The organism is Hymenobacter aquaticus, assembly GCF_004765605.1.
Classification (GTDB): Bacteria; Bacteroidota; Bacteroidia; order Cytophagales; family Hymenobacteraceae; genus Hymenobacter; species Hymenobacter aquaticus.
On the sequence record NZ_SRLC01000001.1, the window covers coordinates 1,317,220 to 1,547,905 of the forward strand.

Genomic DNA, 230,686 nt, shown 5'->3' on the forward strand with positions numbered 1-230,686 from the left:
GACGTGGGCACGGGCACGGGCCTGCTGGCGCTGTTTGCCGCCCAGCGCAACGCCACGGCTACCGTCGAGGCGGTGGAAATTGCCCCCGATGCCGCCCGCCAGGCCAGCCACAACGTGGCCCGGAGCCCCTGGGCCGACCGGGTGCGGGTGCACCCGCTGAGCCTGGCGCAGTTTGCCGCCACCTCCCCCGCCCCGTTCGACCATATCTTGAGCAATCCGCCGTTTTTCCGCCGCGCGCTCCGCTCGCCCGACGCGGCCCGCACCACCGCCCGGCACACCGCTCCCGATACCCTCTCGTTTGGGGAGCTGGCCCGCTTTGCCGCCGACTTCCTGACGCCCGCCGGCGCCTTGACTATTCTGTTGCCCCCGCCGGAAATGCAGCAGTTTGAGCGCGAGGCCGCCCACGCCGGCCTCTACCCGGCCGCGCGCCTGGTGCTGCACCACCGGCCCGGCAGCAAGGCCCTGCGGCACATCACCCGCTTCAGCCGCCGCGCCGAAGCCGCCGACACCCGCGCGCTGCCCATTCACCCCGCCGGCACTGATGACTACTCGCCCGAGTTCCGGCAGCTGCTGCGCGGCTTTTACCTGGCTTTCTGAGCTGGCTCAGATGGCCCTGAACACCCGTTTTACGGGAGCAGGCGGGCCACCTGGGCCAGCTTGTCCTGGTAATGAACGTCGAGCAAATCGGCGGTGAGGTCGGGAAACTGGGCGGCGGAGTAGTGGCGCTGCACGGTGCCGCCGGCCAGCAGCGTGATTTCGTCGCAGGTTTCGGTGAGGGTGCCCAGCAGGTGCGAGGTGAGCAGGATGCCCCGCCCCTGGGCCCGCAGCCGCAGCAGGATTTCCTTGAGCAGCAGGTTGGTGCCCATATCCAGGCCGTTGAAGGGCTCGTCCAGAATCAGGTAGCGGAAATCCTGCACCAGCAGCCCCAGCAAAGCCAGCTTTTTCTTCATGCCCGCCGAGTACTCTTCCGCGTAGTGGTCGAGGGGCAGCTCCAGCAGCGTGTTCCAGGCCGAAAAGTCGATCAGGGGCCGGCGGCGGGCCTGCAGGCTGAACTCCAGGTACTCGCGGCCCGTGAGCCGGGGGTAGAAATACGGCTCGTAGGGCAGCACGCCGGTATGCTCCCGGATAGCCAGGCCCGTGGTTTCCCGAATCTGCCCGGTGTAGTCGGTCAGCAGGCCGTAGAGGCAGTGCAGCAGGGTGGTTTTGCCCGCCCCGTTGGCCCCCACCAGGCCGTGAATCGTGCCCGGCCGCAGATCCAGATCAACGTGGCGCAGCACGGGCTGGCTACCGTAGCTCTTGCCCAGATTTCGAATGCTAAGCATGCCAGTAGAGGTGTAAGCGTTGGCGACTTTTCCAGATCAGCCCCCCGAAGACGGCCACCAGTATCGGGGCGTACTGGGCGTTCAGCAGGGGCAGCAGGGCCACGGCCACGATGCCGCCCTGGGTGAGGCGCACCAGCGTGGGCTGGGGGTAAAACGAGTACTTGGCCATCACGCTCATGCTCACCGTCAGCAGCCCCCACGCCAGCAACGCGGTGGCGCCCGGCCAGGCGGCGGGGCTCAGGCCCAGCAGCACGAAAAACGGGGCGGCCGTCAGCAGGTAGAATACGGCGGCCAAAGCCAGCTTGCGCCACCAGAAAGCCGTAGCGCCCCGCCCATAGATAGTGACCATGTCTGTAGGTTCGGGGGTGGTGTAGCAAAACGTGACCAGCAGGCTCCAGCCGCCCAGCACCACGGCGGGCACCACGGTGGAAGCATGCTGCCACCCCGCCACCGCCAGCCCCGCCAGCCAGCATGCCCAGCCGCCCAGCTGCCGGAAGCCGCTTACCCACTCGAAGACCTCACTGCGCAACAGGCTGCGGCGCGGCCAGCGGCGGCCGGTGCTTCGCGCCACGGGCAAAAACGGAACGGGCAGCACCGCCACCACCGTGGCCAGGGCGGCGGCCCAATAGCCCAATCCCAGCAGCAGGCCCCACACCGGCCACAGCCACAGCACGTACTCGGCCAGCAGCCACTGCCGGTAAGCGGGCGAGGCAATCTGCAGAAAGCCGGTGTCGGTGCGCCGCCGGTGCCCCGGCCACGTAGCCAGCAGCGCCAGCGGCGGCGCGGCCCACTGCAGCGCCGGCCGGGCCAGCAGCAGCTCGAGCACCTTGCCCAGGGTGAGCACCAGCACGCCGCCCAGCAAGAGCAGCCGCAGCCACCCCAGTTCGGCCAGCTGCCGCCCCAGAATGCGCAGCCGCAGCCGCAGGTAAGCTTTCATGCGCGTCAAGTCGATAGTTTACCGCGACTCAACGGCAGCCAGGCTGATTTCGTGTTCTTCGAACCGGATTCCGTAGTCGGCGGCCAGCTCCTCCAGGATGGGCTCGTAGAGGCTGGCCTCGGTCGGGATGACGACGCCGCGCTGCCCGAGCTGCCCGGCCGCCAGCCGCCGCACGGCCATAGCCACCGGTAGCCCCACAGTTTTGGCCATGGCCGTGTGCGTAGCATCGTCGCCGAGCACCACCAACGACGACTCCCAGCGGTGTGGCGCCCCGTCCAGCTCGTAGTCCAGGGTGTGGTGCATCACTATCATGTCGTGGTCGGTGGGCTGCAGCTGCCATTTGTCGGTGAGCAGCCGTTCCAGCAGTTGGGCCGGGGTGGCGTCGGCCAAACCCACGGGCCGCTTCGTGAAGACTTCCAGCCACGTCAGGCGCTGCATTTCGGGTCCTTGCGGGTCGAGGCCCAGGTAGGCGGCCGTGCGTTCAGCCAAGCTCCCTGCGCCGTGGGCGGCGGGCAAGAACGACTCCATCAGGGCTGCCCAGGTCATGTCGGCGGGGTTGCTCAGGTGCACCGAGTCGTCGGTGAGGCCCAGGCGCACGAAGGCCTGCCAGGCCGCGCAGTAGCCCGCCCGGCGCAGGGTGCCGCGCAGCATGGTCGGAATGTCGTCGAGGCCGTAGGGCGTGCGGTAGCTGAGCGAGTCGCGGTTGGCATAGCCGTCAAACTCGCCGTAGCCGGCCACGGCCACGGGCGTGGTGCGGGCAAACAGCTGCTGGTAGGGAATAAAGCGTAAATGGCCGTTTTCGAGGTATTTGGCGGTGCTTTGGCCGGCCAGCACCACGTTGCGGGGGTTCCAGGTAAACTTATACTTCCACGGATTATCCCCTTCCGAATCGGGGGCCAGTAGCCCGCCGCAGTACGAGCGGAAGGCCGTCAGCTTCCCGCCCCGGGCCCGAATGTCGTGCAGGGCCCGCATGGCCGACATATGGTCGAGGCCGGGGTCGAGGCCGCACTCCATCAGGATCAGAATGCCGGCCGCCCGGGCCGCCGCGTCCAGCCCCCGGATTTCCTCCGACACGTAGCTGGCCGTTACCAGGTGCCGGCCATATGCCACGCAGGCTTTGGCCACGGGCAGATGAAACAGGGCCGGCAGCATCGAAATGACGATATCGGCCTGTTGCACCAGTTCCGGCAGCTGGGTTTCCTGCTGAATGTCGAAGGGCACGGCCCGGGCGTAGGCCGCGTGGGCGGCCAGCACGGGCACCAGGTGGGCCGGGTTGACGTCGGCCACGGTGAGCTGCCAGCCTTCGGTGGGCGCGTGGAGCAGCAGGTACTGAAGCAGGGAGGAAGCCGAGCGGCCGGCTCCCAGGAGCAGAATGCGGGACATTGGAAAGGAGGTCAAGTGGCATGCCGGGGCCGGTAGTGGGGTGGCGGCCCCGGCACGGGGTGGGAATCGGGGCCAATAATCGGTAAAAAAAGCTTGTCCCGGCGCGAAACCTGATTTGCCACCTTCGTCCCAAGCTCAACGATCAAATGATAAATGTTAAATGATCAATGATAATTGTAGTACATTCACCGCCCCTTACCGGAACGGGGCCGCCATTCGGTACCCGCACTTTGTTTTTTATTCCCCGATGGCCCACCCGCTCCATCTGACCATCACCGTCGAGGTGCTGGCCTCCGAAGCCGAACTCACCCCCGCCGAAGCCACCACCTGGCAGCAGGCCCGCGCCGCCACCGACCAGGCGTACGCCCCCTACTCCCACTTCCACGTGGGCACGGCCCTGCTGCTCGACGACGGCACCATTCATAAAGGCACCAACCAGGAAAACGCGGCCTACCCGTCGGGCCTGTGCGCCGAGCGGACGGCCTTGTTTGGCCTGGCTTCCTCCCGGCCCGAGCGCCGCATCCTGTGCATGGCCGTGGCCGCCCGCCCCGCCACCGGCGACTTCGTGGCCGTGACGTCGTGTGGGGCCTGCCGCCAGGTGATGACCGAGTACGAAAACCGCCAGGGCACCCCGATTCCGCTGCTGCTGCCCGGCCCCAACGACACCATTTACCGCTTCCGCTCCCTGGCCGACCTGTTGCCCTTCCAGTTCTCGGCCAGCGACCTGCCGACGGTGAAATAGTGAGATGGTGAAATAGTGAGATGGTGAAATGGTGAGATGGTGAGTTTGATGTTCTCGTGGCGCATTTTGCGCAGTTTGCACGACAAACCCACCATTTCACCATTTCACCATCTCACCACCTCGCCTCCTATGGCTACTTCGCACGAACGGCAGCTGACGGTTACTCGCTCGGCCCGCTACTTTCAGGCCGGTGAGCTGAGCGCGGCCACGCGCCAGGTGTGGTTTGTGTGCCACGGCTACGGCCAGTTGGCGGCGTACTTTATTCGCCATTTTCACCTGCTCCCCGAGGCCGACCCGACAACCGTAGTCATTGCCCCGGAGGGCCTGTCGCGCTTCTACCTGCACGGCACCGGGGGCCGCGTCGGGGCTACCTGGATGACGCGGGAAGACCGGCTGGCCGAAATTGAGGACTACATTGCCTACCTCAACCAGCTCAGCCACGCCGTGCTGGCCCAGTGCCCACCCGAGGTGCGCGTGACGGTGCTGGGCTTTTCGCAGGGCGCGGCCACCGTCAGCCGCTGGCTGGCCCGCGCCACGTTTCGCCCCGCCCGGCTTATCCTGTGGGCCGGGGCCTTCCCTGCTGACGTGGATTTCAGCGTGGCCACCCGCCTGCTGCGGCAGTTGCCCATCACGCTGGTGTGCGGCGACCAGGACGAGTATATCAACGCAGAGGACCTACGCAAGCAACAGGAGTTTCTCCGGCAGCTGGGCGTCGAGCCCGAGGTAATCCGGTTCAGCGGCAAGCACGAGCTAAACGCAGGCGTCCTGCAACGCTTACACCAAGCCTGAACCGCATAAAAAAGCCTCTCCAATGCTGGAAAGGCTTTTCTTATGTCAACACAACGCCAATGACTACGTGCGGTTGATGAGCGTGGCCGCGCCTTGGGCACCGGCAAAAATGGTTACTTCGGCAATGTGCACGTTGGCCGGACGCGTCACCATAAACTGAATGACGTCGGCAATATCTTCCGGCTTTAGTGGGTCGTAGCCCTGGTACACTTTAGCGGCCCGCTCGGTGTCGCCCTTGAAGCGCACCTGCGAAAACTCCGTTTCCACCGCGCCCGGGTTTACCTCCGCCACCCGGATATTCAGCGGCAGCAGGTCGATGCGCATGGCTTTGGACAGGGCCGCCACGGCCGCTTTCGAAGCGCAGTACACGTTGCCGTTGGCGTACACCTCGTGCCCGGCAATGGAGCCGATGTTAATAATATGCCCCTGCCGGCGCTGCGTCATGCCCGGCAGCAGCGCCTGGCTCACGTTCAGCAGGCCCTTCACGTTGCTGTCCAGCATTGTGTCCCAATCGTCGGGGTTGCCCTCCTGAATCGGGGCCAGCCCGTGGGCTCCGCCGGCGTTATTCACCAGCACGTCGATTTGCTGAAAGGCGGCCGGCAACGAAGCCACGGCGGCATCCACGGCGGCCCGGTCGCGCACGTCGAAGGTGAGCAGGTGGGTGGGCGTCGGGGCCAGCTGCTGGGCCAGCTCTTCCAGCCGCTCCCGGCGGCGGCCGGTCAGCACGAGCTGAAAGCCGACCTGGGCCAGCGCAACGGCCGTGGCCCGGCCAATACCGGAGGAAGCCCCGGTAACAAAGGCGGTACGAGTCATAAAGCAGGAAAGTACGTCGGCCTGCGCCGACTATTCAAAGTTCAGGTACAGCGTCACCGTGTTGCTTTTCAGGCTTTGCAGGCTGGAGCTGTACACGCTTTTGTTGGGCTGCAACAGGTTGCTCAACCCGTTGGAAAAGCGCAGCTCGGGGGCAAACTTGAACAGCGGATAAAACAAATCCAGCCCGATGCCATACTCGATGGCAAAGTCGTTGGCCGTGGCTTCGAGCTGGTTGCGCAGCGGATCTTTCTTGCGGCTGCCCACGCTGATGCTGGATTTCACCCCACCCACCACGTACACCCGCATGTTGCGCCGCCGCTCCGAATGAAACTTGAGCAGCAAGGGCAAATCAATCTGGGTGCCGCCCACTTCCTGGGTCACGATGGAGTCGGCGGGCTGGTAGCCAAACGACTTGAACTCCACCTGACGCGTCAGAAAGCTCACCCCGGGCGTAAAGCGCAGGGTGAAATAATCCGCCAGCCGCACGTCGCCGATAAAGCCGACCGACAAACCCGGACTAATAATGGAGTTAGCCGATATAGCCGTGCCGCTCTGAATAGCCTGCACGTAGGCCGCCGACTGCTCAATCTTGTAGCGCGAGAAGTTGGGCGCGATGTAAAAGCCGGGGTGAAACCACTTGTCGTCGTAGCCCGGCAGGTTGTTCACGGTAATGGACTTCACCTGTCCCCGCCCGCCCCGACTGGCGCTGCTCTGGCTTTTCTTCTGGGCCTGGGCCGTGTGCGGTGCCACTCCGGCCAGCAGGACGGCCGCGGCCAGGGCGGCTACTTTTGCGCCGTGTAAATGGAGCTTATACCGAAGGTGAGGGGTTGCCATGTGGGGTTTTTAAAGCCAACCTGCGTCAGAATTGCCAGAAAGTTCTGGCCGTCCGGAAACGCCTGCACCGACTCGGGGAGGTAGGTGTAGGCCGCGCGGTCCTTGGAAATCAGTTTGCCAAATACCGGCAGAATGTGCCGGAAATAGAAGTTATACGCCTGCTTCATCGGGAAAGCCGTGGGTTTGGAAAACTCCAGAATCACGACTTTGCCGCCCGGGCGCAGCACCCGCTGCATCTCGGCCAGGCCTTTTTGCAGGTTCTCGAAGTTGCGCACCCCAAAAGAGGCCGTCACCGCGTCAAAGTGATTGTCGGGAAACGGCAGGTTTTCCGAGTCGCCCAGCTCCAGCTGAATCCGGTTGGCCAGGCCCTTCTCGGTCAGCTTCCGCCGCCCTACGTCCAGCATGCCTTCCGAAATATCCACGCCCGTCACCTTGGTTTCCGGCGACAGGCGCAGGCTCTCAATGGCGAAGTCGGCGGTGCCGGTGGCAATATCCAGAATCCGGGCCGGGCGCAGCTCCTTCAGCTCATTCACGGCCTTGCGCCGCCAGTAGATGTCGGTGCCGGCGCTCAGAAAATGGTTCAGGAAGTCGTATTTACCAGCAATGCTGTTAAACATCTGGGCTACCTGCGACTTTTTGCCGGCAGCATCATCTTTGTAGGGAACAACGGACATACTTCTGTAACGCAGAACGAAGACTTGGGGGCTGAATTGCCCAAACATAACGCTAGTTGCCGCATTATGTTGAAAAAAAACGGGCCGGGCGAAATGCCCGGCCCGTTTTTCTGGGTGCGAAAAGCGGCTTAGTCGTTGTCCGTCTTCACTTTGGTCTTCTCGCCGTTGGCGTCTTTGGTCTTGGCGTCAATCGTACCATTTTTGGTTTTGGTCTTCGATTCTTCGCCGGCGGGGCCTTTGGCCTTCACCTTCACTTTATCGTCGTCCTCGTCCACTTTGGTTTTCACCTTGGTGCCGTCGGCCATTTTCACCTTGCTCTTGCCCGGTACCAAGGGCGTCGTGGTGCGGGTGCTGCCCGAGGTAGAAGTGCCGGTGCTCGTACCCGAGCCAGTGCCGGTCGTGCCGGTACCGGTGTTCATTTTCGGCATCGACTCGCCTTCCTTCAGAATCACGCGGAACTCGACGCGGCGGTTGAGCTGCATGTTCTCCGGCGAATCGTTAGTCGCAAATGGCTTACGCTCACCGTAGCTTACGGTCGTCAGGCGGGTTTCAGCAATGCCGTTCTTCTTCAGGTAGTTGTAGGCCGCATCGGCGCGGTTCTGGCCCAGCACGATGTTGTACTCATCCGTGTTGCGCGAGTCGCAGTGACCCTCAATCGAGATGTTGACGCCGGGGTTAGCCTTCAGAATGCCGCTGATGTTGTTCAGTTCCTTGATGGATTCAGGACGCAGCTTATACTTGTCGGTGTCGAAGTAGATCTTCTTGAAAGCAAACATACTCGTGCCAGTCGTGTCCACATACGGCACGTAGAAGTTCTTCTCGATTACCGTGGAGTCGTTGGTCGAAATCGGCACGGCAAACTCTTGGGTTTCGATGTTTTTGCCATCCTTCGACACGGCTACTTGGTAGGTACGGCCCGAAAGCACGCTTACCTGGTAGTCGCCGGTTTCGGGCTTGGTCACGTCGCGGTAGCTCAGGGCCGTTTTATCAGCCTGGGTACCCGAGAACACCAGCTCTACGCCCGGAATAACGGTGCTGTCGCGCTGCGAGTAGACTTTGCCCCGGATGATGGCATTCTTGATGTAGTTGATGGTGTAGATGTCCTTCTCACCGTAGCCCCCGATGCGGTAGCTGGAGAGGTAGGCGTAGCTGCCATCGGGGCTCAGGCGGTAGTACGTGTCATCATCGGGCGTGTTCACGGGGTAGCCCATGTTCTCGGGGCGGCCCCAGGTGCGGCCCACCGAGTCGTACTCCGACTTGAAAATGTCGTAGCCACCCATCGTGTTGTGGCCGCGCGAGCTGAAGTACAGCGTCTTGCCATCCTTGCTCAGGTAAGGGCTGTCGTCGTCGAAGGGCGTGTTAATCACGTTGCCCAGCGACTTAGGGGTGCCCCAGTCGCCGCCCGCCGTGCGGGTAGCGTAGTAGATGTCCAGCGTGTTCTGATCCGAGAACTTGCTGGTCGAGAAGTAGATAGTCAGTCCATCGGGCGTGATGTACGCATCCGACTCGAAAGCCTTCGAGTTGATGTTGTTATTCAGCTTCTTGGGTTCGGTCCAGTCGCCGCCGGTTTTCTCCGAGTAGAAGATGTCGCCGTTTTCGTCCTGGCGGTACATCAACATTTTGGTATCGTTGTCGAATACCTGGATGGAGGCGTCGTGGCCTTTGCCGTTCAGGGCGCCGCTCAGCGAGCGGGGCTTCTCCCAGTTCTCGTCGTCGATGCGCTTGGCTTCGAAGATGTCTTCGTAGTACTCGCCGTCGGCGGCCACGCTCTTGTTCTTGGGGTTAGCCGTCGAGCCGGAAGCCCCGGTTACGTTTTCCCCGCGCGAAGTGAAGAGCAGCAGCTTGTCATCGTTGGAAATCACGGGGCTGTGCTCCGAGAAAGCCGTGTTGATGGTCGGGCCCAGGTTCTTGACGAAGATGTCCTTGGGGCTGTTGAACTGAATTTTGGCGTTTTTGCTGTGCTGAATCAGCTGAGCCAACGCCGCCTTCCGGGTGTCCTTCTTGCCCAGCGTCGTATTGTAGGCCTGGAAGTGCTGAATAGCCTCGTCGAAGTTGTAGTTCAGGTGGTCGACGCGGCCCAGCCAGTACTCGACATCCTTCGACACCTTCGGCTTGAGCCGCTGGGCCTTATAGATGTAGTCGCTGGCCTTTTCCTTGTCAAAGGACATGTACGCAATACCGGCCCGGAACAGGGCCAGGGCATTGTTCGGCTCCTTGGCCAACACCTGCTCGTAGAAAGGGATGGATGCCCGGTAGTTCTCTTGATCAAAGAACTTGTTTGCAGTCTTTAGCGTCTTGCGGGTGCTCTGGGCCAGCGCAGGCTGGGCCACGGCCGCGGCAAGAGCGAAGGTGCAAGAGGCTTTCAATAACCTTCTGACTAAGTTGTCCATTGTGGAGGGGTTTGAGAATAAGGAGTTGCAGGGAGGTTTGCAGAAAAAAGGAACCGCCAGTTGCGGCTGCAAATTTTTCAAGAGTTGCCTCTTATACTGAAAACCTGTTCCAGGGTTAAGCCTGCCAGCCGATTTTTCTGGCCAGAAGCGCTAAAAAAGATATTCTTACGCTTCGGTATGACCAGCTTGGCACTACGGAACAAGGCAAGATGCGGGCAAAGATAGAAATTTTATAATACGACCTTAGCCGTATCCAATTATAAAGAAGTTTTACATAATCCAAGGGGTAAAAAGGAACCGTAACGAGCTACGTTGGAACAGGATGCAAACCGCGCAAATATAGGCGTGCTTTGTAAACTCCAAGGAATTCCCGTAAAAATTTATGACTGCCCCTTGCCGGCCGTATCTGTTATCTTTGCGGCCACACCCTCGTTTTTGGCTTATGATTATCCGGGAAGCAAAATTTGTGATGAGTAATTCACGCGTCGACCAATGCCCGGCCCCCACGCTGCCGGAATACGCGTTTATTGGTCGCTCCAACGTGGGAAAGTCGTCGTTAATTAATATGCTGACCGGGCAGAAGGGAATGGCCAAAACTTCCTCCCAACCCGGTAAAACGCAATTAATCAACCATTTTCTAATTAACGAGAACTGGTATCTGGTCGATTTGCCCGGCTACGGCTACGCCAAAGTGAGCAAGGACGCGCGGGCGACCTGGGGCAAGATGATCAACTATTATTTGCGCAACCGGGAAAATCTGGCCTGCGTTTTCGTGCTCATCGACTCGCGCCACGAGCCCCTGGCACCTGATCTGGAATTCATGGAGATGCTGGGCTCGGAAGGCATTCCGTTCGTGATGGTTTTCACCAAAGCCGACAAGCAATCCACGGCCCGCACGCAGCAAAATATCAGCGCGTATCTGCAAAAGATGCAGCAAACCTGGGACGAGCTGCCGCGTCATTTTATTACATCGGCGGAGGAGAAAACGGGCCGGGAGGAAGTGCTGAGCTTTATCGAGGAAATCAACCGGCAATTAGCCCAGCAAGCGGAGAATGCGTAGATTGGCCCTGTAATTGCCACGCTCACCGGCCAACAATTCGCCTCGTATTTCATCTTTCCTCCCTGGTTTTTTCCATGAAAAAAATCCCATTTATTTTGGCCCTTGGCCTTTTCGCCGGTACCACTACGGCCTTTGCTCAAAAAACCAAGGTAAAAGTCAAGACCGACGGCCCCGCCCCGGAGCTGACGGCCCCGGCCGCTGACGCGGCCCCCGCCCCGGCGGCCGCGCCCGGCCACGGCGGCAAGTCCATTCCGGTAGCCGAATACTACGAAGGCGGTCAGGAAGCCATGTACGCCTTCATCGAGAAGGAGCTGAAATATCCGATTATGGCCCGCCGCAACCGGATTCAGGGCGTTTGCATCGTGAGCTTCACGCTGAACACCGACGGCACGATGTCGGGCATTAAGCTGGTGAAAAACATTGGCGGCGGCTGCGGCGAGGAAGCGCTGCGCGTGGTGCGCCTGATGAAATTCAACAAACCCGACTACGCCGTGCTGACCAGCCTGCCCGTCACGTTTAAGCTCCCGGCACCGGGCCAGGCCGCCGCCGCTCCGGCCCCGACCGAGTAACTTCGCATTTTTCTTACCCAACCCTTTTTTCTATGCCCTACGACCTCAAGGAAATTGCCGCCATCAGCGGAATGCCCGGTCTGTATCGGCTGGTGCGTCCTACCCGTGCCGGCGTCATTGTCGAGTCGCTTGATGAGCGCGGCACGCGCTCAGTAGCCTCAGCCCGCAACAAGGTTTCGCTGCTGCAGGAAATCTCCATCTACACCCAGGACTACGACCAGACCGTTCCGCTGACGGAAGTGTTTGACCGCATCTACCAGAAGTACGGCACCGACCTGACGGTAACCAACAAGTCGGACGACCGGGCCCTGGCCACGTTCATGGGCGAAATCATTCCGGACTACGACCGTCAGCGCGTGTACATGTCGGACATCAAGAAGCTGGTGTCGTGGTACAAGGCCGTAAGCAGCCGCCTGGAGTACCAGGAGACTGCCGCCGAGCAGCCTGCCGCCGAAGCTGCGGAAGAAACCGCCAGCCCTGCCGAGGAAGCCAAGCCGAAGGCCAAGAAAAAAGCAGCCACCAAGGAATCGACGGAAGCCGGCACCCAGCAGGAAACTGCCGCCGCCGACGAGGCCCTGAGCACGGCTGGTATTATTCCGGCCGAGCAGGAATCGACGGAGCCCACCAACCCCGAGGCGGCTACGGCGGCCTCGACGAAGAAGCCCAAAAAGAAGGCGGAGTAGCCTAGTACAAGGCATTTCCGCATAAAAAAGCCCGGCCGATGTTCTATCGGCCGGGCTTTTTCGTGCGGACTGCTTGGGTTTAGAGCGAAACGACGGCATCGGAATGCTCGGCGGCCAGGAACTCCTCGGCCTTTTCGACCAGCTCCGAGGAGCCGATAAACAGCGGGCTACGCTCGTGCAGGCTCTTGGGCTCGATTTCCAGGGTGCGGGTGCGGCCGTTGCTGGATTTGCCGCCGGCCTGCTCCACGATGAAGGCCAGCGCGTTGCACTCGTACATCAGGCGCAGCTTGCCGTTGGGCGCTTTGCGGGTGGCCGGATACATATAGATGCCGCCCTTGAGCAGGTTGCGGTGAAAGTCGGCGACCAGGGAGCCAATGTAGCGGGCCGAGAAGCTCTGCTGCTTGCAGTAGGCTACGTAAGCGGCCATTCCCTCGGAGAAGTACTCCGAGCTGCCCTCGTTGATGGAGTAGATGGCACCGGTTTTGGGCGTGCTGATGTTGGGGTGCGACAGGAAGAACTCGCCCAGGGAGTGCTCGTAGGTGAAGCCGTTTACGCCGTTGCCGGTGGTGTAGACCAGCATGGTGCTGGAGCCGTAAATCACGTAGCCGGCGGCCACCTGGTGGGTACCGGTTTGCAGGCAGTCCTGCTCGGTGCCTTCGGCGCCGGTGGGCGACACGCGGCGGTAGATGCTGAAGATGGTACCGATGCTCACGTTCACATCGATGTTGGACGAGCCGTCGAGCGGGTCGATGGCCACCACGTACTTGCCCTGGTTGTTGCCGGTCTGGATCATTTCCTCGTCTTCCTCGGAGATAATCGTGCACACCTCGCCCCCGTTGCGCAGGGCCCGGATAAAGCGGATGTTGGCAATCACATCGAGCTTCTGCTGGTCTTCGCCCTGCACGTTCTGGCTGCCGTAGGCCCCGGCAATGTCAATCAGGCCGGAGCGGTTGATTTCCCGGTTTACAATCTTGGCTGCCAAGGCAATATCACGCAGCAGCTGCGACAATTCCCCGGTGGCGTAGGGAAAGTCCTCCTGCTTGCGCATGATAAATCGGTCGAGGGTGGTACCGACGGGAAGAGCCAGTTTGGTATGATCCATAGGGTGGGTGGGTGAGCTGTTGTTCTGGCTTACAAAACTAAGGTTTTTCGCCAGATATGCGGCTGGCTGCCTACTTTTGGCGTATGCAGAACCCCTATTCCTTACAGGTTTATAAGTTTGGCGGCGCCTCGGTGAAAGACGCGGCCGCCATTGCCAACGTGGTCGGAATCGTGCGGGAGCACGCCGCCGGCGGTCAGGTACTGATTGTGGTATCGGCCATGGGCAAGACCACCAACGCGCTGGAAGCAATTTATCACCAGGCCTTCAGCGGCCAGGACTACGCCCCGCAGCTGGCCACGCTGCACGACTATCATTACGACGTGGTGAAGGCCCTTTTCGCGGCCGCCCCGGCCACGGAGGCCGAGCTGCGGGAAGAGCTGGACGGGCACTTCAACGAACTGAGCTACCACTTGAGCACCGTGGCGCACGAGCGGCCCGGCCCCGACCACTACGACCACTACTACGACCAGACCGTGAGCTGCGGGGAGCTGCTCTCAACCCGCATCGTGGCCCGGGCCCTAGACGCGCAGTGGCTCGACTGCCGCCCTCTGCTGCGCACCGACCACACCTGGCGCGAAGGCCGCGTGGACTGGGCCACCACCGAGCAGAACGTGCGCGACCAGGTGCCCACGCTGCTACACCACGGCCCGGTCGTGACGCAGGGCTTTCTGGGCGCTACCCCCAACGGGCAAACGACCACGCTGGGCCGGGAAGGCTCGGACTACAGCGCGGCCATTTTCGCCTACTGCCTGCAGGCCCAGGCCGTGACCATCTGGAAAGACGTGGCCGGCCTGCTCAACGCCGACCCCAAGTTTTTCGCCGACACGGTGCGCTACCCGGAAATCAGCTACCAGGAAACCATCGAAATGGCGTACTACGGCGCGTCCGTGATTCACCCCAAAACCATCAAGCCCCTGGCCCTGCGCGGCATTCCGCTGTTCGTCAAGTCGTTTCTGAACCCCACGGCCGAGGGCACCCGCATTGGCGACTGCCAGCACGGGCTGCTGGCCCCGGCCTTTATCCGCAAGGACGGCCAGTGCCTGATTTCCTTTGAGTCGAAGGACCTGACCTTTATTTCGGAGGAAAACCTGGAGGTAATTTTCGGGGCTCTGTCGCAGGCCCGACTGAAAATCAATATGATGCAGAACTCGGCCATTTCCTTTTCGGTCTGCACCGACTTCTCGCCCTACCGCCTGGAAAAGCTGCTGGAGTTGCTGCGCAGCCAGTTTACCATCCGCTACAACGCCAACCTGGAGCTCTACAACATCAAGAACTACGACGGCAACAGTATCCGGCAGCTGACGGAGGGCCGCGAGTTGCTGCTCGAGCAGCGCACCCGCCAGACGTTCCAGTTTGTGTGCCGGGCCACGCCCGCCCCGCTGCCGGCCTAAAACGGATTTTAGGCCGTTTTTTAAACCTTTTTGCCGGGCAATGGCTTCTCTAACTACCTTTGTGGAGAATCATTCTTACCTGTGACGCTTTCATCCGACCCTTCTCATTCCCTGCCCTGTCCCCCGGATCAGGCGACGCTCCGGCAGCGGCTGGCGACGGCCGGCCTGCGGGCTACCACCCAGCGCATCCTGATTCTGGAGAGCCTGCTGCAACTGCCCGGCCACCCCACGGCCGAGCAGGTACACCGGCAGGTGGTGCTCACCGAGCCCACCGTGTCGTTGGGCACGGTGTATAAAACCCTGGACAGCTTCGTGGCCGTGGGCCTGACCAAGCGCGTGGCCTCCACCGAAGGTGCCTGCCGCCGCTACGACTCCGACTGCCAGGCCCATCACCACCTGTACTGCACCAACACCAAGGAAATCATCGACTACAGCAACCCCGAGCTGGACGCGCTGATCCGCGACTTTTTCGCGACGCACGGGCTGGACAACTTTCAGCCCCACTCCTTTTCCCTGCACATTGCTGGGTCCCGCATTTCGTAAATACTAGTTGCTCGTTGGTAGTTGTCTGTTGTTAGCCCGCGCTGACAACTAGCAGCTGACAACTGAAATTTCTTTCTTTTTTCACTTTTCATTACCCTCCATACAATGGCAGTTCTCGTTGGCAAGCGTGCTCCTTCTTTCAAGGCTACGGCCGTAATCGACAGCGAATTCGAAGAGGATTTCTCTTTGGACCGCTACCTGGGCAAGAAGCACGTCATCTTCTATTTCTACCCCGCCGACTTCACGTTCGTGTGCCCCACCGAAATCATTGCGTTCCAGGAGCGCCTGGCCGATTTCGAAGCTAAAGGTGTAGCTATTGTTGGCTGCTCGACCGATACCCACTTCTCGCACTTCGCCTGGCTGCAGACGCCCCGCGACAACGGCGGCATCGAAGGCGTGACCTACCCGCTGGTGGCTGACGCTACCAAAACCATTGCCTCGAACTACGACGTGCTGGGCGGCCACTACGACTACAACGAAGCCGGCGAAATGACCTTCGTGGGTTCGCCCCTGGCCTACCGCGGCCTGTTCCTGATCGACAAGGACGGCATCGTGCGCCACCAGGTAGTAAACGACGGCCCCCTGGGCCGCAGCATCGACGAAGCCATGCGCATGGTGGATGCCCTGCAGTACTTCGAAGCCAAAGGCGAGGTGTGCCCCGCCAACTGGGAAGAAGGCAAGGAAGGCATGGAAGCTACCCGTGAGGGCGTAGCCAGCTACCTGGGCAAGCAGGCCTCCCACTAATCTCCTTTTGGGAACAAGACGTCCCGAATCTGGAAAGCCCCAACCGGCCGGTTGGGGCTTTTTTCGTTTAACGGCTGGTAAAAACCTATTTTTGCCGGATTATCCGCTTTTGCCGGGCTTCCTCTTCCCGCCTCACACCTTCCGACTTGCTTTTCCTCTATACCATTGGCCTTCACCTCTACGCGCTGCTGCTGCGGCTGGTAGCGCCCTTCGTGCCCAAAGCCGAGCAGTGGGTGGCCGGGCGCCGGGGGCTGCTGGCCCACATCCGGGCGACGCTGCAGGCCGATACCGCGCCCCGGGTGTGGTTTCACTGCGCTTCCCTGGGCGAGTTTGAGCAGGGCCGCCCCCTGATGGAGGCCTACGCCCAGCAGCACCCCAGCCACAAAATCGTGCTGACGTTCTTTTCGCCCTCGGGCTACGCGGTGCGCCACAACTGGCCGGGAGCCGCCTACGTGTTTTACCTGCCCCTCGACACCCGCCGCAACGCCCAGGAGTTTCTGGAGGCCGTGCAGCCCCGGCTGGCGGTGTTCGTGAAGTACGAGTTCTGGTACTACCTGCTGGCCGGGTTGCGGCAGCGCCGGGTGCCCACCATCTGCGTGTCGGCCATTTTCCGGCCGGGCCAGGTGTTCTTTAAGCCCTGGGGCGGCTTCTACCGCCGCATGCTGCAGTGCTTCACCCACATCTTCACCCAAAACGAGGCCTCAGTGCAGCTGCTCCGGCAGGCGGGCATCACGCGGGCCAGCGTGGCCGGCGACACCCGCTTCGACACGGTGGTGCGCACGGCCCTGGCCCCGCCCCGGGAGCTGCCCCTGGTAGATGCCTTCACCGACGACTGGCTGCCCGTGTGCATCGTGGGCAGCAGCTGGCCCGAAGACATGCCCGTGCTGACGCCCCTGATGCAGCAGTACCAGCAGGAGCTGCGCTTTATCGTGGCGCCCCACGAAATCAGCGAGGCCAACCTGCGCATTGTGGAGGAAGCCCTGCCGGGTAAGGTGGTGCGCTACTCCCAGGCCCAGCCCGCCACCGTGGGTCAGGCCGCGGTGCTGCTCATCGACAACGTGGGCCTGCTCAGCCAGCTCTACCGGTTTGGGCACTTTGCCTACGTCGGCGGGGCCTTTGGCAAGGGCCTGCACAACACGCTGGAAGCCGCCGCCTTCGGCCTGCCCCTGTTCTTTGGCCCCACCTACGGCAAATTCCAGGAAGCCATTGACCTGGTGGAGCTGGGCTGCGCCTTCCCGGTGCGCACGGCCCAGGAGCTGAAGGATGCCTTTGCCCCGCTCTTCCACTACGAAACCAACCGCCTCGTGGTGCAGGACCTCAGCCTGGAATACGTGCATCAGAAAGCCGGCGCCACCGCCCGCATCATGCAGTGGCTTGCTGTGAATGAGTGAGTTAGTGAATGAGTGAGTTTTTCGTTCTGCTGGCGCAGTCTTGCGCAAATTGAGCATCAAACTCACTATTTCACTAACTCACCATTTCACCAACTCACTAACTCACTCATTCACTCATTCACAGATGACCGGTATTGTAGTTAAATCGACGGGCTCCTGGTACCTGGTGCGCGAAACCAGCACGGGCAAGCTGCATCGGTGCCGGCTGCGGGGCAAGTTCAAGAACAAGAACCTGAAGGTGAGCAACCCGCTGGCCGTGGGCGACCAGGTCGACTTTACGGTGGAGGAGCAAACCGAGGGCGCGGGCGTGATTCACCACATCGAGCCGCGCCGCAACTACATCATCCGCCGCTCGGTGCACAAGGCCGAACACGCCCACATCGTGGCCGCCAACCTCGACCAAGCGCTGCTGGTCGTCACGTTGGTGTCGCCGGCCACCTCGTTCGGGTTCATCGACCGGTTTCTGGTCACGGCAGAGGCCTACAGCATCCCGGTCACGCTGATTTTCAACAAAACCGACCTTTACGACCAGGACCTTTCCGAGTACCAGGATCAGGTGCTGAAGATGTACAAGCGCACCGGCTACCCCGGCCTGCGCTGCTCGGCCCACTCGGGCGAGGGCGTCGAGGAAGTGGATGCCCTGCTCGATGGGAAGGTGTCGTTGCTGTCGGGCCACTCGGGCGTGGGCAAAAGCACGCTGATCAATGCCCTGGTGCCCGATCTGGATTTGAAGACGGCCGAAATCAGTGAGTTTTCCGACAAGGGCGTGCACACCACCACCTTCGCCGAAATGCTGGAAGTGCGCCCCGGCACCTACCTGATTGACACGCCCGGCATCAAGGAGCTGGGGTTGGTTGATATCCCGCCCGGGCAGCTGGCGCACTTTTTCCCCGAGATGCGCGCCCTGCTCAACCAGTGCCGCTACCACAACTGCCAGCACGTGCACGAGCCCGGCTGCGCCGTGCGCGAGGCCGTGGACAAGGGCAAAATAGCCCTGCCCCGCTACGACAGCTACGTGAGCATGCTCAACGACGACGACAACCGGCACTAGCCTTCTTGGCCTCACCCCAACCCTCTCCCGAGGAGAGGGAGCCTGACGACATCGTTCCACGCAGCCACGTCGGCTCACGCCTCCGCAGCTGCTACCACTACTATTGAATTCCGTAGAAAAACGAAAGCCGCAGCTGAGAAGCTGCGGCTTTCGTTCGTTTGCGCCATTCGGCTCCCTCTCCTCGGGACTCTGCGCATAAAGCAGATGCGGGTGGGGTGAGGCCAAGAAGGCTACAGGTTCGGGGCGGGGGGCAGCAGCACCTGGTCGATGACGTGGGTGACGCCGTTGCTGGAAATAACGTCGGGAATCTGGATGGTGGCGTTGTTGACCATGATTTTGCCGCCCTTCACCGAGATTTTCACTTTCTCGCCGTTCACGGTGGTCAGCTCCTGCCCGTCTTTCAGGTCGGAGGCCACGAGGCGGCCGGCAATAACGTGGTAGGTGAGCACGCCCTTGAGCTTCTCTTTGCTTTCGGGCTTCATCAGGCCGGCCATAGCGCCCTTGGGCAGCTGAATAAAGGCTGAGTTGGTGGGCGCAAACACCGTGAACGGCCCCGGACCGCTGAGCGTGCCGCCCAGGTCGGCGGCCGACACGGCCCGCACCAGGGTGCTGACGCTGGTGGCCTGCACGGCGTTCTGGATGATGTTCTTATCGGGCGTCATGGCCACGCCGTCGACCATCACCCCTTCGGGCTTGCCCATACGGGCCGAGTCGGTCATCATGGCAGCCGAGTCGACGGTGGCAATGGCGTCGGTTTCGGCGGTGGCGTTTTCGGTGGTTTTGTTGTCGGAGCAGCTGCTCAGGCTGGCCGTGGCCAGAACGGCGGCGCTCAGCGCAACCGAGGCGGTTCTCAGGATCTTTTTCATCGACGGGGGAACGGAGGGGTTAGGTGATGGGCGAAAGGTCGGGCGCAATATCGAAATATTCATCTTCCGGCATTGTTGCCGTGTGTACGAAACCCGGCGCCGGAAGGGTTGTTTTGCCGCGCCCCGAATTGGCTACCTTTGCCCGGCGCGAAACCTTTTACCGGGCCTTGCGCTTTTACGCATCCACCTATTTCCTTTTCTCCGCATGAAAACTGCCGAAATCCACACCACGCACGGCGTGATGAAAGTCGAGTTCTTTGAGCAGGACGCTCCCAACACGGTCAAGAACTTCACCGATCTGGCCCAGAAAGGCTTCTACGACGGCCTGAAATTCCACCGCGTCATCCCGAACTTCGTGGTGCAGGGCGGCTGCCCCAACTCCCGCGACGGCGCCAAAGGCACGCCCGGCACCGGCGGCCCCGGCTACAAAATCGACTGCGAGCTGAAAGGCGGCAACCAGTACCACGACCGCGGCGTGCTGAGCATGGCCCACGCCGGCCGCAACACCGGCGGCTCGCAGTTCTTCATTGTGCACAGCCGCGACAACACCGCCCACCTCGACCGCAACCACACCGTGTTCGGCAAAGTGGTTGAAGGCCTGGACATCATCGACCAGATCAAAGCCAACGACGAAATCAAGAAAATCGTCGTCAACGAGGCGTAGGTTTTAGATAGTTGCTGGTTGTCAGTTGCCAAACAGAACGTCATTCCGAGCGAAGCCGAGGAATCTCGCATGGCGTCGTTGAGTTACTAATCCTACGTCAGCACGCGAGATTCCTCGACAAGCTCGGAATGACGTTTTGTTTGACAACAAACCACCAAACACAAGAAAGCCGGCTGATTCCTCAGCCGGCTTTCTTGTGTTTGCAAGGGGCGGTGTGTAAAAAAACCGGTAGGGACTGTTGAAAGCAGCGGCCTACCAGCGCTGGAAGAACCAACGCGTGTTGTTGGCATTGTATTGCTTGTAGTTGGGGCGGTGCACCGTGGGGCGACCTTTGCTCACGCTCCGCGCACTGGGCACGCGGCCGGCCTGTGCCGGGGTGCCCGGCACCAGCAGGGCGAGTACGAAAAGCAGCGAAGCGAGGCGGGCGATGAGGGAAGCGTTCATGGCAGAAAAAGGTTGGAAGCGTGGAGTTGTCGTGGTTTGGGTTCCGAATGCCCGGTGGGCCGTTGGAATGATACAAAGCAACGCAACCGGTTCCCGCCGTCCGGAAAGTTTTGCCGAAGGGTGGGTTTTGCTATCCGAAGGCAAAGGTTTTCTCTTCGAGCGTGTTGCGCGGCGGCCCAAGTCGGCCGTAGAGCCGCTTACGCGCCGCGTGCCGCTGCCCGGCCGGCCCCGCTCCGGCCGTCTGATCCGCATCGGCCCCACGGAAGCCGCCGGGATACGTTCCGGCTCTCCCCCCAAACGCAGCAAGGCCCCTCTGCCGGGGGCAGAAGGGCCTTGGGTTGTTGCGGATAGGTATAGCGTAACGGGGGTGGCAGGGCTAGGCGCTCAGCTGGGCGCGGCGCTCCGTCACTTTGGTTATGGCGTTGGTCAGCACGGCGACCTGGGCATCTATCTGCTCGGCATCGACGGCGGCCAGGAAGCGGGCGGCATTGCTGCGGGCGCTGCCCTGCTCCAGCAGGTTGGCCCGGCGGAAGTTGGCTTTGCGCAGCTTGCTTTCATTATACTTGCGCACATCGTCGGGCAGCCCTACCGTGGCCAGGATGGTAGTAAAGGCCGTTATTTCGGCTTCTACCCCGGTCAGCAGAGCTTTAATTTTCGCCTTAACCTGCTCGGAACGGGTATCGGCGTAGTCCTGGTTAGTGTCGCGGTTCTGGTAGCTGGCCAGTTCGGCGGTCAGGTCGTCGAGTACTTCGTCGCACTCGGCTGGGTTGGTGAGAATGCTCGGATCAAGAGCCATAAGGATAAGGAGTTAAAAGGTGAACTATGCCGGAATATAGAGCAGTTGTTGATTGAATATTATCCGGAGGCTATAAATATTTTCGGGCCGCCGCACGACTGGCTCACGCCCCACCGGCCAGCAGCGCAGCCAAGCCTGCGGCCTCGGTTTCGAGGGCCTCGGCCCGCAGCCGCAGCAGGTGGTAGCGGGCGGCACCCTCGGCATCGTGCAGGGTGGCGTGGGCCTGCTGCTGCCGCGCCAGCAGCCACTGCCGGGCGCGGGCCGCCTCGGCGAGCGTAGCCAGGGCGGCGGGCAACCCTGGAGCAGCCAACAAGCCGGGCAGCACCGCTAGCCAGCGCTGGGCCCCGGCGTGGGCGGCGGCCAGCTTCTGCAGCTCCTGGCGCAGCTTGCGGGCCTGGTGGCGGCAGGCGGCCAGGCGGTCCTGTAATGGTCCGGGGGCCGGCACGCCGGGTGGAACCACCTCGGGCGCAGGGGACGCGGGCCGGGCCGGTGCTTCGGCGGGCAGCAGGGCGGCCAGGGGGTTGAGGCGCAAGAGCACCCGGCTGGTGAGCACGCGGCGGCCGGCTTCGATGTCGGCTACGTAGGGGCGGCTAATGCCGAAGTAGTCGGCCAGCTCCTGCTGATCGAGGCCGAAGTGCTTGCGGACCTGGGCCAGCAGTGTGGTAGAGGGTATCGACCTACGCGGCATACGGAGTTGGTTTTTGCAGCATATTTTTCAAAATGTAAAAAATATGCTGCAAAATCTCAATGGCAGCAAGAAGCCCCGACTGCGGGGGCGGCCGGGGCTGTTTGCTTACTTATGCTTAATCCAGCAAATCAGTCGGAACAAACTCTATTACTGCCTCCATTGACCGCATCAATTGCGTGAAGGGGGCCCGCCGTGATAATAAATCACCCAACTGGCGGCGGGCATTAGCTAAAACTTGTGGATTACTGCCATTTTGAGCCGCGAGAAACTTTTGAATGGCCCGCATTACCCTATCATATTGCTCCATGATAGTTACGCGTAAATGCTTCGTATTCTGCCGTGACACTTCGTCACCAACTTTACCATTGTGAAGCAGATTAAGCAACTCAGCCGTGTTGCTCGCAGCTTGGTCGGTGGGGTCAGCAGCTTCAAAGCGGGGGTCACGGCCAAGCGGACCAATCGTAGCCAGCAGTCGGGTTTCTACTTGGTCGTTACAGGGGTCCAGTAAGCCACCTGCGGGCCACCCACGTGGCCGCATCATATTCGCTTTATGAGCCGCTGGAAACAAATTAGCCCACTCGTATTTGAGCGCCAAGTTCTGATTGACAGGTACGAAATGATCTACATCCATCTCGTAGGAACTACCGTGCAAGTGCTCGGTCAGGTAGCATTTTGCAAAAAATCCGGTATCAAACGCCTGGAGTACATCAGAGGTCCGATAGTCGCCGGGCTTATTAGGCAGAGGTACTTTGGAAGGATCGATAGCCACAGCGCAGGTAGCGGCATAGGCAGCACAATCATTAATATACTGGTGCATGGCCGGCGTATTAAGCGTGGCCGGTACGGGCGGGCGCTTCAACTCAATCATGCGGCCTGCTCGCGCTTTAGGTGAAGAATCTGGGCCTGAATATCCAGTTGGAGCACCGGCGACATATACTGGCCCTTTTCCTCCATTAGTCGTTGCAGCCGGGCCAGCGCCTGAGTTCGATCAGGCATTGCCCGAATTTCATCTACTTCGGCCAGAATAGCATCCGCCACGTTAGAATACTCATTCTCGACCCCAAAGTGGGTTTGCATGAGCTCTGAGTAACTGCTGCCTGCCGCTTGGTCGCCCAGCACCTCACCGGTACTTAAGTCAAACACCGTGGCACCGGTAATGCTGGAGGCCACGGCCGGCGAGTGAGTCGCTACGATGAATTGCAGGTTGGGAAATAAACTCGTGAGCAGCGGCAGAATCTGGTACTGCATTTCCAGATGCAGGTGGGTTTCGGGCTCATCGATGAGCACGAAGCCGCAGGGGTCGTAGCTATAGTCGTTAGCTTGTTTGCGCAGCAGGTCGGTGCGCATGAGCAAGTCCGTGAGGATGCTCAGAAAGGCGGAAAATCCTGCGGAAAGCTGATTAAAGGTAAAACGGCGACCATCAGAGAGATTGATATAGAACTCGAAGTTCTCCCGGACGAATTCGAGTTTGGTACCGGGGTCTTCGAAGATTTTGGCCAGGGTCTGCTCTAATTTGAGGAAGAAAGCTGCTTGGTGTTTGGACTCCTCGCCTCTGCCCTCCATTATATCAAAAACCTGAAAAACTTTTTTATTGACAAGATACTGTTTGAAAAGCTCAGCAGGTGATTTGCCCATCTTGCTCTGGGCTATTTGTGACTCTAATGAATCTTCTCTAGTGACAGTTGTAACTTCCCTAACACTAACTTTCCTACTAGCCTCGAAATAGGCGAGGATAATTTGATTAGCAAAATTTCGCAAGCCATTGTATGGAACATTATTCGCACTGAAAAACGATGGTTCAACCATTCGTACAATACTAGGAATTGTCTCGGAACGCTGTATAGATCCAGAAGAGCTTAATGGATTATAATGGTCAGTATCAAAATGTATAATTGAGGCTAGGTGTTGAAGCACAGTTGTTTTTCCAGACCCATTTTTGCCTGTCAAAAGCAAGTGCTTAGACCTTTGTCCTAATTGGAACACCGGAACAATTATGTTTTTTGCAGCATAAGCGTCTTTAATAAGCAGTTGCTGGAGGTAAGGAAATTCGTCGCGGGTTATCATGATCAGAGTGAGGCGCGGTTGATTCGTCCGTCGCCACTAAGTTAAGTAGCACTGCGGTAGATTAAGCGTTGAACTAGCTTTAGTGTAACCAAAAACGCCCCGCGCACCTTTCGGCACGCGGGGCGTTTTGGTATCAGCACGGCGTAGAGACGCATAGTTGCGTCTCGTCGTCCGCGCCTTCGCACTACTTATCGTTCAACGCAACGATTGAGACGCAAGGTTGCGTCTCTACACCGCTTCTACCGGCGGCGGCGGGGCTTCTCGTCCTCGTCCTCGTCGTCATCCTCGCCGCCGAAGCTGGGCATGGTGAACATCGACGACAAGAGGTCTTTGAACTGGGTGCCGCGCGTGACGCGGTTGCGCGAAATCAGGCTGTGCTCGGCCAGGCCGTGCAGGCAGAACTCCATCAGGAACCAGGTCGTTTCGGCGTCCTCGTTGGGGTGCAGGAAGGTGACGATGCCGCGCAGGCCGGGCACCTGCTCCAGGGCGGCGTGGTAGTCCTCGTCGGAAGCGTCGCTGAGCACGTCCACGGTGTTGCCGGCCCCGAACCAGTCCTGCACCTCCTTGTAAGGGTTGGGGCGCGACTTCACCTTTTTCTGCTTGTCGGGGTCGGGGAAGTAGTTCAGGAACAGCGTGCGGATGGCTTTGCCCATCAGCTTCTCGGCCACGATGCCGGCTCCCTCCTGCTCGCCTTCGTAGACCAGCTCCACCTTGCCGGTGAGGGCGGGCACGGCGGCCAGGAAATCGGCGATGCGCACGTAGGTTTTCTTTTCGCCGTTGATCAGGGCGCGCCGCTCGGCGGCACTCACCAGGCTTTCGTAGGCGGCAATGGTCAGGCGGGCCGACACGCCGCTCTTGGCGTCGACGAACTCTGAGGCGCGGGCCTCCACGGCCACCTGCTCCACCAGGTCGTGGATGATTTCGTTGGAGGTCACCATGCCCTTCTGCTCCTCTTTGATGCGGGCTTCCTGCTTGGTGATGCGCTTACCGACCTCGATGCTCTTGGGGTAGTGCGTGATGATCTGGGAGTCGATGCGGTCCTTGAGGGGCGTCACGATGGAGCCCCGGTTGGTGTAGTCCTCGGGGTTGGCCGTAAACACGAACTGGATATCAAGCGGCAAACGCACCTTGAAACCCCGGATCTGGATGTCGCCTTCCTGCAGGATGTTGAACAGCGACACCTGGATGCGGGCCTGCAAGTCGGGCAGCTCGTTAATCACGAAAATGCCGCGGTGCGAGCGGGGAATCAGGCCGAAGTGAATCACCCGCTCGTCGGAGTAGGGCAGTTTCAGCGTGGCGGCCTTGATGGGGTCGGCGTCGCCGATGAGGTCGGCCACCGATACGTCGGGGGTGGCCAGCTTCTCGGTGTAGCGGTCTGAGCGGTGCAGCCAGCTTACGGGCGTGGCGTCGCCCTTCTCGGCAATCAGGTTTTTGGCGTAGATGCTTAGGGGCTCCAGCGGGTCGTCGTTGAGCTCCGAGCCTTCCACGACGGGAATGTACTCGTCGAGCAAATCGACCATGAGGCGGGCAATGCGCGTCTTGGCCTGCCCGCGCAAGCCCAGCAGGTTGATGTGGTGCATGCTCAGAATGGCGCGCTGCAGGTCGGGAATAACGGTTTCCTCGTAGCCGTAGATGCCGGGAAACACCTCTTCTTTGGCTTGCAGCTTGGCAATCAGGTTGTCGCGCAGCTCCTGCTTCACGGAACGGGGCTGGTAGCCAGACTTTTTCAAGTCACCGAGGGTACGGATGTCAGTTGATTTCATATCGAGGGGAAGGTACGGCGTCCGGCAGCGTGGCAGGCCGGGCGCGGGAAGGTAGTGCTATAACTGCCTAAGGGGGTCATTGGTTCGAGGCCCGGTTGCGCCCGGCCCCGACGCCCCAAGGCCGGTATCACCCGATTATGTGAGGAGCCGCAGTAGCGTATAAATATATTATTAGCTATTCTTGCAAAAATTACAAAACACCTCTCGTTATGCGGAAAGTTCTTCGAATTATGGGCCTGCTGCTGGCCGTGGTGGTGGTAGCGGCCGTCGGCTTCGTGGTGTTCGTCTCGGCCCGGGGCATTCCCAGCTACGACGTGCCCAAACCAACCGGTATGCCGCTTATCGAGGCCACCCCGGCCCGGCTGGCCCAGGGCGAAAAGCTGGTGCTCTCCAGCTGCGCCGACTGCCACCTGAACCGGCAAACCAACCGCCTGGCCGGCCACCGCCTGCTCGACACGCCCCCGGAGTTCGGGGGCCTCTACTCGGCCAACATCACCCAGGACAAAGAGCACGGCATCGGGGCCTGGACGGATGCCGAGCTGGTAACGCTGCTGCGCACCGGCGTCGGCCGCGACGGGCGCTTCCGCATCGTGATGCCCAGCTTCGTACACATGTCGGATGAGGACGTGAGCAGCCTGGTGGCCTTCCTGCGCTCCGGCCACGAGTGGGTGCGGCCCGACCCCACGCCCTCGCACGAGCAGGAGCCTTCGTTGCTGGCCAAGGCCCTGGTAAACACCGTTATGAAGCCCACGCCCCTGCCGGCCGGCCCCGTGGTGGCCCCCGCCCCGACCGAGGCCGTGGCCTTTGGCCGCTACCTGGTGGTGGGCCGCTACAAGTGCTACGACTGCCACAGCAAGGATTTCAAAACCAACAACTCCCTGGAACCCGAGCAGTCGGAAGGCTACATGGGCGGGGGCAACAAGCTGCTCAACCTGCAGGGCCAGGAGGTGTACAGCCGCAACCTCACCTTCGACGCGGAAACCGGTATCGGCGACTGGACCGAAGCCCAGTTTGCCCAGGCCGTGAAGTACGGGATGACGCCCCGCGGCCCGCTGGCCTACCCCATGCCGAAGTATTCCCAGATGGACGACGAGGAAGTGCACGCCCTGTTTGTCTACCTGCAAACCCTGCCCAAGATCAGCAACGCGACGGCCGAGGACGGCGGCGCGGTGGCGGCGCGGTAAGCAGCCCGCTCTGGTCCGGGGGCCGTTCTGCCCGGCCGCCCGTCGTCTGCAAAGCCCTTTTCCGTAACCCGGGAAAGGGCTTTATGCGTTGTATGGGCACTAAGCAGCCAGGCCTTGCTAGCGCGCCGGGGCCAGTAAATAGCTGAGCCTACCGGCCCGGACACTGGCTACCGGCGGCTAGAGTAACGGTTGGAATGACTGCTCCGTACTAGGTGCCCCGGGCGGCCCAAAGCTGGCATGATTAAACGCGGATTAAAAATTTCCTTCCCAATATGGATTTAATCATGTTTTAAGACCGAGCTTTCATTGGCACTCTACCTTTGCGGGCGAAATCGGCTACTGGCTAGTGTGCCGCGCTGTACTCTTTTCTTCTTTTTGCTCTCATGGCCACCAAACAACTGGCGGTACCCCCCCCCACTCCCTGGCAGCGGCTCACCCGCATGCTCGAACCCGAGCGCCGCGCCATTCGCTACATTCTGTATTACGCCGTAGCCACCGGCCTGATCAGCCTCACGCTGCCGCTGGGCACGCAGGCCGTCTTCAACCTCGTGTCGACTGGGGCCGTGTTCAGCTCCACCTACATCCTGATCGGGGTGGTCGTGGTGGGCGTGCTGCTGGCCGGCCTGCTGCTCATCGGGCAGCTCACGATGGTCGAGGCCATGGAGCAGCGCCTGTTTGCCAAGGCGGCCATCGAATATGCCTACCGCCTGCCCCGCATCGAGCCCAAGGCGCTGGAAGGCGAGAATCCGGCCGAGCTGGTGAACCGCTTCTTCGACATTCTGACGGTGCAGAAGGGCCTCACCAAGCTGCTGATTGACTTGATGTTTGCCGGCATCCAGATTCTGTTCGGCGTCATTGTGCTTTCGTTTTACCACCCCGTGTTCGTGGGTCTGGGCTTCACCATTCTGCTCATGCTGGGCCTCATCTACTGGCTGAACTACCGCCGGGCCCTGCGCACAAGCATCGAGGAATCGGCCTACAAGTACAAGGCCGTGGACTGGCTTGAGCAGGTGGCCGGCGACCTGCCCGCGTTTCGCGACAACCCCGCCGCCCGCGAGCAGGCCCTGCTGCGCACCGACGAGTTGACGTCTCATTACCTGCGGGCCCGCAACGACCATTTCCGGGTGCTCAAGAACTACTACGGCTGGGCCATTGCCCTGCGCACGGTGCTCACCGGCGGCCTGCTCATTGCCGGCACCCTGTTCGTGGTGTCGCGGCAAATGACGCTGGGCCAGTTTGTGGCCGCCGAGGTGCTCATCGTGCAGATCAGCAGCTCCATCGAGAAGCTCATGACCGGCGTGGGCACCGTGTTCGACATGCTCACCGGCGTGGAAAAGCTGGCCACCGTCACCGACCTTCCTCTTCTGCAACCTGAATCGGCCGACGCCCATGCTTAATATTTCGAACCAGAACGTCGACGACTCCATCTGGCACGAGAAGCTGACCCACTCGCGCCGGGAAATACTGCAGTCCAAGGGCGCGCGGCTGCTGGGCCGGGTGCTGCTGGCCGTGGCCCTCATCTTCGTGGTTATCCTGTTTCTGCCCTGGCGCCAGACCATCGAGGGCTCGGGCATGCTCACCACCCTGCGTCCCGAAGACCGGCCGCAGACCGTGCAGAACGCCATTGCCGGCCGCATTGAGCACTGGAACGTGCGCGAGGGCCAGCTCGTGAAGCGCGGCGACACGCTGCTGACCATCTCCGAAATCAAGGACGAGTACTTTGACCCCAACCTGCCCGAGCGGCTCAGCGAGCAGCTGGCCGCCAAGCGCGGCAACGTAGCGGCCAACGCGGCCAAGATCGAGGCCACCGACCAGCAGATCCAGGCCCTGCGCCTGACCCTGAACGTGCAGCTCGACGCGGCCCGCAACCGCGTGACCCAGGCCCGCAACACGGTGCGCATCGACTCGGCCGATTTGGTGGCCGTGCGCAACGCGTTTCAGGTGGCCCAGGCCCGGCTGGCCCGCTACGAGGAAGGCTACAAAAACGGGCTGTTTTCCCTGACCGACATCGAAACCCGCCGCCTGAAGCTGCAGGAAGACCAGGCCAAGGTGACGGCCCAGCGCAACAAGCTGCTCAACTCCCAGCAGTCGTTTGCCAATGCCCGCATCGAGCTGAATAACCTGCGGGCCAAGTACGAGCAGGACCTGGCCAAAACCCTGTCGGACCGCAGCTCGGCCGTGTCGAGCCGGGCTTCGTCGGAGGGCGAGGTAGCGGCCCTGCGCAACAAGATCAGCAACGTGGAGGTGCGCCGCGGCCTGTACGTGGTGCGGGCCCCGCAGGACGGCTACGTGGTGCGCACGCTCAAGGCCGGCATCGGCGAAACCATCAAGGAAGGCGAATCCATTGCCACCCTGCAGCCCGACGCGCCCGTGCTGGCCGTGGAAATGTACGTGCGGGCCATGGACGTGCCCCTGATCCAGCGGGGCCGCCCCGTACGCCTGCAGTTCGACGGCTGGCCGGCGGTGCAGTTCTCGGGCTGGCCCTCGGTGGCCGTGGGCACGTTCGGCGGCACCGTGACGGTGATTGACGTGGTGAGCACTACCAACGGCAAGTACCGCCTGCTGGTGCGCCCCGACCGCCACAGCCAGCAGGATCCGGCCTGGCCCGCGCAGCTGCGCCTGGGCTCGGGCGTGTATGGCTGGGTGATTCTGGATTCGGTGCCGGTGTGGTACGAAATCTGGCGGCAGCTCAACGGCTTCCCGCCCAGCCTGCAGGCCGCCCCGAGCGAAGCTCCCATCAAGGCGCAAGCCGACAAGAAGTAGGCGCATGAAAAAACGACCGACTGGTTTTTGGTTTTTCGTGTTTGGTGTTTGGCTCGACCTCAACCAAACACGAAAAACCAACTACCAAAAACCAACTCTAGCCGCGCTACTGATTTTGCTGAGCCTGGCTCCCGACCTGCGGGCCCAGACGCCCGCCCTGCCCCGGCGCGAAGCCGGCCGCGACCCGGCCCCGCTCCAGACCCGGCAGCTGGCGCCCGGCCCGGCGGCCCCGGACACGGCCCGGGTGTTTTCGCTGCAGGACCTGGCCGATTTGGTATTTGCCCACCACCCGCTGGTGAAGCAGGCCGCCCTGCTCAGCGCCGATGCCCAGGCCCAGGTGCTGGCCGCCCGCGGCGGCTTCGACCCCAAGCTTGGCTCGGGCTTCGACCGGAAGCTGTTCGGCGGCACCGACTACTACAACCGCTGGACCAACGAGCTGAAAGTGCCGCTCTGGCCCGGCGGCATCGATCTGAAAGCCGGCTACGACCGGATGGTGGGCACCTACGTCAACCCCGAGTACCGCACTCCGCTCGACGGGCTGGCGGGCGTGGGCTTGTCGGTGCCGCTGGGGGCGGGCTTGCTCATTGACGCGCGCCGCAGTACCCTGCGCCAAGCCCGCATCATGGTGGCCGCCGCCGAGGCCGACCGGGTCAAGCAAATCAACGAGGTGTGGCTGCAGGCCGTGAAAGACTACTGGACCTGGTACTACACCTACCAGCAGGCCGCCCTGGTGCGCGAAGGCGTGGCCCTGGCCAACACCCGCTTCCGGGCTACCAGCCGCCGCGCCCTGCTCGGCGACCAGGCTCCCATCGACTCGGTGGAGGCCAGCATCACGGTGCAGGACCGCCAGCTACAGGCCGAACAGCTGGCCGTGGAATTGCAGAATGCCCGCCTGCTGCTCTCCAACCACCTCTGGAACAAGGACGCCCAGCCCGTGGAGCTGCCCACCTACGCCATGCCCCAGCGCCCCACGCTGGTGCGGGTCGATAGTGCCCAGTTCAGCCAGCTGCAAAGCCAGGCCGCGGTGGCCCACCCCACGCTGCTCAAGCTCGACGCCAAAATCCGGCAGCTGGGCGTGGAAGAGCGCTACCGCCGGGAGCTGCTCAAGCCCAAGCTCAGCGTGAGCGGCACCTTGCTCAGCCGCGGCGACTTTTACCGCCCCGAGGTGCCGGTCTACTACGACTTCGGCTGGGACAACTACAAGCTGGGCGTGGATTTCTCGTTTCCGCTGTTTCTGCGGCAGGAGCGCGGCAAGCTCCAGCAAACCCGCCTGAAAGTGCAGGATGCCACCCTGGAGCAGCAGCAGAGCCGCCGTACCATCGTCAACCAGGTGCAGGCCGTGTTCAACACGCTGCGCGCCTACGAGCGGCAGCTGGCCTTGCAGGAGCAAACCATTGCCAACCAACGCACCCTGTTGCAGGCCGAGCTGCAGAAATTCGAGCTGGGCGAAAGCACGATTTTCCTCATCAACGCCCGCGAATCCAAGCTTATTGAGCTGCGCCTCAAGCAGGAAAGCCTGCGGGCCAGCTACGAAAAAGCCCGCGCCGAGCTGTATTACTACGCCGGCACCCGCACGCTGGGCGCGCAATAGTCAGCTGCTGAGCACAGCCCGCAAAAAGAACGTCATGCTGAGCGAAGCCGAAGCATCTCTACCGCAAGAGTAATCAAATTACCATTGCACGCGAGATGCTTCGACTTCGCTCAGCATGACGTTCTACTTTATTCTAAATCAGCCTGCTTACAGCGTTTTGCGGCGGTTCTTTTTGTAGTCTTCAAACACCAGGTGGCCCAGGCCCTTGAGGCCGCTGTAGTAGGCTTTGCCCTGATTCACCTGGGTGAACTCCTCCACAAACTGCTGCAGATACGGGTCACTGGCAATCATGAAGGTGGTAATCGGGATTTTGAGGCGACGGGCGGCGGCGGCCAGGTTCAGGGTCTTGTTCACGACTTTGCGGTCGAGGCCGAAGCTGTTTTTGTAGTAGCCGTTGCCTTCCTTCAGGCAGGTCGGCTTGCCGTCGGTAATCATGAAAATCTGCTTGTTGGCCGTTTTGCGCTTGCGCAGCAAATCCATGGCCAGCTCCAGGCCGGCCACCGTGTTGGTGTGGTACGGGCCCACTTCCAGGTAGGGCAAGTCCTTGACGCTGATGGGCCAGGCGTCGTTGCCGAACACGATAACGTCGAGGAAGTCTTTGGGATACTTCTGCTTGACGAGCTCGGCCAGGGCCATAGCCACCTTTTTGGCGGGCGTGATGCGGTCCTCGCCGTAGAGAATCATCGAGTGCGAGATGTCAATCATCAGGACCGTGCTGGTCTGGGTTTTGTGCTCGGTTTCGCGCACTTCCAGGTCGCCCTCGGCCAGCATGAACTCGTCCGAGAGGCCGTGGTTGAGCTGGGCGTTGCGGATGCTCTCGGTCATCGAAATCTGCTCCAGGGAGTCGCCGAAGCGGAAGTCGCGGATGTCGGTGCTCAGCTCGTCGCCCTGCCCGGTCTGGGGCGTGCGGTGGTTGCCGCTGTTGCCCTTCTTGAGCTTGCCGAAGATTTCCTCCAAGGCGCTCTTACGAATGCCCTGCTCGGTTTTGGGCGTAATCTTGAAGGCGCCCCGCTCCTGCTCGTTTTCGTCGATGTACCCCTTTTTCTTCAGGTCCTCGATGAAGTTACCCATCCCGTAGTCGTTGTCGGTCAGGCCGTACTGCTTATCCAGCTCGTTGAGCCACGACAAGGCCTCACCAACGTCGCCCGACGTGATGGTCACCAATTGCATAAATAGCTTAAACAGTGTCTCGAAGCCTTTCTCGGACGACTCTTCGGGCACGAAATCCCGGAAACGAAAACCTGCGGACATAATTCGGGGAGTTGAGCGTTGATAACAAAGCGGCGGCTGGCAATGTTCAGTACGGAGGTTTTAGCGCCGCCTCTCCTTCTTGAGCTAACGAGTAGTTTATCCAACCTTCCAACCACACCACCATGAAAGCCATCTGGAACGACACGGTAATTGCTGAGAGCAACGACACCGTGGTAGTCGAAAATAACCATTATTTCCCCGCCGACGCCATCAGGCGCGAGTTTTTCGAAGACAGCATTGCCCAAACTTCCTGCCCCTGGAAAGGCCGGGCCAGCTACTATTCCCTGCGCGTAAACGGGGAGCTGAACAAGGATGCGGCCTGGTATTACCCCGAGCCCAAGGACGCGGCCAAGGAAATCAAGAACCGGGTGGCCTTCTGGAAGGGCGTGAAAGTGGTGGAATAAGCCGGCAGCGGGCCTATCTTCACGGCTTCCGTTGCCGTATAGGCAGCCATACCCCTTTTTCGTTTTTGTATGCGTACCTCTTCCCGCCTGCTGTTGGCGGCTTCTTTGCTGACCGTGGCCGCCGGCTGCGACAGTGCCCGCGAAACCACCACCGGCCAGCCCAACCCCACCACCTCCCGCGCCCCGGAAGCCGCGCCCCCGCCCGGCTTCAGCAAAACCCTGACGGCCGCCCCCTACACGTTCGTCGTTAGCTCCCAGGGCCGGCTGGGCCAGCGCCAGCTGCTGGTGCGCGCCGAGCAGGACGGGCAGGAGCTGACCACCGCCCAGGACTCCATTCTGGGCGAAGTGAAGGATGCCCAACTGGTGAAACTGACTGCCGGGCCGGGCTCCGAACTGCTGGTGTTCGTGGAAGGCGCCGGCAGCGGCTCCTACGGCGAAGTGCGCGGCTACTGGTTCGGGGGCAAAGACTGGGAACGGATGACGATGCCCAAGCTCTCGGGCCCGGCCGCCCGGGGCTACCAGGGCCAGGATAGGTTTCGGGTGCAGGGCAAGGAAGTCGTGCGCTCCTTCCCCATTTATCAGGAAACCGACGCCAACTGCTGCCCCAGCGGCGGCACCCGCACCGTGCGCTACGTGCTACCCGACCAGAGCCTCACGTTCCGGCAGGTTAGCGTGGTCAATGAAGCACCGGTGGTGCAATAAGCAGCTACGTAGTTACTACCGAAGCCCTTGTCCGGAACCGGGCAAGGGCTTTTACTTTTTCGGCCACTTAAGTGCGCAAGAATCGGGTTTGGACCGGACCAGCCGGGCCGTAGCTTTGGCAACCATTCTGCCTTTTGTCATGACTGACTACCAACGCATTGCCGCCGCCATCGGCTACCTCCGGGAAAACTTTCGGGAGCAGCCCACCCTCGAACAGCTGGCCGAGCAGGCCCACTGGAGCCCGTTTCACTTCCAGCGAAAGTTTCAGGAGTGGGCCGGCGTCAGCCCGAAGAAGTTTCTGCAGTACGTCAGCGTGGAACACGCCAAAAGCCTGCTCCAGCAGCAGCTTTCGGTGGCCGAGGCCACCTACGAAACCGGTCTTTCGGGCACCGGCCGCCTCCACGACTTATTCATGCGGGTGGAGGCCATGACGCCCGGCGAATACCGCCAGGGCGGCGCGGCCCTGACCATCCGCTACAGCTTCGCGGAAAGCCGGTTCGGCCCCTACCTGGTGGCCTCCACGCCCAAGGGCATCTGCCGCCTGCACTTCGCCGACGATGCCGCCCTGGCCCTGGCCGAGCTGCGCCAGGAATGGCCCCAGGCCACGCTGTTCGACGAGCCGGCCCCGCTCCATGCCCAGGTCGCCCACTTTTTCGCCCGCGACTTCCAGCCCACCGACCGGCTGCACCTGCACCTGAAAGGCACTGCCTTCCAGCTTAAAGTCTGGGCCTCGCTGCTACGGATTCCGGAGGGCCGGCTCTCGACGTACGCCGGCGTGGCGGCCGGGGCGGGCCACGCGGCGGCCGTGCGGGCCGTGGGCACGGCCATTGGCGCCAACCCGGTAGGCTACCTCATTCCCTGCCACCGCGTGATTCGCCAGGGCGGCGAGCTGGGCCAGTACCGCTGGGGAGCCACCCGCAAAACGGCGCTGCTGGGCTGGGAAGCCGTCCGGCAACAAGCGCCGGACGCAAGCTATGTGCCGTACTGAGCGGAGCCGGCCTTGGTTGATGAACTTAGCGCACGCGCACGAAAAAGCCCCTGATCTGGTAGAACAGGGGCTTTTTTAGTATGCGTCAGGCAAACTACTCAATCCACTTGAACTTGTATTCGAGCTTGGGCACCGGCATGCGGTCGGCGACGCGGCGCAGGCGGTTGGGCAGGGCCATGATGTAGTCGCGGGCTTTTTCGGCCGCCCCGTTCAGGCCCGTAATCTGGTCGAGCTTCCAGGTGGTGATGAGACCTTCCAGAATGTCGGTGTAGTCCTGGCTGGTGTAGACGCCCAGGCGCTGGGCGGCGTCGGTGAAGTGGCCGAAGGTCTTGCCCATTTCCACGCCCAACTCGCGCATGTAGTGGGCCGGCATCACGATTTTCTTGCGCATCATGTCTTCGAAGGCCAGCATCATTTCCGAAGGATCGACCTCGAAAATCTTGTCGACAAACGTCTGGTACACGCGGGCGTGGCGGGTTTCGTCGCCGGCAATCATGCCGCAGATTTTGGACAGCTGCGCGTCGCCGGCCTTGCGGGCCAGAGTGCCCACGCGGCGGTGCGAGAGGTTGGTGGCCGCTTCCTGGTAGCTGGTGTAGATGAAGGCCCGGTAGGGGTCGTGGGCGGTGCCCAGGTCGAAACCGTCGGCAATCAGGTACTGGGTGCTGGTTTCAAACTCGCGCATGTTTACGCGGCCACTCAGGTACAGGTAGCGGTTGAGCAGGTCGCCGTGGCGGTTTTCCTCGGCCGTCCAGCCCCGGATCCACTGGGCCCAGCCGTTGTTGGGGTCTCGGTTCAGGTCGTCGAGCTGGTGAAACCAGGCTTCGTAGTTGGGCAGAGCTTCTTCCGTGATAGTGTCACCGATCAGCACCGCTAACAGGTCGTAGCTCAGCCCTTTGGCCCGCTCGCGCAGTTCGCGCACCTCCTCGAAGAAGGTTTCCGAGCGGGAGTCGGGAAGATAGTCGGCGGGCTGCCAGCTGTCCTCGACCTTTTTAAGAAAGCCGTCGATATTTTCTTTTAAAAAGGATTCGAGATGCTGAAGCACCTCCCCGCGGGAGGCCACAGTTGCAATCATAGGAAGGGGAAAAGAGGTATTTCGGGGTCAAATGTAGGCATTCACCTCTCAGGGATACGTAAGAAAGAGCCCGGCGGCTGCCTATAAAATTTTGGCATTTTACCTTTATTTCATCCGTTCCACCCGCACCCGGTACCGCCCAGGCAGGTGGTCCGCCCCGGCCGGCCTTGCACCGACGGGCTGGACGTAGGCCCGCCACTGGTGCGCGGCCAGGTAGGCCGGCAGCCAGGCCGCCAGCTCCGGCGTCAGCCACCACTGGGTAGCGGGGTGGGCGGCCAGTTGGGCCAGGGCCGGGGCCAGCTCGGCCGTGCCCGTCAGCTGCCGCCGAAACGCGGGCTGCGAGGGGTCGAGCGTGGGCCAGCCGGTGAGGCCGAGCACCGAATGCGGCGTCAACCGCAGACTCTCAAACGGCGACTGGGACTTGTAGGCAGCTTCGAGGCCAGCCCCTACCACCAGCTGCCCGGCCTGGGTGGCGCGCTCCAGCTGGCGCAGCACGGCCAGCCCGGCGGCCCGTTCCTGGCGCAACACCTGCACGCGGTGCGTGGTTTTGAAGGCATACGCCACCAGCAGCAGGCTCACCACGGCCAGCAGCAGCGGCGAGAGGCGCGGCAGCGGCCGGCGGGTGTCGCGCAGCACGTAGGCCAGGTTGCTGAGCAGCCACAGCCCCATCAGGGGCATACCCAGGCGGGGCGGCAGCTTGAGGACCAGGCCCAGGCCCAGCAGCAACCCCAGGAAAAACAGCTGCCCCAGCCAGAAGCCGCTCCGGTGCGCAAACCGCTGACTCCGGGCGACCAGCAGCCAGCTCAGGGCCAGCAAAACCAGCAGGGCGAAATAGTCGCGGGCGAGCAGGCCGGCCCAGGCCGCCATCTTGGCCGGCACCGTATCCCGCAGAAAGGCCGCCGGCTCGAAGCGCGCCGCCCGCTGAAACAGGCCCGCATTCACCAGGCGGGCGTCGCCAAACACCCAGTGCTCCACGGCTTGCAGCCCCAGCCGGTCGGCCGGCGTGCGGGGGCGGGGCTGATAGAGCTGGTAGTCGTTGAGGTTGGACTTGAGCACGTCCAGGGTGCGGTAGGTGGCCGTGGCCGGGCTGCTGCCGAGCCATAGCACCAGACTAGCCACGGCCAGCAGCAACCCGGCCCCGCCCACCAGGGAAGCTCCGCGGCGGCCGGCCAGCCACACCGCGCCCGGCGCCGCGGCCAGCACGCCCAGCAGGGCCGCGCTGGGCCGAATCAGCCAGGCCAGCGCCAGGGCCAGCCCGGCCAGCAGCAGGTAGCGGCGGCGCGCGGCGCGCTGAGCGGCCAGCAGCAACGCCGCTCCCGCCAGCAGAATCGGCACCCGCACGTAGTTAAACCACAAACCGTGCTCCAGCCAGGCCAGGCCGTAAAACCCGCTCAGCAGCAGCGTGAGCGGCCCGCCCGCCAGCCGGGTTTGCAGCAGCCGGTCGAGCACGGCAAAAACCAGCACGCCGGCCAGATACAGCAGGCCGTAGAGCAGCAGGCCATACCAGGGCACCGCGGGAAACTGTTGGTACAAACCGGCTAGCAGCGGGGCCAGGCCGTGGAAGTAGAGGTGCAGGTCGGTGACGGGGGCGGCGGCCGTGCGCCCCTGTAGCAGCAGCACGATGCTCAGGTCGTCGTTGGTTTCGAAGTAGCACCCCAGCCCGGCGCTGGCCGAGAGCAGCAGCAGCAGCGGCAACACGACGACGCGCAGGAAACGGGGAACGTGCATGAGGGGTCCGGCGGGAAAAGCGCAACCCGCGCCAGCGGGGTAAAGATGAGAAACGAAAAACGATTTTGCGGGGCGGCCCCGACTGCCCGGCCCCCGACCGGCCGGGCAATTAGCGCCAATTCGGTTGCTTTGCAGTTGTGAAGCCTCTCTCCCGCCGCCTGCCCGACCTCACGCTCCTGTTCGTGAGCCTGCTGACCGTCGCCTACTTTTTCCTGACCCACGAGGGGCTCTACGACCTGGACGACTATTACTACGCCCGTTACGCCCACCAGCTGGCCAGCGGCACGTTCCGGGTGGTGCCCGACCCGCGGGGCCTGCTGCACGACCCGCTCAAGGAGCGGTGGCTGATCTTCGGGCCGGTGGCGGCGCTGTACCGGGTGTTTGGCATCGGCATCATCACCGGCACGCTGTGGCCGCTGCTCTGCACGCTGGGGTGCGCGGTGGTAATCTGGGCCACGTACCGGCGACGGGAGCCGGTGGTAGCGGCGGCGGCCATGCTGCTGCTGGGTCTGCACTACTTCACGCTCAACCTCACGAATTACCTCTACCCGGATAACATCCTGATGTTCTGGTGCCTGTGCTGCGCCGTTGCCCTGCGGCAAGGTCGTGCCGGGCCGGGCCGCCCGGGGCGCTGGGGCGCGGGTTTTGCCGTTCTCAACTTCGCCGCCCTGCTCAGCAAGGAAACCATCGTGTACTACCTGCCTTTCTACCTGGGGCTGCTGGCCGTGGATGCGTTCCGGCGGCGGCACGGCCGCTTCTGGGCCTCGGCAATAGGGGTGGGCGCGGCGCTGCTGGGGGCCTCCCTGGCCTTCTACCAGCTCTATACCCACGACGCGCTGTACCGCATTCACCTGATTGAGCACACCAACGAGTTTCTGAAGGAAGGCAACTTTCTGGTGGGCAACCGGGCGGCCCTGCTGGCCCGCGTTACCTATCAGCCCCTGCAATTCCTGGTCGGTACCGGGCTGGGGCTGGCCCTAGTGCTGGCCGGAGCCGCCGCCGCCGGCCGGCACCGCTACGCCGCTTCCGACGCGGGCTTCTGGCTGGCGCTGGCTGCTTCTACCCTGGCCTTTTACTGGCTGGGCAGCACCTCCCTGAGCCAGTACAACCCCATTACCCTGCTCCCGCGCATGACCACGCCCCTGCTGCCGCCCCTGTGCCTGGCCGCCGGCTTTGGGGTGCGCGACTTCGTGCGTACCGGGCGCGGCGGCTACGTGCTGGGCCTGCTGCTACTGGCCGCGGCGGCCTGGCTGCACAACAGCCTCTCGGTGCTGTACGGACTGCCAGGGCTCTATTTTCTGGTGGCGGCCTGGTGGCTGCGTCCGGCGGCATCCGGCTTAGCACAGTTTAGTTCGGAACGGCTGGCGGCGGGCACCCTGCTGGTGCTGGCCCTGGCCCTGAGCATCCGGCCCGTATACTTCATGCGGAAGCCCGGCGTGTCGTCGTACTTCCAGCAGCAGCGGGTTATTGACCGGCAACTGCGGGGCCCGGCGCGGGGCGTGGTGTTTGTCGATGACTTCCTGGTGGGCAACTACGACTTCTCCTTCGGCTTCCGGGTGCCGCCGGGGCTGCGCTTTCGGCGCTACTCGGCCGCCGACTCGGTGCAACTGGCGCCCGGCGAGCAGGCCTGGCTGCTGATTAACGGCAGCACGCTCACCAACCCCGAGCTCACGCGCAAGCTGATTCGCTACTCCGAGGCCGAGGTGCTGGCCCGCTTCCCGCGGCGGCGGCAGCTGGCGCGGGAGGGCCAGGTCACGCTCTACCAGGTGCGCTAAGTGGGCCGCGCTACCGGCCGCGCAGCCCGGCGTACTGGCCCAAAACCCAGTCGAGGGGGCGCACGGCGTGGGCGGCGGTGAGCAGGGCGTATAACGCCCGGGCTTCGCCCAGATTGCCCCAGCGCACGGCCTGGCGCAGTTCCCAGCGCAGGCGCACGGCCAGGGCGGCCCGCTCGGTGGGGGTGCGGCACAGACGCAGGGCCTTGCGACACACGGCAATGGTGGAGGCCAGGAACGGGTCGTTGGGCTGGTAGCCCCGGCGCGACATCGAGGCCGGGTGCAGGCGCTTGCGGGTCGTGACCTGGTCGAGGAAGTAGAACTGAAAGTCGCGGGCGGCCCGCACCCAGAAGTCGAAGTCCTCGTAGGCCAGGGCCTCGTCGTAGCCGCCGAGCTGTTCCAGCACCGCGCGGCGCATCATCATGGTGGGCGTGCTGATGAAGTAGCGGCTGAGCACGTCGGCAAACACCCAGCCCGAGGCCGGGCGCGGGTGCAGCTGCCCGCCCGCGCGGCGGTAGTGGTGGCGCACGTAGCCCGAGGCCTCGTCGATCAGCTCGGCATCGGTATAGACCACGCCGTAGTCGGGCGGCAGGCGCTGGAAGCAGGCTACCTGCCGGGCCACCCGCTCGGGCAAGAGCACGTCGTCGGTGGCGAAGTCGATGAAGTACGCGCCCCGCCCCTGCCGGAACGCCCGGTTGAAAGCCCGGCAGTTGCCCAGGTTCTCGGGCAGCAGCAGCAGCTGCCACCCGGGGTTGGCCGCCGCGTAGCGCCGCAATACGTTGGGGCTTTCGTCGGTGCTGGCGTCGTCGACCAGTATCACCTCCAGGTGCGGGTAGGTCTGGGCCCGAATGGAATCCAGGGCCTCGGCTAGAAAGGGCGCGTGGTTGTAGCACAGGGCCACGATGGTCACCAGCGGCAGGGCTTCGGCGGGGCTGGCGGGCAGGTCGGCGGGCTGGTAGGTCATGGGAGCTTAGCGCCAGTAGGGCCGGAAGTAAACGAGGCAGCCCGCGAGCAGGATGCCAAAGCGCAGGGCGTGGGCCAGGGGCGCGCCCCACAGGCCGTAGCGGGGCAGCAGCACGGCCAGCAGGGCGGCATAGAGCACGGCCGAGCCGGCCTGCACCGCCACGTAGCGCCCCACCCGGGCCTGGGCCATGAGCAGAAACAGCAGGGTCCAGGTCAGGAACTTGGCCCAGTCGCCGATAAACTGCGGGGCCAGCAGCTCGCGGGCGGCCCCGAACCGGGCATCAAACAACAAGGGCAGCAGCCAGTCGCGCAGCAGCCAGAGCCCGCCCAGGCCCAGGGCCACGCCGGGGGCCAGCACCCGCAGCACCGTGCGCACGTAGGCGCGCAGGGCGGCGGGCTGCCCCACCAGCGCGGCCAGGCGCGGGTAGTACACGCTGCCCATCACGGCCGAAAATACCATCGTGTAGTTGTCGGAAAGCTTGGCCACGGCCTGCCACAGACCCGTTTGGGCCAGGCTGAAATAGCGAATCAGCACGTCGCGCATCACGAAGTCCACGGCTTTGCTGAACAGCAGCACGCTGGCGGCCATCAGCAGGAAGCGGCCCAGCTGCCGCAGCGCCACCCGGCTCACCCGGCCCCGCAGGGCAGGCAGCAGGCCGTGCCGGGCGCACAAGGCCAGGGTGGCGGCCAGCGTGCTGCCCTGGGCCAGCAGGTACACCAGCAGCACCTGCTCGACCCGCAAACCCAGCCATAGCGCTGCGGCCACCCCGGCCACGCCCACGCCGCTGAGCACGGCCGTCAGCACGGCGTAGGCCCGCAGCCGGCCCGCAGCCAGCAGCACCGATACCCAGAAGGTATTGGCCGTGAGCAGCACAATGCCGCCGGCAAACAGCACCACCCAGGCCCCCGACGGCTGAAACACGCCCACTAGTTGCTGCCGGGCCAGCAGCAGCGCCCCCGTGCCCAGCACCAGGGCCCCGGCATTGAGCACCAGCCCGGCCCCGAGCCACACCCGGTACCGACCCGAGCCCGGCCGCAGCGGGGCCAGGTATTTTACCAGGCCCACGTGCACCCCGTCGTTGGGCAGGGTGGTAAACAGGGCCATCAGGTTCTGAAAGTGCGCCAGCAACGTCAGCCCGCCGGGGCCGCCGTACACGGCCAGCAGCTTGTTGAGCAGCAGGGCCCCGGCCGTGCGGGCCCCCACCGCCAGCCCCGAGCTGAACGCGCCCCTGAGAAAGCGCCCCACCGTGCCGGCCACGGGCGCGGAGGAGGAAGGCGTATCGGGCGAGTCGAGGGGCTGCATGAAAGGCAAAAGTAGCGGATGTTCGGGCGTGGGCCACGCCCCGCTCATCCGGCCCGGAAAAGGCGTGGATTTCGGGCCGGCCGGTCGGGGCGGCAGAAAATTGAATCCGCACGTGTGCGGAAGGCCTGTCAAGGGCTTAGGCATGGCTCCGCACACGTGCGAAGTGCCTCTGAAGGGCTTAGACATGGCTCTTCACCGGTGAAGGGTGCTTCCCAAGTCCTTTGGCATGGCTCTTCACTAGTAAAGGATGCTTCCCAAGGGCTTTGACATGGCTCTTCATCGGTGAAGGGTGGCTCCCAAGCTCTTAGTGGTCGTCCTTCAGATCTGAAGGACGACTACCAGGCCGTCGGCTTACTTCTCGAACGTGAGCCGCAGGCTGGGCACCCCGCCCAGGTGGCGCTTGAATTGCAGCAACGACTGGTTCAGGCCCTCGGGCAGCGTGGAAGTGCCCAGGTCGAGCAGGGTTTGGCCGTTGGCGCGGCCAAAGGCGTGCAGGCCCTCGTTGAGCATCACCACCGGGCTGAAGGTGTTGAACGCCAGCGGACTGGCCGGGTAAAAATTGTAGAGCACCCGGCTGCTGACGCGAATGGCGATGGTCAGGGCGGCCCACTCGCCGGCCGGGGTGCGCACCGAAAACAGAAAGTGGTCCTGCGGAAACAGGCGGAACAGCTCCTGCAAACGCTCCAGGCTAAGGGACAGCGCCTGGCCCTTCTCCCGCCGGCACCGGCTCAGAAATTCGTAGGCCAGGGGCAGGTACAGCGGGGTTTCCTGCTCAAACACGAAGCCCTGCTGCTGGCACTTGCGCAACCGCCGCCGCTCCGAGGGGTGCAGGCGGGCCCGGAAGTCGGCGTGCAGCGGCAGGTGGTGGTTGATTTCGGCCAAGGCCACCCGGTAGCCCCGCTGCTGCAAGGCGTGGGCGAGCCGGGCGCTACCGGCGGGGTCGTAGCTGAAGGGGTAGCTGCGCAGGTGCAGGTGGGGCCAGCCCCGGCGGGCCAGCTGCTGCTCCACCTCGGCCAGGAACGCCAGCAGCACGGCCGCGGGCAGGTCGTCGAGCAGCTGCACGCCGCCAAACGGGGCCTGCCAGGGGCTGCGGGCCTCGTCCCGGCCCGCCTCGCCGAATGCGTGGAGCTGGGCCACGGTCTGCTGCCGGTGCTGGTCTTCCAGGTAGCAAGCCAGCACCTGCCCGTCCAGCCGCTGCAGATTCAGGTGGGCGGGCGTCAGGTAGAGAAACGGCTCGAAGGCCAGCGGCAAGGTGGGGGCCGCCACCTGCCCGGCCGGCCCCGCGTGCAGCCGCACCGCATACCGGTCGCCCTCCACGGGCAGGGGCAGCAGAAGAGACGAAGCAGCGGGCATGCGGGAAATAAAAAGGCGGTAATCGGGGCCGGAAGGGCGAAAGTACAAGTAAAATCGGGGTGCGGGCGGCAAACGAGCGGGCGGTGTCGTATTTTTGCGGCCCTTTTGGCGTTTCCCACCCCTTTCATCTTGTTGCGTACCGCATGCTTGCTCTGTTCCTGTCCGTCTTGTGCTCGGTCTGTATCGTTTTTATCTTCAAATACTTCGCCCGCTTCGGCGTCGACACCTTCCAGGCCCTGATTGTCAATTACGGCACCTGCGTGGTGGTGGGCTGGCTGGCCTCGGGGCGGCCCAGCCTGGCCCCGCTGCTGGCCGGCGGGCCCTGGCTGGCGGCGGCCGTGGCGTTGGGCGGCCTGTTTATCGGCACGTTCTACCTGGTGGCCCTCACGGCCCAGCGCGTGGGCGTAAGTGCCGCGTCGGTAGCCAATAAGATGTCCCTGATTCTGCCCGTGCTCTTCAATCTGCTGGTGCTGCGCCTCTCCCAGCGGCCCTACACCTTCATCAACTACGCCGGTATGGCCCTGGCTTTGCTGGCTATTCTGCTCACGGCCCTGCCCCGCCGCGCAAGTGCTTCCGCCGAGGGTGCTGCGGCGACGCCCGCGGCCGGCTGGTGGCTGCCCGTGCTGCTGTTCGTGTCCAGCGGCGCCGGCGACTCCCTGCTCAACTTTGCCAGCTCCTCGCTGCTGCCCGACGCGGCCACCCGCACGCTGTTTCCGCTGGTTACCTTCGGCACGGCCGGCATCATTGGCCTGGTTTTGCTGCTGAGCCGCGGCATGCAGCAGCCGTTTGCCGCCAAAAACCTGGTGGCGGGCTTTATCCTGGGGGTTCCCAACTACTTCTCCATCTACTTCCTGATTCTGGCCCTGGGCAACTTCGGCAACGACGGGGCCTTCGTCTACCCCGTGGCCAACGTGGCGACCATTCTGCTGGGCGCGGTGGGAGCCGGGTTCCTGTTCCGCGAGCAGCTCGGGGCCCGGGGCCGGGTGGGCCTGGCCACGGCCGTAGTGGCCCTCATGCTGATTTCCTACCAGGAAATAGTGGCTGCTTTCTAAGCGGCAGGCAGCCACGTGCCGTTACCAACGGGCCCGCCGCGAGAAACCCTCCGGCGGGCCCGTTGGCTATAGAACGTTGTGGACAACAATGCCGCGTCGGCCGGTTTCTTCATCCAAAGCCCACGGATAAACGGTAGTTTGGCAGCCGGGTTTGCCGCGCTCCGGCCAACGCCGAACGGCAGCCGACCCGTATACAGGCGCTGCGCCCTATTTTTCCTCATGACGACTGCCTCCTCTCCTTCGCCCGAACCCACCACCGCTCCGGCTGCCGAACAGGAGCCGTTGGTCGAAGCCCCGCTCACCGGTATTTCCGACCGCGCCGCCACCCAGCAGGCCCGCGAGCAGCAGGTGGGCCAGCGGCCCGGCACGCTCACCATCCGGGAAGGCTCCTTGCCCCCGCGCCTGTTCCTGATTTCGTACAGCGCCCATTTCTTCGCCGAGCAGGAATACCACAGCTACGAGGAGCTGTGGGCCTACTACCAGGCCCACCCCGACCTGAAGCACTGGCTCGACGTGCGCGGCTACAACAACCTGGCCCTGATGCAGCGCCTGATGCAGGATTTCGGGATTCACCCCCTGCACATGGAAGACGTGCTGGGCGACTACCAGCGGGCCAAAGTGGACGTGTTCGACGACAACCGTCTGTTTCTGGTCTCGCGCATGACCGACTTCACCGCCCAGCTGGAAATCGACGACGACCAGCTTTCCCTGGTGACGGGCTCCAACTTCGTGGTTTCCTTTCAGGACGACTACGACGACTGCCTCGACTCGGTGCGCAACCGCCTGCGCTCGGGCTTCACCATGATCCGGCACAAGTCGCCGATCTACCTGGCCTACGCCCTCACCGACGTAGTGCTCGACCACTACTACCCCACCATGGCCGCCATCGGCGACTACATCGAGATTCTGGAAGACCGGATTTTCAACGGGCGGCCCAACCGCCGGCTGCTCAGCCGCATTCTGCAGATGAAGAAGGACATCGTGCGCTTCCGGCGGCTGGTGTACCCCGAGCGGGAAAAGATTGCCGAAATCCTGCGCCTGCCCGAAAACGTGGTGCCCGAGGAAACCAAGGTCTTCTTCAAGGACTGCTACGACCACGCCATTCAGGCCATGGACCTGGCCGAGAGCTACCGCGAATCCATCAGCAGCCTGATGGACCTCTACCTCTCCGACCAAAGCAACCGCATGAACGAGGTCATGAAAGTGCTGACCATCATCAGCAGCATCTTCATTCCCCTGAGCTTCGTGGTGGGCCTCTACGGCATGAATTTCCAGCGCGAAAACCCCGACGGCACCATCAACCACCTCAACATGCCCGAGCTGTACGAACCCTGGGGCTACCCCGCCCTGCTGGGTTTGCTGGCCCTCATCGTGGCCGGCCAACTGATTTATTTCTACCGCAAAGGCTGGCTGACGAACAGATAAGGCCCTTTCCTACTGACACGTAATGGGCGGCCCAACGGGCAGCCGAAAGTTTATTTCGAGCGAGTCGCCCTGCCGAACTCTCACATGCCGGGTGATGACATCTGCGTAACCGATGTTGCGGGCACAAAAGTCGTAGCGGCCGGGAGCTGGCTGCCAATGAAAACTCCCCGTCGTGTCTGCCGAAACAATGTGCCTGCCAATTCGCAGAACACTTATTTTCAATGGCTCCGGCCTGTCAAAGCCGTATATTATCCCATATACCACTGGACCCGCAGCGGGGTCTTTACGCCTCAGCACCCGCACCTGATAGTTGTCGGCTTTTGCCGGGCGCGGGGCCACGGGACTGAACCCAGGCAGCCATTGGCTGAGGCTACCGAGTAGGCTTATTGCAAATAAAGTATAGCTCATCATAGGGTGGTAATACTAGATTCGGACCTGAATTTAGTTCATTTTCAGATCCGTGCGGCGCAGCTCGTTGCCGATGACGCGGTAGAGGTGGTAGGTATTGGTGGCGGCGTCGTATTCCAGGCCCACGGTGGCGGTGCTGCTGTCGAAGGGCTGACCGCCCACCAGGCGGCCCCGGGCGTCGTAGATGTAGGCTTTGTGCGGGCCGGGCTCGGTGAGGACGTAGGCGCTGCGGGCCGCGCCGAAGCTCAGGTACTGCACCGGCTTGGGGCCCGAGGTCAGGAAGCTCTGGCTGAGCACCTGCCGGCCCGTGGGCTCAAACACCGTGAGCCGGCCGCCGTCTTCCCGGGCCACCACGTAGCCGCGCTGGTTCTGGTCGGGCACCAACTGGAAGGTGGAGCTGCGGCTCCAGGTAGCCACCCGGGTGCGGGCCACGATGTCGCCGCTCAGGTTGAAGCTCACCCGCTCGCCGTGCTGGGTCACAACCGTCACGCGGGCCCGGCGCAGCGTAGCGCCGTTTTCCACGAAGCCGGCCGAGTGCAGCCGCGCCCCCACGCTGATGGGGAAGCCCGGGTACACGCTGCCCTGCTCGTCGTAGGCGTAGATGTAGCCGTTTTCGAGCAGCACCACGATGACGTCGCGCCCTCCCACCACTAGGTAGTGGGGCGGGGCGGCCAGGCCAAACTCCATGCGCTTGGGCTGCCAGCCGGGGAAAGCGCGGCCGTTGGTGTCGAACAAAAACAGGTTGCTACCCCCGCCACCCACCAGCAGGCGCGGCGCCGTGCGCCCACTACCCGGCGACACGGTCAGGGACGTGGCCTGCACGCTGTCGGGCAGGTGCAGCGGGAAGTTGGGCGCCGGCCGCCCGCCGTCATCGAGCAGGTGCACCTGGGTGGGCGTGGCAAACAGGTAGCCCGGGGCCGGCCCCGTCGTCAGGCGGCGAATGGGGCTGACCAGCGGCCCGGGCAACGAGTCGGACCAGGTCACCACGTTGTCGGGCGTGACGTAGTGCAGGGCCTGTTGGGCATCCTGCACCAGCACCCCCGGCAGCCGGGCCCCGGACACCGGCACCAGGAAAGGCACGCTGGTGAGCTGGGTTTTGAAGGCCAGGGCCCCGCCCGTGCCGTTGGCGGCCTGGGGCTTGGCCACGGCGGGCCCAATGGCGGGGTGGCGCAGCACCAGCTGGGTGAAATACTGGGCACCAGGCTCCCCTTCGTTGGCGGAAGGCACAAACTGCAGGGCAATCTGGGGAAAGCGCTGCAGCAGGGTTTCGTTGCGCAGCAGCCCGGCCCGCCGGTCTTCCACCAAGGCCCGCAGCAGCACGTTCCAGCTGTTGCGCGTGTCAATCAGCACCCGCATGCGGGCCAGGGGCTGGGTTTCCTGCAGAAAGGCCACCTGCGTGGGCGAGCGGCTCCAGACCTCGCCGGCCGCCACGTCGGTCAGCCAGAGCCGCAGGGCCGCCGCATCCTCGCCAAACACCACGTAGTTGCCGACCTGCGCCACGGCCGGCGCACTGAAGCCCGTAAACAGGGAGCCCAGCAGCCGGGTGGGCAGCTCGGGTACGCCGGTCTGGTACATCTGGTAGGGCCCCACCCGCTCGAAGGCCGGACTCACGCCATTCAGCCGCCGCAGCTGCCCCAGCAGGGTGGCCACCTTCACCGGGGCCGCGCAGTAGGCCAGGGCCAGCTTGGCGGGCCGGATGCGGGCCGAGGGCGTGGCCAGGTAGCACAGAGCCGCTTCCTCGGTCAGCTGGGCGGCCAGGCTGTCGATCAGCGGGGCGGCCTGCTGGCCCAGCGAGTCGGCGGGCAGAGCAGCGGGGCGGGCGGCCCGCAGCACCTGCGCCCGGTCGAGCCCCAGGTGCACCAGGATGGCCGTGCGCAGGGAAAGCACCTCGGCCATGCGCAGGCGCTGGGCCGGCTGCAGGCGCAGGCGCTGGTGCAGGCTGCCCCGGGCCGTTTCGGGGTTGGCAAAGCCGTTGAGCACAACTTTGTTGCCGGCCAGCTTCAGCTCAAACTGCCCGTTGCGGGCCAGGCTGGTGGCGGCCACCACGCCGGGCTGGGCCTCGGCCCGGAAAAACACGTTCAGAAACTGCGGAATGCGCCGGTAGTTGATCAGCAGCGTAGCATCCACGTCCTTGAGTTGCAGGAAGTCGGTGCTCTGGAAATCGGCGGCTACGGACGGCAGCGAGGGGTGCAGCAGGCGCTGCACCACGGCTTCCACCAGCCCAGCGTTGGCACTCACGATAAGGTGGTTGCGGTAGTTGAAAAAGGTGATTCCCTCGCCGGTGGCCCGCTCCCGGATGTCGGTCAGCTGCTCGCCCTGGTAGTCGCGGATGCCGACCTGATAGCGCGGGTCGCGGCCCAGGCCATCGACCAGGGTGCGCACCTGCCGGTATTCGCGCACGCTCCCGATGGGCACCTGAAACAGCACGTCGAAGGTGTGCGGGGCGGTGACGTGCACCGAGGTCAGCACCTTTTTGGTGCCTAGAAACCGCAGCAGCGTGTTGCGCGTGCCCGTGATGCTGTCGACCAGCGTCACGTGCTCTTCCACCTGCTGGAAGTAGCGCACGGCCGTCAGATTGTCCCAGATCTGGGTTTCCTTCAGGTGGCGCACCAGCGTGGCATGGTCGCGGGTGGCGGCCACAAACACGGCGTCGTCGGGCACCAGCGCCCAGGGGTCGACGGGCACGCGGGCCACGGCGCGGCGGTAGTACACATAGGAGCCGAGGGCCGAAACCAGCAGCAGGCCTATCAGAAACACCAGTAGCTTTTGCGACATTACGCGGGTAACGGTGGGAAATGCGGGCGGCAAAAATAGCTATTCGCCGCCCAACTGCGCCGCTTGGGTCCGGGCTGGCCGCACGTGTACCCGCCCGCGGCTGTTTTCCGGGCGCACGGCGGGCACTTGGCGTAGCTGGTTACGCGCCGTGGGCCCGTAGCGTTCCGGTGGCGGGCTCAGCGGAGCCGACCAACTTGCGGGGCGGCAGCAGAAACCGGCGACCAGGCCTTATTCACTTATTCATATATCCGAGCACTTTACGTGCGGCCGGTGTGGGTCTGAATCGTATCTTGGGCAAGATACACGCTTTCCCTGCCATGCTCCGTCGTTGCTGCCTGCTGCTGATTGTCCCCTTGCTGAGCACCGGCTGCTTCCAGATCCGGGAGCCCGAGCCCGCCGACGCGGCCAGCGACTGGCTGGCTCCCACCCAGATTGACATTCTGCTGGCCAATTTCACCACTGCCGTGCAGCGCCTGAACGTACCCAACTACGAGCGGTGCTTCAGCGGCCCAGGCTACCGCTTCGTGCCCGACCCCACGGCCGCCGGCACCACGGCCTCGCTGTTTGCCAACTGGAGCGTGAGCGAGGAGCGCGACTACCTCAACAGCCTGCGCCGCCGCACCCTGCCCACGACCACCAACCAGCTGGTGCTCACCAACCGGCGCGACCAGTTTTTCACCACCGACTCGGCGGAGGTGTCGGCTTTGTACCAATTGCGCGTCACGCAGTCGGACACGGCGTTTCGGGCTACCTTGCTGGAAGGCAGCATCCGGCTGCTGGTGCGCCGGCGCAACAACGAGTGGAAGATTGCCGGCTGGCGCGACCAGCGCACCTCGGCCCGCCTGAGCTGGACGGACTTGAAAAAGTATTTTATTACCCGTTAACTTCCGGAATCGTCGGCGGTTTTCGCTGTGTCCTTCTTCCCCTTCCGGCTCCTGCCATGCTGCCCTTTCTACCTGCCGCCCTTCGCTCCTTGCCGGCCCGCCATTGGGCGGGGTTAGCCGGCGCGGGGCTCCTGGTAGCAGCCGGGGCCTGCAACCCCTTTGCCCCCGGCCTCGACGACGCGCCCACCGACCCCAACCAGCTGCTGGGCAACCCCGTGACGGTGCGGGGCTTTTTTGAGCGGTTCCGGGCCAGCTACCAGCTGCGCGACTCCACGCTCTACGGGCAGCTGCTGGACCGGCGCTTTACCTTCACCTTCCGCGACTTCGCCACCAACGTGGACCGCTCTTGGAACCGCGACGTGGAAGTAAATACCACCTACCGCCTGTTTCGGGCCGCCCGCACCGCCAACCTGCAGTGGACCCAGTACCTGCCCACCTCCGACACGGCTTTTTCGGATACGCTGGCCTACGTGGAGCGCTCCTTCAGCCTCACCATCGAGCAGCGCGACAACCAGACCTTCACCGGGGCCGGCAGCGCCCGCCTGGTGCTGGTGCGCAAAAACCGCAACGACCCGTGGCGCATGCGCAGCTGGTACGACCGGAGCGAGTTCTAGGCGGCCCCGGGGGTACCCGCCCGCGTATCCCGCTACCCGGCCCGGCCGACAATAGCTATTCTGGCATTTTAACCAGTTATTTGCCAGTATGCGTAGCACTCGTGCCCTTCTGATTTGGCTTATTATTAGCGTTTCTGCAGCTGAAGCTTTTGCCCAGTCTTCGATTCGTAAAATCGAGAAAAGCGGCCTGCAAAAGTTAGAACAGAAGGACTACGCCGGGGCCCAGGCTGATTTCGAGAAAGTAGTCCAGGCACAGCCGACCAATGCCGAAGCCATTATTCACCGGGGCGAATGCAAGGTAGAGCAGCAGGATTATACCGGCGCCGAAGCAGACTACACCCGCGCCCTGGCCTTACAACCTCAGTCGGTGGCGGCTCTGGCTTATCGGGGCTCGGCCCGGCGCCTGTTAGAGCACTATGAGGCAGCTCTCACCGATTTTGATGCCGCTCTGGCCCTCGCGCCTACGCATCCGGTTATTTTCTGCAACCGTGGTTCTACCAAATTTGCGCTGGGCGATACCCTGGGTGCCCTGCGCGACTTCGACCGGGCGCTGGAACTGGACCCCGCCAATATGGAGGCCCGCTTCAACCGCGGAGTGGTGAGGCTCAATGCCGAGCAGTACGCTGGCGTAGTTGAGGATATGACCTATTACCTGAAGGTCTACCCGGCTACTGCCGATGCGTATGTGGGCCGCAGTTCGGCCGAGTTTGGCCTTAAGCAGTATGCCAAGGCTCTGGCCGATATCAACACGGCGCTGCAACTGCTGCCCAACCAAGCCGAAAATCACCTCTGGAAAGGCTTTATTGAAGAAACCCTGGGCCATCAGCAAGCCGCCGACCTCGCCTATCAGCAAGCCCTGACCCTGTATGGCGACACCGGACGTTTTTATCAGGTTCGGGGTGACTGGCACGACGAAAACCACAACCGCGCCGGCGCCTGCCGCGACTGGAGCCAAGCCGCTGCCGCCGGCAGCCGCGAAGCCCAGGCAACTCTGGCGGCCAAGTGCCACTAGGCTAGCCTTCCATACTCACTCCTCTAAGCTCCTATTTCCTACCTGTTTTCCATCTGCTTCCGCATGAGCGACCCGCAACCCCAAGGCCACTTTCAGCGCGCCATTACCCTTTTCGACGCCGTCATGATCGTGACCGGCAGCATGATTGGCTCCGGTATCTTCATCGTCTCGGCCGATATCTCCCGGCAGGTCGGCTCCAGCGGCTGGCTGCTGGTGGTCTGGCTGCTCACGGGCGTTATCACCCTGGCCGGGGCCGTGAGCTACGGCGAGCTGGCCTCCATGTTTCCCAAAGTCGGCGGCCAGTACGTGTACCTGCGCGAGGCCTACAACAAGCTGGTGGCCTTTCTGTACGGCTGGACGCTGTTCCTGGTCATCCAGACCGGGGTAATTGCGGCCGTGGGCGTGGCCTTCGCCAAGTTTACCGGCGTGCTGGTGCCCTGGTTTAGCGTCAAGAACATCCTGTTCAAAACCGGGCCGCTGGTGGGCGACTACGCCTTCGAGTTCAGTAGCGTGCAGCTGCTGGCCATCCTGCTGATCATCGGCATTACGGCCATTAACGCCCGGGGCGTGCGGGCCGGCAAGCTGATTCAGAACGTGCTCAGCAGCACCAAGCTCGTGGCCCTGGCCCTGCTCATTCTCGGCGGCCTGGCCCTGGGCCTGAACGCGGAAGCCGTGCAGGCCAACTTCCACGACATGTGGACCGCGGTGCGCTACCCGGCTCCCGGCGTGTCGGCGGCCCCGCTCCCGCTGGGCGTGAGCGGCCTGGTCGTCGCCATCGGCATGGCCATGACCGGTTCCCTGTTCTCCTCCGACTCCTGGAACAACATCGGCTTCGCGGGCGAGGAAATCGTGAACCCCGAGCGGACGCTGGTGCGCAGCATGGCCATCGGCACGGCCATCGTGACGGCGCTCTACATTCTGGTCAACGTGGTGTACCTGCTGGCTTTGCCGCTGGTCGGCTCGCCGGAGGCAACTACCCTGGCCGGGCGCGGCATTCAGTACGCCACCGACGACCGGGTGGCCACCGCCGTGGCCGAGCACGTGCTCGGGCCGGCCGGGGCCGTGGTCATGGCCGTGCTCATCATGCTCAGCACCTTTGGCGCCAACAACGGCATCATCCTCTCCGGAGCCCGGGCCTACTACGCCATGGCCAAGGACGGGGTGTTCTTTTCGGGCCTGGCCCGGCTGAACGCGGCCGGCGTACCCAACCGCGCGCTGTGGGCCCAGTGCCTGTGGGCCTGCCTGCTCTGCCTCAGCGGCTCGTACGGGCAGCTGCTCAACTACGTGATGTTCTCCGTTATCCTGTTCTACGTCGTGACCATCGTCGGCATTTTCGTGCTGCGCCGCACCCGGCCCGAGGCCCCGCGCCCCTACCGCGCCTGGGGCTACCCCGTGCTGCCCATCATCTACGTGGTGCTGGCCTCGGTTTTCTGCGTTATTCTGCTGGTGGCCGACGACACGGCCCTGTTCTCGCGCCGCGGCCTGATGCTGGTGGCCCTGGGCATTCCGGTGTACTTCCTTTTCGGCAAGCGCTTCGCCAATAACCCGACTGAATAGCCGCTGGCTGAGTGAAACAAAAAAAGGCCGCCCGATACCGGGCGGCCTTTGTGTTTCTGTAGCAAGTGAGTATTACCGGCGGCGGCGGCGGCCGCCTTCGGCCGGGGTCAGCGTCACATTCACCGGCTGCCCGCCTTTGGCGCGCAGCTCCTGGTCCTGGTAGCCGCCGTAGCCGTACACCAGCGTGTTGTCGCCGGCGGGCACTTCCAGGGTGTAGTTGCCATTGGCATCGGTGCCGGTACCCTTGCGCGAGCCTTTTACCAGTACCGTCGCCCCCGCCAGGGGCCGGCCGTTTTCGTCCAGAATGCGGCCCGAGAGCGTAACCGACGCGGGTTCGGCAGCAACCGGCGCCGGGGCGGCAGCGACTTCCGGCTCGGGAGCAGCTTCAGCGGGGGCCATCATAGCGGGCTGCACGGGCTGCGCGGCCGCTACGGCCGGGGCGGCCACGGGCTGGGCCACTGGTTTTTTAGCCGTCGTCAGGGCGGCTACGGTGGCTTCGGCGGGCATTGTTTCGGGCTTTTCTTCCACGGGTCGGGTACCCGTCACGGTAGCGTCGCCGAGCACGATGGAGGGCATTACGCTGGAAATGGCCGACTTCGCCGTTTTGACCGGAACGAAAGCGTAGCCCAGGCCGGCAAATAGGACAATAGCCCCAACAATGATTGCCAGCCGGCCATTACCCGACGAGAGTTCGTCCTCTTCGCTGGCCAGCAGCGCGGTTTCGTCGTTTTCTGGTTCCGTAACGGGAGTAGAGTTGCTCATAGATGAGGGAAATTGGTGGGTTAAAAAGAGGTTCGGGGAAGCCGCAGAAAAGCAGCCGGTCCGCTTCAGAATGAAGCTTTTTCCTGGCGGCTTTAATTAGGGTTTCTAAAGATATAGAAATAGTCATACAAGTACCCAACATTTCTGCAACCCTACCGCGCATTTTCTCGTAGCTGGGGTCCCGCGCTGAGGGTTAACCCGTTGCGGGCTCCGAGGTTCCGTCGGCCGGCGCCAACCGAGCCGGCGCGCCACAAAAAAGCCCCGCCCAAAACGGGGCGGGGCTTTTGCTTGACGGCAGGGCCGGTTAGTCGCGGGGCGTGCGGGGCGGGCCGCTGGGCTCTTTCTCGCCAAACTTCTGCTCCCGGGTCCGGATGTCCATGTCCTTCTCGTAGCTGCCCTCGTTTTCGAAGCCGGGGCCCTGGGCCTGCTCGCCGGCGCCGTGGTGGTCGTTGGCGCCGTGCGGCGTCAGGTCGTCGCCGCCGATGTGCAGGTTTTCGAGCTGGTCTTTCTGGTTGCTGCGCTGGGTGTAGCCGTTGGCGCCCATGTTGCGGTGGGCCGACGGGTCGTCGGACGCCTTGCCGTTGCTTTCACCTTCCTTGTACTCGCGCTCCTTTTCCAGGCCCTCGTTTTTGCTGAGGCCGGCGGCGGCGGTGATGTCTTCGTTTTCGTTATCGGTAGCCATGATGCGGGGGCTTAGGTTGAAATTCGGGGTGGGATTTGTATCTGCTTACGCACCAGCGCGGCGGAGGTTGGCTAGGCCGTTGAAGCTGCCAAAAGCCCCGGCCCGGCCGACCGGCAGCCGAAGTGTGGCGCCGGGCATCTACATTTGCTTTCCGGCCTCTTCTTTTCATTTTCTGCTGCTCTCCTCCGTATGCGTCTTCTCATTATCGGCAACGGCATTACCGGCGTCACGGCGGCCCTGACCGTGCGCCGCCTGCGGCCCGAGGCCCAGATTACGCTGGTTTCCGAGGAAAGTGAGCATCACTACTCCCGCACGGCCCTGATGTACGTGTACATGGGCCACCTGCGCTACCCCGACATCAAGCCCTACGAAGACTGGTTCTGGCGCGAAAACCGCCTGACGCTGGTGCACGCCACGGCTACCACCCTCGACACGGACCGCCGGCAGGTAGCCCTCAGCAACGGGCAGACGCTGGGCTACGACACGCTGCTGCTGGCTACCGGCTCGGTGAGCCGCACTGCCGAGTGGCCGGGCCGTCACCTGCTGGGCGTGCAAAGCCTCTACGGCTTGCCCGACCTGGCGCTGATGGAGCAGCACACGCGCGGCATCGGGCAGGCCGTGGTGGTGGGCGGCGGCCTGATTGGGGTGGAGTTGGCCGAAATGCTGCACTCCCGGGGCATTGCGGCCACCGTGCTGGTGCGCGACGCCCACTACTGGGGCTCGGTGCTGCCGCCCGCCGAAGCCCGCCTGGTTGATCAGCAGCTGGAGGAGCACCACATAGCCGTGCGCTACCAGACCGAGCTGGCCGAAATCCTGGGGGATGCCGCGGGCCGGGTGCGGGCCGTGCGCACCACCGCCGGCGAGGAAATTGCCTGCCAGTGGGTGGGCCTGGCCACGGGCGTCGCGCCCAACCTGCGCCTGGCGCAAACCTCGGCCGTGGAAACCGACCGGGGCATTCTGATCGATGCGCTGCTGCAAACCAGCGTGCCCCACGTGTACGCGGCCGGCGACTGCGCCCAGCACCGGGAGCCGGGCCGGGGCGAAGTTTCCATTGAGCAGTTCTGGTACACGGGCCGCATGCAGGGCGAAACCGTGGCCCACACGATCTGCGGCGTGCCCACGCCCTACCGGCGCGGCGTGTGGTTCAACTCGGCCAAGTTTTTCAACCTCGAGTACCAGACCTACGGCCGCGTGCCCGCCGCGCCCGAAGCCGGCACCGACTCGTTTTACTGGGAGCACCCCAGCGGCCGGCACGCCTTGCGCATCAACTTTGGCAGCGCCCCGGGCTTTGCCGTGACGGGCTTTAACGCCCTGGGGCTGCGCCTGCGCCAGGCCACCTGCGAAGCCTGGATTACGGCCCAAACGCCCATCCGCACCGTCATGGCCGAGCTGGGCGCGGCCAACTTCGACCCCGAGTTTTTCCGCCAGCACGAGCCCGAGATGGTGCGGCAGTTCAACCAGCAGTTTCCGCAGCACGCCACGGCTCTGCGCCGGCGCAAAGGCCTATTTTCGCGCTGAGTGGTTTATTCGGCGGGCCGGGCGCAGGATTTTTCCCGGACCCACTGAATTATTCCGGCGGCCGGCCGCTTTTCCCTTTTTCCGCACGTTGCTTTCTTCTCATGGATTTCTCTAAGCTCTACCGCCCCAGCGCCCTGAACAGCTACCAGTTTATTGCCGTCACGGGCCTGCTAATGAGCGGCGCGGCCCACCTGATTCTGCATTATTTCGTGCACCGCATGCCCGAGGGCTTTAGCTGGCTGTACCTGTGCTGGGCGGCTCTCTACGTGGTGGGCTCCCTGCTCAACCTGTTTGGCAAGCCCAACAGCGGGCATCATCACCATTAGGCCGGATTAATTATAGGGGCACTGCTAGGGGCTCCCGGGCAGAAACCCTATATTTCTGCTTTGCTTCTGCTTTCTGCCCTGCCTGCCCCACTCTCCGCTGTTCTCTCATGTCTTCCTCTTTTGCTGCCGGGCCTAGTCTGGCGCTGGCGCAGCCGCCCCTAGCCGATCCGTCGGCCGCTGAAAAAGGCTCGCTGGCCGCCGTGGGCCTGGGGCTCCTGGCCGTGCTGGTCGCCGCCTTCGACGCCGACGCCGCCCGGGCCCGCCTGAGCCTCTACGCGGCCCTGGCCCTGCTCAGCGGTGGCACGCTGGCCTGGAGCTGGCTGAAATTTGGCCGCCGCCCCGCCGGCGTGCAGCACCACAACCTCTGGCGGCGCGGCAGCACCAGCCGCGGGGCCGTGGCCTGGGTAACGGCCGTGGTGCTGACGGGCTTTTACGTGCTGCTCTACTGGTTTAGCGCCCCCAACGACCAGGGCAACTTCGGCCTGCTCAATGGCCTGGTGCATGCCCTGGACCCGTTCAGCCAGGCCCTGCGTGCCCACCCGGCCGACCAATGGTTTCTGTACGGCACCTTCTACACGCTGGCCATTCTGCTGATGGGCGGCCGGGCGCTGTGGAAATACCGCCACTCGCGCTACCAGCTGATCCGGACCGGCTCGGTGATGTTCTTTCAGCTGGGCTTTGCCTTTCTGCTGCCCGGCATCCTGCAGTTTTTTCAGCAGCCCGAGTTCTATTTCACCTACTTCTGGCCCCTGAAGTACGATTACCTGCTGCCGGGCACGGTCGACTACCTGGTGCAGAACGGGCAGGCGCTGGGCGTCTTTATGGTATTTTGGGGCGCGGTAATGGCCCTGGTGGCCACGCCGGTGCTCACCTACTTTTACGGCAAGCGCTGGTACTGCTCCTGGGTGTGCGGCTGCGGGGGCCTGGCCGAAACCGCCGGTGACCCCTACCGCCAGCTTTCCGACAAAAGTCGCGCGGCCTGGCGCTGGGAAGTGCGCCTGATCTACCCGATTCTGGGCCTGATACTCCTCGTGACGGTGGCTATGTGGCTGAATTACGTGCTGCACGGGGCTATTCTGGGCAGCGTGGCCGACGGGCTCTACCGGTTCTACGGCTTCGTGATTGGGGCCGTGTTTTCGGGCGTGGTCGGGGTGGGCTTCTACCCCCTGATGGGTAGCCGGGTGTGGTGCCGCTTCGGCTGCCCGATGGCGGCGTACCTGGGCCTGCTGCAAAAGCATTTTTCCCGCTTCCGCATCAGCACCAACGGCGGGCAGTGCATTAGCTGCGGCAACTGCTCGAACGTGTGCGAGATGGGCATCGACGTGAAGCAGTACGCCCAGCGCGGCGAGCCGATCATCCGGGCGTCGTGCGTGGGCTGTGGCCTGTGCAGCACGGCCTGCCCGCGCGGGGTGCTCAACCTGGAAAACGGCCCGCGCGAAGGGCGCTACCAGGGTTCTTCCTTTATTCACGCAGACAGCCTGCGGATCTTATCTTAGCCGTTATGCGCCTCTCGGGTTGTGGTCGGTTGATTGCTTTACTAGTCGTAAGCGGGCTTTCGGCCTGCCAGACTGCTTTTATTCGCTATGAGTTTCCCGGGCGCGGCAGCGTGCCCACCAGCGCGCGGCCGGGCACCCGCAGCGCCCAGACCGGCGTGCCGATCCGCTACTGGCACGCGGAGGCGGAGCGGGTGGCCGCGGTGCGGGAAGACGCCCAACCCCTGGCCCTGGTGACGCCGGCCATCCGGCCCAGTGCACCCTACCAGGGCTTCTCCGACGCCCGCGTGGTGGGCCTGCGCTTTGCCGCCGACACGGCTACCGTGGCCTTGGCCCGACTGCGGGCCTTGCCCCTGCCCAGCCCCAAGATTCAGCAGGCGGAAGACGAAGGCGTGGTGCCGCCCGGCGTGGTTTGGGTCGGGGACCGGTTCCAGATGGACGAGGTGGAAGTGCCCAACGTGGAGTGGCAGACGTTTCTGCGCTGCCTGGAAAAAACCAAGCCGGCCGCCGAAATCAGCCTCTACCTCCCCGATTCGACGGTGCAGCCGGTGCGGGGCTACTTCACCAACCCGTTTTACCGCCTCTACCCGGTGGTGGGCATCAGCTACGAGCAGGTGCTGGAGTACTGCCGCTGGCGCAGCCGCAGCGTGACGCGCCAGCTGAACGAAGCCCGCGGCATCGGCAGCCCCCGCGACCCGAACTACGTGCGCGTCACGTACCGGCTGCCCACCGAGGCCGAATGGGAGTTTGCGGCCCATTACGGCACCAAGCTGCCCTATGCCTACGAGGTAGCCGTGGCGGAAATAAAGGTAAATCCCAAGGCCGCCGACTACCTGCGCCAACGCTCGGGCAGCAGCAACACCACGGCCCAGATTCGGCGCGACATTCAGGCTTTCAACCGCCAACGCTCGGAGCTGGTGATGTTTAACTGCCGCCGGGAAGCGCCGTACTTCCTGGCCGCCTCCACCCCGAGCTACGTGTACGACCTGCCCGTGAATGGGCTGGGCCTCTACCACATGACCGGCAACGTGGCCGAGCTGGTGCAGGAACAGGGCATCACGAAAGGCGGCAGCTACCAGGACCGGCTGACGGAGTGCGCCATCCGGGAGTGCGGCACCTACCAGGGCCCGGCCGCCCACATCGGCTTCCGGGCCGTCTGCGACATTGAGTTTCCGAACCAAGCCCCGCTGGCTACCTCGCGCAAGCCGTAGTAAGCCGGCCGCCTTGCGCCACCAGCTTACTTAATAAACGCCAGCAGCGCCTCCCGAAACCGGGCAAAAGCCTCCAGGTGCGGAATGTGGCCGACGTTATCTAGGGCCACGAGCTTGGCGCCCTTGATCTGGGCGGCGGTGCGGCGGCCCAGCGCCGGATACTGGCCCAGCGAGGCCAGCACTTTGGGGTCTTTTACCAGGCCCTTGCCCACCACCGTGCGGTCGGCCTGCCCGATGATGAGCAGCGTGGGCACCAGCACCCGGCCGAACTCGTAGCTGACCGGCTGCTGGTAGATCATGTCGAAGGTCAGGGCGTTGGCGCGGGCCACGCGGGCAAAGTCCGGGCTTTTGGTTTGGGCCGCCAGGGGCAGCAGCCACTCGTCGTGGGCTTTGGGGTAGCCGCCAGGGTAGTAGGTAGCGTGGTACTTGCGGATGCTTGCCTCGGTGCTGTTGCGCTCCGTGGCCTCGGCCTGGTCAATGGGCTGGAAGGGCACGCCCACGCGGTAGTCTTCCAGGCCAATGGGGTTTTCGAGCACCAGCTTGTCCGTCGTTTCGGGGTAAAGCAGGGCAAAGCGGGTGGCCAGCATGCCGCCCATGCTGTGGCCCACCACCACCGCCTTTTTCACGCCCAGCGTGTCGAGCAGGCGCTTGGTGTTGCGGGCCAGCTGGTGAAACGAATAATGCAGATCGGGCTTATCGGATTTACCGAAGCCGATTTGGTCGGGTACTACCACGCGGAACCCGGCCCCGGTCAGCGCCTTGATGGTTTCGCGCCAGTACGCGCCGAAGAAGTTTTTGCCGTGGAGCAGCACCACCGTGCGCCCGTTGGCCGGGGCCGCGGCGGGCACGTCCATGTAGGCCATGCGCAGGGCCTGGCCTTCGAGCCGCAGGGGCAGGTACTTGACGGCAAACGGGTACTCGTAGCCGTCGAGCGTGGCGTTGAGCACGGGCATTTGGGCACGGCCGGAATACGCCAGCAGCACCGCCAGCAGCAAGCAAGAGAAGAAGCGAAACATGGGCAAGCAGGTAAGTACGTTTCCTGCGTTACGCAAAACCGGGTAGCCCGGCTGCGCTACAGCTCTTCCGCCTTGCTGGCCGCCCCGCGCTGCTTGAGCAGCAGCTCAATCGTGCGCGTGTCCTCGTTGCTCCACACCACGTTGGCCACGCTGTCCACGTCCAGCACGCTGTGGCCGTCGGCTTCGGCAAACTGGGTGTATACTTCCAGCAGCAGCTCGTCCTCGGTCAGGCGGGCCACGAAGCCGTAGAAGCTGGTTTCGGAGTGGGTTTCCACCTGAATCAGCTGGTGTACTTCGTGGGCGTGTTGCAGCAGGGCCACCATACTCAGGTTCTCGTCGGTCATACCGTCGGGGGTAGCGGGCAGGCCGTACACCACTTCCGGGTTGTGCTCCTTGAACTCAATCAGGCGCACGTACCGGTCGTCGAAATGCACCTGGGATACGGCGTGCATCTGGATGGTTTGCACGCCCGTGGGCAGGCCCTGGCGCGTGATGGTGCGCAACAGCAGCAGCTCGGCATTGTGGCTGAGCACGTACCCCAGAAACATTGGCCCCCCGGTCTGGACGGCCACTACGCGCCGGCCGCGCTGCGCGCGCAGCAGCATATCCGTTAACAAAGCTCCCATACGATTAATCTCTATTTATCTAACCCCTGCAGTACTTCCTTGGCCGTGCTGACGTGGTCGGTGGCGCGGTTCAGGGAGTCGAAGATATATTGAATAACCCCGTTTTTATCAATAACGAAAGTCACGCGGCCGGGCAGCACGCCCAGCAGGGCGCGGGGCACCTGGTAGAGGCGGCGCACCCGCGCGCCCACGTCGGCCAAGAGCGGAAACGGCAGCCGGTGCTTCTGCGTGAACCGCTGGTGCGAGCGTTCCGTGTCGGAGCTGATGCCCAGCACTTCGGCCCCGAGGTCCAGGAAGTCCGCGTACTGGTCGCGGAAAGAGCAGGCCTGAGCCGTGCAGCCCGGCGTGTCATCCTTGGGGTAAAAATACAGCACGATGCTGCGCTTGCCCTGCTGCTCGGAAAGGCGAAACGTGGTGCCGGTCGTGGTTTTAAGCGTGAAATCGGGGGCTGGGTCGCCAACGTGAAGCATAATTGAATGAGTGAGGTCGGATACGAAAACGAGCCGGAACCGCGCCGGGCGCGTACCGAAGCTGGACCGTTAAACGGATAACCCTGCCAATGGTGCATCTTTGCGGACTCATTTACCGCTGCTGCCCGCCTCCGGGGCAGTTTCCTTTTGCCTCCATGCCCGATTTGCCCGCCGTCCCGCGTATTCACGTCATCATCCCGGCCTACAACGAAGAACAGTCCATTGGCCTGGTGCTGGCCGAAATTCCGGCGGGCCTGGTGAGCGAGGTTATCGTGGTCGATAACAACTCGCGCGACAACACCGGGGCCGTGGCCCGGGCGGGCGGGGCCACGGTGCTGCGCGAAAACCGGCCCGGCTACGGCCACGCCTGCCTCTGCGGCATGGCCTACAGCTACGGCCGCCCCCTGGCCGAGCAGCCCGACATCATCGTCTTTCTCGACGGCGACCATTCCGACTACCCCGCCGACCTGCCGGCCGTGCTGGCTCCCCTGCTGCGCGGCCAGGCCGATATGGTCATTGGCTCCCGCGCGTTGGGCGAGCGGGAAAGCGGCTCGATGCTGCCCCAGCAGATTTTCGGCAACTGGCTGGCTACTACCCTGCTGCGCTGGCTCTACCGGGTGCGCTACACCGACCTGGGCCCTTTCCGGGCTATCCGGGCCGAGGCGCTGCGCAATCTGGGCATGCGGGATACCACGTATGGCTGGACGGTGGAAATGCAGCTCAAGGCCGCCAAGCAGCGCCTGCGCACCCAGGAAGTGCCCGTGCGCTACCGCCGCCGCATCGGCGTCTCGAAGGTGTCGGGCACGGTGAAGGGTACGCTCGGGGCCGGCTACAAGATTTTGTGGACGATTTTCAAGTATTGGTAGCCTATTCCGGCCTGGCTGTGTTCTTATTTCTGTTGCCCTGCTTGCGTTGATGAAAGAGCTGGAAATTCTGCTGCTGGCCCTCTATGGCCTCTGTCTGCTCTTCGTGCTGGGCTTTAGCCTGACCCAGTTTCAGCTTACGCGCCTAGCCCGCCGCGCCTTTGGGCAGCCCCGGCCGGGGCCGCCCCCGCCGCCGCCCGCCGTCTGGCCCCGCGTTACGGTGCAGCTGCCGCTCTACAACGAGGTATTCGTGGTGGAGCGCATCATCACGGCCGCCGCCCGGCTCGACTACCCCGCCGACCGGCTGCACATTCAGGTGCTCGACGACTCCACCGACGAAACCGTGGCGTTGGCCGCCGCCGCCGTGGCCCGCTTCCGCGCCCAGGGCCTGCGCATCGACCAAGTGCGCCGCCCCGACCGCACGGGCTACAAAGCCGGGGCCCTGGCCTACGGCCTGACGCAGACCGACGGGGAATTCATTGCCATTTTCGACGCCGACTTCGTGCCGGAGCCCGATTTTCTGCGCCGCACGGTGCCGTACTTTACCAGCCCCGAAATCGGGGTGGTGCAAACCCGCTGGACCCACCTCAACGAAAACGACTCCCTGCTTACCCGGCTCCAGGCCTTTGGGCTGAACGCGCATTTTCTCATCGAGCAGGTGGGCCGGAATCTGGGTGGGCACTTCATCAACTTCAACGGCACCGGGGGCGTGTGGCGCCGTCAGTGCATCGAGCAGGCCGGGGGCTGGCACGCCGACACCCTCACCGAAGACCTGGACCTGAGCTACCGGGCGCAGCTGGGCCCGTGGCGCTTTGTGTACCTGCCCCAGGTGCAGGCCCCCGCCGAGCTGCCCGCCACCCTCGACGCGCTGAAGTCGCAGCAGTACCGCTGGACCAAGGGCGCCGCCGAAACGGCCCGCAAGCACCTGGGTGCCGTACTTCGGTCGGGCAAGAGCTTCAGTACCAAGCTGCACGCGGTATTTCACCTGCTCAACAGCACCGTGTTCGTGGCTATTCTGGTTATGGCCCTGCTGAGCGTGCCGCTGGTGCTGATCCGGGAGTATGCGTCCGAGTTCCAGCCGGTGTTCCGGCTGGCGGCGGTGTGCGTGCTGGGCTTTTTGCCCCTCACCTACTACTTCTACACGGCCTGGCGGCTCGACCGGCCCACGGCCCCGGGGTGGCAGTTTGCGCCCCGCTTCCTGCTTTTCCTGGCCGTGTCGATGGGCCTGTGCCTGCACAACACCCGGGCCGTGCTGGCCGGGCTGGCCCGCCGCCCCACGGCCTTCATCCGGACGCCCAAGATGGGCGCGGCCCCGGCCGCCGGCCGCCGCTACCGCACCCGCAGCTTCAGCGCCCAGACGGTGCTGGAGGGCCTTCTTACGCTGTATTTCGGGTTTGGCATCGGCCTGGGCATCTACTTCGGCAGCTACGGCCTGCTCCCGTTCCATAGTTTGCTGGTGCTGGGCTTCGGCACGGTGTTCTACTACTCCGTCCGGCATAACCGCGCGGCCCTATGAAACCACGGCTCAGCCCCCGGCAGCTGGCGGCGGGGCTCGGCAGCGCCGCCGCCTATCTGGCCTTAGCCTACTGCACACCCCGGCCCGCGTTTGGGCAGCTGCTGGCCCTCTACCTGCTGGCCTTCGGGGGCTACGCCCTGCTGGTGCAACAGCCCCCGCGCCTGCGCTACGGCCTGGCCCTGGCCCTGCTTTTCCGCCTGCTGTGGCTGCCGGCCCTGCCCGCCCTGTCCGACGACTACCACCGCTTCCGCTGGGACGGCGCGCTGGTGGCCGCCGGCCAAAACCCGTACCGGGCGCGGCCGCAGGAACTGATGGTGCCCGCAGCCCGGGAACAGCGCCTGCCGGGCTTGTCGGCGGCGGCGACGGCCGAGCTGTACGCTGCGCTCAATTCGAAGCCGTACTATTCCGTGTACCCGCCGCTGTGCCAGGCGGCCTTCGGGGCGGCCAGCGCGCTGTTTCCGACCTCGGCGCGGGGCTTCGTGCTAGTGTTGCGCCTATTGATTTTGGGGGCCGAAGCCGCTACGGCCGGCCTGCTGCTGGCCATGCTCCGGCGCTTCGGGCAGCCCCCGCGCCGGGCGCTGCTCTACCTGCTCAACCCGCTGGTGATTGTGGAGCTGACTGGCAACGTGCACTTCGAGGCCCTGATGATCTGCGGATTGCTGGCGGCTATGTGGGCCCTGGCGCAGGGGCGGCGGGCATGGTCGGCGGCGGCGCTGGCCGGGGCCGTGGCCACTAAGCTGCTGCCCCTGCTGCTGCTGCCCCTGCTGCTGCGCCGCCTGGGCTGGGCGCGGTGGCTAAGTTACTCGGCCCTGACAACGCTGGTTTTGCTGGGGCTTTTCGCGCCTTTTTTCTCCCGGGAGCTGGTCAGCAACCTCGGCCAGAGCCTGGAGCTGTACTTCCACAAGTTCGAGTTCAACGCTGGCCTCTACTACCTGCTGCGGGCGGTAGGCTACTGGCAAACCGGCTACAACCAGATTGCCCGCTTGGGCACGCTGCTGGCCGGGGGCACGCTGCTGACCGTGGCCGGAGTAGCGCTGCGCGAAAAGCAGCCCACCTGGGCTTCCCTACCCCGCACCCTGCTCCTCGTCTTCACGGCCTACTTTGCCCTGGCCACCACCGTGCACCCCTGGTACCTGACGACCCTGGTGGCCCTGAGCGTGTTTAGCCGCTACCGGTACGCGCTGGTGTGGTCGGCCCTGGTGCCGCTGTCGTACGCGGCCTACCAAACCTCGGCCTACACGGAAAACCTCTGGCTGGTCGGCCTCGAATACGGACTTGTGGCCGGCGTGCTGCTCTGGGAATTGCGCGTCGCGGGCCGCACGGGTCACGACGCGCAGCCCCGGTTCTAGTGGGTCCAGTAGGCGTAGCGCCGCACGCTCGTTAGCTGCAGGGTGCGCCCGTCCCAGGTCGTCTGGCGCAGCAGCACGTTGGGGTAGCGGCGGGCAAACCAGTACACGTTTTCCTTTTCCTGATCCAGCCGCACCCGAACCTGCCAGGCCGGCTCGGCAGCCTCAGCGGCGGCGGCCTCAGCTACCGCCACTCGTGCCTGGTAGCTGACCGGCGGCGTGGCCTTGCTGGTTTGCTGCAATTCCAGAATGGTGGCCGCAAAAGCAGGCTTCTGCTCGAAGCGCAGGGCCCGCAAGGTGTAGGGCAGGGCATCCTCAAACAGCACGTCGTGGGGCAGCTGCCGCTGCCCGGCGCCTTGCTTATCCCAGTACGAGTTGTAGGTTTCCGTATACTGGTCACCCTCGTCGGTTATGGCTTTAAAGGTGGCGCCGCACCACTCCTGCGACGAGGTAGTGAGCTTGTGCAGCGCCACGGGCCGGTCGCGCCGGAAAAACAGGGAGGTCAGGAAGTGGTACGGATACTGGTCGGTGGGAATGCGGCAGAACTGGTTGACCTTGAGCACCGGGAACATGTCGGACCGCTGGTAGCTGTCGGTTTTCACGTTGAATTCCTGGTTGAACTCCTCCTTAACCGTAATCTGAGTGTAGTCGAAGCGGCGCACCTTGTTGTAGATAACCCGCTCGGCCGCGTAGGTGGCTACTTCCGCCAGCCCGTCTTCCCAGAGCTTATCCATGGCCCACTGGCTGTTGAAATACGCATCCAGGGCGTGCGGGGCAGCAGCGGGCGGCGGGCCGCCGGAGCGGGCCGTTTGCTGGCCGGGGCCATCGGGCGTGCAGGCCGACAGTGCCAGCAGGGCCCCCAGAATAAAAGCGCGACGCGGGAAAACAGGCATAAGGCGGGTAAGGCGGAACAGGGCGCTAAGGTACGGGCAAATAGCCCCCATGTTTCTGCCGCCCTACGAATTTGCCCGCCAGGCGGCCAGGTCCGCAGCCGTATCCACGTCGCGCAGCCGGGGCAAGTGGTGTACCCGCAGGCCCAGCTGCCGGGCGTCGGCGAGCAATTCGGCCAGCACCGAGTCGGTGCTCCAGACCTTATTCTGAAAAAACACCGGGTGCAGCTCCCGCATGCCCAGCAGGTAATAGCCCCCATCCAGGGCCGGCCCCACTACTACGTCGTGGGTGTGCAGGGCGGCAAAAGCCTCCGCCAGGTGCGCGGCCGATAAGGTTGGGCAGTCGGTGCCGATGATAACGGCGGCCGTGGCACCCTGGGCGAAGCTGTAGGCAAAGGCCGCCTGCATGCGGGCTCCCAGGTCGGGGCCCTGCTGCACGTGCTCCTCGTAATCGGGCCAGAACGGGCCGGGCGCGGCGGGTTGGGCCTCAGCCAGCCACACCAGCCGGCGCCCGGGCAGCGCGGCCGTTACGGCGTGGGTATGCGCCAGCAGCTCCTGGTACACGGCCAGCGCTGCCGCGTCGCCGATGGTGTGGGCCAGGCGGGTTTTCACCCGGCCCAGCTCGGGGTGGCGCGCGAAAACCAGCAGGTGCTGCTTCGATTCCGCAAGTACTGGCGCTTTATTCATATACCTTGTTGCCCCGGCTCAGCCACGGGCTCCACAGCGCCGAGTAAGGATGTACGTTTTCGGTGATACCCTGAGCATTATAAACGGGCAGCCCCTGGTTTACCCACTGAAAAATGCCGCCGTAGAGGTTATACACCTGCTTGAAGCCCAGCGCCCGCAGCCGCTCCCCGACCTGCTCACTGCGGGCCCCCACCGAGCAGTACACCACGATTTCCTGGGTGCGCGGCAGGTCGGCGAAGGTGGCCTGTTTGTAGTGGTCGAAATCAACGAAGCGGGCCTCGCGCAGGTGGCTGACGGCGTATTCGGCCGGGGTGCGGGTGTCCAGCAGCAGCACGGTGCCGGGCTGCTCGTGCAGCTGCCGGGCCAGGGCCGCCGGCCGGATGACGGGCACGGTGCCCCGGTAGAGCGTGCCAAGCAGCCGGTCGTAGGCCGGGTTTTCGCCCGACTGCGCGTTGGTACCGCAGGCCGGCAGCAGCAAGGCCCACCCGACGCCGGCAAATCGTTTTATCCAGCCTTTCATACGCAGGTAAACAGCCCTTGGGGCCCACTAAGTGCCGAACGCCAACCGGCCGAAACCAGCCCGGCCGGCCCTTGGCTTTTGGCGGGTTACATGGATAATTCCTTGGCCTTGTTCATCATCTGCACGCCGTGCACCAGGGCCGCGCCGCCCTTAATGGCCGCCGCGACGTGCACGGCCTCCATCATCTGGGCTTCGTCGGCGCCTTTCTGCAGCGAGTCCACGGTGTAGGCGTCGATGCAATAGGGGCACTGCACGGCGTGGGCCACGGCCAGGGCAATCAGGGCCTTTTCCCGCTCGGTAAGGGCGCCTTCCTTGAACACCTCGCCGTAGTAGTCGAAGAACTTGCGGCCCATTTCGGGCTGCCATTCCGAGATGTTGCCGAACTTGGCCAGGTCGGCGGGGTTGTAATACGTTGCTTTTTCCATGATGCTAAACAGAATGCGGACCGGAACCCACGGTGAAAAATGTTGGCGGGCAGCGCGGCCTAAGCCGGCCTACCGCTGCCGTACCCGGATAACTACCCGCTCCTCATCCTCACTGGTGAGCGGCGTCACCTCAATATCCTCGGTTTCGTCGAAATAAGCGGCCAGCCCCCGGATAATGCCCACGGCCAGGGCCCCCATCCGGCGCTCCGACTCGTACGTCACTTCCAGCTCCTTGGCCGACTGCCGCCTGACGTGCAGCACAGGCGGGCGGGTGCCGGGCGCGTCGCGCCGCACGGCGCCGTGCATGGCTTCCTCCGTATGCTCAATCATTTCCAGCGTGCCCCACTCCGGCTGCACGTAGCGCTTGTACACCAGCATCAGGTCGGGCACCAGAAACTCGCCGAACTTCTCCTGCAGCTGCGCGGCCGGAATGCCGGTCATTTCGGCGGCCTGGCCCACCAGCGCGAAAATGTGCGCGTCGGGGTACACGGTGTTCATGTCGAAGTCGGCATTACTCAGTCCCGATAATTCGACCAGCCGAAGCCAGGTGCTGTGGTCGTACTGCAGTTGAACAAAGCGCTTGAGCAGATTAATGATGGAGCCGTGCACGAAGAAAAAGAAAAAGTTGCCGTAATGCTCCTATTACAAGCTGAACCGGTATTTGGTTAAGCTGAGCAGCGGCTATGATGCAGGCTGGGCCCGGGAATACGGCCGGTAGTGCGGCTTTCTCCCGGGCCCAGACCTGGTTTTTGCGGCCTTAAAACTTGCCGATAACGGTCATCGTCGACAGAGTAGGATTTTCGCTGCCCCCGGCCGGCTCAATGGTCATGGCAAAGGCTTCGGCGTTGGCAATGTCCTTCATGTGCTGAATACTGTCGCCGGCGGTGGTAGCGGCGGCCAGCACGCCGGCATCCACGGGCGTGCCTTTGTCCATGGCCCAGAGCTGGTATTGCTTGCCCTCGGGCAGCGTGGGCAGGTGGCGCACATCGACGTACACGGCCTTCGTGGCTTTGTTGTAGAGCACGCGCGCCTTGGCCTCGGGGGCGGTGGGCGTGCCAGCCAGATCGACGGCCCGGAACTGCTCACTGCGCAGAATGGCCAACTCCTGGGTGCGGGTATCCAGGCGTTTCTCGACGGCCTGCATGGTCGAAGCCACGCGCGACTGGTCGGCCTGCAGGGCTACCAGCTGGGTTTCGCTGCTCTGCCACCGGTTGTAGAGCACCAGGTTGGCGGCGGCGCTGAGCACGAGCAGGGCCACGGAGGCGGCCATCAGCCAGTTAAACCCGGGGGCGGCACTTTCTTCCGCCACCGGCGGGGCCGAGGCAATGGGCCGCACCACGGCTTCCGAAACCGGAGCGGCGGCGGCTTCCCGAGCGGGCTCGGCGGCGTGAATAGCGGCCTGGAAGCCGGCCAGTACCCGCTCCCGCATCCCGGCGGGCGGAGTTTGCGTATGGGACTGAGCGTAGTTGTCCAGGCCCTGCTGAATGAGGGTCAGCTCTTGCCGGACTTCCGGATAGTCAGCCGCGTAGCGTTCCACTTCGGCGCGCTGCGCCGGGTCGAGCACGCCCAAAACGTACTCTTCGAGAATCCCGGATTCGATGTATTCCTGAATGTTCACGGTTATCGAATCAGTTTTGCCAGTACTTTGATGGCCGCCCGGGCCCGGGTTTTCACCGTTCCCAGCGGCAGGTTGAGTTCTTCAGCCACTTCGCTTTGTGTAAATCCGCCAAAATAAAGCAGGTCAATGATTTGCTTTTGCTCCGGAGCAAGCTTGTTGGTCATTTCCTGCACACCAATGTGCTCAGGCCGGAACGTGGGAGTAGCGGCCTGGCGCAGCGCGGCACTCTCTTCGATGGGCTGCGTACGAGTACCTACGCGGTATTGTCGGGAGCGGATTTTGTCGATGGCCAAATTGCGCGAAACATTCAGCACCCAGGTAAACAGCCGGCCTTTGCTGGCGTCGTAGGCCTGAAACGAGTTCCAGATCTTGACCAGGCTTTCCTGCAGCACGTCCTCGGCAATTTCCTCTTTCTTGACGATGCGCAGGATAACGCCGTACAGGGCCGCGGAGTACTTTTCGTAAAACAACGTCATGGCCGATTCATCCCGGTCGCGCAGGCGCTGCACGAGCAGGTCCTCGGAGATGGAAGTCGTTGATTCGGGAGTAGTGGGAGACACAGAGAGCAGCTATGAAGGGCGAACAGCACGTAGGCTACATGCCACTGATGAGACGAAAGTACACTAATATGAGTATTCGGTAGCAAGCCCGCCGCCCGAAAGCCCGGCCAGGAAGGCCGAAAGCCAGTAAACGGTTGGGCTTCCCAAAGCTACATCGAAGCAAGCCTATGTTTTGCCTAACCGGACGATCTTCCAGTTGTTTTTTAAAAAACCCCGCCTTTTTTTCCTTTTTCCATGGCTATTGAGTCTTTTAACCCTTATACCGGCAAAGTGCTCCGGCGCTTCCGGGCCTTTTCGTGGGCCAAAACCGAGCGTATCCTGGCCCAGGCGGCCCGGGCCGCCACTACCTGGCGCGACTCGCCTTTTGCCGAGCGTCGCCGCCTGATGCACCGCGCCGCCGACCTGCTGCGCGAGCGGCAGCACGAGCTGGCCCGCCTGATGGCCCTGGAAATGGGCAAGCCCGTAGTGGACGGCCGGGCCGAAATCGTGAAGTGCGCCCTGACCTGCGACTACTACGCCGACCACGCCGAGGAATTTCTGCGCGACGAGGAAATCAAAACCGAGGCCCGGCGCAGCTTTATTGCCTACGAGCCCCTGGGCGTGGTGCTGGCCATCATGCCCTGGAACTTCCCCTTCTGGCAGGTTATCCGGTTTGCCGCCCCGGCCCTGATGGCCGGCAACGTGGGCCTGCTCAAGCACGCCTCCAACGTGCCGCAGTGCGCCCTGGCCCTGGAAAGCATCTTCCACGACGCGGGCTTCCCCCCCGCTACCTTCCGCACCCTGCTCATCGGCTCGGAGCTGGTGGAAAAGCTGCTGCAGGACGACCGGGTGAAAGCCGCCACCCTCACGGGCAGCGAGGGGGCCGGCGCGAAGGTGGCGGCCACCGCCGGGGCCCAGATCAAGAAAACGGTGCTGGAGCTGGGCGGCTCCGACCCGTTCGTGGTGCTGGCCGACGCCGACGTGGAGCTGGCCGCCAAAACCGCCGCCCAGGCCCGCATGGTCAACGCGGGGCAGAGCTGCATTGCGGCCAAGCGCTTCATCGTCGATAAGTCGGTGGTGAAGCCCTTCGTGAATCAGCTCAAAACCCACCTGCTGGCTTTGCGCACCGGCGACCCGCTCGACGAAGCCACCCAGTACGGCCCCCTGGCCCGCCCCGACCTGGCCGACGAGCTGACCAAGCAGGTGGAAGACTCGGTAAAAGCCGGGGCCCGGGTAGAGCTCTACGGCGGGCAGGCTAAGCCCGGTACGGCCCTGTTCCGCCCCATGATCCTGGCCAACGTGAAGCCTGGGCAGCCGGCCTACTACGAGGAGCTGTTCGGCCCCGTGGCCATTATTCTGGAAGCCCGGAACGAGGCCGACGCCGTGCGCCTGGCCAACGACTCGCGCTTCGGCCTGGGCGGCTCGGTCTGGACGCGCGACGCGCGGCGCGGCGAGGCCGTGGCGCGCCGCATCGAGTCGGGCGCCGTGTTCGTGAATGCCATGGTGAAGTCGTCGCCGGAAATGCCGTTCGGCGGCGTGAAAAAGTCGGGCTACGGCCGGGAGCTGTCCTACCTGGGCATCCGGGAGTTCGTCAACCAGAAAAGCATCTGGATAGCCGGCGAAGCCCCCGCAGAGAAGAAGAAAGTGGAATAGGGGGTAATGTGCTCAGGTGCTAATGTGGGAAATGTGCTGAATGTGCTGAATGTGAGTTAATGTGTCGTTGCGAGCAATCCGTCCTCTGAAATGTGCTGAGCCTTCCTTAAGTGAAAAGCCCTTTCCCGTAGTCAACAGGAAAGGGCTTTTTAGTAAAAGGGCGGGTCGTGCCTCGCAATGACACATTCCCCACATTCAACCACATTCCGCACATTAGCACCTGAGCACATTAACAATATCCCAGCAGCTTGTAGGTCAGGTAGCCGGTGATTTCGTGCAGCAGGTGGCTCCAGCGGCCCAGGGCGCTGGCGTCGGGCAGCCAGTAGCTGGGCGTGCGTACGGGGTCGTTGGTGCGGTAATCGGCCGGGAAAGGCGTGGGTTGCAGCCCGACTTTCCGGAAGCAGGCCAGGGCCCGGCGCTGGTGAAAGGCGGAGGTAATGAGCACCAGGCTTCTGATTTCAGGGTGCCGGCTCAGCAGCAGCTTGGTGTTGAGGGCATTTTCGCGGGTGTTCCGGCTCTGCTCTTCCACCAGAATACGCTGGCGGGGCACGCCGGCCAGGCGCAGCAGCGTGGCCAGGTCGTGGGCCTCGGTGTGGGCCACCTGCCGGATGGAGCCCGAGCCCCCGCTGACGATGATGTAACGGATGCGCCCGGCCCGGTACAACCACAGCGCGTTGGTAAACCGGTCGGCCCCCTCGCCCAGGTATACCCGGTCGTGGGGCGACTTCAGCGGGTGGGTGATGCCGGTGAGCAGCACGCCCGCGTCGTGGGGCGCAATGCGGCGCAGCCGAACCGGGGGCATTTCCCAGGCCAGGTAGGCTTCGTTGACCAGGCCGCTGTTGGTGCCGATGAGCGTCAGTGCCAGGGCGGCTAGCAGAAAGCCGCGCTGCCGCCGCGGATGGCGGCGGCTCAGCAGGGCGGCGGCCAGCAGGGCCAAAAGCCACACGGCGGGCTCCAGCGCAAACGGCAGAATTTTGGAAAGGAGGAAAAACACGGCCGCGAAGCTAGGGCAAATTAGCCCAAGCCCCACCTAAACCAGCAGAAACAAGAGCAGAAACGTAGTCAGCGCCGCCGCATCAGGCATTCTGGGGCAGCCACTCACGCAGCCGCTCCAGCATGGCTCGTACTTCGGCCTCAGTGGTCAGCGTGTCGCACTCCAGGATGCGGCCCTGGCAGTAGCTCACGAAAAACGGGGCTACTTTCTGCTGCATTAGCTTTTTGGCCACCGGGCTTTCCTCCGAGGCCAGGCGCAGAAACAGGATGGTCTGGTAGGGCTCGTCGTCGGCAAACTGGGCGAAGGGCGGGGCCAGCAGCTCGCACGTGGCGCAGTTGTCGGAGGTAAACTTAGCAAACACCTTCATGTGCTCGTGGGTGTAGCGGCGCAGGCCCTCGTCGTTGGTATCGTAGACGCGCTGACGGTCGGTTTCTTTCATAAACGGGCAATAGCAGGCCGAGAGCCTGGAAAAATGAACTGGGAAGCAGACAACAAAGCCGCCCCGGATGTTCCCATCCGAGGCGGCTTTGCGGCACTTTGGGGCAGCTTTTCTTACGCTTTTTTCAGCATCATGTTCCGGATGTAGCGCACCGGGGCGCTGCCGTAGCTGAGAAACTGCTCGTTGAAGGCCTTCAGGTTGAACTGGCTACCCTGCTCCTTTTTCAGCTCCTGGCGCAGGTCGTAGATTTCGGTGTAGCCGGTGAAGTAGCTGGCCAGCTGCACCTGGCTCAGGGTGGCCCGCAGCCACTTGTTGGTAGCTTCCGACTTCTCCTGGAACCCGTCGCGCATCAGCTGGCTCACGATGCTGGCCTCGGAGGCGTTATCAACCTGGATTTCGTGGTCGATGATGGCGTTGATGGTCACGCGCATATTCCATTTATCCCAAATTAACCATATCTCGTCGGTGTTGCCGCCGTAGCCGCTTTCCAGCATCATGCGCTCGGCGTACACGGCCCAGCCCTCAATCATGGCCCCATTACCGAAGATGGACTTGATGAGCGAGGGTGAGCGGTTGGCGTACACCAGCTGGGTGTAGTGGCCCGGAATGGCCTCGTGAATGTTCAGAATCTGGAGCGTGTAGTCGTTGTACTCGCGCAGGTAGCTTTCCGATGCCGCGGCCGGCTGCCCGTCGAGCGGCTCCACGTTGTAGTAGGTGTCGGCCGCCTTGTCGTAGGGCCCGGGCGCCGACACGGAGGCCCCGGCCCCGCTGCCGCGCATGTAGAGCGGGGTTTCGCGCACCACCAGCGGCTTGGTCGGGTCCTGGGTTAGCAGCTTCTGGTCGTTCACGAACCTGACCAGGGTCGGAATCTGGGCCTTCACGGCCGCCACGAAGCCGGCCGGGGTGGCGTGCTTATCCGAGAGCCGGGCAATGACCTGCTTTACGGCCGCCAGCGAGTCGGTGGGCAGGGGCTGGCCGGCAAAGTACTTGGGCCAGAGGCGGGCGGCGCGGGTTTTCATGTCGCGCAGCAGCTCCTGCTTGTGGGCCAGGGCCTTGCGGTACACCTGGTCGGCGGAGTACGTGCTCTGAATGTCGTAGGAGAACTTCCGGTCGTAGAGGGCTTTGCCCAGGCGGAAGCTGCGGAACTTACCGGCCGGCAGCACCTCGTTCTGCAGAAAGGCAATGTAGTTCTGCAGCACCAGCCTGGTGGTGGCTACCCGGTCCTGGAAGTCCTTTTTCTCCCGCGCCGAAAGGCCCGAGCGGCCGAGCGAGTCGAGCAGTGCCGGGCCAAACACCTCCAGGGCGCCTTTGTTCTGCCGGATGGCCAGCTCGGTGTGCTCCCGGGTGGGGTTTTGGATGTTGTCCTCGGCGGCGGCGTAGTAGTCGGCCGCGCGGGATATTTTCAGGGAAATACTGCGCAGACGGCGGTCCAGGGGCTGGTAGCGGCCATTCAGAATCTCGGCCACCGACCCGCCCAGGTTGTAGTTGGCCGGGTTCCACTGCCAGTCGCGCAGGGTGTCGGCGTACCAGCGGGAGCTGTTCAGGTAGTTTTCAATCAGCCGGAAGTCGGTCTGGTTGTTCACCGACAGCTCGGCCACCGGAAACGTGGCCAGCTGCTGGCGCACCCGGGTCTGGGCGGCAGCTTCGGTCTGGCGGCGGCCGGCGTTGGGCACCACCAGCAGCGAGTCGTAGCGGTGGTAGCCCTGGCTGCTGGCCCACTCGGGGTTGTAGTACCAGAGCGAGTCGATAAACTGGGTTTTGAACCGCTCGAAGTTGCTGTCGGGCGTGGGTACGTCGGCCGTGCCGGCGTGCTGCTCGGGGCCGCAGCTGCCCAGCCACAGGGCCGTAGCGCAGCCCGCCGCTACTGCCAGCAGCCGGGGGGTAGAGGTGTTGGTCATGAAGAAAGTAGAGTAGGACAAAAAGGACAGGCAAGGTAGCCCACAACGCCCCTATTTCCGCCATGCCCGGCCCGGACGGCCGCAAAAGGCCCGGCGCGTTTCCGCCGCCGGGCCCTGTTTACTTACAACCGCTACTGAATCAGCAAATTAATACTGATATACCACAGCGTTAATATTCATCCCCGCCCCTACCGAGGCAAAAACGACGGTGTCGCCGGGGGCAATGTGCTGGCCGGGCAGCTGGCCTTTTTGCAGCAGATCGAGCAGCGTGGGGATGGTGGCTACCGAGCTGTTGCCCAGCCAGCCAATGGTCATCGGCATCAGCTCCAGATCGGGGCTGCCCGCGTCGTAGAGCTTGAAGAGGCGCTCCAGAATGGCAATGTCCATCTTCTCGTTGGCCTGGTGAATCAGCACCTTGCGCACCTGCGACAACGGCACCCGGGCCTTGTCCAGCGCCGTTTTGACCACCAGCGGCACCTGCTGCAACGCAAACTCGTAGAGGCGGCGGCCGTTCATTTTCATAAACCGGTCGGGGCCGGCGGCTTCCGCGGGCTCATACGACGGGCCCATGCTCAGCAGCTCGGCGTAGTCGACGGCGTGGGTTTGGGTGTGGTGGGCCAGAATGCCGCGCGGGCCGCCGTCGGGGCTGGCTTCCAGAATCACGGCGCCGCTGCCGTCGCTGTAGAGCATCGTGTCCCGGTCGTGGGCATCGACCACCCGCGAGAGGGTTTCGGTGCCGATGATGAGGCAGCGCCGCGCGTCGCCCGAGCGGATGTAGTAGTTGGCCTGAATCACGGCTTCCAGCCAGCCGGGGCAGCCAAAGGCCATGTCGTAGGCCACGCAGTTGGGGTTGCGAATACCCAGGCCGGCCTTGATGCGCGAGGCCAGGCTGGGCACCAGATCTACCCGGTTGCTGCCGGCCGTTACGTCCCCAAAATTATGGGCGACAATCAGGTAATCAAGCGTTTCGGGGTCGATGCCGGAGCTGGCCAGGGCATTGGCCGCCGCCGCCAGGCCCAGGTCGGAAGCCCGCTGGTCGAGCCGGGCGTAGCGCCGCTCCTGGATGCCGGTAATGGCCTGGAAGCGGTCCAGCACCGCCGCGGGCTCCTGGGTAATGAAGGTACCTTCCTTGGTGAAAAACCGGGCCGAGAAGAAGTCTTCGTTCCGAACGACGATGTCAGGGATGTAGCTGCCGGTAGCCGTGATGATGGACTGGATCATAAAAAAGCAGGGAATACAGGCTGCCAGGGGAGCGAGTCAGGCGCTGGTGAAAGGGCAAGGTAGCGCGCGACGGGCAAACTCAGCCGTATTTATTTCCCGGCGCCGGCGCCGGCGGCCGGGCCCCGCTGGCCGGCCCCGGCAGTTGGCGGCTACAAAACAGGCGGTTACCCCCGACCCGGCCCGGGCGAGGCTACCGGGGAAAATACGCCGAGAAAGTTGAGCCCACGCCCAGCTCGCTGGCCAGGGTGATTCGGCCGCCGACATTTTCCAGCATGCGCCGAACCATGTACAACCCAATACCCGAGCCCTCGACGTGGGTGTGCAGGCGCTGGAACATGGCAAACACCTGCTCCTGCTGGCGCAGGTTGATACCCAGCCCGTTGTCGTGCACTTCCAGCACCACGAAAGCCTCTTCCAGCCGCGTCCGGACCCGGATGCGGGGCGGCCGGTCGGGGTGGTGGTACTTCAGCGCGTTGCTCAGCAGGTTGTAGACCACGGAGCGCAGGTTTTTCTCGGAGAAAAGCAGGGGCGGACAGTTGCGCACGTCCACGTCGAAGTGGCCGTTGGTTTGGCGCAGCAGCGGGGCCAGATCCAGGCGCACGTCTTCGATAACGGCAGCCAGCTGCACCTGCGTCACGGGCGGGTCGTGCTCCTTCTGCAGCCGCGACACGGCCGTCAGGTGCTCGATGGTGCGCTTGAAGCGGTCCACGGAGTGGTGCATCAGGTCCAGGATATACGCTACTTCGCCTTCTTCGGCCGCCGGCCGCAGCTCGCGCTGCAACATTTCCACCAGGCCCTCGATGTTGGTAATGGGCGCTTTCAGGTCGTGGGAGGCCGTGTAAATGAAGTTGTCCAGGTCGACGTTGGTGCGCGTGAGCTGCTCGTTAGTGGTGTGCAGCTCCTGGGCCAGGGCCAGGGCCTGCTGGGCGCTGGTTTCGGCCCGCTGCCGGGCTTCCACCTGCTCGGTCACGTCCGACACGAGGGTGTAGAAGCCGACCACCGCGCCCTGCCGCACGTCGGGAATGTAGCTGGTGCGGATGTATTTGGTGAAGCCGGCGCGGTAGGGCATCCGGGCCTCAAAGTCGAGCCGCTCGCCGGCCAGGGCCCGCTCAATGTAGGGCCGGGCATTCTCGAAGGCCTGCTCGCCCACCACCGCCCGCACGTGGCGGCCCAGCAGCTCCTCGGGTTTCTGGTCGAACCACGCCTCGTAGGCCTGGTTGGCGAAGCGGTATTTGTACTCGTGGTCGAGGTAGCCGATCAGCACGGGCAGCGCGTCGGTGAGCAGGCGCAGCTGCTGGGCGCTGGCCTCGCTGGCCCGGCGGGCGCGCACCTGCTCGGTGACCTCGAAAGCAAAGACCAGCACGCCGTCGATGTGGCCCTGCTCGTCGCGCCGGGCCTGCTGAATGTAGTTGAAGTACCGGTCTTCCAGCTCCCCGTCGGGGCCGGTCAGGGGCACCAGGATGGCCGATTCTTCGTGGGTGATGCCCGTCTCGTAGATTTCCCGGAACACCGCCATAACCGAGTGCTGGGCCAGCTCGGGCATGGCTTCCAGAAAGCGGCGGCCCAACAGCGGCCGGTCGGGCAGCAGGCGCTGGTAGGCTGGGTTCACCAGCTCAAACACCAGCTCGGGGCCAGCCAGAATGCAGATGGCCGCCGGCGCCTCCATAAACAGGCGCTGCAGCCGCTCCCGCTCCGCCTCGCGCTGCAGCCGGGCCAGCACCTGCTCGGTGACGTCGTAGGCAAACACCGAAATGCCGGCAATCTGGCCGTTTTCGCGGTAGGCCTGGTAGGTAAAGTTAAAGTAGCCGGACCGGTCGGGCTGGCCGGCTTCCCCGGCCCAGGACAGGGGCATTTCGGCGCCCACGAAGGTTTCGCCGGTTTGGTACACGGTGTCGAGCACGGCGCGCAGGCCCAGGGCTTCGGCTTCGGGTATGGCTTCGGCGAGGTCGAGGCCCACTAGGCGGCGGTCCGGGAACAGGCGCTGGTAGGCGGGGTTGACGTACTCAATATGATGATCGGGCGTGCGCAGCAGCTGAATCAGGGCCGGCGTTTGCTCGAACACCTGGTAGAACGTTTCGCGCTCCTGGGCCTGGCGCCGGGTGGCGGCCAGCACTTCGCCCTTTAGCAGCTCGGCCCGCTGCCGGGCCAGCACTTTGTCCGTCACGTCCAGAATAAAGGCCAAAATGCCCTGGCTGCCCCCCTGCTCATCGAGCAGCGGCTGATAGATAAAGTCGATGTAGCGCAGCGGCGCCTGCCCCGAGGCAGGGTCGGTCAGCCGAAGGGGCATCTCGGTCCCGGTGAAGGCCTGGCCGGTCTGGTACACCTGGTCGAGCAGGCGGGTAAAGCCCTGCGCCGCCACCTCGGGCAGCACCTGGGCCACGGGCTGCCCCAGCTGGGCCCGTCCGCCCACCAGGTTCTGGTAGGCATCGTTGAAGAAGCCGTAGCGATGCTCAGCCCCGTTCAGGGTGGCAATGCTGGCGGGCACCTGCCCCAAAATTTGGCGCAGGGCCTGCTGCTGGGTTTGGAGCTGGGCCCGCTGCCGCTCGGTTTTGCCCAGGGCCGCGTGCAGCTGCTCGGTACGCTCCTGCACGCGGGCCTCCAGCTCCTGGTTGAGCTGCTCGATGCGGCGCTGGACCTGCACGTGCTCCGACACGTCGAAGGCAAAGACCAGCACGCCGTCGATGTGTCCATCGGCGGCCATTCGGGCCTGAAAGATGTAGTTGAAGTAAAAATCCTCGAGCGGCCCCCCTTCCGTGCGGGCCAGACGCACGAGTACGTGCTGGTCGATGTGGGTACCCCCGGTGGCGTACACGCGCCGCAGGGTGTCGACGATGGCGTGGCCGGCCAGTTCGGGCAGGGCTTCCAGTAGGGGCTGCCCCAGCAGCTGGCGGTGGGCAAACAGGTGCTCGTAGCCGGGGTTCACCAGCTCGTAGGTCAGCTCGGGGCCGCTGAGAATGCAGATGGCCGCCGGGGCCTGCATAAACAGGCGCTGGAGGTTGTTGCGCTGGGCTTCGGCCTCTGCCTGGGCCTGGCGCAGCGTGTCGTTGAGTTGCCGCAGCTGCTGCTGGGTGCGGGTCAGCTCGGCATTGCTCACCAGGTACTCCGCATTGGCGGCCTGAATTTCCTCGTTGGTAGCCGTCAGCTCCTGGTTCAGGTCCTGCACCTGCAGCCGGGCCAGCACCTGCTGGGTGACGTCGGTGGCCACCACTAGGATGCCGCTGATGGTGCCCTGGGCGTCGTGCTGGGGCTGGTAAACAAAGTTGAAGTAAATCGTTTCCAGCTGCCCGTGCCGCCGCAGCTGCACGCCCAGCTCGGTGCCCACGTAGGGCTGGCCCGTGCGCAGCACCCCATCCAGCAGCTCCTGGATGCCCTGGCCCTGCAGCTCGGGCAGGGCCAGCAGCAACGGGCGGTCCAGCACCTGCTCCTGGGTGCGGGCCCAGATTTCGCACATCGACGGGTTGGCCAGCGTGATGTGGTAAGTAGGGCCTTCGAGCAGGGCAATGGCGACCGGGGCCTGGTGAAACACTTCCTGCAGCTGCCGGCGCTGGTCTTCGGCCGCCGTCTGCAGCAGCAGCAGCTGCACCTGGGCCTGGCGCAGAGCCTCCTCTACCGGCGTGCGGGGCTGGTCGCCGGTGTCGGTGAAGCTTACCAGCAGCTGGTTGCCGCTACGCCGGGCCGCCAGCCGGAAGTAGTTGTCGAGGCCGTCGTGCTGGTAGTACATGTCGTAGTGCCCGGGCTGGCCGGCCAGAAACGTGTCGCGGTAGAAGGCGAAGATACCCGCTCCCTCCGCGTTGGGGTACAGAGTCAGGAAGGTGGCCGTGGGGCGCTCGGGCAGCAGCAGCATGCGCTGGGCCGCCGGATTCAGGCGCACGTAGGCCAGGTCGATAATCGTGGCCGGCTCGTGGGAAGCATAAATCGGCTCGAAAAGAATAATGCCGGTCAGGGAAAGCTCCAGCAGATCCTGCAGCAGTTGGTCGGAATCGGGGGCGGTGGAATTCATGCGGGCAGGCGGGCAGCAACGGGAAGCAAAAAGCCGGAACAACGAGCGGCTCAGCAGCACGCTTTCATTCAAGTAACGAAGATGGGAGTAAAACGATGAAAACCCGTTGGCAGCGCCACGGGCTTTCCCGCCCGTCGGTTGGGCGGGGCTGGAATCGGGGGCCGATATCTGCTACCTTCGCCTTATGCCACGTCTTCTGTTTGTGTTTTCCGCCGCCCTGCTGGCCTGCTCGCAGCAATCCGAAACCACCCGCCCCCCCCTGCCCGCCGGGCCGCCGGCCATTCCGGTCCAGAGCAGCCGCCCGGCCCAGGCTGGGGCGGGCGTAATCGAGACCTTCGAGGCGGGCGGCAAAGGCGCCTACTCCACCGCCGATGAAACCCTGGCCACCGGCAGCTGGCACTTCGAGGACGCGCTGATCGGCTCGTCGGACCAGGACCACAAAAACGGGCAGCACGCCGCCCGCCTGCGCAACCAGGGCCGCCTGCGCATGAATTTCGACGCCCCGGCCGGGGTGCGCAGCATCCGCATCAGCGCCGCGGCCTACGGCGACGACGCGGCCAGCACCTGGGAGCTGTGGGGCAGCCTCGACGGGGGCCGCACGTTTCGCCGCATCGGGCAGCCGGTGCGCACCCAGGGGCCGCGCCTGGCGGTGAACACCTTCGCCGGGGGCACCACCGACAAGCTGCGGCTGGAAATCCGCAAGACTGGCGGCAGCGGCCGGCTTAACATCGACGACATCCGGCTCGAAACCACGGCGGCCGGCGTAGCTAGTCCTGCGGGTGCCGCGCCCGTGGTGAGCGGCGGCAACCCGCCCGGCCCGGGCACGTCGTTGCCGCCGGCTACCACCCGCCAGGCCACGGCCGTCGTCACCAGCCGCGACGATAATATGGCCCTGGGCAACCCCAGCGGGGCGACCAGCAGCCTGAGCAGCCCCACGAACTACCTGCTGGTCAAGCCCCAGTTTACCATCGGCTACAACGCCAACCGCGGCACGCCGACCTGGGTGAGCTGGCACCTGAACCGCGCCTGGATGGGCTCGGCGCCCCGGCAGGACGACTTCCGGCCCGACCCGGCCCTGCCCCGCGAGTTTTACCAGGTCACGATGCGCAGCTACGCCGGCTCGGGCTTCGACAAGGGCCACAACTGCCCCTCGGCCGACCGCACCGCCGACCTGGACGACAACTCGGCCACGTTTCTGATGAGCAACATGATTCCGCAGGCGCCCAACAACAACCAGCGCACCTGGAGCAGCCTCGAGGAATGGGGCCGCACCCAGGTGAGCCGGGGCCAGGAAATCTACGTCATCATGGGCAGCTACGGCAAGGGCGGCACCGGGGCCAAAGGCTTCATGACCACCCTCGACGGCGGCCACGTGACGGTGCCGGCCCGGGTGTGGAAGGTGCTGGTAATCCTGCCCGAGGGCTCGGACGATATTAACCGCATTGCCACCCAGGCCCGCATCCTGGCCATCGACACGCCCAACGACAACGCGGTAAGCCCCGACTGGAGCCAGTACCGCGTGTCGGTCGACGCCATTGAAAACGCCACCGGCCTGGATTTGCTCAGCAAGCTCCCCCTGGACGTGCAGGCCCGCCTGGAAGCCCAGGTAGACAAGGGCCCGACGCGGTAAGCTGGATGCAGGAACGCTACTTGTTTCCCGAAACTGAAACCCTGCCCCGGCCCGAACAACTGGCGGGCTTACTGCGGGAGTATCGGGAAGTGGGCATCAGGTACACAGCCCTGCCCCAGGGCTACCTGGACGCGCTTTCTGGAACGCTGGAGAATCATACCATTCAGGACCGGAATTCCCGGCTTGGCGGAGTCATTGTCATCATTCCGGCCGTTTCCACTGCCAGCATTCTGGCCCGAAAAGATGCTGTTTACGCCTGCGCTAAGGTATTCCGGCAACAGGCGTTTCAGTTGATGAATCCGCTGCTCGAAGCCTTGGCCATTCCCCCGGATAAGCGGAACGACTGGCGGGAGTTGATGCAAACCAAAATGGCCCACATCCGGCGCGGGCAAGCCAGAGGGCAACTCGGTGCCGAATGGACCTATTTCCTGCACGGCTTCGAGTGCCGGTTTGAGAATGGGAAGACTGGTCAGGTAGTCGAAGTCATTATCAATAACTGTCCGGAATTCGGGTGCCTGGATGCCTGGTTTTTCCTGCAGTACATCAATACCACCGAGCAGTTTGCCGGGCTGCGCGAGTGGCTGGGTAACGAGTATGAAAACGCCAAAAAGGTGCTTACCATTCTGGCGAGGCAGGATGTACTGAAGCACTACGGTTCAGCCCGTGATGATAGAAACCTATTTGCCGACTAAAACCGGCGTGGGACGCTGCCAGGCGCCTGCACGGCTGGCCGCATCAGCCCTTGGTAAAGTCGGGCAGCAGGCGCAGGCACACCGGCGCGGGCACCTCGGCCGCAAAGCCCGTGGGCGTGAGCCGGCCGGTTGTGGCGTCGACGCGGAAGGAAAAGATGTTGTTGGAGTTTTGGTTGGCCACCAGCAGCAGCCGGCCGTCGGGCGAGAGGGCGAAGTTGCGCGGCGTTTTGCCCTGCGTGCCGGCGTGCTCTACCAGGCGCAGGTGCCCACTGCCCTGGTCGATGGCAAAGACGGCCAGGCTGTCGTGCCCCCGGTTGGAGGCGTACACGAAGCGCCCGTTGGGTGAGACGTGAATGTCGGCGCAGGCATTGGCCCCGGCAAAGCCCGCCGGCAGCGTGGGCACGGAGTGCAACTCGGCAAACGTGCCCTGGGCCGCGTCGTAGCCCAGGGCCGTGACGGTGGAGTTCAGTTCGTTGACCACGTAGGCCCAGCGCCCGTTGGGGTGAAACGCCAGGTGGCGCGGCCCCGCCCCCGGCTGCGCCACGAAGGCAACCTTGCCCGGCAGCTGCGGCAGGCCCGTTTCGGCACTCAGCGCGTAGCTCAGCACTTGGTCGGTGCCCAGGTCCACGGCCAGGGCGTAGCGGCCGGCGGGGTCGGGCAGGATGCAGTGGGCGTGGGCGCGGTCCTGGTTTTTGTGCGGCCCCGTACCCTGGTGCTGATCCACTACCACGGCCGGCGCTAGCGGCCCACCAGGCTGCACCGGCAACGCGCTGATGGTGCCGCCGAAGTAATTGGCTACCAGCAGGCCCCGGCCATTGGGCGTCAGGCTCACGTAGCACGGCCCCGCCCCTTCCGAGGGCTGCTCATTCAGCAAACTCAGCGCGCCGCTGCCCTGGTCGATGCCAAACGCCCGCACCGCGCCCGTGCTGCGGCCCTGAAACTCCAGGCTGGCCTGCACGGCGTAGAGGCAGCGGTGGTCGGCCGAAAGGGTCAGAAAGCCGGGCTTGGTGCCACCCCGGAAGCCGGCCACGCGGGTCAGCGCCCCGGTGCGTGGGTGCAGGCGGTAGAGGAAGATATTGTCCTGCTCGGGCGGGCCGTAGGTACCGATGTAGAGCAGCAGCTCCCGCTCGGCGCGACCGAGGCGCCCCACGGCGCAGGCGGCCAGCAGCGGCCCGGCGGCCAGCAGGGCGGCCCGTTGCAGGAAAGCGCGGCGGGTACGGAGGGGGTTCGAAAGCATAGCCAAGCCAGTAGCAGGAGCCGCCAAGATACGCAGGCGGCCGGGTGCAACGTATTGACTTGACGCATACCAACGGGGTTTGGCGGGCAGGCGGCGGCAATTACCCGGCTATTGCCGAGTGACCACTACGCCGGAGCAGCTCTGCTGCGAATCCGCCCGCGCCGCCTGACCGAGGTAGAGACGCAACATCTTGCGTCTCAATCGTTGCTGACGTTGTTTACTGCGACTTCACGGTCGTTCAACGACGAGACGCAAGATGTTGCGTCTCTACACGCAGGCGGCGCGGGCACCGGTAATACATCCTCCTTTCCTACCTTCCCGGCTTCAACCCCGAAGCTGATGAAACTGCCGTTCCTTCCCGCTCTTCTTCTCGCGTCTTTTCCTAGCCTGGCCCAGCAGAAAGCCCGGCCCGCCGAAAACCTGGTGCAGTACGCCCGGCCCATCATCGGGACCCAGAAGATGGGCCACACCTACCCCGGGGCCACGGTGCCCTTCGGCATGGTGCAGCTCTCGCCCGATACCGACACGCTGCTCTACGCCAAGGACGGTAAGTATAACCCCGACATCTACCGCTACTGCGCCGGCTACCAGTACGACGACCCCACCATCGTGGGCTTCAGCCACACCCACTTCAGCGGCACCGGCCACTCCGACCTCGGCGACTTCCTGGTGATGCCCACCACGGGGCCCTTGCAGCTCAACCCCGGCACGGCCCAGAAGCCCGAAGCCGGCTTCCGCTCCCGCTTTTCCCACCAGAACGAAACCGCCGAGCCGGCCTACTACAAAGTGAAGCTCGACGACCACAACATCGGGGTCGAGCTGACGGCTACCACGCGCGTGGGTATGCACCAGTACACTTTCCCGAAAGCCGACCAGGCCCACGTCATCCTGGATCTGATGGCCGGCATCTACAACTACGAGGACAAGAACGCCTGGACCTACGTGCGCGTGGTCAACGACTCGCTCATTACCGGCTACCGCCAAACCAACGGCTGGGCCCGCACCCGCACGCTGTACTTCGCCATGGCTTTTTCCAAGCCGTTTAAGAGCTACGGCTTCCGCAACTTCTCCAAAAAGCAGGTCTACCGCGGCTTCTGGGGCAAGTTCGACCAAAGCAAGAACTTCCCCGAAATGGCCGGCGAGCAGCTACGCGCCTACTTCGACTTCAGCACTACCGAGGGCGAGAAAATCAAGGTAAAAATGGCCCTGTCGCCCGTCAGTCAGGAAGGGGCGGTGGCCAACATGCGGGCCGAGCTGCCGGGCTGGAGCTTCGAGCAGACCCGGGCCCAGAGCCAGGCCCTGTGGCAGCAGGAGCTGAGCAAAGTCACGATTCAGAGCCCGAAGAAGGACGACAAAATCAACTTCTACACGGCCCTCTACCACACCTTTCTGGGCCCCACCGTCTACCAGGACGCCGACGGGCAGTACCGGGGCCTCGACCAGAACAACCACCGGGCCGAGGGCTTTACCAACTACACCACCTTCTCGCTCTGGGACACTTACCGGGCCCTGCACCCGCTCTTCAACCTGGTGCAGCCCCGCCGCAACGCCGACATGATTCAAAGCATGCTGGCCCACTACGGCCAGAGCCCCGAGCACATGCTGCCCGTGTGGAGCCACCACGCCAACGAAAACTGGTGCATGATCGGCTACCACTCTGTCTCGGTCATTGCCGACGCCGTGCTCAAGGGCAACGCCCCCTTCGACGCCAACCAGGCCCTCGACGCCTGCGTCGCCACCGCCCGCCACGATTCCTACGACGGGGTGGGCTTCTACCGGCAGCTGGGCTTCGTGCCCGAAGACAAGAACTCGTCGTCGGTGAGCAAGACCCTGGAGTACGCCTACGACGACTGGTGCATTGCCCAACTGGCCCAGAAGCTCGGCCGCCAGGATATTTACGAGGAGTTCAGCAAGCGGGCCCAGAACTACAAAAACGTCTACGACCAGCGCATCGGCTTTATGCGCCCCCGCCTGGCCGACGGCTCGTTCCGCCAGGAGTTCGACGTGCTCAGCACCAACAACCAGGGCTACATCGAGGGCAACTCCTGGAACTACAGCCTCTACGTGCCCCAGGACCCTAAGGCGCTGATCCAGCTCATGGGCGGCCCCCGGCGCTTCACCGAGCACCTCGACTCGCTCTTTACCATGCACCTGCCCGACCGGTTCTTCGCCGAAACCGAGGACATCACCCGCGACGGAATCATCGGCAACTACGTGCACGGCAACGAGCCCGCCCACCACGCGGCCTACCTCTACAACTGGACCGACCAACCCTGGAAAACCCAGCAGCGGGTGCGGATGATCCTGCCCAAGATGTACCGCCCCACCCCCGACGGCCTGGGCGGCAACGACGACTGCGGGCAGATGTCGGCCTGGTACGTCTTCTCGGCCCTGGGCTTCTACCCCGTCGCCCCCGGCTCACCCGAGTACGCCCTGGGCAGCCCCGCCATCCACGCCGCCACCATGACGCTGGAGAACGGCAAAACCTTCCGCATCACGGTCAAAAACCAGAGCGACAAAAACGTGTATGTAAAAGAAGCCCGGCTCAACGGCCAAAAGCTGACCCGGCTGTTTCTCCAGCACCAGGATATCGTGAACGGCGGGGAGCTGGTGTTTTTGATGGCGGGCAAGCCGTAATTTGACCAGATATTTATCTTATTCTAGCTAGCCATAAACTCAGCAAGTGCTATGAAATACACCTCCAAACAAGGTAACTACATACTCGCTGCTTTGTCATGCCTTACCGTAGTCAGTACTGCAGCGCTTATAAGATTAGGGAAAGACAATTATTACTTTTTAGCACTAACAGTATGCTTTGGATCTTTATTTCTCTTCTTTGCTCTAGTTCAAATCATTGCAGATATTTTATCTACAACAGATCATCCAGCAACTAAGAACTCCGACAACTTTAATTATTTATTAACTACTAATGGTGTGTTCATGTATACCGAACACGGCTTTTCCCTGACCGTCGCCCAAAAGCATACCCTCATCGAGTGGGCGCAGGTCAATACGTTGCTGGGGTTTAAGGCGGATCTGCTCACCGTGGACTGCATCTGCCTCGACGTATTTGCGGCAAACAACGTACGGTTCAGGATATCCGAGCAAACGTTGGGCTGGTACACCTTTCTACGCAAGCTGGAAGAGCTATTTCCGGAAATCGACAAGGGCTGGGAATTCCGCATTGCACAACTGCCCTTTGCAACGAACCTTCGTGTTATTTATGACCGGGAGAAAAGATCCTTGGAAGAACTCCAAGACCAGCTCTATACTTCCTAAACTTTTCTGCGGCCGCTAATTTCGTGACCTCTGTGGCACTCACGGCCCTTATAAGGTGAGGGCCGGGCCGTCGGAAATTGGTGGACCCAGGTACTACCAAGAAACCTGGCATACCCCGCCACAAGTGTCCCGGGGCCGCCGAGAAAGCCAGGAGCGCCCGGCAGAGCTCTGGAAGGCCCGCCGAGAAACTTCGGGGTGATTTCCAGACTTCTGGCAATGCCTCCCGAAAACTTCGGGGCACCATCCAGAACTCTGGACGACCTTCCAAAAAACTTCGGGATGCCTGCCAGAACTCTGGCAGAGCTTCCTGAAAAGCCGGGAGTGCCTTCCAGAGCTCTGGTTACTGACCCGCGAAAAACAGGTGGGCCTTCCAGAGTTCTGCCGGACTTTCGAAGAAACCTGGCGGTACCGCCCACTGGCCGCCACTGGCGCGAGTTTAGGCGCAGCCGTACCTCGTGCCAGCTATACGGTGGAGGTTGTACCTCCACTGCCGCGCCAGCGGCAAGCCGGAACCGCGCCGCTTGGGGAACCCAGGCGTTGTCGTTCTGGCGGGGGAGGCACAGCCTCCCATAACTGAGGGGCACGAGGTACGGCTGCGCCTAAACTCGCGCCAGGAACCAGCCAGCAACCAGCCAGGAACCACGAAAAAGCCCCACCCCGGCCAGTAAAGGCCAGCAATGGGGCTTTTGCCGCTATAAGCTGGTTAGGCTTACAGGTTGGGATTGAAGCTCGGGGCGGAAGTGCCCTTGTTCTTGTTGCGGTTGTAGAGGTAAGCCGCGCCGGCGGCCAGCAGGGCGCCGGTAGCCAGCTTGCGGCCCATGCCGCCGGAGCGGGCCGTCGTCGGATAGGTGCCGGGGGCCGCGTTGCCGCCGCCGAGGGTGCGAAACAGGCCCGAAAGCAGGCCTCCCATAGTACCGCTGGGGCGGTCAGAACCAAAGATGCTCATGAGTGACAAGGAAAGATGGTGGAGCTGTTGGTACGCAACGAAAGCCGGCCCGGTTGCCGCCTGGTTATCATCCCGGGCGGAACCCGACTCCGCCCCGGCGGGCGGGGCCGGCGCGCGGATAGAAAAGACCTTTTAGCTTTAGGGCAGTATTCGCCCCTGCTGATCTGCCCCTCTATGAAACCCTACCTCCTCTTGCTCCCCCTGCTGGCCCTTGCCACCACCGCCCCGGCCCAGACCGGCCCCATAAAGGTGGAAGTTCGCCAGGCCGCCGGCCGCTACGAGCTGCTGCGCGGCGGCCAGCCCTACTTTATCAAGGGTGCCGGCGGCGGGCAGTTTCCTGACCGGGTGAAGGCCTACGGCGGCAACTCCCTGCGCACCTGGGACACCGAAAGCGCCGCCCAGGTGCTGGCCGAGGCCAACCGGAACGGCCTCACGGTGATGGTGGGCCTCGACGTGGCCCGGGAGCGGCACGGCTTCGACTACAACGACCCCGCGGCCGTGGCCCGGCAGGTGGAGAAAATCAAGGCTGAGGTGCTCAAGTACAAGGACAATCCGGCGGTGCTGTTCTGGGGCATCGGCAACGAGCTGAACCTGGAGTACACCAACCCCAAAGTCTGGGACGCGGTGCAGCAGATTGCCCAGATGATTCACGAAGTCGACCCCAACCACCCCACCAGCACCGTGCTGGCCGGCCTGAATCAGAAGGAAGCCGACTTCATCAAGGCCCGGTGTCCGGCCGTGGATATTCTGAGCATCAACACCTACGCCGGCCTGGCCGAAATTCCGCAGCAGGTGCGCGCCGTGGGCTGGACGGGCCCCTACGTGGTGGCCGAGTGGGGCCCCACCGGCCACTGGGAAAGCCCCGTCACGCCCTGGAAAGCCTCGGTGGAGGAAACCAGCAGCCAGAAAGCCGCCGTGTATAAGAGCCGCTACGAGGCCTCGGTGCAGAAAGACAAAACCCAGTGCCTGGGCACCTACGTGTTTTTGTGGGGCCAGAAGCAGGAACGCACGCCCACTTGGTACGGCATCTTCACCGAGGATGGCAAGGAGTCGGAAGTGGTAGACGTGATGCAGTACCTCTGGAGCGGCAAGTGGCCCAGGAACCGCGCCCCGCACCTGGCCAGCTTTATGCTGAACGGCAAACAGGCCACCGACAACGTGTACCTGGCGCCCGGCCAAAGCGTGCCCGTGGCGGCCGTCGTATCGGACCCCGACAAGGACCCGCTGACCTACCGCTACGAGCTGCTGCCGGAAAGCACCGACCTGAAAACCGGCGGCGACCGGGAAAGCCGCCCCACGGCCATTCCGGGCCGGGTGCCGGCCAGCGCCAAGGGCCAGACGACCCTGAAGGCCCCGACCCAGGAAGGCGCCTACCGGCTATTCGTGTACGCCTACGACGGCAAGGACAACGTAGCCACGGCTAATATTCCGTTTTATGTGAAGGGCAAGTAGGGCTACTTCATTATTGGCAAATTATCAGGAACATCATGCAGAAATATACTTCAGTCGAGGATCAGGTTTTGTATGGCTTGGACAAAATTGATAGAGACAGAAAGGTCGAAATCAGCTTGTACGATTTGGTATTTGTGGTCAAGACAATTGAGGAACTCAACAGATTCTTTCATCAGCCCATGCACTACACTTCATCAGAAGATGTAGTTGAATACCTCGGCACCGTCAATAGTGGTGCTTTCTCATTGATTCATAAAATGAATTATGGAATGCTTCACAAGTATTTACCAGAAGACATAAAGAATCAGATGGGTTGGGAAACTGATGAGTTAGTAAATCCAAACCCACCTTATTATTTCAAGCCCAAAGAATAAAATTCACCCATGTCCTTTACCCTCCGCCCCTGGCGCCCCGACGACCTGGCCAGCCTCGTCAGCTACGCCAACAACCCGGAAATTGCCCGGTTCATGACCGACCAGTTTCCCCACCCTTTCACCGAGGAAAAAGGCCGGGGCTTTATCAGCATGGCCACCAGCCACTCGCCCCAGCGCATCTTCGCCATTGAGGTGGATGGACAGGCCGCCGGCGGCATCGGCCTGCACCCCCAAACCGACGTGCAGTGCAAAAACGCCGAGCTGGGCTACTGGCTGGCCCAGCCGTTCTGGGGCCGGGGCATCATCACCGAGGCCATCCGCGAGGTTGTCGACTACGGCTTCCAGACCTTCGACATCACCCGCATCTTCGCCCGGCCCTACGGCACGAATATCGGCTCCCGCCGCGCCCTGGAAAAGGCCGGCTTCGTGCTCGAAGGCCAGTTTGAGAAGACCCTGTTCAAAAACGGCGAGTTTCTCGACGAGCTGGTCTACGCCGTGCGCCGCCGTGGATAGCCTGACTACGCCCCGCCTGCTGCTGCGGGAAATGCAGCCCGCCGACGCGCCCGGCATCCTGGCCCTCGACTCCGACCCCGAAGTGCTGCGCTACGTACCCGGCCCGCTGATGCAGACGCTGGAAGAAGCCGCGAAAGTGGTGCAGTACGTGCGCCAGCAGTACGCGCAAAACGGCGTCGGCCGCTGGGCCGTGGTGCGCCCCGACACCGGAGAATTTATCGGCTGGTGCGGTATTAAGCTGATGAATGACCACGTCGTCAACGGCCGTACCAACTACCACGACATCGGCTACCGGCTGCTGCGCCGGCACTGGGGCCAGGGCTACGCCACCGAGGCCGCCCAGGCCAGCCTGCGCTACGCCTTCGACGTGCTGCGGCTGCCCGAAATCCACGCTACGGCCATGCAGGCAAACGTGGCCTCCTGCCGGATTCTGGAGCGGCTGGGTTTGGAGAAGCAGGGGGAGTTTGTGCAGGATAATGCCCCGTGGAACTGGTATACGCTGGTGAATCCGGACATGCCTTCTGGTAGAAAATAACGTTGTTTCGCCTGTCATCCTGAGCCTTAGCGAAGGACCTGCCTCACCTACCCCACGGCAGGTTGTACCAACGCAAAAAGCCCTTTACCACCAGCGCGGTAAAGGGCTTTTCTACGTTGAAGGGCGTTTATCAGAGCATGGAGGCAGGTCCTTCGCAAGCTCAGGATGACAGGTGTCAAGCATTACCTCAACCTCCTGCCTACACTTTGCCCGCCAGCTGCGTCAGACTTTTGGCGGCCTGGGTAAACTCCGAGGGCACCATTACAATGGTCGTGGTATTGTTGTCGATGCCGATTTCGGAGAGCATCTGCAGGCGGCGCAGCTCCAGGGCAATGGGGCTGTCTTCCATCTGCTTGGCACCCTGGGTGAGCTTGATGCTGGCTTCCAGCTCGGCCTCGGCCTTGATGATGCGGGCCCGCTTTTCGCGGATGGCCTCGGCCTCCCGGGCCATGGCCCGCTGCATGGATTCGGGAATTTCCACGTCCTTGATTTCGACCATTTCAATCTTGACGCCCCAGGCCTCGGTAGCGGCATCGACCAGCCCCTGCAGCGTGGCGTTGATCTGCTGGCGCTCCTTGAGCACCTCATCGAGCTGGTGCTGCCCGATGATGTTGCGCAGGGCCGTGACGGAAAGCTGGTACACGGCCTGGTGGAAGTTGGCCACCTTGATAATGGCCGCGGCCGGGTCCACGACCCGAAACCAGAGCACCGCGTTTACCTTAATGGTCACCGAGTCCTTGGTAATGGTTTCCTGCTGCTCCAAATCCACGGTTTTGGTGCGCATGTCGATGGTTTGCTGCCGCTCGATAAAGGGGATAATCCAGTAGAGCCCGGGGCCCCGGGTGCCCACAAACCGGCCGAGGCGAAACACAATGGCCCGCTCGTATTCCTGAGCGATGCGCAGGCCTAGCAGCAGAAAACCGACGACCAGGGCCAGAATCGAATAGAGTGACATGATGAAAGGGAAGATCAGGGAACGGAGTTGTTCGATGCCGCTCCCGCCGCACGCGCCGTGCCACCCTGCCCCCGCCAAGGTCTAATCGGGCTTGGCAGCGCGTACCGGCACTTTCCGCGCATACCTTCGGCCCGCCGGCCCGCCTGTACCCTTTCATTTTGGGGCGGTGCGTTTTCGGTTTTGACCCGGTTAGGCTTCAGCGGACTACCAAACAAAGCGCCTGGCTCCAGGGCAGGAACCAGGCGCTTTTTCTCCAGGATTGATCCGGCTTAGGTTTCAGTCAGCACGGTTTTGAAGCCGGCCAGCTGGCCGTCGGAGGTGCGGCCCAGGGCGTAGGCTTGCACCTGCGGGCCGGTGCCGATACGGTACACTTTCGCCTCGCTCAGCTCCTGCTTCAAGAACATCTGCAGGGCCTTGTAGCGGTTGGCCAGGTCCGGGTTGCCCAGCACGCCGTCGTCGGCGGTGTGGTTGCGCAGAAACTGCATCAAATCCACGGTTTTGACCTTGGTGCCGGCCGGCTGCCCCGTCAGCTCCAGCAGGTTGGCGTCCGTCACGGCCCCGGCCGGCGCCGCGTAGCTCACCACCGTCAGCGGCGCTTCCGACTCGCTGACGTAGTGCAGGCCCTTGGTGAGCTGCTGCAGCTGCTGACTAGTGGCATCGGTGGCCTCAGTAGCGGCGCTGGCGGCGGCGGGCTCGTTGGCTTCCACGGTTTCGCGCTCGGCTTTGCTTTCCAGCGGCTTGGCGGCCCGGCGGCCCGCGGCTTCCCCGGCCGAAGCGGCCGGCACCTGGGCCCCGATGGCGGCGGCCAGCTCATTCATGCGGCGCTCTTCCACTTTGATCTTGGGGTTGGCAAAGTTCATGTCCGACACCTTCGTCATCGGAATCAGGTGAATGTGGGCGTGGGGCACTTCCAGGCCGATAACGGCCACCCCGACGCGCCGGCAGGGCACGGCTTCTTTCACGCCCTTGGCCACGCGCTGGGCAAACTGGTGCAGGGCGGCCAGCTCCTCGGGGGCCATGTCGAAAATGTAGTCGACCTCGCGCTTGGGAATGACCAGCGTGTGGCCTTCCACCAGGGGCGTAATGTCGAGAAAAGCCAGGTGGTGCTCGTCTTCGGCAACTTTATAAGCGGGCAGCTCGCCCGAAACAATGCGGGAAAAGATGGAAGGCATACGGTGAGGTGGTGAAGTGGTGAGTTAGTGAGTGGGGCTTTGGCGCTAACGGAACTGCTGGGCCAAAGTACGCGCCAAAACGCAAAAGGGCGAAGCCGCTGGCTTCGCCCTTTTCAGAATACCGGAAATGGAAACTCACTAAGTCACCATCTCACTCATTCACCGCTAGCGGCTTACTTCCAGGATCTGGAACTGCAGCTTGCCGGCCGGTACGGTGATTTCGGCCGTGTCGCCGGCCGACTTACCCAGCAGGCCCTTGCCGATGGGCGACTTCACCGAAATCTTGCCGGCGGCCAGGTTGGCTTCCTCCTCGGCGACGAGCAGGTAGTCGAGCACCATGTTGTTTTTCAGATTCTTGAGTTTCACTTTACTCAGAATCAGCACTTTGGTCACGTCCATGTTGGTGTCGTCGATAACGCGGGCGTTGCCGACGATTTCTTCCAGCTTGGAGATTTTCAGTTCGAGCAGGCCCTGGGCCTCTTTGGCGGCGTCGTACTCGGCATTTTCGCTCAGGTCGCCTTTGTCGCGGGCTTCGCGCAGGTCCTCAGCTGCTTTGGCCCGGCCGCGGATTTTAAGGTCCTGCAACTCGTCTTTGAGCTTTTGCAGACCTTCGGGGGTATAGTAATTAACGGAAGCCATGGCGGTGGGGTAGTTTGCTAAAAAACAAGGAGAACGGTCAGCGGGGCCGACCGTTCTCCGAAACAGGTTTCAGACAAATATACGAATCCGGCGCAATTCCCGCTAGCATCCGCTTCCCGCGGGCCGCAGAAATTCTCCGATTTTGTGGGCCAGCACCTCATTTATACGCTGGTACGACTGGAAGCTCCAGCCCCCGATATGGGGCGAAAAAATAACGCTGGGCGACGCTTTCAGATACTCCAGGGTGGCCTGCTGGGCCGGAGTCAGGGTGGCCAGCTTCTCATTTTCAAGCACGTCGAGGGCCGCGCCGCGCACCTGCCCGCTTTGCAGGCCGCGCACCAGGGCGGCGTGGTCGAGCACCTCGCCCCGGGCCGTGTTTAGCAGCCAGACGGGGTGGCGAAAACCCGTGAGCAAGTCCTCGTTTACGAAGTGCCTGTTGGCCGCCGTGTAGGGAATGTGGATGCTGAGCACCTCGGCGCGCGCCTGCAACTCCGCCAACGGCACCAGGATGGCGTTGTAGTCGCCGGGGTGGTCGGGGTTGGTGTCGTGGGCCAGCACCGTGCAGCCGAAGCTGCTCAGGCGCCGGGCGAAGGCCGCGCCCATGTGGCCGTAGCCCAGAATGCCCACCACTTTGCCGCCCAGCTCCTCGCCCCGGTTGGCTTCGCGCTGCCACAGGCCCTGCCGCACCTCGTGGTCGGCGCGCACGATGTTGCGCAGTAAAGCCAGCAGCAGCCCCAGCGCGTATTCGCCCACCGCGTCGCGGTTGCCCTCGGGCGCGTTGAGCAAAGTCACGCCCGCCGCGGCCAGCGCCGCCTCGTCGATGTTATCGACGCCGGCCCCGGCGCGGGCCACGTAGCGCAGCCGGGGACCGTGGGCCAGCAGCTCGGCCGTGATGCGGATTTTGCTGCGCACCATCAGCCCGTCGTAGGGCTGGGCGGCCAGGGCAGCCGGTATTTCGGCGGCCTTCAGATCGGGCCGGTAGTGCAGCACAATGCCCAGCGGCTGGAGCAGCTCGGGCAAAGACAGGTGCATTTCATCCACGCAGAGGCAAAGCGAGGTGGCAGCGGGGGCCGGTTCGGGAGGCAGGGCAGGTTCACTCATCCTACGTCGGGGTTAGCTTAGCAAAGCTTATTCTTCTTCGGTTTCGTCGGCAACGTTCTTTTCGCGGCGCGACTTGGCATTGTTCACCGTTGGCGGGGCCACCACGCGGTGCTGCTCGATGTGCTTGGTCAGCTCCACGAAATCGGCCACGCTGAGCTGCTCGGCGCGCTTCTCGAAAATCGGGTCCGTGGTAGCTTCGGCCACCATGCCGAAGGGCTTCAGGGCGTTGCGCAGGGTCTTGCGCCGGGTCTGGAAGGCCTGCTTCACCACCTGAAAAAACAGCTTCTCGTCGCAACCCAGGTGCTCGGTGCCGTTGCGGGTGAGGCGCACTACGGCCGACTGCACCTTGGGCGGGGGAATAAACACGTGGGGCGGCACGGTAAAGAGCATTTCCACGGTGTAAAACGCCTGCAAGAGCACGCTCAGAATGCCGTAGGTTTTGGAGCCCGGGGGCTCGGCCAGCCGGTCGGCCACTTCCTTCTGAATCATGCCCACCACCTCGCGCACCTGCTGCCGGTGGGCCAGCACCTGAAAGAAAATCTGGCTGCTGATGTTGTAGGGAAAGTTGCCGATAATGGCCAGCGGCTGCTCCGGAAACAGCTTTGCGAGGTCCTGCCGCAGAAAGTCGGCCGACAGGATACGACCTTCCAGGGCCGGAAAGTTGCGCCCCAAATACTCCACCGACTCCCGGTCAATTTCGACCACCGTGGTGCGGTACTCGGGGTGCTTGAGCAGGTCGCCGGTCAGCACGCCCATGCCGGGCCCGATTTCCAGCACTTCGGTCACCCCGTCGGGCAAGCGCAGCGAATCCACGATGCGCCGCGCAATGTTGGGGTCGGCCAGAAAGTGCTGACCTAAATGTTTTTTGGGGCTAACGTGGTCCATTTTGCGGAAAAGTGCGCCGATGAAGCGTAAAAGGAAGTGAAACGAGCCGGCGCGGAAGGTGGGAAGCCGCCCAAGCGCCGCCGTTCGGTTCTTGGTCCTGATACTTCAGTTCTACCAAAGGCTGCCTACCTTGCGCGCCCTTACTCGCCCCAAAGATACGTTCGTCCATGTCGATTCAACTAGCCACCGCCGCCGCGCTGCCCCAGCACGCCACCGCCGTCTTCCTGCTGCCCGCCGGCACCCAGGAGCTTCCCCAGTCGCTGCAGGACCTGCACGAGGCTGCCCGCCAGTACGTTGCCGACCAGCTCGCCGCCGACAGCAAGCTGATTACGGTCAACCACTTTTCGCACCAGCACTACTTTGTGGTAGCCGCCGAAAAAGCCACGGTGCCCCTCACGGCCGAAGCGATGCGCAAAAGCGGCCACCAGCTGCATGCCCAGCTCAAAGCGGCCAAGGTAGCCGAGCTTTACGTGCAGGATTTGTCGGGCCACGCCGATTCGACCCTGGCGTTGGCGCTGGTAGAAGGTCTGGCCCTGACGGCCTACCAGTTTGCGGGCTACAAAACCGACGAGAAGTCCAAGGAAGCCGCCTCGCTGACCCGCATCAGTGTGGTAGGCGACGCCACCGACAAGGAGCTAACCGAGCTGGATGGCGTGCTGCAAGGCGTGTTCCTGGCCCGCGACCTGATCAACATGCCGCTGAACAAGCTCAACGCCGAGCAGTTTGCCGAGCGCATGGCCGCCGCCGGGGAAGAAGTCGGGTTCCACACCGAAATTCTGGATCTGGTCCGCATCGAGGCCCTGCGCATGGGCGGCCTGCTGGCCGTCAACCAGGGCAGCCCCGAGCCGCCCACGTTCACTATTATGGAGTACAAGCCCGCCGGTGCCACCAATGCCAAGCCCTACGTGCTGGTGGGCAAGGGCGTGGTGTTCGACACCGGCGGCCTGAGTTTGAAGCCGACGCCGGCCTCGATGGACATGATGAAGTGCGACATGTCGGGCGGCGCGGCCGTGACGGGCGTGCTCTACGCGCTGGCCAAAAACCAGGTGCCGCTGCACGTTATCGGCCTGGTGCCCGCCACCGACAACCGCCCCGGCGGCCTGGCCTTCGCCCCCGGCGACGTGCTGACCATGTACAGCGGCCTGACCGTGGAAGTACTCAACACCGACGCCGAAGGCCGCCTCATCCTGGCCGATGCCCTGGCGTTTGCCCAGAAATACGAGCCCGAATTTGTGGTCGACATTGCCACCCTCACCGGCTCGGCCGCCCGCGCCATCGGCAAGGAAGGCATCGTGGCGATGGGCACGGCCTCGGAAGAGCAGATGGCCGAGCTGAAAAAGTCCGGCAACCGGGTGCACGAGCGGGTCGTGGAGTTCCCGATGTGGGAGGAATACGCCGAGCACATCAAGTCCGACATTGCCGACATCAACAACCTGGGCAAGGCCGAAGCCGGCGCCATTTCGGCCGGCAAGTTCCTGGAACGGTTCACCGGCGGCTACCCCTGGGTGCACCTCGACATTGCCGGCCCCGCCTACCTCATGGCCCCCGACTCCTACCGCGGCAAAGGCGGCACCGGCACCACCGTGCGCCTGCTCTACGACTTTTTAGTGCATCGTGCCTAGTGCCTGGTGCCTAGTCAAACTGCAATGAACGACGTAAAATCATACACGGAGCTTTTGGTTTGGCAGCAAAGCCGAAGCCTGGCCAGTGCCGTTTATCAGCTCACGCGGGATTTTCCGAAAGAAGAGCTGTTTGGCCTTGTCAGCCAGATGCGCCGCTGTGCGGTTTCCGTTCCGTCAAACATTGCCGAAGGCTGTGGCCGCCAACATCCACGCGACACGCTCCAGTTGTTTTACATAGCCCGTGGCTCTCTGTACGAGTTAGAAACGCAACTGTATATTGGCCTGGATCAACATTATTTAAGTCCTGCGCAATTCGCCGAAGTTGATACTAGTCTGACGCAGTGCAAAAAGCTGCTGCACGGCTTTATCAACCATTACAAACAAAAGCTGGTCGACTAGTGCATCCTAAGCACCAAGCACCAAGCACCAAGCACCAAGCACTAAAACCATGAGTACTCTTCCCCGCCTCGGTATTTCAGTGGGCGACCTAGCCGGTATCGGGCCGGAAATCATTTATAAAACCCTGCTCGACGCGCGCCTGCTCAAGTACTGCACGCCAGTGGTGTACGGCACGGCGACGGTGCTCTTCGACGATTTCCCGGCCGATAAGCAGCAAAGCGCGCCCCTCACCTTCCGCCAGGTGCGCTCCGCGGCCGACATTGACCCCGGCAAGCCCAACGCCGTGACCTGCTGGGACGAAGACTACACCCTCACGCCCGGCCAGCCCTCCGAAGCCTCGGGCCGCGCCGCCCGCGAGTCGCTGCTGGCCGCCTCCCGCGACCTGAAGGCCGGCCTGCTCGACGGCCTCGTCACGGCACCCATCAGCAAGGAAAACACCCAGTCCGACGAGTTCCGCTACCCCGGCCACACCGAGTTTCTGACCAGCTTTTTCGAGGCCCCCGAAAGCCTGATGCTGCTGGCCAGCGAGGATCTGCGCGTGGCCACTGCCACCGGCCACATGGCCCTGAAAGACGTGCCCGGCCGCCTGACCCGGGAGTTGCTTCTGGCCAAGCTGCGGATTCTGCTTAAGTCGCTGAAAGGAGATTTTGGCATCGACAAGCCCCGCGTAGCGGTACTCGGCCTCAACCCCCACGCCGGCGAAAACGGCCTGCTGGGCTCCGAGGAAGCCGACGTCGTCACGCCCGTTATTCAGCAATTGCTCAGCGAAGGCCACCTGGTATATGGCCCTTTCCCGGCCGACGGCTACTTCGGCACCGCCCAGTTCCGCTCCTTCGACGCCACCCTGGCCCTGTACCACGACCAGGGCCTTATCCCCTTCAAGACCATTGCCTTCGAGCGGGGCGTCAACTTCACGGCGGGCCTGCCGGTTATCCGCACCTCCCCCGACCACGGTACGGCCTACGGGCTGGCCGGGCAGTTCAAGGCCGATGAAACGTCGTTCCGGGAAGCCGTCTACATGGCCTGCGACCTGATCCGGCAGCGCCAGAAGTACGCGGGCCTCAAACCCTTGGTGCCGGGCCCCGCCCCCCGCGGCGGCCGAATGGAGTAAAGCAGTTTCACTGCGGAGTACTTTCTTTTCAAAAATGAAATTTACTTTGCCGAATCAAAACTCTGTTGTAGTTTTGTAGCACCAAGGCCAACTGCTGGCTGCTTGTTTCTTCCCGTTTCAACGTCTCCGCATGCTTCTCCACACCCCCGCTGACTACCGCACGGCCCTGCGCCGACTCGATGCGCTGGCGGCGGCTGGAGTGGAAGGCAACCCGGCGCTGGAAGCCGAGTTCCGGGAGCTGATTGTGGCCCTGGATGCGTACGAAGGCCAGCTGGGCCTGCTGCCCATCCCGACCCTGCCCACCTCCCTGGCCGAGATGATCGAGCTGAAGCGGCAGCAGATGCGTCTCAAGCAGAAAGAGCTGGCGGAGCTGCTGGAAGTACCGGCCGGCCGCCTTTCCCAGATTCTGAGCGGCAAGCGCCGCGTGACGCTGGACCTGGCCAAGCGCCTCTACGAGCGACTGAACATCCCCTCCGATTTCATCCTCAAGAACGCCTGAGCCGGCCGGTCACCATCTTCGCGTTTTCCTAAAACGCGGAAATCTTTCTACTTTTGCCCCCTTGCAATAAATTCCCCGTGAAAAAGGACTCGCAATACGATTTGAACATTGCTAAGCTCGCCAGCAAAACGCACCACTTCGCGTTTGAGCTCGGCCGGGCTTTCTTTGAGCAGTTCGAGCAGAACCTGATTCAGGACGGCCAGCTCCACGCCGACGTGGAGTTGACCAAAACGGATTTGCTCATCACCCTGGACTTTCACATCTACGGCACCGTGCGCCTCACCTGCGACCGGAGCCTGGACGAGTTCGACCAGCCCATCGACGTGCGCCACTCCCTGCGCGTGCGCTTCGGCGACCAGAACCTGGAGCTCGACGACGATGTGCTGCAAATCACGCCCGAAACCCAGGTGCTGCCCATCGCGCAGCATTTGTTCGACTACATCGGCCTGGCCATTCCGATGAAGAAGCTGCACCCGCGCTTCCAGAATGAGCCCGATGAAAACCCCGATGCCGACACCAAGCTCATCTTCTCTACCCGCCAGCCCGGCGACCCGGAAGATGACGACGAAGGCACCGACCCGCGTTGGGATGCCCTGCGCAACCTCAACTAACGGCCCCGAGGCCGCCCCGCATTTAACATTCAACACTTAACATTTCCCCTTACCCATGGCACATCCTAAGCGCCGGCAATCCGCTACCCGCCGCGACAAACGTCGCACCCACGACAAACTGACTCCCAAAGCAGTTACCATCTGCTCGAACACGGGTGAGCTGCACCTGCGCCACAAGGCCTACGTAGTTGACGGCGACCTGTACCTGCACGGTAAAGTAGCCATCAAGGATTACGCTCCCGTAGCCGCTGCCGCGCCCGCTTCCGACGAAGAATAAGCGCTGCCTCGCCAGCCTTCGCTGGCCCGCCTTCCCGACTCCCTACCCCTTGACACCTCGTACATGAAGATAGCCCTGGACGCAATGGGAGGCGATTTCGCCCCCCAGGCTGCCGTGGACGGCGCCGTGCTGGCTGCCCAAAAGCTTGCCGGCGCGGCTCAGATTGTGCTCATTGGCCAGGAAGATGCCGTGCGCCCCTTGCTCCAGCAGCACGGGGCCGCGGCTGACGGCCTGATTCTCCAGCCTGCCTCGCAGATTATCGAGATGGGTGAGCACCCTGCCAAAGCATATCAGCAGAAGCAGGATTCCAGTATAGCCGTCGGCTACCGCATGTTGCACAATGGCGAAGTAGAAGCTTTCTGCTCGGCCGGCAACACCGGGGCCATGCTCGTCGGTGCCATGTTTAGCGTGAAGCCGGTTTCGGGCGTGATGCGCCCGGCCATTGCCAACTTCGTTCCGAAGCTGGCCGGTGGTTTCGGCATTCTGCTGGACGTCGGGGCCAACGCCGAGTGCAAGCCCGAGATGCTGGAGCAGTTCGGGGAGCTAGGTTCGCTCTACGCCCAGTACGTGCTGGGCATCGACAAGCCCAAAGTGGGCCTGATGAACCTGGGCGAGGAAGAAGGCAAAGGCACCGTAGTTACCCAGGCCGCGCACCAGCTGCTGAAGGTGAACCCCCATATTCACTTCATCGGCAATATCGAGGGGCGCGACCTGTTCAATGACAAAGCCGACGTAATTGTCTGCGACGGCTACACGGGCAACGTGGTGCTGAAAATGGCGGAGTCGGTGTACGACGTGCTGGCTGAAAAGCAGATGCACGACCCCTTCTTCGACAAGTTCAACTACGAAGCCATTGGCGGCAGCCCCATCCTGGGCATCAACGACAACGCCATTATCGGGCACGGCGTGAGCACGCCGGAAGCTATTTGCAACATGCTCCTGCAGGGGTATCAAATGGCCAAATCCGGCATTGCCGACCAGATAAAAGACACTTTCAAGTCCTAGCGACTAAGTCCGGCTGAGGCCGGACTTTTTTTGCTTATTTTTTCCTGCTTTCCCCCGAATGAAAATCACTGCTGCCATAACCGGAGTGGGCTCTTATGTGCCCGACTACGTGTTGACCAATCAGGAACTCGAAAAGCTGGTGGATACCACCGACGAGTGGATTACAACGCGTACTGGCATCAAGGAACGACGAATTCTGAAGGGCGAAAACCAGGGCACCTCGGTGATGGCCATTAAAGCCGTGGAGCAGCTGCTGGCCAAAACCGGCACCCGCGCCGAGGATATTGACTTGCTGATCTGCGCCACCACCACCCCCGACCTGGTGTTTCCGGCTACGGCCAACATCATTTCGGCCGCCGTGGGCACCACCAAGGCCTTCAGCTACGACGTGCAGGCGGCCTGCTCAGGCTTCCTGTTTTCATTGGCGACGGGCGCGCAGTTCATTCAGAGCGGTATTTACAAGAAGGTCGTCGTCGTGGGTGCCGACAAAATGTCGAGCATCATCGACTACACCGACCGCGCCAACTGCATTATTTTTGGCGACGGCGCCGGGGCCGTGCTGCTCGAGCCCAACACCGAAGGCTACGGCCTGCTCGACCAGGTATTGCGCTCCGACGGGCGCGGCGAGCAGCACCTGCACCAGAAAGCCGGCGGCTCGCGCCGCCCCCCAACGGCCGAAACGGTAGCCAACCGGGAGCATTACGTGTACCAGGAAGGCGCTACGGTCTTCAAGTTTGCCGTGACCAACATGGCCGACGTCGCCGCGCAGGTGATGGAGCGCAACCACCTGACCAAGGAAGACGTGGCCTGGCTGGTGCCGCACCAGGCTAATAAGCGCATTATCGACGCCACGGCCAACCGCATGGGCGTGGGTCCGGAAAAGGTAATGCTCAACATTCAGCGCTACGGCAACACCACCAACGGCACGATTCCGCTGTGCCTGGCCGACTACGAGCAGCAGCTGCACAAGGGCGACAACCTGGTGCTGGCGGCTTTCGGCGGGGGCTTTACCTGGGGCTCGATCTACCTAAAATGGGCGTACGACCCCAAACCTGACCCGCAACAAGCGTAAATAAGCGGGCTGGACGCGGAAAACTCCTATACTTGCACTCCCAACGTGCCGCCCCGCCACTCTCCGGGACGGCACGTTGCGTTTCCTGCCAGCATCTGACATCCTGAAACTTAAGTAGGTAGATTGTTTAGCGCGTTTCCGGCCCCGAACATCTTCCTTCCAGAATATTCCTTTCAAAATTCCCAAGCATGGCCACTACCGCAGATTTTCGCAACGGTCTGGTACTCGAGTACAACAATGACCTCTACGTCATTACTGAATTCCAGCACGTGAAGCCGGGCAAAGGCCCCGCCTTCGTGCGTACCAAGCTCCGCAACATCAAAACCGGCAAGGTGCTCGACAACACCTTCAACGCCGGCGTGAAAGTAACCACCGCCCGCGTGGAGCAGCGCCCGCACCAGTTCCTGTTCAAGGACGACTACGGCTACACCTTCATGGACAACTCGACCTTCGAGCAAGTGTCGTTGCCCGAGGCCATGGTGCCCTTCGCCGACCTGATGAAGGAAGGCCAGGAGTGCACCATCCTGTTCCACGCCGAAACCGAGCAGCCCCTGACCGCCGAACTGCCCACGACCGTGGAGCTGGTCGTGACCTACACCGAGCCCGGCCTGCGCGGCGACACCGCTACCAACACGCTGAAGCCCGCCACCGTGGAAACCGGGGCCCGCATTCAGGTGCCACTGTTCGTTGAGCAAGACACCAAAATCCGCGTAGACACCCGCGACTACTCCTATGTCGAAAGAGTCAAATAAGCAGCCGAAACACCCCACCGAAGCCGCCATGAAAGCCAAAGAACTCCAGGACCTGATTGACTTTATTGCCAAATCAGGATTGAACAAAGTCAACATCGAAACCGAGGAATTTAAAATCTCGGTGCAGCGCGAGCCCAGCACGAAAGTGGTGAGCAGCCACGTAGCCGCCGCGCCGGCCCCGGCCCCGCAGGCGGCGGCTCCCGTCGCCGCCCCAGCGCCGGCCGCTGCCGCCGCCCCAGCCGCTACCCCAGCGGCCCCGGCCGCCAGCAACCACCAGCCGCTGAAAGCCCCGATGATTGGCACGTTCTACCGCAGCAGCGGCCCCGAAGCCCCCGCTTTCGTGAACGTGGGCGACGTGGTGGAAAAAGGCCAGGTTATTTGCATCATCGAGGCCATGAAGCTCTTCAACGAGATTGAAGCCGAAGCCTCGGGCCGCATCGTGAAGGCCCTGGTGGAAAACGCCACGCCGGTCGAGTACGACCAGCCCCTGTTCCTGATCGAGCCGATGTAATTTTGAGAACTAAGAACCAAGAGCTTAGAGCTGAGACTGAACCACGGAAAACCCGTCCAGAGTCTAAGTTCTAAGCTCTTGGCTCTTACATCCCCACCCAGACCTGTGTTTAAAAAAATACTGATTGCAAACCGGGGCGAAATTGCGTTGCGCATTATTCGTACCTGCAAGGAAATGGGCATCAAAACGGTGGCCGTTTACTCGACTGCCGACAAGGAAAGCCTGCACGTGCGCTTCGCCGACGAGGCCGTGTGCATTGGTCCGCCCAGCAGCGCGCAGTCGTACCTGAACATTCCGACGCTGATTGCCGCCGCCGAAATCACCAACGCCGACGCCATTCACCCCGGTTACGGCTTCCTGTCGGAAAACGCGGAGTTTTCGCGCATCTGCCAGGAAAATAACATCAAGTTCATCGGGGCCTCGCCCGAGATGATCAACCAGATGGGCGACAAGGCCTCGGCCAAAGCCACCATGATTAAAGCCGGCGTGCCCTGCATTCCCGGCTCGGTCGGCCTGCTCGACTCGCTACAGGACGCGCTGAAAATTGCCCACAAAATCAAGTACCCCGTTATTCTGAAGGCTACGGCCGGCGGAGGCGGCCGTGGTATGCGCGTAGCCCACAACGACGAGGAGCTGGAAAAAGGCTGGAACGACGCCCGGACCGAGGCCAAAGCCGCTTTCGGCAACGATGGTATCTATCTGGAAAAGTTCGTGGTGGAGCCCCGCCACATCGAAATCCAGATCTGCGGCGACCAGTACGGCCACGTGTGCCACCTCTCGGAGCGCGACTGCTCGATTCAGCGCCGGCACCAGAAGCTGGTGGAAGAGGCTCCTTCGCCCTTCATGACCGACGAGCTGCGCGAGAAGATGGGCAAGGCCGCCATTGCCGGCGCCGCCGCCATCAACTACGAAGGCGTGGGCACCATCGAGTTCCTGGTGGATGCCAACCGCGACTTCTACTTCATGGAGATGAACACCCGCATTCAGGTGGAGCATCCCGTGACGGAGGAAATCATTAACTACGACCTGATCAAGGAGCAGATCAAGGTGGCGGCCGGCATCCCGATTTCGGGCAACAGCTACTACCCCAAGATGCACGCCATGGAGTGTCGCATCAACGCCGAGGACCCCAAAAACGGCTTCCGCCCCTCCCCCGGCAAAATCACCGTGCTGCACATTCCCGGCGGCCACGGCGTGCGCGTCGACACCCACGTGTACGCGGGCTACACCATCCCGTCGAACTACGACTCGATGATTGCCAAGCTCATCACCGTGGCCCAGACCCGCGAAGAGTGCATCGTGAAAATGAAGCGGGCCTTGTCGGAGTTCGTGGTGGAAGGCGTGAAAACGACCATTCCCTTCCACCTCGCCCTGATGGACAACCCCGATTTCAAAGCCGGCAAGTTCACCACGGCCTTCCTGGAAACCTCGTTCGACTTTTCGACGATATAAAGCTTAAAGTCTATTGCAAAAAGCGCCCATTCTATCCGGAATGGGCGCTTTTTGTTGTCTATACCTTAGCTGCTATGCCACCGCTTGTACTGCCTGCGCTGACCCGTTCCATCCGTTGGCTGGTGGTGGTAGCGGCCCTTCTGATAGTTGGTGCCTGTTGGATCTATATCCGGGAAGGCTCCTATTGGTCGGCCACCGTCCAATTGCTGATGCTGGCCTTGTTGCCCTTTGCGGATAGGCAGCTTGCCCGCTTGCCGACCCAGGTGAAGTTCGATGATGGGTTTTTATACGTTTTCTGGGCCGACCGAGAAGACCGGATACCCATGACCGACATTCAGGCTATTCGCTTTACCGCCGCTACCAGCAACGGCTTCCCAATCTTCCGCTTGCTTTACACGCACGCAGCAGAAACCCAGTCATTATACGTTCTGGGCGGCCCGGCCCTGCAGACCCTGTCGGCCTCCTGGCAACGCCGCCAGGCGCAGTAAGCGTTGCCCCGCTTCCGATGGTATCCGGCCCCGCCGGCTCTTTGCTGCCTGCTTCAGCGTCGACTTGGCTTTTCGGCTAAGCTAAGTGGCTGATTACAACTTTTTACAAACTTTTTTTAGGGCTTTCCAGAGTTATACTAAACCCATTTAGCAAGCCTTATTTCTTGCGTAGTTTATTACGATTACTACCTCAAAAACAGGCACTTAACTAATTAACCAGCACTATATTACGAATACTTCATTTTAAATGGCTTTTTATTAATAATACCGAAATAATATTGCACGATTACTGAAATATTGCCTTATACTTGCCCTACGATTCTGCACTAACCAAAACACCCACAGTATGAACAAACTTACCGCAGCGGCCCTTTCGGGTCTGCTTGCCGCAGGCTTGCTTTTGCCTTCCTGTTCCAAGGATGGCGTTCAGCCCGGCACTACTTCCTCGCCCGTAACGGCAGCCACAACCAACAGCGCCGTAGCCGTCAACGGCGTAATGATGCAGGGCTTTTACTGGGACACGCCCATCACGACCACGGCCGGCAGCTGGTGGCAAAACCTGGGCAGCAAGGCCCAGGAGCTGAGCGACGCGGGCATTACGGCCATGTGGCTACCCCCAGCCTACAAGGGCGGCAGCCAGAGCGACGTCGGCTACGGCGTGTATGACCGCTACGACCTGGGCGAGTTCAACCAGAAAGGCACCGTGGCTACCCGCTACGGGACCATCGGCCAGCTGCAGTCGGCCATTACCAGCCTGCACGGCAAGGGCATTCAGGTGTACGAGGACATGGTGATGAACCACCTGACCTGGGCCGACGCCCAGGAAACGGTGAACGGCAACACGGTGTACACCAAGTTCAACTTCCCCGGCCGGGGCACCACCTACAGCGCCTACAAGTGGACTTCGGCCAACTTCACCGGCACCCAGCAGGCTCCCAACAACGGCTGGTACCAGTGGAAAAGCTGGGACTTCCAGCCCTACGCCAACGGCGACGCCTACGACAACCTGCTGGGCTCGGAAATCCAGTACAACGGCAACGCCAGCAACCAGAACGAAACCATCAGCTGGGGCAACTGGATTACCACCAAGCTCAGCCTCGACGGCTACCGCCTCGACGCCACCAAGCACATCTACACGCCCTACCTGAACCAGTGGCTCGACGCGGTGAAGGGCACTTCGGGCCGCTTCGCCGTCTCGGAGGCCTGGTTCCGCAACCTGGGTGATTTGAACAACTACGCCGCCGCCACCGGGGGCCGCACCAGCCTGTTCGATGTGCCCCTGCACTACACCTTCCAGGACATGAGTAACGGCAACGGCTCGTGGGACATGCGCGGCCTGCAGTTTGCCGGCTTCACCGAGGCCAACGGCGCGCTGTCGGTGTCCTTCGTCGATAACCACGACACCGACCAGCAGGGCGGCGCGTTATATTCGCCGGTTACCAACCTGAAGATGCTGGCCTACGCCTACATCCTGACCCGGGCCAAGGGCTACCCCTGCGTGTTCTACCGCGACTTTTACGAATACGGCCTGGGCACCCAGATCAAGAAGCTGATGGCCATCCGCAAGGCCAACGCCTACGGGGCAGCCAACGAGTACACCGCCGTGAATGACGCCGACGTGTACGCCTACTCCCGCGCCGGCGACTCGACCCACCCCGGCCTGCTGATGATGCTCAACGACGGCAGCACCGGCCGCTCCAAGACCATTACCACGCCCTTCAAGAGCGCCACGCTGACCGACAAAACCGGCAACAGCACCGCCACCGTTACCACCAACTCGGCCGGCACTGGCACCTTCCCCGTCAATGCCCGCAGCTACTCGGTATGGGTGCCCGGCACCGGCGGCACTACGCCCCCGCCCACCGGCACCACCACGGCCGTGTCGTTTAACGTGACCTACAGCAACACTGTCTCGGGCCAGGATGTGTACGTGCTGGGCAGCACCGCCCAGCTCGGCAGCTGGAACACGGCCAACGCCATTAAGCTCAGCGGCGCTACCTACCCCGTGTGGAAAGGCACCATCAACCTGACCAGCGGCACCAGCGTGCAGTACAAGTACATCCGCAAGGACGCGGCCGGCAACGTGCTCTATGAAGGCGGCACCAACCGCACCTTCACGCCCAGCGGCACGAGCATGACGCGGACGGAAACCTGGCAGTAAGTTGGGTGAGTGAAGTGAATAAGAAAGGCCCGACTACTGCTAGTCGGGCCTTTTTGTGTTACTCCATCTGCCGGCCACTGCCTATCCATACCTTTTGCAGCCGTTGCAGAACTTTACCAGTGTGCAGATGCCTCAATTCGTTGTATAAAGAAACAAGGGTTTAATACGTCAGCTTGTACCTTCAGCTTTTCTGCGTTCTATGCCTACCCCAATTGATGATTTGTCCCGACGCCAGCTTCGGCGGGATGAATTGCTAAAAATCCTAGTGCTTCTGCTCGGCACCCTCTTTTTCGCTGTTTGGTTTAAACCTGAATATCTGCTGTTTGCTGAGCCAGTACACACGCCTGCCCGTATTTTGAAGGTGACTGATTTTTCTGTTGACTATGAATTCTACGACTCGTTGGCAGACCAGACGCTCACTTTTCGGCACGACCTCTCTCCCCAACAAGCTGAACACTTGCGCACCTACCCAAGGTTAGAGGTAGTTTACGCTGCCTCCAATTCCGATATTTTGGTCGTTCCATCCCTGAAACGTCCTTTGCCAGTATGGTTGTTCGCCTCTGTCCACCTAGCGTGCGTTATTGCCTTATCACTAAGCATCCGTGACTGGTGGCGGTTACGCAGAACACGGTAATAAGTAATGCCAATCCAAGCACGCCCCCACCAAAAAAGACCGACTTCCCAGTCGGCCTTTTCCTTTTCCTACTTACCCGTTCACCGGCGGGCTGTTGGTTTCGATTTCGGTGACCAGTTCCTCATACCATTCCTCGCCGTACTTGCGCACCAGGGGCTCCTTCAGAAACTGATAGATGCGCACGCCGAGCGTGGCACCAAACGAGCAGGCCGTGTTGCAGATGTTCCACCGGTCGTAGTTCAGGGCCTCGAAGTCCTCGTACTTGGTGATGCGAATCGGGTAAAGGTGGCAGCTGATGGGCTTTTTGAACGTAGTGGCCCCGGCCAGGTAGGCCTGCTCGATGCCGCACTTGAGGATGCCCCGCTCGTCGTAGAGGGCGTAGGCGCACTCCCGGTCGTTGATGGTGGTGGTGCTGTGGTCGCCCTCCCAGTCCTTGATGTAGAGGCCCTGCTGCTCGATGGCCTGCTGCCCGGCCTCGGTAATAAAGGGCTTGATCTTGTCGTACTCCTGCTCCAGAATCTGGAGCTCGTGGGCCTCCAAAGGGGCGCCCAGGTCGCCTTCCACGCAGCAGGCGCCCTTGCAGGCTTCCAGGTTGCAGACAAAGAAATTGTCGCGCACGTCGTCGGAGATGACCGTATTCTGAATGATAATCATGGAATTGCAAAGAAGCGAACTGCAAAGATACACCCGGCGTTGAGAAGCAGTTCAAACCCGAACTGAAACTATAGTTGGAAGGCTGCAACTCCGCAGGCAAAGCCCTACCTTTGCCCCTTAGCCGAGGCGCTGATTTACTTGACGAATGGCATTAGATTACAACAAACTCCTGAACCCCTCCCAGGCCGCCGCGGTCCTGCAAATCGACGGCCCCTGCATGATTATTGCCGGCGCCGGCTCGGGCAAAACCCGGGTGCTGACCTACCGCATTGCCAACCTGCTGGAGCAGGGCGTCGACCCGTTCAACATCCTGGCTTTGACCTTTACCAACAAGGCCGCCAAGGAAATGCGGGCCCGGATTGAGAAGGTAGTAGGCCCCGAGGCCAAGAACGTCTGGATGGGCACCTTCCACTCGGTGTTTGCCAAAATCCTGCGCTCCGAGGCCGACAAAATCGGCTTCCCGCGCCACTTCACCATCTACGACACCCAGGACTCGAAGACGCTGATTACCCAGATCGTCAAGGAAATGGACCTGGACGACAAGCTCTACAAGCCCAATATGGTGCTGGGCCGGATTTCGGCGGCCAAGAACAAGCTGATTTCGGTGCAGCAGTACCTCAACGACCCGGTGATTCGCCAGGACGACGACGCGGCGCTGCGGCCCAAAATCGGGGCCATCTACCAGCAGTACCACGCCCGCTGCTTCAAGGCCGGCGCCATGGACTTCGACGACCTGCTCTTCAACACGAACGTCTTGTTCAAGGACCACCCCGACGTGCTGAACAAGTACCAGAACATCTTCAAGTACGTGATGGTCGACGAGTATCAGGACACGAACTATTCGCAGTACCTGATTACGCGGAAGCTGGCGGCCAAGGAGCGGAATATCTGCGTGGTGGGCGACGATGCCCAGAGTATCTACGCCTTCCGCGGGGCCGACATCACCAATATTCTCAACTTCGAGAAGGACTACCCCGAATTGCAGGTGTTTAAGCTGGAGCAGAACTACCGCTCCACCAAGAACATCGTGAAGGCCGCCAACTCGGTCATCAAGAACAACAAGGCCCAGCTGCGCAAGGACGTATTCTCGGAAAACGAGGAAGGCACCCTGATTGAGGTTATCAAGGCCGCCTCCGACAACGAAGAAGGCAAGCTGGTGGCCAACAGCATCTACGAGGACAAGATGAACCAGCATCTGTCGTATGATGACTTTGCCATCCTGTACCGCACCAACGCCCAGAGCCGGGCCATGGAAGAGGCCCTGCGCAAGCTCAACATCAAGTATAAGATTGTTGGCGGCCTCTCCTTCTACCAGCGCAAGGAAATCAAAGACCTGGTGGCCTACCTACGCCTGACGGTGAACCACAACGACGAGCAGGCGCTGCGCCGGGTTATCAACTACCCCAAGCGCGGCATCGGCGACACGACCATCAGCAAGCTGATCAACACGGCCGAAGCCAGCAACCACTCGCTCTGGGAAGTCGTCAGCAACGCCAATTCCTTCCTGACGGCCCGCATTGCCAACCCGATTGAGAGCTTCGCCGAGCAGATCAAGAGCTACGCGGTGCTGGCCGGCAAGGAAGACGCCTTCGAGGCGGCTAAGTTCATTGCCAAGAACTCGGGCATGATTGAGGAGCTCTACGCCGATAAAAGCATCGAGGGCCTGAGCCGCTACGAGAACATCCAGGAACTCCTGAACGGGGTAAAAGCCTACACCGAAGACCCCGAGCGCGAAGACAAGAGCCTGGCTTCCTTCCTGCAAGACATTGCCCTGGTAACCGACGCCGACACCAAGGACGCCAAGGACGAGGGCGAATCGGTGACGATGATGACCATTCACTCGGCCAAGGGCCTGGAGTTCCGCAACGTCTACATCGTGGGCATGGAGGAAAACCTGTTCCCGAGCCAGATGATGATTACCTCCCGGGCCGATTTGGAGGAGGAGCGCCGCCTGTTCTACGTGGCCATTACCCGGGCCGAGAAGAAGCTCACGCTCAGCTACGCCACCTCGCGCTACCAGTGGGGCAACCTGCGCAGCTGCGAGAAAAGCCGCTTCCTGGACGAAATTGACCCCCAGTTCGTCGATTTCAAGTTTTCCTCCGCCGGCCCCGGCGAGTCGCCGTTCGGCCACGTGGTGGAGCGCCGCTCGAACCTAATTCCGCCCGCCCCGCGTAAGATGGTGGCCAAGGGCTACACCCCACCGGCCGATTTCCAGCCCTCCGACACGAGCAACCTGCAAACCGGGCAGCGCGTGGAGCACCCCAAGTTCGGCTTCGGCAAAGTTACCAAGCTGGAAGTGCAGCAGGGCTCGACCAAGGCCATCATCGACTTCGAAGAAGTTGGGGAGAAGACGTTATTGCTGAGTTTTGCGAAATTGCGGGTGCATTGACCTCACCCCCGGCCCCTCTCCTTGGGGAGAGGGGAGCCTGACAAATTCATGTAATTTTCGAAGTCGGCTGATTTTCAGCATCTTTCTTCATGAATGATGAAGAGAAAACCGAATCGGGGCACCGACACGCATTTACTACGGATGCGCAACGGTGGCTTACGCACCTGAAAGATTTCAGCCGGGATAATCGTAAGCAGCCGACGGAAGCTGAAAACCACCTGTGGCAGTTGCTGCGCGGCGGTACCTTGAATGGCCTTCGTTTTCGCCGACAGCACGCCATTGGTCAGTTTATCGTAGATTTCGTTTGTCTAAAGGCTTGGCTGATTGTGGAGGCAGATGGCGAAATTCATAACGAAGCAAGTCAGGCTGAGTATGATACCGGACGCACTTACGGACTACAACAGCTAGGCTTCACGGTCATACGATTCACCAACCACCAGATTCTGCATCAATCTCAGCAGGTTCTGAACACCATTCAACAACACCTCCCGGCCTGAATCACGTTTTCAGGTTGTTAACCAAAAAATCGTTGCCGTCGTCAGGCTCCCCCTCTCCCCAAGGAGAGGGGGCCGGGGGGTGAGGTTTCGACTTAGCTTTTTCCTAATGGCATTACCGTCCCCTTTTAAACACGAACTGCTGCTGCGCGAATACGGCCAGAGCACCTACGAGCTGATTCAGCAGCTGCGCACCATCGAAGACCGGGAGGAGCGCACCAAGCGCGCCCAGCAGATCGTGCAGCTCATTTTCCGCCTCAACCCCAGCCTGCGCGAGCAGCCCGACGCCCAGCCGAAAGTGTGGAACCACATCTTCGAAATGACCGACGGCGAACTGGACGTGGACAGCCCCTACCCCCTGCACGCCCTCGACATTCTGGCCAAGCAGCCCCAGCGCGTGGCTTACCCCAGCAAGTCGCCCAAGCTCAAACCCTACGGCCGCAGCGTAGAGGTGATGATTGAGCAGGCCCTGGCCCTGGAAGACGCCGCTGAGCGCGAGCAGGCCACCATTGCCATCGGCCGCACCATGAAGTTCCTGTACCGCTCCTATAGCAAGGAAAACGCCAAGGACGTAACTATCCTCAAGCACCTGAAGGAGCTGTCGGGCGGCAAGCTGGAGCTGGACCCCGCCCAGGTGGACGCCCAGAACCTGTTCGAGTTTGCCACCACGCCGGGTGGCTCGGGCCGGCCCGCGCCCTTTATCGTACCCCAGCCCCGGGCCGAACGGTCGGAACGCGGCGACCGGGGCGACCGGGAAGGACGCCGCGGCGGCAACAACAACCGCCGCGACAAGCAGCGGCGCGGCGGCAAAAAAAGCCGTCAGGAACCCCAGCAGCCCCCCCAGTAGGTTTCTAGTTGTTAGTTGTCCGTTGTTAGGTTGAAAAAGACCTAACAACAAACAACTAACAACTAAAAGCAGGGACCGAACAACTGACAACGAACAACGAACAACTAGCTAGTACATGGCTTCATTTGAAGTAATCGGCGGCCATCCGCTGAAGGGTGAAATCGTGCCCCAGGGCGCTAAAAACGAAGCCCTCCAAATCCTGTGCGCGGTGCTGCTCACTTCCGAGCCCGTTACCATCAGCAATATTCCCGACATCCGCGACGTGAATAAGCTCATCGAGCTGCTGCGCGACATGGGCGTCAAGGTCGGCAAGCTGGCCTCCGACACCTACCGTTTCCAGGCCGACGCGGTAAATCTGGACTACCTCGACTCCGAGCAGTTTATTGCCCAGGGCCGGGCCCTGCGCGGCTCCGTGATGATTCTGGGCCCCATGCTGACCCGCTTCGGCAAGTGCCAGCTGCCCAAGCCCGGCGGCGACAAAATCGGCCGGCGGCCGATGGATACCCACTTCCTGGGCCTGGAAAAGCTGGGCGGCAAGCTCACCCTGGAAGGCACGGATTTCTACCGCATCAAGGCCGAAAATGGCCTGCACGGCACCTACATGCTGCTCGATGAAGCCTCGGTAACCGGTACGGCCAACATCGTCATGGCCGCCGTGCTGGCCGAAGGCACCACCACGATTTACAACGCCGCCTGCGAGCCGTACTTGCAGCAGCTCTGCAAAATGCTGGTGCGCATGGGCGCCAAAATCAACGGCATCGGCTCCAACCTGCTCACCATCGAAGGCGTGGAAAGCCTGGGCGGCACCGAGCACCGTATGCTGCCCGACATGATTGAAATCGGCTCCTTCATCGGCCTGGCCGCCATGACGGGCTCCGAAATCACCATCAAGGACTGCCAGGTGCCCGAGCTGGGCATCATTCCCGACACCTTCCGCAAGCTGGGCATTCAGCTCGAAGTGCGCGGCGACGATATTTTCGTGCCGGCCCAGGACCACTACGAAATTGCCACCTACCTCGACGGCAGCATCCTGACCGTGTCGGACCACACCTGGCCCGGCCTGACGCCCGACTTGCTGAGCATCGTGCTGGTGGTGGCCATTCAGGCCAAGGGCACCGTGCTGATTCACCAGAAGATGTTTGAGTCGCGCCTGTTCTTCGTCGATAAGCTCATCGACATGGGAGCCCAGATTACGCTCTGCGACCCGCACCGCGCCATCGTCATCGGCCTCGACAAGCGCAACGCCCTGCGCGGCATCAGCATGACTTCGCCCGATATCCGTGCCGGCGTGGCCCTGCTCATTTCGGCCCTGTCGGCCGAGGGCCGCAGCGTCATCGACAACGTGGAGCAGATCGACCGCGGCTACCAGTTCATCGACAAGCGCCTGAACGTCCTCGGCGCCCAGATTCGTCGCCTGTAAGTGTAAGTCCTGAACAGCTTCTTGCCAAAAAGCCCGGCCTGGTACCAAGCCGGGCTTTTTTGGCTTTAAGCCAAACCGGCGGAACCAAACCGGTCAACTCATTTGTATAAATGAACAACTATTCATAAGTTTGCTTCCAGTTATGCCGCTCTCCCCTGCTCCCGACGCTGAACTGAACCTGACCACCGAAAAGATGGAGAAGGTGGCGTTCATTCTCAAGACGACGGCGCACCCCACCCGCATTGCCATTGTGCAGCTGCTGGCCAGCCAGGAAAGCCTGTCCGTATCGGACCTCAGCGAAAAGCTGAACGTGGAGCAGAGTCTGCTCTCCCACCACTTGTCGGGCATGAAGCTCAAAGGCATTCTAAGCTCGCACCGCGAAGGCAAAAACATCTACTACGCCCTGAAAATGCGCGAAGTGGTAGACGTGATTCAGTGCCTGGCCGCGTGCACGTTTCTGTAGAAACGGAGCTTTTTTTGCTTAAACACATGAATAAACAATCATAAATTCATACGTTCACTTGTTTCCGATGCTTCCCACTTTCGGCTACTTCGCGGCCATTTTTATCGGTTTGTCCCTGGGCATCATGGGCGGGGGCGGCTCTATCCTCACCGTGCCGGTGCTGGTGTATCTGATGGGCGTGAGTCCGGTGCTGAGTACCGCTTATTCCCTGTTTGTGGTGGGCTCGACTTCGGTCGTGGGCGCGTCGGGCTACTTCCGCAAGGGGCTGGTGTCGTTGCGCACGGCCGTCGTCTTCCTCATTCCCTCGCTGCTGGCCGTGTTTGCCGTACGCAAGCTGCTGCTGCCCGCCATTCCGCACGAGCTGTTCACCATCGGCCACATCGTCTTTACCAAGGATCTGCTGGTGCTGGTGGCCTTTGCCGTGCTGATGGTAGTGGCCGCGGCCTCAATGATCCGCGGCCGGCAGGCCGAGGAAATACTGGACGAGGAGCTGCACCACGCCCACGCTTTTAACTACCCGCTGATTCTGGGCATTGGCCTGATCGTGGGTACGCTCACGGGCTTCGTGGGCGCGGGTGGCGGCTTTCTGATTATTCCGGCCCTGGTGCTGGGCGCGCGCCTGCCCATGAAGCTAGCCGTGGGCACCTCCCTGGCCATTATTGCGCTGAACTCGCTTATTGGCTTCGCCGGTGATCTGAGCGCGGGCACGCCCATCGCCTGGACGTTTTTACTCGGCTTCCTGGCTTTTGCCCTAGTGGGCATCGTGCTGGGCACTTATCTGGCGCGCTTCATTCCAGGGGCCCGGCTCAAGCCCGCCTTCGGCTGGTTTACCCTGGCCATGGGCACCTTTATTCTGCTGCGCGAGTTGGCTTTCGCCCCTTGAGCAGAGGGCGGCCCACCGAATTTCTCCTACCTATTTTTTCGCTTCCTCTCACCTCCCAACCGCTTTTGGTCATGAAAATCGAACAGTTTGAAGACAAGGGCTTGGCTCATTTCTCCTACGCCATTCTGAGCGAGTGCGCCCGCGCAGTCGTGCTCATCGACCCCGCCCGCGACCCGCAGCCTTACTACGACTACGCCCGGGCAAATGACGCCACCATCGTGAGCGTCATCGAAACGCACCCCCACGCCGACTTTGTGAGCAGCCACCTGGAAATTGCCCGGCACACCGGAGCCACCATCCGCGTGAGCAAGCTGCTGGGGGCCGAATATCCCCACGCGGCCTTCGATGAGGGTCAGTCGTTTACGGTCGGCAAACTCACCTTTCGGGCTCTGAACACGCCCGGTCACTCGCCCGACTCGATCAGCATTGTGCTGAGCCGCGAGGGCCAGGACGTGGCCGTGTTCACCGGCGACACGCTGTTTATTGGCGACGTAGGCCGCCCCGACCTGCGCGAGAAAGCCGGTAACCTGACGGCCACCCGCGAGGAGCTGGCCCGGCAGCTGTATTACTCGCTGCGCGAGAAGCTCATGGTGCTGGCCGGCAACGTGCTGGTGTACCCGGCCCACGGCGCAGGCTCGCTCTGCGGCAAGGCCCTGAGCGGGGCTACCCAGAGCACCATTGCCGACGAGAAATTCGGCAACCCGATGCTGCGCGCGCTGAGCGAAGAGGAATTTGTCTCGGAGCTGCTCGCTGACCAGCCCTTCGTTCCCCAATACTTCGGCTACGACGTGGCCCTGAACAGGACCGGCGCCCCGGCTTACGCCCCGAGCGTGCAGCAGGTGAACCGTCTGGCTTCCGGCACCGCTCTGGCAGCTGGGGCGGTGATTGTTGACACCCGTCCCGAAGCCGAGTTCAAACAGGGCCACGTGGCGGGCGCCATCAACATCCAGCAGGGCGGCAAGTTCGAAACCTGGCTGGGTTCCATCGTGGGCCCGGAAGAGCCGTTCTACCTGCTTGCGGCCGACGAGGCAACGCGGGAAAACCTGATTCAGAAAGCCGCCAAAATCGGCTATGAGGCGCGGGTGCAGGGTGCCCTGATCGGTACGCCCACTCCGACAGCCACGCTGCCCACGCTGGACGTAGCGGCTTTCCGCCAACACCCGGAGCAATACACAATCGTGGACATCCGCAGCGCCGGTGAGCACCGCGACGAACCGATTTTCGCGCCCTCGCTGAGCATTCCGCTACCGGAGCTGCGGGAACGGGCCCGGCAGCTTCCGACCGACAAGCCGGTGGTGGTGCACTGCGCCGGCGGCTACCGCTCGGCGGCGGGTGCCAGCATCGTGGCCGCCGCGCTGCCCGGCACTCCGGTGCTGGATTTGGGCGAAGCCGTAAAATCCTTCCACCCGGCGGCGGTCAGCCACTAGCTTCTCTAATTGGTCCGGCCGTGACTTTCGTTTCGCCGTTACGCTCCTCACGCCGTAGTCTCTTTTTGTATTTCTTACGCTTTCACTCGCATGCTTGATTTTCTTCGCCAGCCCTGGCCCTGGTACGTGGCCGGCCCGCTCATCGGGCTGACGGTACCGGCCCTGCTGCTGCTGGGCAACAAGACCCTGGGCATCAGCTCCTCGTTGCGCCACCTCTGCGCCGCCTGCGTGCCCGCCGGCCTGCCCTTCCTGACGTATAACTGGCGGGCCGAAAGCTGGAACCTGTTTTTCGTGCTGGGCATCGTCATCGGCGGCTTTGTTGGCTACCAGGTGCTGGGCCATCCGGCTACCGTGGCCATTTCGGCCGAAACCGTGCGCGACCTCAAAGCCCAGATGGGGCTGACGGACTTCTCGGGCCTGCTGCCGAACGAGCTGTTTGCTTTGGAGAACCTGGCCAACTGGAAAGGCTGGGTGTTCCTGGTGCTGGGCGGCTTTCTGGTCGGCTTCGGTACGCGCTACGCCGGGGGCTGTACCTCGGGCCACGCCATTGCGGGCCTGTCGAACCTGCAGTGGGTGTCGCTGGTGGCCGTCATTGGCTTCTTCGTGGGTGGCCTGCTGATGACCTGGGTAATTTATCCGTTGCTGTTCTAACCCCTGACCCATGAAAAACCTGAAATACCTGGTGCTGGGCGGACTATTCGGCATTATCCTTACCAAAAGTGAAGTGGTGAGCTGGTGGCGCATTCAGGAAATGTTCCGCTTTCAGAGCTTCCATATGTACGGGGTCATCGGCTCGGCTATTGCCGTTGGCCTGGTTTCCCTCCAGCTCATCAAGCGCAACCGCTTGAAAAGCCTCAATGGCGAGGTTATTACCCTCGCCGACAAGAAGTATACCCACGGCGCGTGGATTGGCGGCATAATTTTCGGTTTGGGCTGGGCCCTCACGGGGGCCTGCCCGGGGCCGATGTTTGCCCAGCTGGGCAGTGGCGTGGCCAGCGCGGCAGTGCTCATTTTGGCCGCGCTGGCCGGCACCTGGACCTACAGCGCCCTGCGCGAAAAGCTTCCGCACTGACTGCCCGGCGCGGCTTTCTCTTCGCGGCTGGCCCGGCAAGAGTTGGCAGCGAAGGCGGGCTACCGGAGCATAATCCTGGCTGGTATAGGCTTCGGTCGGCCCGCAACGGAATAAGCGCCAGCATTCCGAAACCAACAAAAAAGCCCGGTCGTAGAACCGGGCTTTTCTGTGTATGGAATGCTAATCGGTTAGTCGATAACCATATCCACCACCGACGTTACCAACGACAGTGCGACGCTGAAGATCAGGGCCGAAAGGAAGCCGTCGAGCTTGAAGCCGGCCAGCAGCCAGTCGGCCAGCAGCACGATGACGGCGTTGATAACCAGCAGGAACAGACCCAGCGTCAGCACGGTAATGGGAAAGCCCAGAATCTTCAGGATGGGCTTGAGCACCGCGTTGAGGATGGCCAGCACGATGACCAGCAGGATGGCATCGGTGAAGCCGCCCAGGTGCGCTCCGGGCAGGAAACGGGCCAGCACGTAGGTGATGATGGCGGTCAGCAGCAGTTTGAGGATGAAACCCATAGGTCAGCGTGTGGTTGGGGTGAGGAAGGGACTGAAGCTCCACTAGGAACTCACAACCTTACGAAAAAAAGGGCACTCCGTTGACCCGGGCCTACTTTTCCGAAACCTTGGCCTTGATGCGGCCCTGGGAAACGCCCATCCAGTGCGCCATCTGAAACAGCAGCCGCGCCCCCACAATGGCGTTCCACTCGGTGTCGCCGGGCGCTACCTCGTTCAGGTCGCAGCCGATGATTTCCCGGCCCGACTCAACGATGGTGCGAATCAGGTACAGGGCTTCCTCAAACTCCAGGCCGCCGGGCACGGGCGTGCCGGTGCCGGGGCAAAGCTTGGGGTCCAGGCCGTCGATGTCGAAGCTCAGGTAGACTTTGGGCGGCAGCTGGGCAATGATTTTGCCGCAGACCTTCTTCCACGACTTCTTGGCAAACTTCTCGTTCGACAAAAACCGGTTGTGGAACATCACCACGCGTCCGCCCGACTGATCCACCAACTCAGCTTCCTGCTGGCACAAATCCCGGATGCCCACCTGCACCAGCTTCTTGACCTGGGGCAGTTGCAGGGCGTTGTACATAATGGAAGCGTGCGAGTACTGAAAGCCTTCGTAGGCCGGGCGCAGGTCGCAATGGGCGTCGATCTGCAGAATACCAAACTCCTCGTGGCGCTCGGCCAGGGCGTGCATGTAGCCCAGCGGAGTACTATGGTCGCCGCCCAGCAGCACCACGCCCTTGCCGGCATCGAGGTAGGCCCCGGTTTTCTGCTTGAGGTAGTCGAGCAGGGCTTTGCCGCGCTCAGTAACCCGGGCGGGCACGGTGGCAAAGTTCTTGGCCTGGTCGGCCGGCTGCCCGGCTTCGAGCCAGCCGATGTACTCGGCGGCCAGGGTACGCAGGCTGCGGCTTTCCTCGGCTACTTTCTCGTCTTCCTCTTCCATCGCCAGCCCCATGCGCCAGGCTTCCGGAATATCGGGTTCGTAGAGGTCGACTTGCAGGGAGGCTTCGCGGATGGCCTCGGGGCCCTGGGCCGTGCCGCCGCGGTACGAAACGGTTACTTCCCACGGCACGGGCACTACCACCACCTGCGCTTCGTCCACGGTGAAGGGCAATCCGTACAGGCCGCCGGCCGTGTCACCCAAGGCATTGGGGTCGAAGGCGGCGAGTTTTTTTTCCAGGCTTGGAGAGGGAGAGTTAGCCATAAAATGAAAGCTAAAAGTGAAAAGAAGCGGAGCAGCCGGCACTAAAACGCAACTGTCCCACCTGAGGCCGGTAAAGCCTGCTCAGAGTCAGGCTTCGCGCGCATCGGTAGGACAGTCAAGCACGCTTGGGGCGTGTCTAGGCCTTGTTTTCCTGGCCACCCAGGAAGTCGTAGGTCCGGATAATCTCCAGGATTTTCTCGAACGTGTTGCGGTCAAAAAACAGCATCAGTGGCAGCTCCACCGAGTTTTCCTTGTCGGAGAATTGGGTGATAACCGAGAAAATCAGGGGCTGCACCTTGGGCTGGCTTTCCAGCAAGGTGTGCAGCGAGCCGGCAATGTTGCCCTTGGGCGCTTTGGGCGGCGCACCATAGATCTTGGCCTTCAGAATGTTGGCCAGCTGCGTAACCAGCGCCCCGGTGATGATGTTGCTGATTTCCAGCAGCAGCGACTCCTGCATCTCGTCGATGTTGATGGAGTCGGGCACCGACATGCGCAGGCACACCCGCGAGAGGCGCTGCACGTGCTGGCCGGAGAAGAACATCAGCGTGGTGCCGTTGAACTCGCCGCGAATGTCGGATTGGATGATGGCGTGCGTGCCTTCAAACTCGTGCACCTTATCCAGGATGTTGCTCCCGGGCATGATGTCCAGATTCGGAACCTCCAGCAATACCTTTTCCTGCGCGATAACTGCAAAGGAATCGGCCGCGCGGGCCAACCCAATGTTCAGAATCTCGCGGATAATATCACGCTCTAGTTCCGTCATGTGCAAATCCATAGGTGTCAGTCAATTGAAGGGCGCCCTGTTGCCAGGAAACCCGAATTTCGCATTTGGTTACGGCCGCTTGGCTAAGAAAAGTCGCGTCAGCGCCGGTACATCAATCACCAGACAGACTTGACCGCTGCCCAGGAGCGTAACGCCCCCAAACAAGTCAATCATATCCAGCGGTTTACTCATGGGCTTGATAACAATGTCCTGCTGGCGCAGGAAACGGTCTACAATTAAGCCCAGTTTACGGTTATTGTAGTTAACAATGATGATATCCTGCCGGCCCTGCAGCTCCGCCTTAACAGCGGGCAGCAAGGGACCATCATTGCTGTGCAGCAATTGGCGCAAATCTACAACAGGAACATTTTCCCCGAGCAAACGAGCCATCAGAATACCACCCACTACGTGCAGGTCGTTGGGTTGCAACGATACCACCGAGTCGGTGTGCATCAGCGGAATGGCGTAGCTACGTTCCTCCAGCTCGAAAAGCAGCGCGCCTTTCACGGCAATGGAAGTTGGCAGCACCAGGGTGAAGGTAGTGCCCTGGCCAAGTACGGAATCGACGCGCAGCTGCCCGCCCAGCGAGTCGATGGCCAGCTTGACCACGTCGAGGCCCACGCCGCGCCCGGAAATGTCGGTTACTTCCTTGGCCATCGAAAAGCCCGGCTCAAACAGGAAGGCCCGCACGGCGCTGGCATCCAGGGAGCGGGCCGCTTCCGTGGTTACCAAGCCCCGCTCTACGGCTTTGCGGCGCACCTGCTCCACGTCAATGCCCTTGCCGTCGTCGATAACCTGAATCAGCACGTCGTCGCGCTCCGTCTGGGCCGACAGCGTCAGGTTGCCTTGCTCGGGCTTGCCGGCGCGGCGGCGCTCTTCGGGCGTTTCCAGGCCGTGCCCAATGGCGTTGCGCACTAGGTGCAGCAGGGCATCGGTAATAATCTGCAGGATGTTGCGGTCAATCTGGATGTCCTGCCCGTTGATGGTGAGCTCAACTTCCTTCTTTTCGGCCACGGCCACGTCGCGCACCACCCGCGGAAATTTGTTGAACAGCGACCCGACGTTCACCAGGCGCGCGTCCATGACGCTGTACTGCAGGTCGTCGGCAATGCGGAACAGGTGCGAAGCCGCCGCCTGCAGGGCCGGGCTGCCGATTTCCTGGCTCAGGGTCATTATCCGGTCCCGGTCGATGATCAGCTCGCCCACCAAATTGAGCAGGTGGTCAAGCTTCTTGATCTGAATGTATACCAGGTCGGACAGCTCCAGCTTGCGCGAAGCATCCTCGTCGGCATTCTTCTCTTCCGATTCCAGGATGGGCTCCTCCCCCTGCACCAGCAGGTCCAGGTTGTGCAGCAGCTTGTCCGAATTGGCCACGGCCTCATCCTGGTCCACCGCCCGGATCATGCCGCCCAGCGTGTCGACGCCGGCAAACAGCACCGGCACCAGCGAACCGGCAAAGGCCCGCTCCTTGCTGCGGATCAGGCCGAAGATGGTTTCCATGCGGTGCGCTACCTCACCGATGTCGTTGAAGCCCATAGCCCGGGCGTTGGCCTTCAGGTTGTGCATCAGCCGGAACAGCTCATGCAGGGCTTTTTCGTCGTCGGGGTCTTTCTCCAGCTCGCTGATATGCCGACTCATGGCGTCGTAATATTCGAGCGCCTCGGCCATGAAAATCTCCCGGTATTCCTCTTCTCTGGATTTCATCGGGTAGCTAGTTGCGTTGACGATGAGAAAGAAGAAACCCGGTTGATGCGCAGCTGCGTGGCCAAGTGGCTGACGTAGCCGGCAATTTCATGCAGGGGCGAAACAATGTTGGCGGCCCCGGTCTGAATAACCGACTTAGGCATCCCAAACACGGCCGAGGAGGCCTCATCCTGCGCCACGACAAAGCCGCCGTGCTGCCGGATACTCTGGGCCCCCAGCGTCCCATCCCGGCCCAGGCCGGTGAGAACTACGCCCAGCGCGTTGCGGCCCACGGCGCGCGCCACCGATTGCATCAGCAAATCAACGGAGGGTTCCTCCGCTACCGGGCTGACTTCGTCGGTAAACTCAGTGTGCCAGGACAGCCACGGGCCGCGGGTCAGGGTTTTGACGACGGTGTTCTGGCCGCCAGGCGCCACGATGATCTTGCCCGCTTCCAGCTTGGTACCCGACTCGGCGGCTACCACCGGCAACACCGTAGCGCGGCGCAACCGGTTCACAAACGAGTCGGTGAAGTGGGCCGGCAGGTGAATGGCGACCAGCACGGCGCTGGCCAGCGTAGCCGGCAACGCCCGCACCAGGGCCTCGACGGCCTGCGCGCCCCCCGTCGAGCCACCTACGACGGCAACTCCGCTGGGCGGCAACGAGATGATCGGGCGCTTGATGGCCGCTACCGGCGGCTGAGCTACGGCCCGCACCTTGGTCAGCAAGTCAGCGCGATACTGGGCAAACTCCGGGTGGTCTTTGCCCAGTACCTGGGGCAGGGAGTCGTAGACGCCCCACTGGGTGGCTTCGGGGGGCAAAGGACCGGCCGTGCCGTAGAGCAGCACCGGCACGGGATACTGTCGGGTCAGGCGTTCCAGGCCCGCCAGCTGATCCGGGCCGGCAATAACCAGCCCGGGGCGCAGCCGCCGCGCCTGCGCCACTAGTTCCGTCGCGCTAGTAGCCGTGCCGATAACCCGCAGATCGGGCTCGGCATGCAGCACTCTAGTCAGTTCCAGCCGCACAAAAGGCGGCAGGGCACCGAGCAACACGGTAAAAGGGGCGGAAACTTTGTGCACTGAGCGGATTAAAACGCGCGAAAACGCAACGTTAGGGGTTTACTACTGGGATATTGCAGAAATCAGGAAGCCGGAAGGTTAGTCTTCCGTCGAGCCCGAATCCTGGGTTTGCAGCGCGCCACCCACGATTTCCAGTACTTTCTCTTCCGAGAAGGGCTTCACGATGTAAGCGGTAGCACCGCTTTCCAGCGCTTCGTTGACAATTACTTCCTGGCCGACGGCGCTGCACATCACCACTTTCACGTCGGGCTGTTCCTGGCGGATGCCTTTGAGCACGTCCAAGCCCGTGTTGTCGGGCAGAATAACGTCGAGGGTAATCAGGTCGGGACGGGTGGCACTGGCCATTTCCAGCGCCTGCTGACCATTGGCAGCTTCGCCAACGACTTCGTAGCCAGCGTCGGTAAGCATATTCTTGAGCATCGTACGCATGTAGAACGAGTCGTCTACGATGAGAATGCGGTTTTTCATATGGGGTAGGTCAGTGAGTCGGAATGAGGAAAACGGACGAGTTGAAGAAATCAAGCCTGTGTACGGGGGGCTGCCGGGGAAGATATTTTATTTCGGCTGCAGCTGCATGATTTCCGTGGGAGACAGGAGCTTGGGCATGTCGAGCACGATGATAATGCGCCCGTCTACCTTAGCAATTCCCTCAATGTACTTGTCCTGGATATTGATATCCTGAATAAACTCGGGAGCCTTTTCAAGAATGGAAAGCGGAATGGAAAGCGGCTGGGGCACTTCCCGCACCACGATACCGATGGTGTACTCCTTGGCCTCAATGGCCAGGGTGTAGCTCATCGACGGCAGGGGCTGGTGCGCGGGCCGCAGCTTAAAGCGCTCCTCCAGGTCGATGATGGCAATAATGTCGCCGCGCAGGTTGGCAATGCCTTTTACGAATGCCGGAGTTTTGGGCATCCGGGCAATTTCCGGCGTTACCGTTACCTCCTTCACCTGCTCGATGCGGATACCATATTCCTCGTCGCCCAGCCGGAACACGATAAGCTGAATAAGCTTATCCTGCTTCACTGCCTTCTTCTCGCTGGTAGGTTCTGATTCAGCCATGCTGGAAATCGTGGGAAAAGCCGGCGCGCGGGGCGCAACCGGATTTTCTCAACATGATGATGGAAGTGAATTACTTGGTCTTGGCTTTGGCCGTGGGCTTTGCCGCGGCTTTGCCGTTCTCATTTTCGGGCTGGGCCGCCGGCTTGCTGTTTCTCAGTCGGCGGTTGTTGGCGGCCGGCGCTGCCTTGCTTTCCGCCTTGGGAGCCGCTGGGGCGGGGGCCTCAACGGCGGCCTTGCGGGCTGCTTTGCGGGCAGGCGCGCTGGCCGCGCCCCGGCGCGGCTCGGGGGCCGCTACGGCCGCAGTCCGGCGGGGCGTTCTTTCCCGGGTAGCCGCGGGGGCGGCGGGCAGCGGCGCGGCAGCGCGCGGGGCACTCATGCGGCGCAGGCCACGCTGAGGCTCGGGCTCGGGTTCCGGCATCAGGTCTTCCATCAGCTGGAAGGCCGACAGACCTACTTGCAGGTCGTCCGCAATGTCGGTCAGGTTCTGGCTCGAAGTGGTCAGCTCCTGCATCGACGAGGACAGCTGCTTGGCGGTGCTGGCCACTTGCTGGGTACCGGAAGCCGTTTGCTCGGCAATGGCTACCACTTCTTCCACGTACTTTACTACGTCGCCAATCGAGGTTTTCTGCACCTCGGTAGCCGTGAGAATGTCGCGGGAGGTGCGGAGCGTCTCGCCGCTGGAGGTGGCAATGTTCTTAAAGGCGCTGGACGCTTCGAACGTTGCGTTTTTGCCTTTCAGAACTCGGCCTTCCATGGTCGAAATTGCGGTGGCGGCCGAGGTCGTATCTTTTTTAACGTCCTCTACCAGCGTGGCAATTTCGGAGGCCGACTTGCGGGAGCCTTCGGCCAGCTTGCGGATTTCTTCGGCTACCACGGCGAAACCACGGCCGGCTTCCCCGGCGCGGGCGGCTTCGATGGCGGCGTTCAGGGCCAGCAGGTTGGTCTGGGAGGCAATGTCGGTGATAACGCCCAGCGACTTGCTGATTTCCTGGGAGCGGGTGCTCAGTACTTCGATGGTCTTGCTGGTCTGGGCGGCAGCGTTGGAGATTTCCTCCATGTTCTTTACCACCTCGGCCACCGTTTTCAGACCGAGCTGCGAGGTTTGCTCACCCAGGATAGCCGATTTGTTCACGATGTCGGCTTTGCCGGCCGTTTCCTTCGTGGCCTGCATGATTTCTTCAATCAGCTTAAAGGCCTGGTCGGTTTTCAAAGCCTGGTTCTGGGCGCCTTCGGCCATCTGCTGCATGGCCAAAGCCACGTCAACCGTCACCCGGCTCATCTCCTGGCCCTTGGCGGCCATTTCCTCCGACGACTCCCCTACGATCTGCGACGAGTCGTTGATTTCGCCGAGCAGCTCGTTGAGATTTTCCACGGCGATGTTCAAGGCATTCGACATGGCCAGGATGTCACCGGCGGTCTGAATCTCAACTTTCTGGGTCAAATCACCTTCCGAAATGGCGCGTACCACGCGGGACACTTCGAGTACCGGCGAGGCAATGGATTCGATCAGGTCGTTGAGCGTATCCACGATTTCCTTCCACGAGCCCGATACGCCGCCTACGGTGGCGCGTTCGGTCAGCTTGCCTTCTACCCCGGCCACCTTCGCCACGCGGCTTACTTCGAGGGCGAGTCGGTTCAGGTCGTCCACCATGCGGTTGATGGTGTCGGCGAGCTCGGCCACTTCGCCTTTGGCTTCGAGGCGCAGCTTCTGAGTCAAGTCACCCTGCGATACGCCGGTTACTACCTTCACAATGCCTCGTACCTGGGTGGTGAGGTTGGCCGCCATCGTGTTTACGTTGTCGGTCAGGTCTTTCCAGATGCCCGATACGTTGGGCACGTTGGCCTGGCCGCCGAGGCGACCTTCGGTACCTACTTCCTGGGCCACGCGGGTTACTTCGCCGGCGAAGATGTTCAGGGAGTCCACCATCCGGTTGATGTTGTCCTTCAGGTCGAGCAGCTCGCCTTTAACATCTACCGAAACTTTCTGGCTCAAGTCGCCGCGGGCTACGGCGGTGGTTACGTTGGCAATGTCGCGCACTTGGCTTGTCAGCGAGGCGGCCATCGTATTTACGTTGTCGGTGAGGTCCTTCCAGGTACCGCGCACGTTGGGTACTACGGCCTGGCCGCCGAGGCGACCTTCGGTGCCTACTTCACGGGCTACGCGGGTTACTTCGTCGCCGAACGTGTTGAGCGAGTCCACCATCTGGTTGAGGTTTTCCTTCAGCTGCAACAGCTCGCCGCGCACGTTTACCGTCACCTTCTGGCTCAGGTCGCCGCGGGCTACGGCGGTGGCCACGTTGGCAATGTCCCGCACCTGACTGGTCAGGTTCGAGGCCATCGTGTTTACGTTATCGGTGAGGTCCTTCCAGGTACCCGATACGCTGGGCACGTTGGCCTGGCCGCCCAGGATACCTTCGGTACCTACTTCGCGGGCCACGCGGGTTACTTCGCCGGCGAAGATGTTGAGCGAGTCCACCATCTGATTCAGGATGTTTTTCAGGTCGAGAATCTCGCCTTTCACATCTACCGTCATCTTCTGGGTCAGGTCGCCTTTGGCTACGGCCGTTGCTACGTTGGCGATGTCGCGCACCTGAGAAGTCAGGTTGGCGGCCATGGTGTTTACGTTGTCGGTCAGCTCTTTCCAGGTACCACCGACGCGGGGCACGTTGGCCTGGCCACCGAGTTTACCTTCCGTACCTACTTCGCGGGCCACGCGGGTTACTTCGTCACCGAAGATGTTCAGGGAGTCCACCATCTGGTTCAAGATGTTCTTGAGCTCCAGGATTTCGCCCTTCACGTTTACCGTCATCTTCTGCGACAAGTCGCCGCGGGCTACGGCGGTAGCCACGTTGGCAATGTCTCGTACCTGAGAAGTCAGGTTCGAGGCCATGTAGTTTACGTTGTCGGTCAGCTCTTTCCACACCCCGGCCACGTTCGGTACCGAGGCCTGGCCGCCGAGCTTGCCTTCCGTGCCTACCTCTTGCGCCACGCGGGTTACTTCGCCGGCAAACAGGTTCAGCGAGTCCACCATCTGGTTCAGGTTCTGCTTGAGTTGCAGCAGCTCGCCCTTCACGTCAACGGTGATTTTCTGCGACAAGTCGCCTCTTGCTACGGCGGTAGCTACGTTGGCAATGTCCCGCACCTGAAGGGTCAGGTTCGAGGCCATGTAGTTTACGTTGTCGGTCAGCTCTTTCCACACCCCGGCCACGCTGGGTACCGAGGCCTGGCCGCCGAGGCGACCTTCGGTGCCTACTTCCTGGGCCACGCGGGTTACTTCGCCGGCAAACAGGTTCAGCGAGTCCACCATCTGGTTCAGGTTCTGCTTGAGTTGCAGCAGCTCGCCCTTCACGTCAACGGTGATTTTCTGGCTTAGGTCGCCGCGGGCTACGGCGGTGGCTACGTTGGCAATGTCCCGTACCTGAGACGTCAGGTTCGAGGCCATGTAGTTTACGTTGTCGGTCAGCTCTTTCCACACCCCGGCCACGTTGGGCACCGAAGCCTGGCCGCCGAGCTTGCCCTCGGTGCCTACTTCCTGGGCCACGCGGGTTACCTCGCCGGCAAACAGGTTCAGCGAGTCCACCATCTGGTTCAGGTTCTGCTTGAGTTGCAGCAGCTCGCCCTTTACGTCAACGGTTACTTTCTGCGACAAGTCGCCTTTAGCTACGGCGGTGGCCACGTTGGCAATGTCCCGTACCTGCGAGGTCAGGTTCAGGGCCATGGTGTTTACGTTGTCGGTCAGCTGCTTCCACACGCCGCCGACGTTGGGCACCGAGGCCTGGCCGCCGAGCTTGCCCTCGGTGCCTACTTCCTGGGCCACGCGGGTTACTTCGCCGGCGAACAGGTTCAGGTTGTCAATGGTCTTGTTGATGGTTTCGGCCATCACCTTGAAGTCGCCCGACACCGGAATCTGGAAGGTTTCGTCCAGATTGCCCTTGCTGATGTTCTTCAGTACTTTGCCTACCTCCAATACCGGCACGGCGATGCTGTCCACCAGGCCGTTGATATTGTTGATCATGTCGCGCCAGAAGCCCGAGGCGTTTTCGGCCGAGGCGCGGGCTTTCAGGTTGCCCTCTACCCCGGCAACCTTGGAAATGCGCGACACTTCGCCCCCTACCCCGCCGATCATCTCTACCATCGAGTTGTAGGCTTCGGCAATTTCGGCGAAGATGTCGTCGTTCTGCTTGGTCAGGCGCACCGACACGTCGCCTTTCTTAAAGGCGTCGAGGGCGTAGAGCACCCGGTTGAGCTGGTCGTTGACGTAGTCGGCTTCCTGGCTGTCCTCCGAGCCCCGGCCACTGCCGCGTTTGCGGGTAATGTCGGAGCTGGTACGCGCGCCGGCCGGCCGCAGCAGCGTGCTCCGGTCGTAGGCAGCGGAAGGATTGGGGGCAGAAGTGAGAGGCGAAGACGGGGAATCCTGCTCGGGAGCATTGTTTTCCGGCGTAGTCGTATTCTTGGTAGTCTTACCTGGAGCCATACAAGGGGTAGGGTTGCGAAGCCTGGAGTAGAGAGGCGAAGCTGTAAACCGGAAACCACCCGAAAGCAGTTCCTAGACTTACAAAGGTAGCAAATACGGCTTTCCGAACCACATTCGACGCGGTTTGTTCAAATCATTCCCCAAACTCCCACCTAGTGAACTACTTGCCGGGGTTGGGGCGTTGCAAAACCTGCGCCCCAACCGGGTCGGGTCGGCATAATTGCGGCCGGGTGCGGTGGCGCACCGGATTATTCCAGCATCTTTGCGGCAAAATTCAACTTTTCCTTTCCCTCGGCCGTTTCCTAGTCCGAGTCCTGTTCAATCCCGCCCTCTCCTACGCCTTATATGGTCAAAAATCTAGTCATCGTAGAGTCTCCTGCCAAAGCCAAAACCATCGAAGGCTACTTGGGCAAGGACTTTATCGTTAAATCCAGTTTCGGCCACGTCCGCGACCTGCCCAAGGATAATAATGCCATTGACATTCATAATGGCTTCAAGCCCACGTACGTCGTCTCGCCGGACAAGCGGGAAATCATTTCCCAGCTGAAAAAGCTGGCGAAGGAAGCCGAAACGGTGTGGCTGGCGAGTGACGATGACCGCGAAGGAGAAGCCATCAGCTGGCACCTGTCGGAAACCCTGAACCTGAACGAAGCCAAAACGCGGCGGATCGTGTTCCGGGAGATTACCAAGAATGCCATCCTCAACGCCATCGACAATCCCCGGGAAATTGACCTGAACCTGGTGAATGCCCAGCAGGCCCGGCGCGTGCTCGACCGGCTGGTGGGCTTCGAGCTGAGCCCGGTGCTGTGGAAAAAGGTAAAAACCGGCTTGTCGGCGGGCCGGGTGCAGTCGGTGGCGGTGCGCTTCGTAGTGGAGCGGGAGCGGGAAATCAACCAGCATAAATCGTCGTCGGCGTACCGCGTGACGGCTCGCTTCGACGCAGGCCGCGGCACCGTGCTGGAAGCCGAGCTGCCCACGCGCTTCAAGACCCAGGCCGAGGCCCAGGAATTTCTGGCGCGCTGCATCGGGGCTACCTACCAGATTGAGAATCTGGAGAAGAAACCCGGCAAGCGCAGCCCCGCGCCGCCCTTCACCACCTCGACCTTGCAGCAGGAAGCCTCGCGCAAGCTGGGGTTCTCGGTGGCCCAGACGATGAGCGTGGCCCAGAAGCTGTACGAAGCCGGTAAGATCAGCTACATGCGGACCGACTCGGTGAACCTCTCGCAGGACGCGCTGGCGGCGGCGAAGGCCGAAATCAGCTCCGCCTACGGCCCCGAATACGCCCACACCCGCCACTTCAAAACCAAGTCGGCCTCGGCCCAGGAAGCCCACGAAGCCATCCGGCCCACCGACTTTGCCCTGGTGAAAGCCGGCTCCGACTCAGCCGAGCAGCGCCTCTACGACCTGATCCGGAAGCGGGCCATGGCCTCGCAGATGGCCGACGCCACGATTGAGCGCACGGTGGCTACCATCGGCATCAGCACCCAGCCCGGCACGCCGCTCACGGCCACGGGCGAAGTCATTACGTTTGAGGGCTTTCTGAAGGCCTACAGCGAGTCGAAAGACGAGGAAACCCTGGACGAAGAAGTATCTACGGAGTCGTCGTTTTCGCGCGGCTTGCCGCCCTTGAGCGTCGGTCAGGAGCTGCCCTTGCAGCTGCTGCGGGCCACCGAGCGGTTTTCCTCGCCCCCGGCCCGCTACACGGAAGCTTCCCTGGTGAAAAAGCTAGAGGAAATGGGCATCGGCCGGCCTTCCACCTACGCGCCGACCATCAGCACCATTCAGAAGCGGGGCTACGTGGAGAAAGACACCCGGGAAGGCAAGGAGCGCAAGTTCCACGTGCTGACCTTGGAAGGCGACGAGGTGAAGACGGAGGCCAAAACCGAAACCTTCGGGGCCGACAAAGCCAAGCTCTTCCCGACCGATACGGCGATGGTCGTCAATGACTTCCTGGTCGAGCACTTCCCCATCATCATCGACTACCAGTTCACGGCGAAAGTCGAAGGTGAGTTCGACCTGATTGCCAACGGGCAGGAACAGTGGGGCAAGATGCTGGCCGACTTCTACGGCACCTTCCACGAAACCATCGAGCGGGGCCAGGACATTGAGCGCAGCACGCTGGGCTCGACCCGCGAAATCGGCATTCACCCCGAAACCGGGCAGAAGCTCACCGCCCGCCTGGGCCGCTACGGCCCCTACGTGCAGATCGAGCCCAAAGAAGGCGCGCCGGAAGGCGAAAAAGCGGTGTACGCCAGCCTGCGCAAAGGCCAGTTTATTGAGAACATCACGCTGGAAGAGGCGCTGGATTTGTTTAAGCTGCCGCGCATCGTGGGGCAGTTTGAGGACAAGGACATGACGGCCGCGCTGGGTCGTTTCGGGCCTTACATCCGCCACGACAGCAAGTTCTACTCCCTGACCAAGGAGCAGGACCCGCACACCATCACGGCGCAGGAGGCCGTCGACCTGATTGAGGCCAAGCGCAAAACCGATGCCGAGCGCCTGATTAAGGACTTCCCCGGCCGCGAGGACGTGCAGGTACTCAACGGCCGCTTCGGCCCCTACATCGTGGTGGGCAAGAAAAACGTGAAGATTCCGAAGGGCGAAGAGCCGGCCGAGCTGACCCTGGAGCGCTGCCTGGAGTTGGCCGACGCCACGCCCGACAAGCCCGCCAAAGGGGGGCGTTTCGCCAAGAAAGCCGCGCCCGCCGCGGAAGACACGGCCGATAAGCCCGCCAAGAAAAAGCCGGCGGCCAAGAAAGCCACGGGCACAGCCGCCAAAAAACCGGCGGCGAAGAAGCCCGCCGCCAAGGCGAAGTAAGCAGCTCCTTAAGGTACGAAAAAGCCCCTCCGCAGATCTGCGGAGGGGCTTTTTTTGGGTCCGTAAAATTCCGGGACGGTTGCGGCGTTGTGGAGTGGCACCTTCTACCTTCTTTCGTCCGTGACAAAAACCGTAATCTGCCTGCTGCTGTGGCTGCCTGGGGTGGCTTTCGCCCAGCGCCCGGCGGCCCACCCCTACTCCTGGCTGGCCGCGGACCACTATGATGCCCGCCAAACCCTGGCCAGTCGTTTTGTGCCGCCCGCCGGCGCGGCGCGGGTACCGGTGGCGGCCGGCTCGTTCGGGTTCTGGCTACGGTATCTGCCACTGCGGCCGGCCGGAGCGGCCGTGCACCTCTACAACGGCCAGCTCAAGAAACCCCAAACCGTGCACGCGGCCGTGGTGCGCATCGACGTGGGCCGCCGCGACCTACAGCAGTGTGCCGACGCCGTCATCCGGCTGCGGGCGGAATATCTGTTTGGCCAAAACCCCGACAAGGTGCACTTTCATTTGACCAGCGGGCACGACATCTGGTTTTCCGACTGGTACGCGGGCAAGGGCTTCCGGGTGCAGGGCGAGGACGTGGTAGCGGCTCCCAAAGCCGTGGAGCAGCCCACGTACGCGGTGTTCCGGCGCTACCTCGACCAGATTTTCACGTATGCCGGCACCCGGTCGGTGGCCCGCGAGATGCAGCCCGTGGCTATGGCCATGCTGCAGCCCGGCGACGTATTCGTGCAGGGCGGCGCGCCGGGCCACGCGGTGCTGGTACTCGACGTGAGCGTGAACCCCCGGACGGGCCGGCGGTATTTTTTGCTGGCCCAGAGTTACATGCCCGCTCAGGAAATCCACGTTTTGCGTAATCTGCAGGATGCAAAGCTGAGTCCGTGGTACGCTCTGGAGGAGCGGGCCCCGCTGGAAACACCGGAATGGGACTTCACCACGGACCAGCTGCGCCGCTTTTAGCCAGTAGAAATCAGCTATGAAAAAGAAGATTGTAGCCCTCACCGGAGCCGGCATCAGCGCCGAAAGTGGCTTGGCCACCTTCCGGGGCTCGGATGGGCTCTGGGAAGGTCACCGGGTGGAAGACGTAGCCTCGCCCGAAGGCTGGGCCCGCAACCCGCAGCTGGTGCTGGAGTTTTATAACCAGCGCCGCCAGGCTGCCCGCGCGGCCCAGCCCAACGCCGGCCACCGGGCGCTGGTAGCCCTGGAACAAGCCTACGAGGTGGTTATCATCACCCAGAACGTGGACGACTTGCACGAGCGGGCGGGCTCCAGCCACGTTATCCATCTGCACGGCAAGCTGTTCGAGTCGCGCAGCACCCGCTTTGAACACTTGGTGTACCCCATGACGGGGGACCGGATTGCGCTGGGCGACCAGTGCGAAAAAGGCCATCAGCTGCGGCCCAACATCGTCTGGTTCGGCGAGGCCGTGCCCCTGATGGAGCGGGCTATGGAGGAAACCGCTACGGCCGACATCTTCCTCGTGGTGGGCACGTCGCTGCAGGTGTACCCGGCCGCCAACCTGGTGCACTACACGCCCACGGGCTGCCCCACCTATATCATCGACCCTAATCAGCCGCCCATGTCGGCCCGGCCGGGTCTGCACTTTGTGCGCGAGCCGGCCACGGTGGGCGTGCCGCGCATCGCCGCCGAATTACTGGCTCAGACGTCCAACTAACTCTGTATGGCTTCTGCTTTCGGACACGCGCTGCTGGGCGCCACGCTGGGCTATCTGCTGCTGCCGGCCCGCCCCAACCGGCCCTGGTGGCTGCTGGCCGCTGCCTGCGCCGTTTTGCCCGATGCCGACGTGGTCGGCTTCAAGCTTGGGGTAGCGTATGATAGTTTGTGGGGCCACCGGGGCCTGACGCACTCGGTTCTGGCGGCGCTGGTGCTGGCCTCGGGGCTAGTGCTGCTGGTGCGGCTATTTCGCCCCGGCAGTGCCCCGCCCCGGCTCCGCCTGTGGCTCCTGCTGTTTCTGGCCACGGCGTCGCACGGCGTGCTCGACGCCATGACCACGGGCGGGCTGGGCGTGGCGTTTCTGAGCCCGTGGGAGCCGCACCGCTACTTCTTCGGGTTTCGCCCCATTCAGGTGTCGCCCATCGGGGTGAAGCGGTTCGCCGGCGCGGCGGCCTTGCGGGTGCTGCGCAGCGAGGCCGTGTGGGTGGGCATTCCATGCCTGGTGCTGCTGCTGGGAAAGCGCGTTTTCGGCTCGCCGCAAGCCAATACGGCAGGTTGACGCACCCTGATGAGGTTTCTTCCGTACAGGAGAGAATACCTCTATCCTACGATTCGCTTCCCTCATGCGAAAATCCTACCGTCTGCTCCTGGCAGCGCTGCTTACCACACTATCGGCTCCTGTTTTTGCCCAGAATCAGCCCGCTGCCCACTCTGTTTTCCTGCTTGGCAATACCGCCGGCGACGCCGTGTCGGAAGGCCATTTGCGGGCGTTGCGGCAGCAGCTGGAGCAGCAGCGAGGCCCTTTTACGGTGGTTCACCTCGGTGACATTGCCGGCAACAAAGGCCTGAAAAAAGAGCCCGATGCCCAAACCACGGCCCGCCTCGACCAGCTGATTGCCTTGGTGCAGGGCCTGCCCAACGGCCGCATCTACTTCGTGCCCGGCGACAAAGACTGGGACAACTCCGGCCCCGACGGCCTGAAGAAGGTGAAGCGGCTGGAAGAGTATATCGAGCAGAAGCTGCCGGGCCAGAATGCCTTTCTGCCCACCGGCGGCTGCCCCGGCCCCGAAATCATCGACGTAGCGCCCAACGTGCGCCTGGTGGCCATCAACTCGCCCTGGTGGACCCACCCCTACGACCGGCCCGAAGCGCCCGACACCGAGTGCAAGACGATGACCAAGGAAGAGTTTCGGGAGCAGCTCCAGGACGTGCTCGACGAAACCAAGGGCAAAAACGTGCTGGTCGTGGGCCACCACCCGGTGATGAGCAACGGCGTGTACGGGGGCCGGATTCCGCTGGGTCGCCACCTGTTCCCGTTCGGTAATGGCGTGCCGCTGCCCGTGTTTGGCTCGGTGTACGCCGCTTACCGGCAGAACGTGGGCACCCCGCGCGACCTGGCCAACCCGGCTTACAGCGACCTGCGCAAAAACATGCTCAGCACCCTGAAGGAAAACCCCGGCGTGGTGTACGCCGCCGCCCACGACTACAGCCTGCAGCTCACCCGCTTCGAAGACAATTACCATATCGTGTCGGGCAGCTTCGCGGAGGAGGAGCACGTAGGTTCCAATTCCCGGGCCCTGTACAACAAGGCGGAGGAAGGCTTTTCCAAGCTCGACTACTACGCCGACGGTACGGTAAAATCCTTTTTCTACACGTTTGCCAAGGATGGCAACCCGGCCCAGGAAAGTTACAACGCGACGCTGTTTCAGTCGGCCTGCACCGAGCCGCGCCTGCCGAACGTGCCCGTCAATGCCTTTATTCCGGAGTGCCCCTCGGCCCCGAAAGGCGTGGCCGATGCCAAGCCCGACGCGCCGTTTCAGCCCACCGTTACCATAGCCCCGGGCCCCCAGTACAAAGCCGGACCCGGCAAACGGTTTTTCCTAGGCCCGCTCTACCGCACGTCCTGGACCCAGCCGGTGGAAGTAAAAACCCTGGATCTGGCCGCGGAAAAAGGCGGGCTGCGCATTTTCGGCAAAGGCGGCGGCCGCCAGACGACGTCCGTCAAGCTCATTGCCGCCGACTCCTCGGAGTACGTCTTCCGCTCCGTGGATAAGGACGTGACCCGCATTCTGCCGCCCGAGCTGCGCAACTCCATTGCCGCCGACGTGCTGCGCGACATTACGCCCACGGCCCACCCCTACTCGGCCCTGGTTACCGGCTCGTTGCTCGACCAGACCGACATTCTGCACGCCCGGCCCCGGCTGTTTATTCTGCCCGACAACAGCCAGCTCGGGCCCTACCGCCAGGATTACGCGGGGCTGCTGGGCACGCTCGAAGACCGGCCCGTGGACCCCAAGCCCAACCTGCCCGGCTTCGGCGGAGCCGATGAGGTGCGCCGCTCGTTCAGCTTTTTCCGCCAGCTCTACAAAGACCACGACAACCAGGTTGACGCCGTGGCGCTGGGCAAGGCCCGGGCCTTCGACATGCTGGTGGCCGACTTCGGCAAGCACGAAGACAACTGGAAGTGGGCCGGCTATAAGCAGGGCAAAAAAACCATCTTCCGCCCCATTCCGCGCGACCGGGACCAGAGCTTCACCCTCTGGAACGGCCTGCTGACTTACATTGCCAACCGCGAATGGGCCGTGCCCAGCATCGAGGATTTCCAGAGCGAGTTTCACGACATGGAAAGCCTGAACTGGCCCGCCCGTCACCTCGACCGGTTTTTGCTCCAGTCCCTTACCCGGGACCAGTGGCAGCAGATTGCCAAGTACATGCAGGAGAAAATCACGCCCGCGGCCATCGACCAGGCCACCGGCACCCTGCCCAAGGAAATCCAGCCAATTTCGGGCAACGATTTGAACCGCAAGCTCAAGGCCCGCATTCAGGAGCTACCCAAGGCCCTGGATGAGTATTACCTGATGCTGGCCAAGCGCGTCGACGTGGTCGGCTCCAACAAGGCCGAGGTGTTCCAGGTAACGCGCCTCGACGACGGTAAGGTGCGGGTGCAGATGTTCGACAAAGCCAAGGACTCGGACGAAAGCAACGGCGATGCCCTGTTCGACCGGACCTTCGACCCCAAGGAAACCGACGAAGTGGCCGTCTACGGCCTCGATGGCAAGGACGTTTTCACCGTGACCGGCAAGGCCCGCAAGAGCGTGCTGGTGCGCATCATCGGCGGCGACGGCAAAGACCGGATTGCGGACGAGTCGAGCGTGGGCGGCTTGCGCACCAAAACCAAGGTGTACGATTTGACCGACACCGAGCTCAAGCTGAGCAAGGAAACCGACAACCACACCTCCGATAAGCTGGCCGTGAACCGCTACGACCGGGAAGCCTTCGAATACGACGGCTACAACCCGCGCGCCACGCTGATTTACAACCAGAGTGACGGGTTCGGGGCCGGGGCCGGGTTCGACATCGTGCGCCAGGGCTTCCGCAAGCCCGACTACAAGAACCTCTACGGCTTCGACGTGCAGGGCTCCACCAACGGCAACTTCCAGGTGGCCCTGAACATGCGTCACCGCCACGCCATCAAGTCCTGGGACATCGGGGCGCGGGCCGAATACGGCAGCTACTTCCAGTTCTACAACTTCTTCGGCCTGGGCAACGACACCAAGAACGACCAGGACCTCTACGACGACAACTTCTACAAGGCCCGCTACAAAGGCTACATTGCCAGCGTATTTACCGAGCGGGTTTTCCTGAACCGCAGCGTGTTCCGCTTCGGCCCCACGTACGAGCAGTACCAGTCCAACTTTGCCGATAACAGCCTGTTGGGTGAGTTGAACACCCGCCAGCCCCTCGTCAATGAGCGGCGGCCCAACACGGCTTTCCAACGCCTGATTGGCCTCAACGCCCTGCTCGACCTGGACCTGCGCGACCGGCAGACCTTTGCCCGCAAGGGCTTCCGCCTCCGCGCCCAGCACGACAGCTACCACCAGCTCAACCGCACCGAGGGCAACTTCGGCCTGACCCAGCTCTTCGGTGAGTACTACGCCACGGCCCGCCTGGGTATTCCGGTTACGTTCGTAGTGAAAGGCGGCGGGGCCAAAAACTACGGCAACGACGACGAAATTCCGTTCTACAAATTCACCAGCCTGGGGCAGCGCGAAAACCTGCGCGGCTACTACCGGAACCGCTTTACCGGCGACGCCAGTGCTTACCTGAACACCGAAATTCGCCTGGCGCTGGGCCGGGTGCAAACTAACTTCCTGCCCTTCTCGTACGGCATTTTCGGTTTCTACGACCAGGGCCGGGTTTACTTCAAGGGCGACTCGCCCGGGGGCTGGCACGCGGGCTACGGCGGCGGTTTCTATATTGCCCCCGTTACCGACCAGCTGGCCTTGTCTGTTTCCGTGCAAACGTCCGAGGAGCAAAGCGCGCTGATTCAGTTCGGCGTCGGCTTCCGGATCGACCAATAGTTAAGTTGTCCAGTAATGCAAAAAGCCCGGCCTCTTTGGGACCGGGCTTTTTTTACGGGCTTTTTGCGCTACTTTTCTGTCCGCCCCGGGCCGATGGGTGGTAATACTCGGCTAGCCTACTTTTTGGCAAACCCGTATCTTTGGCCTCCCTTTCCACTTTTTCCCTCCGCCGTATGAACTATCCGCTCCTGAAACTGGCTGCTATTGATATTGGGTCGAATGCTGTTCGGTGTCAGATTTCAGCGGTGTTGCACTACGGCGACCGGTACCGGCTCAAGCGGGTAGAATACGTGCGCTACCCGCTCCGGCTGGGCGAAGACGTGTTTGCCTCGGGCCGCATTTCCCCGGCCCGGGAAGAGAAGTTCGTCAAGTTTCTGCACGCGCTGAAGCTGCTGATGGAGGTGCACGACGTGGCCCACTACCTGGTGTGCGCCACCTCGGCTATGCGCACGGCGGCCAACGCCCCCGAAATCGTGGCCCGGGTGCAGAAGGAGCTCAACATGCCGATTCAGGTAATTGACGGGCAGGACGAGGCCTTCTACATCAACCGCGTCATTGAGCACCTGCTGGAAGACAACAAGCACTACCTGCACATCGACGTGGGCGGGGGCAGCACCGAGTTCAACATCTACCACGACCGGCGCAAAGTGGCTTCGCAGTCGTTTGAGGTGGGCTCCATCCGGCGCATGCAGCAGGAAGAAGCCGGCCTGAACAGCGACGCGCTGAACGGCACCTGGCAGCGCATGGAAGACTGGGTGCGCGAAAACGGCCGCAAATACCACGTCACCCGCGCCATCGGTACCGGCGGCAACATCAACAAGCTCTACAGCCTGGCCCAACCCTCGCTCGACAAGCCCGTGACGCGCCGCCGTATTGCCACCATTCTGAATAATCTGACCAAGATGACGATGGACGAGCGGGTCAACGTGGCCATGCTCAACCCCGACCGCGCCGACGTCATCGTGCCCGCCGGCCACATCTACCTGTCAGCCATGGAGTGGTCCAACATCAACCAGATGATCGTGCCCGACATCGGCCTCAAGGACGGCATGCTCCAGACCCTGTTCGAGCAGCACTTCGACGAAATAGACCCGCTCAACGAAAACGCCGACCATCTGCCCCTGGCCACCGTGCCGGGCCGCACCAACGGCATGGAATAACGCAAAAAGGCCCGCTGCAAACGATGCAGCGGGCCTTTTTTATTGTTTACTAGCTCGTCATGTCGACCAACGGGAGACATCTCGCGTGCCACAGTAATCAAATTGGTATGACAACGAAGCACGCGAGATGTCTCCCGTTGGTCGACATGACGTTCTTTTTATAGACTCCCTAGCAACTCACGAATTGGCGAAGTCGGCTTTTTCGTCGGGCTCCCCATCAACCAGGGCCTGCACGACGGAAACCTCCTTGGCGGCCTGCTCAGCTAGTTCTTCCAGCTCTTCTTCCTGCGCTTCGGCACAGGCTTCGGCTAGCTCGTTGGCTTCCTCCTCGGCCAGAATTGCGGCGGCATCGTCGGCTTCCTGCTTGTTGCGGCGGGTTTGCTGGAAGAGCAGGTGCAGCAACCCTTCGGGAGTAGCAGCGGCCAGGCGCTCCTCGTCGCGGCGGTAAAAGTCGCGGTGCACGTTCACGATGGGCTCGTCGGTGGCCGGGCGGTTGCGCACGTAGGCCCCGTCTTCGCGCATCAGGTAGGAATTCTGGTTGTCGAGCAGGTTGAGCATCAGAATGCTGATGGCCTCGCGCTTGAGCTGGGGATTGACAATCAGGAACAAGGCCTCAATGCGCCGGTCGAAGGAGCGTACCATGATGTCGGCCGAGCCGGCGTACACTTTCGGGTTGCCGGCTTGGTGGAAATAGAACAGGCGGGAGTGCTCCAGCAGGTCGCCCACGATGCTGCGCACCTCGATATTCTCGCTCAAACCCGGTCGGCCGGGGCGCAGGCAGCAGATGCCCCGTACCACGAACCGAATCGGCACCCCGGCCTTGGAGGCTTTGTAGAACTCGTCGATCAGCTCCTTGTCTTCCAGGGAGTTCATCTTCATCACAATGCCGCTGGGCAACCCCTTTTTGGCGTTGCGCACTTCCTCCCGAATCAGGTGAATAATCTGCTGGCGCATGTCCTTGGGCGCCGTAATCAGGTATTCGTAGTCGTCGGGCTGGGAGTGGCCGGTAATCACGTTGAAGAACTCCGACACGTCGTGGCCATACACGTCGTTGGTGGTGAGCAGGCTCACGTCGGTGTAAATCTTGCTGGTCTGCTCGTTGTAGTTGCCCGAGCCGATGTGCACGTAGCGCGTCACCTTCTCCCCTTCCTTGCGGATGATCATGAGCATCTTGGTGTGCGTCTTGTACTTGCTCACCCCGTAAATCACGAAGCAGCCGGCTTTTTCCAGGCGGGAGCCTTCCCGGATGTTGCGCTCCTCGTCAAAGCGGGCCTTCACCTCGAACAAGACCGAAACGTGCTTGCCGTTCTCGGCCGCCTTGAGCAGCGCGGCCGTCACCCGCGAGTCGTCGGCGAGGCGGTAGATGGTTTGCTTGATGCCCAGCACGTGCGGGTCTTCGGCGGCCTGCTCCAGCAGGCGCACCACCGGCTCGATGCTGTTGTAGGGGTGGTGCAACAGTACGTCGTGGTGCTTGAGGAATTCAAAAAGGTTTTCCTCGGCGCCGTCGGGCAAGCTCAGCGGGGTCACCGGGGCCGGCTGCCGCGTCGACTTGCCCCGGAAGTTCGGGTGCTTCAGAATCTGCAGCACCCCCTTCATGTCGATCAGGGAATTGATGACGAAGACGTTGCCGTTGTCAATCTTCCAGCGCTCCTTGAGCACGGCCATCATCACCGGGGAGGCGTCGTTTTCGACCTCCAGGCGCACTACCCGGCCCTTCTTGCGGGTTTTGAGGCCCACCTGAATTTCCTTGATGAAGTCCACGTCGATGTCGTCCGACTCTTCCAGCGTAAAGTCGCCGTTGCGGGTGATGCGGAACAGGTCGGCCGACACAATTTCCACGTTGCGGAACAGCTTGGGCAAGTTGGCCCGCACGATTTCCTCGATGGGCACGAAAATCACCTTGTCCTTGCGGGTCAGCTCAAAGAAGCGCGAGAGGTTCTGCGGAATCTGCACGAAGGTGAGCCGCTCGTGGCCATTGTCCATCACGCTGTCGGGCCCGGTGCGCGTTACCACGCCGAAGATGAGCATCTGGTTCATCATCAGCGGGAAGCCGTGGTAGGAGTCGTACACCATCGGGGTGAGCAGCGGGAAGATGGTGTTCTTGAAGTAGCCGTCGGCCTTCTTGAGCTCCAATTCCGTCAGCTCGCTCATCCGCAGAATGTTGAAGCCGGCCTTTTCAAACTGGGGCTTCAGCTCATTCTGGTAAGTCAACGACTGGTCGTTGATAAAGCGGTGGGCAAAGTCGAGCAGCTTGCGCCGGAACGGCAGCTCCCGCAGCCCGGAGTAGTCGACGCGCTCCTTACCGTAGTCGAGGTAGTTGTAGAGCGAGCCAACCCGAATCATGAAAAACTCGTCGAGGTTGGACGAGGTAATGGCCAGAAACCGCAGCCGGTCAAACAGGGTGCGGCTCGTGTCCTTGGCCATGTCCAGCACCCGGTAATTGAAGCGCAGCCAGCTCAGGTCCCGGCTGATGTATTTGCTTTTGCGAATGAGGTCGGCAGATTTGAATAATTTCATGGCTAGGCGGTATGCGGGCTAAGATACGCAGCGGGGCTGCGCAAAGGCGTATTTTAGGGGTAAGAAATAATGGCCGTGGCTTCAATTTCCACCAGCAGCCAGGCGTCTATCAACGCCCGAACCTCGACCATCGTGGCCGCGGGCCGGATACCGGCGAAAAATTCCCCGTGGGCCCGCCCGATTTCCTCCCACTGACGGATGTCGGTGGTGAAAATCCGGGTGCGCACCACGTCCGTCAGCGCGGCTCCGGCCTGGGTCAGGGCATCGGCAATCTTCTCCAAAGCCCGGCGGGTTTGCTCGTAGGCGGTGCTGCCCGTCACGGAGTCGCCATCCTGAGCCGTAGTACCGGCTACTTCCACCACGTTGCCAATGCGCACGGCTCTGGAATAACCCACAATACTTTCCCAGGGTGCCCCGGAGGCAATATTCTGCCGCATGTATCTCTGATTTAGAACAATGTAGAGACGCGTATTCGCGTCTCATCGTTGAACGATAGAAGCTGAGCTGTGCTAATAAATAACGTCAGCAACGATAGAGACGCGAATACGCGTCTCTACACTCGCGCATTATGTTCGGCAAGCACAATAAAAAAGCCCGCTCGGGGCGGGCTTTTCTACTACTCAGCGCTTACACGTCCAGCTTGGCGTACTTGGCGTTTTTCTCGATGAAGTCGCGGCGGGGCGCTACTTCGTCGCCCATCAGCATGGCAAACAGGTGGTCGGCTTCGGCGGCCGATTCCACGTCCACGCGCTTCAGGGAGCGGGTGTCGGGCTGCATGGTGGTGGTCCAGAGCTGCTCGGCGTTCATCTCGCCCAGGCCTTTGTAGCGCTGCACGTTCACCGTTTCGGGCTTGCCACGGCCCATTTCTTCCTGGGCGTCCATGCGTTCCTGCTCGGTCCAGCAGTAGCGCTCTTCCTTGCCGCGCTTCACCAGGTAGAGCGGCGGCAGGGCAATGTAGATGTAGCCCTTGTCGACCAGCTCGCGCATGTAGCGGAAGAAGAAGGTCAGAATCAGCGTCCGGATGTGGGAGCCGTCGATGTCGGCGTCGGTCATGATGATGACCTTGTGGTAGCGGAGCTTGTCCAGGTTCAATGACCGGGTGCTGCTGCCGTCGTCCTCGTCGGTCTTCTTCTCGAAGCTCACGCCGAGGGCCGTAATCATGTTCCGGATTTCCTCGTTTTCGTAGATGCGGTGCTCCTGGGCTTTCTCCACGTTCAGGATCTTACCCCGCAGCGGCAGAATAGCCTGGAAGGCGCGGTTGCGGCCCTGCTTGGCGGTGCCACCGGCCGAGTCCCCTTCCACCAGGTACAGCTCGCAGATTTCGGGGTCCGATTCCGAGCAGTCGGCCAGCTTGCCGGGCAACGAGTTGGAGCCCAGCACGGTTTTGCGCTGTACCATCTCGCGGGCCTTGCGGGCCGCAATCCGGGCCCGGGCGGCCAGAATCACCTTTTCAATGATGATGCGGGCTTCCTTGGGATTTTCCTCCAGGTACTGGTTCAGGATTTCGCCCACCACGGTGTTCACCGCGCCGCTCACGTCGGAGTTGCCCAGCTTGGTTTTGGTCTGGCCTTCGAACTGCGGCTCCTGCACCTTCACCGAAATAACGGCGGTGAGGCCCTCGCGGAAGTCGTCGCCCTGAATCTCCACCTTGGCCTTTTCCAGCATGCCCGACTTATCGGCGTAGGCCTTCAGCGTCCGGGTCAGGGCCGAGCGGAAACCCGCTACGTGGGTACCACCCTCGATGGTGTTGATGTTGTTGACGTAGCTGAAGATGTGCTCCTGGTACGAGTCGTTGTACTGCAAAGCCACTTCCACCGGCGTGCCACCCTTCTCGCTGATGACGTGAATCGGGTTGGGCATCAGCACCTGCCGGCCGCTGTCGAGGTACTGCACGAACTCGCTCAGGCCGCCTTCGGAGAAGAATACTTCACCCAGGAAGGTATCGTCGTCGTTTTTCTCGCGGCGGTCCGTGAGCGTGATGCGGATGCCCTTGTTCAGGTAGGCCAGCTCACGCAGGCGGTTAGCCACGGTTTCGTACTTGTAGACCGACTCCGTAAAAATCGTGTTGTCGGGCAGGAATTCCACCTGGGTGCCGTGCTCCTCGGTGTCGCCGATCTGCTTGACCGGGTACTGCGGCACGCCGATTTTGTATTCCTGCTGGTAGATGTGGCCATTGCGGCGCACAGTTACCTTCAGGTCCTGGCTCAGGGCATTCACGCAGCTCACGCCCACGCCGTGCAGGCCCCCGGATACCTTGTAGGAATCCTTGTCGAACTTACCGCCGGCGTGCAGTACCGTGAGCACCACCTCCAGGGCCGAGCGGCCTTCCTTCTGGTGGAAGTCCACGGGAATGCCGCGGCCGTTATCCTTGACGGTAATCGAGTTATTTTCGTTGATGGTTACTTCAATCTGGTCGCAGTGACCGGCCAGGGCTTCGTCGATGGAGTTATCGACTACTTCCCACACCAAGTGGTGCAGTCCTTTGATGCCCGTGTCGCCGATATACATGGATGGGCGCTTGCGCACCGCCTCGAGGCCTTCGAGTACCTGGATACTATCCGCGGAGTACTGGTCGTCGGCTCTTTTCTCTTTCGTTTCGCTCATGTAAGACGCTATTATTTCAGCTTTCTACTAACATACAAAGATACCGATTTTATCCGGTTTTTGCCAGCTTTTATGCGTTTTAGCCGGCTTTCAGCCCCCTGCAAAGCACGGCGGTAGCGGCACCCAAAAAGGGTTTCCGGCTTGCTCCCGCGGGAAGGCCAGAGAAGCCGGACACAGGCCCGGAGTGAGGCCGGAAACACAGCCAATAAAAAAGCCCTCCCCACCGAAGTGAGAAGGGCTTTTCAAGAGGTTAATAAAACCTATTCAATCACCAGCTTCTGCTGAGCTACACCGTTTTCGGTGCGCAGCTCCAGCGTGTAAAGACCGGCTTTCTCCTTGCTCAGGTCAACTGAAGCAACCTGCGAAGCAATGGCGGTAGCATTCAGTTGCTGGTTCAGCACCTGACGGCCCAGGGCGTCGAACACGCGCACGCTGGTGCCGGCTTTGATGCCCGACTGCAGCTGCAGCTGGAATACGCCGTTGGAGCTGGGGTTAGGGTAAACCGACAGCGCCTGCTGCAGTTCGGAGTTGCGGGATACACCCAGAATGGTAGCGCTGGCTTTGTAGACGCCACCGGCACCGTTGTCATCGGTTTGTGCACCGGCGTAACCGGCCGTGCGGCTCGAGAAGTCAACACTGGAGCGGTACACGCCACGGTCGATGTCGATCCAGGTAGCACCGTTGTTGGTCGAATACGACGAGCCGTATTGCGTAGCGCTGGTAACCGTGCCAGCTACGGAGGGGCCGACGCTTACCAGGATGTTGGTGCCGGGCACGTTCGTAACGTCAAAGCGGTTGTAGTTACCGGTGTAGGTTACGGGCGTCCAGGTAGAGCCACCGTTGGTGGTGGCCACAATGGTCAGACCATTGACAGCAATACCGTTGTTAGCATCGGTCATGGCAACCTTGCTAATGTAGCCCGACAGCGCCGGAATAACCGGCGAAGCGGTCCAGGTCAGGCCGCGGTCCGTCGACTTCAGGATACGAGCGGGCAGTGGCGCGTTCGGGTCGCCGCCGGCCAAGTGGGTAGTACCCGCCCAGATGGTGTTGCCAATGGCGGTGTAGGAGCCCACCAGGCCATACTCGCCGCCGTCGAGGGGAGCGGGCAGGTTAGCCGCCGGAACGCGCGTCCAGGTAGCGCCAGCGTTGCTGGTCGTGTAGATTTCGAACGAGCCGTTGGTGGGGTCGCCCAGGGTAACGCCGTTGTTGGCATCGAAGAAGTATACCCAGTTGGCGAATCCGCCGGCAGCAGCCGGGAACTGCGCAGCCGTCGTCGACTTGGTCCAGGTGTTGCCGCCGTTCGTGGTTTTCACCACTTCACCACCGCCCGAGCCGCCAAACTGCGCTACATAAGCCGTATTGCCATCAATGGCGTGGACGCCGGCGGCCTGGTAGTTAGCAGCGCCGTTTACCGAACCGAACGTCCAGTTGGTACCGCCGTTCGACGTTTTGGAAAACGTATTAGTTGTTGCGCCCGTCGCGCCTTCCTGCAAAAGCTGCCAGGCAACCTGGTCGCTTACCACGTGCATCTGCGTGGAGAAATACTGCGGGGGCGTCTCCGGGTTAGTGGTGTTCTGCAGAACCCATTTTTGGGCGTGGGCCGAGAAGCCTAATCCGCACAGAAAGGTCAGAGCGAGTAAGTTTTTTTTCATTGGAAGGAAAAGATTAATTGGAGTTTAAAAGACAAAAATTGTAGTCCGGGGTGGACCGTCTACGCGAAGACTGCTAAGTCTTCGCCGCCCAAGATAGAGTTTTCCGGAAAAAAAGTCCACAAATGGGCCATTTTTCCAGGAAACCGCCTTCGCACCGAGGGCTTGTACGCAAAGAGTTTCACTTATGATACAAAGACTTCTGCGCTCAGCCGATTTTACTAAACCGCTTTCCACAAGCAGTTTATAATAAATATCCAATTGCTATTACCAGGACCCAACTTTATGTAGCGGTGGCTTTAGTCCGCAAAAAACATCCTCCCCGGGTATGCAGGAATGAGGTAGAAATTCGCCCCTGGATAACAACCAGCATCTTATATTCTCCCGTCGCAGCGCCTTAGAGATGTAGGCTGAGCAGTACGTTTAGTTGCTAAACTCATCCGCAACCCAGGCTCCGGAAAGGACTTATTTCGTTATTGCCCCGGCCGGATAACGAAAGACGCAATAACAGCAGCAGGCCCCGTCCTCACAAAAGTACGGGGCCTGCTGCTGTTGCTGGTAAAACCATCTGCGAACTGGGTTCGGATACTTCTACGGAATTGCACTATAGATTAGAGTATGTTCAAATTGCTGGTTTTGCTCCGTGTACCTCTCAAGCATGTGCACCTTGGTAGCCGTCACCTGAATCATTTTGAGATACGAGGTAGCGCCCGTGGGAAGTTTAAAGCGTATGTAGGTTTCATCCTGCTCTAAGGCCCAGGTGAGCTTAGTGATTTGCGGATCAGACGCAGCACACTTCAGCGGGCCCTGATCGATGATAAATTCCCCATCGGGCATAAACTGTAAGGTGTTGTCCTTGGCGCAGGAAGCTGCGGTAGCCAGACCGTCGACCGTAGTGCCGTTGGTGGTGTTGAGCGTTAGATTCGTAGTCACCCGCCATTTAACGGCCGTCATCAGCGCGGCACGCTCCGTTAGCACGTGCAGAGTGCGGATGACGGGCGCGCCGCTGGTTTGCACCGCCAGCGTCTGCGGTGCGGGGGTGACATAGCCAGCGACCGGCTCAAACTGCAGGGAATATGTACCAAGTGGCAATGCCCGAAATCGGTACGTCCCGGGAAAAGCAATAGTCGCCGTGTAGGCCGCTCCACCGGTTACGGGTGTCGCCGTGACCTTCGTGAGGCTGGCCACCGGCGTAAAAGAGCCTTCCACATCGTGAGCTTGGACCTGCGGGGAAGTAGACGGCGCGGGCTCAGCAGACTCGCTGCAGCTGCTAATGAACAGGGGGGCGCTAATGGAAAGCAGTCCAAGAAACATCCGAAAACGTATCAGCATTTTTTTCCGCAAGCCAAATAAAACAAGGGAGCCACTCAGCAACAACGCTAAGTGGCTCCTTTACAAGGTACCCCGTAAGAGATTCGAACTCCTGACCTACTGCTTAGAAGGCAGGAGTATATACGTACTAGCCCATTATCAATGACACCCAAAAAAGGCTAAAAGCGGGGTTTTTGGAGCTTTTATCTTATCAGAGCTTACTATCCTTATCGGTCTTTTTATTAGGTTTGTATGAACCGCCGTATGAACCGCAGCCGGTTCATACACGCTATGAGCAGAACTACCGACAGCAAGGAAGGCACGGCCACCGTGAAGGTGGTGTACTTCACGGGCAAGGTGCTGGCCAACGGCTCCCACCCTTTCCTGATCCGCATTACCAAGAACCGAAAGCAGCTCTACCGCTCGACGGGCCTCAGCCTGCACCCCAAATACTGGAACGAGGAAAAGAACGAGATTCGCCGTAGCTGGCCCGGTGACGCGAAAGCCCTGTGGAAAAAGCTCAACGACAAGGCCGCCGCTTACGAGGCGGCCGCCGACGCCCTGGCCACCCAGGACACCCAGCACGACGCCCAGACCGTGCTGCGCAAGGCCAACGAGGCACGGCTGCAAAGCCGCCGGATTAAGCTTGTCGCATACTTTGATGAGCTAATCGCCGACCTGACCGCTGCAGCCCAGCTGGGTAACGCCCGGGTGTACCGGGACGCCCGAAACCAGCTGGCCCGCTTTATCGAAAGCGAATACCCAGGGGAAAACGACGTGCCATTTGATCGGGTTTCCGTGGCTTTCTGTCTGGAATGGGAACAAGCTATGCGAGCCACCGGCGTCGAGGAAACCAGCCTTTCGGTGCGCTTCCGGACGCTGCGCGCTGTCTTCAACAAAGCCATAGCCGTAGGGGCGGCGAAGGCTGAGCACTACCCGTTCGCCCGCACCCGTACAGAGCAGCATAAATTCAGCGTCAGCAAATTTGACGTAACCACCCGCAAGCGGGCCTTGCCCCGGGAGGCCCTGCGCCAGCTCGAGCTGCTGCAGCCCACCACCCGCCGGCAGCAGCTCGCCAAGGATGCTTTTCTGTTTTCCTTTTACTGCGGCGGCATCAACTTTGTCGACCTGGCCCAGCTGCGCTGGCAGGACTTGAAGGACAAAGACCCGGCTACGGGCCACCCGCTGCGACTGGAGTACGACCGGCAGAAGACCGGCGGTAAATTCTCGCTGAAGCTGCTGGCTCCGGCCGCCGCTATCGTGGCCACCTACTCCCCTATTACCAAGGCTGGGCCCAGCAGCTATATTTTCCCGTTCCTCGACGTGCACAAGCACAAGACACCAGCCCAGCGGCAACGGCAGCTGCATACCGTGCTGGGGTGGGTAAACAGACTGCTGAAGGCGCTGGGCCAGCAGGCCGGTATTGCCACTCCCCTTACAACCTACGTGGCCCGGCACTCTTTTGCCACCACCCTGAAGCTGAAGGGAGCCAACACGGCACTTATCAGCCAGGCTATGGGCCACAAGTCCCAGGCTATAACGGAAATTTACTTGGATTCTTTCGGCTCTGAGCTGATTGATTCAGCGCTTGAGGACCTGCTGTAGTATTATCGTTTCACCCAATAAACCCAGTATATTGCTCTATGAAAAAACTACTACCTATCCTCGCTTCCCTCTGTTTACTCTCTTCTGTTCCGGCTCAGGCTCAAATTCCAGGCAAGTCAGTAGCTGAGTACACGACTAAGATGGGCACCACCTTTCACAAGGGAGATACCATCTTTTTCGACATGGGCACCACCGACGGCGGCGCTTTCAAGTACGCCTATATCCCGCCAAACTTCCTGATTGGCCTGCCGGAAACGCACTACGGCTCTGCCTACAACAATAACCGCCTTGTAATTAAGGATATTCGAGCCCAGGCCGCCAATAAGCGCATGGCACCCCGCACTGTTGCCGTTGTTTCGCCGGGTGGCGTGAACGGCTGTGTAGACCTGGAATCTGCCGAGGCGGCCGGCGAAATCAAAACCAAGAACAACCGAAAGCCAGCAGCGGCGGCCCAGGCGCCCGCCGCCAGCACAGCTGACGAGCTGCTGAAGCTGAAGGGGCTACTCGACGCCGGCGTGCTGACGAAAGAAGAGTTCGAACAGCAAAAGGCCAAGCTGCTGAGCAAGTAAAACCGCAGTTGCCTGTAATACCGAAAGCCCTGGCCTGATAAGCCGGGGTTTTTTATTTGCCGTCCTCTGCTGCCTGGCTACTTAGGGCGCGCGTCCTCCTCAATCTCCTTAATCAAGAGCATGCGCAACAAGGTCGAGAGGTTGGTCCCGCGCCGCTTTGCCAAGGCCTTCCCGGCTTCTGCCAGCTCAGCATCAGCCCGTAGGTTTATAAGTGTCTTTTTGGAGGCCGCGTCTTTTTCCATAGCACAAACTTAGTCATATACATTGTAAAGACAAAAGATATATTTTTTTCTTACCTGTATTGCTTTGTATATATTTTGTCTTTACATTTGTAACAGTTAATGCAAACAAAAAGAGGCCAGCCCCGGCAAGGACTGACCTCCGATTTCGAAAAAAGGGCCGGCAAGCCCTATCTCCAACTTCAACCGTAAAGGTAATGAAAAACCAACCTTTGCTCAGCGGCGGCCAAGCCATGATGCTGAGCACGATGCGCCGGAATATTCTGGGCATGCTGGAAGATACCGCCGTTTTCGACAGGGCCGAGTGCCTGCGGTGCGCGGAAAATGTACAGAAGTGCGACTGTGTAGCGCGGCTGCAGCGCTGGTTTCGCAACGTGTACCGGGTGCGCACTGAGCGGGAATTAGCCCAGGCCGTAGCGCTGCGGGCTTCCCGGGGCCGCACGGCAGACCACGCCGCCGAGCTGGCCCACGAAGCCCGCCACGCCGATTTTACGGCCGAAACCGGCCTCACCTATTCTGATCTTCTTGCCCTTTAATTCCCGCACCGATGAACTACGCTAAAAAAGAGCTACACGAGGCCATTGCCTACCTGGAAAAAGCCCGGACACAGGAAAACGAGCTTACAAAAATACTCCGCGCTTTTATTCTGGGTGAACCTGTGGAAGTTACTTTCCGCACCGCCACCGCCACCGCCACCGCCTTAGCCCCCTCGAAGCAGGGCAAGAAGCTGTTGGAGCAGCTTCTTGATAAGGCCCAGGGCAATATTATGCACCTTGAAAAACAAGAGGTGTACTGGTGCGGATTGGTGACAGAGGAAGCAGAAATAGAGAGAATTAGTGACAAAGGATATTTTGCGGAAATGGCAAAAGCCTTTGGCGTTAATGACTCCAGTGAGCCCACGCCCGCGACGTAACAGCTGATATTTTCCGATAGCCCGGCGGCAAGTGGCGCCGCTGGGCTATCTTGTTTCCTGAACCTAGCAAGCTGGCAAGCTGATGAACAACGGGAAGTATTATGATCTTCTTTTAAAAGAAGAGCACGCGCTGGAATTGGCTTTGGCAGCAGCTAAAGCAGATCTCGAGAATTATGAAGTCCATTACAGGGAAATGCAAGCAGACCTGAAGTCAGGATTGACTGCTGAGCATCTGGAGTCTTTGGGGTTACTTGAGTTTGCAAATTCGCCTACGCCGGCAAAGCCAGACCTGTGGGCATTGGAAACATCAATTGGGCGCTTTGTTCCCTTTCATCCTGAATTTGAAGAAGGGTTTAAGGGTCTTTTCAAGGGGTACACCCTTACTAATCTGGTATCTCAGCTGTCGCGGTCCGTTGGTTCGTGGGAATACAAATACCCCACCCTATTCAGCGTAAGAGACGGGGGCGGGCAGTATTTGCTTGATATACTCACAGCGGCAGCACATGACGGTAGCCTGCCCGAGTCGCCAACTACTCAGCGGGCCGTTGAATGGATTCAAAGCGAAATAGCTGAGCAGAACAGCATAAGCTCCGGCTCTGCCGTGCCGCAGGAGCCACTAGCCCCACAAAGAAAATCCAGCGCTGTTGTGGATGATATGGGAGGGCTGCTGTACAATAACTACACAGCTCAAGATTTGGACCAGCTCCTTTTCGACATTGGTTTGCTGACAGATTTACAAAGTCTAACGCCAACAGCAGAGGCAAGGGGCTCTGTCTGGGTTGCTGTAGCAGAAGGATTAAGGCGCAGAAAGCGCCTGAAACTAGGGAATCGGTTAGCTGTGCTGCGTGCTTTTACAGCCCGTTACGGCACAGAAATATGCAGCGCCAGCACATTTGGCCGAGCGTACAATGACGCCGTTACAAGGGCCGCGGAAATACTTTCTAGTATCGAAGCAAGGCTAGCCCAGCCCTAGCAGAAATGCAAATTCGCATTTCTTTTGCAAGCTGCATTTTTGCACTCTTTTGCGGGTTTAGAGCCATTCTTTTGTGATGCTCAGCCGAAACACACGGCTGGTTTCTGCATCACATGGCTACCCTTATTACATCGGGCGTCGATTATGCCCGTTTTTTTGATGACCTGCGCGCCGTCATTCGCCAGGAAATTGCTGGCGCTCAAAATACCACCCAGGCGGCCCCCGAAGTGGGCGACATTGCCCTTGCCCAGGAAGTAACCGGGCTCAGTAAACAGCGCATTTACGGGCTGGTTTCTGAGCGGGCTATTCCGCACAGCAAGCGGGGCAATAAATTGTACTTCACCAGGACCGAGCTGCTGGGCTGGGTGGCGGCGGGCAGCCGCGAAGTAGCTAAGGGAACGGAGGTGGCCAGTGCTTAGCACCTTCCGACTCGACAGCAAAACCCAACTGCTGGCCCACAACGGCCAGATGTACACCGTGGCGGCCGTAGAGAAAACCGACTGGAAAGCCGTGCCCGCTGGCTCGCTGGTTTTCATTGCCAAAAGCAAGCTAGGTAGCAGCTACTACTCGCAGCGCGAAGGCGGGGTAATGATTCCCGTTATCTCCGACGACGTGCGGGCCGGCAGAGTCACAGAAAACGGCCTGGCTGGGCAGGAGGCTCTGCAAGTTCAGCACGAAGACCAGGCCGAGCCCAGCAAATACAGCCTGAAGAGCATCTACCGGATTTACTTCCCGCTGTCTGCTACCCCGCTGCCTTCGCTGTAGCGGCAATTCCTACCCGTTCCTTTCTGCTGCCCTGGCTGCCTGTGCGCCGGACAGATTCAACGCTGGCAACTACTCACGTGAACGTTTCCTACTACTCCAACCTGTTGGCTTCCGCCGACGGGCAAGCGCTGCCTATTGACCAATTCCTAGCCGGTATTCGCGGCGGGCGCTGGCTGGCCCAGGTGGCGGCCGTGCGCGCCGCGCTGGGAAAAGCCGACAAGGCAGCGGCCAAACGCCTGCTGCCTTCCGCCACCGTGTCGGGCACGTTCAGCCGCCGGGGCAAGGATGGACTACAGCAGCACAGCGGCCTGATAGCTCTCGATATTGACGCCGAGCCCAACCCCGGGCTGCAGCTGGCCATTGATCGGAAGCGCATCGAGGCGGACCCCTACACCTATGCCTGTTTTATCAGCGCTGGCGGAGCCGGGCTGTGCGTACTGGTGCGCATCCCGCCCAGCCACCACGAGGACAGCTTCCGCGCGCTGGAGCAGCACTACCGCGAAGAGCTGGGCCTGACCATCGACCCCGCCTGCAAAGACGTAAGCCGTGCCCGCTTTGTGAGCTACGACCCGGCCCTGTTCGTGAATGAGCAGGCCGAGGTATTCGACGAGCTGCTGAGCCCGCCCGAGCCCGCGCGGCCGGCGGCCCCCGCCCCTGCTGCTGAGTACCGCCCAGGCCCAGCCCGCGAAGGCTACGGCCAGGCGGCGCTGCTCAGGGCCTGCGACAAGGTGCGCACGGCGCTCGACGGGCAGAAGCACGTCACGCTCAACAAAATGGCCTTCCTCTGCGGCGGCTACATCGGCGCGGGCTTCCTCTCGGAGTTCGAAGCCCGCGAGGCCCTGCGGGCCACCATCGGCGGCCGGGAAGTGACCGACCTGAAGCAAGCCCACGCCACCATCGAGGACGGGCTGAAGGCCGGCCAGCTGAAACCCGTGCTGCCCGAGCCGCTGCAGCTACACGTGCGCACCCAGCTACGCAAGGGCCTGGCCCCGGCTGACGTGGCGGCGGTGCTGGCCGTGGGGCATGGGCTGCCCGCTGAGCAGGTTACGGCGGCGGTGGTGGCCATCAAGGAAGAGCAGGCCCGCCAGGTGCCGCTGCTGACGTTCTGGGACGTTATCGACCCGGGGCAAGACAAGCCAGTGAAGCTCGTGCTGAGCGTGGTGCGCTTCCGCGAGTGGCTGGCCGCCGCCGGCTTCCGCAAATGTGTCGACGCCAAGCCCGCCGGCCTGGCCCGCGTCTGCGCCCAGGTGGTGGCCGCCGTCGAGGTCAGCGCCGTTATCAATTTTCTGCAGGACTACCTCGACGAACTGCCGTTTGAGTTCGACGGCGTGTACCTGTCCCAGCTGCGCGAGTCGGTGCAGCGCCAGAGCCGGCTGCTGTTCGACCCGCTGGGCCTGCTGTACTTGCCCGAGCTGGCCGGCGAGTTCCTGCGCGACACCCCCGACGCGCACTACGCCTTTTATCAGGATTGCTGGGTAGAAGTAACCGCCGCCGGCCGCGTGGCCCGGCCCTACTCGGAACTGCCTGGGCTGATCTGGGAAAGCCAGCGCAAGCCGCGGCCCTTCCTGCTGGCTTCCGATGAAACGGCCCGGGCCTGCGACTTCTACCTTTTCCTGCTACACCTGACGGCCCACGACCCCGAACGGATGGACCAGATGCAGCGCGCCCTGGGCTACCTGGTGCACGGCTACAAGGATGAAACCAACGCCCGGGCGGTTATCCTGATGGATGAAACCGGCGAGGTGGGCCGCAGCAGTGGGGGCACCGGCAAGGGCCTGCTGATGAAGGGCGTGGGCCACATGACGCACGTCAGCCAGATTGGCGCGGCCAGCTTCGATTTTCGGGACCCGTTCCGCTACGCGCTGATGGAGGACGGGGCCCGGGTGCTCTTCCTCGACGAGTGGAAGCCGCAGCGCAACAGCTTCGATTTGCTGTTTGCCGACATCACCAACGGCTTTGCTATCAACCGCAAGTACCAGGCCCAGCGCACCATTCCCTTTGAAGAGGCGCCGAAATTCGTACTGGCCTCGAATGATATTGTGACGGGCGACGATGACAGCTCCGAGCGGCGCAAGGTGGAAATAGCCCTGGCCAAACGCTACTCGGCGGCCTACACCCCGAAGGATGATTTTCACCGCCCCTTCTTCGGTAAGCACTGGGACGCCGACGAATGGGTGCGCTTCGATAACCTGGCCCTGGGCTGGGTGCAGCACTACCTGAAGCACGGCAAGCAGCTGCTACTGCTGAAGAATGCCAGCATAGCCGCCCGGGGGCTGGTGCAGGACGTGGGCCAGACCTTCCACGAATTTGCCCAGGAGCTTATCGAAGGTGCGCGGGCCCGCGCCGCCGCCGGCGAAGATGCTCGCATCTGGGCCGCTGACGCCTTCCTGAGCTACCAAACAGCCACGGGCGACAAGCGCACCGGCGCAATCACCTTCAACCGCAAAATGGCCGCCCTGGGCCTGGGAAAAGCGCCGTGTCGGGAGCGGGGGGCGCGTCAGGATCAGGTGTATTTCTTCCTGGCTACCGAATGAGCCGCTGCGGGGTGGATTGAAGTAACCCGCAAAACCTTTTTATATAAAGCCCTTTCCTCTCTTTTCTTTCTTTTATCCTACTTATAAACGCGGGAAATAAGAAAAGTATAAAAAAGGAATATATATAAAGGTGTTGCGGGGCGGATTGATTCGACCCCGCAAACAGGGCAAAAACCGCCGCAGCGCACTGCAAACGGCTTTTAGGTTCCAAAATCCGCCCCGCAATCTACCCCGCAGCCCAGCGAATCTACCCCGCACGGCGCAATCCGCCCCGCAATCTACCCCGCACTTCACAGTAGTTCACAGGTCTACGCGCACCTGTAGCGGTCAATAAGACACAATATGACAGGTCAACGTGCGCGCCTGTAGCGGCTCAGGAGACAAAAGGAGACACATCAACGGGCGGGCGCGGGCTGCTGGGTATACACAATTATACACCCCAACGCGCGCACCTGAACTTGTCAAAACTTAACATAAAACGGCCCTGGCCGCCTGCAAATGACACCACCCACCACCAGCCCAGCCCGGCCCCCGCCGGCCCCGATGCAACAACTTTCGACACCCCTACGCGCGCACGGCAGCTTGTCGGCTTGACACAACTTGACACCCCTACATGTGCGCGGGGAGCCGACCACTTTCAACAATTGTCAACACCTCAACGCGGGCGCGCACAGCAGCCTGCTAAAATCCGAATCCATGTTTACCACAAAAGAAATTACCCAGGCCCAGAACGAGGCCCGCTCCTTTATTAACCAGTGCGAGGAGTTCAGGGCGCTACTCGTGGAGCACGAGCTGCCCATGTCGTTTGACCTGGAAAAGCTGAAGGGCGTGCTGCGCGCCCAGCTCTTCGCCAAGCTGCTGGCCGTCGACAAGGGGCTGAAAATGCGCTTTGAGATGCTGCGCACCGAGGAGGCTCAGCAGAAGCTGGTGGCGGATACCATCGACCTGAGCGGCTACACGATAGTAGACAACCTGGGCCGGCTCATTGCGCAACTGCAACAAGGCTGGAGCCGCCTGCAACTTCGGCGCGGGCGCTGGTTCTGCCAGCCAGAGCGAGACGGGGTTTCGCTGAACACCCTGGCCACGGCGCACAACCTAGATTTTAACCAGTGGCTGCAGTCCCGGGAAATGGACTGGCGCGGTAAAGAGCACGTGCTGGCCTACTTTGAAGAGCTCGGAAAAACTCTGGCTCAAGTACGGGCCTTGCACCGGGCTACTCGTGACTCAGGGGCAAGCCTGGCGCACACCTTCGGGCCCGCTGTAGCCAACTATTTCACGGAGGCCAGCAACACCGGGCCTGTTGCGCCGGATGAGCACTGGATCATGGGTGAATTGATTCCCACCCTGGAAAGAAAAGGAATGCTGGCCAGCTTCCCCGGCTGCCTGAAGTAGCCCGAAGAATCGGACACAATCGGACACCCCTACGCGCGCGCCTGCCACCGCCGGCCGGCGCGCGCCCTGGGCTCTACCACCGTTTTACATTTCAACCCGTGCACACTATAACGATAACCGATTTGGAGGGCAACGCCCACCAGGGCCGGCTGCCCGCCTCCTGGGCTGACGTGCCCCTTTGCCAGTATGCCCGCCTGGCCCTGGCCACCACCGTAGCCGAGCGGCGCGCGGCCGTAGCTGAGCTGACCGGCTTGCCGCTGGCCGCCTTCGAGGAAGATGCTGAACTGCTGCCGAACCTGCTGCTGAATGCCCGTTTTCTCTACCAGGGGCCGCTGCCCGATGGGAAGCCGCTGCCCAGCTTCGAACATGCTGGCGTTACCTACACCCATGCCGGCCAGCTCGACAAGATCAGCGCCCACCAGTGGGGAGCTGCAGTAGAAGCCCTGGCCACCGAGGGCCAACCCAGCGCGGCGCCGTACCTGCTGGCCGTGCTCTACACCCCGGCCGGCCCGGCCCACCAACTGGCCAACACCACGGCGGCCATGCACACGGTGCCCATGTCGGTGGGCTGGCCGGCGCTGATGCACCTGGTGCGCACCGTCGGGCCCCGGGCCCTGGCCGCCGAGGGCTACAACCAAGTGCGCGCCCAGGCCGAGCAGCTGCTGAGCACCGTCGAGGCCCAACTGCAGCAGGCCACCCCGAAAGGCCTGGCCCAGAAAGCAGCTCAGAAGCTGGTGCGGCGCGGGCTGCAGCAGGCACGGAAGGTAATTGACAATACCCCCGGCGGGGCCACCTACAAAAAGAAGCGCACCCATGGCACTCGTTAAGCAATACACGCTCACCATCGACGGCAAGCAGGCCGTGGCCACGGTGGGCCAGCTCAAAACCGAAGTACAGCGGCTGGAAAAGGAGCTGGAAAACACCGTTACCGGCACCAAGGAAGCCGAGGCCGCCCTGCTGGCCCTGGGCCGAGCCAAGGCGGCTATTGTCGAAATTGAGGATTCAATCGACGGGCTCCAGCTCAAGAACCGGGCGGCCGTATTTGCTGACTTCGCCGACGGCGTGGTGGGTTCCTTTGGGGTTATCAGCGTAGCGGCCAAAAATCTGGGCCTGGCTGACTTCGAAAATTACCAGGAGCGGCTACAGGAAATCGTAGCCATTACCGGCAGCTTCGAGCAGATACAGCGCGCCGCCAACGGCGAAACCATTGCCGGCATCAAAAACATGTTTCAGCTGGCCAAGGCGTATGTACTCGGCGGCGAAGCGGCTACCAAGTCCGGCAAGGCCACCCGTCTGGCCCTGGCCGCCACCGGCATCGGCTTGCTGATTATCGGCGTGGGCTTGCTAATTGCGAACTGGGATAAGCTCAGCGCCAAAGTGAAGGGCCTGCCCGTGCTGTTCGACAAGCTGCGGGCCGTGGCTGCGGGGGCGTTCGACGCCATCGGGGCCGGCATTAAAACCGTGGCCCAGGCCATTGACCTGGCTGTTAGTGGCGACTTCAGCGGCGCGGCAAAGAAAGCCCGCTCAGTGGGCGCGGCCATCGGCAAGGCCTACGCTGTGGGCTACCAGGAATCCGTGGCCGCCGTGGCCCAGCTGGCCGCCGACAAGCAACTGCGCCTCACCGTCGAGGCCAACAAACGGTTGATTGCCGAGCAGGAGGCCGCCGGAGAGGACACCTACGCCCTGAAGCGCAAAACGCTACAGCAGGAGCTTTCGCTTCTGAAGAAAGAAACCGAGGAAGAGCGGAAGGTGTACGCCGACAAGCTGTCTGAAATTCGGGTACTCGACAATCAGCACCGCAAGCAACAGGCAGACGAGCGGAAGGCCGCCGACGAAAAGGCCCGGCAGCAGGCGTTTGAGGCTCACCAGCAGCGGCTGGCGGATATGGGCGCCGAACACCTGGAAACCATCGAAACCATCCGCCAGCAGCAGCAGGAAATTGCCAACGCCATAACCGACGGCCTGGGCAAAGCCTTCAACATAAAACGACTCGACACCAACCTGCCCGAAACGGTGAAGGGCGTGCTGCTGAATACTGAACAGGTAATCGACGCGAAGCTGCCCAGCCTGGCCGATAAAATCCTGCTGGGCCTGTTCGGGGTAAATCCGGAAAAGCTCGATAGCACAAAGCAGCTTATTTCGGACGCATACAGCGGCCTAGTCGAGACGGTGGCGGGCGTCGGCAGTATGTGGGTTTCAGCAGCTACAGAAGAGGCTGACGCGGCCCTGGGCGCGGCCCAGGCAAGGTATGATGAAGTAAGCCAGAAGCTCGACGCGGCCCGGTCCAAGCGTGAAGCCAGCGAAGCCCAGCTGCAAACCGCGTCGGGGGCCCGTCGTGATTACCTGCTCAAAAAAATTGAGTCAGAGCGGAAGGCAGAGGAAAGACTAGCCGGCGAAAAGCGCAAAGCCGCCGCCGAACAGGTCCGGGCCGAAAAGGAGAAACAGAAGCTGGAGCGCATCAGCCAGCAGATCTCGCTGGCCAGCGCGGGCGCGTCGGCTGTACAAGCTGGCGCCCGCGCCGTGGCATCGGCGGCGGCCATTGGCTTCCCTCAGAATATCCCGGCCATGCTGTCCGCCTTTGCGGCCGTGGCGACCTTGGTAGTAAGCGCCCGCGGGCTGGCCAAAACCTTCCGCGCCGGCGGCCTGGTAGATGGTCCCAGCCACGAGCAGGGCGGGGTGCAGATGTGGCACAAGTCCGGGGCCCACCTGGGCGAAATGGAAGGCGGCGAGTACATCATCAACCGGCAGAGCACGGCGAAGTACCTGCCGTTGCTGGAGCAGATCAACCAAGCCGGGCGCACCCGCGTGCTGCCCGCGCCCCGGGCCAAATTCGCGGAAGGCGGCCAGGTACCCGCTGCCCCCGGCAGCCTGCCCCCGGGCATGGTGGCGGTGAAAGAAGCCGATCTGGCTGAACTACTAGAGCTAACACGCGCCGTGGCCGGGGCCTCAGCCGCCACCGCAGCCGCCACCGCCACGGTGGCCAGCTATGGGCCGCCGCGCCTGGGCATCGGTTTTCAAGAGGCACTGGAGATAGATAATCTGCGAAACGAGGCCATGAAGCTTGAAGCCCAGGCTTCCATCGGCACGAGCAGCAAGCACCAATATTTTCGGCCTTAAAAATGAGAACCCCGCGCCCATACATTTTGCACCGCCGTAGCGTTGTGCGCTGGCTGGAGGATAACTACGCCGACTATTCGCTGCAAGAATGCGCGGCGCACCTGGGCCTGTCTTGGCGGAAGGTGCTGGGCATCTGCAGGCGCAACGGCATCCGGAAGCGGGCCCCTAACAAGAAAGCACATAATGAGCCGCTGGCCCCGGCCGCGTAGTATGTTTACAGCAGGGAAGAGAGAGCCCGTTGCACAGCTTGAAAGCCCGTAGGAAGTACCTACGGGCTTTCTTGTTTTCCGCCCGTAACCACCTCATTACAAAAGCACATAATCCACATTTCGTGCAAGGCTGGCAGTAGCTTTCGTTAATATGTCTACTGCCACCGATACCCGCGAAGAGCAAGCCAGCGCCTGTTTAAAAGAAGCCGTTGCCCTGCGGCCCGAGCTGCTGAAATACGCTCGGAAATTGACCTTTGGAGATGATGACGCGGCGAAGGAGCTGGTGCAGGAAGCCACCCTGCGGCTGCACGAAAGCGTCCAGAGGAACGGCAGGTCCGCCGCCCCTGTGAAGCTTCTACTGTTTCGAATTATGCGAAACAGCCACGTCGACGCCGGCCGCGTCAGAGGGCGCGCGAATAATATTTACGTCAGGACGAGAAACGGCGATGAACTAACTGAGCACGCGGGCCTGCTGCACATGTCACACCAAGAAGTTCAGCACTCGGAGGATGCTGAACTAGTGACCCTACTGGCAGAACGCGCCAACCTAGAGCTAACCGCAAGGTTCTCCCTCACAGAGCGGATTGCCTTTCGATTAACGGCCGAAAACTTTTCTACTCGCGAAGTAGGCGAAATGATGGGCCGGCCCCACTCTACTGTTCATTTCTATATCAAACAGATTCGGAAACACCTGCAATTATTTCTGCGCCCGCTTCTTAAATAGCGCCCATAAAAAAGCCCGCTCTGTCCTTCGACGGGGCGGGCTTTTTACCTTCCTGGGCAAGCTGGCAACTGTTTCCGGGTTGGTTTGGTGAAGATACGAAACCGCCACCAAATGCCAGCAACGGCGAAGTTGTATGAACCGATGTATGAACCAAAAGCAAATGAGCCACCCAGCTTTTCAACTAAGTGGCTCCTTTACAACGTACCCCGTAAGAGATTCGAACTCCTGACCTACTGCTTAGAAGGCAGCCGCTCTATCCAACTGAGCTAACGAGGCAACAGACCGCGCCAAAGGTACGGCAGAACTTTAACCTTACAAAAAAGGCCTCCTGATTGAATCAGGAGGCCTTTTGAGTTCCGGGTTACTGGGCATAACCAATGTCGGGGTGGCAGGATTCGAACCTGCGGCCTCCTGCTCCCAAAGCAGGCGCGATACCGGGCTACGCTACACCCCGAGACAGTCGGGGGTGCCCTCGTGAGAGAGAACAACCCGATGAAGGGAAACCGACAGAGTTCTGGTGGTCCAAGGCTCTGTAAAACCCGTGGCGGAGAGAGGGGGATTCGAACCCCCGGTAGCCTTTAGAGCTACGGCAGTTTAGCAAACTACTGGTTTCAGCCACTCACCCATCTCTCCTAGACAAGTCCCTTATTGCTGTAAGGGTGTGCAAATATACAAGGAGAATGCAGAAACAAACCCTTCTGCGAAAAAAAATCTTCATTTGCAGGCACCACACCCCATTTCCGAGAAACCTATCTTTACGCCCCAGCTCCGGTGCCACCTCCCCTTTCTGCATGAATTATAACCAGTTGAGTTTTCCGCCAGCACTATGAATTGGGCGCATCCATTTACTTGGGCGGAGCTGCTGGGAGCCGCACTTTTTTTTATTTTGTACGTGGGCTACGTGCTGCGCACCCGGCGGCTGGCCGCCCCGCTCGGCCAGAAAGGCTGGCGCATTGGCTGGAAGCTGGGGCTGCGGCTCCTGTATTTCCCCCTGCTGCTGGTGGCGCTGCTGGGCCCAGCCTACGGCGTAACGCAGCAGCCGGTGCGCACGGCGGGCAAGGACGTCTGGCTGCTGGTAGACTTATCCCGCTCGATGGATGCGCCGGACGTGGCCCCTTCCCGCCTGGAAAAAGTAAAGGCCGAGCTGGGCACGCTCATCAACCGGTTTCAGGCCGACCGGCTGGGGCTGATTGTCTTCGCGGCCGACGCCTTCGTGCAATGCCCCCTGACGTACGACCAGGGCGCCCTGCAGCTTTTCCTGCGCACGCTCCAGACCAACCTGGTGCCGGCCGCGGGCACCGACCTGACCCCGGCGCTAGAGCTGGCGCTGGCCCGCATCGGGGCCACGCCCCAGCCGGCCGGCAGCCCGCCCCGCGTCACGGCGCTGGTGGTGGTCAGCGACGGGGAAGATTTCGGCGAAACCCTGGAGCCCACGCTGCGGGTGCTGACCCGCTCCGGGGTGCGCCTCTACGGTATGGGCGTTGGCACGCTGGAAGGAGCCCGGATTCCGAAGGCCTCGGGCGGGGGCTACCTGCGCGACGCGAGTGGCCGGGAAGTGGTAAGCCGGCTGAATCCGGTGGGACTGCGCCGCCTGGCCGAGCAAACCAATGGCCAGTATTTTGAGTTGACTGACCGCCGCAACGAGTTTCCGCTGCTGGTGAATGCCCTGAACCGGATTGAGGGCCAGGTAGAGCAGGTACGGACCGTGGCCGTGGCCGACAACCGCTACCGCTACCCGCTGGCGCTGGCGCTGCTGCTGCTGGCCCTCGACATCGTACTTACTATTAAAGTGATTCGGCCGTGAGAATAGTGTTGCTTCTGCTCCTGCTGGTATTGGCCGACTGGACCAGCCTGACCCGCATCCGGGACCGAAACGCGGTGGTCCAGCAAGCCCAGCAGGCATTCGGCCGCGGCCAGTTTGACCGGGCGGCGCAGCTCTACCGGCGCGCCATCGACGAGCTGGGGGGCGCCCAGGATGAGCTGCTGCTACTTAATATGGGCCATGCCTACGCCCGGGCCGGCCGGCCAACCCAGGCGCGGGCCGCTTACGGGCGGCTGGTTGCCAGCCAGCAGGCCCCGGTACGCAGCATTGCCCGCCAACAGCTGGGCGTGCTGGCGGCGCAGAAAGGCAAGTATGCCGAAGCCGTGAGCCTGCTGCGCCAAGCCCTGCTGGCTGACCCTACCAATACGGAAGCGCGCTACAACTACGAGGTGCTGCGCGACTACTTGGCCCGCACGCCCAACGAGCCCCGGATTCCGCCGGCGCCCCAGCCGAAAAGCCCCGATACTAAACCCGATGATGCGCCGAGCAAGGCCAACCAGCCCGGCCAGGACCAGCAGGGCCAACTGCCCGACCCCGCCCAGCCCGACGACCCGCGCAACAGCCCCACGCCGCGCCCCGACCCACGCGGGCAGCGCGACCCGAGCCAGGCCGGCTCCGGCGCGGGCAACCAGACCGCCGACAACTTTCAGCCCGGCGCGGGCCCGCAGCAGCGCGTGGCGCAGGGCACGGAGCCCGGCCGCACCCGCGGCCTGGGCGCGGCCGCCGAAGACACCCAGCGCCAGGGCGCGGCCAGCCGCCAGCCCGGTACCGAACAGGCTTCCCTGACCGATACCCAGTTCCAGACGCAGCGCGAAAGGCTACAGCAGATGAACCTCAGCGCCGGGCAGGCGCGGCAACTGCTCGATGCCCTGGGCACCGCCGAAGAGCAGTATCTGCAGCAGATGCCGCGCCGCACCGCCAAAAAACCTGATCCAAAAAAGCCGACCTGGTAGGCTGCCCGCCCCAGTGGGCTACCCCGCGCACCCCGCTGATTTGGTGGGCTGGCCCTGCCTATTTGGGGCGGATGGGCGGCGGCACTGGCTGCAAGCAGCGTAATTCGTACTTTTAACCCGTCATTCACCCCAAACTCCCACCCTTTCTACTTATGCAAACCAGAGAAGTATATATCATTTCGGCCGTGCGCACGCCTATTGGCAGCTTCGGCGGCAGCCTGGCCTCGTTGTCGGCCACTGAGCTGGGCGCTATTGCCCTGAAGGGCGCGCTGGAAAAAGCCGGCGTCGACCCCAAGGAAGTGGAGCAGGTGATTATGGGCAACGTTATTTCGGCCAACCTGGGCCAGGCACCGGCCCGGCAGGCCGCCAAGAAAGCCGGCTTGCCCGATACGGTCGAGTGCACGACCGTTAATAAGGTGTGCGCCTCGGGCACCAAGGCCATCATGTTTGCCGCCCAGGCCATCATGCTGGGACAGGCCGACGTGATTCTGGCCGGCGGCATGGAAAGCATGTCGAACGTGCCGTACTACCTCGACAAGGCCCGTTTCGGCGCCAAGTATGGCCACGGCCAGATGATTGACGGCCTGATGAAGGACGGCCTGTGGGACCCCTACAACGACTATGCTATGGGCAACGCGGCCGAGCACACGGCCAAGGAAATGGGCTTCACCCGCGAGCAGCAGGATGAGTTTGCCATTGAGTCGTACACGCGCAGCGCCAAAGCAGCCAAGGAAGGCAAGAAAAAAGACGAAATCGTGCCCGTAACCATCGAAAGCCGGGGCAAAACCACGGTTATCGAAGACGACGAGGAGTACCTGAAAGTAGACTTCACCAAAGTAGCCGGCCTGCGCCCCGCCTTCACCAAGGACGGCACCGTGACGGCCGCCAACGCCTCGACCCTGAACGACGGCGCCGCCGCCATCCTGCTCATGAGCAAGGAGAAGGCCGAGGCGCTGGGCGTAACGCCGATTGGCAAAATCCGGGGCTTCGCCGATGCCGAGCAGGCCCCCGAGTGGTTTACCACCTCTCCTTCCCTGGCCATTCCGAAGGCGCTGAAAAACGCCGGCGTAGAAGCCAGCGAAGTGGATTTCTACGAAATCAACGAGGCTTTCTCGGTGGTTTCGCTGGCCAACAACAAGCTGCTGAACCTAGAGGGCACCAAGGTAAACGTGTACGGCGGGGCCGTGTCGCTGGGCCACCCGCTCGGGGCTTCCGGCGCGCGCATCGTGACGACGCTGATGAACGTGCTCAAAAACGAGGGCGGCAAAATCGGCGTTACCGGCATCTGCAACGGCGGGGGCGGCGCCTCCAGCCTGGTTGTGGAGCGGCTGTAAGCAGTTGATTTTCGCGGGCGGCTCACGCCGGACCCGTATCTTTGTAAAAAGCCGCTCTACCTAAGGGCGGCTTTTTATTTGCCACCGGCTCTGGCAAACTAAAGCTGGCTGGCTTAGCGTTTGCAGGCACAGGCGGAAACCAACGGGGTTTCTTTGCTTTCCTTCCCTCCTATCCGATGACCGTACCTTCCTTGCTTTCTTCCCGATTCTGGCTGCTGGCGGCCCTGGGCCTGCTGTCGGCCCAAGGCGCGCAGGCGCAAAAGCTGCGCCGCCTGGTTTCTTACTACGACTCGACCAACACCCAGAAGCGCGAGGTATACGGCGCCCTGGTGGCCGGCGACACCGTGCTGGAGGGCCCCTACAAGCGCTTTTACCGCTCGGGCAAGCTGGAAGCCCAGACGCGCTACGCCGGCGGCAAGCGCGACTCGGCCTACGTCGAGTTTCACCCCAGCGGCAAGCGGCGGCTGGAAGTAACCTACCGCCAGGGCACGCGCCAGGGCCCGTTCAAGACGTACTACGAATCGGGTAAGGTGGCCCAGGAAGGCACCTACGAAAACGACCAGCCCACCGGCACGCTCCGCTACTACCACCCCAGCGGCGAAGTGAAGCTCGAAACTACGCTCAACAACGGTCAGCCGGCCGGGGTGGTGCGCGAGCTGTACGCCGACGGCAAGCCCAAGGCCGAAATCACCTACGACAACGGGCAGGCCAACGGGCCGGTGAAAACCTACTACCCCAACGGCCAGCTCCAGAGCGAAGCCACCTTTAGCCGCGGCCTGCTGGCGGGGCCCTACAAAACCTACTACGACAACGGGCAAGTCGAAACCGAGGTGCTGGCCGACCGTACCGGCCGGGGCAGCTACCGCAGCTACTACCGCTCGGGCAAGCTGCGCACCGAGGGCACCTACGTGGCCTCCAACCTGAGCGGACGGGCCGTGAAAAACCCCTTGGGCGACGATCTGACCAAGCAGGCCCGGCAGATGACCGGCGGCACGGCCAACCTGGAAGGCCCCGCCAAGGCCTACTACGAAAGCGGGGCCCTGAAAAGCAAGATGACCTACCGCAACGGCGTGCTCAACGGCCCCCAGCAGGACTTCTACGAGTCGGGCAAGCCGGAGCAAACCATCGAGTATTCCAACCAGGCCCGGGACCGGAAAATCACGCTGTACTACGAGGACGGCATGGCCAAGGGCGAGCAGCTCTACAAGAACGGGCAGCCCAGCGGCACCTGGCGCACGTTTTTCCCCGGCGGCAAGCAGGTGCAGACCCAGGAAAGCTACGTGAACGGCAAGCTGGGCGGCGAAAAGCTGACGTACTACGACAACGGCGCGGTGCAAAACAAGCTGCTGTATGAAAACGGCCGGCCCGTAGGCATTGGTCGGGAGTTCTACAGCTCGGGCAAGCCCAAATCGGAAACCACGTACCTGAAAGGCGTGAAAGCCGGGGCCTTCAAGCAGCTGCGCGAAGACGGCACCACCGAAATCAGCGGGGCCTTCCGCAACAACCGCGAAACCGGCGTCTGGACCTACTTCGGGCCGGACGGCAAGGCCGTGACCAAAAAAGTAACGTTCCGCAACGGCCAGGAAGTAAAAGCCGGCAAGTAGTCCCGGTTTTGGCGGCCTAGCCCGTCTTTCCCCCGCATAAGCACCCCACCGTCAGGCGCGAAGCCCGGCGGTGGGGTTTCTTTTTTCAGGTAGTAATATTCTATAAAACAGATACTTACTACACAACTAGCAGATAACCCACAAAAATAATTCGGGCCGCAGGCAGCCCTTTCCCCATGCGCTCCATCTTATTGGGTGTGATGCAGGAGATAGTACAGGAAGGGATGGGCAAACTACAATTCGACCCCGTTTTTCCCTTGTAAATGCAAGGATTTTCACTGAAAGGAAAATAAATTTTAAAACTACCTTGCATCACATAGTACCATATGTTACCTTTGTCATGTTCTTCCACTCTGCCTAGCGGGGAGTCGCCACAAAGCCCCTCCCCCACCGACTGCCAGGCAGTGTAGTCCCGGCCTACTACCGGAGCCTGACCCTCAGCACGTTGCACCAGCAGCGGCTCTTCGGGCTTGAGCATACCCTCTTTCTGCATCGACCGGCTACTCCTCCGGAACAGATCCGCGGCTGTTTGGACGCGCCCTGGCTGGCCTTTGCCCTCATTCTCCCTTTTTCTCTTACTGCCATGAACTCCTCCTCCTTCTTCCGTTCCCTTGCTGCCTGTCTGTTTGCCGCCCTGCTGATTTCGGGCGTGCAGAGCTCCTCTTCCACCGCCCAGCACGGCACCCTGACCGGCGTACTGCGGGACGCCGACACGCACGAGCCGATTCCGGGCACCAACGTGGTGCTGCTCAGCAGCCGCGTCAACACCCTGATTCGCAGCGCCAAAACCCGCGCCGATGGTACTTTCTGCCTGAAAGACGTGCCGTTTGGCTCCTACACCCTCCGCACCACCGTGCTGGGCTACCAGCCCAACCAGCCCCAGCTGACTTTCCGGCCCCAACAGGCCAACGTGGCCCTGGGCACCCTGAGCCTGCAGCCCATGAACTCCAACATGCTGGCCTTTAACTAGCAACCAACGCTTCCCGCTTTCTTGCATGACTTCGGCGTTTGCCGGGGTGCTTTCAACCCAACTCTCACACTCTCTTGCCTTACTGCGCTATGAAAACTTCCCTGATTTCCCGCCTGAGCCTGCTGGCCGTTGCCTTTGGCCTCTCCATCACGATGGCCAACGCCCAAACTTCGGTGTACACCGAAGACGGCAAACAGCCCGGCACCGGCTACTGGTCCATCGAAACCGACCAGGCCCGCCGCGACTACAGCGTGGTGCGCTTCTACAACGCCCAGCACGAGAAAATTTACGAGGAGCGGCTCAACGACCTCTGCCTGGACCCCAGCCGGGGCACAACCGCCTGCCGCCGCACGGCCCGCATGCTCAGCAACGCCCTGGTGCAGGTGCAGCAAACCCGCAACAACTCGATGGTGACGAACGGGCTGGGTTTTCAGCGGCGCGCCCAGCGGATTTACGCTTCGCGCTAGCCAGCCCCCGACCAAGGATATACTCAGCGGGCGGCGGGAGCCGGGCCCGGCTCCTACTGCCTGCTGAGGGCCCTTGTCCTGTCTCTTTACCCCTGATTCATGGCGCAACCGGCGCCATGCCCTGCCGCCGGCGGCACGCACGTAATTGTTTTTGAGCTGCTTACCTCACCTTACAGCCGGAAACAATTATTTTTTTATCAAGGTACCTTGCGTCACATAGTACCTTCTACTATATTTGTCTTAGTAATTCGCCGCTCCCTCTTTTGCTTTGGTTTACGACCAAAGAGCCGGACCCGGGTTTCGCCACGGGCGCGTTGCAGCACCTGCGGCGGATAAGCTGACCACCATCGGCTTTTCCGTGGAGCGTGGCCCCGGGAACTGGTTGAGGAGCGTTCCTGCCCTTTGTTTTGAATGCCTGCGCAAAGGCACCCCAGCGGATCCGCGGCCGCCTGGACTGGCCAGTCTTTGCCCTGTTTTTCCACTCCCTACTTCTCTCGCCATGACCTTCTCGTCTACTTTCAACCGGGCCCTGTGGTGCCTGGGGTTGCTGCTTACGCTCTTGCCCCTGGGCTTGCAGGCCCAGACAAATGGCTCAATTTCAGGTGTTTTGCTGGATAAAACCACCAACCAGCCCCTGCCGTTTGCCAACGTGGTGGTGCTGCGGGGCCAGGATTCGACGCTGGTAAACGGGGCGCAGACCAGTGAAGCCGGGGCCTTTGCCATTGAGCAGCTGGCGGCGGGCACTTACCTGGTGCGGGCCACGGTGCTGGGCTACCAGCCCCTGCGCCAGACGGTGACGCTGACCGTCGCCGCGCCAGCGGCGCACCTGGGCTCCCTGAAGCTGCTGCCGACGGCCACGCAGCTGGCGGGCGTGACGGTGCGGGGCGAGCGGGCCGCCGTGGTCGACAACCTGGATAAGAAGGTAATCAACGTGGAAAAAGACCTTGCCAGCGTGGGCGGCACGGCCGTCAACGTGCTGCAGAACGTGCCGTCCGTGTCGGTGGACCAGAGCGGGACGGTGAGCATGCGCGGCAGCAGCAACATCACGGTGCTGATTGACGGCAAGCCTTCCGGGGCCGCCAACGGGGGCATCGGCACCCGCCTGGAGCAGATTCCGGCCAGCGCCATTGAGAAGGTGGAAGTCGTGACTAACCCCTCGGCCCGCTACGACGCGGCCGGCTCGGGGGGCGTCATCAACATTATTTTGAAAAAGCAGCGCAAGGACGGCTGGAACGGGCAGGCCGTAGCCAATCTGGGCACGGCCGAGAAGTACAACACTTCCCTGAGCCTGAACCGCCACCGGGGCAACATGAACCTGTTTGGCAGCTACAACGGCCGCGACGACCGGTACCGCAACACCAACACCATCGACCAGACGGCCCTGGTTCAGGACCAGCGCATCACGATTGACCAAACGGGCCGGGGGCTGCGCCACAACTCCTCCCACGACGCCCGCCTGGGGCTGGACTACACCCTCAGTCCCGAGCAGACCCTGACGCTTACGGCCGAGCCCCACCTGAACTCGGGCCTGAACCGCACCACCCAGCAAACGGACGTGAACGGCGAAAACCAGGAAAATAACCAGCGCGTGACCGAAAGCGTGAAAACCCTGGACGTATCGTCGGACTACAAGCGCACCTGGGCCGCCCACAAGGGCCGCGAAATGACGGCCAACCTGGGCTACACCAACCTGTGGGCCAACGTGGTGGTGGCCCAGCAGCTGACCACCAGCGCCGGCCCCGACCCCGAGTGGAAGCAGGATCTGGGCGTGCGGCTCCAGGCCGTGTACGGCCAGCTCGACTACACCCACCCCCTCGACTCGACCAGCCGCCTGGACCTGGGCTACAAAGGCCAGTGGCAAACCAACGACGGCACCGCCGACTTCCTGCTCCAGAACCTGGAGCGCCCCACCGACTACACCCGCCAGGCCGACCGCTCGGTAGCCTACACGTTTCAGGAAGACCTGCACGCCGGCTACGCTACCTACCAGCTACAGCGCGGCCAGTGGAGCTACCAGGGTGGCGTGCGGGCCGAATACACCCGCACCCAGGGTCACGTCGAAAACGGTCTGGGGGCTTTTCGCCTCAACTACCTCAACCTGTTTCCCTCGGCCTCGGTGGTGCGCACTCTGCCCGGCGACCAGCGCCTGCAGCTCAGCTACGCCCGCCGCCTGAACCGGCCCGGTTTCATGCAGCTGCTGGCCTTCCCGCTCTACAACGACCAGCGCTTCTACCGCCTCGGTACTCCCAGCCTGCGGCCCGAGTACATCAACGCCTTCGAGCTGGGCCACCAGGTGTCGATGGGCGGGGCCAGCCTGAGCTCCACGCTGTTTTACCGCCGGACCACCAGCGCCATCCAGCGCCTGCGCGAAGTAGACGAAGCCGCTACGGCCCTGAACCCGGAGGTGGGCGTCGTGACGAAGGAGTACTTCCGCAACTTCGGCCAGAACGAAACCTACGGTGCCGAGCTGAGCCTGAATCAGCCCCTGGCCAAGTGGTGGCGCCTAACGGCCAGCGGCTCTTTGTTCCGCAGCACCGTCACGGCCCTGGCCAACACCGAAGCCAGCCGCAGCAACCTCAGCGGCACGGCCCGGCTGATGAACAGCTTCACGCCCACCGCCAAGCTCGACGTGCAGGTAACGGGCACCTACCGCGCCGCCGTCATCACGCCCCAGGGCCGTTTGCTGCCCCAGGGCGGCATCGACGTGGCCCTGCGTCAGAAGCTGTTTGCCGACCGGGCCGCCCTCACGCTGCGGGTCAGCGACATTCTCAACACCCAGCGCCAGCGCATCGAAGCCTTCGGCGACAATGGCTACCGGGCCACCTACGTCAACAAGTACGAAACGCGGGTGGGCTACCTGGGCTTCAGCTGGTACTTCGGCTCGAACAAGCCCCCGAAGAAAATCGAAGCGGCCCCGCAGGGCGGTGGCGGCGGCTTCGGGGGCTAACCGGCCAGCCCAAGGCCTTTCCTTAACCGGCCGCGCCAACTGCGCCAAAAGAATAAAATAACCCTGCCGCTTCCCTGCTTTCCCCTGCTACCACCGTTCTGCTACCTGAATGAAAATCACGACCTGGCTTACCAGCCTTTGTTCCGCACTAACTCTCACGGCCGCTTCGCCGGCTCTGGCCCAAACCCCGCCCCCCGCCAAACCGGATAGCATAGACCTCTTTATCCGGGCCAGGATGCAGCAGCTGCGCATTCCGGGCCTGCAACTGGCGGTGGTGCACCACGGCAACATCGTGAAGCTGGGCCACTACGGGCTGGCCAACGTGCAGGACTCGGTGCCGGTCGACCGCACCACGCTGTTTCCCATCAACTCCATTACCAAAGCCTTCGTGGGCGTGGCCGTGATGCAGCTGGTGGAAGCCGGCAAGCTGGACGTGGCCGCACCGGTGGGCCGCTACCTGCCGGAGCTACCCGCCGCCTGGCGGGGCATCACGGTGCGGCAGCTGCTGACCCACACCTCCGGCCTGCCCGACATCCTGCCTGAGGGTGTGCAAGTAACGGCCGACGACCAGCTCACTGCTTGGAAAGCCGTGCAGGCCCAGCCCCTGGAGTCGCAGCCCGGGGAGAAATTCAGCTACAACCAAACCAACTACCTGCTGGTGGGCAAGCTCATCGACCAGCTCAGCGGCCAGCCCTTCACCCGGTTTATTGAGGACCGGCAACTGCGAGTGGCCGGCCTGCCCCGCACCACCTTTGCCGATGCCAACAGCGTGGTGCCCCACAGCACCCGGGGCTACACCTACTTCTACGCCGTGGATGGGGAGCTGCGCCGCACCGCCGAGCTGCACAATATGTTCGAGGTATTCGCGCCCATGCTGCGCACGGCGGCCGGCCTGAACTCGACGGCCGAGGAAATGGCGACCTGGGTGCTGGCCCTGCAACAAGGCAAGCTGCTGCAACCCGCCAGCCTGCCCACGCTCTGGACGCCCGGCAAGCTCACCAACGGCACCGAGCGGGGCTTCAGCAAGCAGCTCAACGGCTACGCCCTGGGCTGGCCCACCATCACGCGGCCCGAGCACCGGGCGGTGGCCCCGGTGGGCGGGGGCCGGTCGGCCGTGTTCCTGTACCCCGACGACGACCTGGCCGTGGTGGTGCTGACCAACCTGACCGGGGCCAACCCCGACCGGTTCGTGGATGAGCTGGCCAGCTTCTACGTACCCGACATGCGCCTGGCAACTGGCTTCGGGTTGCCGCCCACGCTGCGCCGCCTGCACCACGAGCTGCGCCGCCGCGGCTTCGACCACGCCCTGGCGCTGGTGCGGCAGCAGCAAAAGCAGAACCCCGGCTACCAGCTGCCCGAATCCGAGGTAAACGCCTGGGGCTACTCCCTGCTGCGCCAGCAACAGCCGCGCGAGGCCCTGGAGATCTTCAAGCTGAACGTGAGCCTCTACCCCAAAAGCGCCAACGCCTACGACAGCCTGGCTGAAACCTACCAGGAGCTGGGCAACAAAACCCTGGCCGTCAAAAATTACCAGCAGGTGCTCCGCCTCGACCCGCACAGCAAAAACGCCGCCCAGCAGCTGCAACGCCTGCACTAACTCACTGGCTGATTATACCGCATGAACCGCTTCATATCTGCTGCCCTGCTCCTGCTGCTGGCCAGCCCGTTGGCACACGCCCAAACTTCGGCCCGCACCAGCGCGCCGCTCCCGACCTACGACCAGCTACTGGAAACGGCCGCCCGGCACCTCGCGCAGAAAAACTACTGCGAGGCCACTACTACCTTCACGCAAGCCTTTGCCGACAGCACCCTGGCCGGGCCCTTCGACCTGTATGCCGGGGCCGGGGCGGCGGCCAACTGTCCCGGGCAGGAGCCACTGGCCCTGCGCTGGCTGCTGCGCCTGACCCGCCAGCCCAACCTGCCCATCACCGCCCGCGACGTGGACAATATGGCGCAGGAAGAAAGCATGCGGAGCTTGCATAAGTTTGCGGCCTGGCACAGCTTTTTGGCGGCCCTGCGGCAGACGGCTGCCCGCCGGGCGGCGGAGGCACACCGCGCCGCCACCGCGTGGCGGGCCGCAGCCCTGGGCCAGGCCCTGCCCACCCCGCCCCAAACAGGCCATTACGCGGCGGCCAAGCCAGGTTTTGCCCTTTACTACGCGCCCGTCGATACGGTGCGGGTGCCCTACCTGGTGTACGTGCCCGCCACCTACCGCCCGGACCGCCCCACGGCCCTAATCGTGTATCTGCACGGCGGCGTGAGCAGCACCACCCAGTTTCCTGCCACTCCGGAGGTGGCGCAGGAACCCATCTTTGCCGCTGCCGCCGAGCAGAACACCCTGGTACTGTACCCCTTCGGACGTCAGTCGTTTGGCTGGCTGGAGCAGCGGGCCGCCCTGGATAACGTGCGCCGCATGCTAGCCCAGGTACAGCAGCGCTACCACATCGACCGGCGCCGCGTGTACCTGGGTGGCATGTCGAATGGGGGCACAGCCGCGTTTTGGTACGCGTGCCAGTCGCCGGCGGGCTTCGCGGGCTTTTTTGCTATTGCCGCTAATCCGGTCAGTGCCCTGGGTCCGCTCAACTTCCGTCAGCTGCGCAAGGGGCCGCCGCTGTATTCGCTGCACGCCGAAGACGACCCGGTGTTTGCTTACCAGCAGGTACGGGCCATTTACACCCAGCAGCACCCCTGGGCCCGGCAGTGGCATTTCGCCTCGCGGCCCACGGGCGGCCACAGCTTTTTATACGGCCCTGATGGCCCTGCCGCCCTGCGGGCCCTGCTGGCCCAGCTGATGGGGCGCCCCGCCAACTAAGGCAGTCTGATCCGGACCTTGGGCTAAAGAAAGGGGAAAACTTCCGCCCGAGAAGTTTTCCCCTTTTCTTTACGGCTTACCAATTCCCAGCATGCCCGGCGCGGTTGCTTGCGCGCGGAAAGCGGAAAGACAATGCACGCGGCCCTGACCCTTCTGCTTCTGCTGCTCGGCGGCACCCTGGTGCCCGTCAACCGGCAGTTTCGGCCGACGCCCGACGGTATTGCCGTATTTGTGGTGTCCAATGGGGTGCATACCGACCTGGTTTTGCCCCTGCGCGAGGACCGCACCGGCACCGACTGGCTGAGCCAGCTGCAGCAGCCGGCCCTGGCCGCGCGCTTTGGCGGCTACCAGTACGTGGGCTTCGGCTGGGGCAGTGAGCGGTTTTACCTGGAGTCGTACGGCGGCAAGCTGCCCGGCGCCACCACCATGCTGCGCGCCCTGGCGCCGGGCCGCACGCTGATGCACGTCGACTTTTACCGGCAGCCGCCGCGGCCCGGCCGGCACGTGGCCGCCCTGCGCATTTCGCCAGCCCAGTATCAGCGCCTGGCCGCCCAGGTCGCCCTGTACTTCGCCCCCGACAGCAGCGGCCCCACCGTGCTGCGCAATGCGGCCGGCTACACTCCCGACGACTTTTTCTTCCGGGGCCGGGGCCGCTACCACGCCCTGCGCACCTGCAACGACTGGACCAACGGCACCCTGCGCCGGGCTGGCCTGCGGGCAGCCCTGAAGGCGCCGCTGGCCGGCTCGGTGCTGTACCAGGTGCGCAGGGCCACCCGCGAGCCGGCGGAAGCTCAGCCGTAGCCTGCTTTTCTTCCCATCAGCCCATATTTCCTTGCTAAATGCCAAGTCGGGAGCGGAAAGGGGCGCGTATGAAGGAAGCGGCAACCGTTGCGGCTGCTGGTCCCTTCTTACGCGCCCCTCGTTATTGCCGCTATGCTTGATGTTCACCGGGAAGAGTTGCCCCACAGCTATTTACTGGTATTGGCTCCCGCAAGCACTGAAGTCGATGAAATCAAGCTGACGCGGGCCCTGCACCGGGCCGCCCGCAGTGCCAAGCAAGCCATCTGGGTCGACTGCAGCCTGCTCGACCACCTTACCCCGGAAGCCATTGACCTGCTGCTGGCCTACGCCTACCTGCTGCACGGCCAGGACCGCCGCCTCGTGCTCTGCCACGTGCCCGACGTAGTGCGCCACCATTTCCTGGACCTCGACGCCGAGTCGCAGCCCCTGGTGGTACCCTCGCTGCTGGACGCCGATACCCTTCCCCCTACCCCGGGCTTTCAGTAGCAACTCCCGGCCGCGCGGGCCGGTTAGCGCAGGGCGTAGGTCCGGGGTACTTTGCGGTACATTCCCAGGCCGTTGGCCACCATGGAGGCAGCCCGCTCGCGCCGCACGTTCACAATGGAGGCGCTGAGCATGCGGGCCGTGCGGCGGCAGGCCGTTGTGCCGCGGCTGGGGTCCAGGCAGAGGCCATCGAGCCGCTCCTCGTAAATTTTCTCGTGCTCGGGTGTGTAGAAGCGCACTACGCTGTAGTCGCGGTGGGCGGGGTCGGTTTCAATAGTCCAGTAGCCCAGGCCGGGCTGATCAGCATCTTCGGTGTAAACCCGGGTTTGGGCCGTGGCCCGCAGGCTCACGCCGGCCACCAGCAAAATAGTTAGCAGGCCCAGACGAAAAAACAGAAGGTATTTCATGATAGACAAGAAAAAAGGACGAAGGGGCACAGCCCCGCAATAGGTGTGAGAAACAGGGCGAAACAGAAAACGGGGCGGGCATCATAAGCCCTGGCCGGTACTCAGCCCGGCGCGGCGCAACACAATAAGGGCTATCAGGAGGGGCTTTGGGAAACTACCGGGCGGGGTTGAGCAGGGAGCAATGCAGTACCAAGCCGCCGGCCGGGGGCCGACAGAGGGCGCGGGCACTCGGGTACTACCGCAGTACTACCCAAGGAGCGGCGCTTCAGCGCACGGCGTACACGCGCTGCACGCGGCGGTTCTGGCCAAACTGCTGGGCCAGCATCGTGGGGTTCTGCTGGGGGGCGGCGGGGTTGAGCAGCACTTGCTGCAGGGCCACGTTGAGCTGGTTGGCCGTGCGCCGGCACAGGCCCGAGCCACTGCTCAAATCAAGGCACAGGTTGTCGATGCGCTCCTCATAGACGAGCTGATCCTGGTCGTTGAAGAAGCGGATGATGCTGTAGTCGCGGGTGAGTAGGTTGGTTTCCACGTTCCAGTACCCCTGCACCGGGGCGGAACGGGTTGGGCGGGGGCCGGCCGCGGCCAGGGAGGCCGACAGCAGCAGGACAACGAGTAAGGGACGAAAAAGCAGGTTCGTTTTCATGGCGCAATAGGTAGGGTGAGGAAAGAAAAAGACAAGCCACGGCCAGCCAGCCCCAAACGGGCTATTTCGCCGGCCACGGCCGGCTATCCAGGAAGTATGGGAGGGTGAGGACAAGATACAGCGGCCCGCCGCCGAAGTATTGGACGAATACGACGGGCCGGCTACCGGGCCCAGAAAAACTGCGCGTACTCGTCGTAGTGGTGGAAATAGGCGGCCGGCGACTCGCCCGTAAACCGGTGAAACTCCCGGATGAAGTGGGCCTGGTCGTAGTAGCCGCAGCGGTAGGCCACGTCTACCCAGTGGGCGGCCGGCTCCTCCTTCAGGATGTTGAACACGTGGCTGAAGCGGGCCAGCTGGGCGTAGAACTTGGGCGAGGTACCCACTTTGGCCAGAAACTGCCGCTCCAGCTGCCGGTTGCTCAGGTTGGCCTCCGTGGCCAGGGCATCAATGCTGACCTGCCCGTGGCTTTCAATAATCTGCGTGGCCACGAAGTCGACGGCGTTGAAGGCGGGCTGCACCTGGCGCAGGCGCCCCAGCAGCAGCTCTTCGGCCGCCTGCTGGCGCTGCAGGCTGGTTTCGGCCTCGCACACGCGCTGGGTCAGCTCGTGGCTGAAGCCGTGGGCGGCGCAGTCCAGCTCCAGGGTATCGTTGGTGATTTCGGCCATGGGCACGCCAAACAGGTTGTAGAATCCGGTGGGCCGGAAGCGCACCCCGAACACCCCGATCTGGCCGGTATGGCGCGTGTAGAGCCGGGGCGTGGTCACGCGGCCCAGCACCAGCCCCGCCCGAATGTCGCGCACCTCCCGGCCGTCGAAGGTGATGGTCTGGTACGGGTCGCCGAAGACCACGATCAGCGACTGAATGGTGGAGGGCAGCACCGCGTTGACCAGGGGTTGCGCCGGCGTCGCCGTGCCTTCCCACACCCAGTAGTACTCCACAAAGTCGGTTAGCTGGGGGCAAACGGCTAGTTTTTGGATGCTCATGCGCTGGTGCTGAAATGGCCGGCCCACCCACACCTGCGCGCCACCCTCCTACCTATCGTTAAAGATACCACCCGCCGGCAGCGGGTCATTGGACAAATGCGACACGGGGCATCACATAAAAGGGGGAGGCCGCCCGGCCGGGTTTGCGTAGCTTTGCGCCCAGATTCCCGACTACCCGCACCCCCTTTCCGATGAGCATCCAAAAGCCCAGCATCCCGCAAGGCACCCGCGACTTTGGCCCCGCCGTGGTGGCGCGCCGCAACTATATCTTCGGCATCATCCGCCGCACCTTCGAGAAGTTCGGCTACGCCCCGCTCGAAACCCCAACCCTGGAAAACCTCTCGGTGCTGACCGGCAAATACGGCGACGAGGGCGACCAGCTCTTGTTTAAGGTACTCAATTCGGGCAACTTCCTCAAAAAGCAGAAGGGCGACAAAATCACCGAGCAGGTAACGGCCGCCGACCTTGAAGCCGGGGCCAAGACCGTGCTGCCCAAGATTGCCGAAAAGGGCCTGCGCTACGACCTGACCGTGCCCTTCGCCCGCTACGTGGTGATGAACCGCGGCACGCTGACCTTCCCCTTCAAGCGCTACCAGATCCAGCCCGTGTGGCGCGCCGACCGCCCCCAGCGCGGCCGTTACCGCGAGTTTTACCAGTGCGACGCCGACGTGGTCGGCACCGATTCGCTGCTCTGCGAGGCCGAAATCGTACTGATGATGAGCGAGGTGCTGAACGCCCTGGGGTTGACGGATTTTACTATCAAGATCAACCACCGCGGGGTGCTGCGCAACATTTACCAGGCGCTGAACACGGAGGCGCGGGAAACGGACCTGTTCGTGGCCATCGACAAGCTGGACAAAATCGGGCGGGACGGCGTGACCAAGGAGCTGCTGGAGCGGGGCTTTTCGGAGCAGGCCGCCGGGCAGCTGTTTGAGCTGCTGGCCGTGGAAGGCTCGTTTACCGACAAGCTGGAAAAGCTGCGCGCGGCATTCGGCGCGGCCGGCGTACCCACCGAGGCGGCCGACGCCTACAAGGGCTTGCAGGAGCTGGGCCAGGTGGTAGATTTCCTCACGGCTTTCGGCTTCGAGCAGTTCGACCACCTCGAATTTGACCCGACCCTGGCGCGGGGCCTCTCCTATTATACGGGCTGCATCTTCGAAATCAAGATCAACAACGTGAACATGGGCAGCGTGAGCGGCGGCGGCCGCTACGACAACCTGACCGGCGCGTTTGGCCTGCCGGGCGTGTCGGGCGTGGGCTTCAGCTTCGGCGTCGACCGGCTCTACGACTGCCTCGACGAGCTGAACCTGTTCCCGGAAAGCGCCGCGACGACCACCCGCTGCCTGGTTACCAACTTCGACCAGGAAACCATGCCCCTGCTGCTGCCGGTGCTCCGGGAGCTGCGGGCCGCGGGCGTGCCGAGCGAAATGTACCCGGAAAGCGGCAAGCTGGGCCGGCAGTTCAAGTACGCCGACGCCAAAGGCATTCCCTACGTGCTGATTCAGGGTCCCGATGAGCGCGCCGCCGGCCAGTTTAAGCTCAAAGACATGAAGACCGGCGAGGAAAAAACCCTGTCCCTGGAGCAGGTGCTGGCCACGCTCACCGCCTAGCCCGGCCACCCCGCGAAACGTTTCCCGGGCCGGTCGAAGTTTTCCGGGGTGCTCAGGAAACGTTTCGCAGACCGGTCGAAGTTTTCCGAAGTACCTGGGAAACGTTTCGCAGACTGGTCGAAGTTTTCCAGATGGCCTGGGAAACGTTTCCCGGAACGGGCGGAGTTTTCCGGGTGGCCTGGGAAGGATTTCCCGGATAGGCCGAAGTTTTCCGGAGGGCCTGGGAAAGATTTCCCGGATAGGTCGAAGTTTTTGGGAGGGTCTACCACACGCGTGGTAGGCCCTCCTTGCTTTTCCCGATAGTTTTTGCCGCAGTCGCTCGGCTGTGCCGAGTGACGACTACGCTTGAGCAGCTCCGCTGCGAATTAAACCGCGCCGCCAGCCCGACCCGCTACCAGATGGCGCGGGACGCTCGCGGCAAAGCCGCTCCACGTAGTCGTCACTCGGCACAGCCGAGCGACTGCAGCCTGGATCTACGGGGCCGACAATTGCGGCGGCGGTTCCAAAAGATTTCAGGAACTTGCCGGTCACCCTTTTCCCATTTTCCACCCACCCGCATGTCCGCCGACGTTTTTTACCTCGACCCGACCACCCACCTCGACTTACCGACCCTGCGCCAGCTCCTGGCCTCGGGCCAGACCGTGAAGCTCGGCCCCGCCGCCACCCAGCGCATCGAGGCCTGCTACCAGTACCTGCACAACCGCCTGGCCCAGTCCGACGCGCCGGTGTACGGCATCAACACCGGCTTCGGGGCTTTGTGCAACACCGGCATTGCCCCCGAGGAGCGGCAGCAGTTGCAGGTAAACCTGATGATGTCGCACGCCTGCGGCACGGGCGAGGAAGTACCGGCCGAGCTGGTCCGCCTGATGCTGCTGCTCAAGGCCCAGAGCCTGAGCTACGGCCACAGCGGCGTGCAGCTGGCCACCGTGCAGCGCCTGCTCGACTTCTACAACCGCGGGATTCTACCGGTGGTGTATCAGCAGGGCTCGTTGGGCGCCAGCGGAGATTTGGCCCCGCTGGCCCACCTCTGCCTGCCGCTCGTGGGCCTGGGCGAAGTCAATTACGAAGGCTACCGCCTGCAAGCCGCCGATGCCCACCACCTCTTTAGCTGGGAGCCGATCCGGCTGGAAGCCAAGGAAGGTCTGGCGTTGCTCAATGGCACCCAGTTTATGCTGGCCTACGGCGTGCACAGCCTGCTGCGGGCCGAGCGCCTCAGCCAGGCCGCCGACGTCATCGGGGCCCTGTCGCTGGAAGCCTTCGACGGCCGCCCCGAGCCGTTCGACCACCGCCTGCACGTCATCCGGCCCCACGCTGGGCAACTGAAGGTGGCCGGGCGAATCCGGGAGCTGCTGGCCGGCAGCGAGTTGCAGCAGCAGCCCAAAACGGCCGTGCAGGACCCCTACTCCTTCCGCTGCCAGCCCCAGGTGCACGGGGCCTCCCGCGACGCGCTGACCTACGTGGCCCAGGTGTTCGAAACCGAGTGCAACGCCGTAACCGACAACCCCAACATCTTCCCCGAGGATGATTTGATCTTATCGGGTGGCAACTTTCACGGGCAGCCCCTGGCCCTGTCCCTCGACTTCATGGCCATTGCCGTGGCCGAGCTGGGCAGCATTTCGGAGCGCCGCACCTACCAGCTCATCGGCGGGCAGCGCGGGCTGCCGCCCTTCCTGGTGGCCGAGCCGGGCTTGAACTCGGGCTTTATGATTCCGCAGTACACCGCCGCCGGCATCGTGAGCCAGAACAAGCAGCTCTGCACCCCGGCCTCGGTCGACAGCATCGTGAGCAGCAACGGGCAGGAAGACCACGTGAGCATGGGCGCCAACGCCGCCACCAAAGTCCGCCGCGTGGTCGACAACGTGGAGCAGATTCTGGGCATCGAGCTGATGAACGCCTGCCAGGCCCTGGCCTTCCGCCGCCCGGCCCGCACCTCGCCCGTGCTGGAGCGGGTCGTGGAAGCCTTCCGCGAAAAAGTGAAGTTCGTGAGCCGGGACCGGGTGCTCTACCCCGACCTGCACGCCGCCGCCGCCTTCGTGCAAAGCTACGACTGGCCGTAGAGTTGGTTAAAACGTCCTATTTTAATAGAACGTCATTCCGAGCAGCGCGAGGAATCTCGCGGGCTGCCATTGCCACACTATTCTGTCATCCTGAGCACAGCGAAGGACCTTCCGGGATACGAACGACCAGTGCAACAACGACTTGCTCAGGCGTGATAAGGTCCTTCGCTGTGCTCAGGATGACAGATGAAGGACGAAAACGTGCTATTCCTGGCCGATACCCTATTTTTAGCGCTCTACCAAACGCAAATGCGGAAGTCGTACGTTATGAAGCCCGTGAACCAACTCCGCTTCCTTGCCTGCCTGCTGCTACTGGTGCTGGGCTTCTCCCCGGCCCGGGCCCAGTGCCTGGATGCGCTGCCCACCAACTGCAGCCAGCCCTTCGAGGCCTTCGACCTGCTGACGGGCGTGCCCGTGCAGAGCTTCTGCGTGGGCCGGGCCGTGCGCATCACCATCACCTGCCCCGGCCGGGCCGGCGTCGACCGCAACGCGCTGTACTACCAGTTTGTGCCCGGCGCCCTGACCTCCGCGCCCTGCACCGGCTACAGCAGCCGCACCAACACCTTCACGCCCACGCAGGCGGGCAAGATTACCGTGGCCGAAAACGCCCAGGCCGGGGCCGGGGCCGGCACTATCTTTCTGCGCGTCTACGACGTGCAGGCCACGGCCAAGCCCACGTTTCAGGTGGAAGCCTGCTCGCCCGGCTTCGTGCGCGTGACCATCACCGACCAGGCCTACGACACCTACTCCGTGCGCATCAACGACGGGGTGCCCCAGCCCGTGGCCAAGGGTGCCGGCCCCCGGGTGTATGCCGTGCCGACCACCACGGGCAAAGTCGTGGTGAAGGGCTTCTACACCGGCGGCGGCCTGTGCGTGGGCGCCGACAGCACCACGTTCACCACCCTGGCCGCCGCGCCTTCTCCCGTTATCCGGCGGCTGGCGCTGACGGGCACCGAGGCCCAGTTTCAGCTCGACCCGCTGCCCACCGGCTACCAATACGTGCTCCAGCAGGCCGATGCCGGCAGCCCCGGCGGCTACCGCGACGTGCCGGCCGTATTCAGCGGCACCGGGGCCACGCTCGGCGGCGTGACGGCGGCGGCCTGCTACCGGCTGCGCGTGCAGGACGTGTGCGCCACGGCCTCGCTGCCCGTGTCGCCGGCCGTGTGCGCCATCTTCCTAGCGGCCAGCTCGACCAACGGGCAGAATAATTTGTCCTTTACCGGCGGCGCGGGTAGCTACGTGCTGAAGCGCGACGGCCAGCCGCTGGCCACCCTGCCGGCCGGCACCACCACCTACTCCGACGCGGCCGTCACCTGCGGGGTGCGCTACTGCTACCAGCTCGAAGCCAGCAGCGGCAGCGGCGCGGCCAGCACCGTCGTCGTATCCAACCAGGCCTGCGCCACCACCACGCCGAGTCCCGTGCTGCCCGTGCCGCAGCTGGTAGCCAGCTTCACGCCCGCCAACCAGGTGGTGCTCACGGCTACCGTGCCGGGTTTGCCAACCGGCGGCAGGGTGCGCTACCTGCGGGTCAATAACCTGGGCGCGGCCACCGAGCTGGCCCTGACCACGCGCCGCACCCAGCGCGACTCGACCCTGGCGCTGCTTGGCTCGGCCGGTGCGCCCTGCTACCAGGCGCAGTTCGTCGACGACTGCGGCAATGCTTCGGCCCTGAGCGCGCCCTTCTGCCCGGTGGTGCTCACGGCTAAAGCCGCCGACCTGAACGGCAACTCGGCTCAGCTCGACTGGAGCGAACTGCGCGGCCCCGATCCGGCCGGCAGCGTGCGGTATGCCGTGCAGCTGCTCGATGCGGCGGGCACCGTGGTGGCCCAGCCCGCGGCCAGCGCCGCCGCCACCTCCTTCCTCGACCAGACCCCGCCCACCGACCGGCAAGTGCTGCGCTACCGCATTGCCGCCACCAGCCCCGGCCTGAGCCAGCCCAGCTACTCCAACGTGGCCACCGTAGTCCGGGAGCTGCGGGCGGTGCTGCCCACGGCCTTCACCCCCAACGGCGACGGGCTCAACGACGTGCTCGAAGTGAAAGGCCGCTTCCTAAACTCTTACATCTTCACGGTGGTGGACCGCAACGGACAGCAGGTGTTTCGCGGTACCAACCAAAGCCAGGTCTGGAACGGGCGGGTGGGCAACGAGCAGCCGGTGCCGGGCGCCTACGTGTGGCGCTTCGAAACCGTGGATGAAACCGGCCAGCGCGTCGTGCAGCACGGCACCATCACCATCGTGCGCTAACCACGGCGGCTTGTCCGACGCGATTATAACAGAGGTAAATAGAATTTTGCCTAACTCGACATTGTATACCAGTTTAGGTAAACACTATTTCAGTTGTTATACATTCATATACCTTACGTTCATCGAATCCATCGAATAGGTAAACACCTATAACAGATACTTAACCTGTGCATACCATATGAGGTATACTGCCATGCTACGGCGCGAAAACACTATACCAGCTGCTTTTGCTGCCGCAGCTTGGTTCCGCAAGTGAAACTCGTCTTTGTTAGTTACCCAACCATTGTCGTTGCGTAGTGCCCATCACCCGTCCGAATTCGCTTCGGGGTACAGCATCCGCACAAAAAAAGCCGACGTTGCTGCGTCGGCTTTTTTCGTGTGGAGAAGGCGGTTTATTGCTGCGGCTTCACCTTCATGTTGGTGAACTCCCCGAAGATGTGCATGTCACACTTCGTCTCCAGGGTTCCTTTGGTGGGGTCGTTTTCGCCGGGGGCCGTTACGTCGAAGTTCCCGCTCACGAGCTGGCGCTTGGCATCGTACGCCGTAATGGTCACGTTGCCGGTGAGCTTGGGGCTGAAGTTGCTGAAGCGGAAGATACGGATGCCGCCGCCGGAGTCAGTGTATGAATAGGACGCAAAAACCGGAGCGCTGGGGCTGCCGGGGCTTTGCAGCGCGTAGGTGCCCACCCAGCCGCTTTTCAGCTGGCCCCGGTCGATTTCAAAGTGCGGACCATCGGGTCCCGCCTCAAAATCGAGGGCCAGCACCTGCGCAAACAGCCGGGCCTCGCCCGTGATGTCCTGGGCGGCATGGATGGTTCCGCCCCCCGTGTTGGTGGCCGGGTAGTGGAAATAATGCCCCAGGCCATACGTCGGCGCGGGGTCGGCCGGGGTGGCCTCGTCTTCGGATTTGTCGGCGCAGGCCGTGAGCAGGCTGGTGGCGGCCACGGCGGCCAGAAACAGGGAGCGGGTAAAGATGGACATAGAAGAATAAGAAAGTTAGGGGGCTGATCAGCCCGGAACGATGGCAGCGCCAAAGTCAAGGACTATACCAAAGATAGGCTCCGTTAGCGCATGCACCCCACCAGGGAAGCTGCGCGCGGCTTTTCTGAGCACTCTATCCAATTCTAACTCCCTGAAAATCTAAGCCTTATTTTACCTTGCTACTGGCTCAAATTTTCCCGCGTGGTTTCCCCAGCCGTGGCCGCGACCTGCACCACCGACGTTGCCTTGGGCGCTGCTTTGGCCTCGGGGGCCGCCGGGGCTTCCGTGCCCAGGTAGTTGCCGTAGCCCACGATGACGGTGCTCAGCACCACGGCCAGGATGCCCAGCGCCACGGTGCGCATGGTGAGGCGGTTGGCCCCGCGCCACTCGTGCAGATACAGGCCCCAGAACGAGCTGAAGGCAATGATAAAGGCCATGTGCAGCGTCCAGCCCGAGAAGCGGTAGTCGCCCATCTGCGAGTCGCCCATGCCGTAGAAGAAGAACTGCAGGTACCACGTGAAGCCCGCCAGGGCGCAGAACAGCACGTTGCGCAGGGCCGGGGCCGTGGGGTTGAGGTAGTCGGTGTAGGTTTTGTTTTTGACGTTCAGGTAGATGCACCACACGGCGTTGGTGGTCAGCCCCCCGAGCAGCACGACCACCAGCACGGCGTTGTTCATGTAGAGCGGGTCGGTGCCGGAGGCTTTGGCCAGATCGGCAATGGGCTGCCCGGCGGTGAGGCCAAACGACATGCAGGCACTCATCACGCCCGAGAAAATGGCCACCCCGATGCCCTTGCGCAGATCAAACTCGGCCACGCCCTCTTTTTTCTGGTCGGCCGTCAGGTGCTTTTCCTTCATGATGCCGGCCAGCCCGCAGATCAGAATGCCTATCACGCAGACCACCAGCCCCATCAGTATTACCTGGCCCGACGTGGAGTGCACCAGGGCCGGAAAGGTGCCCAGCCAGAGCGGGGGCACCACCGTGCCGAACACGGCGCACAAGCCCAGCGTGACGGCCATGCCCAGCGAGAGGCCCAGATAGCGCATGGCCAAGCCAAACGTGAGGCCGCCGAAGCCCCAGAGCACGCCCCACAGGTAGGTCCAGGCCAGGGTGGTGGTGTCGGCCTGGGCCAGCACGCCCAGCAGGTTTTTCACCGTGAGGGAGCCCATAATGAGCGGCGCAAACACCCAACTCACGATGCCGCCCACCAGCCAGTAGCTTTCCCAGGACCAGCCTTTCACTTTCTTGTAGGGCAGATAGAAGCTGCCGGAGGCGAAACCGCCCAACGCGTGTAGAATTACTCCCCAAATGACTGCCATAGTGGTAAATGTGGTGGGTTTGGGCAAAGCTGCCGTTCTGCTGGCGCCCAACTATCCTGTGCTCTCCTGCCAAAAATAAAGTAGCGGCCCGCGCATTTTCAACTCATCTTTCGGCCGCGGCAAGTAACAATTATTTTATGCCCGAGCAGGAGAGTGCAGGATGTAGGCCCGAGGCCAGCCCGCGTAATTTGTTGACAAGCAATCCTTATCTGTTTTTTAGCCCCCCACACAACCGAAGCGCCATCATGGAAAAAACGCTGACCTTTCAACACGTTAGTTACCTCTGGGACGAAGCCAAGGCGCTGGAGCTGAGCGGCGACGAAGTAGCCCTGTTCCTGTACCGCTCCAACCTGCTCGGCGCCGACCTGCGGCTGACCAACTACGCCGGGGGCAACACCAGCTGCAAGCTCACCGAAACCGACCCCGTGACGGGCCAGCCCGTGGACGTAATGTGGGTGAAAGGCTCGGGCGGCGACATTGGCACGCTCACCAAGGCCGGCTGCGCCAACCTGTACGTGGACAAGCTGCACGCGCTGAAAAGCCGGTACCGCGGCCTGCCGTTCGAGGACGAAATGGTGGCTCTGTTCGAGTACTGCCTCTTTGACCCCAAGTGCGCCACGCCTTCCATTGACACCCCGCTGCACGGCCTGCTGCCCTTCCGGCACATCGACCACCTCCACCCCGACGCCCTCATTGCCATTGCCGCCAGCCAGGACGGCGAGCAGATCATGCGCGACATCTGGGGCGACACCATGGGCTGGCTGCCCTGGCAGAAGCCGGGCTTCGACCTGGGGTTGCAGCTCGAGAAAATCGTGGCCGACACCCCCCACCTGCGGGGCGTGATTCTGGGCGGGCACGGCCTCTTTACCTGGGGCAACACCAGCTACGAATCCTACATCAACACGCTGGAAGTCATTGAAATGGCGGCCACCTACCTGGAAGCCCACTACGGCCAGCGTAAGCCCGTCTTCGGCGGGGTGAAGCTCGAAAACGGCCCCGATGCCGATACGCGCCGACAGCAGGCGGCCGAGGTGATGCCCGTGCTGCGCGGCCTGGCCTCCGGGCAGCGCCGCATGGTGGGCCACTACACCGACGACGCCCGGGTGCTGGAGTTCGTGAATTCGCACGATTTGGCCCGCCTGGCCCAGAAAGGCACCTCCTGCCCCGACCATTTCCTGCGCACCAAAATCCGCCCGCTGGTGCTCGACGAGGCCACCATGCGCCAGCCCCTGGCGGCCGTGAAAGAGTATTTGCAGGAACAGTTTGCGGCCTACCGCCAGGACTACGCCGCCTACTACGAGCGGAGCAAGCACCCGAACTCCCCAGCCATGCGCGACCCGAATCCGGTGGTGATTCTGTGGCCCGGCGTGGGCATGTTCTCCTTTGCCAAAGACAAGCAGACCGCCCGCGTGGCCGCCGAGTTCTACACCAACGCCATCAACGTCATGAAGGGCGCCGAGGCCGTGAGTGAGTACACGGGCCTGGCCGAGCAGGAAGCCTTTAACATTGAGTACTGGCTGCTGGAAGAAGCCAAGCTCCAGCGCATGCCCAAGCCCAAAAGCCTGTCGGGCCAGATTGCCTACGTGACGGGCGGCACCGGCGGCATCGGGCTGGCCATCTGCGAGCTGCTGCTGCAACACGGCGCCGTAGTGGTGGCTACCGACCGGGACCGGCTGGAAGAAACCCAGGCGGATTTGCGCAAGAAGTACGGCCAGGACAACGCCCTGACCACGCCCATCGACGTGACCAACGCCCCGGCCATTGCCGACTCGCTGCGGACCACGGTGCTGCAGTTCGGCGGCGTGGATATCGTGGTCAACTGCGCGGGCCTGTCCATCAGCAAGCCCCTGAGCGAAACCACCCAGGCCGACTGGGACATCCTGAACGACGTGCTGGTGAAGGGCCAGTTTCTGGTGACCCAGCAGGCCGTGGAGATTCTACGCAAGCAGCGCCTGGGCGGCGACGTGGTGAACATCGCCAGCAAAAACGGCCTGGTGGCCGGCCCCAACAATGTGGCCTACGGCACGGCCAAAGCCGCCCAGCTGCACATGTCGCGCCTGCTGGCCGCCGAGCTGGGCGCCGACAAAATCCGCGTCAACACCGTGAACCCCGACGCCGTGCTGCGGGGCTCCAAAATCTGGGAGGGCGACTGGGCCGCCGGCCGCGCCAAAGCCTACGGCGTGAGCGTGGAGGACTTGCCGGCCCACTACGCCAAGCGCACGTTGCTGGGCGAGGAAGTTTTGGCCGAGGATATTGCCAAGGCCGTGCTGGTTTTCGTGGACGGCTCCCTGCGCAAGAGCACCGGCAACGTGCTCAACGTGGACGGCGGCGTGGCTATGGCCTTTGTGCGCTAACCCCTTCCTGCTGCTTATCCCCCGCCAAAACCTGGCCGGCCGATTCCGCGGAATTGGCAGGCCAGGTTTTTGGCTTTTCCCGCAGTTGCTGCCAATTTCTTATATTTATTGTGCGGTGCTGACGCCGCGCTTTCAGCCCGCTGAAGCTGAGCTGTTTGCCTTCCTCCCCGCGGGCCGGGCACCCCGTTGGCCCGGCCAATATTCACTTTTTCGGATTTGCCTATCCGCGCATTCCGCTTTATCATGACCCGCCTTTTGCTCTCTTTTGGGCCCCGCACGCGTGCTGCTCAACCCGGCGTATCGGGGTCGGAATCCAGCGGCGGGGCCTAAGGACTCTCACCCTGATTCTGCGCCCGCCGGCATGTATACCCTCCAACTGAAGCCCCAGGATAAAACCCCGAAGTACAAGCAGATTGTGCAGTCGGTGATAATGGACATTGAGCGCGGCCTGCTGCGCAACGGCGACCAGCTGCCCTCCATTTCTGAGCTCAGCGTGGAGCACTACCTGGCCCGCGACACGGTGGAAAAAGCCTACCGCGAGCTGCGCGAGCGGGGCTTCATTACCTCGGTGCAGGGCAAGGGCTACTACGTGCAGGGCAAGGGCGCGGCCAAGCTCAAAATCCTGCTGGTGTTCAACAAGCTGAGCTCCTACAAGAAAATCATCTACTACGCCTTCCTCGAAGCCCTCGGCGACCAGGCCACCGTCGACTTGCAGATTCACCACTACAACGTGAACCTGTTCCAGGAAATCATCGAGAAGAACCTGGGCAAGTACAACTACTACGTGGTGATGCCCCACTTCACCCTCGACACGCCCAAAGCCACCTACCAGGCCATTCTGAACCTGATTCCGAGCCAGGAGCTGGTACTGCTGGACCGCGACGTGCCCGAGCTCCAGCACGACTGCCTGCGCGTGTTCCAGGATTTCGACAAGGACATTTTCAACGCCCTGGAAAACGCCCAGGACCTGCTGGCCAAGTACTCCCGCCTGGTGCTGGTGCTGCCCTCCGACGCCAACCACCCCGAGGAATTGCCCTGGGGCTTCCGCTCCTTCTGTTTGATTCACAACAAGACCTTCACGGTGGTCGAAAACGCCATGAGCGAGGTGCTCGAACCGGGCACGGCCTACGTCGTCATCCGGGAAACCGACTTGGTGGAGCTGGTCAAGAAAACCCGGCAGACCAGCTACCTGCTGGGCCGCGAAGTGGGCATTATCTCCTTCAACGAAACCCCCTTGAAGGAGCTGCTCAACATGACCGTCATCACCACCGACTTCGAGGCTATGGGCCGAACCGCCGCCACCAAGCTGCTGGAAAAGCACCGCGGCAAAGTCAGAAACCCGTTTTATACCATCCGGCGCGGGTCGTTGTGACCCCACCCCCGGCCCCTCCCCTCCGGGAGAGGGGAGCCTTGGCGGCGCAACTGTTTTCTGGATAAGGATAGATAGTTCAACTTCCAGCTTACAGAACAACATTCACCTTACGTTTGGCTCCCCTCTCCCGGAGGGGAGGGGTCGGGGGTGGGGTGAAATAAAACGCCAAATACAGGAGAGTTCAGAACAGTTTGGGCGCAGCCAGTAAGCTACTTTGCCGTTAGTAAAAATACGGTTCCCACCGGTTCCGGGCCAGCGCCGAGCAACTCCCCGCCCCGCGCTTTTCCGGCCACCCCAACCCTGCCTGCCTATGCTTACCGTCCAACGCCTCCACGACCTCAACCAGCCTTTGCTGGCCGAGCACCAGCTGCAGTTTTCGTACCTGGCCGACCTGCTCAGCCGCCGCCACCAGGACGCGCAGGCCGTAGTGCGCGAGCTGGTGAAGTTTCAGGTAGCCATTCCGAGCTGGGCCCTGGGCACCGGCGGTACCCGCTTCGGCCGCTTTCCGCTGGGCGGGGAGCCGCGCAACCTGGAGGAAAAAATCGGCGACGTAGGCCTCTTGCATCAGCTCAACGGCTCGTCCAATTCCATTTCCCTGCACATTCCCTGGGATATTCCCCAGGATATTGCCGGCCTGGAGCAGCTGCAACGCGAGTACGGCCTGGTCATCGACTCGGTGAACTCCAACACTTTCCAGGACCAGCCGGGCCAGCCGTTTTCCTACAAGTTCGGCTCCCTGAGCCATACCGAGCAGGCCGTGCGCCAGCAGGCTATTCAGCACAACATCGACTGCATCAACTACGGCCGGCAGCTGGGGGCCCGCACTCTGACGGTGTGGCTGGCCGACGGCTCCAACTTCCCCGGCCAGCAGCACCTGCGCCGCGCCTACCGGCGCACCCAGGAATCCTTGGCGGCCATCTACGAGGCCATGCCTTCGGATTGGCAGCTGCTCATCGAGTACAAGCCCTACGAGCCCCACTTCTACTCCATGGTCATTCCCGACTGGGGCACCTCGTACTCGCTCTGCCAGAGCCTGGGGCAGAACGCCAACGTGCTGGTCGATTTGGGCCACCATTTGCCCAACACCAACATCGAGCAGATCGTGGGCCGGTTGCAGCAGTTCGGCCGCCTCGGGGGCTTCCACTTCAACGGCTCGATGTACGGCGACGACGACCTGACCACCGGCAGCAGCAAGCCCTTCCAGCTGTTTCTGATCTTCAACGAGCTGGTCGACGCCGCCCGGGATACGTCGGTGACCAACCCGCTGGTGGCCTACATGATTGACGCCAGCCACAACACCAAGGACCCGCTGGAAGACTTGCTGCAGTCCATCGAAAACATCCTCGGGGCCTACGCCAAGGCCCTGCTCGTGGACCGCGAAGCCCTGCACGAAGCCCAGGAAACGAACGACGTGGTGCGGGCCGAGGAAATCCTGCGCGACGCCTTTTTGCTCGACGTGCGGCCCCTCGTGGCGGAAGCCTACCGCCAGAGCGGCGGGGCCCTGAAGCCCGTAGCAGCCTACCGCGCCGCCGGCGTGCGCGAGCAGCTGATTCAGCAGCGGGGCAAACTCAGCGTATCGACCGGACTATGAAAACGGGCATGAAAAAGTCGATTTACGCCGTGTTCGACATCGGCAAGACCAACAAGAAGCTCATCCTCTTCGACGAGGACCAGCAGATTATCGACGAGCAGCTCCACGTCTGCACTGACGTGCTCGACGACGACGGCTTTACGTGCGACCATCTGCCCCGGCTCACCGAGTGGGTGCTCCGGCACTGGGAAGAGCTGAGGCGCAGTCCGCACTACTCGGTCAAGGGCGTCAATTTCACCGCTTATGGGGCCAGCTTCGTCCACCTCGGGGCCGACGGCCAGCCCGTGGCCCCGCTCTACAACTACCTCAAGCCCATTCCCGACGACATTCAGCGGCAGTTTTACGCCCAGCTAAGCCAGTCGCCCGACGAATTCGCGGCCGACACCTGCTCGCCCCGGCTGGGCCTGCTCAACTCGGGCTTGCAGCTTTACTGGCTCAAATACGCCAAGCCCGAGCTGTACGCGCAGATTCACACCTCGCTGCATTTGCCCAATTACCTTTCCTACCTGCTCACGGGCGAGAAGTTCAGCGACTACACCTCCGTGGGCTGCCACACGGCGCTGTGGGACTACCAGCGCCGCCAGTACCACGACTGGGTGCGCCGCGAGGGCATCGACGAAAAGCTCGCGCCCCTGACCAAGGACTCTATTGCCAGCGTTGTCGACGGTATCATGGTGGGCGTGGGCTTGCACGACAGCACCTCGGCCGTGATGCCCTACCTGGCCGAAAACGACGAGCCTTTCGTGCTGATTTCGACCGGCACCTGGTCTGTTACCATCAACCCCTTCAACAGCCAGCCGCTCACGCCCGAGCTGCTGCGCCGCGACTGCCTGAGCTTTATGACGCCCCGCGGCGAGGCCACCCGCGCCTCCCGGGTCTTCCTGGGCCGGGAGCACGACTACCAGGTGGAGCGCATTGCCAGCTACTTCCACGTCAAGCCCGATTTCTACCGCTCCATCGTGCTGGCCCGGCCCTACGACGAAACCTCCACCCTGTTTATGCCCGCCTGCATGGCCGGCACCGGCCCCTTCCCCGACCAGCCCGCCGCCGACTGGGACCTGTCGGGCTTCCGCACCGCCTCCGATGCCTACCAGCACCTGATGCACGGCCTGATTCACCTCCTGCTCGAATCCATCCACTTGGTGTGGCAGGGCGAGAAAACCATCTTCGTCGACGGCGGCTTTGCCCGCAACCCGCTCTTCATGCAAACCCTGAGCTGGAACTTCCCCAAAGCCGAAATCCGCACCCTGGAAGTCCCCCAGGCCACCGCCCTGGGCGCCTTAGTCCACCTGGAACAAGGCGAAGCCTGGAAAAAAACCCAGCTGCTGTTTATGTGATGATTGTTGATTGTTGGGAGTTGATTGTTATCGTTGAACGGCAACAATCAACTCCCAACAATCAACAATCATTCTATTCCTTCAAACTGGTATTCGTGTATTTGATGAGCGTATTGATGCTTTTGGGTAGCAACTGGAGTTGGGTGAAAATGTGGCCGTATTGTTCAGGAGTCAAAAGCTGACGGGCTTTTGCTTTTTCATTCCAATCCAGCGCTTCCATCAAGGAGCCTCGTGCTATCCGGTAGAATTTGATTTTATCCTTCTTCCCGTAGCGCCCAAATCCTTCTGCTAGGTTAGCCGAAACACTATCGACAGCCCTGATAAACTGTGAGCCGACTGTATTCTGCGCCAAATAATTCCAACACACCACGGCATCCCACACGCAATTGCTTAACGCAAAGCTGATGCGGTACGCTTCCACATCTCCCAACCGAAAATGGCGTGTAGTGTCTTCCATATATCAATAAACCCAATAATCCAGAACAATAACAATCAACTCCCAACAATCAACATTAACCAAATGCGCGTCGCCCTGTTCATTCCCTGCTACGTCGACCAGTTCTACCCGCAGGTGGGCATTGCTTCCTTACAGCTCCTGCAAAAGCTCGGCGTACGGGCCCACTTCCCCGCCCAGCAAACCTGCTGCGGGCAGCCGCTGGCCAACAGCGGCTGCGAGCGGGACGCGCTGCCCATCTACCGCCACTTCGTCGACACTTTCCAGGGCTACGACTACGTGGTGGCCCCCTCCGGCAGCTGCGTGTATCACGTGCGCAAGCACTTCGATAAGCTGGAGCAAACCGCCGAAGTGCAGCACGTGCGCGCCGCCACCTACGATTTGATTGACTTTATCACCCAAATCCTGGGCGTGACGGAGCTACCGGGCCGGTTTCCGCACAAAGTCGGGCTGCACCTGAGCTGCCACGGCCAGCGCGGCCTGCACCAGGCCAACGAGTCGGAGCTGACGCCGGTGCGCGACGGGCAGCTGCGCCGCCTGCTAGCTTCGTTGGAAGGCATTGAGCTCACCGAGCTAGACCGCAACGACGAGTGCTGCGGCTTCGGGGGCACCTTCTGCGTCTCGGAAGAGGCCATTTCCGCCCGCATGGGCCAGGATCGGGTGCAGGACCACCTGCGCAACGGCACCACCATCCTCACCGGCGGCGACATGTCGTGCCTGATGCACCTGCAAGGCATCGTCCGCCGCCGCCAGCTCCCCATGCAGGTCCTGCACGCGGTGGAGATTCTGAATGGTGAGGTGGTGACTTAGCGACTTAGTGACTTAGCGACTTAGTGAGTTGTCGTTCAAGTCGCGCAAACAGAACAAAAACTCACTAAATCACTAAGTCACTAAATCACCACATGAGCCACTCCCTTCGCGCTGCCACTTTCGTAGCTGATGCCGACCGCACCACCTGGCACGACGAAACCCTGTGGTTTGTGCGCCAGAAGCGCGACAAGGCCGTGTACGCCGTGCCCGAGTTTCAGGAGCTGCGGGAGCTGGCCTCCCAGATCAAGGAGCACACCCTGGGCCGGCTGGATGAGTATTTGAAGCAGTTTGAAGCTGAGGCCCGGCGCAACGGCGTGCACGTCCACTGGGCCGCCGACGCGGCCGAGCACAACGATATTATCCTCGATATTATCCGCCGCCATAACGACACGCGCGTGGTCAAGAGTAAGTCCATGCTGACCGAGGAGTGCCACCTGAATCCGCATTTGCTTGGGCACGGCATCGAGGTCATCGACACCGATTTGGGGGAGCGAATCATTCAGCTGCGGGAGGAGGCGCCGAGCCATTTAGTACTGCCGGCCATTCACCTCAAAAAGGAAGACGTGGGCGCCACGTTTCACCAGCATTTGGGCACTGAGAAAGGCAACCACGACCCGCAGCAGCTCACCGAAGCCGCCCGCCAGCATTTGCGGGCCAAGTTTCTGGCCGCCGAAGTGGCCATTTCGGGGGTCAACTTCGCCGTGGCCGAAACCGGCGGCGTGGTTATCTGCACCAACGAGGGCAACGCCGACCTGGGCGTGAACCTGGCCCGGGTCCACATTGCCAGCATGGGCATCGAAAAGCTGATTCCGCGCCTTTCTGACCTGGGCGTGTTTACCCGCCTGCTGGCCCGCAGCGCCACCGGCCAGCCCGTTACCACCTACACCTCGCACTACACCAAGCCCGCCGACGGCCGGGAGCTGCACGTCGTCATCGTCGACAACGGCCGCACCCAGCAGCTGGGCCGCCCCGACTTCCGGGCCTCGCTCAAGTGCATCCGCTGCGGGGCCTGCATGAACACCTGCCCGGTGTACCGGCGCAGCGGCGGCCACAGCTACGATTTCACCGTGCCCGGCCCCATCGGCGCGATTCTGTCGCCCAACATCGACCTGAAAAAGCATAGCTCCCTGCCCTTCGCCAGCACGCTCTGCGGCTCCTGCACCGACGTCTGCCCGGTCAAAATCGACATTCACACCCAGCTCTACAAGTGGCGGCAGGTGCTGGCCGAGGCCGGCGAAATTCCAATTGCCAAGAAGTGGAGCCTTAGGTTTATGGGCCGCTTCCTGGCCAGCCCCAAAGCCTTTGGCCTGGGCGGCAAACTGGCCCGCACCGGCCTGCGCCTGCTGCCCCACCAGCTCACTCACGCCCAAGCCCTCAACCCCTGGGCCGTAGCCCGGGAGCTGCCCGAGCCTCCCAAGCAAAGCTTCCGCGAATGGTACGCACGGGCGGTGAAACAGTGAAATGGTGAATGAGTGAATGAGTGAATTGACGTGCCGTAAGTCGTGTCATTGCGAGGCGCGAAGCAAGGGCAGCCAAATTCATTTTTCACATTCTCCACATTCAACCACATTCCCCCCATCCCCCCACATTAGCACCTCAGCACATTAAACAATTAGCACATTACCCCCTTGTCTTCTTCGCGCGAAAAAATTCTGGCGGCGGCCCGGGCTAACAAGCCGGCTGAAACGCCCTTGCCTACCGTTCCCGACTTCGGCGGCGATGCCTCCGTGGAGCGGTTCATGGCGGTGCTGAGCAGCATTGGCGGCCGGGTAGTATGGGTAGCCGATCCGGCGCAGCTGGGTCCCGTGGTCCAGCAGCTGTTTCCCGACGCCCGGCGCACCGCCTCGAACCTGTTTCCGGCCACCGTAGGCGTGCACGCCCAGACGCCCACCAGCGGGCTGGCCGAGGTAGACCTGGCCGTGCTGCCCGGCGAAATCGGGGTGGCGGAAAATGGGGCCGTCTGGCTGCCCGAGGCCAATATGCTGCACCGGGCCCTGCCCACCGTGACCCAGCACCTCGTGCTGGTACTCGACCACCGCCATATCGTGGCCACCATGCACCAGGCCTACGCCCGGCTGCCCAACACCGGCGGCTACGGCGCGTTCGTAGCGGGTCCTTCCAAAACGGCGGATATCGAGCAGTCCCTGGTCATTGGGGCGCATGGCGCGCGTAGTCTGGTGCTGGTGCTGTACTAAGCTGGGTGGCAGGCAGGGAAAAGCAACGCGGCCCGGCTCGGGCAAGCCGCCGCGCATAGTTCAGCCGGCGCCCTTTGGCAAAAGTTCGGGGCCGCGTCGGCCGCTACGTCAGCTAGTCTGGCGCGGCCCGCCGCCTCTGCGGGGCCGATAGTTTGCGTTCCTTTGCCCCATGAAGCTTCTTCGCTCCACGCTCCTGCTGCTGCTTCCGGCACTGCTTTCCGCCTTTCTGCCCGGGCCCAAAGCCCGACCCACCCTGTTTCTCATCGGCGACTCCACCGTGAAATATGGCAACCTCCACGCTGAGGGAGCCCTCTGGGGGTGGGGCTCTTTGCTGCCGGCCTACTTCGATACAACCCGCCTCGCTATCCAAAATTACGCCCGGGGCGGCACCAGCAGCCGCACGTTTCGCAGCCTGGGCTACTGGGCGGCGGTGCAGCCCCTGCTCAGGCCCGGCGACTTCGTGCTGCTGCAGTTTGGTCACAACGACGACAGCCCGCTGAATGACACGACCGTGGCCCGGGGCACGCTCAAAGGCAACGGCGAGGAAACTCAGGACATCGTCAACCAGCTCACCGGCCAGCCCGAAACGGTGCACTCCTACGGCTGGTATCTGCGCCAGTTCGTTGCCGAGGCCCGGGCCCGGGGTGCCCGGGTCGTTATCTGCTCCCTCGTCCCGCGCAACGCCTGGACCAGTGGCAAAGTCAACCGCAACAGCCCCGACTACGGCCGCTGGGCCGCGGCGGCCGCCCAGCAGAGCGGCGCAGCCTTCATCGACCTCAACCGCCTGGTAGCCGACCACTACGACCAAACCGGGGAAGCCGCCGTGGGCCGCACCTACTTCACCCCCACCGACCCTATTCATACCAGTGAGGCCGGCGCCCGGCTCAATGCCGAAGCGGTGGCCAGCGGCATCCGGGATACGAAAGACCTGGCTCTGCGCAAGTACCTACGAAGGAAACCGGGCGAATCAGGCCGGCGGCTGGACTGGTTACACTTACCTATGTGGTGGGCCGGGCACGCGCGGTAAGGCCCCGCTCACGCTCCGAAACCCCTCGAACACTCCTGCGGCTACGGCCGGCAAATGCCTCTTTCCGCCCGACTACTACCGTCAGTTTCAGGCCGGGTTCAGCAACGCGGCGCACTGCCGGGCAATTTCCAGCTCCTCGTTGGTGGGAATAACCAGAATCCGGGCCTGCGACGCCGGCGCGCTGACGTCCCGCAGGCCGGGCTGCCGCAGCTGGTTTTTGGCCTCGTCGAGTTGGAGCCCGAAAAAGTCCAGGTCCTGGCACACCTGGGCCCGAACCCGGGCGTCGTTTTCCCCCACCCCGGCGGTAAACACCACCGCGTCCAGCCCGTTCAGCACGGCCGCATACGCCCCGATATACTGCCGGATGCGGTACGTATACAAGGCGTAGCCCAGGGCGGCGCGCGCGTCGCCGGCGGCCAGGGCCTGCCCGATGTCGCGCATGTCGCTGTGGCCGGTGAGGCCCCGCATGCCGCTTTCCTTGTTCAGGAGCGTGCTTACCTGCTCGGCGGAGTAACCCAGAGGCCCGAGCAGATGCAGCAGCACCGAGGGGTCCAGGTCGCCGGAGCGGGTGCCCATCACTAGGCCCGCCAGCGGCCCGAAGCCCATGCTGGTATCCAGGGCCCGCCCGCCCCGCACGGCCGCCATGCTGCACCCGTTGCCGAGGTGAATGGTAATCAGGCGGGCATCGGGGTTCTGCAGAAAAGCGGCGGCCTGGGCGGCCACGTACTGGTGGCTGGTGCCGTGAAAGCCGTATTTGCGGATGCGCTGCTCCGTATACAGCGCCTCGGGCAACGCGTAGCGAAAGGCGTAGTCGGGCAGGGTCTGGTGAAACGCCGTGTCGAACACGGCCACCTGCCGGGCCTGCGGAAACAGCCGCTCGGCCACCTCAATGCCGAAGTAGTTGGCCGGGTTGTGCAGCGGAGCCAGGGCAAAAAGCCGCCGGATTTCCGCCTTTACTTTCTCCGTAATGAGCGTAGTGGCCGCAAAAGCCTCGCCGCCGTGTACCACCCGGTGGCCTACCACTTCAATGTCGGCCGGGTCCTGAATGACGCGGCCTTCGCCTTCGGTCAGCAGCCGCACTACTTCCCGCAGACCGGCCTCGTGGTCGGGCAGCGGCAGCTGTTGGCGCTGTTCGGTGGCGGGGGCTGCCGGGTGCTGCGCCTCAAATACTTTGTGGGTAATGCTGGCCGCCCCCTCCTGCCCGATCCGCTCGACCAAGCCGCTGCAAACGGGCTGCTCGCTGGGCCAGCGGAAAAGTTGGTACTTAATGGAGGAGCTGCCGGAGTTGACGACGAAGATGTTCATAAGAGAAGTCCGCACCCGCCCGGGGTGGCTGGCACGGCGAAATAAAGCCGGGGGAAACAGGATACGCACAACAATACGGCCTTTGGCCCGACAAAGTACATACCCTGCCCAAGGACGCCGGCCGGCAACCAACAAAAGCGCGCCAGCCTACCGTCTACCGGCTCCAGCATCCTGCTTCACTCTTCCGGGCGCACCCAGCCTGATGAGCAGCCCCATCGGCAGCCGTAACGGCCCACAGCAGCTACCCGGAATGAAAATTTTGGCTTTCCTTTGCTTACTTTGAAAAACAAAGTACTTTTAAAACGTCTGACAAGTTAAGCTATAATTCGAGGCCTTGCCCAGCCCGGCTATGGCCCCGGCCGCAGCAGCGGCCCGGCTGATTTGGCTTCGCGCAGGGCTTGGCTCAAGCTCAGGACCAGCCCCCACGCAGACGAGTTCCGGAAATACATTCTACTCCATGCGTATTTCACTTTTCCTCGACCGACTACACATCCAGGTCCGGCAGAACAGGCTGCTGCGGAATTTTACCGTCTTCACTCGCATAGTGCTGGCCCTTGGTTTTATTCCGGCGGGCCTGGTCAAAATAACTGGGGAGCGGTTCACTGATTTGGCAGTTTGTCATCCGATGGGCCATTATCTGTATGCTTTTTACCGAACCGGTTTTTATTACACGTTCGTGGGCGTGATGCAGGTGCTTGCGGCCGTTTTGTTATTAATTCCGCGCACGGCTACGCTCGGAGCGATAATTTATTTTCCCATCATTTTAAATATCTACGTCCTAACCGTATCCGTGCGCTTCGTCGGCTCCTGGGTAACGGCACCCCTGATGGTTTTGGCGAATATCTACCTACTGTGCTGGGACTACGATAAATTAAAATTCATTCTCCCATTTCGTCATCCGGCCAGCGCATAAAGCAAGTAATACATTATCTGTCAACACAATAATACCCGATACACAAGAATTATGAAATCTTTACTATCCCTCGGAATTGCAGCCCTGCTTTTTATGAGCGCCTGCGAAATAATGCCGCAAAACTCCTTGCGTAGTAGCCGGCAGCAATGCAAGGACAGCAGTAAAGCTCAGGCCTGCTACAATTTCTGCAACTGTATTCACAATAACTGCCAGTCGCTCGACAGTTGTTTAGCGGCTTACAATTCAGCACCGAAACCTACTAGCCACATTCCCGCGAAGTAATTCGAACACCAATTACTTTTAAACTTTCCCGACAACAAGCATCCAGCACAGATTACACAAAATCTTTTACAATGAAACTTAACTCATAAACCTTAACAACAATGACCACCACTTCGAACCCTGCAGGAATTATTCTCAATGCCGCTGGCTGGCTATTCGGCGTAGTCGCAATGGCAATTGGTATAATAAACATGTTCTGGGGCAATGACCCCGGCTTTGGCGTATTTATCTTTCTGCTTGCTTTCCTGTTTCTTCCTCCTGTCAACGCGTTTCTAAAAAAGACAACTGGGTTTGCCATTCCCCAAATTGCGAAATGGCTGCTGGGCTTTTTTATTCTGTGGGCATCATTAGGCGTCGGGGAGCTGTTCGACAAAATACACCTGATGCTGGCCAGCCTGTAGCCCAGCCGGTCTACTCGTCGTCGCTGCCCGCCTTTTTCACTAGCTGGCAGATTCGGGGCCAGTAAGGCCGACGACGAGCTGATGGCCGGGTGCTTTTTTATGCCTGCTGACTCTGGATAGCGGTAATAACCACCGTATTGAACACGTCGTCGACGGTGCAGCCCCGGCTCAGGTCGTTTACCGGCTTGTTGAGGCCCTGTAGTACCGGGCCGATGGCCAGGGCGCCGGTTTCGCGCTGTACGGCTTTGTAGGTGTTGTTGCCGGTGTTCAGATCCGGGAAGATCAGCACGCTGGCTTGCCCGGCCACTTCCGAGTCGGGCAGCTTCTGGCGGCCCACCAAAGGGTCCACGGCAGCATCGTACTGAATCGGGCCCTCCACTTTCAGATCGGGCCGCTTGTGGCGCACCAGCTCGGTGGCCTGCCGCACCTTATCGACATCAGCCCCCGCGCCCGAAGTGCCCGATGAGTAGGACAGCATGGCAATGCGGGGCTCGATGCCAAAGGCCCAGCTGCTTTCGGCCGAGGAAATGGCAATTTCGGCCAACTGCTCGGCCGTCGGGTTGGGGTTCACGGCGCAGTCGCCGAATACGGCCACCCGGTCGGGCAGGCACATGAAGAACACCGACGACACCACCGACACGCCCGGCTTGGTTTTGATGAACTGCAGGGCCGGCCGAATGGTGTGCTGGGTGGTGTGCACTGCCCCCGACACCATGCCGTCGGCGTGGCCCTTGTACACCATCATCGAGCCGAAGTACGACACGTCGCGCAGCAGGTCGCGGGCCATGTCCTCGTTCACGCCCTTGTCGCGGCGCAGCTCATAAAACGTCTGCACGTAGTCGGCATAGTACTCCGAGTGCACCGGGTCGATAAGGCGCAGGTGGTCGGTGGGCAGGTTCAGGCCCAGGCGCTTGGCCGAGGCCAGCACCATGCCCGGGTCGCCAAGAATGGTCAGATCCACGATGCCCTGGTGCAGCAGCAGGGCGGCAGCCTTCAGAATCCGGTCGTCGTTGCCCTCGGGCAGCACAATGTGGCGGCGCTGGCGCTTGGCCCACTGCAGCAGCCGGTACTGAAACATGTGGGGCGTAATGCCCTCGGGCTGGAAGCTGACCAGCTTTTCCTCCAGGGCCCGCACTGCCACGTACCGCTCGAAGGTGCTGATGGCCAACTGGATTTTCTTGGGGTTGTCGGGGCTGATGCGGGAGCGGATGGCGCTAACGCGGGTGGTGGTTTCGAACGTGCCGGTGGGCACGGCCAGAATGGGCACCACGCTGGGCAGGCCCTCGAGCAGCCGGATGATGGGCGCGTCGGGCTCGGAGCCGGCCGTGAGCACAATGCCGGCCACCCGCGGGTAGCTGGCCGACATATTGGCTTGCAGGGCACAGATAATAATGTCGCCCCGGTCGCCGGGCGTCACGATCAGCACGTTGTCTTTGAGGTAGTTCAGGAAGTTGGGCACCTGCATAGCCCCGATGACGTAGTTGTCGACCTGGTTGCCGAGGCCGGCTTCGCCGAAGAGCAGCTTGCCGCCCAGCCCGGCCTGAATTTCGCGCATGGTGGGGTGCAGCAGGTCGGCATCTTCGGGAATCACGCTCAGCAGCACTTCCGCCGGCAGCTGGGTGCGCAGCAGCTCCCGCACGTCGTCGGCCTGGGGCGCCGGAATCCGGTTGGCCACCACCATCAGCACCGGCACCTCGCGGGCCTCGAAGCTGCGCAGCAGCGTCAGCACCGCGCTAACGACCTGGGCCGTGCTCTTATCGGCCCCCGACACCACCAGCAGCACCGGCACGCCCAGGTTTTTGGCAATGGACACATTGGCGTCGAACTCGAAGGCCGTGCCGGGCCCCAGAAAGTCGCTGCCCTCCACCACGGTAAAGTCGTAGTGGTCTTCCCACTGCTTGAACTTGTGGATGACGGCGTCAATCAGGTCGCCCTGGGCATCGGCTTCCAGCAGGCGCAGAGCCTCGGGGCGGGTGAAGGCGTAGGTGTCAGCGTAGTTCAGGGGCAGCCGGAAGTGGCTGAGCACCGTGTCGATGTGCGGGTCGCGCTGCTGGGTGGGGTCGTAGTCGATGATGGGCTTGAAGTAACCCACTTTGCGGGCCTGGCCCAGGAGCATGTTCACTAACCCCAACGACACCAGGGACTTGCCGCTGTAAGGCTCGGCGGTGGCAATAAAAACGGCTTTCGTCATGCGTATCCTAACGTAGGGAAGGTGGCAGGTGTTGGCGGCCCCGGTTTGGCGCCGGGCCGCGGGCTACTTGCCCGGGGCCCGGCGGGTTGCTGGTTTGCGGGGAGCGTTCCGGGGCGCCGCGTTTTTCGGGGCGGGCGTTTTCCGGACCGCGCGTTTTTTCACCGGCGCCTTTTTCACCGGCGCGGCTTTGCTCACCTTGGCCGGGGCCGCCAGGGAGGCCGCCGTCGGCTCCGGGCCGTATTTCACTTCGGCCGAGTTTTTCTCCTGGCTCACAAACAAGTCGAACTCCACGCGGCGGTTCTTGGCGCGGCCGGCTTCGGTGGCGTTGCTGGCCAGCGGGTGGCGCGGACCGTAGCCGCGCAACTCAATCCGGTTTTCGGCCACGCTCTTGCCCAGCAGGTAGGCGCGGGCGGCGGCGGCCCGCTCCCTGGACAAGGCCAGGTTGAAGGCGGCCGGGCCTTTGCTATCCGAGTGCCCGGCAATGCTCAGCGAATAATCCGGGTACTCGGCCAGAATGGGCACCAGCGCGTCGAGCGTGGGGTACGAAGACGGCAGCAGCGTGGCGCGGTTCAGCTCGAAGCGGATGGAGCGGGTGGCGGCCTGCAGGCGCTGCCGAATGTCCTGCTTCAGCTCGGGGCAGCCCCCGTTGGCGGCGGGCCCGGCGCTGTTGGGGCACCGGTCTTCCGCGTTGGGCACTCCGTCGCCGTCGGTATCGGGGTTGGGCGCGTCGGCGGGCTTGGCGGGCGCGGTATCGTCGGGCACCGGGCAGCCGATGAAGTCGACGCTGACGCCGGGGGCCGTGTCGGGGCACTTGTCTTCCTGGTCGGGAATGCCGTCGGCATCGGCGTCGGGGCAGCCGCTGAGCTCGGCCTTGCCGGCCACGTCGGGGCAGGTGTCTTCGGCATCTATTACCCCGTCACTGTCTTTGTCGGGGCAGCCGCGGGCCTCGGGCGAGCCGGGCTCGGTGGCGCAGGCATCCAGGTAGTCGGGCACCAGGTCCTGGTCACCGTCGAGGGGGCAGCCCCGCTCGTCTACTGCCACGCCGGCCGGGGTGTTGGGACACTTGTCGAGGCGGTCGGGCACGTCGTCCTCGTCGGCGTCGGGGGCCTGGCCCAGGTTAAAGGTCAGCCCCGCGCTGTGCTGCAAAAACCGGTCGGCCCACTGGGGCGTGTCCTGCTCCTGGGTGCCGTCGAGGTTGGCGTGCAGGGGCAGATGCTGGCCGGTTTGCACGAACAGGCTCACGCCCGGCCCCAGCCGGAAGCTGATGCCGGCGGCCCCGAACACGTCCACGTAGCCCTGGTCCTGGTCGAGGCGGCGGCCTTCAAACTGGCCGGCCTTGTTGGTGTACATCCAGCCCGAGGCCGCCAGCAGGTAAGGCTGCATGCGGGCTTCTTCCTTGAGAGCCCAGCCGTTATTGAGCCGAAACTTCAGGCCCAGGTTGGCGCTGAACACCGTGGTGGTAAAATACGTGTCGGTGTTACGGCGGCCGGTCAGCTCCCCGTAGAGGAACTGCGTGCTCAGATCCAGGCCCCGGAACAGGTACTGGTTGATGGTAAGCGTGGGCGCCAGGCGGGTGTTGTCCCATTTCCAGTAGTCGGAGCCGAAGTCGCCCTGGTACTGCAGGCCGCTGGCGGCCAGGCCGATACCGGTGCGACGCTCGGCCGTCTGGGCCACGGCGCCCCTACTAAGCGCCAGCAAGGCAACAAGCGGGAGCAACGACTGATACTTGCGTAGAATATGCTTCATCAGGGGCAAAAAAAGCGCCGCCGGGCCCGGACCCGCAGCGGCAGTACGACTATACCTGCCTGGGGCGGCAGGCAGGTATAATAATACGCGGATTATGCCGGAGCCGATGCATAGGCCGCCCGAATTTCCTTTTCGGCGCCAGGCCGACGCAACCTTGCCGCCGCCGTTGTGCTCTGCTTTTTGCCTACTTTGCCCGGCTATTGCTAGTATCTGCCGGCCTCCTCCGGGCCGAACCGTCTTTTTACCTTCTTTTTATCCCGCCTCATGGCTTCATTTTTACCGCGCTTCACGGCAAGCGCCCTCGTGCTTCTCGGAATTATCGGCGGGCAGCAGGCCGCGGCCCAGGCGCCGGCCAAGCAGTGGGACAAGCGCTACGGCGGCAGCGCCTACGATGGCCTCTACGCCCTGCACCAAACCACCGACGGGGGCTACCTGCTGGCCGGCTCCTCCGAATCGCCCATCAGCGGCGTAAAAAGCCAAGCCAAACGCGGCTACTGGGTGGTCAGAACCGACGCCAACGGCAATAAGCTCTGGGACAAAACCTTCGGCGGAACCTCCGTGGCCACGCTGTGCAGCGTGCGGCCCACCGCCGACGGGGGCTACCTGCTCGGCGGCACGTCGCGGGCGGGCTTGGAAGAGGACAAGACCCAGCCCAACCGGGGCGGCGACGACTACTGGGTGGTCAAAATCGACGCCAACGGCACCAAGCTCTGGGACAAAACCTTCGGGGGCACCGATACCGACGTGCTCCAGGATCTGCAGCCCACCGCCGACGGCGGCGCCGTGCTCGGCGGCTATTCCTCGTCGGGCGTGACGGGCGACAAAAGCCAGCCCAACTACGGCGCCGGCTCCGATTTCTGGGTTATCCGCCTCGATGCCAACGGCAACAAGCTCTGGGACAAAACCCTGGGCACGACCGAACCCGAACCCCAGAAGGTGGCGCTGTGTCTCACCCCCGACGGCGGCATCCTGCTGGGCACCTCGTCGGCGGCGGGCATCAACGGCGACAAAACCCAGAGCCGGAAGGGCGGCTCTGACTACTGGCTGATCCGCCTCGACGCCAACGGCACCAAGCTCTGGGACCGAACCATCGGCGGCACCGGCGAGGACTACCTCTATGCCCTGGCGCCCACCAACGAGGGCGGCTTCATTCTGGGGGGCCACTCCTCTTCCCGTGCCGGGGCCGACAAAACCCAGCCCAGCCGGGGTGATGCCGACTACTGGCTGGTGAAGGTAGACGCCCTGGGCCAGTTCCAGTGGGACAGCAGCCTGGGCGGGCCAAACAGCGACTTTCTGTTCAGCGTGCAGCAAACCACGGACGGGGGCTACTTCGCGGCGGGCCACTCCTACTCGGGCCAGGGCGGCGACAAGTCGCAGGCCCTGCGCGGCATCAACGACTACTGGGTGGCGAAGCTCAACCCCGAAGGCGCGAAGCAGTGGGAAGCCAGCTACGGCGGCAGCGACTACGACTTCCTGAGCCAGGCCCGGCAAACCGCCGACGGCGGCTACCTGCTCGGCGGGCAGTCCCACTCGAGCCAGGGCGGCGACGTGACGCAGGCCACCTACGGCGCGGCTGATTTCTGGGTCGTGAAAATCGGCGGTACTGCCACGGCTACTACGGCCCCCAAAACGGCGGGCCTGCTGCACGCCTACCCCAACCCCGCCGGCCGCCAGGTGCGCCTGCCCCTGCCCGCCGACGCCCCGCGCGCCGGCCTGCGCCTGAGGCTGCTCGACGCCCAGGGCCGCACAGTAGCTACCCAGCCTGTAACCGCCACCGCAGCGGCCGAGGTACCCGTGACGCTGGGCCAACCGGCCGCCGGCCTCTACCTGCTGCGCCTGGAAGGACCCAACGGCTACCTAGCTACCCAGCCCCTGCTGGTAGAATAAGCCAACGTTGCGCCTAGAGCGGTTTCGGAGTCGTTGTACCGTGGTGCCGTAGCGCGAACTTTGTAGTTCGCGTACCAGAACGATCCATGTGGCGCGCGGTACACGAACTACAAAGTTCGCGCTACGGCACACTCACTTCGAAACCGCACTAAGCAGGCAACATGAACCGGGTGCCACCGCGCAGCAAGCGTTGGGCGGCACCCGGTCTGGTTGTGGGGGCTTTGTGTAAATTGCCGCCGTATTCCGGTTTCGGAATGCGCCGCGGCTTCCGGCTGTAACGCCCGGCCGCTACTCTTGCCCGAAAGCCCCAGAACGGCTTTGCCAGGGCATTTTAGTTGAAACTCCACCCTTCCAGCACCCTGGAAATAAAGAATCAGAGCGTATGTTTGACATGATGGGCATGATGGGCAAAGTGAAAGAGCTTCAGGAGAAAATGAAGCAGGCCCAGCACGAGCTGCAGTACCTGACCGTCACGGCCGAATCGGGGGGCGGACTGGTGAAGGCTACGGCCAACGGGCACCGCCAGCTGCTCAAGCTCGACATCGACGAATCGTTGCTCACGCCCCAGGACCGCGACATGCTGGCCGACTTAGTGGTAGCCGCCGTGAACAAGGCCCTGGCCGAAGTGGGCGACAAAGCCAAGGAGGAGCTCAAAAGCAAAACCTCGGGCCTGATGCCCAACCTGCCCGGCCTCGATTTGAGCAACTTTGGCCTCTAAGCCCGGCCCGGCCCCCGGCCCGTGCGCCGACGTGGCCGTGGTTATCCTGAACTGGAACGGGCAGAAGCTGCTAGAGCAGTTTCTGCCCGCTGTTTTGGCGTACTCCGACGGGGCCCGCATCATCGTGGCCGACAACGCCAGCTCCGATGAGTCGGTGGCCTGGCTGCGCCGGAAGTTTGCCGACGTGGAAATCATTCAGAACCCGGAGAACCTGGGGTTTTGCGCGGGCTATAACCTGGCCTTGCAGCAGGTGCAGGCCACGTACTACATGCTGCTCAACTCCGACGTGGAAGTGACGCCGGGCTGGCTGCGGCCGATGCGGGAGTTGCTGGAAGCCCAGCCCCAGGTGGCCGCCTGTCAGCCCAAAATCCGGCAGTACAGTCCCGACGCCACCCAGCGGCAGCAGTTTGAGTACGCCGGCGCCGGCGGGGGCTACCTCGACCGGCTGGGCTACCCCTTCTGCCGGGGCCGCCTCTTCGACACGCTCGAAGCCGACCAGGGCCAGTACGACGACCCGCGCCCCGTGGCCTGGGCCACTGGGGCCTGCATGCTGGTGCGGGCCGAGGCCTGGCACCGCCTGGGCGGCCTGGAGGCCACCTTCTTTGCCCACATGGAGGAAATCGACCTGTGCTGGCGGCTCTGGAACGCGGGGCAGCAGGTATGGTACCACGGCGGCAGCACGGTGTTTCACGTGGGCGGCGGCACGCTGCACAAGTCGAACCCGCGCAAAACCTACCTCAACTTCCGCAACGGCCTGGCCCTGGTCTACAAGAACGTGGCCGACCCGGAGCTGACCGAAATCATGGCTACCCGCCTGGTGCTCGACTGGGTGGCGGCCCTGCGCTTTCTGCTGCAAGGCAACACCGGCGACTGTAAAGCCATTGTGCGCGCCCACCGCGACTTTTTCCGCCAACTATCTTACTGGAAGCAGAAGCGGCAGCAAAGCCCCCGCAAGCTGCGCACCGCCGAGCGGCCGGGCGTGTACCAGGGCAGCCTGGTGTGGGCCTACTTCGCCCAGGAAATCCGGGCCTTTTCCCAGCTCGACCCCAGGAAGTTTCTGCCCGTTACGGGCACGAAAAAACCGGGCAACGTCGACAGCAGCCCGGCCCCCAACTCACTAACTCACTAACTCACTCATTCACTGCTACAGGTCCCAGACGGTGCTGCGCTGCCGGCGCATGGCCCGGCGCACGTTCATCCAGAAGGCCAGGGCGAAGTAGAGCACGATGGGCGAGCCGAAGGTGAAGAAGGACGCGTACACGAAAGACAGGCGGACGCTGCTGCTGGAAAAGCCCAAACGCTGCCCCAAAGCATTGCAGACCCCAAAGCTCTGCTGTTCGATGAAGTCGGTTAATCGTTTCATAGCTCCTCAGTTTTAACCGGTTGAACCGGTTGACGCTCCTCAAAATAACAAGAAAACCCGCGGACCGCAAGCTCGGCCTCCGCAATTGAGCACAATTTCTGACCCCAGCCGGCAGTTTTTACGTTTGTAGGCCAGAATTTCGGCTCTGCTTTCGCCGCCTAGTTTTTTGCCTATGAGAGTTTATGTGCGCTTGTTGTCGTCCGTGTGGGTTGGGTTGGCCGCTGCCGCGCTGCCCGGATGTACGTTGCCCCGGATGCTAAAGGTTGCGCAAGAAAGCCAACAAGTTACGGTGCAGCCCTCGGTGCTGGAAAGCAACGGCGAAAACGTGCTCTTCGACGTGACGGCCCGGGTGCCCGCCGCCCACCTCAAAAAAGGCAACGCCTACAACCTGGCCCTGACCTACCGCTACGACAACGGCCTGCGCGAAGACACCGTGGGCCGCCTCACCTTCGTGTCGGGCGAGTACACCTACGACCCCGAGAAAAAAGACCAGCTGGTTATTACCCGGCAGTTTTCCTTTCCCTACTCGCCCCGCAAAAGCCCCGGCGAGCTGCTGGCCCTGCCCGATGCCCACCAGCTGAAGCCGGGTGGCAAGCGGGTGAAAGGCGAGCAGTTCCGCCTGGCCCGCGGCATCGTGACGACGGGGCGGCTGGTGGTGCGCCAGGATACGGCCATCGGGCTGCTGCCCGAAACGGCCGACAACAACATGAGCGGCACCCGCATCCTGCCCTTTTTCTTCGACCAGGGCAGCAGTGCCATCCGCAATTATTTGGGCACCAACGTGCAGGCCCTGGAAGACTTCATTGAGGCCAACCAGCACACCAAGAAGGTGATGATTGCCGCCGGCCACTCGCCCGACTCGCTCGACTCGCGCGACCCGCGCCTGGCCGACAAGCGGGTGCAGGGCCTGCTGCGCTACTACAAAAAGCGCGTCGACACGGACTCCTATTTGAATAAGGTCGGCAACATCCAGTTTGAAACCGTGGCCTACCACCGGCGCTGGGACTTGTTTCTCAGCAAGGTGCAGAACTCGGCCCTCAAGCCCGCCCAGATCGACTCGGTGGTGCTGCTGATCAACGACGCGAAGGGCTCGTTTGCCCAGAAGGAGCGGCAGCTGCGGGCCCTCTCCTTCTACGACTACCTCGACCAGTACATCTACCCGGTGATGCGCTTCGGCACGGTGGCCGTGGAGTATACCGCCCCCAAGCGCTACGACTCGGAAATCTACCTGCTCTCCAAAAAGATTGTGGAAAAGGAAATGGAGGCCGACGCCCTCACGCCCGAGGAGTTGCGCTACTCGGCCACGCTCACCCCACTGCTGGCCGAAAAGCAGCGCATCTACGAAACCTCGGTGGCCACCACCGGCCGCTGGGAAGCCTACCACAACCTGGGCGTGGTGCTGCTGCTGCGCTCCGAAAAGGAAGCCAGCGACAAGGTGCGCAAGGCCTACCTGCGCCGGGCCGCCACCAACTTCACCCTGGCCGCCCACCGCAACCCCACCGCCGACCTGTTTTACCGCGTGGCCACGGCCTACCACCGGGCCGGCGACCGGCTCGAAGCCCTGCAGAACTACGACTACGCCATCAAGCTCGGGGGCCCCCGGCCGGTGCTGGAAAAAGTGTTTGCCGACAAGGCCGCGCTGGAAATTGAAGTCGGCCAGCTCGATGATGCCCTGGGCAGCATCAGCTACAGCGGCAAAACCTACCAGAACACCATGAACCGGGCCCTGGTATACCTGCTCAAAAACAACTACGAGGGGGCCGCCGGCATCTACCAGGAAGCCTTGGCCCTCAAGCCCAACGACCCGCTGGCCTACTACTGCCTGGCCGTGGTGGCCGCCCGCAGCAAGGACGAGGCCCAGGTGGGTCAGTACCTGCGCCGCGCCGTGCAGCTCGACCGTGCCTACGCCCAGCGTGCCGTCGAAGACCTGGAGTTCCGCGACTACGCCGCCGGCAAGGTATTTCTGGAAGCGTTGCGGTAACAGAACGAACTCCCCCTCCTGTTTCAACTTCCGCTTCCGCGCACCAAGCGGCGCGGGTGCCCGCAGGGCGGGGTGGTTTACTCGTTGCTTGGTTGCACGCCAGCCGTATACCCCTCACGCAGGACCATCTAAACGCTCCCCAGCCCAACCACCGGTTGGAGTGCGGCGACGAGGACAACCCGTCTTCGCGCAAGTAGGCAGCTCCGGGGCGCACACGGCCCAGTTTGCGCTTCCTCACCGCCCAAAATCACCGTAGAGCCGGCCTGGATGATCTTAGAAGCACCCGAAACGAACGCAGAAGCAGCCCGGATGAACGTAGAAGCACCCGAAACGAACGTAGAAACAACCCGCATGAACGTAGAAGCATCCGAAACGAACGTAGAAGCGCCCGCACCATCGTAGAAGCAGCCGAAACGGACGCAGAAGCATCTGGCACGAACGTAGAAGGTCCGCAACGGACGGAGAAGCGGCCAAGCCCGAGGTAGAGACGCAACCTTGCGTCTCAATCGTTGCTGACGTTGTTTACGGCGCGGCTTCAGTCGTTCAACGACGAGACGCAAGGTTGCGTCTCTACATTGTTCTGATATTACCCCGGCAGTCGCTCGGCTATGCCGAGTGACGACTACGTGTGAGCAGCTGTGCTGCGAATTGCCCCGCGCCGGCAGAACGCCCGAATGGCGCGGGACGCGCGGGGCAGAGCCCCTCCGCATAGGCGTCACTCGGCAAGAGCCGAGCGACTGCAGGCCCGCCGCAACTTGAATCATAATCAAGCTTGCCCGTCCCGGCTTGTCGTTGTAGCTTTACGGGCCGGAAAATTTCCGGCATTTTGTTTCTGACGTTTCGAATTTCTGCAATCTGATTATGCGGACCATCCAATTCCGGGAAGCCCTGCGCGAGGCCATGTCTGAAGAAATGCGGCGCGACCCGCGCGTGTTTCTGATGGGCGAAGAAGTAGCCGAGTACAATGGCGCCTATAAAGTAAGCCAGGGCATGCTCGACGAGTTTGGCGCTGAGCGGGTCATCGACACCCCGATTGCCGAGTTGGGCTTTGCCGGTATCGGCGTGGGCGCGGCCATCAACGGCCTGCTGCCCATCATCGAGTTCATGACCTTCAACTTCTCGCTGGTGGCCATCGACCAGGTCATTAACTCGGCGGCCAAGATCTACTCCATGTCGGGCGGGCAGTACAGCTGCCCCATCGTGTTCCGCGGCCCCACCGGCAACGCCGGCATGCTCTCCTCGCAGCACTCCCAGAACTTCGAGAACTGGTTTGCCAACACGCCCGGCCTGAAAGTAGTGGTGCCCTCCACCCCCTACGACGCCAAGGGCCTGCTGAAAAGCGCCATCCGGGACCCGGATCCGGTGATTTTCATGGAATCGGAGCTGATGTACGGCGACAAAGGCGAAGTGCCCGAGGAAGAGTACCTGCTCGAAATCGGCAAGGCCAACGTGGTGCGCCAAGGCAAGCACGTGACGCTGGTGAGCTTCGGCAAAATGATGAAAATTGCGTTGGCCGCCGCCGATGAGCTGGCCAAGGAAGGCATCGAAGCCGAGGTCATCGACCTGCGCTCGGTGCGCCCCATCGACTTCGACACGCTGATCGAATCGGTGAAGAAAACCAACCGCATGGTGGTGGTAGAAGAAGCTTGGCCCCTGGCCAGCATCAGCTCGGAGCTGGCCTACACCGTGCAGCGCCGCGCCTTCGATTTCCTCGATGCCCCCGTGGTGCGCGTCACCTGCATGGACGTGCCCCTGCCCTACGCCCCCACCCTGATTGAGGCCTCGCTGCCCAACGTGGCCCGCACGATTCAGGCCGTGAAAGAGGTAACCTACCAGAAGGCCTAGTTTCCGGCCTTTCGGAAAAGTATAGAGCCCTGGCTACCGCGCGGTAGTCAGGGCTTTTTTGTGTGTGTTTCTCTCCTATCTGTCATCCTGAGCAAAGCGAAGGACCTTATCACGCTGGCACGAGTCATTGTTCCGTTAATCGTTCCTACGTGACAAGGTCCTTCGCTTCGCTCAGGATGACAGACGCGTTGGATTACGGCCGGGCCTCGGCTCCACCCAGCGGGGCCAGCACCCGCACGTCATGGGTAAGATGCTGGCGGGTGCGGGCGGAAAGCGTGAAGCACAGGGTCAGGAACAGCACGTAGCCGGCCACCAGCAGACCTATCCGGGCCCGGGGCCAGGCCATCGTTTGCCAGGCCAGCTGGGAGCCGCCGAAGCAGGCCACGGCATAGAGCAGCACCTGCAACGGCAGCAGAAACCGGCACTCGACGGCAATGGGCAACGACGCCAGGCAGGGCAGCAGCAGGGCGGCCAGCACCAAGCCCAGCCGCCACCGCCGGGCCCCGCGCAGGTGCCCCGCCACCACCAACGCCCCAAACCACACCGAGTACTGCACCCCGCTCAGCAGTCCGGACCGCCCGGCCACCCGGCGCACCAGCAACGAGGGATACTGCACGTCGAGCCCGTTGAACAGGTGGCGGCCGTAGAGGGCGGCAAACGCCAGCGGCTCGCGCAGCACGGCGGCCCCATAGGCCCCGTAGCCCGCAAAGTGCCGGATGCCCTGCCGCTGGAGCAGGGCCTGCCCGGCGGGGTCGGTGTAGAGCATGCGCGGCGAGGGAAAAGTTGGGTCGAGGCTGGTTTCGTACTTCTGAATGACCAGCCCCCAGCCGAGCTGGGCCAGGTAGAGGTTGGCCGTGGGCAGGCGGGCATCCCGGCTCAGCACCAGCGGCGACCATACCTGGTGGTGGCGGCCGTTCAGCAGCAATTGGGGCCCGGTAAGCAGGGCTGCCCCGAGCAGAAAGCCCGCCGCGGCCAGCAGCCGGCGGCGCGCAGTAGGCTGCGCCACGAGCAGCAGCCCCAGCACCACCGGCACGGCCAGCAGATACACCGGCCGGATGTTGCTGGCCGCCAGACTGCCAAAGCCCGCCAGCCCGGCCGCGCCTACGCTCCGGCCGCGCAGGGCCATACCCAAGCTCAGCACCAGAGCCAGCAACGCCGGGAAATCGGACAGAACGAAGTTGAAATAGTCGCGCCAGAAGAGGAAGCCCAGGGCGGCAAAAGCCAGGCGGGCACCCCAGCCCAGCCGGTGCGCCGGAAACAGGCGCAGCCACAGCGTGGGGGCCGCCCACCCGAAAAACAGCGCCGCGTAGGCCGCCCCCATCAGGCGGGTCAGCACGAGCGGGTCGGCGCCGGTGAAGTGGGTCACGGCCTTGGCCGGCAGGTTGAGCAGGGGCAGAAAGTAGCCGCGCAGGGCATCGTCGTAGGCCAGCAGGCTGAAGCGGCCCGCGCGGAAAAACCGCTCGGTCAGCGTCCAGTAGTTCAGGGCGTCGTAGGCCATTTCGGAGTAGCCCGAAAACGGCAGATACAGGCAGTAAACCAGGAAAATCAGGGCCGTGCAGCGCCACGCCAAGGCCGGGGAGCCGGGGGGCGCGACGGAAGCAGCGGCAACGGGAGCCGGGTGGTGATTCATTGGGGCAGGCGGCGGCGGGGTAGCCCGGCTACTGGCAGGAGCAGAAAAAACGAACGGCGGCAAACAACAGAAAATCAGCCCGGCCACCCGGCGGCCGGCCCAGCCCAGGCCGGCACCACGGCCCCGGGGGCAGATTTTACGTACCTTTTGCCCCAAAGCTACTCACTTCTGTTTCTCCCGCGCGTCCATGAATCATCGTCTGCACCTCCGGCTCGAACAACTCGAGCAAGCCACCACCCGCCTGCTCGATCTGGCCCAGAGCCTGGGCGACCAGGCCCAGGTAGCGCCCGGCCCGGGCCAGTGGTCGGCGGCCCAGGTGGTGCAGCACCTGCTGGTTTCCGAAACCGGCATCGGCCAGTACATCGACAAGAAGATTCAGCAGGAGGAAGAGCTGGGCAAGTCCGGGTTCCTGACCTTCGTTCGGTCCCGGCTGCTGCGGGCGGCGCTGCGGCTGCCGTTTCTGCGCTTCAAGGCCCCCAAGTATCTGGCCGCCCTCACCCCCGACCAGGTGCCGCCCCTGGCCGAGCTGCGCCCCGAGTGGGACCGGGTGCGCCGGCAGCTGGAGCGCACCCTCAACGAGTTTCCCAGCAAGCTCCTGGACCGCGACATTTTCAAGCACCCCCGCTCGGGCATGCTCAACATCTACCAGACCCTGGACTTCATGGTCGACCACGTGCTGCACCACCAGAAGCAGCTGGAGCGCATTGCCAAAGTAGTGAGACGTTAATGTGCTAATGTGGGGAATGTGCTGAGGTGCTAATGATTAATGTGGAGGAATGTGAGAAATATGCTGAGGTGTTAATGTGAGCAATGTATCATGGCAGGCAGTGCGAAGCCATCCGTCCGCTGCTCGTGACAAACGTTCTTTTACCAGAAAGCCCTTTCCTGCGCGCCGGCAGGAAAGGGCTTTGTGCTGTAACGCGAAGTTCCACTTCGCGACTCGTTGAACGACCACCGTTGCAACGGCGCGGATGCCTCGCGAAGTGGAACTTCGCGTTACGCAAAGCCCCAGGCTTTACTTCTCTTTCCGCTCGATGTCGGCGTAGGTTTCGTGCTTGTCGAGTTGGAGCATGGCTTCGGCCATTGCCGGCGGGGGCACGGTGAGCTTGCGCAGGCGCAAATCCAGCCAGGCCCCGTCGACGGCCACGGTGGCGGCCACCCGGCCGTCGGCCTTGTAGATGGTGTGCAGGATGCGCCAGCGGCTGCCGTCGGCACTGAGGCCGCTGAGCTCGGCCGTGACCTTAATGGTCTCGCTCAAACTGATTTCCTTGAGGAAGCGGGTGTCTTCGCGGAACAGAATCGGGCCGATGCCCAGCTCGGCGAAGCGCTGCATCGGGAAGCCCTGGTCGGCCAGAAATTCGAGGCGGAGCTGGGCAGCGTAGTCGGTGTAGGCCGAGTGGCGCATGTGCACGTTGGGGTCCATATCGGCCCAGCGCACGGTGTAGGTTTTGGCGTATTCCATCGGAAAGCAAAGGTGACGGGGCATAACCCCAAAGCCGCGCGAAGGTTGGGCGGCGGGGCGCGCGGAAAGGTCTGCGGCGGCTTAGTCGTTGGTGATATTCTGCTGCTTGAGGGTGAGGCGCACCAGGTACTGCTGGGAGTCGTCCTCGTCGATAAACTCGACCTGGTAGCCGGCCTCATCGGCGTAGTCTTGCAGCAGGCCGGCGTCGGCAAACAGCCAGTTGAACGGCTCCCCGGTTTCGCCCTCGTAGGTCATATAGTACTCGACCTCGCCGTAGTAGGGCCCGTTCAGGTTGATGACCAGCGCGCCTTCCTCGTCTTCGTAGAGGTAGCTGATGTCGGAGGACGTGGCCAGAATCTGGCCGCCGGGGGCCAGCAGGTGCTTGGCTTCCTGCAAAAAGCGCTGCAGCCCGTCCAGGGTGCCCACCAGGCCCAGGCCGTTCATGAGCATCAGCAGCGTGTCGTAGTGCTCGGCGGGGGCGGCGGACAGGGCAAACAGGTCGTGGCAGGCGGCCTGCGTTACGCCCCGGGCCTGCAACACCTGCACGGCCCCGGGCGAGGCGTCGATGGCCTTCACCGTGAAGCCCCGGCTTTGCAGCTCCAGGCTGTGGCAGCCGGCCCCCGCCCCGAGGTCGAGCACCCGGCCGCGGCACTCTTCCAAGGCGGTGCGCTCCAGCTCGGGCATCTCCCAGAGGGTGCGGAAAAAGTAGCTGGCCGGTAACGGCTCTTCGTCGGCCACGTTGCTGTGCACGGTCAGCGCGGCGTGCTTGTTGCCGTTGAGATACGCCAGCATGGCGTGGCCAACCGGGTCGGAAGCGGGTTTTTGGGACATGGGGCAAAGGTAAGAGGAGTTGGCAAAGGCTACGGCGGAACCCGGGGCCGGGGTTGCCGGCGGCCGGCGGCCCCGCATTTGGGCGACGGCCGTATCCTTCCGGCGGGTATCTGCGTTGTGGGCCTATACCCCTTTCCGTTTCTACCCTCCGTTCTGCAATGGCCAGCAACCTCGATTACCTCGACCCGACCCTGATTCCGCTCGAAGAAAAAGTAAAAGCCTACCTCGAGGCTGAAGAAGACTTGCGCAAAGCCACCGTGGAGGCCAAGTCGCTGCCCGGCACGGCCGCTACCGAGGCCCAGGCCAATGCCGCCTTCGAGCACCGCCCCGCCACCGGCAGCTTCGACCAGCACGCCGACGAGGTGGAGCAGCGCATCCAGAACCTGCGGGACGATTTGGCGCTGCTGCGGCGCGAAATCATCGGTATGCTGCCCACCCGCAACGAGTTTGTGAAAGTAAACCTGGGCTACGGCCCCAGCCGCGTGGGCGCCTTTGCCGTGGAGCACGGCCCGGCCGACCACGGCAGCAGGGAGCCGCACTACGAGCTGCGCATCGTGCACTAAGTACTGCCTTTACCGATAAAAGGCCCCGCGGCGTAATACCGCGGGGCCTTTTTTAATTGGGGCCTACCCAACCGGCTAGCGGGGGCCGAATAACCCGGCGGCTTTTTGCGAAGCGGCGCGGTTTTCTGCCCGAAAATACCACCTTTGTAGCATGAATAAACTACGCAACTTATTACGGGCGGTGCCGGCCCGTCGGGGCTTGCTGCTCCTGTGCTGCCTGGTCTGGAGCACGGCCCGGGCCGAGGACATTCAGTCGCCCAACAAACAGCTGACCCTGAGCGTGGTGCTCCAGGAAGGCGGCGTGCCCACCTACAGCCTCACCTACAAAGGCAAAACCGTGCTGAAGCCCGGCAAGCTGGGTTTGGAGCTGAAAGATGCCCCCTCCCTGACCAGCGGCTTTGCCCAGACCAGCGCCCAGCGCCGCAGCTTCGACGAAAGCTGGCAGCCGGTGTGGGGCGAGGTCAAAACCATCCGCAACCACTACAACGAGCTGGCCGTGACCCTGACCCAGGCTCAGACCAACCGCACGATGCTGGTGCGCTTCCGCCTGTATGACGACGGCCTGGGCTTCCGCTACGAGTTTCCGCGCCAGCCCAAGCTCGACTACTTCGTGGTGAAGGAGGAGAAAACCCAGTTTGCCCTCAACGGCGACCATAAAGCCTTCTGGCTGCCCGGCGACTACGACACCCAGGAGTACAGCACCGTCACCTCGAACCTGTCGGAAGTGCGGGGCCGCATGAAGGCCGCCGTGACGCCCAACGCCTCGCAGACGACCTTCTCGGCCACCGGCCTGCAAACCCCCTTGATGCTCAAGCGCAGCCAGGACGGGCTCTACATCAACATTCACGAGGCGGCCCTGATTGACTACTCGGCCATGCACCTGGAGCTCGACGACAAGAATTTCGTGCTGGAAAGCCACCTCACCCCCGACGCCCACGGCGACAAAGGCCTGCTCCAGACGCCCTGCCTTTCGCCCTGGCGCACGGTAATTGTGAGCGACAAAGCCGCCGATATTCTCGAATCGAAGCTGGTGCTGAACCTCAACGAGCCAACCAAGTTCAAGGACACCAGCTGGATTAAGCCCGTGAAGTACGTGGGCGTGTGGTGGGAAATGATTACGGGCAAGAGCACCTGGTCGTACACCAACCAGGAAAACATCAAGCTCGACTCGATTGACTACCGCAAGGTGAAACCCAACGGCACCCACGGCGCCAACACGGCCCACGTGAAGGCCTACATCGACTTTGCCGCGAAGCACGGCCTCGATGCGGTGCTGGTGGAAGGCTGGAACACGGGCTGGGAAGACTGGTTCGGCAAGCACAAGGACTACGTGTTCGACTTCGTGACACCCTACCCCGACTTCGACGTGCAGGAATTGCAGCGCTACGCCCAGAGCAAGAACGTGAAGATCATCATGCACCACGAAACCTCGGGCTCGGTGCGCAACTACGAGCGGCACCTGGACTCGGCCTTCCAGTTCATGAACAAGTACGGCTACACCGCCGTGAAAACCGGCTACGTGGGCGACATCGTGCCCCTGGGCCACCACCACTACGACCAGTGGGTGAACAACCACTACCAGTACGTGCTGGAAAAAGCCGCCGAGCACAAAATCATGGTGAACGGCCACGAGGCCGTGCGCCCCACCGGCCTGGCCCGCACCTACCCCAACCTCATCGGCAACGAAGCCGCCCGGGGCACCGAGTACGAGGCCTTCGGCGGCAGCAACGCCGACCACACCACCATTCTGCCCTTCACCCGCCTGATTGGCGGGCCGATGGACTACACGCCCGGCATTTTCCAGACCAGGATCAGCACCTTCAACCCGCAGAACACGTCCTTCGTGCACAGCACCCTGGCCCGGCAGCTGGCCCTCTACGTGACGATGTACTCGCCCCTGCAGATGGCCGCCGACATGATTGAGCACTACAACGAGCACCTCGACGCCTTCCAGTTTATTGAGGATGTGGCCGTGGACTGGGACGACACCGACGTGCTCGAAGCCGAGCCCGGCGACTATATCACCATTGCCCGCAAGGCCAAGGGCAAGAGCAGCTGGTTTGTGGGCAGCACCTGCGACGAGCAGGGCCGCACCTCCACCATCAACCTGAACTTCCTGGACCCGGGCAAGAAATACGTGGCCACCATCTACGCCGATAAAAAGGACGCCCACTACGAGAAAAACCCGCAGGCCTACCAGATCCGCAAAGTAAGCGTGACCAGTAAGTCGAAGCTGGCCCAGTACTGCGCCCCGGGTGGCGGCTACGCCATCAGCATCGTAGAAGCCGGCCGCTAGCCGCCCCGTTCCGCCCCGGGTTCTGCCCCGGTCGCAAGCCCCGCCCGACGCGTTGTCGGGCGGGGCTTATTGTTTACGGAGTGCGGCAGCCGGGGCAACCTTCTGGGCGCATTGTCCGGCTCCGGGCTGGCAAAAGTCGTGACCCGACCTGATGAATGTCATCTTTTGCGCGCCGCGCTTTGCCTAATCTTGCGTTCTGCGGGCCTGGCGGCTCCAGCTTTTTGTTTTACGCTATTCGCTCCCGTGGTGCTGTCCGACTTTCTCTCCTTGCCGCCGCAACCGTCGGCCAACGCGGCGCGGCCGGAAACTTCCGGCGCGCGGCGGCCGTGGTGGCCCCTGGCCCGGCGGGTAGCGCGCCGCACCCGGCTGCTGAGCTGCTGGGTGCCGCTGCTGCTGGCGCCGCAGTGGTGCAGCCAGCTCCCCGCCACCCAGCCGCTGGCCGCCACCCTCACCACGGAAAGCACCGCCCCGCAGCCGGACCCGCTGCCCGCCCTGATTCGGGCCTTACTTGATACGACGGCAGCGGGCAGCCCGGAGGCTGCCGATGCCCAACTCGGCTTGGCGGCCGGCCCCGACGTGCGCACGTTCTACGGTCAAGACTGCATCCCGGGCTGGCTGCCCGCGGCTGGCCCCAGCCCCACGGCGGCACTGCGGCTGCTGGCCCGGGCGGCGGAATTTGGGTTGCGCCCCACCGACTACGCCACTCCCCGGCTGCTGGCCCTACACGACTCCCTGGCGCGGAACACGCCCGGCGCGCCTCCCCGGCTCCGCCAGCAGGCCCGGTTCGACGTGGCCCTGAGCGACGCGGTGCTGCGCTTCATGCGCGACCTGAGCCGCGGGCGGCTGCGGCCCTACACGGTGTCGGCGGCGGAAAAAGCGGCGGGGCGGCTTTGGCAGCCGGCCCCGGTGCTGCGGGCCGCGCTGGCGGCGGGCACCGTGCCGGCGGCCATGCTGGCCGGGCAGCCCACGCACCGCGAATACCGCCAGCTGCAGCAGGCCCTGGCCCACTGGCTGGCCCGGCCGCCGCACCCCGACTCGGCCACTTTTCACCGGGTGCAGTACGAGCACGCGGCCCTGAACCTGGAGCGCTGGCGCTGGAATGTCCTGCCCCCGGATTCCGACTATGTGCTGATCAACATTCCGGCGTACGAGCTGCTGGTGGTGGCCCACGACTCGGTGGTGCGGCGGCACCGGGTGGTGGTGGGTAAGCCCGAAACGCCCACGCCCACGCTCAGCAGCCAGATCCGCTCCTTTACCCTGGCTCCCGACTGGCACGTGCCCCGCTCCATTGCCACCAAGGAGATACTGCCCCACCTACGGGACGATGCCGGCTACCTGGCCCGCAACGAGCTGGCCCTCTACGACGCCCGGGGCCGGCAGCTGGACCCCTACTCGGTCGACTGGAGCCGGGTGACGGCCAAGAACTTTGCGTATTCCATCCGGCAGGGGGCGGGCTGTGAAAACGCGCTGGGCAACGTTGTTTTCCGCTTCGCCAACCCCTACGCCGTGTACCTGCACGATACGCCCATGCGCCAGTATTTCGACCGGCCTGACCGGGCCCTGAGCCACGGCTGCATCCGGCTGCAGCACCCGCTGCAACTGGCCGCCTACCTGCTGCGCCGCGAGGGCCGCCCGGTGCGGCTGCCCAGTGAGGAAGAATGTGCCCGCCAGCCCCGCCCCCGCGACGTACGGCTGCGCCGGCCCCTGCCCCTGCACATCCGCTACGCCACCTGCACGGCCGAAAACGGCCACCTGCGCTTCCTGCCCGACATTTACCACCGCGACGAAGCTATTCGCCGGGCGCTGTTCGGGCCCGTGGGCCGGCCGCGGCCCGTGGCGCAGGGCGGTCAGCCGGCGGCGTTGTGAGGGCCGGTAATCTGGGAATGGTCAGGGGGCGGGGCCGGCCTCAGCGGGCGGGCCGGAGCTTACTCAGCAGCAGCGGCCCCAGCGTATTGCCCTCGGGCAGGCCCTGCTGCCGCCACAGCTCCACGCCCTGCTGCACCAGCACCAGGGCGGGCAGGTTGGTGGGCTGGAAGCTGCGCACCACCACCGGGTGGCTGGCCTCATCGACGCGGAGTACCCGGATGGCCGAGCCCAGTTGCTGCTGCAACGTCGTCAGGGCCGTGTTGGTGGCCAGCTGGGCCGCTCCGGCCGCTCCCGCTGCCACTGGTAGCAGCACCAGCAGCACCGCCGAATCGGCCGGACGGGAGGACAGAGGAGCGGCGGAGGTGGTCATGACGGCGGGAACGAGAAGGATACTACCATAAAAGTACCGCCTAAGCTCAACCGCCCGCATGATGCGCGTCAGGCCCCCGATCTGACTTTTATCAGGTCCTGCTACGGCCCGCAACCGTCAGCCTTTTATCTTGCCCCGGCCTGGCCCCCCTGTTGCGGGCCGTCAACCTTCACGCTATGCTTCCGGCCTCCCTCTCTTCCGCCCTCCTCGACTTGCTCTACACCCAGGCGCACGAGTTTGTGGGCATATATGACCTCACGCAGGGCTGGTTTACGCAGGTCAACCAGGCCGGCCTGCGGCTTTTGGGCTACCCGTCGGAGCAGGCTTTCTTCACTGACCCCGTCCGCAACCTGCACGTGACGCCCTGGACGCCGGCCCAGTGGCAAACCCTGTATACCCGGGCCCGGGAGCAGGGCAAGCAGGAAATAGAGGCCGAGCTCCGGCGCTACACGGGTACGTCGTTCTGGGCCCGGCTCGAACTTTCCTACTTCGACGCCGACGGGCAGCCATTCTTCCTGGTGCGCCTCACCGAGCAAAGCCGCCTGCAACAGGCCGAGCGGGAGCTGGAGCACAGCGTGCGGCGCTTTGAGGCCGTCTTTACCAACGCCACCATCGGCATCATCGTCTGCGACCGGCCTGGCACCATCGTATCGGCCAACCAGCTCAGCGGCCAGCTGTTCGGCTACGCGCCCCAGGAGCTGCTGGGCCACAACATCGACATCCTGGTGCCCCACGCCGCCGGCCGCCACCACGACAAGCTGCGCGAATCCTTCAACGCCCACCCCCAGGTGCGCGGCATGGGCCACCACCGCGACCTACAGGCCCGCCGCCAGGACGGCACCGTGTTTCCCGTGGAGGTGAGCCTGAGCTACTTCTACCTCGACCAGGAGCTCTACGTGGTGGCCTACGTGCTCGACATCACCTTCAAGAAGGAAGCCGAGCGGGAGCTTATTGCCCAGCGCCAGCACGTGGAGCGCCTCAATGCCGACCTGGAGCAAAAGGTGGCCGACCGCACCCACGCCCTGCTCAATACCCTGGGCCAGCTGGAGCAGCGCAGCCAGGAGCTAGCCCAGGCCCTGGCCGCCGAGCAGGAGCTGGGCGAGCTCAAGTCGCGCTTCGTGAGCATGGCCTCCCACGAGTTCCGCACCCCGCTCACGGCCGTGCTGACCTCGGCCACGCTCATCGAAAAGTACCCCACCACCGACCAGCAGGACAAGCGCCTGAAGCACTTGCAGCGCATCCGCACCTCCGTCAACCACCTCAACGACATCCTGGAAGAGTTCCTGTCGGTGGGCCGCATCGAGGAAGGCAAGATCGAAGCCCACCCCACCCCGCTGAACCTGGCCACGCTGCTGGAAGAAACCGTGACCGACGTGCAGGGCCTGCTCAAAGCCGGGCAGCGCATCGAGCGGCAGCTGCTCTGCCCCGCCCCCGTGCGCCTCGACCCTTCGCTGCTGCGCAAAATCCTGGTTAATTTGCTGTCCAACGCCATTAAGTACTCCGGCGAGCATTCCCTGGTAACGGTGCAGGCCGACTGCCGCCAGAACCGGCTCACCCTGCGCGTGCAGGACCAGGGCGTCGGCATTTCCCGCGAAGACCAGGAGCACCTGTTCGAGCGGTTTTTCCGGGCCCGTAATGCCGCCAACGTGCCCGGCACGGGCCTGGGCCTCTACATCATTGCCCGCTACCTCGACCTGATGGGCGGCACCATTGCCCTGCAGAGCGAGCTGAACCACGGCACCACCGTCACCATCACCATTCCCTATGAAAACCATCCTGCTGATTGAGGACAACGAGCTGATCCGCGAAAACACGGCCGAGATTCTGGAACTCTCGGGCTACCACGTGCTGACGGCCGAAAACGGGAAAATCGGGGTGGAGCGGGCCCTGGCCACCAAGCCCGACCTGGTGGTGTGCGACATCATGATGCCCGTGCTCGACGGCTACGGAGTGCTGCAGATTTTCAACCAGAATCCCCAGCTGGCCGGCGTGCCCTTCATTTTTCTGACGGCCAAAACCGAGCGCACCGACCAGCGCCGGGGCATGGAGCTGGGCGCCGACGACTACCTGACCAAGCCCTTCGACGAGGCCGAGCTGCTGAGCGCCATCAGCGGCCGCCTCAACCGCTTCCGCCACCTCAAGCCCGACTACGACCTGCAAGCCCCCGAGGGCCTGAACGAGTTTCTGGACGATGCCCGGGCCGTGGGCAACCTGGCCAGCCTCTCGGCCGACCGCCGGGTGCACACCGTCCGCAAAAAGCACGACATCTACCTCGAAGGCGACGAGCCCACGCGGGTCTACTTCGTGAAGAGCGGGCGGGTGAAAACGGTGAAAGCCACGGCCGGCGGCAAGGAGCTGATTACGGGCCTCTACGGCGCGGGCGAGTTTTTCGGCTACCTGCCCCTGCTCCAACAAACCGCGCACAGCGACTCGGCCGTGGCCGTCGACGACTCGGAGCTGGTTTACATCCCGCGCGACGACTTCGCCCAATTGCTGCGCAACCCCACGGTGGGCCAGCAGTTTATCCGGTTGCTGGCCGGGCGCGTTGCGGAGCGGGAAGAGCAGCTGCTGGGCATGGCCTACAACTCCATCCGGCGCCGCGTGGCCGATACGCTGCTACGCATGCACGAGCAGGCCGCCGGCAGCCCCGGGGCGGCCATCTACCTCTCCCGCGACGACATGGCCGCCCTGGTGGGCACGGCCCCCGAGTCGCTGATCCGCACCCTAAGCGAGTTCAAAAACGACGGCCTGATTGAGCTAACGCCCAAAAACATCCGCGTGCTCCAGCCCGACAAGCTGCGCCGCGCCCACTGGTAGCACGCCCATCCGGCCGGCCCAAGCCAAACTAGTTTCTTGCTTATCAACTATCTACCAACCGAAGCCACCCTGTTTGCCTGGCTACCGCTGCTGGCCGTGCTGGGCGCCGGCATGCTCTACAGCGTGCGGGCCGGCAAGCTGACCACCGCCGGCGCCCTGACCGGGGGCCTGCTGGGCGTGACGATATTTCTGGGGGCCGGCTGGTGGGGCGTGGCGCTGCTGAGCCTGTTTTTCGGGCTGGGCTCGGCGGCCTCGGCCTGGAAAGTAACGGAAAAGCGCCACCTGGGGCTGGCCGAGGAAAACAAAGGCCGGCGCACCGCCGGGCAGGTGCTGGCCAACGCCGGCGTAGCGGCCCTGGCGGGCCTGCTCAGCTGGCAGCTGCCGCTGCACGCGCCCCTGTTTCAGCTGATGCTGGCCGGGAGCTTCGCGGCCGCCACCGCCGACACGCTCTCCTCGGAACTGGGCAACGTGTACGGCCGCCGCTACTACAACATCTGGACGCTGCGGCCCGATACCCGGGGGCTGAATGGCGTCGTCAGCCTGGAAGGCACTTTGCTCGGGCTGGCCGGCTCGGCCCTCCTGGCCCTGGTATACTGCTTGGCGACCAGCCGTTTGCAGCATTTCCTGCTCTTGCTGGTGGCCGGCACCGTGGGCAACCTGGCCGACTCGGTGCTGGGAGCCACCGTGGAGCGCCGCCACCTGCTGAGCAACAACGCGGTGAACACCCTGAATACCGCCGTGGGCGCCGGCACGGCGGGCGTGCTCTACTGGCTGAGCTAAGCCCGGCCCGCGAGGCGCCGCCGGCCCCCCGCACACCACTTTTTGAGGCGCGCTTACCCCTTATCCTGAGTGCGGACCAAAGTTTATAGAAACAGATTTTACTATATTAAAATCAATATATATTATGATTGCAGGCCGTCAGAGCACTATTCGCACCTGATTTATTATACTTATTCAAGTCGATTGAATTACACTAAAACTATATTAAATATGTCTTTTTTAATTAGATCTTATCGTTTTACCTTGTATAAGCAAACCTCGTTCCGCCTGTGGGCGGCCGCACCGGATAGTTACCCGGCCACCGCTACCCCGGTCCGGGCTTCGTGAGTTGAAGACCCCAGTGGTGCCTGCACTATTGCCCGGCTTGAGAACCGTGGCGGTAGAAAGGCGCGTTGGCAGCCGTGAAACGCAAGAATCACCGTTGCCAGCAGAGCACCCATTACTCCGCCCCTACCCGGCCTGGCAACGGCCGGCTACTCCTTGCCCCGCCCCGCCCGTTGCCGGCAGTGCAGGCGGCCCGCCCCCACCACCACGACAGCAGTTACGGATGCCCGGCCCAGGCCCGGCATTTTCAAGTGATTTTTTCCTTGTCCTAACCCCGCCAGTCATGCAAAAAACCCTTACTGTTCTCCTATTGCTCCTGTTGGCACTTGCCGTGCGGGTCACGGGCCAGAATGTAACTTTCTCGACCACGCGGGGCTTTTACGACGCGCCGTTCCAGCTCACGCTCAGCACCTCGCTGGCGGGCGGCAGCATCCGCTACACCACCGATGGCTCGGCCCCGAGCAGCACGGCCGGCACCGTCTACGCGGGCCCCATTGCCATTGCCACGACCAGCGTGGTGCGGGCCATTGGCTACAGCGGCACGGCCAGCACGCCGGTAGCCACGCATTCCTACTTTTTCCTGAACGACGTGGTGCGTCAGCCGGCCACCATTGCCGGCTGGCCCAACCACGACTACGCCGTGGACGCCAGCGGGGCCACCGCCACCCACGACTACGAAATGGACCCCGACGTGGTGAATGCGCCGGCCTACAGCGCCGTGGTCAAAACCGGCCTGCTGTCGATTCCGACCATGTCGCTGGTGCTGAACAAAAACGACTTCTGGGATTTGTACGAGGGCGAATCGACCCACCCCACCTCGGTGGAAATGCTCTACCCGGATGGCACCCGGGAACAGTTCAACTGCGACTTGGAGGCCCACAGCCACAACCGCCTGAAACGGTCGTTGAAGCTGGCCTTCAGCACCTCCGTAACGACCAACCTGCTGCGCAAAACGCCCTACAACAGCACCGCTGCCGCCACGGCCAACACTTTCAAGGATACCAAGATTGTGCTGCGGGCGGGCAACAACCGCTCCTGGGCCCGCAACTGGAACCCCGACCGCACCTGCTACACCCGCGACGAGTGGTACCGGGTGTCGCAGCAGATTATTTCGGGCGAAGGCGGCCGGGGCACCTTCGTGCACCTGTACGTGAACGGCCTGTACTGGGGCCTCTACAACCCCGTGGAGCGCACCGACGCGGGCATGCTCGCGCAGTACTACGGCGGCAGCACCGGCGACTGGATGGCCCTGGACCACGACGGCATCCGGAGCGGCGACCCCACGCGCTTTACCTTCCTGACCACCAACCTCGTGAACCAGGACATGAGCGTGGCGGCCAACTACGCCCAGCTGAAAAGCTACCTGGATGTGAGCAAGTTCTGCGACTACCTGATTCTGACCTGGATGACGGGTATGACGGACTGGCCCGGCAACAACTTTCACGGGGCCAACCGCAACGTGCCGCCCGGCCCCTACTGGTACAACGCCTGGGACTGCGAATGGTCGTGGGACGTGACCAACAACTCGAACCTGGGGGCCTGGGTGCACCCCGAGTTCCGCAACAACACAACCGGCAGCTCGACCATTGCCAGCCTCTGGCACGCGGCCCGGCGCAGCCCGGAGTTTATGCAGCTCTTCGCCGACCGGGTGTACCGCCACTGCTTCAACAACGGCGGGCTGACCGATGCCGCCTCCCGGGCCCGCTGGGCCCAGATCAACGACTTCATCAAAACGGCCATCGTGGATGAGTCGGCGCGCTGGGGCGACGCGCTGAACGACGGCGTGACCCGCACCCGCGACGGGCACTGGACGCCGGAAATCAACCGGGTGGACGGGCTGATGAACGGCAACGTGACGCGCTTTATCAACGCGCTGGTGGCCCAGGGCTACTACCCCACGCTGGCGGCACCGGGCTTTAGCCAGGAAGGCGGCACGGTGGCCTCGGGCGCGCAGCTCACCCTGAGCAACCCCAACGGCGCGGGCACCATTTACTACACCACCGACGGCACCGACCCGCGGGCGGCGGGCGGCGCGGCAGCGGCCGGGGCCACAACCTACGGCGGCCCGTTTGCCCTCACGGGCAGCGTCACGGTGAAAGCCCGGGTGCTGAGCGGCGGCACCTGGAGCCCGCTGCACGAGGCCTCGTTCACGGTATCGGGCCTGATTTCGGGCTTGTTTATCAACGAGTTTATGGCCAGCAACACCAAGCTGGCCGACGAGTTCGGGGAGTTCGACGACTGGATTGAAATCTACAACGCGGGCACCCAGCCGGTCAACGTCGGGGGGCTCTATGTGACGGACCTGCTGAGCAACCTCACCAAGTGGCAGATTCCGACCACCAACCCGGCCCTGACCACCATTCCGGCCAAGGGCTACCTGGTGCTGTGGGCCGACGGGCAGCCCGCGCAGGGGCCGCTGCACCTGAACCTGAGCTTGAGCAAGGGCGGCGAGGCCATCGGCCTTTCCCAGCTGATCGGCTCGACGCCCAACCCGCTGGATTCCTACACCTTCCCGGCCCAGACCGACGACGTGTCCACGGGGCGGTTTCCGGACGGCAGCGCCACGTTCCGCACCTTCGTGGCGGCCACGCCCGGCAGCGCCAACGTGCTGAATTTCAAATCGGGATTGTTCATCAATGAGCTGCTGGCCGTCAACCAGAACTCCATTACGGATGAAGCCGGCGAGCATGACCCCTGGATTGAAATCTACAACAACAACGCCGAGGCCGTCAACATCGGGGGGCTGTACGTGACCAACTCGCTCGGCAGCTACGCCCAGTTCCGCATCCCGACCACCAACGCGGCCCAGACGACCATTCCGGCCAAGGGCTTTCTGCGGCTGTGGGCCGATAATGAGCCGGCCGAGGGCATCTTGCACCTGGGCTTGGCCCTGAACGCCGGCGGCGGGCAGCTGGGCCTGGCCGACGTGCAGGGGCCCGACGTGTCGGTAATCGACTCGACGCGCTACGGGGCGCAGGTGGCCGACGTGTCGCGGGGGCGCTACCCCGATGCCAGCAAGCAGTTCAAGGCCTTTGCCAGCCCCACGCCGGGGGCCACGAACACCGTACCGGCCGTGGCGGGCTTGTTTATCAACGAGTTTCTGGCCAGCAACACCAAGTACCCGGACGAGTTTGGGGAGTTCGACGACTGGATTGAGATTTACAACTCCGGCACCCAGCCCGTGGACATCGGCGGATTTTACATCACCGACGCGCTGAGCAACCCGGCCAAGTACCAGATTCCGACCACCAACCCGGCCCAGACGACAATTCCGGCCAAGGGCTTCCTGCTGCTGTGGGCCGACGACCAGGCGTTTCAGGGCGTGCGGCACGTGGGCATCAAGCTCAGCGCCGGCGGGGAGGCCATCGGCCTGTATCAGCCCAACGGCACGGCCGTGACGACGCTGGACACCTACACGTTCGGGGCCCAGACGGAGGACGTGTCGGTGGGCCGGCAGACGGATGGGGCCGCCAGCTTCGTGAGCTTCACCCAGCCTACGCCCAATGCCAGCAACAACGGCACCCCGCCCAACCCGGCCCCCACCGCCAACGCCGGCCCCGACCAGACCCTCACGCTGCCGGTCAGCAGCGCCGCGCTGGCCGGCTCGGGCACCGACGACGGCACCATTACGGGCTACACCTGGAGCCTGGTCAGCGGCCCGTCGACGCCCGTGTTCAGCCCCGACAACCTGGTGGCCGGCCCGACCATCAGCGGCCTGGTAGCCGGCACCTACACGTTGGCGCTGGTCGTGAAAGACAACCTGAACGCGCTGAGTGCGCCCGACCAGGTGGTGATTACCGTGAATCCGGCGGTCAGCGGCCCGGCGGTGAGCAGCTTCACCTTGGTCAACGCTGACACCGATACCGACATTCAGCCCCTCACGGCCGGGGAGACGCTGAATCTGGCCACCTTGCCGACCCGCAACCTGAACGTGCGGGCCAACACCAGCCCGGCTACCGTGGGTAGCGTGGTCTTTGCCCTGACCGGGGCGCAGACTCAAAACCAGACGGAAAGCGTGGCCCCGTATGCCTTGTTCAGCGACGCGGGCGGTGACTATGCCCCCTGGACCCCGCCGGTAGGCAATTATTCTCTAACAGCCCGGCCCTACTCGGCCGCCAGCGGCGGGGGCACAGCCGGTACGGCCCTGACCATCAGCTTCTCGGTCACCGATGCCACGGCCCCAGGCCCCTTCACCCTGACGACTTCCACCGTGGGCAGCGGCACGGTAACGAAGAACCCGAATGCGGCTTCCTATGCCGCAGGCACGGTGGTGACACTCACAGCCACGCCGGCCGCCGGGCAGCAGTTCGCCGGCTGGAGCGGCGACGCCAGCGGGACGACCAACCCGCTGAGCGTGACTATGTCGGCCAATAAGAGCATTACCGCCACCTTCACCGCCATTCCGGCCGGACAATCGGTGGCTAGCTTCACCTTGGTCAACGCCGATACCGACACCGACATTCAGCCCCTAACGGCGGGGGCAACCTTGAATCTGGCCACGCTACCCACCCGCAACCTGAACGTGCGGGCCAACACCAGCCCGGCCACCGTGGGCAGCGTCGTCTTCGCTCTGAGCGGAGCGCAAACCCAGAACCAGACGGAAAGTGTAGCGCCCTACGCCCTGTTTAGTGACGCCGGCGGCGACTACAACCCCTGGACGCCCGCCGTGGGCAGCTACTCGCTCACGGCCCGGCCCTACTCGGCCGCCAGCGGCGGGGGCACGGCCGGCACCGCGTTGACCATCAGCTTCTCGGTCACCGATGCCACCGCTCCCGGGCCCTTCACCCTGACCACCGCGGTGGTCGGCAGCGGCTCCGTCACCAAGAATCCGAATGCGGCTTCCTACGCCAGTGGCACGATAGTGAGCCTGACGGCCACGCCCGCTACGGGCTACACCTTCTCGGGCTGGAGCGGCGACGCCACCGGGACGACCAACCCGTTGTCGGTGACCATGTCGGCCAATAAGAGCATCACCGCTACGTTCACGGCCATTCCGGCCGGGCAGTCGGTGGCTAGCTTTACGTTGGTCAACGCCGATACCGACCAGGATATTCAGACCCTGACGGCCGGGGCCGTGCTCAACCTGGCCGCGCTGCCCACGCGCAACCTGAACGTGCGGGCCAACACCAGCCCGGCCACCGTGGGCAGCGTCGTCTTCGCTCTGACCGGGGCCCAAACCCAGAACCAGACGGAAAGTGTAGCGCCCTACGCCCTATTTAGCGACGCCGGCGGCGACTACAACCCCTGGACGCCGGCCGTGGGCAGCTACTCGCTCACGGCCCGGCCCTACTCGGCCGCCAGCGGCGGGGGCACGGCCGGTACGCCCCTGACCATCAGCTTCTCGGTCACCGATGCCTCCGCCCCGGGCCCCTTCACCCTGACGACTTCCACCGTGGGCAGCGGTACGGTGACAAAGAACCCGAATGCAGCTTCCTACGCCAGCGGCACGGTGGTGAGTTTGACGGCCACGCCGGCCGCGGGCTACACCTTCTCGGGGTGGAGTGGGGACGCCAGCGGGACGGCCAACCCGCTGAGCGTGACTATGTCGGCTAACAAGACCATTACCGCCACCTTCACCGCTGTTCCCGCCGGGCAGGCGGTGGCTAGCTTCACCTTGGTCAATGCCGATACCGACCAGGATATCCAGACCCTCACCACTGGGGCGACCTTGAACCTGGCCACCTTGCCGACCCGCAACCTGAACGTGCGGGCCAACACCAGCCCGGCCACCGTGGGCAGCGTGGTCTTTGCCCTGAGTGGGACCCAGACGCGTAGCCAGACGGAAAGTGTGGCCCCCTACGCCCTGTTTGGCGACAATGGCGCGGGTGACTACACGGCCTGGACGCCGGCGGTGGGCAGCTACTCCCTGACGGGCACTCCCTACAGCGGGGCCGGCGGGGGCGGCACGGCCGGCGCGGCCCTGACCGTTGGCTTCAGCGTCATCAACCAGGTGACGGGCGCCAAGGCGGCCCCTACCGCTACGGCGGCCCCGGTGCGACTGGCGGCCAGCACGCTGCAGGTATACCCCAACCCAACTGCTACCGGCCGGTTTACCGTGTTGCTGCCCGACCTTCTGCAGCGGGAGCTGAGCTACACGCTGACAACCGAAGCGGGCACCCTGCTGGCCCGCGGCAAGTGCGCCCCGGCCGGGCCGGCCACCCGGCTCACGTTCGACTTTTCTGCCCAGATGCCCACGGCTGGCGTCTACTATCTGCACCTGGCAAACAAGCAGGCCACCGTGGTCCTGAAGCTGGAACGGCCTTAGCCGGTGCCGCCCGTTGCCGCCCAGAGGGCGGATCTACCTGCCGGCCGGCAAAAACGAAACCAGTGCGCCCTGCCCGCAGGGCCTGAAGCTGCCCGAAGGCTGCCCCCCGGCGGCCTTCGGGCGTCGGCGCGCGGTGCGCCCTTCCCACCCGGCACCCCAGGCCGGCCGCTGCACCGGCGTTTTTTTCCGCTCTTAGTTCTAGCTCTCCATCTCACACTCCTATGAAATACACACTTAGCGCCCTGTGGCTGGCCCTGCTGCTGACTCTTAGTCAGCTGGGAATGGCCCAAAATCCGCCGGCCGGGTTTACGTCCACCGTCGTTTCGACCGGGTGGAACGAGGCCGTGGGCCTCACCTTCACCAGCTCGGGCAGCCAGATGTTCGTGTGGGAGCGGCCCGGCAAAGTATGGGTCGTGACTAACGGGCAGCGCCAGCTGGTGCTCGACATCAGTGAGGAAGTCGGGGCCTGGGACGACCACGGCCTGATCGGCTTTGCCCTGGACCCGCAGTTCGACGCCAACGGCTACATGTATCTGCTCTACGTCGTGGACCGGCACTACCTGCTGAACTTTGGCACGCCGGCCTACAACCCCGCCACCAACGACTACAACAGCGCCACCATCGGGCGGCTGACGCGCTACACGGCCACGCCCAGCGGCAACGGCTACACCGTGAACCTGGCCAGCCGCAAGATTCTGCTGGGGGCCACCAAAACCACTGGCATTCCCTCCACGGCCGGCGGCCACGTCACCGGGGCCCTGGCGTTTGGCGCCGACGGCACCCTGCTGGTCTCGACCGGCGACGGGGCGCACTGGGCCCCCGACCTGGGCAGCTCCAGTGAAACCAGCTACGCCCAGGCGCTGGCCGACGGCATTATCACCAGCAAGGAAAACGTAGGGGCCCTCCGCTCCCAGCTGGTAAACAACCTGAACGGCAAGATTCTGCGGATCGACCCGGCTACCGGGGCGGGCATTCCCAGCAACCCCTTCTACGACGCCAGCAACCCCAACGCGCCCCGCTCGAAGGTCTGGGCCCTGGGGTTCCGCAATCCGTTTCGGATGACCGTGAAGCCCGGCACCGGCAGCCCCGACCCCGCCGCCGCCAACCCCGGCACGCTCTACATCGGCAACGTGGGCGGCTCTTTCTGGGAGGAAATCGAGCTGGTCGACCGGCCCCGGCAGAACCTGGGCTGGCCCCTGTTTGAGGGCCTGACGCCCAACGATGCCTTTGCCGCTTCCAACGTGTACAACCAGGACGCGCCCAACCCGCAGTATGGCCTCGGGGGCTGCACCCAACAATACTTCTACTTCCGCGACCTGCTCAAGCAGGAAACGCCCACCGGCACGGCCACGTTCCCCAACCCCTGCGACAACACCAAGGCCATTCCCAGCTCGGTGCCCACCTTCGTGCACCGCCGCCCGCTCATCGACTGGGGCCACGGCACGGGGCCCTCGCGCACGGGCATCTTCAGTGGCTCCACCGCTGCGACCATCAATATCGGGGCGGCCGGCTCGCCGGTGGCGGGCCCGCAGTTCGGGGGCAATTCCTCTTCGGGCGGAGTGTTTTATCCCTACACCGACTGGCCGGCGGCCTACCAGAACACGTACTTTTTCGGCGACTACGTGGGCGGCTGGATTCGCTCGATGACGGTGGACGCCAGCAACAAGCCCAGTCAGGTGCGCGACTTTGTGAACAGCGGAGCCGTGCCCGTGGCTATGGCCGTGAGCCCCGGTGAAACGGGCCTGTTCTACGTCAATTTCTACCCTTCTGAAATCCGCAAGCTGTCGTATGTCACGTCGGCCACTCCGCCCAAGGCAGTGGCCAGCGCCAACAAAACGTACGGTCCGGGGCCGCTGGCGGTGCAGTTTACCGGCAGTGCCAGCTCCGACCCCGGCGGCAGCCCGCTCACCTACCAGTGGAACTTCGGCGACGGGGGCACCAGCACGGCCACCAACCCGGCCCACACCTTTGCCCCGCCCACGACCAACGTTACGAACTACACCGTGACGCTGACCGTGCGCAACAGCGCGGGCCTGACCAACCAGACGACGCTGGTGATTTCGGTGAACAACACCCCGCCCCAGGTCACCATTACCTCGCCCGCCGTGGGTACGCGCTACCCCATGACCGGCAACACGACTTACAACCTGCGGGCCACCGTAACCGACCCCGAGCACAGCGCGGCGCAGCTTTCTTACCAGTGGCAGACCATTCTGCACCACGGCACCCACCAGCACCCCGACCCGGTGGACACGAACGTAGAAACGAGCACCACCATTGAGCCCTACGGGTGCGGGTCGGAGACGTACTACTACGTGGTGCAGCTGACCGTGACCGACGCGGCCGGGCTGGCCACCACCCAGCAGGTGCGCCTGGATCCGGACTGCACCACCACCACCTTCACCCTGGTCGATGCCGACTCCAACGAGGACATTCAGGCCGTCGTGAACGGGGCCGTGCTCAACCTGGCCACCCTGCCCACGCGCAACCTGAACATCCG

General features: G+C 62.7%; 195 protein-coding genes and 3 tRNA genes (2 of these 198 running past the window's edge). 121 read left to right on the forward strand and 77 right to left on the reverse strand.

Annotated features, from left to right (window positions below; genetic code table 11):
* A protein-coding gene (locus tag E5K00_RS05350) for a tRNA1(Val) (adenine(37)-N6)-methyltransferase (RefSeq protein ID WP_245328211.1) crosses the window boundary here: on the forward strand, positions 1 to 597 show its 3' portion. The gene continues 126 nt to the left of window position 1, outside the view; only the last 597 of its 723 coding nucleotides appear in the window; its start codon lies off the left edge, out of view; the stop codon is at positions 595 to 597.
* 29 nt (positions 598 to 626) lie between these two features.
* Here the strand turns inward: E5K00_RS05350 and E5K00_RS05355 are convergent, their stop codons facing one another.
* Genes E5K00_RS05355 through E5K00_RS05365 form a run of 3 tightly spaced genes read right to left on the reverse strand, consistent with a single transcriptional unit; the run spans position 627 to position 3,642 of the window.
* Positions 627 to 1,322: an ATP-binding cassette domain-containing protein gene (locus E5K00_RS05355; RefSeq protein WP_135462224.1), complete on the reverse strand. Its 696-nt coding sequence runs from the start codon at positions 1,320 to 1,322 to the stop codon at positions 627 to 629.
* Positions 1,315 to 2,259 (reverse strand): hypothetical protein, encoded by a 945-nt coding sequence (locus E5K00_RS05360; protein WP_135462225.1) that lies wholly within the window; start codon positions 2,257 to 2,259, stop codon positions 1,315 to 1,317. Before E5K00_RS05360 ends, E5K00_RS05355 begins: the two co-directional genes overlap by 8 nt.
* An 18-nt stretch (positions 2,260 to 2,277) precedes the next feature.
* Positions 2,278 to 3,642: a saccharopine dehydrogenase family protein gene (locus E5K00_RS05365; RefSeq protein ID WP_135462226.1), complete on the reverse strand. Its 1,365-nt coding sequence runs from the start codon at positions 3,640 to 3,642 to the stop codon at positions 2,278 to 2,280.
* A 247-nt stretch (positions 3,643 to 3,889) separates the two neighbouring features.
* Here E5K00_RS05365 and E5K00_RS05370 point away from each other — a divergent pair, with 247 nt between their 5' ends.
* Positions 3,890 to 4,384: a cytidine deaminase gene (locus E5K00_RS05370; RefSeq protein WP_135462227.1), complete on the forward strand. Its 495-nt coding sequence runs from the start codon at positions 3,890 to 3,892 to the stop codon at positions 4,382 to 4,384.
* Between the two features lie 129 nt (positions 4,385 to 4,513).
* Positions 4,514 to 5,173: an alpha/beta hydrolase gene (locus E5K00_RS05375; RefSeq protein ID WP_135462228.1), complete on the forward strand. Its 660-nt coding sequence runs from the start codon at positions 4,514 to 4,516 to the stop codon at positions 5,171 to 5,173.
* A 63-nt stretch (positions 5,174 to 5,236) separates the two neighbouring features.
* Here the strand turns inward: E5K00_RS05375 and E5K00_RS05380 are convergent, their stop codons facing one another.
* The 4 genes from E5K00_RS05380 to E5K00_RS05395 all read right to left on the reverse strand — a co-directional run bounded on the left by E5K00_RS05380 (position 5,237) and on the right by E5K00_RS05395 (position 9,860).
* Positions 5,237 to 5,986, reverse strand: a complete 750-nt coding sequence (locus E5K00_RS05380; protein WP_135462229.1) for an SDR family NAD(P)-dependent oxidoreductase — start codon at positions 5,984 to 5,986, stop codon at positions 5,237 to 5,239.
* A gap of 30 nt (positions 5,987 to 6,016) precedes the next feature.
* Entirely contained in the window at positions 6,017 to 6,820 is an 804-nt protein-coding gene (gene porT, locus E5K00_RS05385) for a type IX secretion/gliding motility protein PorT/SprT (protein ID WP_135462230.1), read from the reverse strand.
* Complete coding sequence (ubiE, locus tag E5K00_RS05390) at positions 6,769 to 7,494, reverse strand: bifunctional demethylmenaquinone methyltransferase/2-methoxy-6-polyprenyl-1,4-benzoquinol methylase UbiE (protein WP_135462231.1); 726 nt, start codon at positions 7,492 to 7,494, stop codon at positions 6,769 to 6,771. The genes porT and ubiE overlap by 52 nt, the downstream gene beginning before the upstream one ends.
* Positions 7,495 to 7,622: 128 nt before the next feature.
* Positions 7,623 to 9,860 carry an OmpA family protein gene (locus E5K00_RS05395; protein ID WP_245328212.1) on the reverse strand — a complete coding sequence of 746 codons (2,238 nt, stop codon included), beginning with the start codon at positions 9,858 to 9,860 and terminating at the stop codon, positions 7,623 to 7,625.
* Positions 9,861 to 10,326: 466 nt separating this feature from the next.
* Here E5K00_RS05395 and yihA point away from each other — a divergent pair, with 466 nt between their 5' ends.
* From yihA to E5K00_RS05410, 3 genes are all read left to right on the forward strand, one after another.
* The gene (gene yihA / locus E5K00_RS05400; protein WP_135462232.1) at positions 10,327 to 10,944 is read left to right on the forward strand and encodes a ribosome biogenesis GTP-binding protein YihA/YsxC; all 618 of its coding nucleotides are present in this window, start codon (positions 10,327 to 10,329) and stop codon (positions 10,942 to 10,944) included.
* A gap of 74 nt (positions 10,945 to 11,018) precedes the next feature.
* On the forward strand, positions 11,019 to 11,513 hold the full coding sequence (locus E5K00_RS05405) for an energy transducer TonB (protein ID WP_135462233.1): 495 nt from the start codon (positions 11,019 to 11,021) through the stop codon (positions 11,511 to 11,513).
* A 32-nt stretch (positions 11,514 to 11,545) separates the two neighbouring features.
* Positions 11,546 to 12,196, forward strand: coding sequence for a DUF5606 family protein (locus E5K00_RS05410; protein ID WP_135462234.1), 651 nt, complete (start codon positions 11,546 to 11,548; stop codon positions 12,194 to 12,196).
* Between the two features lie 79 nt (positions 12,197 to 12,275).
* Here the strand turns inward: E5K00_RS05410 and fbp are convergent, their stop codons facing one another.
* Positions 12,276 to 13,298: a class 1 fructose-bisphosphatase gene (gene fbp, locus E5K00_RS05415; RefSeq protein WP_135462235.1), complete on the reverse strand. Its 1,023-nt coding sequence runs from the start codon at positions 13,296 to 13,298 to the stop codon at positions 12,276 to 12,278.
* Positions 13,299 to 13,381: 83 nt separating this feature from the next.
* Here fbp and E5K00_RS05420 point away from each other — a divergent pair, with 83 nt between their 5' ends.
* From E5K00_RS05420 to rsgA, 5 genes are all read left to right on the forward strand, one after another.
* Complete coding sequence (locus E5K00_RS05420) at positions 13,382 to 14,689, forward strand: aspartate kinase (RefSeq protein WP_135462236.1); 1,308 nt, start codon at positions 13,382 to 13,384, stop codon at positions 14,687 to 14,689.
* Between the two features lie 81 nt (positions 14,690 to 14,770).
* Positions 14,771 to 15,232 carry a Fur family transcriptional regulator gene (locus E5K00_RS05425; RefSeq protein WP_245328213.1) on the forward strand — a complete coding sequence of 154 codons (462 nt, stop codon included), beginning with the start codon at positions 14,771 to 14,773 and terminating at the stop codon, positions 15,230 to 15,232.
* A gap of 105 nt (positions 15,233 to 15,337) precedes the next feature.
* Positions 15,338 to 15,976 (forward strand): peroxiredoxin, encoded by a 639-nt coding sequence (locus E5K00_RS05430; RefSeq protein ID WP_135462237.1) that lies wholly within the window; start codon positions 15,338 to 15,340, stop codon positions 15,974 to 15,976.
* Between the two features lie 146 nt (positions 15,977 to 16,122).
* Entirely contained in the window at positions 16,123 to 17,367 is a 1,245-nt protein-coding gene (locus E5K00_RS05435) for a 3-deoxy-D-manno-octulosonic acid transferase (protein ID WP_135462238.1), read from the forward strand.
* 124 nt (positions 17,368 to 17,491) lie between these two features.
* On the forward strand, positions 17,492 to 18,418 hold the full coding sequence (gene rsgA, locus E5K00_RS05440) for a ribosome small subunit-dependent GTPase A (RefSeq protein WP_135462239.1): 927 nt from the start codon (positions 17,492 to 17,494) through the stop codon (positions 18,416 to 18,418).
* A 230-nt stretch (positions 18,419 to 18,648) separates the two neighbouring features.
* On the opposite strand, the gene E5K00_RS05445 is transcribed toward rsgA, so the two are convergent.
* Positions 18,649 to 19,284, reverse strand: coding sequence for a fasciclin domain-containing protein (locus tag E5K00_RS05445; RefSeq protein ID WP_135462240.1), 636 nt, complete (start codon positions 19,282 to 19,284; stop codon positions 18,649 to 18,651).
* A gap of 205 nt (positions 19,285 to 19,489) precedes the next feature.
* Here E5K00_RS05445 and E5K00_RS05450 point away from each other — a divergent pair, with 205 nt between their 5' ends.
* Positions 19,490 to 19,948 carry a peptidylprolyl isomerase gene (locus tag E5K00_RS05450; protein WP_135462241.1) on the forward strand — a complete coding sequence of 153 codons (459 nt, stop codon included), beginning with the start codon at positions 19,490 to 19,492 and terminating at the stop codon, positions 19,946 to 19,948.
* A gap of 252 nt (positions 19,949 to 20,200) precedes the next feature.
* Here E5K00_RS05450 and E5K00_RS05455 read toward each other — a convergent pair whose 3' ends face one another.
* From E5K00_RS05455 to E5K00_RS05480, 6 genes are all read right to left on the reverse strand, one after another.
* A complete protein-coding gene (locus E5K00_RS05455) occupies positions 20,201 to 20,392 on the reverse strand; it encodes a hypothetical protein (protein ID WP_135462242.1) in 192 nt (63 codons plus the stop codon).
* A 376-nt stretch (positions 20,393 to 20,768) separates the two neighbouring features.
* Positions 20,769 to 21,188 carry a hypothetical protein gene (locus tag E5K00_RS05460; RefSeq protein ID WP_135462243.1) on the reverse strand — a complete coding sequence of 140 codons (420 nt, stop codon included), beginning with the start codon at positions 21,186 to 21,188 and terminating at the stop codon, positions 20,769 to 20,771.
* A 103-nt stretch (positions 21,189 to 21,291) separates the two neighbouring features.
* On the reverse strand, positions 21,292 to 21,876 hold the full coding sequence (locus tag E5K00_RS05465) for a helix-turn-helix domain-containing protein (protein ID WP_135462244.1): 585 nt from the start codon (positions 21,874 to 21,876) through the stop codon (positions 21,292 to 21,294).
* A 115-nt stretch (positions 21,877 to 21,991) separates the two neighbouring features.
* Positions 21,992 to 22,693, reverse strand: coding sequence for an HNH endonuclease family protein (locus tag E5K00_RS05470; RefSeq protein ID WP_135462245.1), 702 nt, complete (start codon positions 22,691 to 22,693; stop codon positions 21,992 to 21,994).
* A gap of 47 nt (positions 22,694 to 22,740) precedes the next feature.
* On the reverse strand, positions 22,741 to 23,940 hold the full coding sequence (locus E5K00_RS05475; protein ID WP_135462246.1) for an AAA family ATPase: 1,200 nt from the start codon (positions 23,938 to 23,940) through the stop codon (positions 22,741 to 22,743).
* A 239-nt stretch (positions 23,941 to 24,179) separates the two neighbouring features.
* Positions 24,180 to 25,703, reverse strand: a complete 1,524-nt coding sequence (locus E5K00_RS05480) for a sigma 54-interacting transcriptional regulator (protein ID WP_135462247.1) — start codon at positions 25,701 to 25,703, stop codon at positions 24,180 to 24,182.
* 209 nt (positions 25,704 to 25,912) lie between these two features.
* On the opposite strand from E5K00_RS05480, the gene E5K00_RS05485 reads away from it, so the two are divergent.
* The 4 genes from E5K00_RS05485 to E5K00_RS05500 all read left to right on the forward strand — a co-directional run bounded on the left by E5K00_RS05485 (position 25,913) and on the right by E5K00_RS05500 (position 31,241).
* Positions 25,913 to 26,887, forward strand: coding sequence for a c-type cytochrome (locus E5K00_RS05485; RefSeq protein WP_135462248.1), 975 nt, complete (start codon positions 25,913 to 25,915; stop codon positions 26,885 to 26,887).
* Between the two features lie 383 nt (positions 26,888 to 27,270).
* A complete protein-coding gene (locus E5K00_RS05490; RefSeq protein WP_135462249.1) occupies positions 27,271 to 28,284 on the forward strand; it encodes an ABC transporter transmembrane domain-containing protein in 1,014 nt (337 codons plus the stop codon).
* Positions 28,277 to 29,650, forward strand: a complete 1,374-nt coding sequence (locus E5K00_RS05495) for an HlyD family secretion protein (protein ID WP_135462250.1) — start codon at positions 28,277 to 28,279, stop codon at positions 29,648 to 29,650. The genes E5K00_RS05490 and E5K00_RS05495 overlap by 8 nt, the downstream gene beginning before the upstream one ends.
* A gap of 4 nt (positions 29,651 to 29,654) precedes the next feature.
* Entirely contained in the window at positions 29,655 to 31,241 is a 1,587-nt protein-coding gene (locus E5K00_RS05500; RefSeq protein ID WP_135462251.1) for a TolC family protein, read from the forward strand.
* Between the two features lie 147 nt (positions 31,242 to 31,388).
* Here E5K00_RS05500 and E5K00_RS05505 read toward each other — a convergent pair whose 3' ends face one another.
* Positions 31,389 to 32,492: a vWA domain-containing protein gene (locus E5K00_RS05505; RefSeq protein ID WP_135462252.1), complete on the reverse strand. Its 1,104-nt coding sequence runs from the start codon at positions 32,490 to 32,492 to the stop codon at positions 31,389 to 31,391.
* A gap of 122 nt (positions 32,493 to 32,614) precedes the next feature.
* Between E5K00_RS05505 and E5K00_RS05510 the strand changes: the two genes are divergently transcribed.
* From E5K00_RS05510 to E5K00_RS05520, 3 genes are all read left to right on the forward strand, one after another.
* Positions 32,615 to 32,896: a DUF427 domain-containing protein gene (locus E5K00_RS05510; RefSeq protein ID WP_135462253.1), complete on the forward strand. Its 282-nt coding sequence runs from the start codon at positions 32,615 to 32,617 to the stop codon at positions 32,894 to 32,896.
* A gap of 69 nt (positions 32,897 to 32,965) precedes the next feature.
* Entirely contained in the window at positions 32,966 to 33,598 is a 633-nt protein-coding gene (locus E5K00_RS22780; RefSeq protein WP_167856758.1) for a hypothetical protein, read from the forward strand.
* 139 nt (positions 33,599 to 33,737) lie between these two features.
* Positions 33,738 to 34,586, forward strand: coding sequence for a methylated-DNA--[protein]-cysteine S-methyltransferase (locus tag E5K00_RS05520; protein WP_135462254.1), 849 nt, complete (start codon positions 33,738 to 33,740; stop codon positions 34,584 to 34,586).
* A 94-nt stretch (positions 34,587 to 34,680) separates the two neighbouring features.
* Here the strand turns inward: E5K00_RS05520 and E5K00_RS05525 are convergent, their stop codons facing one another.
* Positions 34,681 to 35,658 (reverse strand): acyl-ACP desaturase, encoded by a 978-nt coding sequence (locus tag E5K00_RS05525; RefSeq protein WP_135462255.1) that lies wholly within the window; start codon positions 35,656 to 35,658, stop codon positions 34,681 to 34,683.
* A gap of 105 nt (positions 35,659 to 35,763) precedes the next feature.
* Positions 35,764 to 37,386, reverse strand: coding sequence for a hypothetical protein (locus E5K00_RS05530; RefSeq protein ID WP_135462256.1), 1,623 nt, complete (start codon positions 37,384 to 37,386; stop codon positions 35,764 to 35,766).
* Between the two features lie 137 nt (positions 37,387 to 37,523).
* Between E5K00_RS05530 and E5K00_RS05535 the strand changes: the two genes are divergently transcribed.
* Positions 37,524 to 39,161 carry an ArnT family glycosyltransferase gene (locus E5K00_RS05535; protein WP_135462257.1) on the forward strand — a complete coding sequence of 546 codons (1,638 nt, stop codon included), beginning with the start codon at positions 37,524 to 37,526 and terminating at the stop codon, positions 39,159 to 39,161.
* 10 nt (positions 39,162 to 39,171) lie between these two features.
* Here the strand turns inward: E5K00_RS05535 and E5K00_RS05540 are convergent, their stop codons facing one another.
* The 3 genes from E5K00_RS05540 to E5K00_RS05550 form a co-directional block, all read right to left on the reverse strand.
* The gene (locus tag E5K00_RS05540; RefSeq protein WP_135462258.1) at positions 39,172 to 40,122 is read right to left on the reverse strand and encodes a glycosyltransferase family 2 protein; all 951 of its coding nucleotides are present in this window, start codon (positions 40,120 to 40,122) and stop codon (positions 39,172 to 39,174) included.
* Positions 40,123 to 40,128: 6 nt separating this feature from the next.
* On the reverse strand, positions 40,129 to 41,424 hold the full coding sequence (locus E5K00_RS05545) for an MATE family efflux transporter (protein ID WP_135462259.1): 1,296 nt from the start codon (positions 41,422 to 41,424) through the stop codon (positions 40,129 to 40,131).
* 351 nt (positions 41,425 to 41,775) lie between these two features.
* A complete protein-coding gene (locus E5K00_RS05550; protein ID WP_135462260.1) occupies positions 41,776 to 42,777 on the reverse strand; it encodes a hypothetical protein in 1,002 nt (333 codons plus the stop codon).
* A 143-nt stretch (positions 42,778 to 42,920) separates the two neighbouring features.
* Here E5K00_RS05550 and E5K00_RS05555 point away from each other — a divergent pair, with 143 nt between their 5' ends.
* Complete coding sequence (locus tag E5K00_RS05555) at positions 42,921 to 43,829, forward strand: hypothetical protein (RefSeq protein WP_135462261.1); 909 nt, start codon at positions 42,921 to 42,923, stop codon at positions 43,827 to 43,829.
* Between the two features lie 219 nt (positions 43,830 to 44,048).
* A complete protein-coding gene (gene corA / locus E5K00_RS05560) occupies positions 44,049 to 45,254 on the forward strand; it encodes a magnesium/cobalt transporter CorA (RefSeq protein WP_135462262.1) in 1,206 nt (401 codons plus the stop codon).
* A gap of 441 nt (positions 45,255 to 45,695) precedes the next feature.
* Here the strand turns inward: corA and E5K00_RS05565 are convergent, their stop codons facing one another.
* A complete protein-coding gene (locus E5K00_RS05565) occupies positions 45,696 to 48,437 on the reverse strand; it encodes a hypothetical protein (RefSeq protein WP_135462263.1) in 2,742 nt (913 codons plus the stop codon).
* Between the two features lie 317 nt (positions 48,438 to 48,754).
* On the opposite strand from E5K00_RS05565, the gene E5K00_RS05570 reads away from it, so the two are divergent.
* From E5K00_RS05570 to E5K00_RS05585, 4 genes are all read left to right on the forward strand, one after another.
* Positions 48,755 to 49,321 carry a hypothetical protein gene (locus E5K00_RS05570; protein ID WP_135462264.1) on the forward strand — a complete coding sequence of 189 codons (567 nt, stop codon included), beginning with the start codon at positions 48,755 to 48,757 and terminating at the stop codon, positions 49,319 to 49,321.
* Between the two features lie 56 nt (positions 49,322 to 49,377).
* Positions 49,378 to 49,935 carry a hypothetical protein gene (locus tag E5K00_RS05575; protein WP_135462265.1) on the forward strand — a complete coding sequence of 186 codons (558 nt, stop codon included), beginning with the start codon at positions 49,378 to 49,380 and terminating at the stop codon, positions 49,933 to 49,935.
* Positions 49,936 to 50,023: 88 nt separating this feature from the next.
* Positions 50,024 to 50,947 (forward strand): tetratricopeptide repeat protein, encoded by a 924-nt coding sequence (locus tag E5K00_RS05580; RefSeq protein WP_135462266.1) that lies wholly within the window; start codon positions 50,024 to 50,026, stop codon positions 50,945 to 50,947.
* A 63-nt stretch (positions 50,948 to 51,010) separates the two neighbouring features.
* Positions 51,011 to 52,504 (forward strand): APC family permease, encoded by a 1,494-nt coding sequence (locus E5K00_RS05585; RefSeq protein ID WP_135462267.1) that lies wholly within the window; start codon positions 51,011 to 51,013, stop codon positions 52,502 to 52,504.
* A 72-nt stretch (positions 52,505 to 52,576) separates the two neighbouring features.
* Here E5K00_RS05585 and E5K00_RS05590 read toward each other — a convergent pair whose 3' ends face one another.
* Together E5K00_RS05590 and E5K00_RS05595 are read right to left on the reverse strand one after the other, a co-directional pair.
* A complete protein-coding gene (locus tag E5K00_RS05590; protein ID WP_135462268.1) occupies positions 52,577 to 53,266 on the reverse strand; it encodes a carboxypeptidase-like regulatory domain-containing protein in 690 nt (229 codons plus the stop codon).
* Positions 53,267 to 53,570: 304 nt separating this feature from the next.
* Positions 53,571 to 53,948: a hypothetical protein gene (locus E5K00_RS05595; protein WP_245328214.1), complete on the reverse strand. Its 378-nt coding sequence runs from the start codon at positions 53,946 to 53,948 to the stop codon at positions 53,571 to 53,573.
* Positions 53,949 to 54,137: 189 nt separating this feature from the next.
* Between E5K00_RS05595 and E5K00_RS05600 the strand changes: the two genes are divergently transcribed.
* From E5K00_RS05600 to E5K00_RS05615, 4 genes are all read left to right on the forward strand, one after another.
* A complete protein-coding gene (locus E5K00_RS05600) occupies positions 54,138 to 55,466 on the forward strand; it encodes an NAD(P)/FAD-dependent oxidoreductase (protein WP_135462269.1) in 1,329 nt (442 codons plus the stop codon).
* A gap of 101 nt (positions 55,467 to 55,567) precedes the next feature.
* Positions 55,568 to 55,792, forward strand: a complete 225-nt coding sequence (locus E5K00_RS05605; protein WP_135462270.1) for a hypothetical protein — start codon at positions 55,568 to 55,570, stop codon at positions 55,790 to 55,792.
* A 107-nt stretch (positions 55,793 to 55,899) separates the two neighbouring features.
* Positions 55,900 to 57,288 carry a 4Fe-4S binding protein gene (locus E5K00_RS05610; protein ID WP_135462271.1) on the forward strand — a complete coding sequence of 463 codons (1,389 nt, stop codon included), beginning with the start codon at positions 55,900 to 55,902 and terminating at the stop codon, positions 57,286 to 57,288.
* A gap of 110 nt (positions 57,289 to 57,398) precedes the next feature.
* Positions 57,399 to 58,496 (forward strand): formylglycine-generating enzyme family protein, encoded by a 1,098-nt coding sequence (locus E5K00_RS05615; RefSeq protein ID WP_135462272.1) that lies wholly within the window; start codon positions 57,399 to 57,401, stop codon positions 58,494 to 58,496.
* Positions 58,497 to 58,522: 26 nt separating this feature from the next.
* On the opposite strand, the gene E5K00_RS05620 is transcribed toward E5K00_RS05615, so the two are convergent.
* From E5K00_RS05620 to E5K00_RS05630, 3 genes are read right to left on the reverse strand one after another with little or no spacing between them, the layout of a single operon-like run.
* On the reverse strand, positions 58,523 to 59,512 hold the full coding sequence (locus tag E5K00_RS05620) for an alpha/beta fold hydrolase (protein WP_135462273.1): 990 nt from the start codon (positions 59,510 to 59,512) through the stop codon (positions 58,523 to 58,525).
* Positions 59,513 to 59,568: 56 nt separating this feature from the next.
* Complete coding sequence (locus tag E5K00_RS05625) at positions 59,569 to 60,138, reverse strand: hypothetical protein (RefSeq protein ID WP_135462274.1); 570 nt, start codon at positions 60,136 to 60,138, stop codon at positions 59,569 to 59,571.
* An 11-nt stretch (positions 60,139 to 60,149) separates the two neighbouring features.
* Positions 60,150 to 60,608 (reverse strand): peroxiredoxin, encoded by a 459-nt coding sequence (locus E5K00_RS05630; protein WP_210114278.1) that lies wholly within the window; start codon positions 60,606 to 60,608, stop codon positions 60,150 to 60,152.
* A 155-nt stretch (positions 60,609 to 60,763) separates the two neighbouring features.
* On the opposite strand from E5K00_RS05630, the gene E5K00_RS05635 reads away from it, so the two are divergent.
* Genes E5K00_RS05635 through E5K00_RS05645 form a run of 3 tightly spaced genes read left to right on the forward strand, consistent with a single transcriptional unit; the run spans position 60,764 to position 64,336 of the window.
* Positions 60,764 to 61,474, forward strand: coding sequence for a glycosyltransferase family 2 protein (locus E5K00_RS05635; protein WP_135462276.1), 711 nt, complete (start codon positions 60,764 to 60,766; stop codon positions 61,472 to 61,474).
* A gap of 49 nt (positions 61,475 to 61,523) precedes the next feature.
* Complete coding sequence (locus tag E5K00_RS05640) at positions 61,524 to 62,987, forward strand: cellulose synthase family protein (RefSeq protein ID WP_135462277.1); 1,464 nt, start codon at positions 61,524 to 61,526, stop codon at positions 62,985 to 62,987.
* Positions 62,984 to 64,336 carry a hypothetical protein gene (locus tag E5K00_RS05645; RefSeq protein WP_135462278.1) on the forward strand — a complete coding sequence of 451 codons (1,353 nt, stop codon included), beginning with the start codon at positions 62,984 to 62,986 and terminating at the stop codon, positions 64,334 to 64,336. The genes E5K00_RS05640 and E5K00_RS05645 overlap by 4 nt, the downstream gene beginning before the upstream one ends.
* Here E5K00_RS05645 and E5K00_RS05650 read toward each other — a convergent pair.
* The 7 genes from E5K00_RS05650 to E5K00_RS05680 form a co-directional block, all read right to left on the reverse strand.
* Entirely contained in the window at positions 64,333 to 65,226 is an 894-nt protein-coding gene (locus E5K00_RS05650) for a hypothetical protein (protein ID WP_135462279.1), read from the reverse strand. The genes E5K00_RS05645 and E5K00_RS05650 overlap by 4 nt on opposite strands.
* A 63-nt stretch (positions 65,227 to 65,289) precedes the next feature.
* On the reverse strand, positions 65,290 to 65,910 hold the full coding sequence (locus tag E5K00_RS05655; protein ID WP_135462280.1) for a TIGR04282 family arsenosugar biosynthesis glycosyltransferase: 621 nt from the start codon (positions 65,908 to 65,910) through the stop codon (positions 65,290 to 65,292).
* On the reverse strand, positions 65,903 to 66,430 hold the full coding sequence (locus tag E5K00_RS05660) for a rhodanese-like domain-containing protein (protein WP_135462281.1): 528 nt from the start codon (positions 66,428 to 66,430) through the stop codon (positions 65,903 to 65,905). The genes E5K00_RS05655 and E5K00_RS05660 overlap by 8 nt, the downstream gene beginning before the upstream one ends.
* A gap of 86 nt (positions 66,431 to 66,516) precedes the next feature.
* Complete coding sequence (locus E5K00_RS05665) at positions 66,517 to 66,855, reverse strand: arsenosugar biosynthesis-associated peroxidase-like protein (protein WP_135462282.1); 339 nt, start codon at positions 66,853 to 66,855, stop codon at positions 66,517 to 66,519.
* Positions 66,856 to 66,924: 69 nt separating this feature from the next.
* Entirely contained in the window at positions 66,925 to 67,464 is a 540-nt protein-coding gene (locus E5K00_RS05670) for a heme NO-binding domain-containing protein (protein ID WP_135462283.1), read from the reverse strand.
* A gap of 148 nt (positions 67,465 to 67,612) precedes the next feature.
* Positions 67,613 to 68,473 carry an anti-sigma factor gene (locus E5K00_RS05675; RefSeq protein WP_135462284.1) on the reverse strand — a complete coding sequence of 287 codons (861 nt, stop codon included), beginning with the start codon at positions 68,471 to 68,473 and terminating at the stop codon, positions 67,613 to 67,615.
* A gap of 2 nt (positions 68,474 to 68,475) precedes the next feature.
* A complete protein-coding gene (locus E5K00_RS05680; RefSeq protein WP_245328215.1) occupies positions 68,476 to 69,033 on the reverse strand; it encodes an RNA polymerase sigma factor in 558 nt (185 codons plus the stop codon).
* Between the two features lie 234 nt (positions 69,034 to 69,267).
* Between E5K00_RS05680 and E5K00_RS05685 the strand changes: the two genes are divergently transcribed.
* The gene (locus E5K00_RS05685; RefSeq protein WP_135462285.1) at positions 69,268 to 70,665 is read left to right on the forward strand and encodes an NAD-dependent succinate-semialdehyde dehydrogenase; all 1,398 of its coding nucleotides are present in this window, start codon (positions 69,268 to 69,270) and stop codon (positions 70,663 to 70,665) included.
* Between the two features lie 229 nt (positions 70,666 to 70,894).
* Here the strand turns inward: E5K00_RS05685 and E5K00_RS05690 are convergent, their stop codons facing one another.
* The 5 genes from E5K00_RS05690 to E5K00_RS05710 form a co-directional block, all read right to left on the reverse strand.
* Entirely contained in the window at positions 70,895 to 71,659 is a 765-nt protein-coding gene (locus E5K00_RS05690; protein WP_135462286.1) for a YdcF family protein, read from the reverse strand.
* An 82-nt stretch (positions 71,660 to 71,741) separates the two neighbouring features.
* Entirely contained in the window at positions 71,742 to 72,098 is a 357-nt protein-coding gene (locus E5K00_RS05695; protein ID WP_135462287.1) for a thioredoxin domain-containing protein, read from the reverse strand.
* A 113-nt stretch (positions 72,099 to 72,211) separates the two neighbouring features.
* Positions 72,212 to 74,017 carry a DUF885 domain-containing protein gene (locus E5K00_RS05700; protein WP_245328216.1) on the reverse strand — a complete coding sequence of 602 codons (1,806 nt, stop codon included), beginning with the start codon at positions 74,015 to 74,017 and terminating at the stop codon, positions 72,212 to 72,214.
* A 126-nt stretch (positions 74,018 to 74,143) separates the two neighbouring features.
* The gene (locus E5K00_RS05705; protein ID WP_135462289.1) at positions 74,144 to 75,217 is read right to left on the reverse strand and encodes a 3-oxoacyl-ACP synthase III family protein; all 1,074 of its coding nucleotides are present in this window, start codon (positions 75,215 to 75,217) and stop codon (positions 74,144 to 74,146) included.
* A 190-nt stretch (positions 75,218 to 75,407) separates the two neighbouring features.
* Positions 75,408 to 79,217, reverse strand: a complete 3,810-nt coding sequence (locus E5K00_RS05710) for a PAS domain-containing protein (protein ID WP_135462290.1) — start codon at positions 79,215 to 79,217, stop codon at positions 75,408 to 75,410.
* A gap of 184 nt (positions 79,218 to 79,401) precedes the next feature.
* On the opposite strand from E5K00_RS05710, the gene E5K00_RS23050 reads away from it, so the two are divergent.
* Positions 79,402 to 80,847, forward strand: coding sequence for a DNA/RNA non-specific endonuclease (locus E5K00_RS23050; RefSeq protein WP_245328217.1), 1,446 nt, complete (start codon positions 79,402 to 79,404; stop codon positions 80,845 to 80,847).
* A gap of 5 nt (positions 80,848 to 80,852) precedes the next feature.
* On the forward strand, positions 80,853 to 81,539 hold the full coding sequence (locus E5K00_RS05720; RefSeq protein WP_135462291.1) for a DUF6896 domain-containing protein: 687 nt from the start codon (positions 80,853 to 80,855) through the stop codon (positions 81,537 to 81,539).
* Between the two features lie 43 nt (positions 81,540 to 81,582).
* On the opposite strand, the gene E5K00_RS05725 is transcribed toward E5K00_RS05720, so the two are convergent.
* Entirely contained in the window at positions 81,583 to 82,776 is a 1,194-nt protein-coding gene (locus tag E5K00_RS05725; protein ID WP_135462292.1) for a lactonase family protein, read from the reverse strand.
* Between the two features lie 339 nt (positions 82,777 to 83,115).
* Here E5K00_RS05725 and E5K00_RS05730 point away from each other — a divergent pair, with 339 nt between their 5' ends.
* A complete protein-coding gene (locus E5K00_RS05730; protein WP_135462293.1) occupies positions 83,116 to 85,413 on the forward strand; it encodes a GH92 family glycosyl hydrolase in 2,298 nt (765 codons plus the stop codon).
* Between the two features lie 51 nt (positions 85,414 to 85,464).
* Positions 85,465 to 86,055: a hypothetical protein gene (locus E5K00_RS05735; RefSeq protein WP_135462294.1), complete on the forward strand. Its 591-nt coding sequence runs from the start codon at positions 85,465 to 85,467 to the stop codon at positions 86,053 to 86,055.
* A gap of 709 nt (positions 86,056 to 86,764) precedes the next feature.
* On the opposite strand, the gene E5K00_RS05740 is transcribed toward E5K00_RS05735, so the two are convergent.
* Entirely contained in the window at positions 86,765 to 87,001 is a 237-nt protein-coding gene (locus E5K00_RS05740; protein WP_135462295.1) for a hypothetical protein, read from the reverse strand.
* 174 nt (positions 87,002 to 87,175) lie between these two features.
* Here E5K00_RS05740 and E5K00_RS05745 point away from each other — a divergent pair, with 174 nt between their 5' ends.
* From E5K00_RS05745 to E5K00_RS05760, 4 genes are read left to right on the forward strand one after another with little or no spacing between them, the layout of a single operon-like run.
* Positions 87,176 to 88,453 carry a glycoside hydrolase family 2 TIM barrel-domain containing protein gene (locus E5K00_RS05745; protein WP_135462296.1) on the forward strand — a complete coding sequence of 426 codons (1,278 nt, stop codon included), beginning with the start codon at positions 87,176 to 87,178 and terminating at the stop codon, positions 88,451 to 88,453.
* A gap of 35 nt (positions 88,454 to 88,488) precedes the next feature.
* Positions 88,489 to 88,827, forward strand: coding sequence for a hypothetical protein (locus E5K00_RS05750; protein ID WP_135462297.1), 339 nt, complete (start codon positions 88,489 to 88,491; stop codon positions 88,825 to 88,827).
* 9 nt (positions 88,828 to 88,836) lie between these two features.
* Entirely contained in the window at positions 88,837 to 89,340 is a 504-nt protein-coding gene (locus E5K00_RS05755) for a GNAT family N-acetyltransferase (protein ID WP_135462298.1), read from the forward strand.
* A complete protein-coding gene (locus tag E5K00_RS05760) occupies positions 89,333 to 89,875 on the forward strand; it encodes a GNAT family N-acetyltransferase (RefSeq protein WP_135462299.1) in 543 nt (180 codons plus the stop codon). Before E5K00_RS05755 ends, E5K00_RS05760 begins: the two co-directional genes overlap by 8 nt.
* A gap of 199 nt (positions 89,876 to 90,074) precedes the next feature.
* Here E5K00_RS05760 and E5K00_RS05765 read toward each other — a convergent pair whose 3' ends face one another.
* The 5 genes from E5K00_RS05765 to rsmA all read right to left on the reverse strand — a co-directional run bounded on the left by E5K00_RS05765 (position 90,075) and on the right by rsmA (position 94,627).
* Positions 90,075 to 90,830: a slipin family protein gene (locus E5K00_RS05765; protein ID WP_135462300.1), complete on the reverse strand. Its 756-nt coding sequence runs from the start codon at positions 90,828 to 90,830 to the stop codon at positions 90,075 to 90,077.
* A gap of 269 nt (positions 90,831 to 91,099) precedes the next feature.
* Positions 91,100 to 92,002, reverse strand: coding sequence for a nuclease A inhibitor family protein (locus E5K00_RS23255; protein ID WP_135462301.1), 903 nt, complete (start codon positions 92,000 to 92,002; stop codon positions 91,100 to 91,102).
* Positions 92,003 to 92,167: 165 nt separating this feature from the next.
* Positions 92,168 to 92,641 (reverse strand): transcription elongation factor GreA, encoded by a 474-nt coding sequence (greA, locus tag E5K00_RS05775; protein WP_135462302.1) that lies wholly within the window; start codon positions 92,639 to 92,641, stop codon positions 92,168 to 92,170.
* Positions 92,642 to 92,743: 102 nt separating this feature from the next.
* Positions 92,744 to 93,742, reverse strand: coding sequence for an NAD(P)-dependent oxidoreductase (locus E5K00_RS05780; protein WP_135462303.1), 999 nt, complete (start codon positions 93,740 to 93,742; stop codon positions 92,744 to 92,746).
* 27 nt (positions 93,743 to 93,769) lie between these two features.
* Complete coding sequence (gene rsmA / locus E5K00_RS05785; protein ID WP_135462304.1) at positions 93,770 to 94,627, reverse strand: 16S rRNA (adenine(1518)-N(6)/adenine(1519)-N(6))-dimethyltransferase RsmA; 858 nt, start codon at positions 94,625 to 94,627, stop codon at positions 93,770 to 93,772.
* A 167-nt stretch (positions 94,628 to 94,794) separates the two neighbouring features.
* On the opposite strand from rsmA, the gene E5K00_RS05790 reads away from it, so the two are divergent.
* From E5K00_RS05790 to E5K00_RS05855, 14 genes are all read left to right on the forward strand, one after another.
* The gene (locus E5K00_RS05790) at positions 94,795 to 96,249 is read left to right on the forward strand and encodes a leucyl aminopeptidase family protein (RefSeq protein WP_135462305.1); all 1,455 of its coding nucleotides are present in this window, start codon (positions 94,795 to 94,797) and stop codon (positions 96,247 to 96,249) included.
* A gap of 24 nt (positions 96,250 to 96,273) precedes the next feature.
* The gene (locus tag E5K00_RS05795) at positions 96,274 to 96,648 is read left to right on the forward strand and encodes a four helix bundle protein (protein WP_135462306.1); all 375 of its coding nucleotides are present in this window, start codon (positions 96,274 to 96,276) and stop codon (positions 96,646 to 96,648) included.
* A 49-nt stretch (positions 96,649 to 96,697) separates the two neighbouring features.
* Positions 96,698 to 97,759 carry a 4-hydroxythreonine-4-phosphate dehydrogenase PdxA gene (gene pdxA / locus E5K00_RS05800; protein ID WP_135462307.1) on the forward strand — a complete coding sequence of 354 codons (1,062 nt, stop codon included), beginning with the start codon at positions 96,698 to 96,700 and terminating at the stop codon, positions 97,757 to 97,759.
* Positions 97,760 to 97,889: 130 nt separating this feature from the next.
* Positions 97,890 to 98,258, forward strand: a complete 369-nt coding sequence (locus E5K00_RS05805) for a helix-turn-helix domain-containing protein (protein WP_100335672.1) — start codon at positions 97,890 to 97,892, stop codon at positions 98,256 to 98,258.
* Positions 98,259 to 98,335: 77 nt separating this feature from the next.
* Entirely contained in the window at positions 98,336 to 98,869 is a 534-nt protein-coding gene (locus E5K00_RS05810; protein ID WP_135462308.1) for a YceD family protein, read from the forward strand.
* 55 nt (positions 98,870 to 98,924) lie between these two features.
* Positions 98,925 to 99,146 carry a 50S ribosomal protein L32 gene (gene rpmF, locus E5K00_RS05815; RefSeq protein ID WP_135462309.1) on the forward strand — a complete coding sequence of 74 codons (222 nt, stop codon included), beginning with the start codon at positions 98,925 to 98,927 and terminating at the stop codon, positions 99,144 to 99,146.
* A 63-nt stretch (positions 99,147 to 99,209) separates the two neighbouring features.
* On the forward strand, positions 99,210 to 100,151 hold the full coding sequence (plsX, locus tag E5K00_RS05820) for a phosphate acyltransferase PlsX (RefSeq protein ID WP_135462310.1): 942 nt from the start codon (positions 99,210 to 99,212) through the stop codon (positions 100,149 to 100,151).
* Positions 100,152 to 100,209: 58 nt separating this feature from the next.
* Complete coding sequence (locus E5K00_RS05825) at positions 100,210 to 101,223, forward strand: beta-ketoacyl-ACP synthase III (RefSeq protein ID WP_135462311.1); 1,014 nt, start codon at positions 100,210 to 100,212, stop codon at positions 101,221 to 101,223.
* Between the two features lie 188 nt (positions 101,224 to 101,411).
* Entirely contained in the window at positions 101,412 to 101,975 is a 564-nt protein-coding gene (efp, locus tag E5K00_RS05830) for an elongation factor P (protein WP_135462312.1), read from the forward strand.
* A 28-nt stretch (positions 101,976 to 102,003) separates the two neighbouring features.
* Positions 102,004 to 102,486, forward strand: a complete 483-nt coding sequence (gene accB, locus E5K00_RS05835; protein ID WP_135462313.1) for an acetyl-CoA carboxylase biotin carboxyl carrier protein — start codon at positions 102,004 to 102,006, stop codon at positions 102,484 to 102,486.
* A gap of 105 nt (positions 102,487 to 102,591) precedes the next feature.
* On the forward strand, positions 102,592 to 103,938 hold the full coding sequence (gene accC, locus E5K00_RS05840) for an acetyl-CoA carboxylase biotin carboxylase subunit (RefSeq protein WP_135462314.1): 1,347 nt from the start codon (positions 102,592 to 102,594) through the stop codon (positions 103,936 to 103,938).
* Positions 103,939 to 104,012: 74 nt separating this feature from the next.
* Complete coding sequence (locus E5K00_RS05845) at positions 104,013 to 104,426, forward strand: hypothetical protein (RefSeq protein WP_135462315.1); 414 nt, start codon at positions 104,013 to 104,015, stop codon at positions 104,424 to 104,426.
* 346 nt (positions 104,427 to 104,772) lie between these two features.
* Positions 104,773 to 106,587: an alpha-amylase gene (locus E5K00_RS05850; protein WP_167856759.1), complete on the forward strand. Its 1,815-nt coding sequence runs from the start codon at positions 104,773 to 104,775 to the stop codon at positions 106,585 to 106,587.
* A 199-nt stretch (positions 106,588 to 106,786) separates the two neighbouring features.
* Entirely contained in the window at positions 106,787 to 107,221 is a 435-nt protein-coding gene (locus tag E5K00_RS05855) for a hypothetical protein (RefSeq protein ID WP_135462316.1), read from the forward strand.
* 72 nt (positions 107,222 to 107,293) lie between these two features.
* Here the strand turns inward: E5K00_RS05855 and E5K00_RS05860 are convergent, their stop codons facing one another.
* Positions 107,294 to 107,875, reverse strand: a complete 582-nt coding sequence (locus E5K00_RS05860; RefSeq protein ID WP_135462317.1) for a DUF3109 family protein — start codon at positions 107,873 to 107,875, stop codon at positions 107,294 to 107,296.
* A 145-nt stretch (positions 107,876 to 108,020) separates the two neighbouring features.
* Here E5K00_RS05860 and E5K00_RS05865 point away from each other — a divergent pair, with 145 nt between their 5' ends.
* The 9 genes from E5K00_RS05865 to E5K00_RS05905 all read left to right on the forward strand — a co-directional run bounded on the left by E5K00_RS05865 (position 108,021) and on the right by E5K00_RS05905 (position 116,870).
* Positions 108,021 to 110,264: an ATP-dependent helicase gene (locus E5K00_RS05865; protein ID WP_135462318.1), complete on the forward strand. Its 2,244-nt coding sequence runs from the start codon at positions 108,021 to 108,023 to the stop codon at positions 110,262 to 110,264.
* Positions 110,265 to 110,353: 89 nt separating this feature from the next.
* Positions 110,354 to 110,761, forward strand: a complete 408-nt coding sequence (locus E5K00_RS05870) for an endonuclease domain-containing protein (protein ID WP_135462319.1) — start codon at positions 110,354 to 110,356, stop codon at positions 110,759 to 110,761.
* Between the two features lie 106 nt (positions 110,762 to 110,867).
* The gene (locus tag E5K00_RS05875; protein ID WP_135462320.1) at positions 110,868 to 111,605 is read left to right on the forward strand and encodes a DUF4290 domain-containing protein; all 738 of its coding nucleotides are present in this window, start codon (positions 110,868 to 110,870) and stop codon (positions 111,603 to 111,605) included.
* A gap of 115 nt (positions 111,606 to 111,720) precedes the next feature.
* The gene (gene murA / locus E5K00_RS05880; RefSeq protein WP_135462321.1) at positions 111,721 to 113,025 is read left to right on the forward strand and encodes a UDP-N-acetylglucosamine 1-carboxyvinyltransferase; all 1,305 of its coding nucleotides are present in this window, start codon (positions 111,721 to 111,723) and stop codon (positions 113,023 to 113,025) included.
* Between the two features lie 142 nt (positions 113,026 to 113,167).
* A complete protein-coding gene (locus E5K00_RS05885) occupies positions 113,168 to 113,488 on the forward strand; it encodes an ArsR/SmtB family transcription factor (RefSeq protein ID WP_245328218.1) in 321 nt (106 codons plus the stop codon).
* A gap of 67 nt (positions 113,489 to 113,555) precedes the next feature.
* The gene (locus E5K00_RS05890; protein ID WP_135462322.1) at positions 113,556 to 114,371 is read left to right on the forward strand and encodes a sulfite exporter TauE/SafE family protein; all 816 of its coding nucleotides are present in this window, start codon (positions 113,556 to 113,558) and stop codon (positions 114,369 to 114,371) included.
* Positions 114,372 to 114,442: 71 nt separating this feature from the next.
* The gene (locus E5K00_RS05895) at positions 114,443 to 115,798 is read left to right on the forward strand and encodes an MBL fold metallo-hydrolase (protein ID WP_135462323.1); all 1,356 of its coding nucleotides are present in this window, start codon (positions 114,443 to 114,445) and stop codon (positions 115,796 to 115,798) included.
* Between the two features lie 90 nt (positions 115,799 to 115,888).
* Positions 115,889 to 116,449, forward strand: coding sequence for a YeeE/YedE family protein (locus E5K00_RS05900; RefSeq protein ID WP_135462324.1), 561 nt, complete (start codon positions 115,889 to 115,891; stop codon positions 116,447 to 116,449).
* 10 nt (positions 116,450 to 116,459) lie between these two features.
* Positions 116,460 to 116,870 (forward strand): DUF6691 family protein, encoded by a 411-nt coding sequence (locus tag E5K00_RS05905; RefSeq protein WP_135462325.1) that lies wholly within the window; start codon positions 116,460 to 116,462, stop codon positions 116,868 to 116,870.
* Positions 116,871 to 117,058: 188 nt separating this feature from the next.
* On the opposite strand, the gene E5K00_RS05910 is transcribed toward E5K00_RS05905, so the two are convergent.
* The 8 genes from E5K00_RS05910 to E5K00_RS05945 all read right to left on the reverse strand — a co-directional run bounded on the left by E5K00_RS05910 (position 117,059) and on the right by E5K00_RS05945 (position 127,641).
* On the reverse strand, positions 117,059 to 117,394 hold the full coding sequence (locus tag E5K00_RS05910) for a phage holin family protein (protein ID WP_135462326.1): 336 nt from the start codon (positions 117,392 to 117,394) through the stop codon (positions 117,059 to 117,061).
* A gap of 91 nt (positions 117,395 to 117,485) precedes the next feature.
* Entirely contained in the window at positions 117,486 to 118,580 is a 1,095-nt protein-coding gene (locus tag E5K00_RS05915) for an agmatinase family protein (protein WP_135462327.1), read from the reverse strand.
* Positions 118,581 to 118,716: 136 nt separating this feature from the next.
* A complete protein-coding gene (locus E5K00_RS05920) occupies positions 118,717 to 119,355 on the reverse strand; it encodes a chemotaxis protein CheC (RefSeq protein ID WP_245328219.1) in 639 nt (212 codons plus the stop codon).
* Between the two features lie 57 nt (positions 119,356 to 119,412).
* Positions 119,413 to 121,047, reverse strand: a complete 1,635-nt coding sequence (locus E5K00_RS05925; protein ID WP_135462328.1) for a chemotaxis protein CheA — start codon at positions 121,045 to 121,047, stop codon at positions 119,413 to 119,415.
* The gene (locus tag E5K00_RS05930) at positions 121,044 to 122,105 is read right to left on the reverse strand and encodes a chemotaxis protein CheB (protein ID WP_167856760.1); all 1,062 of its coding nucleotides are present in this window, start codon (positions 122,103 to 122,105) and stop codon (positions 121,044 to 121,046) included. The genes E5K00_RS05925 and E5K00_RS05930 overlap by 4 nt, the downstream gene beginning before the upstream one ends.
* Positions 122,106 to 122,183: 78 nt before the next feature.
* Positions 122,184 to 122,573: a response regulator gene (locus E5K00_RS05935; protein ID WP_135462330.1), complete on the reverse strand. Its 390-nt coding sequence runs from the start codon at positions 122,571 to 122,573 to the stop codon at positions 122,184 to 122,186.
* An 87-nt stretch (positions 122,574 to 122,660) separates the two neighbouring features.
* Complete coding sequence (locus E5K00_RS05940; protein ID WP_135462331.1) at positions 122,661 to 123,167, reverse strand: chemotaxis protein CheW; 507 nt, start codon at positions 123,165 to 123,167, stop codon at positions 122,661 to 122,663.
* 70 nt (positions 123,168 to 123,237) lie between these two features.
* Positions 123,238 to 127,641 (reverse strand): HAMP domain-containing protein, encoded by a 4,404-nt coding sequence (locus E5K00_RS05945; RefSeq protein WP_245328220.1) that lies wholly within the window; start codon positions 127,639 to 127,641, stop codon positions 123,238 to 123,240.
* A gap of 345 nt (positions 127,642 to 127,986) precedes the next feature.
* Between E5K00_RS05945 and topA the strand changes: the two genes are divergently transcribed.
* From topA to E5K00_RS05975, 6 genes are all read left to right on the forward strand, one after another.
* Entirely contained in the window at positions 127,987 to 130,458 is a 2,472-nt protein-coding gene (topA, locus tag E5K00_RS05950; protein ID WP_135462332.1) for a type I DNA topoisomerase, read from the forward strand.
* A 120-nt stretch (positions 130,459 to 130,578) separates the two neighbouring features.
* The gene (locus tag E5K00_RS05955; RefSeq protein ID WP_135462333.1) at positions 130,579 to 131,418 is read left to right on the forward strand and encodes a DUF4846 domain-containing protein; all 840 of its coding nucleotides are present in this window, start codon (positions 130,579 to 130,581) and stop codon (positions 131,416 to 131,418) included.
* Between the two features lie 16 nt (positions 131,419 to 131,434).
* A complete protein-coding gene (locus tag E5K00_RS05960) occupies positions 131,435 to 132,133 on the forward strand; it encodes an SIR2 family NAD-dependent protein deacylase (RefSeq protein WP_135462334.1) in 699 nt (232 codons plus the stop codon).
* A 6-nt stretch (positions 132,134 to 132,139) separates the two neighbouring features.
* Complete coding sequence (locus tag E5K00_RS05965; protein ID WP_135462335.1) at positions 132,140 to 132,691, forward strand: metal-dependent hydrolase; 552 nt, start codon at positions 132,140 to 132,142, stop codon at positions 132,689 to 132,691.
* 64 nt (positions 132,692 to 132,755) lie between these two features.
* Positions 132,756 to 136,493 carry a hypothetical protein gene (locus E5K00_RS22785; RefSeq protein ID WP_167856761.1) on the forward strand — a complete coding sequence of 1,246 codons (3,738 nt, stop codon included), beginning with the start codon at positions 132,756 to 132,758 and terminating at the stop codon, positions 136,491 to 136,493.
* A gap of 173 nt (positions 136,494 to 136,666) precedes the next feature.
* Complete coding sequence (locus E5K00_RS05975) at positions 136,667 to 137,653, forward strand: Ppx/GppA phosphatase family protein (RefSeq protein WP_210114279.1); 987 nt, start codon at positions 136,667 to 136,669, stop codon at positions 137,651 to 137,653.
* Positions 137,654 to 137,830: 177 nt separating this feature from the next.
* On the opposite strand, the gene ppk1 is transcribed toward E5K00_RS05975, so the two are convergent.
* The 5 genes from ppk1 to E5K00_RS06000 all read right to left on the reverse strand — a co-directional run bounded on the left by ppk1 (position 137,831) and on the right by E5K00_RS06000 (position 145,632).
* A complete protein-coding gene (gene ppk1 / locus E5K00_RS05980; protein ID WP_135462336.1) occupies positions 137,831 to 140,170 on the reverse strand; it encodes a polyphosphate kinase 1 in 2,340 nt (779 codons plus the stop codon).
* A gap of 53 nt (positions 140,171 to 140,223) precedes the next feature.
* Positions 140,224 to 140,607 carry a RidA family protein gene (locus E5K00_RS05985; RefSeq protein WP_135462337.1) on the reverse strand — a complete coding sequence of 128 codons (384 nt, stop codon included), beginning with the start codon at positions 140,605 to 140,607 and terminating at the stop codon, positions 140,224 to 140,226.
* Between the two features lie 190 nt (positions 140,608 to 140,797).
* Positions 140,798 to 142,774 (reverse strand): DNA topoisomerase (ATP-hydrolyzing) subunit B, encoded by a 1,977-nt coding sequence (gene gyrB, locus E5K00_RS05990; RefSeq protein ID WP_135462338.1) that lies wholly within the window; start codon positions 142,772 to 142,774, stop codon positions 140,798 to 140,800.
* Positions 142,775 to 143,034: 260 nt separating this feature from the next.
* Positions 143,035 to 144,426, reverse strand: a complete 1,392-nt coding sequence (locus tag E5K00_RS05995; RefSeq protein WP_135462339.1) for a T9SS type A sorting domain-containing protein — start codon at positions 144,424 to 144,426, stop codon at positions 143,035 to 143,037.
* Positions 144,427 to 145,014: 588 nt separating this feature from the next.
* Positions 145,015 to 145,632 carry a carboxypeptidase-like regulatory domain-containing protein gene (locus E5K00_RS06000; RefSeq protein ID WP_135462340.1) on the reverse strand — a complete coding sequence of 206 codons (618 nt, stop codon included), beginning with the start codon at positions 145,630 to 145,632 and terminating at the stop codon, positions 145,015 to 145,017.
* Positions 145,633 to 146,025: 393 nt separating this feature from the next.
* Here E5K00_RS06000 and E5K00_RS06005 point away from each other — a divergent pair, with 393 nt between their 5' ends.
* From E5K00_RS06005 to E5K00_RS06060, 12 genes are all read left to right on the forward strand, one after another.
* Positions 146,026 to 147,339, forward strand: a complete 1,314-nt coding sequence (locus E5K00_RS06005) for a site-specific integrase (protein WP_135462341.1) — start codon at positions 146,026 to 146,028, stop codon at positions 147,337 to 147,339.
* Between the two features lie 38 nt (positions 147,340 to 147,377).
* Positions 147,378 to 147,908, forward strand: coding sequence for an SHOCT domain-containing protein (locus E5K00_RS06010; RefSeq protein ID WP_210114280.1), 531 nt, complete (start codon positions 147,378 to 147,380; stop codon positions 147,906 to 147,908).
* A gap of 436 nt (positions 147,909 to 148,344) precedes the next feature.
* Positions 148,345 to 148,683, forward strand: a complete 339-nt coding sequence (locus E5K00_RS06015) for a hypothetical protein (protein ID WP_135462342.1) — start codon at positions 148,345 to 148,347, stop codon at positions 148,681 to 148,683.
* Between the two features lie 11 nt (positions 148,684 to 148,694).
* Positions 148,695 to 149,060: a hypothetical protein gene (locus E5K00_RS06020; protein WP_135462343.1), complete on the forward strand. Its 366-nt coding sequence runs from the start codon at positions 148,695 to 148,697 to the stop codon at positions 149,058 to 149,060.
* A gap of 82 nt (positions 149,061 to 149,142) precedes the next feature.
* A complete protein-coding gene (locus E5K00_RS06025) occupies positions 149,143 to 150,033 on the forward strand; it encodes a hypothetical protein (RefSeq protein WP_135462344.1) in 891 nt (296 codons plus the stop codon).
* Between the two features lie 113 nt (positions 150,034 to 150,146).
* The gene (locus E5K00_RS06030; RefSeq protein WP_135462345.1) at positions 150,147 to 150,452 is read left to right on the forward strand and encodes a helix-turn-helix domain-containing protein; all 306 of its coding nucleotides are present in this window, start codon (positions 150,147 to 150,149) and stop codon (positions 150,450 to 150,452) included.
* A complete protein-coding gene (locus E5K00_RS06035; protein ID WP_135462346.1) occupies positions 150,445 to 150,798 on the forward strand; it encodes a hypothetical protein in 354 nt (117 codons plus the stop codon). The genes E5K00_RS06030 and E5K00_RS06035 overlap by 8 nt, the downstream gene beginning before the upstream one ends.
* 77 nt (positions 150,799 to 150,875) lie before the next feature.
* A complete protein-coding gene (locus E5K00_RS06040) occupies positions 150,876 to 153,332 on the forward strand; it encodes a BT4734/BF3469 family protein (protein ID WP_167856762.1) in 2,457 nt (818 codons plus the stop codon).
* A 696-nt stretch (positions 153,333 to 154,028) separates the two neighbouring features.
* Entirely contained in the window at positions 154,029 to 154,724 is a 696-nt protein-coding gene (locus E5K00_RS06045) for a hypothetical protein (RefSeq protein WP_135462348.1), read from the forward strand.
* Positions 154,725 to 154,822: 98 nt separating this feature from the next.
* Entirely contained in the window at positions 154,823 to 155,551 is a 729-nt protein-coding gene (locus E5K00_RS06050) for a hypothetical protein (RefSeq protein ID WP_135462349.1), read from the forward strand.
* Positions 155,538 to 157,841 (forward strand): hypothetical protein, encoded by a 2,304-nt coding sequence (locus tag E5K00_RS06055; RefSeq protein ID WP_135462350.1) that lies wholly within the window; start codon positions 155,538 to 155,540, stop codon positions 157,839 to 157,841. Before E5K00_RS06050 ends, E5K00_RS06055 begins: the two co-directional genes overlap by 14 nt.
* Positions 157,842 to 158,201: 360 nt before the next feature.
* Complete coding sequence (locus E5K00_RS06060) at positions 158,202 to 158,774, forward strand: RNA polymerase sigma factor (protein ID WP_135462351.1); 573 nt, start codon at positions 158,202 to 158,204, stop codon at positions 158,772 to 158,774.
* Positions 158,775 to 158,976: 202 nt separating this feature from the next.
* On the opposite strand, the gene E5K00_RS06065 is transcribed toward E5K00_RS06060, so the two are convergent.
* From E5K00_RS06065 to E5K00_RS06075, 3 genes are all read right to left on the reverse strand, one after another.
* A tRNA-Arg gene (locus tag E5K00_RS06065) sits at positions 158,977 to 159,050 on the reverse strand.
* Positions 159,051 to 159,154: 104 nt separating this feature from the next.
* Positions 159,155 to 159,228 (reverse strand) — tRNA-Pro (locus E5K00_RS06070).
* Positions 159,229 to 159,316: 88 nt separating this feature from the next.
* Positions 159,317 to 159,407: transfer RNA gene (locus E5K00_RS06075), tRNA-Ser, on the reverse strand.
* Between the two features lie 259 nt (positions 159,408 to 159,666).
* Between E5K00_RS06075 and E5K00_RS06080 the strand changes: the two genes are divergently transcribed.
* The 11 genes from E5K00_RS06080 (at position 159,667) to E5K00_RS06130 (ending at position 172,970) form a co-directional block, all read left to right on the forward strand.
* A complete protein-coding gene (locus tag E5K00_RS06080) occupies positions 159,667 to 160,578 on the forward strand; it encodes a vWA domain-containing protein (protein ID WP_167856763.1) in 912 nt (303 codons plus the stop codon).
* Positions 160,579 to 160,583: 5 nt separating this feature from the next.
* Positions 160,584 to 161,549, forward strand: coding sequence for a tetratricopeptide repeat protein (locus E5K00_RS06085; protein WP_167856764.1), 966 nt, complete (start codon positions 160,584 to 160,586; stop codon positions 161,547 to 161,549).
* A gap of 152 nt (positions 161,550 to 161,701) precedes the next feature.
* Positions 161,702 to 162,883, forward strand: coding sequence for an acetyl-CoA C-acyltransferase (locus E5K00_RS06090; RefSeq protein WP_135462354.1), 1,182 nt, complete (start codon positions 161,702 to 161,704; stop codon positions 162,881 to 162,883).
* A 176-nt stretch (positions 162,884 to 163,059) separates the two neighbouring features.
* Positions 163,060 to 164,487: a toxin-antitoxin system YwqK family antitoxin gene (locus E5K00_RS06095; protein WP_135462355.1), complete on the forward strand. Its 1,428-nt coding sequence runs from the start codon at positions 163,060 to 163,062 to the stop codon at positions 164,485 to 164,487.
* A gap of 583 nt (positions 164,488 to 165,070) precedes the next feature.
* Positions 165,071 to 165,457: a carboxypeptidase regulatory-like domain-containing protein gene (locus tag E5K00_RS06100; RefSeq protein WP_135462356.1), complete on the forward strand. Its 387-nt coding sequence runs from the start codon at positions 165,071 to 165,073 to the stop codon at positions 165,455 to 165,457.
* Positions 165,458 to 165,546: 89 nt separating this feature from the next.
* Positions 165,547 to 165,924, forward strand: coding sequence for a hypothetical protein (locus tag E5K00_RS06105; RefSeq protein ID WP_135462357.1), 378 nt, complete (start codon positions 165,547 to 165,549; stop codon positions 165,922 to 165,924).
* A 499-nt stretch (positions 165,925 to 166,423) separates the two neighbouring features.
* Positions 166,424 to 168,871, forward strand: a complete 2,448-nt coding sequence (locus E5K00_RS06110; RefSeq protein WP_135462358.1) for an outer membrane beta-barrel family protein — start codon at positions 166,424 to 166,426, stop codon at positions 168,869 to 168,871.
* Positions 168,872 to 169,082: 211 nt separating this feature from the next.
* Positions 169,083 to 170,468 carry a serine hydrolase gene (locus E5K00_RS06115; RefSeq protein WP_262710086.1) on the forward strand — a complete coding sequence of 462 codons (1,386 nt, stop codon included), beginning with the start codon at positions 169,083 to 169,085 and terminating at the stop codon, positions 170,466 to 170,468.
* Between the two features lie 21 nt (positions 170,469 to 170,489).
* Positions 170,490 to 171,683 (forward strand): hypothetical protein, encoded by a 1,194-nt coding sequence (locus E5K00_RS06120; protein ID WP_135462360.1) that lies wholly within the window; start codon positions 170,490 to 170,492, stop codon positions 171,681 to 171,683.
* Between the two features lie 132 nt (positions 171,684 to 171,815).
* Complete coding sequence (locus tag E5K00_RS06125) at positions 171,816 to 172,484, forward strand: TIGR02117 family protein (RefSeq protein WP_135462361.1); 669 nt, start codon at positions 171,816 to 171,818, stop codon at positions 172,482 to 172,484.
* A 132-nt stretch (positions 172,485 to 172,616) separates the two neighbouring features.
* Complete coding sequence (locus tag E5K00_RS06130; RefSeq protein WP_135462362.1) at positions 172,617 to 172,970, forward strand: hypothetical protein; 354 nt, start codon at positions 172,617 to 172,619, stop codon at positions 172,968 to 172,970.
* 23 nt (positions 172,971 to 172,993) lie between these two features.
* On the opposite strand, the gene E5K00_RS06135 is transcribed toward E5K00_RS06130, so the two are convergent.
* The 3 genes from E5K00_RS06135 to E5K00_RS06145 form a co-directional block, all read right to left on the reverse strand.
* Positions 172,994 to 173,374 carry a hypothetical protein gene (locus E5K00_RS06135; RefSeq protein WP_135462363.1) on the reverse strand — a complete coding sequence of 127 codons (381 nt, stop codon included), beginning with the start codon at positions 173,372 to 173,374 and terminating at the stop codon, positions 172,994 to 172,996.
* Between the two features lie 265 nt (positions 173,375 to 173,639).
* The gene (locus E5K00_RS06140; RefSeq protein WP_135462364.1) at positions 173,640 to 174,017 is read right to left on the reverse strand and encodes a hypothetical protein; all 378 of its coding nucleotides are present in this window, start codon (positions 174,015 to 174,017) and stop codon (positions 173,640 to 173,642) included.
* A gap of 161 nt (positions 174,018 to 174,178) precedes the next feature.
* Positions 174,179 to 175,000 carry a helix-turn-helix domain-containing protein gene (locus E5K00_RS06145; RefSeq protein WP_135462365.1) on the reverse strand — a complete coding sequence of 274 codons (822 nt, stop codon included), beginning with the start codon at positions 174,998 to 175,000 and terminating at the stop codon, positions 174,179 to 174,181.
* Positions 175,001 to 175,191: 191 nt separating this feature from the next.
* Here E5K00_RS06145 and hisS point away from each other — a divergent pair, with 191 nt between their 5' ends.
* The 3 genes from hisS to E5K00_RS06160 all read left to right on the forward strand — a co-directional run bounded on the left by hisS (position 175,192) and on the right by E5K00_RS06160 (position 180,911).
* On the forward strand, positions 175,192 to 176,610 hold the full coding sequence (hisS, locus tag E5K00_RS06150) for a histidine--tRNA ligase (RefSeq protein ID WP_135462366.1): 1,419 nt from the start codon (positions 175,192 to 175,194) through the stop codon (positions 176,608 to 176,610).
* 557 nt (positions 176,611 to 177,167) lie between these two features.
* The gene (gene hutH / locus E5K00_RS06155; protein ID WP_135462367.1) at positions 177,168 to 178,667 is read left to right on the forward strand and encodes a histidine ammonia-lyase; all 1,500 of its coding nucleotides are present in this window, start codon (positions 177,168 to 177,170) and stop codon (positions 178,665 to 178,667) included.
* A 249-nt stretch (positions 178,668 to 178,916) separates the two neighbouring features.
* Complete coding sequence (locus tag E5K00_RS06160) at positions 178,917 to 180,911, forward strand: T9SS type B sorting domain-containing protein (RefSeq protein WP_167856765.1); 1,995 nt, start codon at positions 178,917 to 178,919, stop codon at positions 180,909 to 180,911.
* A 392-nt stretch (positions 180,912 to 181,303) separates the two neighbouring features.
* On the opposite strand, the gene E5K00_RS06165 is transcribed toward E5K00_RS06160, so the two are convergent.
* A complete protein-coding gene (locus tag E5K00_RS06165) occupies positions 181,304 to 181,891 on the reverse strand; it encodes a hypothetical protein (RefSeq protein WP_135462369.1) in 588 nt (195 codons plus the stop codon).
* Positions 181,892 to 182,070: 179 nt separating this feature from the next.
* Entirely contained in the window at positions 182,071 to 183,210 is a 1,140-nt protein-coding gene (gene rhaT, locus E5K00_RS06170; protein ID WP_135462370.1) for an L-rhamnose/proton symporter RhaT, read from the reverse strand.
* A gap of 245 nt (positions 183,211 to 183,455) precedes the next feature.
* Here rhaT and E5K00_RS06175 point away from each other — a divergent pair, with 245 nt between their 5' ends.
* The 4 genes from E5K00_RS06175 to E5K00_RS06190 all read left to right on the forward strand — a co-directional run bounded on the left by E5K00_RS06175 (position 183,456) and on the right by E5K00_RS06190 (position 189,864).
* Positions 183,456 to 185,564, forward strand: a complete 2,109-nt coding sequence (locus E5K00_RS06175; RefSeq protein WP_135462371.1) for a bifunctional aldolase/short-chain dehydrogenase — start codon at positions 183,456 to 183,458, stop codon at positions 185,562 to 185,564.
* Between the two features lie 361 nt (positions 185,565 to 185,925).
* Complete coding sequence (locus E5K00_RS06180) at positions 185,926 to 186,936, forward strand: GntR family transcriptional regulator (RefSeq protein ID WP_135462372.1); 1,011 nt, start codon at positions 185,926 to 185,928, stop codon at positions 186,934 to 186,936.
* A 310-nt stretch (positions 186,937 to 187,246) separates the two neighbouring features.
* The gene (locus tag E5K00_RS06185; protein ID WP_135462373.1) at positions 187,247 to 188,527 is read left to right on the forward strand and encodes a TIM barrel protein; all 1,281 of its coding nucleotides are present in this window, start codon (positions 187,247 to 187,249) and stop codon (positions 188,525 to 188,527) included.
* 8 nt (positions 188,528 to 188,535) lie between these two features.
* Complete coding sequence (locus E5K00_RS06190) at positions 188,536 to 189,864, forward strand: FGGY-family carbohydrate kinase (RefSeq protein ID WP_167856766.1); 1,329 nt, start codon at positions 188,536 to 188,538, stop codon at positions 189,862 to 189,864.
* 73 nt (positions 189,865 to 189,937) lie between these two features.
* On the opposite strand, the gene E5K00_RS06195 is transcribed toward E5K00_RS06190, so the two are convergent.
* The gene (locus E5K00_RS06195; RefSeq protein ID WP_135462375.1) at positions 189,938 to 190,321 is read right to left on the reverse strand and encodes a four helix bundle protein; all 384 of its coding nucleotides are present in this window, start codon (positions 190,319 to 190,321) and stop codon (positions 189,938 to 189,940) included.
* A gap of 63 nt (positions 190,322 to 190,384) precedes the next feature.
* Here E5K00_RS06195 and E5K00_RS06200 point away from each other — a divergent pair, with 63 nt between their 5' ends.
* The 4 genes from E5K00_RS06200 (at position 190,385) to E5K00_RS06215 (ending at position 194,350) form a co-directional block, all read left to right on the forward strand.
* On the forward strand, positions 190,385 to 191,128 hold the full coding sequence (locus tag E5K00_RS06200; protein ID WP_135462376.1) for a (Fe-S)-binding protein: 744 nt from the start codon (positions 190,385 to 190,387) through the stop codon (positions 191,126 to 191,128).
* Positions 191,129 to 191,220: 92 nt separating this feature from the next.
* A complete protein-coding gene (locus E5K00_RS06205; RefSeq protein WP_135462377.1) occupies positions 191,221 to 192,588 on the forward strand; it encodes a lactate utilization protein B in 1,368 nt (455 codons plus the stop codon).
* A gap of 168 nt (positions 192,589 to 192,756) precedes the next feature.
* Complete coding sequence (locus E5K00_RS06210; RefSeq protein ID WP_210114281.1) at positions 192,757 to 193,323, forward strand: LutC/YkgG family protein; 567 nt, start codon at positions 192,757 to 192,759, stop codon at positions 193,321 to 193,323.
* A gap of 169 nt (positions 193,324 to 193,492) precedes the next feature.
* Positions 193,493 to 194,350: a rhamnogalacturonan acetylesterase gene (locus E5K00_RS06215; protein ID WP_135462378.1), complete on the forward strand. Its 858-nt coding sequence runs from the start codon at positions 193,493 to 193,495 to the stop codon at positions 194,348 to 194,350.
* 87 nt (positions 194,351 to 194,437) lie between these two features.
* Here the strand turns inward: E5K00_RS06215 and E5K00_RS06220 are convergent, their stop codons facing one another.
* Entirely contained in the window at positions 194,438 to 195,655 is a 1,218-nt protein-coding gene (locus E5K00_RS06220; RefSeq protein ID WP_135462379.1) for an acetate/propionate family kinase, read from the reverse strand.
* Positions 195,656 to 196,112: 457 nt separating this feature from the next.
* Here E5K00_RS06220 and E5K00_RS23065 point away from each other — a divergent pair, with 457 nt between their 5' ends.
* Together E5K00_RS23065 and E5K00_RS06230 are read left to right on the forward strand one after the other, a co-directional pair.
* Positions 196,113 to 196,568: a hypothetical protein gene (locus E5K00_RS23065; protein ID WP_245328222.1), complete on the forward strand. Its 456-nt coding sequence runs from the start codon at positions 196,113 to 196,115 to the stop codon at positions 196,566 to 196,568.
* A 383-nt stretch (positions 196,569 to 196,951) separates the two neighbouring features.
* A complete protein-coding gene (locus E5K00_RS06230; protein ID WP_135462380.1) occupies positions 196,952 to 197,251 on the forward strand; it encodes a hypothetical protein in 300 nt (99 codons plus the stop codon).
* A 97-nt stretch (positions 197,252 to 197,348) separates the two neighbouring features.
* Here E5K00_RS06230 and pta read toward each other — a convergent pair whose 3' ends face one another.
* Together pta and E5K00_RS06240 are read right to left on the reverse strand one after the other, a co-directional pair.
* Positions 197,349 to 199,442: a phosphate acetyltransferase gene (gene pta, locus E5K00_RS06235; RefSeq protein ID WP_135462381.1), complete on the reverse strand. Its 2,094-nt coding sequence runs from the start codon at positions 199,440 to 199,442 to the stop codon at positions 197,349 to 197,351.
* A gap of 63 nt (positions 199,443 to 199,505) precedes the next feature.
* Positions 199,506 to 201,188: an OmpA family protein gene (locus E5K00_RS06240; RefSeq protein ID WP_135462382.1), complete on the reverse strand. Its 1,683-nt coding sequence runs from the start codon at positions 201,186 to 201,188 to the stop codon at positions 199,506 to 199,508.
* 264 nt (positions 201,189 to 201,452) lie between these two features.
* Between E5K00_RS06240 and E5K00_RS06245 the strand changes: the two genes are divergently transcribed.
* The 3 genes from E5K00_RS06245 to E5K00_RS06255 all read left to right on the forward strand — a co-directional run bounded on the left by E5K00_RS06245 (position 201,453) and on the right by E5K00_RS06255 (position 204,922).
* The gene (locus E5K00_RS06245) at positions 201,453 to 203,075 is read left to right on the forward strand and encodes a T9SS type A sorting domain-containing protein (protein ID WP_135462383.1); all 1,623 of its coding nucleotides are present in this window, start codon (positions 201,453 to 201,455) and stop codon (positions 203,073 to 203,075) included.
* A gap of 382 nt (positions 203,076 to 203,457) precedes the next feature.
* Complete coding sequence (locus E5K00_RS06250) at positions 203,458 to 203,793, forward strand: YbaB/EbfC family nucleoid-associated protein (protein ID WP_135462384.1); 336 nt, start codon at positions 203,458 to 203,460, stop codon at positions 203,791 to 203,793.
* Positions 203,783 to 204,922 (forward strand): glycosyltransferase family 2 protein, encoded by a 1,140-nt coding sequence (locus tag E5K00_RS06255; RefSeq protein ID WP_245328223.1) that lies wholly within the window; start codon positions 203,783 to 203,785, stop codon positions 204,920 to 204,922. The genes E5K00_RS06250 and E5K00_RS06255 overlap by 11 nt, the downstream gene beginning before the upstream one ends.
* 15 nt (positions 204,923 to 204,937) lie before the next feature.
* Here E5K00_RS06255 and E5K00_RS06260 read toward each other — a convergent pair whose 3' ends face one another.
* Entirely contained in the window at positions 204,938 to 205,156 is a 219-nt protein-coding gene (locus tag E5K00_RS06260; RefSeq protein ID WP_135393029.1) for a PspC domain-containing protein, read from the reverse strand.
* A gap of 253 nt (positions 205,157 to 205,409) precedes the next feature.
* Here E5K00_RS06260 and E5K00_RS06265 point away from each other — a divergent pair, with 253 nt between their 5' ends.
* Both E5K00_RS06265 and E5K00_RS06270 read left to right on the forward strand, forming a co-directional pair.
* Positions 205,410 to 207,137, forward strand: coding sequence for a tetratricopeptide repeat protein (locus E5K00_RS06265; RefSeq protein ID WP_167856767.1), 1,728 nt, complete (start codon positions 205,410 to 205,412; stop codon positions 207,135 to 207,137).
* A gap of 861 nt (positions 207,138 to 207,998) precedes the next feature.
* Entirely contained in the window at positions 207,999 to 208,982 is a 984-nt protein-coding gene (locus E5K00_RS06270) for a pyruvate dehydrogenase complex E1 component subunit beta (protein ID WP_135462386.1), read from the forward strand.
* 193 nt (positions 208,983 to 209,175) lie between these two features.
* Here E5K00_RS06270 and E5K00_RS06275 read toward each other — a convergent pair whose 3' ends face one another.
* On the reverse strand, positions 209,176 to 210,612 hold the full coding sequence (locus E5K00_RS06275) for a hypothetical protein (RefSeq protein WP_135462387.1): 1,437 nt from the start codon (positions 210,610 to 210,612) through the stop codon (positions 209,176 to 209,178).
* Between the two features lie 187 nt (positions 210,613 to 210,799).
* On the opposite strand from E5K00_RS06275, the gene E5K00_RS06280 reads away from it, so the two are divergent.
* On the forward strand, positions 210,800 to 211,339 hold the full coding sequence (locus E5K00_RS06280; protein ID WP_135462388.1) for a DinB family protein: 540 nt from the start codon (positions 210,800 to 210,802) through the stop codon (positions 211,337 to 211,339).
* A gap of 288 nt (positions 211,340 to 211,627) precedes the next feature.
* On the opposite strand, the gene E5K00_RS06285 is transcribed toward E5K00_RS06280, so the two are convergent.
* On the reverse strand, positions 211,628 to 212,098 hold the full coding sequence (locus E5K00_RS06285) for an acyl-CoA thioesterase (RefSeq protein ID WP_135462389.1): 471 nt from the start codon (positions 212,096 to 212,098) through the stop codon (positions 211,628 to 211,630).
* Positions 212,099 to 212,155: 57 nt separating this feature from the next.
* Complete coding sequence (locus tag E5K00_RS06290; protein WP_135462390.1) at positions 212,156 to 212,905, reverse strand: class I SAM-dependent methyltransferase; 750 nt, start codon at positions 212,903 to 212,905, stop codon at positions 212,156 to 212,158.
* A 158-nt stretch (positions 212,906 to 213,063) separates the two neighbouring features.
* Between E5K00_RS06290 and E5K00_RS06295 the strand changes: the two genes are divergently transcribed.
* The 3 genes from E5K00_RS06295 to E5K00_RS06305 all read left to right on the forward strand — a co-directional run bounded on the left by E5K00_RS06295 (position 213,064) and on the right by E5K00_RS06305 (position 217,630).
* Complete coding sequence (locus tag E5K00_RS06295) at positions 213,064 to 213,468, forward strand: hypothetical protein (RefSeq protein ID WP_135462391.1); 405 nt, start codon at positions 213,064 to 213,066, stop codon at positions 213,466 to 213,468.
* A gap of 151 nt (positions 213,469 to 213,619) precedes the next feature.
* Entirely contained in the window at positions 213,620 to 215,764 is a 2,145-nt protein-coding gene (locus tag E5K00_RS06300) for a glycoside hydrolase family 97 protein (protein ID WP_135462392.1), read from the forward strand.
* Between the two features lie 246 nt (positions 215,765 to 216,010).
* Positions 216,011 to 217,630, forward strand: a complete 1,620-nt coding sequence (locus tag E5K00_RS06305) for a L,D-transpeptidase family protein (protein ID WP_167856768.1) — start codon at positions 216,011 to 216,013, stop codon at positions 217,628 to 217,630.
* A gap of 40 nt (positions 217,631 to 217,670) precedes the next feature.
* Here the strand turns inward: E5K00_RS06305 and E5K00_RS06310 are convergent, their stop codons facing one another.
* Positions 217,671 to 218,000 (reverse strand): YbbN family protein, encoded by a 330-nt coding sequence (locus tag E5K00_RS06310; RefSeq protein WP_135462394.1) that lies wholly within the window; start codon positions 217,998 to 218,000, stop codon positions 217,671 to 217,673.
* Between the two features lie 176 nt (positions 218,001 to 218,176).
* Here E5K00_RS06310 and E5K00_RS06315 point away from each other — a divergent pair, with 176 nt between their 5' ends.
* The 5 genes from E5K00_RS06315 to E5K00_RS06335 form a co-directional block, all read left to right on the forward strand.
* The gene (locus E5K00_RS06315; protein ID WP_135462395.1) at positions 218,177 to 219,787 is read left to right on the forward strand and encodes a sensor histidine kinase; all 1,611 of its coding nucleotides are present in this window, start codon (positions 218,177 to 218,179) and stop codon (positions 219,785 to 219,787) included.
* Positions 219,765 to 220,817: a response regulator gene (locus E5K00_RS06320; protein WP_135462396.1), complete on the forward strand. Its 1,053-nt coding sequence runs from the start codon at positions 219,765 to 219,767 to the stop codon at positions 220,815 to 220,817. The genes E5K00_RS06315 and E5K00_RS06320 overlap by 23 nt, the downstream gene beginning before the upstream one ends.
* A gap of 36 nt (positions 220,818 to 220,853) precedes the next feature.
* Positions 220,854 to 221,597, forward strand: a complete 744-nt coding sequence (locus E5K00_RS06325) for a DUF92 domain-containing protein (RefSeq protein ID WP_210114282.1) — start codon at positions 220,854 to 220,856, stop codon at positions 221,595 to 221,597.
* Positions 221,598 to 222,204: 607 nt separating this feature from the next.
* A complete protein-coding gene (locus E5K00_RS06330; protein ID WP_167856769.1) occupies positions 222,205 to 228,186 on the forward strand; it encodes an InlB B-repeat-containing protein in 5,982 nt (1,993 codons plus the stop codon).
* A gap of 221 nt (positions 228,187 to 228,407) precedes the next feature.
* Positions 228,408 to 230,686: the beginning of an InlB B-repeat-containing protein gene (locus E5K00_RS06335; RefSeq protein ID WP_135462398.1), read on the forward strand. Its footprint extends 2,665 nt past the window's final position; only the first 2,279 of its 4,944 coding nucleotides appear in the window; its start codon is at positions 228,408 to 228,410; its stop codon lies off the right edge, out of view.

Bases quoted from the DNA above. Each gene is read 5' to 3' on its own strand.
- E5K00_RS23050 (WP_245328217.1), top strand. From the start codon at position 79,402: ATGCCACGTCTTCTGTTTGTGTTTTCCGCCGCCCTGCTGGCCTGCTCG.
- ubiE (WP_135462231.1), bottom strand. From the start codon at position 7,494: ATGTCCGTTGTTCCCTACAAAGATGATGCTGCCGGCAAAAAGTCGCAG.
- E5K00_RS05355 (WP_135462224.1), bottom strand. From the start codon at position 1,322: ATGCTTAGCATTCGAAATCTGGGCAAGAGCTACGGTAGCCAGCCCGTG.
- ppk1 (WP_135462336.1), bottom strand. From the start codon at position 140,170: ATGAAATTATTCAAATCTGCCGACCTCATTCGCAAAAGCAAATACATC.
- E5K00_RS05545 (WP_135462259.1), bottom strand. From the start codon at position 41,424: ATGCAGCCCCTCGACTCGCCCGATACGCCTTCCTCCTCCGCGCCCGTG.
- E5K00_RS06090 (WP_135462354.1), top strand. From the start codon at position 161,702: ATGCAAACCAGAGAAGTATATATCATTTCGGCCGTGCGCACGCCTATT.
- E5K00_RS06030 (WP_135462345.1), top strand. From the start codon at position 150,147: ATGGCTACCCTTATTACATCGGGCGTCGATTATGCCCGTTTTTTTGAT.
- E5K00_RS06055 (WP_135462350.1), top strand. From the start codon at position 155,538: ATGGCACTCGTTAAGCAATACACGCTCACCATCGACGGCAAGCAGGCC.
- E5K00_RS06285 (WP_135462389.1), bottom strand. From the start codon at position 212,098: ATGCCCCGTCACCTTTGCTTTCCGATGGAATACGCCAAAACCTACACC.
- E5K00_RS06200 (WP_135462376.1), top strand. From the start codon at position 190,385: ATGCGCGTCGCCCTGTTCATTCCCTGCTACGTCGACCAGTTCTACCCG.
- E5K00_RS06240 (WP_135462382.1), bottom strand. From the start codon at position 201,188: ATGAAGCATATTCTACGCAAGTATCAGTCGTTGCTCCCGCTTGTTGCC.
- E5K00_RS05635 (WP_135462276.1), top strand. From the start codon at position 60,764: ATGCCCGATTTGCCCGCCGTCCCGCGTATTCACGTCATCATCCCGGCC.
- E5K00_RS05740 (WP_135462295.1), bottom strand. From the start codon at position 87,001: ATGAGCATCTTTGGTTCTGACCGCCCCAGCGGTACTATGGGAGGCCTG.
- E5K00_RS05875 (WP_135462320.1), top strand. From the start codon at position 110,868: ATGGCATTACCGTCCCCTTTTAAACACGAACTGCTGCTGCGCGAATAC.
- E5K00_RS05855 (WP_135462316.1), top strand. From the start codon at position 106,787: ATGCCTACCCCAATTGATGATTTGTCCCGACGCCAGCTTCGGCGGGAT.
- E5K00_RS05845 (WP_135462315.1), top strand. From the start codon at position 104,013: ATGCCACCGCTTGTACTGCCTGCGCTGACCCGTTCCATCCGTTGGCTG.
- E5K00_RS05405 (WP_135462233.1), top strand. From the start codon at position 11,019: ATGAAAAAAATCCCATTTATTTTGGCCCTTGGCCTTTTCGCCGGTACC.
- E5K00_RS05920 (WP_245328219.1), bottom strand. From the start codon at position 119,355: ATGGATTTGCACATGACGGAACTAGAGCGTGATATTATCCGCGAGATT.
- E5K00_RS05795 (WP_135462306.1), top strand. From the start codon at position 96,274: ATGAACGACGTAAAATCATACACGGAGCTTTTGGTTTGGCAGCAAAGC.
- E5K00_RS05505 (WP_135462252.1), bottom strand. From the start codon at position 32,492: ATGTCCGCAGGTTTTCGTTTCCGGGATTTCGTGCCCGAAGAGTCGTCC.
- E5K00_RS05975 (WP_210114279.1), top strand. From the start codon at position 136,667: ATGAACTATCCGCTCCTGAAACTGGCTGCTATTGATATTGGGTCGAAT.
- E5K00_RS06275 (WP_135462387.1), bottom strand. From the start codon at position 210,612: ATGAATCACCACCCGGCTCCCGTTGCCGCTGCTTCCGTCGCGCCCCCC.
- E5K00_RS05490 (WP_135462249.1), top strand. From the start codon at position 27,271: ATGGCCACCAAACAACTGGCGGTACCCCCCCCCACTCCCTGGCAGCGG.
- E5K00_RS06165 (WP_135462369.1), bottom strand. From the start codon at position 181,891: ATGTCCATCTTTACCCGCTCCCTGTTTCTGGCCGCCGTGGCCGCCACC.
- E5K00_RS05530 (WP_135462256.1), bottom strand. From the start codon at position 37,386: ATGCACGTTCCCCGTTTCCTGCGCGTCGTCGTGTTGCCGCTGCTGCTG.
- E5K00_RS05755 (WP_135462298.1), top strand. From the start codon at position 88,837: ATGTCCTTTACCCTCCGCCCCTGGCGCCCCGACGACCTGGCCAGCCTC.
- E5K00_RS05685 (WP_135462285.1), top strand. From the start codon at position 69,268: ATGGCTATTGAGTCTTTTAACCCTTATACCGGCAAAGTGCTCCGGCGC.
- E5K00_RS05910 (WP_135462326.1), bottom strand. From the start codon at position 117,394: ATGGGTTTCATCCTCAAACTGCTGCTGACCGCCATCATCACCTACGTG.
- E5K00_RS05360 (WP_135462225.1), bottom strand. From the start codon at position 2,259: ATGAAAGCTTACCTGCGGCTGCGGCTGCGCATTCTGGGGCGGCAGCTG.
- E5K00_RS05500 (WP_135462251.1), top strand. From the start codon at position 29,655: ATGAAAAAACGACCGACTGGTTTTTGGTTTTTCGTGTTTGGTGTTTGG.
- E5K00_RS06230 (WP_135462380.1), top strand. From the start codon at position 196,952: ATGACCACCACTTCGAACCCTGCAGGAATTATTCTCAATGCCGCTGGC.
- E5K00_RS06120 (WP_135462360.1), top strand. From the start codon at position 170,490: ATGAACCGCTTCATATCTGCTGCCCTGCTCCTGCTGCTGGCCAGCCCG.
- E5K00_RS05495 (WP_135462250.1), top strand. From the start codon at position 28,277: ATGCTTAATATTTCGAACCAGAACGTCGACGACTCCATCTGGCACGAG.
- E5K00_RS23065 (WP_245328222.1), top strand. From the start codon at position 196,113: ATGCGTATTTCACTTTTCCTCGACCGACTACACATCCAGGTCCGGCAG.
- E5K00_RS06095 (WP_135462355.1), top strand. From the start codon at position 163,060: ATGACCGTACCTTCCTTGCTTTCTTCCCGATTCTGGCTGCTGGCGGCC.
- E5K00_RS06245 (WP_135462383.1), top strand. From the start codon at position 201,453: ATGGCTTCATTTTTACCGCGCTTCACGGCAAGCGCCCTCGTGCTTCTC.
- E5K00_RS05620 (WP_135462273.1), bottom strand. From the start codon at position 59,512: ATGTTTCGCTTCTTCTCTTGCTTGCTGCTGGCGGTGCTGCTGGCGTAT.
- E5K00_RS05985 (WP_135462337.1), bottom strand. From the start codon at position 140,607: ATGCGGCAGAATATTGCCTCCGGGGCACCCTGGGAAAGTATTGTGGGT.
- E5K00_RS05865 (WP_135462318.1), top strand. From the start codon at position 108,021: ATGGCATTAGATTACAACAAACTCCTGAACCCCTCCCAGGCCGCCGCG.
- E5K00_RS05995 (WP_135462339.1), bottom strand. From the start codon at position 144,426: ATGAAAAAAAACTTACTCGCTCTGACCTTTCTGTGCGGATTAGGCTTC.
- hutH (WP_135462367.1), top strand. From the start codon at position 177,168: ATGTCCGCCGACGTTTTTTACCTCGACCCGACCACCCACCTCGACTTA.
- E5K00_RS05525 (WP_135462255.1), bottom strand. From the start codon at position 35,658: ATGATTGCAACTGTGGCCTCCCGCGGGGAGGTGCTTCAGCATCTCGAA.
- E5K00_RS06125 (WP_135462361.1), top strand. From the start codon at position 171,816: ATGCACGCGGCCCTGACCCTTCTGCTTCTGCTGCTCGGCGGCACCCTG.
- E5K00_RS06135 (WP_135462363.1), bottom strand. From the start codon at position 173,374: ATGAAATACCTTCTGTTTTTTCGTCTGGGCCTGCTAACTATTTTGCTG.
- E5K00_RS05550 (WP_135462260.1), bottom strand. From the start codon at position 42,777: ATGCCCGCTGCTTCGTCTCTTCTGCTGCCCCTGCCCGTGGAGGGCGAC.
- yihA (WP_135462232.1), top strand. From the start codon at position 10,327: ATGATTATCCGGGAAGCAAAATTTGTGATGAGTAATTCACGCGTCGAC.
- E5K00_RS06310 (WP_135462394.1), bottom strand. From the start codon at position 218,000: ATGACCACCTCCGCCGCTCCTCTGTCCTCCCGTCCGGCCGATTCGGCG.
- E5K00_RS05750 (WP_135462297.1), top strand. From the start codon at position 88,489: ATGCAGAAATATACTTCAGTCGAGGATCAGGTTTTGTATGGCTTGGAC.
- E5K00_RS06250 (WP_135462384.1), top strand. From the start codon at position 203,458: ATGTTTGACATGATGGGCATGATGGGCAAAGTGAAAGAGCTTCAGGAG.
- E5K00_RS05860 (WP_135462317.1), bottom strand. From the start codon at position 107,875: ATGATTATCATTCAGAATACGGTCATCTCCGACGACGTGCGCGACAAT.
- rsmA (WP_135462304.1), bottom strand. From the start codon at position 94,627: ATGGACCACGTTAGCCCCAAAAAACATTTAGGTCAGCACTTTCTGGCC.
- E5K00_RS05655 (WP_135462280.1), bottom strand. From the start codon at position 65,910: ATGAATAAAGCGCCAGTACTTGCGGAATCGAAGCAGCACCTGCTGGTT.
- E5K00_RS05375 (WP_135462228.1), top strand. From the start codon at position 4,514: ATGGCTACTTCGCACGAACGGCAGCTGACGGTTACTCGCTCGGCCCGC.
- E5K00_RS05925 (WP_135462328.1), bottom strand. From the start codon at position 121,047: ATGAAATCCAGAGAAGAGGAATACCGGGAGATTTTCATGGCCGAGGCG.
- E5K00_RS06160 (WP_167856765.1), top strand. From the start codon at position 178,917: ATGCGGAAGTCGTACGTTATGAAGCCCGTGAACCAACTCCGCTTCCTT.
- E5K00_RS05420 (WP_135462236.1), top strand. From the start codon at position 13,382: ATGCAGAACCCCTATTCCTTACAGGTTTATAAGTTTGGCGGCGCCTCG.
- E5K00_RS05470 (WP_135462245.1), bottom strand. From the start codon at position 22,693: ATGCACCAGTATATTAATGATTGTGCTGCCTATGCCGCTACCTGCGCT.
- E5K00_RS06205 (WP_135462377.1), top strand. From the start codon at position 191,221: ATGAGCCACTCCCTTCGCGCTGCCACTTTCGTAGCTGATGCCGACCGC.
- E5K00_RS05475 (WP_135462246.1), bottom strand. From the start codon at position 23,940: ATGATAACCCGCGACGAATTTCCTTACCTCCAGCAACTGCTTATTAAA.
- E5K00_RS06015 (WP_135462342.1), top strand. From the start codon at position 148,345: ATGAAAAACCAACCTTTGCTCAGCGGCGGCCAAGCCATGATGCTGAGC.
- gyrB (WP_135462338.1), bottom strand. From the start codon at position 142,774: ATGAGCGAAACGAAAGAGAAAAGAGCCGACGACCAGTACTCCGCGGAT.
- E5K00_RS06185 (WP_135462373.1), top strand. From the start codon at position 187,247: ATGCTTACCGTCCAACGCCTCCACGACCTCAACCAGCCTTTGCTGGCC.
- E5K00_RS06290 (WP_135462390.1), bottom strand. From the start codon at position 212,905: ATGTCCCAAAAACCCGCTTCCGACCCGGTTGGCCACGCCATGCTGGCG.
- rpmF (WP_135462309.1), top strand. From the start codon at position 98,925: ATGGCACATCCTAAGCGCCGGCAATCCGCTACCCGCCGCGACAAACGT.
- E5K00_RS05630 (WP_210114278.1), bottom strand. From the start codon at position 60,608: ATGCTTCACGTTGGCGACCCAGCCCCCGATTTCACGCTTAAAACCACG.
- E5K00_RS05590 (WP_135462268.1), bottom strand. From the start codon at position 53,266: ATGAGCAACTCTACTCCCGTTACGGAACCAGAAAACGACGAAACCGCG.
- E5K00_RS05695 (WP_135462287.1), bottom strand. From the start codon at position 72,098: ATGAAAGAAACCGACCGTCAGCGCGTCTACGATACCAACGACGAGGGC.
- corA (WP_135462262.1), top strand. From the start codon at position 44,049: ATGACGACTGCCTCCTCTCCTTCGCCCGAACCCACCACCGCTCCGGCT.
- E5K00_RS05485 (WP_135462248.1), top strand. From the start codon at position 25,913: ATGCGGAAAGTTCTTCGAATTATGGGCCTGCTGCTGGCCGTGGTGGTG.
- E5K00_RS05960 (WP_135462334.1), top strand. From the start codon at position 131,435: ATGAAAAAGAAGATTGTAGCCCTCACCGGAGCCGGCATCAGCGCCGAA.
- E5K00_RS05445 (WP_135462240.1), bottom strand. From the start codon at position 19,284: ATGAAAAAGATCCTGAGAACCGCCTCGGTTGCGCTGAGCGCCGCCGTT.
- porT (WP_135462230.1), bottom strand. From the start codon at position 6,820: ATGGCAACCCCTCACCTTCGGTATAAGCTCCATTTACACGGCGCAAAA.
- E5K00_RS05660 (WP_135462281.1), bottom strand. From the start codon at position 66,430: ATGAAAGGCTGGATAAAACGATTTGCCGGCGTCGGGTGGGCCTTGCTG.
- E5K00_RS05945 (WP_245328220.1), bottom strand. From the start codon at position 127,641: ATGGCTCCAGGTAAGACTACCAAGAATACGACTACGCCGGAAAACAAT.
- E5K00_RS05580 (WP_135462266.1), top strand. From the start codon at position 50,024: ATGCGTAGCACTCGTGCCCTTCTGATTTGGCTTATTATTAGCGTTTCT.
- E5K00_RS05890 (WP_135462322.1), top strand. From the start codon at position 113,556: ATGCTTCCCACTTTCGGCTACTTCGCGGCCATTTTTATCGGTTTGTCC.
- E5K00_RS05595 (WP_245328214.1), bottom strand. From the start codon at position 53,948: ATGGCTACCGATAACGAAAACGAAGACATCACCGCCGCCGCCGGCCTC.
- efp (WP_135462312.1), top strand. From the start codon at position 101,412: ATGGCCACTACCGCAGATTTTCGCAACGGTCTGGTACTCGAGTACAAC.
- E5K00_RS05480 (WP_135462247.1), bottom strand. From the start codon at position 25,703: ATGAAATCAACTGACATCCGTACCCTCGGTGACTTGAAAAAGTCTGGC.
- E5K00_RS05850 (WP_167856759.1), top strand. From the start codon at position 104,773: ATGAACAAACTTACCGCAGCGGCCCTTTCGGGTCTGCTTGCCGCAGGC.
- E5K00_RS06005 (WP_135462341.1), top strand. From the start codon at position 146,026: ATGAGCAGAACTACCGACAGCAAGGAAGGCACGGCCACCGTGAAGGTG.
- E5K00_RS05730 (WP_135462293.1), top strand. From the start codon at position 83,116: ATGAAACTGCCGTTCCTTCCCGCTCTTCTTCTCGCGTCTTTTCCTAGC.
- topA (WP_135462332.1), top strand. From the start codon at position 127,987: ATGGTCAAAAATCTAGTCATCGTAGAGTCTCCTGCCAAAGCCAAAACC.
- E5K00_RS05705 (WP_135462289.1), bottom strand. From the start codon at position 75,217: ATGATCCAGTCCATCATCACGGCTACCGGCAGCTACATCCCTGACATC.
- E5K00_RS05555 (WP_135462261.1), top strand. From the start codon at position 42,921: ATGCTTGCTCTGTTCCTGTCCGTCTTGTGCTCGGTCTGTATCGTTTTT.
- E5K00_RS06130 (WP_135462362.1), top strand. From the start codon at position 172,617: ATGCTTGATGTTCACCGGGAAGAGTTGCCCCACAGCTATTTACTGGTA.
- E5K00_RS06280 (WP_135462388.1), top strand. From the start codon at position 210,800: ATGAATCATCGTCTGCACCTCCGGCTCGAACAACTCGAGCAAGCCACC.
- E5K00_RS06175 (WP_135462371.1), top strand. From the start codon at position 183,456: ATGGAAAAAACGCTGACCTTTCAACACGTTAGTTACCTCTGGGACGAA.
- E5K00_RS05915 (WP_135462327.1), bottom strand. From the start codon at position 118,580: ATGGCTAACTCTCCCTCTCCAAGCCTGGAAAAAAAACTCGCCGCCTTC.
- E5K00_RS06145 (WP_135462365.1), bottom strand. From the start codon at position 175,000: ATGAGCATCCAAAAACTAGCCGTTTGCCCCCAGCTAACCGACTTTGTG.
- rhaT (WP_135462370.1), bottom strand. From the start codon at position 183,210: ATGGCAGTCATTTGGGGAGTAATTCTACACGCGTTGGGCGGTTTCGCC.
- fbp (WP_135462235.1), bottom strand. From the start codon at position 13,298: ATGGATCATACCAAACTGGCTCTTCCCGTCGGTACCACCCTCGACCGA.
- E5K00_RS05450 (WP_135462241.1), top strand. From the start codon at position 19,490: ATGAAAACTGCCGAAATCCACACCACGCACGGCGTGATGAAAGTCGAG.
- E5K00_RS06140 (WP_135462364.1), bottom strand. From the start codon at position 174,017: ATGAAAACGAACCTGCTTTTTCGTCCCTTACTCGTTGTCCTGCTGCTG.
- E5K00_RS06010 (WP_210114280.1), top strand. From the start codon at position 147,378: ATGAAAAAACTACTACCTATCCTCGCTTCCCTCTGTTTACTCTCTTCT.
- E5K00_RS05510 (WP_135462253.1), top strand. From the start codon at position 32,615: ATGAAAGCCATCTGGAACGACACGGTAATTGCTGAGAGCAACGACACC.
- E5K00_RS05965 (WP_135462335.1), top strand. From the start codon at position 132,140: ATGGCTTCTGCTTTCGGACACGCGCTGCTGGGCGCCACGCTGGGCTAT.
- hisS (WP_135462366.1), top strand. From the start codon at position 175,192: ATGAGCATCCAAAAGCCCAGCATCCCGCAAGGCACCCGCGACTTTGGC.
- E5K00_RS05895 (WP_135462323.1), top strand. From the start codon at position 114,443: ATGAAAATCGAACAGTTTGAAGACAAGGGCTTGGCTCATTTCTCCTAC.
- E5K00_RS06195 (WP_135462375.1), bottom strand. From the start codon at position 190,321: ATGGAAGACACTACACGCCATTTTCGGTTGGGAGATGTGGAAGCGTAC.
- E5K00_RS05790 (WP_135462305.1), top strand. From the start codon at position 94,795: ATGTCGATTCAACTAGCCACCGCCGCCGCGCTGCCCCAGCACGCCACC.
- E5K00_RS06220 (WP_135462379.1), bottom strand. From the start codon at position 195,655: ATGAACATCTTCGTCGTCAACTCCGGCAGCTCCTCCATTAAGTACCAA.
- E5K00_RS06105 (WP_135462357.1), top strand. From the start codon at position 165,547: ATGAAAACTTCCCTGATTTCCCGCCTGAGCCTGCTGGCCGTTGCCTTT.
- E5K00_RS06110 (WP_135462358.1), top strand. From the start codon at position 166,424: ATGACCTTCTCGTCTACTTTCAACCGGGCCCTGTGGTGCCTGGGGTTG.
- E5K00_RS05575 (WP_135462265.1), top strand. From the start codon at position 49,378: ATGCTGCCCTTTCTACCTGCCGCCCTTCGCTCCTTGCCGGCCCGCCAT.
- E5K00_RS05780 (WP_135462303.1), bottom strand. From the start codon at position 93,742: ATGAGTGAACCTGCCCTGCCTCCCGAACCGGCCCCCGCTGCCACCTCG.
- E5K00_RS06100 (WP_135462356.1), top strand. From the start codon at position 165,071: ATGAACTCCTCCTCCTTCTTCCGTTCCCTTGCTGCCTGTCTGTTTGCC.
- E5K00_RS05665 (WP_135462282.1), bottom strand. From the start codon at position 66,855: ATGGAAAAAGCAACGTATTACAACCCCGCCGACCTGGCCAAGTTCGGC.
- E5K00_RS05540 (WP_135462258.1), bottom strand. From the start codon at position 40,122: ATGACCTACCAGCCCGCCGACCTGCCCGCCAGCCCCGCCGAAGCCCTG.
- E5K00_RS05710 (WP_135462290.1), bottom strand. From the start codon at position 79,217: ATGAATTCCACCGCCCCCGATTCCGACCAACTGCTGCAGGATCTGCTG.
- E5K00_RS05900 (WP_135462324.1), top strand. From the start codon at position 115,889: ATGCTTGATTTTCTTCGCCAGCCCTGGCCCTGGTACGTGGCCGGCCCG.
- E5K00_RS05455 (WP_135462242.1), bottom strand. From the start codon at position 20,392: ATGAACGCTTCCCTCATCGCCCGCCTCGCTTCGCTGCTTTTCGTACTC.
- accB (WP_135462313.1), top strand. From the start codon at position 102,004: ATGAAAGCCAAAGAACTCCAGGACCTGATTGACTTTATTGCCAAATCA.
- E5K00_RS05370 (WP_135462227.1), top strand. From the start codon at position 3,890: ATGGCCCACCCGCTCCATCTGACCATCACCGTCGAGGTGCTGGCCTCC.
- greA (WP_135462302.1), bottom strand. From the start codon at position 92,641: ATGGCTTCCGTTAATTACTATACCCCCGAAGGTCTGCAAAAGCTCAAA.
- E5K00_RS06045 (WP_135462348.1), top strand. From the start codon at position 154,029: ATGTTTACCACAAAAGAAATTACCCAGGCCCAGAACGAGGCCCGCTCC.
- E5K00_RS06330 (WP_167856769.1), top strand. From the start codon at position 222,205: ATGCAAAAAACCCTTACTGTTCTCCTATTGCTCCTGTTGGCACTTGCC.
- E5K00_RS06260 (WP_135393029.1), bottom strand. From the start codon at position 205,156: ATGAAACGATTAACCGACTTCATCGAACAGCAGAGCTTTGGGGTCTGC.
- E5K00_RS06265 (WP_167856767.1), top strand. From the start codon at position 205,410: ATGCTAAAGGTTGCGCAAGAAAGCCAACAAGTTACGGTGCAGCCCTCG.
- E5K00_RS05600 (WP_135462269.1), top strand. From the start codon at position 54,138: ATGCGTCTTCTCATTATCGGCAACGGCATTACCGGCGTCACGGCGGCC.
- E5K00_RS06180 (WP_135462372.1), top strand. From the start codon at position 185,926: ATGTATACCCTCCAACTGAAGCCCCAGGATAAAACCCCGAAGTACAAG.
- E5K00_RS06315 (WP_135462395.1), top strand. From the start codon at position 218,177: ATGCTTCCGGCCTCCCTCTCTTCCGCCCTCCTCGACTTGCTCTACACC.
- E5K00_RS23255 (WP_135462301.1), bottom strand. From the start codon at position 92,002: ATGCCTTCCATCTTTTCCCGCATTGTTTCGGGCGAGCTGCCCGCTTAT.
- E5K00_RS05765 (WP_135462300.1), bottom strand. From the start codon at position 90,830: ATGTCACTCTATTCGATTCTGGCCCTGGTCGTCGGTTTTCTGCTGCTA.
- E5K00_RS05460 (WP_135462243.1), bottom strand. From the start codon at position 21,188: ATGGCTCTTGATCCGAGCATTCTCACCAACCCAGCCGAGTGCGACGAA.
- E5K00_RS06190 (WP_167856766.1), top strand. From the start codon at position 188,536: ATGAAAAAGTCGATTTACGCCGTGTTCGACATCGGCAAGACCAACAAG.
- E5K00_RS05465 (WP_135462244.1), bottom strand. From the start codon at position 21,876: ATGCCGCGTAGGTCGATACCCTCTACCACACTGCTGGCCCAGGTCCGC.
- E5K00_RS05940 (WP_135462331.1), bottom strand. From the start codon at position 123,167: ATGGCTGAATCAGAACCTACCAGCGAGAAGAAGGCAGTGAAGCAGGAT.
- murA (WP_135462321.1), top strand. From the start codon at position 111,721: ATGGCTTCATTTGAAGTAATCGGCGGCCATCCGCTGAAGGGTGAAATC.
- E5K00_RS06320 (WP_135462396.1), top strand. From the start codon at position 219,765: ATGAAAACCATCCTGCTGATTGAGGACAACGAGCTGATCCGCGAAAAC.
- E5K00_RS06020 (WP_135462343.1), top strand. From the start codon at position 148,695: ATGAACTACGCTAAAAAAGAGCTACACGAGGCCATTGCCTACCTGGAA.
- E5K00_RS05645 (WP_135462278.1), top strand. From the start codon at position 62,984: ATGAAACCACGGCTCAGCCCCCGGCAGCTGGCGGCGGGGCTCGGCAGC.
- E5K00_RS05570 (WP_135462264.1), top strand. From the start codon at position 48,755: ATGCTCCGTCGTTGCTGCCTGCTGCTGATTGTCCCCTTGCTGAGCACC.
- E5K00_RS05735 (WP_135462294.1), top strand. From the start codon at position 85,465: ATGAAATACACCTCCAAACAAGGTAACTACATACTCGCTGCTTTGTCA.
- E5K00_RS06060 (WP_135462351.1), top strand. From the start codon at position 158,202: ATGTCTACTGCCACCGATACCCGCGAAGAGCAAGCCAGCGCCTGTTTA.
- plsX (WP_135462310.1), top strand. From the start codon at position 99,210: ATGAAGATAGCCCTGGACGCAATGGGAGGCGATTTCGCCCCCCAGGCT.
- E5K00_RS22780 (WP_167856758.1), top strand. From the start codon at position 32,966: ATGCGTACCTCTTCCCGCCTGCTGTTGGCGGCTTCTTTGCTGACCGTG.
- E5K00_RS05410 (WP_135462234.1), top strand. From the start codon at position 11,546: ATGCCCTACGACCTCAAGGAAATTGCCGCCATCAGCGGAATGCCCGGT.
- E5K00_RS06025 (WP_135462344.1), top strand. From the start codon at position 149,143: ATGAACAACGGGAAGTATTATGATCTTCTTTTAAAAGAAGAGCACGCG.
- E5K00_RS05640 (WP_135462277.1), top strand. From the start codon at position 61,524: ATGAAAGAGCTGGAAATTCTGCTGCTGGCCCTCTATGGCCTCTGTCTG.
- E5K00_RS05585 (WP_135462267.1), top strand. From the start codon at position 51,011: ATGAGCGACCCGCAACCCCAAGGCCACTTTCAGCGCGCCATTACCCTT.
- E5K00_RS05935 (WP_135462330.1), bottom strand. From the start codon at position 122,573: ATGAAAAACCGCATTCTCATCGTAGACGACTCGTTCTACATGCGTACG.
- E5K00_RS05650 (WP_135462279.1), bottom strand. From the start codon at position 65,226: ATGCCTGTTTTCCCGCGTCGCGCTTTTATTCTGGGGGCCCTGCTGGCA.
- E5K00_RS05610 (WP_135462271.1), top strand. From the start codon at position 55,900: ATGTCTTCCTCTTTTGCTGCCGGGCCTAGTCTGGCGCTGGCGCAGCCG.
- rsgA (WP_135462239.1), top strand. From the start codon at position 17,492: ATGACCGGTATTGTAGTTAAATCGACGGGCTCCTGGTACCTGGTGCGC.
- E5K00_RS05365 (WP_135462226.1), bottom strand. From the start codon at position 3,642: ATGTCCCGCATTCTGCTCCTGGGAGCCGGCCGCTCGGCTTCCTCCCTG.
- E5K00_RS05905 (WP_135462325.1), top strand. From the start codon at position 116,460: ATGAAAAACCTGAAATACCTGGTGCTGGGCGGACTATTCGGCATTATC.
- E5K00_RS05430 (WP_135462237.1), top strand. From the start codon at position 15,338: ATGGCAGTTCTCGTTGGCAAGCGTGCTCCTTCTTTCAAGGCTACGGCC.
- E5K00_RS05870 (WP_135462319.1), top strand. From the start codon at position 110,354: ATGAATGATGAAGAGAAAACCGAATCGGGGCACCGACACGCATTTACT.
- E5K00_RS05380 (WP_135462229.1), bottom strand. From the start codon at position 5,986: ATGACTCGTACCGCCTTTGTTACCGGGGCTTCCTCCGGTATTGGCCGG.
- E5K00_RS06270 (WP_135462386.1), top strand. From the start codon at position 207,999: ATGCGGACCATCCAATTCCGGGAAGCCCTGCGCGAGGCCATGTCTGAA.
- E5K00_RS05825 (WP_135462311.1), top strand. From the start codon at position 100,210: ATGAAAATCACTGCTGCCATAACCGGAGTGGGCTCTTATGTGCCCGAC.
- E5K00_RS05605 (WP_135462270.1), top strand. From the start codon at position 55,568: ATGGATTTCTCTAAGCTCTACCGCCCCAGCGCCCTGAACAGCTACCAG.
- E5K00_RS05885 (WP_245328218.1), top strand. From the start codon at position 113,168: ATGCCGCTCTCCCCTGCTCCCGACGCTGAACTGAACCTGACCACCGAA.
- E5K00_RS05725 (WP_135462292.1), bottom strand. From the start codon at position 82,776: ATGCTTTCGAACCCCCTCCGTACCCGCCGCGCTTTCCTGCAACGGGCC.
- E5K00_RS05565 (WP_135462263.1), bottom strand. From the start codon at position 48,437: ATGTCGCAAAAGCTACTGGTGTTTCTGATAGGCCTGCTGCTGGTTTCG.
- pdxA (WP_135462307.1), top strand. From the start codon at position 96,698: ATGAGTACTCTTCCCCGCCTCGGTATTTCAGTGGGCGACCTAGCCGGT.
- E5K00_RS06215 (WP_135462378.1), top strand. From the start codon at position 193,493: ATGAAGCTTCTTCGCTCCACGCTCCTGCTGCTGCTTCCGGCACTGCTT.
- E5K00_RS06295 (WP_135462391.1), top strand. From the start codon at position 213,064: ATGGCCAGCAACCTCGATTACCTCGACCCGACCCTGATTCCGCTCGAA.
- E5K00_RS05520 (WP_135462254.1), top strand. From the start codon at position 33,738: ATGACTGACTACCAACGCATTGCCGCCGCCATCGGCTACCTCCGGGAA.
- E5K00_RS05805 (WP_100335672.1), top strand. From the start codon at position 97,890: ATGCTTCTCCACACCCCCGCTGACTACCGCACGGCCCTGCGCCGACTC.
- E5K00_RS05625 (WP_135462274.1), bottom strand. From the start codon at position 60,138: ATGGGAGCTTTGTTAACGGATATGCTGCTGCGCGCGCAGCGCGGCCGG.
- E5K00_RS05745 (WP_135462296.1), top strand. From the start codon at position 87,176: ATGAAACCCTACCTCCTCTTGCTCCCCCTGCTGGCCCTTGCCACCACC.
- E5K00_RS22785 (WP_167856761.1), top strand. From the start codon at position 132,756: ATGCGAAAATCCTACCGTCTGCTCCTGGCAGCGCTGCTTACCACACTA.
- pta (WP_135462381.1), bottom strand. From the start codon at position 199,442: ATGACGAAAGCCGTTTTTATTGCCACCGCCGAGCCTTACAGCGGCAAG.
- E5K00_RS06300 (WP_135462392.1), top strand. From the start codon at position 213,620: ATGAATAAACTACGCAACTTATTACGGGCGGTGCCGGCCCGTCGGGGC.
- E5K00_RS05720 (WP_135462291.1), top strand. From the start codon at position 80,853: ATGCAGGAACGCTACTTGTTTCCCGAAACTGAAACCCTGCCCCGGCCC.